We start from the raw sequence: 230686 nt of genomic DNA on the forward strand, positions 1-230686 counted from the left end.
ATGTAGATCTGGGTTGCCACCACCGGGAACGAGATGAACGCCGCGCCGAACAAGGCGAGCTTGAGCTGCGTGATGAAGTATTCGAGCAGCGCGGTGTAAATGAACTTCGAATTGCCGACGCCCGCGACCCAGGTGAACGGCCAGACCAGGACGTTGTAGATCTGCTTGGCGAAGAAGAAGCAGAAAATGAATGCGAGCCCAAACGCCAGCAGCGCCTTGATCAAGCGCGAGCGCAATTCGATCAGATGATCCAGCAGCGGGGCTTTGGTGGCGTCGATATCTTCCTGCGTCATGTCGGCTTGTCCGCAGGTTGCAGCGGTGCGGCGTCGGCGGATGCGGATGTCTCGGATGCCGGCGTCTCAACGGCCGGTGCTGGTGACGCTAGCTCGGCCGTCGCGGCGTGAACGATCGCTTCCTTGAAAGTCTCAGGGGTCGGCGGCTCGGGTGGCGTCGGTGTCGCCACCGCCGAGGTATCGAGCTTCAGCGCCTCCTCCACATCCTTGACCGTGGAGGTTAGCACATTGTTGCTGGCGAGGTTGCCGGCTGCCGCCGTCACCTCGTCGAACTGCTTCTTCATGTCGGCGATCTCGGCTTCCCGCATCGCCTCCTGAAACTGGTTCTGGAATTCAGCGGCCATGCGGCGGGCTTTGCCCATCCACTGCCCGACCATCCGCAGCACGCCGGGCAGCTCCTTGGGGCCAATGGCGATCAGCGCAACGACCCCGATCACGACCAGCTCAGACCACCCGATGTCGAACATGGAATTATCCGCTCGCGCGATGCGCCCTTAAAAAACTGCCTGCGGGCGCCATCGCCATCACCTTGCGCGTCTTCCGCCATCGCAGGCGTGCTCACCTGCCGGAAACCGCGCGCGCCGGTCAGACTGCCTTGCGATTGGCGTCGGTCGCCTGCGGCGCCTGTGAGGACGCGTTGTCGATGCTCTTCATCGGCTCGGTCTTCTCGGCAGTCTTGTCGTCCTCGGACATGCCCTTCTTGAAGGCCTTGATGCCCTGCGCGACGTCTCCCATCAGATCGGAGATCTTGCCGCGGCCGAACAGCAGCAGGACCACTGCGATCACCACGATCCAGTGCCAGATGCTCATTGAACCCATGCCGCTCTCCCAAAAACGCTCAACTGTGCGGGCACGATCCCGGTCGAAACCACACCCCGGCCGAAGCGCCACGTCCGGCCTTGCTCATCCCCGAAACTAGGCGTTGGAGGCGGCAAAAACAAGGACTTAGGCTGGTCACTTCCGCGCGCGATGCTACGCGGTTTGACGCATTGGTAAACCGGCGAAATCGTGCCGTTCGCTCAATCCTTGGCTTCGGAGTCCGGAGGCACCGCGTCGGTCTGTTCAGGCTCCACCTGTGCCGTCTCAGGCTGCGGCTCGGGTTCTGGCGCCGGCGCGAGCGCCAGGTCGAGATCGCCCGGCTCTAGCGGATCCTCGTCCTCGCGGAGGGCCGGATCGTCCGATGGGGTCGGCACGGTAAAGCCGCCCGGCAGGCGCGAATCCAGCAGCCCGGTTCCCCGCAATTCGTCCAATCCCGGCAGATCGTTCACGGCTTCGAGATTGAACTGCGACAGGAACTGCTCGGTGGTGCCGAAGGTCAGTGGACGCCCTGGCGTCTTGCGACGGCCGCGAGGTCGGATCCAGCCCGTCTCCAACAGCACGTCGAGCGTCCCCTTGGACGTGACGACACCGCGGATTTCTTCGATCTCGGCGCGAGACACCGGCTGATGGTAGGCGATGATCGCCAGCACCTCGATCGCCGCGCGCGACAGGCGGCGCGTTTCGGTGCTCTCGCGTGTCATCAGCCAGGCGAGATCGGTCGCCGTGCGGAACGACCATTTGCCGTTGATACGAACGAGATTGACGCCCCGCTCGGCATAGTCGGCCTGCAGCTCAGCCAACGCGGTCTTTACGTCCACGCCCTCGGGAAGCTTCTTCTTCAACGAAGCTTCGTCGAGCGGCTCGGCAGAGGCGAACAGCATCGCCTCCAGCAGGCGGAGTTCCTCCGAGCGCATAGACACGGCCGCAGCCTCGGCGGCCTCGTCAGCCTCGATGTGTTTCTCTGCCAAATGAGCTGGCATCGATGGCTCTCCTTCCACTTAGCTTGCCGGTGTTTCGGGTGCGACAAGCTCGGCAGCCAGGTCGGGCCGCCGCTTACGAACGAAAATCGGCGCGAACGCTTCTTTCTGATGCACTTCCGCCTCGCCTTCCCGGACAAGTTCCAGCGCCGCCGCGAAACTCGACGCAAACACGGTCGCCCGCTGCGACGGCTCGACGACGTAGCTCAAGAGGTACTCGTCCAGGCTGCTCCAGTCTTCGGCCATGCCGACCAGCCGCTCCAGCGACGCACGCGCCTCGTTCAACGACCAGACCGTCCGCTTGGCGAGATGCACGCTGGCCAGCACCCGCTGCTGGCGCTGGGTCGTGTAGGCCGTCAGCAGGTCGTAGAGCGTCGCCGTCCACTTTTGATGCTTGATCTCGGCAATCGCTTCTGGCTCACCACGGGCAAAGATGTCCCGGCCAAGCTGCGGGCGCGTCATCAGGCTCTTGGCCGCCTCGCGGATCGCCTCCAGCTTGCGCAGGCGGTTGGCGAGCGCAGTCGCCATATCCTCGGCGCTCGGCCCTTCCGCCGACGGCGGCTCAGGCAAGAGCAACCGCGACTTCAGATAGGCGAGCCAGGCCGCCATCACCAGATAATCCGCGGCAATCTCCAGGCGCAGCTTCCGCGCCGCCTCGATATAGGCGAGGTATTGATCGGCCAATGCCAGGATCGAGATCTTCGCCAGATCGACCTTCTGATGCCGGGCAAGCGCAAGCAGCAGGTCCAGCGGCCCTTCGTATCCGGCAACGTCGACGACCAGCGTCGGCTCGTCGTCCGGCCGCTCCGCTTGCGTAGCGTCGAAGGGAAGGATTTCTGCACTCATGCTGTCAGGGCTCCCGCACGGCTGACGAGTTCATCGAGTTCGGCGCGCGCCCGCTCGCGATCGAGCGGCTGCGGCTGTTTGCGCGCGGCGAGCGCGCGCTTCGCCCGCTCCAGCGCCTGTCCCGCCAGCAGCGGCGTGTTGGCGGCGACCGCCCGCATCTCTTCCGGATCGCCGTTGCAATGCAGGATCATGTCGCAGCCGGCAGCGATGCTGGCGCGGGTGCGCTCGGCGATCGTTCCCTGCAGAGCATTCATCGACACGTCATCACTCATCAGCAAACCTTGGAAACTGATCGAGCCGCGAATCACCTCCTGGATGATTGTCGCAGAAGTCGTCGCCGGTTGGGCACGATCGAGGGCGCTAAACACAACATGCGCAGTCATCGCCATCGGCAGGTCCGCCAGCGGGCGGAACGCGGCGAAGTCGGTGCGCTCGAGTTCCACAAGCGGCGTATCGACGGTCGGCAACTGAAAGTGCGTGTCCGCGGTAGCCCGGCCATGGCCGGGGATATGCTTGAGCACTGGCAGCACGCCGCCTGCGCAAAGGCCATCCGTCACGGCACGGCCGATCGCAGCAACCTTGGCCGGCTCGGTTCCATAGGCGCGGTCGCCGATGACAGCATCCGCCCCCGCCACCGGCACATCCGCGAGCGGCAGGCAGTCCACCGTGAAGCCAACGTCGGCGAGATCGGCGGCGATCAGCCGTGCGCTCAAATAGGCGGCCCGCAGCCCCTCGTCGGGGGTCCGATCATAGAGCTGCGCGAACACGCTGCCACGAGGATAAGATGGCCAGACCGGCGGCCCAAGGCGCTGGACGCGCCCGCCCTCCTGATCGACCAGCACCGGCGCGTCGGGCCGGCCGACGCATTGGCGCAAGTCCGCAATCAGGGATGCAACTTGCGCGCGATCACTGACGTTGCGCTTGAAAAGGATGAAGCCCCAGGGCTGCTCCTCGCGCAGAAACACCCGCTCATCCTCGGTGAGGGTAAGGCCGCCTACTCCGCTGATGAAGGCTTTGATGCGCATGGGGCCGATTAGCCCGGCCCTGCGCGCAGGGTCAAGGAAACCGCCGTTAATTCCTTTGGACGACGCACTGGCCGCCGGCGGCCTTCAGGCTGTTGCAGAGCTGTCCGGCGTCCTCGGCCTGGGAAAACGGCCCAACCAGCGCGCGATAGTAGATCCCACGCTCGCCGAGATCGGCGCGGCGAATCATCGCCGAGCGCGATCCGAGCACGTTCGGGAACTTGGACTGCATCGCCCGGTAGGCCGCCTGGGCGTCGGCTTCGCTCCGCTGCGACGAAATCTGGACCATATACCCGCCCGATCCACCTGTCGGTTGTGCGGAGGCGGTACGGGTCGGAGCCGGCGCCTGTTGCTGCGGCGACAGCGAGACCGGCGCATTGGCAGGGGCCTGCGCCCGGGCCGAGGCCGCCCGCGACTGGGCAGCCTGCCCCTGTTGACCTGAAGCCGGTGCCGTATCCGGCTGATCAGTGCGGATGCTGAGGGTCCGGACCCGCCTTGGCTCGTCGCCAAGCGCACCATTCGAAACCCCGGCCCGTGGTGGTGTCGAGGCTGTCGTGGTTGCGACCGATTGCGGCGAGGGCGGGTTGGCATTGGTGTTCAACGGCGGGAAAACCACCCGCGGCGGATTGCGGCCATTGATGTCGACCGGCTGCTCCTCGCGTGACAGCAACTGCTCCTGCCCGCTTGGAGCTCCGATGCGGTCGACGATCTTGCCGGAGGCGTCGCTGGTCTGGGTCGGAGGCACGATCTTGGTTGCACCAGGCTCGGCCTTGATCACCGGCGGCTCGCCGCTGCGTGGCGATCCTACGAAGGAACGATAAGCAAACGCGCCCGCCGTGCCGACAACCGCCAGCGCCAGCACCGCCGCGACGGTCATCAACCCGCCGCGCTTACGTTGCGGCTCTTCGTAGTGGCCATCGCCATAGTAAGGCGGATAGTTCGGATCTTGCTCTTGGTAGCCAGCCTGATACGTGCCGTCGGCGTACTGCTGATCCTGGTACTGCGGGTAGTGCGCGTTCTGTGAATTCTGATCATACAGAACGTGATCATAGCGCGCCTGCTGATCGTGTTGATGATCGTATTGCGGCTGCTGTTCGTATTGGGTCTGCTCGGCGTACTGCTGCTCGCGCTGATACTGATATTGATCGTATTGCGGCTGCTGCGGTTGTTGCTGCCGCTCGTCGCGATGACGCGCCGTGCGCAGAAACGCCGGTGGCGGAGGCTCTTCATCCTGCTGCGGATAAGGATCGGCCGAGTAACCCTGCGGCTCCAGCGCCGCGGGCTGAGCGCGCTGCTGCCGGCTCGCGGTGCGCATCCATGATGGCCGCGACGCCTCGGCTGGTGGTGCCTCGTCCGGCACGTCCTCATGCTGCGGCTGATATTGTTGCGATGAAACGCGATCGGCCCGCGTGCGCTCGGCACGCGTGCTCGGCGGAGCGCTCAACGCCGTACCTTGTTCGGTCTGCCCTATCAGACGTGCGAGCTCAGCCAACGGATCGCCATCGGCGCTCTGGCTCGCAGCTCGCCGCGCACCGCGATCGTCGGCGGACTCGGGCCGGTATTGATAACGATCTGCCATCTGATGTTGTCCCCATCAGGAAGGCTGAACAGCGCCGATATGGAAGTCCACGCGGAACCCGTCCAGCCGCTGCGTGTCACCGTCGCCCCTCAACGACGGACACCTCGACTATCGCATTTCGTCCGGCGCCTGGACACCCAGAATCGCGAGACCGGCTGCGAGGACCGACACGACCCCCTGCACCAGGGCCAGCCGCGCTAACGTAATCTCTGCATCATTCTGGATAATGAAGCGTAAATGAGGCAAATCCCGCCCTCTGGTCCAAAGCGCATGGAACTCGCTGGCAAGATCGTAGAGGTAGAATGCGATCCGATGCGGCTCGTGCGCCTCGGCGGCCCCCTCCACCAGCCGTGGGAACAAAGCGAGCCGCCGCAGCAGTCCGAGCTCAGCGGTATCAGCCAACCGCGACAGATCCGCCTTCGCCAGCAGGTACGGCGCGCGGGCCTCCGCCTGCTCGGGCAGGTCGGCGATCGCCTCCCGCGCATTACGGAAGATCGAATAGCCGCGCGCATGGCCGTACTGGACATAGAACACCGCATTGTCGCGCGACTGCTCGATCACCTTGGCGAGGTCGAAATCGAGCACCGCATCGTTCTTTCGGAACAGCATCATGAAGCGCACCGCGTCGGCGCCAACCTCGTCGACCACCTCGCGCAGCGTGACGAAATCCCCGGACCGCTTCGACATCTTCACTGGCTCGCCAGCGCGCAACAGCTTCACGAGCTGCACGATCTTCACGTCAAGCGTGCCCTTGCCTTCGCTGACCGCCCGGATCGCCGCCTGGACGCGCTTGATATAGCCGCCGTGATCGGCCCCCCAGACGTCGACCATGTTGGCGAAGCCGCGATCGAACTTGTTCTTGTGATAGGCGATGTCGGAGGCGAAGTAGGTATACGATCCGTCCGACTTGAGTAGCGGCCGATCGACGTCGTCGCCGAACGCGGTCGCGCGGAAGAGCGTCTGCTCGCGATCCTCCCAATCCTCGTCCGGCCCGCCCTTCGGCCGCGGCAGGCGTCCCTCGTAGACGAGCCCACGCTTGCGCAGGCCATCAATGACAGCCGCCACTTCGCCGCCGTTGGCGCCCTGCAGCGAACGCTCGGAGAAGAACACATCATGGCGCACGTTGAGCGCCTGCAAATCCTTCTCGATCTCGGCCATCATCATCGCGATGGCTTTCGCCCGCACGATCGGCAGCCACTCGGCTTCTGCCATCGCCTTGAGCCTGTCGCCGTATTCGGCCGCTAGCGCTGCGCCGACCGGCTTCAGGTAGTCGCCGGGATAAAGCCCCTCCGGGATCGCGCCGATGACCTCGCCCAGTGCCTCGCGATAGCGCATGAACGCCGACCGCGCGAGCACATCCACCTGCGCGCCGGCATCGTTGACGTAGTATTCGCGCGTCACCTTGAAGCCCGCAAAGTCGAGCAGGCTCGCCAGCGCATCGCCGAACACCGCGCCACGGCAATGGCCGACATGCATCGGCCCGGTCGGGTTTGCCGAAACATATTCGACGTTGATCGCCTCACCGCGGCCGATGCGGCTGCGGCCGTAGGCCGCCCCCTCGCTCAACACCGTGCGCAACACCTCAGGCCAGACCGATGCCTTCAGCCGCAGATTGATGAAGCCAGGCCCGGCGATCTCCACCGTCTCAACCAGCGGATCGGCCCGCAGCAGCTCCGCGATCTTCTCCGCAAGATCGCGTGGCTTCGCCTTGGCATCCTTGGCCAGCACCATCGCCGCATTCGTCGCCATATCGCCATGCGCGGCATCGCGCGGCGGCTCGACCACGATCCGCGACAGATCGAGCCCCGCAGGGATCGTTCCCTGATCGCTCAAAGTACGGCAAGCCGCCTGCACGCGATCGAGGACTTGAGCGAAAAGATGGGACTGGCCAGATGCTTGGGTCATGGAATTTCAGTGAGATATCAGGACGATCATGTCCATCGTTGACCGGCCGCCTAACGCAATTCGGGGGTTAAGTCAAAAATCCGCTGGTGTTCGACGATGGCGAAGCGGTCGGTCATGCCGGCGATGAAGTCGCCGATGCCGCGCGCCAGCTCAACGTCGCTCGCTTCGGCCGGCAGCCATCCCGGCGGCAACTCCCCGGTATTGGCGCGATAGTGGCCGAACAGGTCCCGCACAATCGCTTCCGCGTCCTGCATGATGGCCATCACCCGCTCGTGCCGATACATGCGCTTGAACAGAAAAGCCTTGATCTCCCGCTCGGCCGCGGCCATCGCCGCCGAAAATGCCGCGGTCGGTCGCCCCAGACGCCGGACCTCGCCGGGCGACGCGGGTAAGCTTTCGCCGAGCCGGCGCTGGGTCTCGGCCACCACGTCGCCGATCAAGTGCGAGATCAGCTCCCGAACCAGTTCCGCTCCCCGCCGCGGCTGGTCAAGCCTGGGAAAGCGTGCGTCGATGTCGGCAACGATTCCGCCGATCAACGGCACAGCCGCAAGATCATCGATCGCGAACAGGCCGGCGCGCAGGCCGTCATCGATGTCGTGGGCATCGTAGGCGATATCATCGGCAAGGCCTGCGACCTGCGCTTCGAGCCCGGCGATGCTCGAGAGTTCGAGGTCGTGTCCTCTGACGTAGTCGGCAATCGCATGCGGCACGCCGGTCTCGGCGTATCGCCCCGCGGGCCGGCCATCCTTGTCCGTCAGCGGCCCGTTGTGCTTGACGATGCCCTCGAGTGTTTCCCAGGAGAGATTGAGGCCGTCGAAGGCTGGATAGCGCCGTTCCAGCGTGGTGACGACGCGCAAGGTCTGGGCGTTGTGATCGAACCCGCCCCAGGCGTGCAGACAACCATCGAGGGCACGCTCCCCCGCATGGCCGAACGGGGTGTGGCCGAGATCGTGTGCCAGCGCCAACGCTTCGGTCAGGTCCTCGTCGAGACCGAGCTGGCGGGCGATCGCCCGGGCGATCTGCGCAACCTCCAGCGAATGGGTCAGTCGTGTGCGATAATGGTCCCCTTCATGGAAGACGAACACCTGGGTTTTGTGCTTGAGGCGGCGGAACGCCGTCGAATGGATCACCCGGTCGCAGTCCCGCCGGAATGCGCTGCGAGTCTTGCTCGGCGGCTCGGCGTGCAACCGCCCCCGGCTGTGCTCCGGATCGCAGGCGTAGACCGCGCGCGGCGCCGCCATCCCGACCGCCATAGTTTACCTCTAAATTACCCGGGTTTACGGTTTGATTCTCGGTCCCGGCGCACTTAACTATGAGTTGCGGGGCGATCAAACCCTTCGACCATGATATCCGGACGACGGAAACCCGCTTTCGGATGTCGCGCCCTGCGCAAGGCTATCGGAGCAAGCAATGTCTGCGACTGTCACCATCACCGAACGGGCCGCCCGCCGCATCGGGCAAATCCTGCAATCGGAAGGCGTCGGCGCGATGCTGCGGATCAGTGTCGAGGGCGGCGGCTGCTCCGGATTTCAATACAAGTTCGACGTGGAGAAGACCCGCGCGGAGGATGATCTGGTGATCGCCCGCGATGGGGCAACCGTGCTCGTCGATCCCGCCTCGGTTCCTTTCCTCGCTGGTTCAGAAGTCGATTTCGTCGACGACCTGATCGGCGCCTCGTTCCGCGTGGTCAATCCGAACGCCACCGCGTCCTGCGGCTGTGGCACCAGCTTCTCGATCTGAGAACTGACGCCTTTTTCCGACAGCGTCCCCGGTCTTTGAAGCCGCCCCACGGCAGAACGGTCACGGCTGCCTTGCCGGGCGCCGTGTGAAGATTTTCGCGCGGTTTATTCCGCCGCCACCTGGCGCGGGCGCTCCTCGACTTCCACGAACTCCGGCTCGAGACGACGCTTCAGCTTGCGGTCAATGCGATCGAGGTAGATGTAGATCACCGGCGTAATGAACAGCGTCAGCAGTTGCGAGACCAGAAGACCGCCAACCACCGCCACGCCCAGCGGCTGACGCAGCTCGGCGCCAGCGCCAGTTCCGAGTGCGATCGGCAGCGTGCCGAAGATCGCCGCGAACGTCGTCATCATGATTGGGCGGAAACGCAGCAATGCCGCCTCGCGGATCGCATGCTCCGCGCTGAGGCCAACAGCGCGGCGGCTGATCGCGAAATCCACCATCATGATCGCGTTCTTCTTGACGATGCCGACTAGCATGACGATGCCAATCATCGCGATCACCGACAGGTCCATGTTGAACAGCATCAGAGTCAGGATCGCGCCGATACCCGCCGACGGCAAGCCGGAGATGATCGTGATCGGATGCACGAAGCTCTCGTAGAGAATGCCGAGGATGACGAAGGCCGCGAACACCGCAGCCAGGATCAGCACGCCCTGCCCCCGCAACGAGTCCTGGAACACCTGCGCCGTGCCGGAGAAGCCGCTGACGATCGAGACCGGCAGGTTGGCGTCGCGCTCGATCTCGGAAATCTTATCGACCGCGTAACCGAGCGAGACGTTCGGCGCGAGGTTGAACGAGATCGTCACCGACGGCTGCTGGCCCTGGTGGTTGATCTGCAGCGGTCCGATGCTCGGAACCAGCTTCGCCACCGCATCAAGCGGAATCGTCTGGTTGTTGCCGGTCTTCAGATAGAGCTTCGACAGCTCCGACGGATCGACACGGAAACGCGGCTGCGCCTCCAGGATGATCTGGTAATCGTTCGACGGCTTGTAGATCGTGCCGATCTGGCGCGAGCCGAACGCGTTGAAGAGCTGATTGCGGATCTGGTCGGCCGTGATGCCATAGACAGCCGCCTGCTCGCGATCGATCTCCACCGTCAGTTGCGGGTTCTTCACATACAGGTCGGTCGTCACATCCAGCAGCCCCGGAATCTTTGCGATCTTGTCGCGAAGCTCCGGCGCGATCGTATAGAGCGCCCCCGTATCGGCCCCCTGTAACGTGTACTGATACTGGCTCTTGGAGACGCGGCCACCGATGTTCAGGTTCTGGATGCTTTGGAAGAAGGCCTGCATGCCTGGCACCGCCGCCGACTTCTGCCGCAGCCGCGCGATAACCACCGGTGCGGGATCGCGCTCGCCCTTTGGCTTCAGGCCGATGAAGATGCGCCCGTAATTCGCCGTCTGGGTGGGGCCGCCGGCGCCGACGGTGCTGTTGACGAATTCCACCGCCGGGTCGGCGCGCAAGACCTCGTCCAGCTTCTGCTGGCGCTCTACCATCGCATCGAACGAGGTATCGGTTGCAGCCTCCGAGGTACCGATCAGGAAGCCGGTGTCCTCCTGCGGGAAGAAGCCCTTCGGCACGACGTAGTAGAGGAAGGCGGTCGCAAACAGCGTTGCGATCGTGAGAGCGAGCGTGATCGACTTCGCCGCCAGAACCTTGTCGAGGGCCCATTCGTAGCCGCGATGCCACTGGGCGAACATCGCCTCGAAGATACGAAGCACGACATTCGGCTTCTTATGCGCATCGTGCTCCTTCAGCACGCGGGCGCACAGCATCGGCGTCAGCGTCAGCGAGACGAACGCCGAGACGAGGATCGCGATCGCCACCGTCACCGCGAACTCGCGGAACACGCGACCGACGATGCCGCCCATCAGCAGCACCGGAATGAACACGGCGATCAGCGAAAAGGTGATCGAGATGATGGTGAAGCCGATTTCGCGGGCGCCCTTCAGCGCCGCCTCATAGGGTCGCATTCCCTCTTCGATATGCCGGACGATGTTCTCGAGCATGACGATGGCGTCGTCGACGACGAACCCGACCGACAATGTCAGCGCCAGCAACGTCATGTTGTTGACCGAGAAATCGAGCAGATACATCGCGCCGCAGGTGCCGAGCAGCGAGATCGGCACCGCCACCGACGGGATGAAGGTCGCAGCCGCCGAGCGCAGGAACAGGAAAATCACCAGGACCACGAGGATCACGGCGATCAACAGCGTCTCCTGGACATCGAACACCGACTGTCGGATCGAGATCGACCGATCCATGGTGACGTTGACGTTGATCGATGGCGGCAGCTGCGCCTGCAATCCCGGCAGCCGCGCCTTTACGGCATCGACCACCGCCACCGTGTTGGCGTCGGGCTGCTTCTGAACCGCCAGCACGATCGAGCGCTCGCCGTTGAACCAGCTCGCGGTCTTGTCGTTCTCGACGCTGTCATACACCCTGGCCACTTCGTCGAGCTTGATCGGCGAACCATTACGATAGGCCACGACGATCTGCCGGTACGGTTCGGCCGTATCCATCTGGCTCGAGGCCTGCAGCGTGATGTTCTGGCTGGGTCCATTCAACGTGCCCACCGGCGTACTGGAGTTCGCCCGCGCCACCGCGTTGCGGATGTCGTCCATCGACAAGCCGCGGGCGGCGGCCGCCTCTGGGTCTGCCTGCACGCGCACCGCAAATTTCTGGCTGCCGTAGATCTGCACCTGCGCAACGCCGGCGATCTGCGACAGCGCCTGGGCCATGAAGATGTCGCCGTACTCGTTGACGGTCGAGAGCGGCAGCGTGGCCGAGCTCAGCGCGATGAACAGCACCGGGAAGTCCGACGGGTTCACCTTGCGGAAGCTCGGCGGCACCGTCATCTCGATCGGCAAACGCCGCTGGGCGATCGACAGCGCAGTCTGTACGTCGAGCGCGGCCGCATCGATGTTGCGGTTGAGGTCGAACTGGATGGTGATGGTGGTCGTCCCCTGCGCCGATTGCGAGGTCATCGACGAAATGCCGGGTACGGTGGACATCTGCCGTTCGATCGGTCCGGCAATCGAGGCAGCCATGGTGTCGGCGCTGGCGCCTGGAAGCGTCGCGGTGATCGAGATGGTCGGAAAGTCGACCTTCGGCAGGGCTGAGACCGGAAGCAGGCGATAGGCAAAGAGACCAAAAACGATGATCGTTGCCGTGAGCATAGTCGTCATCACCGGACGACGAATGCACTGCTCGGAGAGTCTCATCCCCTCAGGCTCCCGTCTTGCGGTCGCGGATGTCGACCGGGGTACCATTCGAAAGCAGCATCTGGCCGTCGGTCACCACGTTCTCGCCGCCCGACAGGCCGCTGGAGATCACCGACGATCCCTGGAAGGTCCGCGCCACGGTCACTGGCTGGACCTGAGCCTTGCCATCCTTGACCAGGAACACGAAGTTGCCGGCCTGGCTGCGCTGGACTGCGACCGAGGGCACGACGACCGCTTCCTCGTTGCGGACGACCAGCTTGGTGGAGACCAGCGTCCCCGGCCACAGCGTCTCCTTGTCGTTGTCCATCACCGCACGCAGCGTGACCATGCCGGTGTTGATGTCGACCGTGTTCTCGATCATCGCCACCTTTCCGGTTTCGGTCGCCTTGTCGCCGGGCAACGAGGCGATCGCGATCGCCGTTCCGGCCTTCAACGATTCATGCAGATCGGGCAGCACCCGCTGCGGCACGGTCAGCGCGACGTAAATCGGCGCGATCTGATTGATGGTGGCAAGCGGCGCGACATCGGCCGGGCGGACAAAGTTACCCACCTTGACGTTGGCCGCGCTGATGCGCCCGGAGATCGGCGCGCGGATCGTGGCGTAGCTCTTCTGGACCTTTAAATTCTCCAGAACGGACTCATCAGCACGAACCGTCCCGCGCAGGATGTCCATCTGCGTCTGCGCGTTATCAACGTTGACTTGGGTGGTTGCTCCCTTGGCGATCAGATCGCTGTAGCGGCGGAAATCGCGCTCGGCCCCTGCAAGTTGCGAGCGATCGCGCGCCAGCGTCCCTTCGGCCTGCGCGATCTGCGCATCGATCTGTCGCGCGTCGAGCGTGAACAGAATGTCGCCCGCCTTGACGCGCGCGCCATCCTGGAAATGAACTTCTGTGATCGTCGTCTCGATGCGCGACTTCAATGCGACGCTGGCGATCGGTGTCACCGTCCCGATCGCATCGACCTCGACCGGCACCTGCTTGCGTTCGGCGATGGCGGCCTGGATCGAGATCGCGCGAACGCGGCCCGGTCCCTGCGCCTTTGCAGCCCCGCCCGTATCCATCCAGGATGAGCGCGTGCTGAAAGCGACCGTTCCGGCAACGGCGACCAGACCGAGGGCGATAAACAAATTGCGTTTTCTCATAATTTCTCGCACATGCCGGCCACGCGCGCGCGCTCTGCCCCGGCCACCCATCAAAAGAACCTTAGGTCTCCCCCAGACCCGTTATAACCGGGTTCTTGGCGATCTATTCCCGAAGGATTTATCACAGCTTCGGGGAAGCATGCAGTATCCATCTGTTGGAATCGTTGCCATCGTGCCAGTCGGAAAGTGCACGGCAAAATGAAGAAATGTTAATGCGAAGGGCTCCGCACTATGCGTATCGCCACATGGAACGTTAACTCCGCCCGCCAGCGGTTGGACCACCTGCTCTCCTGGCTCAAGGAAACCAGCCCGGACGTCGCCTGCCTGCAGGAAATCAAGTGCACGGACGATACGTTCCCGCGCGAGCCGATCGAGGCGTTGGGCTACAACGTGGTCACCCACGGCCAGAAGGGCTTCAACGGCGTCGCCCTCCTCTCCCGCTTTCCCTTCGACGAAACGCGGCCGCGCCTAGCCGGCGACGATGACGACGCGCAGTCACGTTTCCTCGAAGGCGTCATTTCGCTGAGGCGGGGCGTCGTCCGGATCGCCTGCCTGTATCTGCCAAACGGCAACCCGCCGAACACGGAAAAATACCCATACAAACTCAACTGGATGAAGAGGCTTTACGACTATTCGGTTGAACGGCTCAAAACCGAGGAGCCTTTCATCCTCGCGGGCGACTTCAACGTCATTCCCGCCCCTGGCGACGTCCACAATCCTGCGGCGTGGGTCAACGACGCCCTGTTCCTGCCGGAAACACGCATGCGTTTTCAGGCCCTGCTCGGGCTCGGGCTGACCGATGCCCTGCGCGCCGTCACCGACCAAACCAAGCTTTACACGTTCTGGGACTATCAGGCCGGCGCCTGGCAGAAGAACAACGGTATCCGGATAGATCATCTGCTGGTGTCGCCGCAGGCGTCAGACCGCCTGGTCACGGTCGGCATCGACAAGCATGTGAGGGCCTGGGAAAAGCCGTCGGACCATGTCCCGGTCTGGGCCGAGTTCGACTTCGACACGCGCAACTAGTGGCGAGCAATCGTGCGTTGCATTACGGGCAACGAACCCGAGACAATCAGTCGCGGCGCCCCTGCACCCAACGCTCGAGCATCCGGCCAGCCATCGCCCGGTCGTCCTCGCTCGCGCGCTTCAGCGCAGAGTTGTAGACATCATTGATCCAGACCTCGTCCGGACCCGCATTGTCGCGGGCGAGCGTCAGCCACATCAGACCACGGGCCACCTGGCGGGGCAGCAGATCGCCGTTGAACAGCATCTGCCCGAGCAGCGCCTGGGCCTGGAATTGCCCCTTCTGCGCCGCCTGCGCCAGCCAGCGCGCTGCGTATTTCGGGTCGCGCTGCGAACCGACGCCGTCGAGATACATGCGCGCCAGATTGTACTGGGCGTCCGCGTTGCCGAAATACGATGCGGCATAGTGGAACATTTCCCGCGCCCGCTCGCGGTCGATCCGGACACGGGTGTTCGGAATGCCGTCCCGGTAGTAGCGGCCGAGCGCGACGAACGCATTGGCGACGATCTGCGCCTGCGGTGCGGAGGGGCTGTCCTCGGCGTGCTGATTGGCGATGCGGCTGAAATAGTCAAAAGCGCGCAGGTCATCGCGATCGACGCCCTCGCCGGTCGCGTACATCCGACCGAGCTTCCACTGCGCGATCGGATGGCCGCCCTCGGCGGCATACTGCAGGGTGGACAGCGAGTTGCTGGACGGCACCGCAGCCTTGGCAGCAGCCGTGCCGTTGGGCACAGCCACCGGCAGCGGCGGAACGGGGACCGCCGTCGGTGCAGCCAATCCAACGGGCGGCAGTCCCGCGGACGACAAGCCACCCGGCGTCGTACCTTCGAACGCAAAGGCAGGTGCTACGGCCAGGATGGCCGCTCCGGCAATGACACAGGACGCGATACACTCAGATATCCGCATAGCACTGCTTCTCTTCGGCGCCGCCAGGATGGGTGACAGCGCCATTCACGGCCGGACCAACCTGCTGGGCGTACTTCCACAGAACCCCTGAACCGAAACGCTCCGCCGGCGGCTGCCAGGCGCTTCGCCGCTCGGCAAACTCGGCCTCGGAGAGCTGTACGTTGAGATGTCCGTCGACCGCATCGATCTCGATGATGTCCCCGTCGCGGATCAGCGCGATCGGGCCGCCGACGGCTGCTTCCGGCCCGACATGGCCGACGCAGAAGCCGCGGGTCGCGCCCGAGAACCGGCCATCGGTGATCAGCGCCACCTTGCCGCCCATACCCTGACCGGTGAGCGCGGCGGTGGTCGCGAGCATCTCGCGCATGCCGGGACCGCCTTTCGGCCCCTCATAGCGGATAACGATGACCTCGCCTTCCTTGTAGGTGCGGTTCTTCACGGCCTCGAACGCATCCTCTTCGCGATCGAAGCAGCGCGCCGGGCCGGTAAATTTGAGATTGCTCATTCCGGCGACCTTTACGATCGCCCCCTCCGGCGCGAGGTTGCCCTTGAGCCCGACGACACCACCCGTGACGGTGATCGGCTGATCCGCTGGGCGCACGACATCCTGGTGCGGATTCCACTTCACGCTGGCCATGTTCTCAGCAATGGTGCGGCCAGTAACGGTCATACAGTCGCCGTGCAGATATCCCTGGTCCAACAGGGTTTTCATCAGGAGCGGTATGCCACCAACTTCAAACATGTCTTTGGCGACATAACGGCCACCCGGCTTCAAATCCGCGATATATGGTGTCTTTTTGAAGACCTCGGCGACATCGAACAGATCAAATTTGATCCCGCATTCGTGAGCGATGGCTGGTAGGTGCAATGCGGCATTGGTCGAACCACCGGAAGCCGCCACGACCGCCGCCGCATTCTCCAGCGCCTTCCGGGTGACGATATCGCGCGGACGGAGATTGAGTGCGATCAGCTCCAGGATTTTCTCGCCAGCTGCGGCGCAAAACCGGTCGCGGATTTCGTACGGCGCCGGCGCACCGGCCGAATACGGCAGCGCCAGCCCGATCGCCTCGGAGACGGTGGCCATGGTGTTGGCCGTGAACTGAGCGCCGCAGGCGCCAGCGGACGGGCATGCGACCTGCTCGATCTCGTCCAGATCCTCGTCCGACATCTCACCGACCGAGTGCTTGCCGACCGCTTCGAACATGTCCTGCACGGTGACCTGCTGGCCGCGGAAATTGCCTGGCAGGATCGAGCCGCCATAGATGAAGATCGACGGCACGTTGAGGCGGACCATCGCCATCATCATGCCAGGCAGAGACTTGTCGCAGCCGGCCAGGCCGACCAAGGCATCGTAGGAATGGCCGCGCACGGTCAGTTCGACCGAGTCAGCGATCACCTCGCGGGACGGCAGCGACGAGCGCATGCCGTCATGGCCCATGGCGATACCGTCGGTGACGGTGATGGTGCAGAATTCGCGCGGGGTGCCGCCAGCCGCGGCGACGCCCTTTTTCACCGCCTGGGCCTGGCGCATCAACGCGATATTGCAGGGGGCAGCCTCGTTCCAGCAGGAGGCCACGCCGACGAACGGCTGGTGAATCTGGGCCGAGGTCAGGCCCATGGCATAGTAATAGGACCGGTGCGGCGCGCGCTCGGGCCCTTCCGTCACGTGACGGCTGGGCAGACGGCTCTTGATGTTCGTCTTCACGTCCATCGCAACTCGGTTTCCCGCCAACTTACGCAACACGCCCTACTCAACTTCGGGACCGGCCGATCGGACATCGGTGTCGCAGCGCTGGCCTGCATTCAACGAGATCACGGAGGCGTGTGGCCAAATCGCGGCGCAGACAAGGGCTTCCGGCGCACGCGGCCAAATGTTCAGGGACTGTTGTACGGCCGCAACATTGTGGAGCCTCGGCAACGGTCGGATCGTACGGCGGCGTTCAATTGCAGCCGCCACCGACTGGGCAACCGGCGGTCTCTCGCGGGCGGCCGCAACATGGAGGACGCGACGTGGAGGACGCGACCAAGCGCGCCCTCGCGAGGGCATTGGCATTAGGAAACAGCATCAACGAGATCGGCGCGCCGATCCCCCCTCAGCGCTTTACCAACATCCGCCACGCCACCAGGATGATGATCGCGCCGATCGAGGCCGAAACCAGTGTCCGAAAGAAGCCAAAGACCGGGACTTCGGCGATCTCGGCGAGCTTCGCACCGACAAACGCCCCCGCCACGCCGACCAGAATGTTGGTGAAAATGCCATGGTTGGACTGGGTGACCCGTTCGGCGATCCAACCGGCGATGGCGCCGATCACCAGCATCATGAAAAAGCCGACACCCGGCTGAGCAAAGAAAGTCTGAGCCTCGTTCATCCTGAATACCCCCTGTTATCCGCGGGAAGGCTAACGCAGGCCTTGATTCCCGTCACGTCGCCCGAGGCCGATCCTTCCGTCACTCAGGCCAGGAAGGGCAATTCGACGGCGAGCGTGTAGCCGTTGAGCGTCAGCAGCGCCCCGGCGGCGCCGACGACCCCGCCAACCATGGCAAGCCACGGCAGGGTTGCGACGATCGAAACCGAGATCAGCACGATCGCGATCTGCAGCAACGCCTCCGCATAGTCGAAGTACGGGTCCTGCTTCAGGGCGTGATCGCGCTTGTTCTCGAATTCCTTGGCCTTGGCGAGAAGCTCCTTCTTGCCCTCGCGGGTTTCCGGCTCGCTTTCGTAGCGGGCTACCGTCTTGCGATAGGCATCGGCCTTGGCCTTGAGCGCTGCTTTCGCCTCCGCGCCAAGGCCTGCGTCCTGCAGAAATGCGAGCTCGATCGCGTCCGCCGCAAGATTGAAGTCGGTCTGCCGGATGTTCTTCGCCTGATAAAATGCGAAGGTGTTCGACGCATAGATATTGTTGTTCGTCGCTTCCTTACCGGCGTTGGCTCCGCCGAGCCCTGTGATCGCCAGCAGCATCGCGAGAATGGCGATGCCAACCGCCGCCCGCTGCTTGAAGCGGTCGTTCTGCCTTTCCTGATCCATCAAATCGGCGGCGTCTTCGGCTTTCATCGGCGTCTCCTTTACCAAAGGGCCGGACGATAGCCGCAAGGCCGTGTCACGATCGCGACGCGATCATGCTTCTCCACACGCTTATTTTGCTGTTAGCGCCAGAGCCCCCTCACGCGGGCGTTGTACACGTTTCCGGATAGGCTCAGACGTTGAGCACGCGCCCGTAGGCGTCAAGCACCGCCTCCTTCATCATCTCCGACAGGGTCGGATGCGGGAAGACCGTGTGCATCAGCTCTTCCTCGGTGGTCTCCAGGTTCATCGCCACGACGTAACCCTGGATCAACTCGGTGACCTCGGCGCCGACCATGTGCGCGCCGAGCAGCTGCCCGGTCTTCTTATCGAAGATCACCTTGATGAATCCCTGATCCTCACCGAGCGCGATCGCCTTGCCGTTGCCCGCGAACGGGAAGCGGCCGACGCGGATCTCCCGCCCCTGCTCCTTCGCCTTGGCTTCGGTGAGACCGACCGAAGCGATCTGCGGCTGGCAGTAGGTGCAGCCTGGGATCAAATTTTTGTCCATCGCATGCGGATGCAGGCCCTTGATGCCTTCGACGCAGATGACGCCTTCGTGCTCCGCCTTGTGCGCCAGCATCGGCGGACCCGCCACGTCGCCAATGGCGTAGATGCCGGGAGCGTTGGTGCGGCACAGGCCATCGACCACCACGGTCCCGCGCTCGATCTTCACGCCAAGCTTCTCCAGCCCTAGGTTCTCGACATTGCCGACGACGCCGACCGCCGAAATCACCCGCGACACTTCCAGCGTCTGCGTGCCGCCCTTGCCGTCATCGATGGTTGCGACCACGCTGTCGCTCTTCTTGTCCAGCTTCGTCACCTTGGCACCGGTGAGGATCTTGATGCCCTGCTTCTCGAAGCTCTTGCGGGCGAAGGCGGCGACCTCCGCATCCTCAACCGGAAGGATCTGCGGCAGCACCTCAACAATGGTCACCTCCGCGCCCATGGTGCGGAAGAACGAGGCGAACTCGACGCCGATCGCGCCAGAGCCGACCACCAGCAGCGACTTGGGGATTTCCGGCGCGACCATCGCTTCGAAATAGGTCCAGACCAGCTTGCCGTCGCCTTCGAGCCCCGGCAGTGCGCGCGGCCGCGCACCGGTCGCGAGCACGATGTGCTTGGCCTGATAGGCGCCGGGACCAAGCGCTCCTTTCGGCGCGTCGGTCTTAGCAGCCTTTACCGTGATCTTGCCGGGCGCATCGATGGTCGCCTCACCCCAGATCACCGTGACCTTGTTCTTGCGCATCAGGAAGCCGACGCCATCGTTCAGCCGCTTTGACACGCCGCGCGAGCGCTGCACCACCGCCTTCGGATCGAACGAGACGTTGTCGGCCTTCAGCCCGTAGTCCTTGGCGTGCTGCATGTAATGGTAGATCTCGGCCGAGCGGAGCAACGCCTTGGTCGGGATGCAGCCCCAGTTCAGGCAGATGCCCCCGAGATAGGCCTTCTCGACGATCGCGGTCTTGAGACCGAGCTGCGCGGCACGGATCGCCGCCACATAGCCGCCGGGGCCGGAGCCGATGATCACAACGTCGAAGGATGTATCGGCCATAAGGCACTCCGAACTTAACTCGGCCGCTGCGCGCGGCGGATCAACACCAGTCTCATCAGCCCGCCATCACGAGGGGCGGCGATATATCTTGCGACGTTAAGCTGATTCATTGCCGAACCGCTGATGATGACCGAGATTGCGCGATACGCGGCATCGACCTCCCCCTGCGCTCTCGATGGCTTTCGCGACTACACCACCATCATCACCGGATTTTCGATCAGCCGTTTGAACGCAGCGAGGAATTCGGCGCCGAGCGCGCCATCAACGGCGCGATGATCGCAGGACAGCGTGGCGCTCATGATCGTGGCCACCTCGATCTTGCCGTCCCGCACCACGGCGCGCTCCTCACCGACGCCGACCGCCAGAATGGTTGCATGCGGCGGGTTGATCACGCCGGAGAACTCCTTGATTCCGTACATGCCGAGGTTCGAGACCGCTGTGGTGCCGCCCTGATATTCCTCGGGCTTCAACTTGCGGGCGCGCGCGCGCGCCGCGAAATCCTTCATCTCGGCGGAAATGACCGAAACCGGCTTGCTGTGCGCATTGCGGACGACCGGTGTGATCAATCCGCCGGGGATCGCGACCGCCACGCCGACGTCGGAGGCCTTGTGCTTGAGCATGGCGCCGTCGGTCCAGGTGACATTGGCGTCGGGCACACGCTGCAATGCCAGCGCCAGCGCCTTGATGACGAAGTCATTGACCGAGAGCTTGTAGGCCGGCTTGCCGTCCTTGTCCTTCGGCGCAGCCGCATTGATCTCCTCGCGCGCGGCGGTGAGCTTGCCGATGTCACAATCGACCGTCAGATAAAAGTGCGGGATCGTCTGCTTCGACTGCGTCAGCCGCTGTGCGATGATCTTGCGCATGTTGTCGTGTGGCACGACCTCGTAGGAGCCCTCGGCGAACATCGCGCGAACCTGCTGTTCGCTCGGGCCTGCAGCCAGTACCGGCGCCGCAGCCGCTGTGCCGGGCGCTGCTGGTGCAGCCTTCAGGCCCTTGCCAGACCTCGCTGCCTCCACGTCGCGGGCCACCACCCGGCCATGTGGGCCCGTACCCTCGATACGTGCGACATCAATACCAGCATCCTTCGCCAACCGCCGCGCCAACGGCGACGAGAACACGCGAGACTGGCCCGAACCATTCATCGCCGCAGGCTGAGATGCCGCTGCGGGAGCCGCTGTAGTAGCCGCTGCAGTAGCCTTGGCCTGCGCTGGCGCCGCAGTGGGCGCAGCCGCTTGAGCGGAAGCCGCGGCAGGCTTGGCTTCACTGGTTGGGGCTTCCGCTTTCGCAGCCGCGGCAGGCTTAGCACCGCCACCACCGGCAGCCGCCGCCTTCACGTCCTCGCCTTCGCCCGCGAGCACGGCGATGACGTCGTTGACCGCGACATCCTGCGTTCCCTCCGGCACCAGGATCTTGGCGATCGTGCCGTCATCGACGGCCTCGACCTCCATGGTCGCCTTGTCGGTTTCGATCTCGGCGATAATGTCGCCAGACTTCACCGCGTCGCCTTCCTTCTTCAACCACTTCGCGAGGTTGCCCTTCTCCATGGTTGGCGACAGGGCGGGCATCAGAATGTTGATTGGCATGCTTTCACCCGTCGGGTCAGTACGGCAATGCGGGCAGGCGTCGGTCGGTCACGGCGATGCTCATGACGAATAGGTCACGGCCTTCACGGCGGCAATCACATCGGCGACGCTCGGCAAGGCGAGCTTCTCGAGGTTGGCGGCATAGGGCATCGGCACGTCCTTGCCCGAGACCCGCAGCGGTGGTGCGTCCAACCAATCGAAAGCCCGTTCGACCACGCGCGCGGAAATCTCGGCGCCGACGCCGGACTGCTGCCAGCCCTCCTCCACCGTGACGACACGACCGGTCTTCTGCACCGAGGCGATGATCGTATCGGTATCCAGCGGGCGCAGCGTACGCAGGTCGATCACCTCGGCCTCGATGTTCTCCTTCGCCAGTTCCTCGGCGGCCTTCAACGCGTAGGTCATGCCGTTCGACCAGGCGACCAGCGTGACATGCTGCCCTTTGCGGGCGATCCGCGCCTTGCCGATCGGCAGCACGTAGTCGTCGAGCTTCGGCACCTGGCCGTTGTGACCATAGAGAATCTCGTTCTCCAGGAAGATCACCGGATTAGGATCGCGGATCGCCGCCTTCAAGAGGCCCTTGGCATCCGCCGCCGAATACGGCGCGATCACCTTCAGGCCTGGAATGTGTGAGTACCAGGACGAATAGTCCTGGCTGTGCTGGGCAGCCACCCGCGCCGCCGCGCCGTTCGGACCACGGAACACGATCGAGCAGCCCATCTGGCCGCCGGACATGTACAGCGTCTTCGCCGCCGAATTGATGATCTGATCGATCGCCTGCATGGCGAAGTTGAAGGTCATGAACTCGACGATCGGCTTCAATCCGGCGAATGCCGCACCGACGCCGACGCCGGCGAAACCATGCTCGGTGATCGGCGTATCGATCACGCGCCGCGCGCCGAACTCCTGCAGCAACCCTTGGGTGATTTTGTAGGCGCCCTGGTACTCGGCGACCTCCTCACCCATCACGAACACGTCGCCATCGCGGCGCATCTCTTCGGCCATCGCATCGCGCAAGGCCTCGCGCACCGTCATGGTCACCATCTCTGTGCCTTCCGGCACGTCTGGGTCTTCGGGAATCTCGGTCCGCGAGTCGGAGACGACGGCAGGCGCGGATGCGGCAGGCGCTTTCTGCTCGCCGGCCGGAGCTTCGGCCTTTGCAGGTGTCTCGGCCTCGTTCTTCTGGGCGGGCGGGGTCGCTGCCGCGGAAATCGCGGAGGCATCTTCGCCGTCGGCGACGATGACGGCGATCGGCGTATTGACGGCAACGTCAGGGGTGCCTTCAGGCACCAGGATCTTGCCGAGCGTCCCTTCGTCGGTCGCCTCGACCTCCATCGTCGCCTTGTCGGTCTCGATCTCGGCGATCACATCGCCGGACTTCACCGTATCGCCTTCCTTCTTCAGCCACTTGGCGAGGTTGCCCTTCTCCATCGTCGGCGAAAGTGCGGGCATCAGAATTTGTACAGCCATCGTCTGCTCCGCCACTCAGCGCGTCACGTCGGTCCAGAGCTCGGCGGCATCCGGCTCCGGATCATTCTGGGCAAAATCGGCAGCCTCGTTGACGACCTGGCGCACCTGCGCATCGATCTTCTTCAACTCGTCCTCGGAGACCTTCAGTTCGAGCAAACGCTGGCGCACCTGCTCGATCGGGTCCTGGTCATGGCGGACCTTCTCGACCTCCTCGCGGGTCCGGTACTTCGCAGGATCGGACATCGAGTGGCCGCGATAGCGATAGGTCTGCATCTCCAGGATGTAGGGACCGTTGCCCTCGCGGCACCACTTCACCGCCTTTTCGCCCGCGGCCTTCACCGCGCGCACGTCCATGCCATCAACCTGCTCACCTGGAATGTTGAACGACACGCCCCGCTTCGAAAAATCCTGCTGCGCCGAGGAGCGGCTGACGGCCGTGCCCATCGCGTAGCGATTGTTTTCGACAATATAGACGACCGGCAGCTTCCAGAGCTCGGCCATGTTGAAGCTTTCGTAGACCTGACCCTGGTTGGCTGCGCCGTCGCCGAAATAAGCGAGGCTGACATTGTCGTTGCTGCGGTAGCGGTTGGCGAAGGCGAGACCGGTTCCGAGCGACACCTGGGCGCCGACGATGCCGTGCCCGCCATAGAAGTGCTTATCCAGCGAGAACATGTGCATAGAGCCGCCCTTCCCCTTGGAATAGCCGCCACGCCTGCCGGTCAGTTCGGCCATTACGCCCTTGGGATCCATGCCGCAGGCCAGCATATGGCCGTGATCGCGGTAGCCGGTGATAACTTGATCGCCCTCCTTCAACGTCATCTGCATGCCGACGACGACGGCCTCCTGGCCGATGTAGAGGTGACAAAAGCCGCCGATCGCGCCCATGCCGTAGAGCTGGCCCGCCTTCTCCTCGAAGCGGCGGATCAACAGCATCATACGCAGGGCTTCGAGTTCTTGTTCCTTGGTGAGAGCGGCGATCGCCGCCGTTTTGCCGTTGCCGGTAGAGGGGGACGACTTTTTCGCAACCGCCATGTGATATCCAGAGGCTGATCCAACTCGGAAACTAGATGCTGAATAACCCAATTCAGCAAGCCCCGAAAGGATCACGCAATCCGTCAAATAGACGCGGTGCAAAACGCGCGTCAATCGACACGAACTTGCGCCGATGCCAAGGAAATTGGAAGAAAGTTCAGTTGTTGCGGATGACGCGCACGAGGTCTCGCGGATGCGCGAATTCGAGCTGGTAACGCGCCCGCTCGTCCAGCATGTCCGGATCGAGGCTCTCGGCACGCAGCAGCGATACGCGATGCTCCATCGTCGCGCGCTCTTGTTTCAAACGCGCAAGTTCGGTCGTCAGGGCAATGATCTCTTGGTCCAGCGCCTGCTGTGCGTGCAGACCGTACTTCCCGGTGTAAGCGTTGACACCGAAATAGCCGATCAGAGCCGCAGCCATCGTGTAGAGCGCGACACCGGTCAGGAATGACTTGAGGCGGGTATGGGAGACCATGCCGCACGATGCGACGGCCGGGTTAATGGACCGCTAACAACCCGGCCGCGCGACGACAAACGATCAGGCTTTGTTGCGTTCGACCCACTTGGCGAACTCGCCGAGATAGCTGACCAGGAACTGCTTCAGCGAATCCTTGATCAACTCCCCCTTGTCATCATAGGCGTCGCCGACGCCGCCGAGATACATCTCCGGCTGCTGCAGAATCGGGCCGCTGATGCCGGGTAGGATCTGCTGCAGGTGCTTGACCGCGCTGACGCCGCCATGCGCGCCGGGCGACGTGCCGATGATGCCGACCGGACGGCCATTGAACGAGCTTTTGCCATAAGGGCGCGAGCCGATGTCGATGGCGTTCTTGAGAACGCCCGGGATCGAGCGGTTATACTCGGGCGTGACGAACAGCACCGCATCCGATTTCTGAATCTTTTCGCGAAACGCCACCCAATCCGCCGGCGGATTGGCTTCCAGGTCCTGGCTGAAGAAGGACAGCCCGTGCAGCGTAACGACATTGAGCGAAAGTGACGGCGGCGCCAGCTTGCTCAGCGCATTGGCGACACGAAGCGAGAAAGCCTCTTTACGAAGGCTGCCGACGATGACGGCAACGTTGTAGGGAGCCATGACGAATATCCTCTTATCTGGGTCAAGCGCCGTGGCCGGGTGGGCGTGACGCTGCAGTGCAATCTACATGCATCTGCATGAAAGAAGATGCAAGTGCATACTGATCAAAATCCGCCCCGATGACGGGAGCGTGAACGAGCTCCGCAGAAACGACAAGAGCCTGATCCGCGGGTGGGATCAGGCTCTATTCTACCAGTCGGAACAATCAGGAGCGCTCAGCCCTGCTCTTTCAGCCCTGCCCCTTGATGGCGGCACGGCCGGCGTAGCGGGCCTGGGTTCCGAGTTCCTGCTCGATCCGCAACAGTTGATTGTACTTGGCGGTGCGGTCCGAACGCGCCAGCGAACCGGTCTTGATCTGACCACAGCCGGTGGCGACCGCGAGGTCGGCGATGGTGGAATCCTCGGTCTCGCCGGAGCGGTGCGACATCACCGCGGAGTAGCCCGCCTTGAAGGCCATCTCGACCGACGCCAGCGTCTCGGTCAGCGTGCCGATCTGGTTGACCTTCACCAGGATCGAGTTGGCGCGGCCGTGTTTGATGCCATCGGCCAGGCGCTTGACGTTGGTGACGAATAGGTCGTCGCCGACGAGCTGGCATTTTGCTCCGATCAGATCGGTGACTTCCTTCCAGCCGTCCATGTCGTCCTCCGACATGCCGTCCTCGATCGAGACGATCGGGTAACGCGAAACGAGATCGGCGAGATATTTCGCCTGTTCCGAGCGCGTCCGCGTCTTGCCCTCGCCCTCGTAGACATACTTGCCGTCCTTGAAGAACTCGGTCGAGGCACAGTCGAGCGCCAGCAGCACGTCGCTACCGGGCTTGTAGCCGGCCTTGGTGATCGCGTTCATCACGAACTCGAGCGCGGCATCCGCCGACGGCAGGTTCGGCGCGAAACCGCCTTCGTCGCCGACGTTGGTGTTATGGCCCGCCTTCTTCAACTCGGCCTTGAGCGTGTGGAACACTTCGACGCCGATACGCAGTCCTTCGGCGAAGGTCTTGCCACCGACCGGCATGATCATGAATTCCTGGAAATCGATCGGATTGTCGGCATGAACGCCACCGTTGATGATGTTCATCATTGGCACCGGCAATGTGCGGGCGGACGTGCCGCCGACATAGCGATAGAGGGGCAGGCCGTTCGCCTGCGCCGCGGCCTTCGCTACCGCCAGCGAGACACCCAAGATGGCATTGGCACCGAGGCGGCTCTTGTTGGGCGTGCCGTCGAGAGCGATCATCGCCTCGTCGATCTGCACCTGCTGCTCGGCATCGATGCCGCCGATCGTGTCGAAGATTTCGCCCGTGACGGCCGCGACCGCCTTCTGCACGCCCTTGCCCAGGTAGCGGGCCTTGTCGCCATCGCGCAGTTCGACGGCCTCATGCGCGCCAGTCGAGGCGCCGGAGGGAACCGCAGCCCGCCCCAGTGAACCATCTTCCAGCACCACGTCGACTTCCACCGTCGGGTTGCCGCGGCTGTCGAGAATCTCGCGTCCGATGATGTCGACAATGGCGGTCATGTGCAGTCCTCTTCAGCTTGTAGGGTGTCACTTTCGCCGGAGCTTCTACAGGAAGCAGCGGCCATGGCAAAGACCGCCAGCCACGGGCGCCCCTGCGTCAGGTGACCTGGCTGGCGGGAATGGTTATTAGGACACAACGGAGTCCCCCATGGCTAAGAAAATCGCCCCAAAATCGCCACGTCCTCTGCAACTCGGACGCGCCGTCGCCTGGCCGAAAACGCCAGATGAAGCTCAGATCGACAGGGTGCCGAATCCGCAAAGCGGAACGAATTATCTCGTTCGGTTCGCCGCCCCCGAGTTTACCTCGATGTGTCCGGTCACCGGTCAGCCGGATTTCGCCCACCTGGTCATCGACTACGTGCCGGGCCGCTGGCTGATCGAATCGAAGTCGCTCAAGCTCTATCTTGCGAGCTTCCGCAACCATGCGGGCTTCCACGAAGACTGCACGGTGACCGTCGGCAAGCGGATCGCCGACGAAATCAAGCCGCGCTGGCTGCGCATCGGCGGCTACTGGTACCCGCGCGGCGGCATTCCGATCGACGTGTTCTGGCAGACAGGCCGCGCACCAAGGGACGTCTGGATTCCCGATCAGGGCGTCGCACCCTATCGCGGGCGCGGCTGACCGCTCGCGCTATTTGCCATGCTCACCGCCGAACGCGACGTCCGGCGGGTGACGGTGGCGCAGCTTTCTCGCACAGAAAATGCCGACGGACAGGATCAGCATCGCGGTCGTCAGCAGCGTCGGCAGCTTGCCGACGTAGGTCAGGCCGAGGCCATACGTCAGCGGCCCGGAAAACTGACCGCAGTTGAAGCAGAACGCCTGTAGCGACACCGCGCTTGCGCGGGCATCCGGCGCAATCTCCGAGGTGAACACCTGGAAGCCGCCATGGATCAGATAGAAGCCGTATCCCATCAGCATGAAGTTGAAGAACTGCACCTGCCAGGGTGGTCCGAAGGCGATAATGGCGATCTGCGAGGCAATGAACGTAGCACCTGCAACCATCAAGGCGTTGTCACCGAAGCGCGCGAGCAACCGTGAAACGGTGGCCGCATACATCAGGCCGCCAACGGCGTAGCCGCCAATCACAAGACCCGCGATGGCAAGGCGCGGCTCGCCAAGCTGCTGCAGGAACGAGGCGACATAAGGCAGCATGCCGAAGATGCACAGCCCTTCGACGAACACGCCGAGATAGCAGATGCGGGCGTTCGGGTGGCTGAGGATGCGCCTGTAGTTCTGCGCGATCAGCGCGGGATCAACGGGCTTGCCGGGCAGACCGAGCTGATGGCGAAAGCCCCACGCCACGGCCAGCGAGATCACCAGGATGAAGCTGCCGAGGATGGAGAATACCCCGCGCCAGCCGACCAGATCGCCCAGCACACCGGAAAAACTCGCCCCCAGCAGGTTGCCGGTCAGCGCGCCGGCCATGATCCGGCTCATAGCGATGCGCCGTTTCTCGACCGGGAAAAGGTCGCCCGTGAGCCCCATTGCGACGGGAAACACGCCGCCCGCGCCCAATCCGCAGATGATGCGTGACGCCAGCAGGAGCTCGAACGACGTCGTAAACGAGCCAACGATGTTGGCGATGCCGAGAACGATCAAGCAGGTCAAAATCACCTTAGGCTTGCCGAACAGATCGGCCACCATGCCAAGCGGCAATTGTACGAACGCGAAGGCTATGGCCGACGCCGAGGCAAGCGTCGCCGCGGTCGTGATGTTCACGGCCATCTGCTCGCTGATCTGCGGCACCACCGGATCGATGACGCGTGACGTCAGACCCGCGGCAAAGTTCCCCATCGCGATGATGGGGAGCAGATATTGCATGGCATGGGACGATGAGGTCGTAGACGGGGCCATTCGGCGTTAGTTCGTAGTCTTGGAGCCGCTTTTTGAGGAATACTGACCTAGCAGCCAGGAACAGATCGGACCAATGACCAATAGTAATGCGGCTGCGGCAAAAAGCGTTGGAATTTTGCCCGCATAGAGCAGCCCGAGGCCATAGATCAGCGGACCGGTGAACTGGCCGCAGAAAAAACAGAACGCCTGCAGTGACAGCGCCCCTGCCCGAGCCTCCGGCGCGATCTCCGAGATCAGCACCTGGAACGAACCGTGGATCAGGAAGAAGCCCCATCCCATCACCATGCAGCTTGCAAACTGAGCCGGCCATGACGGGCCGAACGCGATCACCACGATCTGCGAGGCGGCGATGGCACCGCCGAGCGCGATCAGCCCGCGTTCCTTGAAGATCGGCAACAGCCGCGCGACGCTTGCTGCATAGAGCAACCCGCCAAGGGCAAAACCGGCGATGACGAGCCCTGCGATCGATAACCTGGGTTCACCGAGCTCCTGCAGGAATGCGGCGATGAACGGAAACAGGCCCATCACGCAGATGCCTTCGATGAACACGCCGCCATAGCAGATCCGCGCGTACGGGTGCTTCAGGATGCGCCGGTAGTTGCCTGCGATCACGGCGATGTCGACGGCCTTGCCCTTGCTCGCCATCTGGCTGCGAAAGCCCCATGCGACAGCGATTGAGGCCAGCAACACGACGATGCCGATCGACGACAGCACGCCGCGCCAGCCGGCAAAATCGCCGAGCACGCCCGCGTAAGTGGCGCCGAGCAGATTGCCCGCGGTCGCTCCGGCGAGAATCCGGCTCATCGCCACCTGGCGCTTGTCGATGCCGAAGATGTCGCCGACCAGCCCCATCGCCACCGGGAACACACCGCCTGCGCCGATGCCGCAGACAATCCGCGAGACCAAGAGCCATTCGAACGAGGTCGCGAATGCCCCGGCGATATTGGCAAGGCCAAGAATGACGAGACAGGTCAGGATCAGCCGCGGCTTGCCGAACAGGTCGGCGATGGCGCCGAGCGGCAACTGAATGAAGGCGAAGCTGATCGCGGTCGCCGACGCCAGTGTGGCAACGGCCGGAATGCTGACCAGCAGTTGCGCGCTCACCTGCGGCAGGACGGGGTCCATCGCACGCGTGGACAGCCCAGCCGCAAAGTTGGCCATAGCGATGATGGGAAGCAGATAATGCATCGACGAACAGGCGAAGAACCGGCGCCCGTTGTCAATCATTCCTGCGCCGGCTTGTCCTCAGCAACTCTTGCATGCCTGTGCCGCAGCCAGTGCGCGCAAGCAATTCCCAGCAGCAGCATGATCGCCGCCGCAAACAGCAATGTTGGAACTTTGCCGAGGTGCGACACGCCGAAGCCGTAAGCGAGCGGTCCCGCCGTCTGTCCGAGGAAGAAGTGAAACGCATGCAGCCCAACCGCAGTGCCACGCGCTTCGACCGATATTTCGGAAGCGAAGGTCTGCAACGATCCGTGGATCATGTAGAAGCCGCAGCCCATCACCACGAAATTCACGATCTGCGCCTGCCAGGGCGGCCCGAGCGCAACGATAACGAGTTGCGAGGCGACGAGCAGGCCGCCGCCGATCATCAGCCCCTTCTCGCCAAGCCAGGGCAGCAGCCGTGCAACGCTGGTGCTATAGACCAGACCGCCGACCGCAAATCCGGCAATCACGATGCCTGCGATCGACAGCCGGGGTTCGCCGAGGTCCGCGAGAAAAGCGGCCACGAACGGAAACAGACCAAGGACGCAGCTGCCTTCGATGAACACCGCCGGATAGCAGACGCGTGCATGCGGATGCGCGAAGATGCTGCGGTAGTTGCCGATAATCGTCGCAATATCGGTCGGCTTGCGCGCTCCGCGCATCTGGTGCCGAAATCCCCAGCCGACCGCCGCCGACGCCGCCAGTACCAGCGCGCCCATGACAACCAGCACGCCGCGCCAGCCCACGTGGTCGCCGATCAATCCGGAGAATGTCGCGCCGAGCAGATTGCCCGCCATCGCGCCGGCAAGCACGCGCCCCATCGCGACTTGCCGCTGCTGGATCGGGAAAATGTCGCCGACGAGACCCAAGGTCACCGGCATCACGCCGCCGCCGCCGATGCCCGCGAGCACGCGCGTCACCAGCAGCACCTCGAACGAGGTGGAAAACGCGCCGACGATGTTCGCGGCGCCCAGCAGGATCAGGCAGATGAAGATTAGCTTCGGCTTGCCGAACGCGTCGGCGACCATACCGAGCGCCGGCTGGATCATTGCGAAGGTGAATGCGAAGGCGGACGCCAGCATCGCCGCGGTCTGGATCGTCACCAACAGCTCGCTGGCCACCTGCGGCAGCACGGGGTCCATTGCACGGACCGATAGCGATCCCGCAAACGACGCCGTCGCTATGATAGGAAGCAGATACTGCATGCGCACGTGAGGCAGCCGTTGCTCCGGCTGCGGTTCTTGGGAGGAGCGGTCAGGATGCCGGCGAGGTCACCGCCTTCGCCAGACGATCGAAATCCATCAATGTGCGCACCAGTCGCTCGAAGTCTTTCAGCGGCACCATGTTCGGTCCGTCCGAGGGCGCGCGATCCGGATCCGGATGGGTTTCGATGAACACGCCGGCGACGCCGACCGCTACCGCTGCGCGCGCCAGCACCGGCACGAACTCACGCTCGCCCCCCGAGGATGCGCCCTGCCCGCCAGGCTGCTGCACCGAGTGGGTCGCATCGAAGATCACCGGCGCACCGGTCGTACGCGCCAGGATCGGCAGCGCGCGCATGTCGGAGACCAGCGTGTTGTAGCCAAACGACGCTCCGCGCTCCGTCACCATGACGTTGGCGTTGCCTGCCCCCGTCACCTTGCCGACGGCATTCTTCATGTCCCAGGGGGCAAGAAACTGCCCCTTCTTGATGTTGACGATCTTGCCGGTCTTCGCGGCAGCCACCAAGAGGTCAGTCTGCCGCGACAGGAACGCCGGAATCTGCAGGATATCGACAGCTTCTGCGACCGGAGCGCACTGGTCCTGCTCATGCACATCGGTCAGCACCGGCAGGCCGAACTTTTCGCGGATCTCGGCGAAGATCGGCAGTGCCTGTTTCAGCCCGATGCCGCGCACGCCTGACGCGCTGGTGCGGTTCGCCTTGTCGAACGATGTCTTGTAGACGAGCCCGATGCCGAGCCGCGCCGCAATGTCCTTGAGCGCGGCAGCGACCTCGAAGGCATGGTCGCGGCTTTCGAGCTGGCATGGACCGGCGATCAGCGCCAGCGGCAGGGAATTCCCGAATTGCACGGAACCGGCGGTCACGACCGGCGCGGCGGATATCGTCTGAGTCACGGGGGTATCCTTTCGGGCGCGACCATGCCGGGCCGCGGCGTCCCGATCAACCCTCGGTTTTCCGCTAACTGGTCTCGAATATCAGGGTAGCGCCAAAGGCTGCGGAGGGCGCGACCACCAAGCAGTTCAGCCGGCGATGCATCGCGATGCCGTTATCGCGTGCGACCGCCTCGACCCGCTCCAGATCGGTCACCGCGATCCGCAGTCCTGCGAGCGTCATGCCCTCGCCTTCGGCCGCGACGGTGACGCCATAGCGATCACGGAACGCCACCGGCTCAATGATCTCCAGCACGCCGCGCGCCGTCCGCGCCGCCACTCCGGACGAGGTCGAATGCAGTTCGCGCTCGCCGGTGAAGGCGGTGAGGAAGATATGGTGATCGGTCGGGTTGTCGGCGATCAGCAATGCGCCGAGCACCGCTTTCGCCGTGTTCGCATGCGATTGAAACGCCGCGTTCCAGAATGCTTGCGGATTGTGCTGCTGCATCACCGCGAAAGCCACATGCGGCGACGACGCATCGGACACGAAGCCGAGCGAGAAGCCGACCGTCGTCGGTGTTCCGTCCGGCTGACTGCCCTGACGCGTGAACGGCAGTTCGCCGGAGCAGCCGATACCCGCCTGTGCCAGCGCCGAGATGTCAGCGGCGATCGCCCTGCTCTCGAGGATCAGCGTCGAGAACCCATCATGACGCGTGATCGCATCGCGGTTGAAGGTGCCGAAACGCTGCGACAGTTCGGCGTAGCCTGGATCGCGGCCAAGCAGCTCGGCTTCGGCCACTGTCAGGAGTTCGATGAAGAAGCCGGGAAGCTGCACGATGCGATTGTGCGTGCCCCACGGGTGCTTGTTGCGCGCACCGACGGTAAAGCCAAGCTTGCGATAGACGTCGGCCGCGGCGTCGAGGTCGCGCACGGCATGGACGATATGGTCGAGCCCGCGCGACATGCAGCAACAGATCCGTTTACTTTACCGACGAGAACGCAGTCGGCGCCAGCAGTTGATTGCTAACGCGCGCAACGATCGGCCCGTTCTTTTCGGTTTCGGCCCGCGCCGCGTGCCATTCGGGATCGGCCATAAACGTGCCCCACTTCTTCTCGCGGTCCGCAAGGCTTTCCCAGGCAAGGAAGTAAGTCAGATGCTGGCTATGATCGCCGACCATGGTGGTGAAAAATCCTGCCTGCTTGATGCCGTGCTTTTCCCAGATCGCCAGCGTCTTGGTCTCGAAACGCTTGACGATATCCGGAAGCCGGCCCGGCACCGCCTCGTAAACGCGCATCTCGTAGATCATGTCGCCCCCCAATTTCATTCTGATTGTGCCAGATCAGACTGACACGGCGACCGCTGTCGCGGCAACCGCATGGCGACGAATGGTCCTATGCCGATAGATCGGAGCCAACAGACGAGCAGCGATCAGACCAGACGGCTCTGCACCACCGCAGCCTCAATGAACGAGGAGAACAGCGGATGCGGTGCGAGCGGTCGCGACTTCAATTCGGGATGGAATTGAACGCCGATGAACCAGGGATGGTCATCGTACTCGACAATCTCAGGCAGAATGCCGTCCGGCGACAGACCGGAGAAGCGCAGACCGTGCTGCTCGAGGCGATCCTTGTACGCGGTGTTGACCTCATAGCGGTGGCGATGGCGCTCGGATATCTCAAGCGCGTTGCCGTAGACCGCCGACACCCGGCTGCCTCGCTTCAACACCGCCGGGTAAGCCCCAAGCCGCATGGTGCCGCCGAGATCGCCGCTGGCGGAGCGCTTCTCGAGTTCGTTGCCGCGCAGCCATTCCGTCATCAGGCCAACCAAAGGCTGCGGCGTCGGACCGAACTCGGTCGAGCTTGCATTCTCGATGCCGACGAGATTGCGCGCCGCCTCGATCACCGCCATCTGCATGCCGAAGCAGATGCCGAAGTAAGGCACCTTGCGCTCGCGGGCGAACTGCACCGCGCGAATCTTGCCCTCCGCTCCGCGCTGCCCGAATGCGCCCGGCACCAGGATGCCATGGACATGCTCCAGGAACGGCGCCGGATCCTCGTTCTCGAACACCTCGCTCTCGATCCAGTCGAGATTGACCTTGACCTTGTTAGCGATGCCGCCATGCGACAGCGCCTCGATCAGGGATTTGTAGGCGTCCTTCATCCGGGTGTACTTGCCGACGATAGCGATCGTCACCTGGCCTTCCGGGTTGCGGATGCGCTCATTGATGCCGTGCCAGCTCTCCAGCGCCGGCGGCACCTTCGGCTGGATGCCGAAGGCGGCCAGCACTTCGTCGTCGAGACCCGCCGCATGATAGGCCTCGGGCACCGCGTAGATATTATCGACGTCGCGGGCCTCGATCACCGCGCTTTCGCGGACATTGCAGAACAGGCCGAGCTTGCGCCGTTCCTCCTTCGGAATCGGCCGGTCAGTGCGGCACAGCAGAATGTCCGGCTGGATGCCGATCGACCGCAGCTCCTTGACCGAATGCTGCGTTGGCTTGGTCTTCAGCTCGCCGGCACTTGGAATGAACGGCAGCAGGGTCAGGTGAATGTAGACGGCGTGGTCGCGCGGCAGCTCGTTCTTGAGCTGGCGGATCGCCTCGAAGAACGGCAGCCCCTCGATGTCGCCGACGGTGCCGCCGATCTCGCACAGGACGAAATCGTAATCATCGTTGCCGGAGAGGACGAATTCCTTGATCGCGTTGGTGACGTGCGGAACGACCTGGATGGTGGCACCGAGATAGTCGCCGCGCCGCTCCTTGGTGAGGATGTCCTGATAGATCCGGCCAGTGGTGATGTTGTCCTGCTTGGTCGCCGGCCGCCCCGTGAACCGCTCGTAGTGTCCGAGATCGAGATCGGTCTCCGCGCCGTCGTCGGTCACGAACACCTCACCGTGCTGGTAAGGCGACATCGTGCCTGGATCGAGATTGAGATAGGGGTCGAGCTTACGAAGACGGACCTTGTATCCTCGGGCCTGCAGCAGCGCGCCGAGAGCGGCTGAAGCCAGTCCTTTGCCCAGCGAGGAAACCACGCCGCCGGTGATGAAAATATACCGCGCCATGGGACTTAACCTTTAACGCGTCAGGCGCGATTCGCAAAAGCCAAACGCCAAATTGGGGATCAATCCACCGATCCTTCATGAATCGGTGAAAGCGAGGGAACTTCAAGCCATTAAGGGACGCCCTTTAGATGGCGTCGCAGCAATGGCGGTGCAAGGCAGCGATGCTATTGCGACCGTGGCACCTGCGGCCCGCTCGGAGTGGCGGGCGCCTGCTTCTGCTCCTGCTGGCGCAGCGTATCGAGCACGCCTCCCGAACCACCACCACCGCTGAGCGGCGGCGCCGGCGAACCGGGCTGGCTTGTCGGAGCGGCAGGCGTCGTCGTGTCGAGAATCGATGTTGGCCTGCGATCGAGCCCCGCCAGCCAGGACAAAAGCAGGCTGGTGAGGAAGAAACCAATGGCCAGGAACGCCGTGGTACGGGTCAGCAGGTTGGCCGTGCCGCGCCCCGTCATGAACCCGCCGCCACCGCCCGAGCCCATTCCGAGGCCACCGCCTTCAGAACGCTGCAGCAGCACCACGCCGATCAGCGCAGCGACAATCATGAGGTGGATGACGATTATGACGGTATGCATCGATACAATCCGGCTCGGACCGCCTCGCCACGTCCGGCAACGGCCCGACTGCCCGCTTTCCAAGAGTTTGAAGTCGCGCGGTCTCTACACGATTGGCGCGGCGATTGCCACCCCATCGCATACGGTCGTGATCTAGGGACAGGCCGTTGCAATCGCAAGGAAATCGGCAGCCTTAAGGCTCGCCCCGCCGATCAACGCGCCATTCACATGCGCAATCGACAGCAGTTCCGCGGCATTCGAAGGCTTCACCGATCCGCCATACAGGATGCGGATCGCCGCCCCCTCGCCCGCGAACCGTGAGCTAAGCTTTTCACGAATAAAGCCATGGACTTGCTCGACATCCTTCACAGTCGGTGTCAGACCCGTGCCGATGGCCCAGACCGGTTCGTAGGCAACCACCAGGGTGTCGGCCGTGGCGTTGTCCGGTACCGACCCGTCGAGTTGTCGGCCGACGACCTCCAGGGTCTTGCCGGCATCGCGCTCGGCCTGTGTTTCACCGACGCAGACGATCGCGGTCAGGCCGCCGCGCCAGGCTGCCTGCGCCTTCGTCTTAACGACCGCATCTGTTTCGCCGTGATCTGACCGCCGCTCGGAGTGGCCGACGATCACGAACCACGCGCCGGCATCCCTCAGCATTTCGGCTGAGATATCGCCGGTGTGCGCCCCCGACGGCGCCTGATGACAGTCCTGGCCGCCGATCGCGACGACGGAGCCGCGCGCGCGGGTCGCAAAGGCCGTGACCAGCGTCGCCGGCGGACAAATCAAAAGATCGACCTTGGGTGCTAGGGGCGCAGATGCAGCGATAATCGCCTGAAGTTCGGTGCTCGAGGCCGCCAAACCATTCATCTTCCAGTTGCCCGCGATCAGCGGTCGTTGCTTGCGTCCGGCCATGTTCAGTCCCATTCCATTCGTCCATGCGGCGTTAGCAGAGGCCCGGTGGCGAGGCCAGCGGCGTTTTGCCCCTGCCCACGGGCTTCTGCCCGATGGTTGCGGCAACCATCGGGCATCTTTATTATCCTTGAACAATCATAGCGATACCGCTTAAGGCATCGTTCTTTCACTCCTGAACAACGTTGGATCTATGCTTCGAGGAATTCGTACCGCCTCATCGGGCTGGCTCGGCAAAACCATCATGGCCATCGTGATGGGCGTCCTGATCTTCTCCTTTGCCATCTGGGGCGTCGCCGACGTGTTCAAGGGCTTTGGTCAATCCACGGTCGCAACACTCGGCAAGTCCGAGATTTCGATCGACCAGTTCCGCCAGCTCTACAACGACCGCCTGCAGATGATCGGCCGCCAGATCGGCCGGCCACTGTCCTCGGCACAGGCGCGGGCGTTCGGGCTGGACCAGCAGGTGCTGCAGCAGTGGGTGCTTGAATCGACCCTCGACGAGGCCGCCCGCCGCATGGGTCTTGGGCAGTCAGATGCCGATATCGTCCGCACCATCCAGTCCGATCCGAACTTCGCCGGCGTGACCGGCAAATTCGATCCGCAGCGGTTTGCCCAGTTGATCCGTCAGTTCGGCTACAACGAGCAGCGCTACATCGCCGAGCAGCGCAAGGTGTCGCTACGGCGGCAGATCGCCAACACCATCTCCAGCGGCATCGAACCGCCGAAGGCGCTGCTCGACGCGATCCAGCGCTATCGCGACGAGACCCGCTCGGTGGATTATCTGCAGCTCGGCGCCGCGCAGGCCGGCGACATCGGCGAGCCTTCGCCGGAAGCGCTTGCAAGCTATTTCGAGGAGCGCAAGGCCCTGTTCCGCGCGCCTGAGTACCGCAAGATCGCGGTCGTCATGCTGACGCCGCAGGACCAGGCGAAGTGGACGGACGTTTCCGACGAGGAAGCGCGCAAGGCGTTCGAGCAGAGCAAAGCGCGCTACGAGACGCCGGAGAAGCGCCAGGTTCTGCAGATGGTGTTTCCGACCATGGACGAGGCCAATGCGGCGCGGGCGAAGCTGACCAGCGGCACCTCGTTCGAGGATCTCGCCAAGGAGCGCGGCCTCAATCCATCCGACTACGATCTCGGCCTGGTGACGAAGGCCGGCATGCTCGATCAGGCCGTTGCGGATGCTGCCTTCACGCTGCCGCTGAACGAGATCAGCCAGCCGGTACAGGGCCGCTTCGGCGTCGTCCTGACCAAGGCCAGCAAGATCGAGCCCGGCGTGACCGCCTCGTATGACAAGCTCGCACAAACCATCAAGAGCGAGATCGCGATCGATCGGGCCCGCAACACCGTGCGCGACCTTCATGACAAGATGGAAGACGAGCGCGGCGGCGGCGCGAGCGTCGCCGAGGCCGCCCAGAAGGTCGGCCTGCCGGTCGTAACGATCGAGGCGGTGGACCGCTCGGGCCGCGCGCCGGATGGCGGACAAGTGTCCGGACTTCCGCCCGGTATCGATGTGGTCAGCGCAGCCTTCACCGCCGATGTCGGCTCCGACAACGATCCGCTCCAGCTCAACCGCGGACCCGGCGATTCCGGCTATCTCTGGTATGACGTGCTGGGCGTCACCCCATCGCGCGAGCAGACCCTCGACGAGGTGAAGGACCGCGTGCTGGCCCGCTGGCGCGACGACGAGATCGACAAACGCCTGCGCGTGAAGGCCGACACCCTGGTCGAAGAGCTGCGCAAGGGTGCCAAGCTCGCCGACCTGGCGCAGCGCTCAGGTGTGAAGGTCGACACCGCCAAGGCGTTCAAGCGCGGCGCGACCGTAACCGGCATCAGCCCGGCCGGCGTCGAGGCGATCTTCACGACCAACAAGGGTGATGCTGGCCAGGCGAATGGCGCCAAATCCGGCGAACGGGTCGTCTTCGTCGTCACCGACATCGTCGAACCGGCGATCGATATGGCTTCTGCGGAAAGCAAGGAGTTGCGCGACAACGTCCAACGCACCTCCTCTGACGAGCAGATCGCTCAATTCGTCGCCAAACTCGAGCAGGAGCTCAAGCCGTCGGTCAATCAGGCCGCGTTGGCGCAGGCCACCGGCGCCACGGCTGCGAACTGATCCGGTCCGGACATTTCGTCCGCTCAGCCCTGCGCGGCGATGGCCCCGCAGGGCTGTTTTCTCAGTGACGGGAAAATGCTTTATGGCATGGCGGCTGGCTGACGGTCGGTTGCTGGACTTGAGCTTGGACTGACCTTGGACCTGGCTTGGACGCACGACGGACGATCTCGCGATGGACGATCTGAAGACTCTCATTGGGAAGGTGGCGACCGGCGCCCCGCTGACGCGTCAGGAGGCCGCCGACGCGTTCGACCGCATGATGTCCGGTGAAGCCACCCCCTCGCAGATGGGCGGGCTATTAATGGCCCTGCGGGTCCGTGGCGAGACGGTGGACGAAATCACCGGTGCCGTCTCCGCGATGCGCTCGCGCATGCTCCGCGTCACGGCGCCGAAAGAGGCCGTCGATATCGTCGGCACCGGCGGCGATGGCTCCGGTTCGGTGAACGTCTCGACCTGCGCTTCCTTCGTCGTTGCTGGTGCAGGGGTGCCGGTGGCCAAGCATGGCAATCGCGCACTGTCGTCGAAGTCCGGCGCTGCCGACGTGTTGAGCGCCCTTGGCGTCAAGATCGAGCTCACCCCGGACGAGGTCGGCCGCTGTATCCGCGACGCCGGCATCGGCTTCATGTTTGCCCCAACCCATCATCCGGCGATGCGCAACGTCGGGCCAACGCGGGTGGAACTCGCGACCCGCACGATCTTCAACCTGCTTGGGCCGCTGTCGAACCCTGCGGGCGTGACGCGGCAGATGGTCGGCGTGTTCTCGCGGCAATGGGTGCAGCCGCTTGCCGAAGTGCTGCGCAACCTCGGCGCCGAATCGATCTGGGTCGTGCATGGCTCCGACGGGCTCGATGAAATCACGCTGAGCGGACCGACCGCTGTCGCAGCGCTGGAGAACGGCCAGATACGCACCTTCGAGATCACCCCGGAAGATGCCGGCCTGCCGCGCGCCCATGCCGATGCGTTGAAGGGCGGCGACGCGGCCGCCAATGCGGTGAGCCTGCGCGGCGTGCTCGAGGGCAAGCCGAGCGCTTACCGCGACGTGGCGCTGTTGAACGCGGCCGCTGCGTTCGTGGTCGCAGGTCATGCAAAGAATCTGAAGGAAGGCGTCGCACTCGGTGCGAAGTCGCTCGACAGCGGCGGCGCCATGGAACGGTTGAACCGCCTCGTTGCGGTCTCAAACGGCTGATACAGGATTGGACGAACCGGGCTTGCCGCTGATGACCGACATCCTGACCAAGATCGAAGCCTATAAGCGCGAAGAGATCGCGGCCGCCAAGCGCGCCCGCCCGCTCGCCGCCGTCGAAGCCGCTGCCAAGGCCGCCCCTGCCCCCCGCGGCTTCGCCAACGCGATCCGCAAGACGCTCGCGCGTGGTGAGTATGCACTGATCGCCGAGATCAAGAAGGCATCGCCATCGAAGGGTCTGATCCGCGCCGACTTCGACCCGCCACAGCTTGCCCGTGCCTACGAGGCGGGCGGCGCGACCTGCCTGTCGATCCTGACCGACATGCCGTCGTTCCAAGGCAGCCTCGACTATCTCGTCGCCTCGCGCGCGGCGGTCTCGCTGCCGGTGCTGCGCAAGGATTTCCTGTATGACACCTATCAGGTGGTGGAGGCGCGCGCGCATGGTGCTGACTGCATCCTGATCATCATGGCGGCCCTAGACGATGCGGCGGCCAAGGACATCGAGGACGCAGCGTTCGCGCTTGGCATGGATGTTCTGCTCGAAGTCCACGACCGCCCCGAGCTCGATCGCGCGCTGCGGCTGCGCTCGCCGCTGCTCGGCGTCAACAACCGCAACCTGCGTACGTTCGAAACGACGCTTGCGACCAGCGAAGAGCTCGCGCCGCTGATCCCCAAGGATCGCATCGCGGTGGGCGAAAGCGGCATCTTCACACCAGCCGACTTGACGCGGCTGTCGCAGGTCGGCATGGCGACTTTCCTGGTTGGCGAAAGTCTGATGCGGCAGACCGACGTCACTGCGGCCACCCGCACGCTGCTGGCACGCGAAGCCGGCCGCGCCACTGGCAGACGCTAAACCGATGGCGCGGAGCTCCAAAGCGCCGAACTCCCTCACGCATATCGATGCCAAGGGCGAGGCGCGCATGGTCGACGTCTCGACCAAGCTTTCGACCGAGCGGATCGCTGTCGCCGAAGGCGCTGTCGTGATGCAGAAAGCGACGCTGAAGCTGATCCTCGAAGGCAATGCCAAAAAGGGCGACGTGCTCGGCACCGCACGGATCGCCGCGATCATGGCTGCCAAGCGCACTCACGAACTGATTCCGCTCTGCCATCCATTGCTGCTGTCGAAGGTCGAAGTCGATATCCAGCCCGACGCAAAGCTGCCCGGCTGTCGTGTGCGCGCCACCGTCAAGGTCTCCGGCCAAACCGGTGTGGAGATGGAAGCGTTGACCGCCGTCTCGGTCGGCTGCCTGACGATCTACGACATGGTGAAGGCGGCCGATCGCGGTATCCGCATCGAAGCGATCCATCTGGTCGAAAAGAAGGGCGGCAAGTCCGGCCACTTCAAGGTGAAGGGATGACGCCATGGCGTTGATGCCGCTCGCCGACGCGATCAGGTCAGTGCTCGAAGGAGCAGCGGGTCTGCCGGAGGAATACCTCCCGCTGGAGGACGCAGCAGGCCGCGTGCTGTCACAGAACATCAAGGCGCTGCGCACGCAGCCGCCGGACGACATGTCGGCGATGGATGGCTATGCCGTGCGCGCCGTCGACGCCATTACAGGCGCGACATTGAACGTCATCGGGGAAGTCGCCGCAGGACGCCCTTTCGACCGCATCGTCAATCCGGGCGAAGCGGTGCGGATATTCACCGGCGGCGTCATCCCGCCGGGAGCCGACGCGGTGGTGATCCAAGAGGATACGGTCCGCGATGGCGCGACGGTCACGGTGAACGAAGCCGCGACGCCGGGCAAGCACATCCGCCGCGCCGGGATCGACTTCCGCACCGGCGAGGTCCTGCTGAAGGCCTCGCACCGATTGCGGGATCGCGATCTCGCACTTGCGGCGGCGATGAATCATCCGACCTTGCCCGTCCACCGCCGTCCGAAAGTCGCCCTGCTCGCCACCGGCGACGAACTGGTCATGCCTGGCACGGCGCCGGGCCCCGGCCAGATCGTCTATTCGAACGGCTATGCACTGCGGGCGCTGGCGCGTCACGAGGGCGCAGACGTGATCAATCTCGGTATCGCCCGCGACACGCTGCCTGAGACGACCGCAGCGATCCACCGCGCGATCGACGCAGGCGTCGATGTGCTCGTCACGACGGGCGGCGCCTCAGTCGGCGATCACGACCTTGTCCATACGGCGCTGAAGGCCGAAGGCGTGGACATGGCCTTCTGGAAGATCGCGATGCGGCCGGGCAAACCGATGATGCATGGCCGCCGCGGTTCCCTGCGCGTGCTCGGCCTGCCCGGCAATCCGGTCTCATCCTACGTGTGCGCCATCCTGTTCATGGCGCCGCTGATCCGCGCCCTGTCGGGTCGCCAGGATGTCGCCTGGCCGATTAGCGAGGCCGCGCTCGGGCAGGACCTGCCCGCCAATGACCAGCGCGAGGACTATCTGCGGGCCTCGCTGGCGTGGCGTCCCGGTGGCGTGCCGATTGCGACGCCGGTGAACCATCAGGACAGCTCCCTGCTTGCGAATCTCACCCGCGCTGATGCACTCATCATCCGGCCGCCCCACGCCCCGGCGGCTCTCGCGGGCACCCCATGCCGGATTCTGCAGCTCCCGATCTAGGATTTTTCCAGACGTTGACCGGAAATTAAGAGCTTGCGGAACACATATCGAACATATAGTGTCTGTTCATGATTTGTTTCTAGGCCTTGTCTCAGGCTGGAACGGGAAACGATCGAAACCGGGTTGGCCCACGTTCGCGCACAGCCGGATTGGGCCGACATCATTTCGGGGGACTGGTCGAGATGCTTACGCGCAAGCAGTATGAACTTTTGCGGTTCATCAATGAACGGTTGAAGGAAGCAGGCGTGCCGCCCTCCTTCGACGAAATGAAGGACGCGCTGGACCTGCGCTCCAAATCCGGCATCCACCGGTTGATCACGGCGCTCGAGGAACGTGGGTTCATCCGCCGCCTGCCAAACCGGGCTCGTGCCATTGAGGTCATCAAGCTGCCGGAACAGTCTGCAGGCGGTTTCGTCGGGAATGGCCGGCGCGGTTTCACCCCCAACGTCATCGAGGGCAACCTGGGCAAGGTGGTCCGCACGGCCTCCGAGGACGACGGCGGGCGCCCTGTCGCCATTCCGGTGATGGGACGGATTGCCGCCGGTACGCCGATTGAGGCCCTGCAGACCCGCAGCCACACGATCAACGTGCCGCCAGAGATGCTCGGCTCGGGCGATCACTACGCCTTGGAGGTGCGTGGCGACTCGATGGTCGAAGCTGGGATTCTCGACGGCGACGTCGCCATGATCCAACGCACTGATGCCGCCGACACCGGCGATATCGTCGTCGCCTTGATCGACGAGGAAGAGGCCACGCTGAAGCGCTTCCGGCGTCGCGGCGCCTCGATCGCGCTCGAGCCGGCCAATGCCGCCTACGAGGTGCGCATCCTGCCGCCCAACCGTGTGCGGATCCAAGGCAAGCTGGTCAGCCTGTTCCGCCGTTACTGATCCTCAGGGGGCAACGCATCCGGCGAGGGCGTTGCATCGACCGGACGTGGCGCTTCGCTTGCTGGCGACGTTCTGTTTGCCGATAAGGGAGCCTCAGCTTCGCTGGTAAGAACAGTGGTTTGCGCTTCCTGACGCGCCCATGGCCGGTCGCTGCCGGCCGGCCTGACGACCTCGACGGCGAAGTCTCCGGCGCGGGCATAAAGCGCGACGCTGCCCTCACGCTCCAGACGCTCGCGATCGAACACCATCGTCTGGCACGCCTTCGGCGGCTGACGGGCCGTGACGATCACTGCCGCCTTTTCGCAATCGTCCGCGAAACCGTCCGAACGCATCGTCAGCGCAACTTTGCGCCCATCCGCCAACTGCGCGACGCAGCCCGCCGCATCGCAGCCGATGCCGTCTGTCAGCGTGCCGTCATCCGGCGCCCGTCTGTCGGCATCAGCCGCCAGCCACTCGCGCACCGCAAATGCGTCTCTCTTCGTTTGCATCAGCCGCATGCGGCCATCGGCGGCGCGAACCGCCACGCTTTGTCCGTCAGCGGAGATCAGAATATCTGGCTGCTGGGCCACCCCCACGATGGACGCCGCAATCAGCATGAGAGCGGCCCCCGCCCAACGAAGCTGCGTCTTCAACAGAGCCATGGCGACGAGCCCGGCAGTCGCCAATAGCAACGCGCCCATCCCGAACGCGGGAACGCGCCCGACCGATCCGGGCAACGCCGTTACCCACTGCGCGACCGCGACCATCCAGCGGATACCCCAGCCCATCATCGTCCAGAAGATGCCGTCGAACCCGAACGGAATCGCCAGCAGTCCGAGCAACCCTGCCGGCATGACAAATCCCGACACGATCGGCATCGCCGCCAGATTGGCCAGCACGCCATAGGGGGTCGCCCGGTGGAAATGGAATGCCGCGTAGGGCATCGTCGCCAGGCCCGCGACCAGCGAGGCCAGCAGCAGGATCACGATCTCACGGCCGCCCCACAACACCCAGCGCGGGACCGCCATGTCGTCGGAGACGGAGAACAGCGGCTGTTCGCGATCCATCAGCGCGACAAGTCCGAGCGTTGCGGCAAACGACATCTGAAAGCTCGGATGCACCAGGGCCTCCGGCGCGATCAGCATCACCACGAGCGCAGCGACAGCCAGCGTCCGGAAGGTCACGGCGCGGCGATCGACCATCACCGCGAGCAGCACGATGGCCGTCATCAGGAACGAGCGTTGCGTCGCCACCTCCGCCCCCGATAGCAACAGGTAGAAGGCCGCAGCAACGAGGGCCACAGCCGCTGCCCATTTCTTGATCGGAAAACCCACCGTCAGCGAGGGAAACAGCGCCAGCAGCCCGCGGACGGCAAAGAAAACCGCACCTGCGACGATCGCCATATGATAGCCGGAAATCGACAGCACGTGGCCAAGCCCGGATACGAACATCGCCTCGTTGACGGGCGTGGAGATCGCATCGCGCTTGCCGGTCAAGAGCGCCGTCGCGATCGCGCGCACGTCGCCCGAAAGGGACTGGCGAATGCGCGCATCGATCGCATCGCGCATGCTGCTGATAGCCGCCGCATAGCGCAGCCCCCAGCCACCCTCTTCGGGCTTCGCGAGCGGCTTGATCGCGCCCAGCACGAATCCCGATGCGCCGATCCGCTGAAAGTAGATGTCGCGGGCGAAGTCGTAACCGCCGGGGCGCAGCGCCGTGAACGGCGGCGACAGTCGCGCCTTCAGTTCAACGTAACTGCCGACCACCGGCGCGGTGCCTTTCTTGACCGAAAGCCTGACCCGCTCCGGCGTGACCGCAAGATCGCTCGAGCGCGCGGGCTCGAACCGATCCACACGCAGCACGAAGCGATCGCTCCGCTCGCGCTCTTCGCGCACCTCGACGAAACCGCTCATCGTTACTGCGAAGACCGGTTTGGCGAGCACCGGATGCGCAATCCGTATGGTCTTCAGGCTCGCAGTGGCAAACCCCGTGGCCGCTGCCGCAATCAGCGCGAGGACCGGAAACCAACCGGTGCGACGCAGCCCGAATGCGGTCGCTACAAGCGCTGCAGCCACCGACGCGACGATCCAGGCGATCGGCTCCCGCGCCGCTCCGAAATAGGCAGCGACGCCCGCACCGAACGCGATGGCGATCCATGGAAGAAGCTGCATGCGGGCGCGCTCGGCAGCGAGCTGCCGCCGAATCCACGCGGCAAAGCGGTCCAAACCGCCCATCGCAGCAGCAAACCAGGGAAGCTCACGCCAGCCCCACGCCCATGCCGTGGCGTTCGGACGCCAGACCCAAGCCCTGCTTTGCCCTCTGCCCCGCTCGACCACGCAAAACTCCCGTCACGTCCCGTGACTGGCAGCACTGTAGCAAGCCGGCGGCCTCAGGTCTTGCCGCCGACCTCCTTGGCGAAGGTGTCGCGCAAACCAACCGTCCTGTTGAAGACCGGGTGACCCGGCTTCGAGTCGGGATCACGCGTGAAATAACCGAGCCGCTCGAACTGCATAGGCTCCAGCGAATTGCTCTCGGCGATCGACGGCTCCAGCCGCGCGTCGCGCAGCACCTCGAGCGAATTCGGATTGAGATCGGCGGCGAAATTGGCCGCGTCCGGCGCGGACTTGGTGAAAAGTTGGTTGTAGACGCGAACCTCCGCCTGCACGGAATTGGCTGCCGGGACCCAGTGCATGGTCGCCTTCACCTTGCGCCCGTCCGGCGCGTTGCCGCCACGGGTTTCCGGATCATAGGTGCAGCGCAGCTCGACCACCTGGCCGGCAGCGTTCTTGATGACGCTGTGGCATTTGACGAAATAGGCGTAGCGCAAGCGAACTTCCGAACCGGGCGATAGGCGGAAGAACTTCTTTGGCGGGTTCTCCATGAAATCGTCCTGCTCGATGTAAAGCTCGCGGCCGAAGGTGATGCGCCGCGTCCCCGCGGCGGGATCGTCCGGATGATTGACCGCCTCCAGTTCCTCGGTCTGGCCTTCCGGATAGTTCTCGATCACGACCTTCAGCGGCCGCAGCACTGCCATCCGCCGCGACGCCGTTTTGTTCAGCACCTCGCGGATCGAGAATTCGAGCATCCCGACATCAACGACGCTGTTGGCCTTGGCCACACCGATCCGCTTGACGAAGTCGCGGATCGCCGCCGGCGGCACGCCCCGCCGCCGCAGGCCCGCGATGGTCGGCATGCGCGGATCGTCCCAGCCCGAAACGTGTCCGCCGCGCACCAGTTCGGTGAGCACCCGCTTCGACAGCAGCGTATAGGTGATGTTCAGACGCGCGAATTCATACTGGTGCGGCTTCGACGGTACCGGCAGCTTGTCGAGAAACCAGTCGTAGAGCGGGCGATGATCCTCGAATTCCAGCGTACAGATGGAATGGGTGATGTGCTCGATCGCATCCGACTGGCCGTGCGCATAGTCGTAGCTCGGATAGATCGACCAGGCCTTGCCGGTCCGCGGATGGGTCGCATGCAGGATGCGGTAGAGCACTGGATCGCGCAGGTTGATGTTGCCCGAGGCCATGTCGATCTTGGCGCGAAGCACGCGCGCGCCGTTCGGATATTCGCCCGCCCGCATCCGGCGGAACAGATCGAGGTTCTCCGCGACGGAACGATCTCGAAACGGGCTGTTCTTGCCAGGCTCGGTCAGGGTGCCGCGGTTGACGCGCATCTCCTCCTGCGACTGGTCATCGACATAGGCCAGCCCCTGCTCGATCAGGCTCTCCGCCCAGACGTAGAGCTGTTCGAAATAATCGGAGGCATAGAACAGGTTCTGGCCCCAGTCGTATCCCAGCCAGCGGACATCGCGCTGGATGGCGTCGATATACTCCTGCTCCTCCTTGGCCGGGTTGGTGTCGTCGAAGCGCAGGTGACAGCGCCCGCCGAACTCCTCGGCGATGCCGAAATTCAGCGAAATCGATTTGGCGTGGCCGATGTGCAGGTAGCCGTTCGGCTCCGGCGGGAAGCGTGTGACCACGCCGGCATGCCGCTGGGCTTGCAGATCAGCCGCAACGATATCGCGGATGAAATCGCGTCCTGCCTCTGCGGCGCCTGCGTCCGCTGCCTTTGCCACTGCCATCAAGTCTATTCCAGGTTCGCCACGAGGGCTCGAAAACGAAGGTCTATCTGCCAAATCCGCCCGCCGGAGCCAAGCCCTGCCGCCGCAACGAAAGCTTTTGTTATACACCGGTCCGCGCTATTGAGTGCGGCGATCCGGGGCGCCCCCACTGCAAAACGTGCCGGACATGCGTACAAGCCGAAATTGTGCCGGAAATGTCTGTTTCCGGTGACTGACAGACCCGATGCAAACTCCCGCCACGCGATCGTGGCGCGTTTCGCCCGGAATACGACCCACCCCTCAGCAGCCACCTTCCGCCCAATATGACCAAACCCATCGTCACGCGCTTTGCTCCCTCGCCCACCGGCTTCCTGCATATCGGCGGAGCGCGCACCGCGCTGTTCAATTGGCTGTATGCGCGCGGGCGCGGCGGAAAGATGCTGCTGCGGATCGAGGACACCGATCGCGAGCGCTCCACCAAGGAGGCGATCGACGCCATCCTCGACGGTCTGAGGTGGCTGGAACTCGATTGGGACGGCGACGTCGTCTACCAGTATGCGCGAGCCGAACGTCATCGCGAGGCCGTCGCGCAGTTGCTCGCGGCCGGCAATGCTTATCGCTGCTACGCGTCGCCCGCCGAACTCGACGAGATGCGCCAGAAGGCGCGCGCCGAGGGACGGACCCGCCTTTACGACGGGCGCTGGCGGGATCGCGATCCGGCCGAAGCACCCGCCGGGGTCAAGCCCGTCATCCGTCTCAAGGCTCCGCTGACCGGCGAGACCGTGATCGAGGATGAGGTGCAGGGCCGCGTGGTCTGGCAGAACGAGAACCTGGACGATTTCGTGCTGCTGCGCTCGGACGGCAATCCGACCTATATGCTATCCGTGGTGGTTGACGACCACGACATGGGCGTCACGCACATCATCCGCGGCGACGACCACCTGACCAACGGCGCACGGCAGAAGCAGATCTACGAAGCGCTCGGCTGGGAGGTCCCGGCCATGGCTCACATTCCGTTGATCCACGGGCCGGACGGTTCGAAACTATCCAAACGGCACGGCGCACTCGGCGTCGATGCCTATCGTGCCATGGGCTATCTGCCGGTCGCCCTGCGCAACTATCTTGCCCGCCTCGGCTGGAGTCACGGCGACCAGGAAATCTTCTCGACCCAGGAGCTGATCGACGCCTTCGATCTTCCCGCCGTCGGCCGCTCCGCCGCACGGTTCGATTTCGCCAAGCTCGAAAGCCTGAACGGCCACTACATCCGCAATGCCGATAACCACGATCTCGTGAAGGCGTTCGAGAATGTGCTGCCGTTCGCGCCGAACGGTTCCGACATTCAGAACAAGCTCAACCAATTCACGCGCTCGCAGCTGCTGCAGGCCATGCCCGGCCTGAAGGAGCGCGCCAAGACACTGCTCGATCTGATTGACGGCGCCGCTTTCATCTTTGCCGCACGCCCGATCGCCATGGACGGCAAAGCAGCCGCCCTGCTGACCGACGAGATGCGCAAACTGATCGGCACGCTGAAAGGCATTCTGGCCGGCGTATCGCCGTGGAACGCCGAAACCACCGAAAGCGCGATCCGCACCTACGCCGAACAAAGTTCCCTGAAACTCGGCGCCATCGCGCAGCCACTGCGTATCGCGCTCACGGGACGCACCACCTCGCCGGGCATTTTCGATGTCCTGACCGTGCTCGGCAAGGAGGAATGCCTGGCCCGGCTGGGGGATTTGTCGCCGAAATCGTGACGCCAAAAGCGCCACTTCCAGCCATCTTGCGATGCAAACAGCAATGGGCTACGCAGGGCAACGGAGCCCTTCCCGCGGCCCCGGTCGCACGCTCAAAAACGACCTTCAAGCCGCGCCCAGCCACCGCAACGATCCGGGGAATACGCCATGGACGCATCAAATAAAAGCAAAACCGCCACGCTGACGGTCGGCAACAAGAATTACGATTTCCCGGTCAAAAGCGGCACCGTCGGTCCGGACGTGATCGATATCTCCTCGCTGTACAATCAGGCCGGCGTGTTCACCTACGACCCCGGCTTCATGGCCACCGCCAGCTGCGAGTCGAAGATCACCTACATCGACGGCGACGCCGGCATCCTGCGCTATCGCGGCTACCCGATCGAGCAGATCGCCGAGGGCGGCGACTTCCTCGAAACCTGCTACCTCCTGCTCTACGGAGAGCTGCCGACCAAGGCGCAGAAGGAGGATTTCGATCGCCGCGTCACCATGCACACCATGGTTCACGAGCAGATGGCCCGCTTCTTCCAGGGCTTCCGCCGCGACGCGCATCCGATGGCCGTGATGGTCGCATCAGTTGGTGCGCTCGCCGCCTTCTATCACGACTCCACCGACATCAATGATCCGCATCAGCGCATGGTCGCCTCGATGCGCATGATCGCCAAGGTGCCGACGCTGGCAGCGATGGCCTACAAGTACACGATCGGCCAGCCGTTCATGTATCCGAAGAACTCGCTCGATTACGCCTCGAACTTCATGCACATGTGCTTCGCGGTGCCGTGCGAGGAGTACAAGGTCAATCCGGTGCTGGCGCGCGCGCTCGACCGCATCTTCATCCTGCATGCCGACCATGAGCAGAACGCCTCCACCTCGACGGTGCGCGGCGCCGGTTCGTCAGGCGCCAACCCGTTCGCCTGTATCGCGGCAGGCATCGCCTGCCTGTGGGGTCCTGCGCATGGCGGCGCCAATGAGGCCGCGCTGCAGATGCTCTCGGAAATCGGATCGGTCGACAATATCCCTGAGTTCATCAAGGAAGTGAAGGACAAGAACAGCCGCGTGAAGCTGATGGGCTTCGGCCATCGGGTCTACAAGAACTACGATCCGCGCGCCAAGCTGATGCAGAAGACCTGCCACGAGGTGCTGAAGGAAACCGGTCACCAGAACGATCCGGTGCTGAAGGTCGCGATGGAGCTCGAGAAGATCGCGCTCAGCGACGAGTACTTCATCTCCCGCAAGCTCTATCCGAACGTCGACTTCTACTCGGGCATCACGCTGAAGGCCCTCGGCTTCCCCACCTCGATGTTCACCGTGCTGTTCGCAGTCGCCCGCACCGTCGGCTGGATCAGCCAGTGGAGCGAGATGATCAACGAGCCGAATTACAAGATCGCCCGTCCGCGCCAGCTCTATACCGGCCAGGCCGAACGTCAGTACGTCCAGCTCGACAAGCGCAAGTAAGCTTCGGGCGGATTCTTGATACGAAACAGCCGGTGCGATCCCCGCATCGGCTGTTTTTCTTTTCCGCAACTGGCGATATCAGGACGGCTTGCGCAACGTCCGCAGTATGATATCGGCGGCCCGTTGGCTCGGCGTTCGCGCGCCGGTCGACATGATCTCGTCCAGTCTGGCGAAAGCGTCCACCTGCTGCTGTCGCGCAGGGCCATCTTCCAAGAGGGCGCGCAGCGCAGGCGCAAGCTGCTCGGACGTACAGGCCTCCTGCAGAAACTCGGGCACGACATTCTCGCCGATCACGAGGTTGGCCAGGATGACCGACGATACGCGAATGAGTCGCCGTGCGACGAAGGCCTCGAACGCCGAGCCCTTGTAAGCGGTCACCATCGGCACGCCCGACAGCGCCAGTTCAAGCGTCACCGTCCCCGACTTCGCCAGCGCCGCCCGCGCGGAACGAAAGACTGCGCGGCGTTCGTCATCGCCGACGACGATACGCGGCTGCACCGGCCAATCGCGGCTCAGTTCGCCAATCAGGTCGGTCAAGTGCGGCAACGCCGCAATCACTGGCTCGAACGACACGCCATGGTCGCGCAATCGCGCCAGCGTCTCACCGAATGGCTGCATGTGATGGCGGATTTCGATCCGGCGGCTGCCCGGCAACACCACCAGCAGATTGCCGGCCTCTCGCCGGCTCTGCTCGGCAGCATTCGGCCGCAACACCCCAAGCTGCTCCAGCAGCGGATGGCCAACGTAGCTGCAAGGCGGTCCACCGAGCTTGCGATGCACCTCCGGTTCGAACGGCAGCAGCGCCAGCAAATGATCGACGTAAGGACGCATTCTCCGCGCGCGCCCCGGACGCCAGGCCCACACCGTGGGCGAGACATAATCGACGATCGGAATGTGCGGCGCCCGGGCGCGCACCCGTTTGGCGACCCGCTGGGTGAAGTCCGGGCTGTCGATGATCACGAGCACGTCGGGATCGGCGGCGATGACACGATCGGCGGTTTCGCGAATGTGCCGCAGGATCGCCGGCAACCGGCGGGGGATGGCTACAAGCCCCATGATCGACAGTTCGTCGATCGGAAATGGACTCGTCAGTCCCTCTTCAGCCATCGTACCGCCGCCGACGCCCGAAAAGACAACTTCCCCCCCGAGCGATGCGCGCAACGCGCGCATCAGGCTGGAGCCGAGCCGATCGCCGGACTCCTCGGCCGCAATCAGGAAAATCCGTGGCGCGCTCACGCCGGCAGCCCGGTCACGAACAAGCCGGCGTTGTCGGCCTCGCGCACGACCACATCGGGTTCAGCGATCAGCGTCTGGCCAGCTATGATCGCGATGCCGGCGAGCCCGGCCACCGTGGCGCCGGTGACCGTCTTCGGACCGAAGGTCGGCAGGTCGTAACGCAGGTCCTGCGTCGTCTTCGGCGCCTTGACCAGCACGCCTCGCCCTGCCTTGACGCGAATGCGTCCGTCGGCGCGCAGTTGAACCACCCGCGCCAGCATTGCATCGGTCCCCTCGATCCCTTCGACGGCGACGACATGGCGGTCGATCACCACCACCGCCTGTCCGATGTCGAACGGGCTCAACGCCTGCAGCGCGGCCAGACCAACCTCGATGTCCGCTTGCGCGCCATCATCCGGTGCCGTGCGCGTCAGCAAACCGGCGGGCATCAGCAGATCAGGCGCAACGTCCTTGACGCCAAGCATTCGGAAACCGCGCGTTTCGAGGATCTGCCCAATGCGCGTCAGCAAGTGGTTGTCGCCACCACGGAAGGCGGCGACAATGCGTGGCACCACCCGCACGGTTTCGAAATCGAGCCTGATCTCAGACAGCGACGGTCGCACCAGCCCACCGATGAAGACGATGTTCCGGCATTGCTCGGCCTGCAGCAAACGAGTCAGCCGCCCGAGTTGCCCCAAAGCTACCCAATGGTGCCGATAGTGCGCCAACCGCTCGGGATCGCAAAAGCCGCGGATGCCCAGCATCACCGGCTCGGCGCCGCGGGCCAGAAGCGAATCCGCAACCGCGAAGGGGAGCGTACCGCTTCCCGAAATGATGCCGATGGTCTCGGAGCCCGCCGCATCCGGCATGAGACTCAAGCCTCTTGTGTGCCGTTGCTCGAGCGATCCGGCATGACGATCGGACGCTTGTCTCCGGACGATACGAAATCGAGAATTTCCGCGACGGCCGGATCCTCGGCTCGTTCCTCCGCCAGTGCTTTGACTCGATCGGCAAACTGCCCCGGACCAAAGAAGAGCCGTTGGTAGAAACTTCGGACCTTGTGCAACCGCTCGCGGGTAAATTTGCGCCGTCGCATGCCGACAACGTTCAAGCCCTCGAGCTTGGCGTGTTGTCCCGTCGCGAATCCGAATGGGATGACGTCGCCACGCACGCCACTGACGCCGCCGATCATGGCCTGCGAGCCGATCCGTGCGAATTGATGCACAGCGCTCAGCCCGCCGATGTAGACGGAATTGCCAACGACACAGTGACCGCCAAGGGTCGCCGAGTTGGCAAAGATCGCATCGTCGCCAACCAGGCAGTCGTGTCCGACATGGCTATACGCCATGAAGAAGCCGCGGTTTCCGACCCGCGTCAGTCCACCACCTTTGACGGTGCCGACGTTCATCGTCACCGACTCGCGGATGACGCAGTTGCCGCCGATCTCCAACCGCGTCGGCTCGTTGCGGTAACCAAGATCCTGCGGCGGCGTGCCCAGCGAGGCAAAGGGGAAGATCGTGCATCCCGCGCCAATCGTCGTATGTCCGGCGATGTTGACATGCGACACGAGTCGACAGCCGCTGCCAATCGTTACGTTGCCGCCGATCGTACAGAACGGGCCGATCTCGACATCAGGCGCGACAACCGCGCCGTCCTCGATCCTCGCGCTCGGATCAATCTTTGCCATCTCTCTCCGTCACCCCGAAGTCTAACGATGTGCCATGCCGCCGCCGAGGATTGCCGCAGTCATGTCATTTACGAAGGTTCGGCCGACGGTTGTGGTCATGAATTGTTACGGTTGATGACCGGCACCGGGCTGACGATGTCAGGTCCCGAGCATCGCGCTGACTTCGGCTTCCGCCACCAGCGTCCCGCCGACACGCGCCTCGCCGCGATACCACCACATGTTCTTGCGCTGCGCGAGCTTCGTCATGTGATACTCGATCGTGTCGCCGGGAATGACCGGCTTGCGAAACTTCGCCTTGTCGATGGTCATGAAATAGACCGTTGGCGACGTGATGGACGGAAACTTACCCGATGCAATGCAGATGACGCCGGCAGTCTGCGCCATGCCTTCGATCATGTACACGCCGGGAAACACGGGGCGTTCCGGGAAATGCCCCATGAACTGCGGCTCATTCGCCGTCACGTTCTTGACGCCGATGGCAAACTCATCACTGCGGATCGAATGAATACGATCGATCAGCAAGAACGGAAAACGGTGCGGCAACATCTTTATGATGTAATTGATGTCGCCCGATTCAAGTGTCGCTTCGGTCATCCCTTCTGCCCCGGCTCCCCGCGCACTTGCGCGTCCTGGTCTTTCGTCGTGCTCTCGCGGGCCATCCGCTCGAGCAACATCATCTCCCGGAACCAGAGCTTGACCGGCTTCGCCGGCGTACCGCCCCATCGCGCTCCGGGTGGAACATCATCATGCACGATGCTCGTCGCCGCGATCTGCGCGCCGTCGCCGATCGTCACGTGATTGTTGATGCCGACCCTCGCTCCCAATGCAACGCCCTCGCCTAGCGTGACGCTGCCCGCGATGCCGACTTGACTGGTGATCAGGCATCTCCGGCCGACCACCACGTTGTGAGCGATCTGCACCAGGTTATCGATCTTGGTGCCTTCGCCAATCACCGTGTCGCGCAATGCACCGCGGTCGATCGTGGTGTTGGCGCCGATCTCGACGCCATTCTGAATGATGACACGGCCGGTCTGCGGCACCTTAGCGTGCCCTTGGGCTCCCGGAAGAAAACCATATCCGTCCTGACCAATCCGACAGCCAGGATGGATGATGACGTCGTTACCGACAATGCTGCAGGCGATCGATGCATGGGCACCGACCGAGCACGACCGCCCGATCGTGACGTGAGGGCCGATCACAGCGCCCGGTCCGATGATCGTGCCGCTGCCGATCTCGACACCGGGACCGATCACCGCAAGCGGTTCGATGCTGACGTCGTCCTCGAGCCGTGCAGTCGGATGGACCACAGCGTTGGTGGCAACGCCTGCCGAACCGAATTGCAACGGAGGCCGCAATGCGTCGGCGTGGAAGCGCCTGGCGACGGTCACGAATGCCCGATAGGGATCGGCTACGCGCAGCGCCGTGACGTGCGCCGGCAGATCCCTTTCCATCCGCTGATTGACCAGGCAGGCCGCGGCATGGCAGCTCGCCAGCTGCGAAGCATACTTGCTGTTTTCCAGAAACGTCAGATGTGAGGGCCCCGCCTCGTCTAGGACGGCAAGACCCGTAATCGGCAGCAATGCGCGCTTGGGATCGGCAAGATGCGCGCCGGTCATCTCCGCAATATCGCCGAGCGTCAAACGTGGCGGCTCGCCAAAGAAGGTATGATGCTTCATCGCCTCTGCCGCCGTCCGGCTTCAAACTCCCGAGATATCAGGCCGCGTCTGTGAGGCCCAACTGACTGGGCACCAGAAAGCTGGAACTGGCGCTGAGATCAAGCCCCGGAAGGTCATGGAACAAAACATTCGGGCCAGCGAACTGGCCCGAAGTCTCGTCATATCGCGATCAGAAGGTGGTTCCGCCGCCGAATCTGAAGACCTGGGTCCGGTCGTTCGGGCCCTTCGCGACCGGTATCGCATAGTCGAAGCGCAGCGGTCCGAACGGCGACTGCCAGATGATACCCGCACCGACCGAGGCGCGAATGGTCATGCCGTTCTGAGCAACGTTGACCGATTCACCCGTCGATACGAAATCAGTTGGTCCCTTGTAGTCCCACAGCGAGCCGACATCGGCGTAGATCGCACCCTTCAGGCCAGCTTCCTTCGGCAGGAACCAGAATGGCATCTGCAACTCGGCCGACGCACCCCAGTACATGGTACCACCGAGCGCGTCCTGCGCCGTGCCGAGCGTAATGTCACGCGGGCCAATGCCGACCGGAGCGAAACCGCGAACCAGGTTCGGCCCCATCTGGAAGTGGTCCAGCATGCGCAGGCCGCCGCCGCCAAGCCCGGTCACATGACCGGCCTGACCACGCAGCACACCGACCACATCCGAGAACACCGGATAGTAGAAGCGGGCGTCGATCGCCGAGCGCAGGTACTTCACGTCGCCGCCGAGGCCGGCGATGTCCTGACGCAGTTCGACCAGCAGGCCGTTCGTCGGGTCTTTGTTGTTGTCGAGGGTGTTGTAGGCAAGGGTGTAACCGACGGCCGAGGTCCAAACCGGACCGCCAGCAAGTTCGATCTTGATCGGCAGCGACGCCTCGCCATCGGCGTAACAGCCAAGGCCGTTGCTGCCGGAGAGATCAATGCCGTTCGCCGCAGCAAACGCAGGCGTCGGGTTGAACGCCAAAGAGGTGTTAGCCAGATTGTTGTTACAGTTCCGCAGCAGCGGATCGACCGATACCTCCTGCCGATACAGCGAGTAGCGGAGCTGCATCGTCAGATCCTCGCGGAGCGCGAAGCCCAGGCGCCCCGAGAAGCCGGTCGTCTTCGTCTCATACGAGATGTAGCTCGACGGAAGCTGCTGGCGCTGGAAGATATCGATGCCGCCCGCCACGCGATAGCCGAGCAGGAACGGCTCGACGATCGACAGCGAGTAACCGCGCACGCGCTGGCCATACTGTACGGCAGCCTTGGCGTAGAGGCCGGTTCCGAGCAGGTTACGCTCGGCAATGCTGACTTCGCCGAGGAAGCCGTCCGAGGTCGAATAACCGCCCGATACCGAGAAGTCACCGGTCGACTTCTCTTCGAGATCGACAACGATGATCACGCGATCAGGCGAGGAGCCCGGCTCGGTCAAGATTTTGACCGTCTTGAAGTAATCGAGGTTTTTCAGGCGGCGTTCGGCGCGATCGACCAGCGCACGGTTGTACGCGTCGCCCTCGGCGATATCGAACTCACGACGGATCACGTAGTCCTTGGTGCGCGTGTTGCCGCGAACGTTGATGCGCTCCACGTAAATGCGCGGTCCTTCGTCGACCGAGAGCACGATCGAAACCGTCGCATCCTGGAAGTTGCGCTCACCGCGCGGGCGCACGCTTGCGAAGGCATAGCCGCGCCGCGCCGCCTCAACGGTCATCTCCTCGACCGACTTCTCGATTGCCTCTCCGTTGTAGACCGAGCCGACGCCGAGTCTCAGGAACGGCCGCAGCGAGTTCGGATCAAGCCCGCGAATGCTCGACTGAACGTCGATCGATCCAACGCGGTACTGCTGTCCTTCCTCGATCTTGAAGGTGACCAGGAAGCCTTTGCGAGCTGGATCGTATTCAGTGAGAGCGGCGACGACCTGAACGTCGGCATAGCCGTTCTTAAGATAGTAGCGACGGATCAGGTCACGGTCGGCCTCGACGCGATCCGGATCGTAAATGTCGCCCGAGCCAAGGAAGCTCAGGATGTTCGATTCGCGGGTCTTGATGACGTCGCGCAGGCGATAGGACGACACCGCCTTGTTGCCGACGAATTCGATCGACTTGACCGCGGTCTTCGCACCTTCGGAGATCTCGAAGATCAGATCGACGCGATTGTTCGGCTGCTCGATGATCTGCGGGACGACGGAGACATCGTAACGGCCCTGGCGGCGATAAATTTCGGCGATGCGCTGGGCGTCCGACTGCACCATCGGGCGCGACAGGCTGCCGCGCGGCTTCGACTGCACCTCAGTCGAGAGCTGCTCGTCCTTGACCTTCTTGTTGCCCTCGAAAATGACGCGGCTGATGACCGGGTTCTCGACCACGGTGACGACCAGCCGGCCACCCTGCGGATTGATCCGCACATCCTGAAACAGGCCAGTTTCGTAAAGTGCACGCAGCGCATCGTTGATACTGCCGCTGTCCAGCCGACCGCCCGGTCCGGGTTTGAAGTAGGAACGAATGGTATCCGCCTCGACCCGGCGGTTACCTTCAACCACGATCGACGAAGCGGATTGAGCATTCGCGGGGGATGCAACAAACGTTACAGCCGTCAGAGAAGCAGCCGGCAAAATCGCTAACAGGGCGGCGACCAAACCTCCCCGAAGCATGGTCAGTCCAAGTCTCATTCGCCAAGCGCCCTCAAATCAAACTCAACGCCGACCCGCGCCCTGCGTACCGACGGAATCCCCACATTTCCGTTCACGCTTGTAGCCAATTTCCGCGAAGCGGCAACTGGGTTTCACAAGCAAATTCTAATTTCCAACCAACACGTTGCCTATCCGCAACGTCCCGACAAAGATTCGTCGGGGCATTGCCCGAAACTCGACACGATTCCTCAGGAGGTCGCCCTGAAGATGTGAAGGATATCGTTATAGGTCGCGAAGATCATCAGCATGAGAACCAGCGCGAGGCCGACTCGGAAGCCCATCTCCTGAGCCCGTTCCGACAACGGACGGCCGCGCACAGCCTCGACTGCGTAGAACATAAGGTGACCACCATCCAAGAGCGGCACCGGGAATAGGTTCAGCAAGCCGATCGACACCGACAGAACGGCCGCAAGGTGAATCAGCGCCGCCATGCCAATGGTCGAAACCTGACCGGAAATCTGCGCGATCCGGATCGGACCGCCGATCTGATCGGCCGCCTCGCGCCCCGCAAACACGCCGCCGATATAGGCGAGCGTCCGGTCAACCACGAACCAGGTTTCCTTGACGCCGAGCCCAACAGCCGTGATCGGATCGACCTTCTGGTTGGCGGCGTCTTCCGGCGAATTCGCCCGCGTGATCCCGAGCACGCCGATGCGGTGGGTGTTCCCGAAATTATCTTTTATTTCCCGCAAGTTAGGCGTCGCATTGACGACCAGGGATGTGTCGTCGCGCTTGATGGTCAGCGCCAGGCTCTGCCCGGCCTTGGTGCTGACGATCCGCTGCATGTCGGAGAAGCTCTCGATCGCCGTGCCATCGATCGCGATGATGACGTCGCCGGGCTTGATGCCTGCGGCGGCAGCTGCGCTCTCGGCCTGCACCGAATCCACCCTGGCACTCGCCGACGGCTTGCCGAAGAAGGTGAAGAGCCCAGCGAAGATGACGATGGCAAGAATGAAATTGGCGATCGGTCCCGCAGCGACGATCGCCGCCCGCGGCGCAACCTTCTTGTGGTGGAAGCTGACCTTTCGGTCTTCCTCCGACATCTGCGCCATGGCCGCGGCGGAAGGCGTGCTCGCCTCACTCTCGTCGCCGAAGAATTTGACGTAGCCGCCGAGCGGTATCGCCGAAAGCTTCCAGCGCGTGCCATGCCGGTCGTTGAAGCCGACCAACTCCGGACCGAATCCGACCGAGAACGTCAAAACCTTCACGCCGCACCAGCGCGCAACCAGAAAGTGGCCGAGTTCGTGAAAGAACACGACGATGGTCAGAACGAACAAAAACGGAACAATGTAACCCACCACGCCGTTGCCGAGCGCGCTGAATCCATTCACGAAAAAGTCGACCATCCAGTTCCCCTTGAAGGCCCGCGAAGGCCCTTCTCCAACCCGTTAGGATGCCTTTGCGGCGATTTCGGGCAAGAGGCTTCGCGCCATATTTCGCGCATTATGGTCAACAGCAATCGCATCGTCTGCCGATGTGAGCGGCGCCAAATTGCCGCCCCTCACCCACGCGTTCATGGTCGCCTCGACCAATCGTGCAATGGCACCGAAGCGGATCGACTGGGCGACGAAGGCCGCGACCGCCACCTCATTGGCTGCATTGTAAACAGTGGTCGCCCCATCCCCGGTCCGCAAGGCGTCATAAGCCAGCCGCAGCCCCGGGAAGCGTTCGAAGTCCGGCGCCTCGAAGGTCAACTGACCGATCTTCACCAGATCGAGCTTGGCTGCAGGGCCGGCGATCCGGTCGGGCCAGCCGAGGCAGTGGGCGATCGGCGTGCGCATGTCGGGGGCGCCAAGCTGAGCCACCACCGAGCGGTCCGAGAACTCGACCATGCCGTGAATGATCGACTGGGGGTGGACCAGAACGTCGATTTCATCGGGCTCCAGCGCGAACAGGTAGGAGGCCTCGATCACCTCGAGCCCCTTGTTCATCATCGACGCCGAGTCGATCGTGATCTTCTGGCCCATGCTCCAGTTCGGATGCTTCAGCGCCTGCGCCAACGTCGCCTGCTCGATATCGGCCGCCGCCCAGGTCCGGAACGGGCCGCCGGAAGCGGTGATGATGACGCGGGTCAGCTCATCGCGGTTGCCGCTGGATAGCGCCTGAAACAGCGCATTATGCTCGGAGTCCGCAGGCAGGATGCAAGCCCCCGCCGCCGTCGCTCGGTCCATGAAGAAATCGCCGGCACACACCAGGCATTCCTTGTTGGCGAGCGCGACGGTCGCACCGCGATCGACAGCGGCGAGCGCGGGCTTCAGACCCGCAGCACCGCTGACGGCGGCCATCACCCAATCCGCAGGCCGCGCTCCCGCTTCGATGATCGCGCTCTCGCCTGCACCGCTCTCGATCGCTGTCCCCGCGAGCGCTTCGCGCAGTTCGCTGAGCCGCGCGGGATCGGCCACCGCGACGAACTTCGCATCGAACTCGCGTGCGAGCTTGGCCAGCCCCTCGACGTTGTTGTTGCCCGTCAGCGCCTCGACCTCGTACCGATCGCGGTCCGCGCGCAGCAGATCCATCGTGCTATCGCCGATCGACCCGGTTGCGCCGAGCACCGAAACGGTACGTTTGCGCAACGCGCTGGCCGGGTTGTTACGCAACGGAACTGCGCTCATCGCCTCACCATACCAACAGGCCCTGGCCGATACCGTCGGTGCCGGAGCGCAAATAACCGATTATCGCCGCGGCAATGATCGCCGCCATAAAACCATCCAGACGGTCCAGCAGACCGCCATGGCCCGGAATGATCTGACTGGAGTCCTTCACGCCGAATTGGCGCTTCAGCGCAGATTCGAACAGATCGCCTGCCTGGGATATGACCGAGATCACGATCCCCAGCAACACCATCGGCGCCAGTCTACCGTATCCCGACACCGCAAAAGCGCTCGAAAACAACGCGCTGCCCACGATTCCGCCGACCGCCCCGGACCAGGTCTTCTTCGGGCTGACACGAACCCACAGCTTGGGACCGCCGACACCGCGGCCGACGAAGTATCCCAGAATGTCGGTGATCCAGACCACCAGAAACACGAAAATCAGCGCAACGAAGCCGTGGGTCGGATCGCGGCGCAGTAGAATACAGGCGAGCAACGCAGCGCCGGTGTAAGCAAGCCCGATCGCACTCCAGGAACGCAGGCTCCGCGCCGAGAACAGGAACATCGCGAACAATCCGAGCGCGATGGCCAGGTTCGCGATCTCCCAGTTGTCGACCGCCGCCGCTAATCCCGCCGCAGCGAGCGCGAGAAAACCCCACATCAAGACGTTGGGGCGGAGATTGTCGACAATCATCAGCCATTCGCCGAACAGGCCGATGACCGTGATCGTCACCAGCCCCGCCCAGAACCAGCCTCCGAACCAGGCCGCAGCAATCGCCAGCGGCACCAGCACAACGGCTGCCATCACGCGCTTTGCAAGATTGGACTGAAGCCCGGTGGGCTCCGGGGGCGGATCAGGATGTTGAGCGTTGCCGCCAGCCGCGGTCGGATCAGCCACGACAGTCACGATCCCGTCTTGGCGGCAAGGCCGCCAAACCTGCGCTCGCGGCGCGCGTATTCATTGATCGCATTGCTCAGCGCCGCCTTGTCGAAATCCGGCCAGTGCACAGGGACGAAAACGAATTCGCTATAGGCCGCCTGCCACATCAGGAAGTTGGACAACCGCTGTTCGCCGGACGTGCGGATGATCAGATCAGGATCGGGAAGCTCCGACGTATCGAGATAGCTCTCGATGGCCGCGGCATCGATCGTCGTCGGATCACGCTCGCCGGAAGCCACCTCCTGCGCGAGACGCTGCGCCGCGCGCGCGATCTCCTGACGCGAACCATAGTTGAAAGCGACGACCAGCGTGAGGCGCGTGTTGTTGCGGGTCAATTCCTCGGCTTCGGTCAACAGCGCGACGATATCAGGATCGAGGCCGCCGCGTTCGCCGATGATCCGTACGCGCACGCCATCGCGATGCAGATCGGCAAGATCGTTCCGGATGAAGCGCCGCAGCAGGCCGAATAGATCGCCGATCTCTTCCGCTGGCCGCGACCAATTCTCCGACGAAAACGAAAAGATCGTCAGATAGGAGATTCCAAGCTCTCCGGCGCCGCGCACAACCCTGCGGAGCGCCTCGACCCCGCGCCGATGCCCCTCGCCGCGCGGCAACCCGCGCGCAGCAGCCCAGCGCCCATTCCCGTCCATGATGATCGCAACATGGCGCGGCACGTCGGCCGGTGCAGAAGCCGGAGCCAAAGACGCGGTTTCGGTAGGCACGGTGCTCATCCTAGACCGTCATGATCTCCTTTTCCTTGGTCGCCAGCAGTTGATCGACCTCGGCGATCGCGCTGTCGGTCGCCTTCTGCACGTCGCCCGACAAACGCTTCTCGTCGTCTTCGGAAATCTTGTGGTCCTTCTCGAGCTTCTTGAGCGTATCGAGCCCGTCACGTCGAACATGGCGGACCGCAACACGCGCCGCTTCGGCATATTTGTGCGCGACTTTCACCAGTTCCTTGCGGCGCTCCTGGTTGAGCTCCGGAATCCGCAGGCGGATCACCTGGCCCTCGGTGGCGGGGCTGAGGCCGAGATTGGAATTGACGATCGCCTTCTCGACGGCATGCACCATCGATTTGTCCCACACCTGCACGGACAGCAGCCGCGCCTCCGGAACGCTGACGGTCGCCACCTGGTTGAGCGGCATGTGCGAGCCATAAGCCTCGACCTGGACCGGCTCCAGCATCGAAATCGCCGCACGGCCGGTACGCAGACCGCCCAGCTCATGCTTGAGCGACGCGGTCGCGCCCTGCATGCGGCGCTTCAGATCGTTGATGTCGAATGTCGCGGACGACATGTCCCTCTCCTTCGCAAGCTTCTCGTTCGGCATCGCCATGACAGCGAGCGAAGGCAACCGCCCTGCTCAACCGGCAACGATGGTGCCTTGTCCCGTGCCATTCAAGATGGCGCCGATCGATCCGGATTCGGCAATTGAAAATACGATGATAGGCATCGCGGTATCGCGGGCAAGGGCGAATGCCGTGGCATCCATCACCTTGTAGCCACCTTCCAGCGCCTGCGAGTGGGTCAGCCGATCAAACCGCGTTGCCTTCGGGTCCTTCTTCGGATCGGCAGAATAGACGCCATCGACATTGGTCGCCTTCAGGACCGCATGCGCACCGATTTCGGCGGCACGCAGCACCGCTGTCGTGTCGGTGGTGAAGAACGGATTGCCGGTGCCGCCCGCAAGCAGCACGATACGATTCTCGGACAGGTATTTGTGCGCCGCACTACGGGTGAACAGTTCGCACACCTGCGGCATCACGAAAGACGAAAGCGCCCTCGCCGGCTGGCCGCGCCGCTCCAGCGCCGATTCCATCGCCAGGCAGTTCATCACTGTGGCCAGCATCCCCATGGTATCGCCGCGCGGACGCGAAACGCCGCGCGAAGAGACCTCGACACCACGAAAGATGTTTCCGCCGCCGATCACCACCGCAAGCTCGACACCGAGTTCATGCGCCGCGATCAGATCATCGGCGATACGATCGATGGTCGGCTGGTGGATCCCGAATGGCTGATCTCCGGCGAGATACTCGCCGGAGAGCTTGACGACGACACGCCGATACTTCGGCTCAGCCACTCTCTGCTCAGGCATGGCGCGATCACTTTCTTCTGACGCGCAGCAACCCTACAACGCCGATACCTTAGCCGGCAGCCTTTTGCCCGCTGGCAGCCGCAACCTCGGCAGCGAAGTCTGATTCCTGCTTCTCGATTCCCTCGCCCAGAGCATAGCGCACAAAGCCGGCAATCTTCACCGGCCCGCCGACCTTACCCTCGGCTTCCTTGATTGCCTGCGCGACGGACTTGCCGCTATCGTGGATAAACGCCTGCTCGAGCAGGCAGACTTCCTTGTAGTAGGTTTTCAGACCGGATTCGACGATCTTCTCGATCACGTTCTCCGGCTTGCCCTGCTGACGATATTTGTCCGCAAGGATGTCCTTCTCGCGGCTGACCACCTGAGGGTCGAGCCCGGCCGCATCGATCGCCTGCGGATTTGCCGCGGCGATGTGCATTGCAATCTGCCGGCCCAGACTCGCGAGTTCGTCGGCCTTGCCGCTCGACTCCAACGCCACAATCACGCCGATCTTGCCGAGACCGTCGAACACGGCACTGTGCACGTAGCTGGCGACCACGCCGGCATTGACCGAGAGGACCGCAGCGCGACGCAGCGACATGTTCTCGCCGATGGTGGCGATGGCGTCGGCGATGGCGTTCTCAACGGTGGCGCTGCCGACCTTGGCAGCCTTGATCGCCTCGACGTCGGAACCGGTCTTGAGCGCGACCTGCGCGACCATCTTCACGAGGCCCTGGAACTGATCGTTGCGGGCGACGAAGTCGGTCTCGGAGTTGACCTCGACCATCGCACCCTTAGTGCCCTCGACGACAACACCGATCAGACCCTCGGCCGCCACGCGACCAGCCTTCTTGGCTGCCTTCGACAGACCCTTCTTACGCAGCCAATCGACCGCGGCTTCCATGTCGCCGTTGGTCTCGTTGAGCGCCTGCTTGCAATCCATCATGCCTGCGCCCGTCTTGTCGCGCAGCTCCTTGACCATCGCGGCCGTAATTGTCGCCATCGTTATGTTCCTTTGCGTAGCACAGCCGATGCCCTGAGATGGCCACCGGATCGCGCAGCATCAAGATCGTAAAGAATACGCAGGGCGCACGTATGACGCCCTGCGATAATAATTCCGGCAGAGTTACTCTGCTTCGGCGAACTTCTTCGCCTGCGCCACCCAGCTGTCGGCGCGCCCCGGAAGACCAACCGCCTCAGCAACGTGCAACGCGGTATCGTGATCGAACTCGGCCAGCTGCCAGTAGTGGAAGATACCGAGATCGTTGAGCCCCTTCTCGATCGCACCGGACACGCCGGTCAGCTTCTTGAGGTCGTCGGCAACGCCACGCGGGCCGGGCAGCCCCTGGAACTCGGGCTTGCCAGCATCCGGCAGAGCCTCCTGCACCGGAGCCTCCGACGCGCCGATATCGATACCGGCCGACCCCTGCGAACGGGAGATGCCGTCGATCACCGCACGCGCCACGAGGTCGCAGTAGAGGTTGATCGCACGACCCGCATCGTCATTGCCCGGAACCAGATAAGTGATGCCCTTCGGGTCACAGTTGGTATCAACGATCGCGGCGACCGGAATGTTGAGGCGCTGAGCCTCCTGGATCGCGATGTCTTCCTTGTTGGTGTCGATGACGAAGATCAGGTCCGGCAGACCGCCCATATCCTTGATACCGCCGAGCGAACGATCGAGCTTGTCGCGCTCGCGCTGCAGCGTCAGCCGCTCCTTCTTGGTGTACTGCGCACCTTCGGCCGAGCTCAGCACCTCGTCGAGGTGACGCAGGCGCTTGATCGAGCCGGAGATCGTCTTCCAGTTCGTCAGCGTACCGCCGAGCCAGCGCGAGTTGACGAAGTACTGCGCGGAACGCTTCGCTGCGTCAGCGACGCTGTCCTGCGCCTGACGCTTGGTGCCGACGAACAGCACGCGACCGCCCTTGGCGACGACATCGCTGACGGCCTGCAGCGCCTGGTGCAGCAACGGCACGGTCTGCGCGAGATCAATGATGTGGATGTTGTTGCGAACGCCGAAAATGTAGTTCGCCATTTTCGGATTCCAGCGGTGAGACTGGTGACCGAAATGAACGCCAGCCTCGAGCAGCTGGCGCATGTTGAAATCAGGCAACGCCATTGGTTCTTCTCCGGTTTATTCCTCCGGGAACGTGTGGGCATGTGTCCGTGCCTTGCGGCCCGGACTGCCACCGGACGGCTTTAAAAGCCATGTTCCCGTGTGAGATGGCGCGGCTTATAGCGCCCAAACCGTCCCTTCGCAAGCCCACGGGGCCAGATTTCCGAGACGTTTCAGCGCCTTGGGTTAAGTCGCTGGGACGTAAGAAAGCGTCCTGCCCGGAACCCGCGTTCTGGCGGCTGCCAGACCTCTACACGGTCTGCACGTCGACCACGCCCGGCACCGCCTTGATCGCGCCAGCGATCTGCGGCGAGACTTTGAAACGGCCCGGAAGGCGCATTTCAACCTCGGTTTCAAGGTCCAGCATCATGATCAGGGTGACCTCGCCGGCTGCCCGGTCGGAGCTCGGTTTGGCCCCCGAAGCATCGAAGCCCTTCGGCGCCGGCGGAGTGCCGCTTCCGTTGCCAACGCCGTTTTCGAGTCGTTTGGCAATGGATTCGAGCGGCTTGCTGTCCCGCAGGAAGATCTTCAGGCCCATCGTGGTCTTCGAAGCGGCCGCATCCAGCGGCTCGGCATTCAAGATTCGCGCCCGCACGTCTTCACCCTGAAGCTCGGCGCCCAGTTGCAGCAGCACGGCCGCTCCCGGTTCGAGCAGGTCGCGGAACTGGGCCAAGCCTTCCGAGAACAGAACCGCCTCGAAATGTCCGGTCGGATCGGACAAGCCGAGAATGCCCATCTTGTTGCCAGTTTTGGTCCGCCGCTCCATGCGCGAGACCACCGTCGCCGCCACCTTGCCCGCCGTCGCGCCGGATTTCACGGCCATGGTGAACTCGGCCCAGGACTGCACCCTGAGACGCTTCAGGGCGGTGGCATAGTCATCCAGCGGATGGCCCGAGAGGAAGAAGCCGACAGCGTCGTATTCCTTCTGCAGCCGCTCCTGCGGCAACCAGGGCTCGACTCCGGGCAGGATAAGCGACGGGGCGTCCGGCGCGCTGGCAAACAGACTGTGCTGACCGCTGGTCTCGGCAAGATGGTGGCTCTGGCAGGCCGCTAGAATGGCATCGGCACCGGCGAAAACCCGCGCGCGATTGGGCTCCAGGCAGTCAAAGGCACCCGCGGCGGCGAGACTTTCGATCACCCGCTTGTTCAGTGCCTTGGGCGAGACGCGCGAGGCGAAATCCGAAAGCGAGGTGAAAGCGCCGTTCTTTTGCCGCTCCTCGACAATCATCGCCACCGCTTGCGGGCCGACCCCCTTCAAAGCTGCAAGCGCATAGTAGATCGTCTCGTTGGCGACGTCGAAATGCACGCCCGACTGGTTGATCGACGGCGGCTCCATCTTCACGCCGAGCCGCATGGCCTCCGCGCGGAATTCCGACAGCTTGTCGGTGTTGTTCAATTCTAGCGTCATCGACGCGGCAAGGAACTCCACCGGATGATGCGCCTTCATGTAGGCGGTCTGGAACGAGACCAGCGCATAGGCCGCCGCGTGGCTCTTGTTGAAGCCGTAGTCGGCAAACTTCGCCAGCAGCTCGAAGATCGCGTCAGCCTGTGCCTTGGGTATTCCGCGTTCGATCGAACCGGACACGAAGCGCTCGCGCTGCTTCTCCATCTCCTGGCGAATCTTCTTACCCATCGCGCGGCGCAACAGGTCGGCTTCGCCGAGCGAATAGCCGGCCATCACCTGCGCGATCTGCATCACCTGCTCCTGGTAGATGATGACGCCGAACGTCTCCTTCAGGATCGGCTCCAGGATCGGGTGCAGATACTCCGGCTCCTCCTCGCCGTGCTTGCGCGCGCAATAGGTCGGGATGTTCGCCATCGGACCCGGACGATAGAGAGCGACCAGCGCGATGATGTCCTCGAAGCGGTCGGGCCGCATTTCGACCAGCGCCCGCCGCATGCCCTGACTTTCCACTTGGAACACGCCGACCACTTCGCCACGCGCCAGCATGGCGTAGCTGGCGGCATCATCGATCGGCAAACTGCCGATGTCGATCTCGACATTGCGTTGGCGCACGAGCTTCACCGCGACATCGAGAACAGTGAGCGTCTTCAGGCCGAGGAAGTCGAACTTGACGAGACCAGCCGGCTCCACCCATTTCATATTGAATTGGGTGACCGGCATGTCCGATTTCGGATCGCGATAGAGCGGCACGAGCTCGCTCAAGGGACGGTCGCCAATGACGATACCTGCGGCATGGGTCGAGGCGTGCCGTGTCAGACCTTCAAGCTTCTGCGCAATGCTGAAGGCTTGAGCAATGACAGGATCGCTGTCGCGGAACGCCTGCAGCTTCGGCTCGCCCTCGATCGCCGCGGCCAGCGTCACCGGCGCTGCCGGATTTTGCGGCACGAGTTTCGTCAGCTTGTCGACCTGCCCATAAGGCATCTGCATGACGCGGCCAACGTCGCGCAGCACACCGCGCGCCTGCAGCGTACCGAAGGTGATGATCTGGGCCACCTGATCGCGGCCGTAACGATCCTGCACGTAGTCGATCACCTCGCCACGACGATCCTGGCAGAAGTCGATGTCGAAGTCCGGCATCGAGACGCGATCCGGATTGAGGAATCGCTCGAACAGCAGGTTGAAGCGGAGCGGATCGAGGTCGGTGATCGTCAGCGAATACGCTACTAGCGAGCCGGCACCCGAACCGCGACCCGGCCCGACCGGAATGCCGTGCGCCTTCGCCCATTTGATGAAGTCCGACACGATCAGGAAGTAGCCGGGATACTTCATGCGCTCGATCACCGAGAGTTCGAACGCCAGCCGCTCGCGGTAAGCGGCCTCGTCCACGCCCGGCGCATAGCCGTGCTTGGCAAGGCGGCGGGTCAACCCCTCCTCCGCCTGGCGACGCAATTCGGCGGCTTCCTCCGCTTCGGCGTCTGCGGCGCTCGTCTCACCGCCGACGGTGAAGCGCGGCAGAATCGGCTTGCGGGTGCGCGGGCGATAAGCGCAGCGCTGGGCGATTTCGACCGTCGACGCCAGCGCCTCCGGAATGTCCGCAAACAGCACCGCCATTTCCGCGCGCGTCTTGAACCGGTGGTCCGGAGTGAATTGCGGTCGGTCCGTCTCCGCAATCAGCCGCCCGCCGGCGATGCAGACAAGCGCATCGTGCGCTTCGTAGTCGTCGGCGGTCGGAAACAGCGGCTCGTTGGTGGCGACCAGCGGTAGGCCCTTGGTGTAGGCGAGATCGATCAGCCCGCCTTCTGCGCGCCGCTCGATCTCAAGCCCGTGCCGCTGCAGCTCCACATAGAGCCTGTCGCCAAACAGCTCCATAAGCCGGTCGCAGCGGGAGGCGGCAACCGCCGACTGGTCCGCCGTGATCGCCATCGAGATCGGCCCGGCGGGGCCACCGGTGAGCGCGATCAGATCGTCGGTCTCGCCGTTCAGCCAATCGAGCTTGATGTGCGGAGCCTGATGCGTCGGCGTTTCCAGGAACGCGCGCGAGTTAAGCCGCATGAGGCTGCGATAACCCGCCTCGCGAGCAGCCAATAGGATGATCCGTGCTGGCGCCGTCAGCACCGAGCGCGAGCCCGCCTCCTGGTCAGCGAAGTCGACCGCCAGCGCGCAACCGACAATCGGCTGAATGCCGTAACCGGCAAGCTTCTCGGAAAATTCCAACGCACCGAACATGTTGTCGTTGTCGGTCAACGCCAGCGCCGGCTGGTGATCCTTCTTGGCAAGCTCCGCAAGCTTGCTGATGGTGATCGCACCGTGCAGCAGCGAATAGGACGAGCGCACGTTGAGGTGGATGAAGCCGGGGCTGCTCGCGGGGCTTGGCATTGGCGTACTCTCGCGCAGAAAGCTGATCCTGTTTCAGAGCCTCAGCTTTGCCGCTCATGTCATTGTTCGGGCGGGATCATCCTAGAACGATGATTCCGTACCGTCGGCGGGTTCCGGAACCGTCGTCACACGGGAATCATCCCTCGATCACCGAAGGCTACACCGAACCGACGCAGCGATGGCGTGCCCTCGCCTCCATCCCTGTCCGCCCCGCCGCCGGCTGGCAACCTGCCGTCGCCGCTTTTCCCCAGAAGGCCGTATCAGGTGCAGATTGGGACGTCGTTGGCGATCCTCGCCCGCCATTCGATCAAGCCCGATCGCTGCCAGGCTTAGCGCGGCGTGCGATTTCGGACAGCCGGCGACTGCACCGGCGAGCTCGGTGGAACCGGCGGGCAATCATACTTCATTTCGAATTGCGGTTTCAAAAGCAGAGAGGAATCGGCAATCCTGCAGCCCATCCGTCCCATGCTTTCCAGGTCCTGCAACGCCGCCGCATCGAAGCGCGGTTTTCGACGGCGTGTTGTCAATCAATCCCCAGACCAACCCGGAGCCGGCTCCCTGCGCGACCGCCGCACCAGTGAGGATGTCACCATCATCTTGATGGAGCCGGCTTGTCGTAAATCCGGTAGGTGTCGTCGGGTATGGCAGCATGCTCGACGGTCACACCCCAGTACCCATCCAGGACATACGACGGTCCGGCGCAGCCAACCAGGGTCCACGCCAAAAAGGGAGCCGAAAAACAAGGATTGCGGCGCGCTTACGCGAAACAGGAAACAGCGACTGGGATCCCCATTTTCCTCCGCCTTCTGGCTGCAGTCATGGTCACCTTGCCGAGCACGCTCATTGCTCGCAGCAGGATCGCTCCCTTCGAAGGCGACGATCAGAGCTGCGGGATGACCTGCGCCCAGACGGCGATCATTCCGACAAACAGCACCACGGATGCGAGGGCGGCTGCTTCCTCCACGAACATCTTGAGCATGGGACTCTCCCGCTTCAGGAACATATGAAGAACATTGTTCCTTTTTTGTTCTAAGAGTCAAGCGGACTTATCCGATGCCCGCCGGGCCGTGATCCGATGGTTAATCGGTTTGAAGGTTATTGCTCGGCTTCGCCGCCGATAAAGGTGCACATCAGGAGAAAGGCGAAGATTGCGCTCGCCCCGGTGAGCGCATCCTGCCTGATGTCCGCACGTGAAAACCCGAGATAGTCGTGAGCAATGTAGGCCAGCGCCGCGGCGACGGCAGCGGCAGCTCCCAGAGCGATTAGGGTATGATAGCGGCCGCGGTGCGAGGGCTCAGGCATGGCAGCACTATGCGTGTTCGCTCCTTAGGCGCAAGGTGGAATTCCGCCACCCGGCGCAAGGCGGCATCTCTTCGCCGGCCACCTAGTCCAGCTCCACCACCTGCCCTTCCCGCAACGAGACCCGCCGGTCCATCCGGCCGGCAAGCTCCATGTTGTGGGTGGCGATCAGCATCGCGACGCGCGTGGCCTTCACGAGCTGGGTCAGCGCCCCGAACACGTGCTCGGCCGTGTGCGGATCGAGATTTCCAGTCGGCTCGTCGGCGAACAGAATGCGGGGTGCATTCGCCACTGCGCGGGCGATCGCGACACGCTGCTGCTCGCCGCCGGACAGTTCGGCCGGCCGGTGCGTGAGACGATCCTTCAGCCCGAGATAGGCGAGAATTTCCTCAGCGCGGCTGCTGGCCTCCGCGCGCGACAGGCCGGAGACCATCTGCGGCATCATGACATTCTCGATCGCCGTGAATTCCGGCAACAGGCGATGCGACTGATACACGAAGCCGACATCCGTCCGCCGCAGCATCGTGCGTTGCAGGTCGCTCAGGGTCGAGGTCGCGGTCCCCATCAGGTAGACCTCGCCTTCATCCGGATGCTCCAGCAGGCCAGCAATGTGCAGCAGGGTCGATTTGCCCGAACCCGATGGGGCGACCAGCGCCACGGATTGCCCGGCCCAGAGCGCAAGCTTGGCGCCCTCCAGGATCGTCAGCGTGCTCTCGCCCTGCTTATAGCGGCGGCCGACGTCATGCAGATAGACGACCGGAACCTCGCTGTCGGTTGTTTCGGCGTCACTCATACCGAAGCGCCTCGACGGGATCGAGGCGCGCTGCACGCCACGACGGATAGAGCGTTGCCAGCAGCGACAGCGTCAACGCCATCAGCACCACCGCGAAGGTTTCGCCTGTGTCCATTTCGGCGGGCAGCTTCGACAGGAAGTAAAGCTCCGGCGAAAACAGTTCGGTATTGGTCAGCCACGAGATGAATTTGCGGATCGTTTCGATGTTCATGCAGATCACGGTGCCGACCAGAAATCCGATCACGGTTCCGACCACGCCGATCGAGGCCCCGGTAATCAGAAAGATGCGCATGATCGACCCTTGCGAGGCGCCCATCGTGCGCAGGATGGCGATGTCGCTACCCTTGTCCTTCACCAGCATGATCAAGCCGGAGATGATGTTCAGCGCCGCGACCAGCACGATCAGGGTGAGGATCAGGAACATCACGTTGCGCTCGACCTGTAGCGCGTTGAAGAACGTGGCGTTACGTTGCCGCCAATCGACCATGAAGATCGGCCGGCCGGCGGCCTCGGTCACGTTCTTGCGGAAGACGTCGATCTTGTCGGGATCGGTCGTATAGACCTCGATCGCCGTGACATCGTTCGGTCGGTTGAAATATGCCTGCGCCTCGGTGATCGGCATGAAAACAAAGGCGGCGTCGTATTCGGACATGCCGATCTCGAACACTGCGGCGACGCGATAGGTCTTGTTGCGCGGCAGCGTGCCCATCGGCGTCACCGCACCCTTGGCGGCGACGATGGTGATGTTATCGCCTGCGCGCACCGAAAGCTGGTCCGCGAGCCGGCGGCCGATCGCCAGCCCCTGCCCTTCGTCAAATCCCTCCAGCGTCCCTTGCTTGATGTTGCGGGCAATGGAGGTGATGTTGGTCAGATCATCGGATCGGATGCCGCGCACGAGCACACCAGTCGCCCCGAACGGCGACGTGGCAAGCGCCTGCCCCTCGACGATCGGGGCCGCGAGGCGCACGCCCTGCACGGTGTTGATCCGGTCGGCAACCTCCTTCCAGTCGGTCAGAGGCGATTCCAGCGGCTGCACCAGCAGATGTCCGTTGAGCCCGAGAATCTTGTCGAGCAGTTCCTTCCGAAAGCCGTTCATCACCGCCATGACGATGATGAGGGTAGCCACGCCCAGCATGATCCCGAGGAAAGAGAATCCGGCGATGACGGAGATGAATCCTTCCTTCCGCCGCGCCCGCAGGTAGCGCAGCGAAATCAGCCACTCGAAGGGGGCAAACGGGCGTGTCTGGTGCGTCGCGCGCATTGCATTGTCCATCGGTGGAATTTCACACGATTCGGGCGGTTTCAAGCCGCGCTATCTGCGCAACCGGCCTCCCGATGCACAGGTCATGACGTCAGCCGGGCGACGGCATCAGCCGGGCTCAGCAGTTCGCGCGAGCCGTCGCTGCGCCGTTTGACCTCGACCTTGCCATCGGCAAGGCTTCGTGGCCCGACCATGATCTGCCATGGAATGCCGATCAGGTCCGCCGTCGCGAACTTCGCGCCCGGCCGCTGGTCGGTGTCGTCATAAAGCACATCGACGCCCTTGGCAGTCAATTCACGATAGAGCGCCTCGCAGGCGGCATCGGTATCGCTGCCGCCCTGCTTGAGGTTCAGAATGGCCGCACCGAATGGCGCAACCGCCTCCGGCCACTTGATACCGGCTTCATCATGGAAGGCTTCGATCAGCGCGCCGATCAGACGCGTCGGACCGATGCCGTACGACCCCATATGGACAGGCTGTTGGTTGCCATCCGGCCCCGTCACCAGCGCCCGCATCGGCTCGGAATACTTGGTGCCGAAGTAGAAGATATGGCCGACCTCGATACCGCGGGCGGACATCCGCACCTGTTCAGGCAATGCCTCGAACTTCGCTTTGTCGTGCATCTCAGATGTCGCAGCGTAAAGCGAGGTCCACTTATTGACGATACCCTGCAGGCCCGCCACGTCCTCGAAATTCACGTTCTCATCCGGCACGTCATAGGTGAGGTAATCGCTGTGGCAGAACACCTCGCTCTCGCCGGTGGAGGCGAGGATGATGAACTCGTGACTGAGGTCGCCGCCGATGGGGCCCGTGTCGGCAACCATCGGGATCGACTTCAGCCCCATGCGTGCGAAGGTCCGCAGATAGGCGACGAACATGCGGTTGTAGGCATGGCGCGCAGCAGCGGCATCGATGTCGAAGGAATACGCATCCTTCATCAGGAATTCGCGGCCGCGCATCAGCCCGAAGCGGGGACGCACCTCGTCGCGGAACTTCCACTGGATGTGATAGAGGTTGAGCGGCAGATCCTTGTAGGAGCGCACATAGGCGCGGAAGATCTCCGTGATCATCTCCTCATTGGTCGGCCCGTACAGCATCTCGCGTTCGTGCCGATCCTTGATGCGCAGCATCTCCTTGCCATAGTCGTCGTAGCGACCGCTTTCGCGCCACAGCTCCGCGGACTGTATCGTCGGCATCAGCAACTCGTTGCCGCCTGCGCGATTCTGCTCCTCGCGGATGATTGCGGTGATCTTGTTGAGCACGCGCAAGCCGAGCGGCAGCAGCGCATAGATGCCGGCAGCCTCCTGGCGCATCATGCCGGCACGCAGCATCAGCCGGTGCGAAGCGATTTCCGCCTCTTTCGGCGTTTCCTTCAGAATGGGCAGGAACAGACGAGACAACCGCATTGGATACTCTGGAGAATCGCAGGATCTTGAGAAATCAGGATAAGCACTGAAAGCGGAACGTTCGACAAAACACAAGGGATTGCAGGGCAGGAAAGCCCCGGAATAGTGCTGATCGGCGCTTTTCGCGAGAAATTGAGCGTGCTAACAGCGGCAAGGGCCTGATCTGTTCCCGCTGCAGCGCGTGTTTCGACGTGATTGCGGTCGCGGAGTTGGTCTGGAACGATAAGGGATGCACCGGATCGATCCGCGGGGGCGGACGTCAGGGTGCAGGGCTGAGCAGTGTACATCGCGGGGCAAAACAGGCGGATCGGACGTTGGGCGGCGCTCGTCGCGGCCTACGCTTTCGTGCTGAACGCCCTGCTAGCGACCACCCTGCTCGCCTCCGTTGCCCCGGCCAAGTCGCTCTCCGGGCTCGAGCTTTGCGTCTCGTCGCTCGATGCCAGCCATCTTCAGATCAACCTGGATGGGCAGGACAAGGCGACCAAGCGCGCCGCCGTCCACTGCCAGCTTTGCCTGCAATTGGCCGCCCCGGCCGCACTGCTGCCGCCGGCGACCGCAGACCTGCCCCGGCCGCTGGCCAGCGACCTCACCGATCGCGTTATCGCGAGCGAGACGGCGCCGGTCCGGCAACTGCCGCCCGACCATCGCCCACGAGGCCCCCCCCACCTGACCTGACGACCGGCGCCTGCTGCGCCGGACCTTCCGCGCAAATCGTCAATTCGTCCGGTGGAGATCACCCATGTTTCCCGTTTCAACGCGGGCACGCCGCCTTTGGCTGGCGTCCGCCAGCGCAGCGTGCATGCTGCCTGCATTCGCCGCAACCGCTCAAGCCCAGAACAGCCAGACGCTTCCGACCATCAGCGTCGAGGGCGAACGCCAGCAGCAGGCCGGCTCCCTCACCGTCCAAACCGCACAACAGGCTCTGAACGAAATCCGGCAGACTCCCGGCGGCGCCGCGATCGTCCGGGCCGAGGACTACAAGACCAGCACGCCGGCTGCGACCGTCAAGGACATCCTCGACTATGTGCCCGGCGTGTTCGCGCAACCCAAATGGGGCGACGACACCCGCCTGTCGATCCGCGGTTCGGGGCTCTCGCGCAACTTCCACCTGCGTGGCGTCCAGCTCTATATGGACGGCATCCCGATCAACACGGCGGACGGCTACGGCGATTTCCAGGAGATCGATCCGACCGCCTATCGATACGTCGAAGTCCACAAGGGCGCCAACGCGCTCCGCTTCGGCGCCAATGCGATGGGCGGTGCAATCAACTTCGTCACGCCGACCGGCTATGACGCGCCGCGCGCAGGCTTCAGCGCCGACGTCGGCTCGTTCGGCTTCAGCCGCATTCAGGCCAACACCGCCGGCGTCAACGGCGCGTGGGATGGCTTCCTCACCGCCTCGGGTCAGCGCGCCGACGGCTTCCGTGATCACAGCGACGGGCATGCGTTCCGCGGCAGCGGCAACATCGGCTACAAGATCACCCCCGACATCGAGACGCGCTTCTACTTCAACGGCAATTCGGTGCGGCAGCGCATTCCCGGTGCTGTGACGCGCACCAGCGCCCTGACGACACCGGAGCTTGCCGCCCCCGGCAACGTCACCAACGACCAGCAGCGCAACATCGACACGCTGCGCTTTGCCAACAAAACGACGGCCCGGTTCGGATCGACCACGGTGGAAGTCGGCGCCTTCGCCGTCGACCGCCACCTGATGCATCCGATCTTCCAGTGGCTCGACTATCAGTACGACGACTATGGCGTGTTCGGTCGCGTGAGCGACGACCGCAGCATCGGCGGTTACCGCAATCGTCTGGTCGCCGGCGTCAACGTCCACAACGGCCGCATCGACAACAAGCAGTATGCGAATATCGGCGGCTACAAGGGAGCGCTACTCTCCTCGTCGATCGACAAGTCGAAGAACAACACGTTCTACATCGAGGATTCGTTCTACGTCCTGCCGACGGTGGCCATCGTCGGCGGCACCCAATTCCTTAACGCCACGCGCGACCGGCGCGACCGCTTCCTCAGCAACGGTGATCAGTCGGGCTCAACCGAATTCAACATCTGGAGCCCGAAGGCGGGCCTGCTGTGGGATATCGATCCAAGCTGGCAGGCTTTCGCCAATGTCTCGCGCAGCGCCGAAGTGCCGAGCTTCGGCGAGAACTCGTTTGCTAATGTCACGCTGTCGAGCATCAAACCGCAGCGGGCCACGACCTATGAAATCGGCACCCGCGGCAGACGCCCTGATCTCACCTGGGATCTGGCGCTGTATCGGGCCGACATCGACAATGAGTTGCTCTGCCTGACCAATCCGAACACACCTGGCGCCTGCAACGTCGTCAATGCGCAGAAGTCGTTCCACCAGGGCATCGAGGCCGGGCTTGGTTTCGCCTTGCTGAAGTCCCTATTCGTCGAAGGCGATGCGCCCGATCGGCTTTGGCTAAACCTCGCCTACACCTTCAATGACTTTCACTTCCGCAACGATCCGCTCTACGGCAACAATGCCATTCCGGGCGCACCACCGCACTATCTGCGGGCCGAGTTGCTTTATCGGCATCCCACCGGGTGGTTTGCCGGCCCCAACCTCGAATGGGTGCCGCAGTCCTACTATGTCGATAGCGCCAACACCCTGCGCACCAAGCCATACGCACTTCTGGGTGCAAAGATCGGCTATGACAACTCTCAGTGGTTTTCGGCCTATATCGAGGGCCGCAATCTCACCAACATCAAGTACATCGCCAGCACCAGCATCGCCGAGCGAGCGAATCTGTCTTCGATGCTGTTCGAGCCGGGATCGGGTCTCGCAATCTTCGCGGGCATGAAGTTCAAGATGAACTGATCCGCGTCGATCACATGCAGATGAAAACCTCAGGAAAAACAATGGATTTCTCGCTGCCGAGAAAATGGACAATTGTTGCCGAAATTGGTGACAGCACGAAATTTCTTGGCTACGATGATGATCTCAGATTGGTTCGGCCTCGCGCTCGTCCCCGTCTGGTGGTCCAAGTCTCGGGAGGAGCCCTGACGCGTTCAACAGCGTCACCCCTGGTCAAGTACGAAAAAGACCGCTCAGGGATAATCGGGTCGACACAAGTTGCAGCAGGGCGAGCGCCCTGCTTTTTTTTGCCTTGTCGTATCTTCGATCAGTTGTGGTTGTTCGATCAGTTGTGGTTGGCATATGCACGTCCGCGCATGGGACACGCCCAGCGCGGTTCAGCTGCTGCCTAAGCATGATCGTTGAGGATAGCGGCAACCCGTCTTGCTCCGGTGCAGCCGTTCCGATCAGGACTTTAGACGCGAAAACCCATCCACTGCGACAGCAATTCCAGGCTTATGAATCCGGTCCGGAATGAAAACCAGCCAGCGGCGAACAGGATCGCCGAGATCAGGGTGGTCCAGAGAAGCTTCGCCCGCATGCCGGCGACGATAGGTGCACCAGGGTCAGTGCCCTCGACGGCACCACCCTCTTCCGCCTGACTGCGTATGCCGAACGGAAGCACCGCGAACAGGACAACCCACCAGACGACAAAGTAGATCGCCAGCGCCGAACTGATCGTCATCGCGGATCAGACTTGCTCGATTTCAACGAGGGCGCCGGAGAAATCCTTCGGATGGAAGAACAGCACCGGCTTGCCATGCGCGCCGATTTTCGGTTCGCCATCGCCCAGCACCCGCGCGCCGGCTGCCTTCAACTGCTCCCGCGCCGCGAGAATATCTTCGACTTCGTAGCAGACGTGATGAATGCCGCCGTCGGCATTCTTCTCGACGAACTTGGCGATCGGAGAAGCCTCGCCCAGCGGCTCGATGAATTCGATTTTCGTGTTCGGCAGATTCACGAAAACGGTGACGACGCCGTGTTCGGGCAGCGGCACGGCCTCCGAGATGTCAGCGCCGCAGGCGCGATAGATCTCGGCCGCCTTCAGCGCGTTCGGCACAGCAATCGCGACATGGTTCAGGCGCCCGATCATCTCGTTACTCCTCCAATGACGATCCGACTTTTGCCGCCGGATCGCACTCCTCCTCAAACCGTCAAGACCTGCACCTGGCAGACCGGCTTCTTGCCCCATGCGGCATTGACCTCAGACCGCACCGCGCGGCGAACGCTCTCGGCCAGCGCATCAGGATCGCGCCGGCGTGCACGCGGCAAGCTCTCGAACGTGGACATGACCGTAGCATAAACCCGGTCGTCGATCAGCTTGCCATCGGCATCCCGTTCCGGCACGCCGAGCAGATCGACCTGCGGATCGTCCGCAAGTTCGCCCTTGTCGGTGATCGCGAGCGCGACGAACACCGCGCCCGAAAACGACATCCGCCGCCGCTCGACCACCGCCCGCGCCTGTTCGGTCTCCAACAGGAAACCGTCCTTGTACAGACGGCCATGCGGCAGTTCGTCGATCACGCCGGGATCGCCCGGGCCGAATTTGACCAGATCGCCATTGCCGCAAACGATCACCTTCGGTACGCCCGCCTGGCGCGCGAGCGCTGCGTGTTCGGACAGATGCAAAGCTTCTCCATGGGCAGGAACCAGAATTTGCGGTTTCACCCAGGAAATCATCTCGCGCAGTTCGTCGCGGCGCGGATGACCCGAAACATGCACCAGATGGGTGCGATCGGTGATGACCTCGATCCCCTGCGACACCAGACCGTTGATGATCCGGCCGACCGCCTTCTCATTGCCCGGAATCGTCCGCGAGGAGAAAATCACGCGATCGCCCTTGTTGAGCGTCACCTGGGGATGGTCATCGTTGGCGATCCGCGCCAGCGCCGCGCGCGGCTCGCCCTGGCTGCCCGTACACAGGGCCAACACCTTGTCCGGCGGGAAATGGCCATAGAAGCGCGCGTCGCGGAACTCCTGCACGCCATCGAGATAACCGGTTTCGCGCGCGACCTGCACCACGCGCTCCATCGCCCGGCCGATCACGACCACCTCCCGCTCGGCCAGCCGTGCAGCATCCGCGATGGCCTTGATGCGGGCGACGTTTGAGGCGAACGTTGTCACCGCGACCCGCCCCCGCGCCGATTTCACCAGCCCGGCCAATGCGGCTGCAACCTCGGTCTCCGACGGTGAACGCCCATCGCGAACCGCGTTGGTGGAATCACCAACCAGGGCGAGAACCCCCTCCTCGCCGATCTCGCGCAAGCGCTTCTCGTCGGTCGGCAGACCGATTACCGGGGTCGGATCGATCTTCCAATCGCCAGTATGCAGCACCGTCCCCGCCGACGTGCGGATCGCCAGCGCGTTCGATTCCGGAATCGAGTGCGCGACCGGCACAAATTCGACGTTGAAGGGGCCAATGTCGATGCGCGCGCCGACCGGAACGACGTTGACGGGAATGTCCGGTGCGTTGGGCTCGCCTTCGCACTTTGCCGCAAACAATGCCGCCGAGAACGGCGTCGCGTAGATCGGCACCTTCAGCTTCGGCCATAGATCGATGATGGCGCCGAAGTGATCCTCATGAGCATGGGTCAAGACCAGCGCCAGCAGGTTCTTCCGCTCCTTCTCCAGGAACGTGATGTCCGGCAGGATCAGATCGATCCCCGGCAGATGCTCCTCGTCGCCGAAGGAAACGCCAAGGTCGACGGCAAGCCAACTGCGCTGATGGCGATTGCCGAGGCCGTAGATCGACAGGTTCATGCCGATCTCGCCGATGCCGCCAAGCGGCGCGAATGTCAGTTCATCGGGCCGCGCCATCAGGCAGTGCTCGCGGGGCGCGACGACGCATCGCCGAAGAACACCTCGCCGGAGGCAATCGGCTTGCGATGACCCTCCGGCGTCAAAATGATCAAATGACCATTCTCGTCGATGGTCTCGAATACCCCGGCAAGAGTATGACCTCCGACGTGAACGCTGATCGGCTTGCCGACGCCCGCGGCATACCCCAACCAGCGGGTGCGAAGGCTTGCCATGCCCCGGCCGTTATCCCAAAGTCGCCTGCTCTCGACCCAGCTGTCGGAGAACGCCTGGAAAAGCTGCTCCGCCGAAATCGAAAAGCCTGCGCCGTCGAGCGAGGCGGCCGGATATGGCGTGCCTTGCGGCGCGCTGACGATGTTCGTGCCGATACCGACCACCACGGCTAGCCGCCCGTCCGCCACCGTTTCAGCCTCGAGCAGGAGACCGCACAGCTTGGCCCCGTTCAGAAGCACATCGTTGGGCCACTTCAGCTCGGCGCCCACCCCCAACGAGCGCAACGCCTCCACCATCGCCACGCCGGACGCAAAACCGAGCGTTGCCGCAATCGCAGGCGAAACGTCCATCACTTCGAGAATGCTGGAAGCCAGATTGCCGCGCGGCGAAACCCAGGCACGGTTGCGACGGCCGCGGCCGCTGACCTGATGATCCGTCACGAGCCAGAGCGGACCGCGCTCGCCGCTGCGCGCGCGCTCCAGACCTTCCGCGTTCGTGGAACCGATGCTGTCGAACGAAGCCAGCCGGTAGCCAGAGGATTGCGCGAGCGGGCCGAGCGCGAATGCCATCGTCAGAACAGCGACTTCGCGGCGGCGGATGCCGCCGACACCAGCGGCGCTGGGTAAACGAAGAACAGCAGATTGAAGAGACCGGCCACGGCCAGCACGGTGCGCAGTTCGAGACGCATCGGCTGCACGGCACCGGCCGGCTCGTCGAAGTACATCACCTTGATGATATAGAGATAGTAATAGGCGCCGACGACGCTCGCCAGCACGCCGAGCACGGCGAGCGTGAACAGCCCGGCTTTGATCGCCGCCAGGAACACGTAGAACTTGGCGAAGAAGCCGGCCAGCGGCGGGATGCCCGCCAGCGAGAACAGCAGCATCGCCATGAAGAACGCCAGCAGCGGATTGGTGCGCGCAAGACCTGCGAAATCGGCAATGTTCTCAACATGCTCGCCGTTGCGCTTCATCGCCAGGATGATCGAGAACATCCCGAGCGTCATCGCCAGGTAGATGGCGATATAGACCAACACGCCCTGTGCGCCTTCGACGGTGCCAGACGCGAGACCAACCAGCGCGAAACCCATGTGGCCGATCGAGGAATATGCCAGTAAGCGCTTGATGTTCTTCTGGCCGATGGCCGCAAACGAGCCCAGCGCCATCGACGCGATCGACACGAATACGACGATCTGCTGCCACTGCGCGGTGATGTCTGGGAACGCGGTCAGCACGACGCGCACGAATACGGCGATGGCCGCGACCTTCGGGGCCGACGCGAAGAAGGCCGTGACCGGTGTCGGAGCGCCCTCATAAACGTCGGGCGTCCACATGTGGAACGGGACCGCGGACACCTTGAAGCAGAGGCCTGCAAGCAGGAACACGAGGCCGAAGATCAGGCCGATGTTGCCGCTCTTCGCTTCCGCCGCGATCCCTGCAAAACTCACCGTGCCGGTAAAGCCGTAGATCAGCGACGCGCCATAGAGCAGCATGCCGGACGACAGCGCTCCGAGCACGAAGTACTTCAGCCCCGCTTCCGTCGATTTGACATTGTCGCGGTGGCTCGCCGCCACCACGTAGAGCGCAAGGCTCATCAATTCGAGACCGAGATACAGCGCGATCAGGTCGCCGGCCGAAATCAGGATCATCATGCCGACGGTCGACAGGAGTACCAGCACGGCGAATTCGAACATCCGCCGCGACTTGTCCTGCAGGAACTCGATCGACAGAAGCAGCGTCACTGCCGAGCCGACCAGCGTCAGCAGCTTCAGGAAGCGCGCGAAATCATCGAGAACGAAGCTGCCGCCGAAGGTCGTGACCTTGCCTGCGGGCGACAGCACGATCAGCGCGCCCGCACAGATCAGGAACACGATCGCCAGACCGACGACGGTGTTGGTCGCCCGCTCGCCATTAAACGCGCCGATCATCAACAATAGCATCGCGCACACGCTGAGCAAAAGCTCAGGCAGAACCGGGAGCAGCAAGTAACCTGCAGCCGTAAAGCTCATGATCGTGGCCTCTGCGCCTTCTTCGCGCTCATTGCACCAGCGCCGCGGCCTTCACGGCCGAGATCGCGGTATTATAGTTGCTGACGAGTTGCTGGACGGATGCCGCCGACATGTCCAGCACCGGCTTCGGATAGACGCCGAACAGGATCGTCAGCACCACCAGCGGCACCAGGATGACACCTTCGCGCAGCGTGAGATCCTTGATGCTGGCGAGCGACGGCTTCTCAAGCGCCCCGAACACCACCTTCCGGTAGAGCCACAGCGCATAGGCCGCCGACAGGATGACGCCCGTGGTGGCAATGAAGGCCGTTGGCAGGCTGACCTTGAAGGTGCCGAGCAGCGTCAGGAATTCACCAACGAAGCCGGACGTTCCCGGCAGCCCGACGTTGGCCATGGTGAACACCATGAATACGGCCGCATAGAGCGGCATCCGGTTGACCAAGCCTCCATAGGCCTTGATCTCGCGCGTGTGCAACCGGTCATAGACGACGCCGACGCAAAGGAACAGCGCGCCCGACACGATGCCGTGCGAGACCATCTGGAAGATGCCGCCGGCGACGCCCTGCGCGTTGCCCGCGAAGATGCCCATGGTCACGAAGCCCATATGCGCGACCGACGAGTAGGCAATCAGCTTTTTGATATCCTCCTGCATCAGCGCGACCAGCGAGGTGTAGACGATCGCGATCACCGATAGCGAGAACACCAGCGGCGCGAACTCGTGTGAAGCCAGCGGGAACATCGGCAGCGAGAACCGCAGAAAGCCGTAGCCGCCCATCTTCAAGAGGATCGCCGCCAGAACCACCGAGCCGGCCGTGGGCGCCTCCACGTGCGCATCCGGCAGCCAGGTGTGAACCGGCCACATCGGCATCTTCACCGCAAACGAGGCGAAGAACGCAAGCCACGCCCAGGTCTGCAAACCGCGCGGCACCGCCGTCCGCATCAGCGTCGGGATGTCGGTCGTACCGGCGTTCCAGTATAGCGCCATGATCGCGAGCAGCATCAGCACCGAGCCGAGCAGCGTGTACAGAAAGAACTTGAAGCTCGCATAGACACGACGCGGCCCGCCCCAGACGCCGATGATCAGGAACATCGGAATCAGGCCACCCTCGAAGAACAGGTAGAACAGCACGAGATCGAGCGCGGAGAACGTGCCGATCATCAGCGTTTCCAGGATTAGGAACGCCATCATGTATTCGCGCACGCGCAGGCTGATCGCCTTCCAGCTCGCGACGATGCAGAACGGCATCAGCGCAGTGGTGAGGATCACGAACGGCAGCGAAATGCCGTCCACACCCATGTGGTAGCTGATGCCCTGCGCAAGCCAGGACGCCTTCTCGACGAACTGGAAGTCAGGATTGGAGGCATCGAAACGCGCCACCAGGATCAGCGAGACGGCGAAGGTGATGACCGTGGTCCATAGCGCGATCCAACGGGCATTACGGGCCGCCGCTTCATCGCTGCCACGCGTCAGCCAGATCAACAGCGCGCCGACCACCGGCAGGAAGGTGACGACGGAAAGAATGGGCCAGGTCATATCAGTTGGCCCCCACGCCGAACATGAACCAGGTGATCAAGCCCGCGACACCGATCAGCATCGCGAACGCGTAGTGATAGAGATAGCCGCTCTGCAGCCGCACCACGTTACGCGTGACATCGAGCACACGCGCGGACACGCCATCGGGGCCGAAGCCGTCGATCAGGAAGCCATCGCCCTTCTTCCAGAGCGTGTAGCCAAGCCACTTCGCCGGCCGCACGAAGATGAAATCGTACAGCTCGTCGAAGTACCACTTATTGAGCAGGAAGCGGTAGAGGAGCTGATGCTGCTTGGCGAGCTCGACCGGGATGTACGGACGGCGGATGTAGAACAGCCACGAGATCGCAAAACCGATCACCATCATCACGGTCGGCAATAGCGCAATCGCCGCCGGAGTGTGATGAATCTCCTCCAGCAAGCCGGGCTTCATCTTCAGCGACTCGCGGAAGAACTCTTCCGTTCCATGCCCGGTGAAAACTTCCTTGAATGGGAAGCCGGCCAGGATCGAACCTGCCGCCAGCACGAACAGCGGGATCAGCATCACCAGCGGGCTCTCATGCGCAGCCTCGTAGTGGTGCCGATCATGCGGCTCGCCATGGAACGTCTTGAACACAAGCCGCCAGGAATAGAACGACGTCAGCAGTGCCGCGACCACGGTCAGGATGAAGGCGTAGAGCGCGAACGGATTGTGCGCCGAGAACGCCGACTCGATGATGGCATCCTTGGAGAAGTATCCGGCCGTCAGCGGGAACCCGGTCAGCGCCAGGGTGCCGATCACCATCATGACATAGGTGAACGGGATCTTGTTGCGCAGGCCGCCCATATTGCGGATGTCCTGCTCATGATGCATCGCGTGGATGACCGAACCCGAGCCCAAGAACAGCAGCGCCTTGAAGAAGGCGTGCGTGAACAAGTGGAACATGCCGATTGAATAGGCCCCTGCTCCCATCGCCACGAACATGTAGCCGAGCTGCGAACAGGTCGAATATGCAACGATGCGCTTGATGTCGTTCTGAACGAGGCCGACGGTCGCCGCGAAGAACGCCGTGGTCGCACCAAAGAACATCACGACGGCCTGCGCGGTCGGCGCCAGCTCGAACAGCGGCGACAGGCGCGCGACCATGAACACGCCGGCGGTGACCATCGTCGCGGCATGGATGAGCGCCGACACTGGCGTCGGGCCTTCCATCGCGTCCGGCAACCAGGTGTGCAGCAGGAACTGCGCCGACTTGCCCATCGCGCCCATGAACAGCAGCAGGCAGGTCAGCGTCAGCGCATCCACCTGCCAGCCGAAGAAGCTGATGGTCTTGCCGGTCAGACCCGGCGCCGCCGCGAAGATCGTCTCGAAATCGGTCGAGCCGACCAGCATGAAAATGGCAAAGATGCCGAGAGCAAAGCCAAAATCGCCGACGCGATTGACCACGAACGCCTTGATCGCCGCCGCGTTGGCGGATGGGCGCTGGAACCAGAAGCCGATCAAAAGATAGCTGGCCAGGCCCACGCCTTCCCAGCCGAAGAACAGCTGCACCAGATTGTCGGAGGTCACCAGCATCAACATGGCGAAGGTGAACAGCGACAGATAGGCCATGAACCGGGGGCGGTTCGGGTCTTCGTGCATGTAACCAATGGAATACAGATGCACGAGCGCCGACACCGAATTGACCACCACCAGCATGACAGCGGTCAGCGTATCCACGCGCAGCGTCCAGGCGACGTTGAGGTCGCCTGAGTTGATCCATGGCAGCAGCACGATGCGAGCATCCTGATGCATGAAGCCGACATTGACCAACATCACCCACGACAACGCGGCCGAAACGAATAGCAGCGCCGTGGTGATCACCTCGGCGGCACGCGAACCAACGGCCGGCGGCTCCGACGGGTGATCATGCGAATGGTCGTCATGAGCATGGGACGCGTGCGCATCGTGACCGGGCGCGTAATGGCCATGCGCATCGTGCGCGTGATCCATCTCGTCGCCGCTCGGGTTGCGCCCATGCGCACCGTACAAGGCAATCAGTCCGGCGAGGATAGCACCCAGCAACGGCAGGAAGACAATGGCTTGAATCATCTCAACACTCGCGCCCCCGCATGAGCGTCATCCGACGCACCGTCCGCTTATCGCCCCGCATGCGTCAGCCCTTCATCAGATTGATGTCTTCAACCGCGATCGAGCCGCGGTTGCGGAAGAATACGACCAGCACCGCCAGACCGATCGCGGCTTCGGCTGCCGCAACCGTCAGCACCAGCAATGCGAACACCTGTCCGACGATGTCGTTCAAGAACGTCGAGAACGCCACCAGATTGATGTTCACGGCAAGCAGGATCAGCTCGATCGACATCAGAATGACAATGACGTTCTTCCGGTTCAGGAAAATGCCGAGAATGCCGACCGTGAACAAAATGGCGGCAACGGCCAGATAGTGTCCGAGACCGATCGTCATTCCGCAGCCTCCCGTGGCGGTACATCCTGCAGGCCCTGCCCCGGTGCGACCTTGACCACATCCATCGCCATCGCCTTGGTGCGGGCGTTCTGAACCGAAATATTCTGACGCTTGACGTTCGGCTTGTGACGTAGCGTCAGCACAATCGCACCGATCATCGCGACCAGCAGAACCAAACCCGACATCTGGAAGTAGTGGATGTACTTCGTATACAGCACGAGGCCGAGCGCCTCGGTGTTGCTGACGTTGCTCGGGATCGGCGATGCGATCGCCTTGCTCACGGTCGGATTGATCGCCCAGCCGCCGGCCACCAGCAGCAATTCGGCCAGGAAAATGCCGCCGATGACGATGCCGAACGGCAGATAGTTCAGGAACCCTTGCTTGAGCTCGGCGAAATCGACGTCGAGCATCATGATCACGAACAGGAACAGCACCGCCACCGCGCCGACATAGACGACGACGAGGATCATCGCGAGGAACTCGGCTCCCATCAGGATGAACAGGCCGGCGGCGTTGACGAAAGCCAGGATCAGGAACAGCACCGAGTGCACGGGATTGCGCGAGGCAATCACCATCACCGCCGAGGCCACGCAGATGCCGGCAAACAGATAGAAGAACAGCGCGGGAACGATCATCCCCTCACCTCACCGGTACGGCGCGTCGAGCGCGATGTTCTTCGCGATCTCACGCTCCCAGCGATCCCCATTCGCGAGCAGCTTTGCCTTGTCGTAGTAAAGCTCCTCGCGCGTTTCGGTCGCGAATTCAAAGTTCGGCCCCTCGACGATGGCGTCGACTGGGCAGGCCTCCTGGCAAAGGCCGCAATAGATGCACTTCACCATGTCGATGTCATAGCGCACCGTCCTGCGGGTGCCGTCGTTGCGGCGCGGGCCGGCTTCGATGGTGATCGCCTGCGCAGGGCAGATCGCCTCGCAGAGCTTGCAGGCAATGCAGCGCTCCTCGCCGTTGGGATAACGGCGCAGCGCGTGCTCACCACGGAAGCGCGGCGAGATCGGCCCTTTCTCGAACGGATAGTTCAGCGTCGGCTTCGGCTTGAAGAAGTAGCGCATGGCGAGAACAAACGCCGACACGAACTCCTTCAGCAGAAGCGAGCGAGCTGCGGTGATAACGCTCATGATATCCTCACTCTCAGGGCACGGCTCATTTCGGCGCGAGCCCCGCGAAATGCAGCACGCTGGCGACGATCACGACCGCCGCGAGCGAAATTGGCAGAAATACCTTCCAACCCAGCCGCATGAGCTGGTCGTAGCGATAGCGCGGCACGATCGCCTTCGCCATCGCGAACAGGAAGAACATGAACAGGACCTTGAGCACGAACCAGATGATGCCCGGCACCCAGGTAAACGGCGCAAACGGGATCGGCGATAGCCAGCCGCCCAGGAACATGATCGAGGCCAGTGCGCACATCGTGACGATGGCGACGTACTCGCCCAGCATGAACATCATGTAGGGCGTGGAACCGTACTCGACCATGAAGCCGGCGACGAGTTCCGATTCCGCTTCCACCAGATCGAACGGTGGGCGATTGGTCTCCGCCAGTGCCGATACATAGAAGATGACGAACATCGGGAACAGCGGCAGCCAATACCAGCCGAACACGCCGTATTGCGTATCCTGCGCCGCAACGATCGCGCTCAGGTTCAGCGAGCCGACGCACAGCAGCACGGTGATGATGACGAAGCCGATCGAGACCTCGTAGGAGACCATCTGCGCCGCCGAACGAAGCGCCGCGAGGAATGGATACTTCGAGTTGGAGGCCCAGCCGGCCATGATGATGCCGTAGATCGACAGCGACGAGATCGCGAAGATATACAGCACGCCGACATTGATGTCGGCGATCACCCAGTTGAGATTGACCGGGATCACCGCCCAGGCCGCAAGGGCCAGCACGCAGGACACCAGCGGCGCTAGCAGGAACACGCCCTTATTGGCGCCGGCGGGGATCGTCGGCTCCTTCAGCACGAATTTCAGCAGGTCGGCGAAGGATTGCAGCAATCCCCATGGGCCGACCACGTTCGGGCCGCGACGGATTTGCACCGCCGCCCAGATCTTGCGGTCCGCGAGCAGAATATAAGCGATGGCGACCAGCAGGATGACGAGCATCGCCACGCTCTGGATTACGATGATCAGAAGCGGCCAGAGATAGTCGGTCCACAGTTCGGCGAAAGTCATCACGTCACTCCGCCGCCGTCAGCATGCGCCCTGACGCCAGGCTCGAACACTCGGCCATGACGGCAGACGCACGCGCAATGGCGTTCGTCAGATAGAAGTCGGGCACCGGGCTCTTGAACGGCGCCTTGTCCAGCGTGCCGCCCGCCGCGGCCAGCTTGCGAATATCATCCGCGCTGCCGGGCGCGATCTGATCGATCCGCATCAAATGCGGATAGGTCTTGAACAGCGCCTGTCGCAGCGCCTGCAGCGAGTCGTAGCCGAGCTTCTTGCCGAGCCGCTCCGACAGCGCGCGCACGATCGACCAATCCTCACGCGCATCACCCGGCGGGAAGCCTGCGCGATTGCCCATCTGCGCGCGTCCCTCGGTGTTGACGTAAATGCCGGACTTCTCGGTGTAGGCCGCTCCTGGCAGGATGACGTCGGCGCGGTGAGCGCCCTTGTCACCATGGGTGCCGATATAGACGACGAACGCCCCTGCCGCGACCTCGGTCTCGTCGGCTCCAAGCAGGAACAGCGCATCGAGCGCGCCTGCCGTAGCCATCTGCGCCGCCGTCAAGCCACCGGCGGCTGGCGTGAAGCCGATATCCAGCGCACCCACCTGCGACGCCGCATTGTGCAGCACGCCGAAGCCGTTCCAGCCGTCCTTCACGGCGCCCGCATCCAACGCGATCTTGGCGGCCGTCGCCAGAACCGCGGCCCCGTCGGCCCGCGCCGCAACCCCGGCGCCGACCAGCACGATCGGGTTCTTGGCGTTCTTCAGCACGTCAGCGAACGAATGCTTGCCGGCAGCGAGATCGCTCAGCGTCTCGGGCCCCGCTCCCAGATAATCGTGAGGATAGGTCAAGTCGGCGTCTTCACCGATCACACCGATCTTCAACGCTCCGGTGCGCCAACGCTTGCGGATGCGGGCATTCAACAGCGCCGCCTCCTTGCGCGGATTGGCACCGACGATCAGCAGCACATCCGCCTGCTCGATGCCGAGAATGGTCGGATTGAAGATGTAGGACGCCCGCCCGATCGCCGGGTCGAAGCCCGCGGCCTCCGTCGCGACATGAGCCGAGCCGAGCTGCGTGAGCAACTCCTTCAGCGCGAACATGTCTTCCACGCTTGCCAGCGGCCCGGCGATCGCCCCGACCCGCTTGCCGTCGCTCTTGCCGAGCCGAGCGGCGATCGCATCGAATGCCTCGCTCCAGCTGGCCGGGCGCAGCTTGCCGTCAACCCGAACGTATGGACGATCTAGACGCTGCGTGCGCAAGCCGTCGACCACATGGCGCGTCTTGTCGGAAATCCATTCCTCGTTGATCGCCTCGTTGACGCGCGGCTGAATGCGCATCACCTCGCGGCCGCGCGTATCGACGCGGATCGCCGATCCCACCGCATCCATCACGTCGATCGACTGGGTCTTACCGAGCTCCCACGGCCGGGCCGCGAAGGCATACGGCTTCGAGGTCAACGCGCCGACTGGGCAGATATCGACCAGATTGCCCTGCAACTCCGAGCTAAGCGCCTGTTCGAGAAAGGTCGTGATCTCCATATCCTCGCCACGACCGATCGCGCCCATCTCCGGCACCCCGCAAACCTCCGCCGAGAAGCGGACGCAACGCGTGCACTGGATGCAGCGGTTCATCGAGGTCTTCACCAGCGCGCCGAGATACTTGTCCTCGACGGCGCGCTTGTTCTCGGCGAAGCGGCTGGTATCGACGCCGTAACCCATCGCCTGGTCCTGCAGATCGCACTCGCCGCCCTGATCGCAGATCGGGCAATCGAGCGGATGGTTGATCAGCAGGAACTCCATCACGCCTTCGCGGGCCTTTTTCACCATCGGCGACTTGGTCTTCACCGAGGGCAGCTCGCCGTTTGGGCCCGGACGGCAATCGCGCACGCCCCAGGCGCAGCTCGCAACCGGCTTCGGCGAACCCGCCACCTCGACCAGGCACATGCGGCAGTTGCCGGCGATCGACAGACGCTCGTGGTAACAGAAACGCGGAATCTCGGCACCGGCAGCCTCACACGCCTGCAACAGCGTGTACTCGGCCGGGACATCAATTTCCTTGCCATCGACGAGAAGCTTGGTCATGGCCTCACGACTCTCTCATTGAATTGCACCATGCCACCTACTCCGCCGCGACCATGACCGGCTCAGACCGGTCGGCATTACGCGAAAATTCATCGATGCGGCGCTCGATCTCGGGACGGAACGCACGGATCAACCCCTGCACGGGCCAGGCGGCAGCGTCGCCGAGCGCGCAGATGGTGTGCCCTTCGACCTGCTTGGTGACTTCGAGCAGCATGTCGATCTCGCGCTTCTGCGCGCGTCCCTCGATCATGCGGTTGAGCACGCGCCACATCCAGCCGGTGCCCTCGCGGCACGGCGTGCACTGGCCGCAGCTCTCGTGCTTGAAGAAGTAGCTGATGCGTGCGATCGCAGCGACGACATCGGTGGATTTGTCCATGACGATGACGCCGGCCGTGCCGAAGCTCGACTTCACTGCGCGGGTGCCATCGAAATCCATGATCAGGTCGGCGCAATCGGCCGCCGGGATCAGCGGGCACGACGCGCCGCCCGGAATAATCGCCAGCAGATTGTCCCAGCCGCCGCGGATGCCGCCGCCGTGAACCTCGATCAGCTCGCGGAACGGAATACTCATCGCCTCTTCGACGACGCATGGCGTGTTGACGTGGCCGGAGATGCCGTAAAGCTTGGTGCCAACGTTGTTCGGCCGGCCGATCGCGGAGAACCAGGCTGCACCGCGGCGCAGGATATCCGGCGCGACGGCGATCGACTCGACGTTATTGACCGTCGTGGGACAGCCATAGAGACCCATGTTGGCCGGGAACGGCGGCTTCAGCCGCGGCTGCCCCTTCTTGCCCTCAAGGCTTTCGAGCAGCGCGGTCTCCTCGCCGCAGATATACGCGCCGGCGCCGTGGTGAACGACGATGTCGAACGGCCAGCCATGCACGTTGTCCTTGCCAATCAGCTTGGCCTCGTAGGCCTGATCGACCGCGGCTTGCAACCGCTCACGCTCGCGAATGAATTCACCGCGCACATAGATGAATGCCGTGTGCGCGCCCATCGCGAAGCTCGCGAGCAAGCAGCCTTCGACCAGCAGATGCGGGTCGTGCCGCATGATCTCGCGGTCCTTGCAGGTGCCGGGCTCGGACTCGTCGGCGTTGACAACCAAGTAATGCGGGCGTCCATCCGACTCCTTGGGCATGAACGACCACTTCAACCCGGTCGAGAAGCCCGCCCCGCCGCGGCCGCGCAGGCCCGACGCCTTCACCTCATTGACGATCCAGTCGCGCCCCTTTTCGAGAATGGCCTTGGTGCCATCCCAGGCGCCGCGCCGGCGCGCGCCCTCAAGCCCCCAATCGTCGAGGCCATAGAGATTGCGGAAAATGCGATCCTTGTCAGCGAGCATGGTTCGCTTCCCTCAAAGCCCGCGTTGCGTGGCTTGCCGCCAGCTCATCGCGAAGGCGATCGCCGCGAAGAGAGCCGTCCACATCAACGAGGTCTGCATGTTCGTACCGAGAAACACGCGGTTAATAACGAAGACGAGCAACGCCACGCTCGCCGTATAGAGCGTGACGAAACGCAGCTTGGCATTCTGCATGGCCACCTCCCTCATGATTTCTTGTCGGCTGCGCCGTCGCCCTTCAGCGTCGTGAGACCCGTGATCGGCGACGCGAACTGGCGGCCGTTCTGCGGCCCAGGCTTCGGCGGATTATCGGCGGCGAAGCCGTCGAGGACCTTCTCGAAGCTCTCCTTGGTCAGATCCTCGTAGGTGTCCTTCCAGATCATCACCATCGGCGCATTCACGCAGGAGCCGAGGCATTCGACCTCCTCCCAGCTGAAGTTTCCATCCGCCGACAGATGGAACGGATCATGATGAATCCGGTGCTTGCACGCCGCGATCAGGTCGCCCGCGCCGCGCAGCATGCAAGGTGTCGTGCCGCAAACCTGCACATGCGCCTTCTTGCCGACAGGCTGCAGCTGGAACATCGTGTAGAAGGTCGCGACTTCGAATACACGAATGTAGGGCATGTCGAGCATGTCGGCGACGACGCGGATCGCGGCCTCGGACGTCCAGCCGCCGTTCTGCTCCTGCGCACGCCACAGGATCGGGATCACCGCCGAGGCCTGGCGGCCCTCCGGATACTTCGCGATCTGCGCCTTGGCCCAAGCGAGATTCTCTTCGCTGAACGCGAAGCTCGCCGGCTGAAGTTCTTTCGGTGCGAGGCGGCGGACGGCCATTTGCTGTTACTCGGTCCTTCTAGTGATCGCGGCGCGGCTTACCTGAAAGCGCGCGGATACGCTGCTCCCAGAACGGGCTCGCAGTCGCCAGTACGTTGTAGCCGACGTTGGAGCTCTGCTTGATCCGGCCAAGTATCGAAACGTTACGGACGTGTTCGAAGTGCCCAGTGTCCGGGTCATAACAGAACAACTTGAACGGCGTATTGGCAAGAATGTAACGGGACATGGTGTGGTCGGGATCGTTGCCATGCTCTTCGCAGATCACGACGCAGTCGGACTGAAGCAGTCGCGCACCACCGCGCATCGCCTCGGCCTCGACGCCTTCGACATCGAGCTTGACCACATAGCGACCAAGCGACGTGATCATGTTGTCATCGATCAGGCTATCGAGCGCGACAACTGCGACCTCTTCGCCCCGGCGAGCCCCCCCGGCGATGCTCATCGCCTCGTGCTTGTATCCGGACAGATAGGCCACGCCGGGCCGCTCGCCCACCGCGCGCCGCATCGTGCGGAAACGATTGCCGTTGAGCTGCGCATTCGCGCTCAGCTGTGCGAACGTGATCGACGACGGCTCGATCGCGATCGAGCGGTGCGCACCATATGGCTTGCTGGTGATGAGCACCGACCAGTAACCATAGTTGGCGCCGCAATCGATCAGCGTGTAGTCGACGTCGGCGATGCCCTGGAAGAAGAGATCGATGTCCGCCTCGTAGTGGAACTGCCGATCCAGCAGCAACGTCCAATAGCTGTCGCCATACGGAAAGGCGAACTTCGCGTCGTCGTTCAGCCGCACGGTGATGTTGCGACTGGGCAGCAACGACCGCAGCGCCTTGCAGCCTGCGCCGAACCCGCGATAGGACCAGGCCGAGCTCAACCGTGCGCCCGCCTGAAAGGCATAGGCCGCGAGCTGCTCGCGCGCCGACGCACCATCAAATGCGCCGGTCGTCCGGTCAAAAGCGAGGTCCGGCCCTACGCTCATCGATCCACTTCTCCGAACACGATGTCGATGGAGCCGAGGATGGCGGAAACGTCAGCGAGCAGATGGCCCTTGCAGAGGAATTCCATCGCCTGCAGATGCGCGAAGCCCGGCGCACGGATCTTGCACTTGTAGGGCTTGTTGGAGCCGTCGGCGACCAGATAGACGCCGAACTCGCCCTTCGGCGCCTCCACCGCGGCATAGACCTCGCCGGCCGGCACATGCACGCCTTCGGTGTAGAGCTTGAAGTGATGGATCAGCGCTTCCATCGAGCGCTTCATCTCGCCGCGGCGCGGCGGCGTGATCTTGTTGTCCTCGACGACGACCGGCCCCTGCCCGTCCGGCGCACGCAGCTTCTCAATGCACTGCTTCATGATACGGACCGACTGGCGCATCTCTTCGACGCGGATGCAGTAGCGGTCGTAACAGTCGCCGTTCTTGCCGATCGGAATGTCGAAATCCATCTCGGCATAACACTCATAGGGCTGCGACTTGCGCAGGTCCCATGCGGCGCCCGAGCCGCGCACCATCACGCCCGAGAAACCCCAGCGCCACGCGTCTTCCAGCGACACCACGCCGATATCGACATTGCGCTGTTTGAAGATGCGGTTGTCGGTGAGCAGCGTCTCGAGGTCATCGCACACCTGCAGGAACGGATCACACCAGTTCCAGATGTCTTCGATCAGCTGCGGCGGCAGATCCTGGTGCACGCCGCCGATGCGGAAGTACGCCGCATGCATGCGCGATCCGGATGCGCGCTCATAGAACACCATCAGCTTCTCGCGCTCCTCGAAGCCCCACAGTGGCGGGGTCAGCGCGCCGACGTCCATCGCCTGCGTGGTGACGTTCAACAGATGCGAGAGAATGCGGCCGATCTCGCTATAGAGCACTCGGATCAGTTGGCCGCGCCGCGGGACGGCAATGCCGAGCAGCTTTTCGGCGGCAAGGCAGAACGCATGCTCCTGGTTCATCGGCGCGACGTAGTCGAGCCGATCGAAATACGGAATCGCCTGCAGGTAGGTCTTCTGCTCGATCAGCTTCTCGGTGCCGCGATGCAGCAGTCCGATGTGCGGATCGACTCGTTCGACCACCTCGCCATCCAACTCCAGCACAAGGCGCAGCACGCCATGCGCCGCAGGATGTTGCGGTCCAAAGTTGATGGTGAAGTTGCGGAGCGTGGCCTCGGTCATCAGCTTGCCTTCGGACCTGCTTTCTCATCGCCGGGCAGCGGATAGTCCGCACCTTCCCACGGCGAGAGGAAATCGAACTTGCGGAATTCCTGGTTGAGTTTCACCGGCTCGTACTTCACCCGCTTCTCCTGGTCGTCGTAGCGCACCTCGACGAAGCCCGTGGTCGGGAAGTCCTTGCGCAGCGGGTGCCCGTCGAACCCATAGTCGGTCAAAATGCGGCGCATATCGGGGTGGCCGACGAACAGCACGCCGTAGAGATCGAAGGTCTCGCGCTCGAACCAATCGGCACCGGGAAACTCGCCGATGATCGAGGGCACCTGCGTCGTCTCGCTGGCCGGCAGCTTGATGCGGACGCGCGTGTTCAGACACGGCGACAGGAAATGATAGACGACCTCAAAGCGCTCGCGGCGCCCTGGAAAATCGACCGCGGTGATGTCGGTGAAATTGACGAAACGGCAGCGGGGATCGTCACGCAGGAATTTGACCACGTCGAGGATCTTGTCCGCCTCCGTCGTCAGCGTCAGCATGCCGAGCGACACGCTGTGGCTGGTCACGGCACCACCAAGCGCGCCCGCAATCGTCGCGCCTAACTGTTCAAGCTGAGCGTCGTCCATCGTCAATCCTCAGCGCTCAATGGTGCCGGTACGGCGAATCTTCTTCTGCAACAGCAGGACGCCGTACAGCAGCGCTTCCGCGGTCGGCGGACAGCCCGGCACGTAGATGTCGACAGGCACGATGCGATCGCACCCGCGCACCACCGAGTACGAATAGTGATAGTAGCCGCCGCCGTTGGCGCACGAGCCCATCGAGATGACGTAGCGCGGCTCCGGCATCTGGTCGTAGACCTTGCGCAGCGCAGGCGCCATCTTGTTGGTCAGCGTGCCGGCGACGATCATCACGTCCGACTGACGCGGCGAGGCGCGCGGCGCAAAGCCGAAGCGCTCCACGTCATAGCGCGGCATCGACACCTGCATCATCTCGACCGCGCAGCAGGCGAGACCGAAGGTCATCCACATCAGCGAGCCGGTACGGGCCCAGGTGATCAGGTCGTCGGTGGCGGTGACGAAGAAGCCCTTATCGGCAAGTTCGTTGTTAACCTCGACGAAGAAACGATCATCGGCGCCGACTGGCTTGCCCGTCCGCGGATCGAGGATTCCGGTGGCCGGCTGCGAGACGACCGTTTCGCGCGTTTGCGACATCATCAATCCCACTCCAGCGCGCCCTTCTTCCACTCATAGGCAAAACCGATGGTGAGCACGGCGAGGAATACCATCATCGACCAGAACCCGGTGGCGCCGAGCTGTCCGAACGTCACCGCCCACGGAAACAGGAACGCCACTTCGAGATCGAAAATGATGAACAGGATGGCGACGAGATAGAAGCGCACGTCGAACTTCATGCGCGCGTCGTCGAAGGCGTCGAAGCCGCACTCATAGGCCGACAGCTTATCCGGATCCGGATTGCTGTAGGCCAGCATGAACGGCGCAATCAGCAGCGCCAGCCCGATCACGGTTGCGATGCCGATGAACACCACAAGCGGCAGATAGCTCTGCAATAAACTGCCCATCACTCGTCCCTGTTTATTCGGCAGCGTGTTGCGCAGATTCGCGACACATTTGGAATGGTTTTAAGGCTTTAGCGCAGTGCAAAAGGGGGCGCAAGACGACCTGTTTTGACCTTGCCTCTGCATAATTGCCGGGGCAGTTGCGCGTCTCCGGGATGGATGAATTCGGCGGATAAATCCGGCCCCCTCCCCGGGTCTCAGGTCAGCCCGCCACCATCCAGAACGAGCGGCCGCCGAGAGGCTCTTAGAGGCTCAGTCGCAGCGCGGCAAGCGCGCGAAACCTTGGCCACCGCCCCTTTCCGGACCACGGTACCCGGCCCTCATTCTCATCCGCCCCAGGACAATGCAGACGAGCGCAAGGTGATCCACCCACGCGAAGTTGATCCGTTTTTGGGAAAAGGCCTAATCCGTTGTGCTGACGTTCCAGGTGGCGTCGTAAACACCCTCCTCCCGGTGAAGGCTCGAGACGACAGCATCGAGTTCCTTGGGATCGATGGTCGTGCTGACGAGCGTGGCGGTGATGTCCACGCGGCGGTCGGTCCGCTCGGCGACCTCTATGTCCGCCACCGGATATTGCGCCGCCTCCAGCCTCTCGGTCAGCTGGTCGCGCATGCCGGCCAGCACGCTGGAGTCCACGACCAGTCTGACGTAATAGGTGGCTTCCAGCGAGCGCTCGTCGATCGGCGAGCGATTGACCGCGTTCACGAGCGGCCGCAGCAGCGTGTTGCCGGCCAGGACAAAGATCGTCAGCGCCGTCGCCTGAGCCATCATGTCCGCCCCGGCACAGCACCCGACCGCCGCCGATCCCCACAGCGTCGCTGCGGTGTTCAGGCCGCGTACGTTCATGCCCTCCTTGATGATGACACCAGCGCCCAAGAAACCGATGCCGGAGACGACGTAGGCGATCACCCGCACCGCACCACCGGAGCCATCCAGGCGCATCGCCAGATCCACGAAAGCGGCTGCGCCTACCGCAACCAGAACGTTTGTGCGAAGCCCGGCAGCACGCAGACGATACTGGCGCTCGACGCCGATCAGCGTGCCAAGAACGAAGGCCACCGCCAGACTGACCAGCGTGTCCAGGAAGTCCAGCAGCTGAAAGGTCTGGATGAACTGCATGACGTGATGTCCTCAAGCCTTGTCCGTGGTCAACGCAGCAGGCTGTGCTCGCAACTGTCCACAGGAGAGTCAACGCCTCCTGATCGCTCCAAGTGATCGCGACGGCCATCGCGACGAAGCGCCGTTGAATCGTGAAGCGCCGTCGAATCAAGACGTCATGCGCGAGTCGTCATGATCCCCGTGTGACAATAGCTGCGCGAAACACAGGCTCGCGCGTCCACATGGGAAGCGAAACAGCAAACCGGGATCTGGAAGGCTAAGCCATTGAAATGAATGGCGCGAGAGACGGGGCTCGAACCCGCGACCTCCGGCGTGACAGGCCGGCGCTCTAACCAACTGAGCTACTCCCGCGCGGGCTGTCTCGTGTGAGACCCGCGTCGTGGGCAGGGACTTAAAGGGCTGTTCCTGCTTAGTCAAGGCAGTTGCAAATCTCCCTTCACAGCAGCACTTCTCCTGTGGTCGATGCAAAAAATGCCCTGTTTACAGGGAAAACAGCATAGGCAAGTCCCCGCCGAATCAACTAAGGCCTGATTTCACGCGTGTTTTGGCACGAACTGTCTCGGGGGGATTTCAGTTTCCGACCCGCGCTCGCGCCGAATTCGAGACCAGAGCGTCGTCAGACAGGCCCGATCGTCCGCCTGAAACGCACTGGAACCTGAAACTTCCAGAGGAGGGCCACTATGGCGAAGAAAGCAGCGACCCCGAATACGGTTACCCTGAAGCACCTTGCGGCAGCGCTTGCCGAGGATCACGAGCTGTCGAAGAAGCAGACCGAAGGTATCCTCGGGGACCTGGTGACCCGCGTCACCAAGCACCTCAAGAAGGGCGACCGCATCCGCATCGTCGGCCTCGGCATCCTCCAGGTCCGCAAGCGCGCCGCCCGCATGGGCCGCAACCCCGCGACCGGCGAGCAGATCCACATCAAGGCGAGCAAGAAGGTTGCCTTCCGCGCCGCCAAGGAGCTGAAGGAAGCAATCTGATCCCCGCATCCAGCAGGCGCTGGAACGGTTTCAGTCTTCCTTAACGCTGTTGCATCGTCCCGGCCCCTGCACGAATGGGGTTCCGGGACGATTTGCTTTTTGCGAGGATAGGCACGCGCCACGGCGCGATCGTCAGCAGCAAAGGCCTCTTCTCCGTGACATCCCTTGCCTTCCAGCACACCGTCCTCAAGCGCTTCCTGCGCTACGTCGTGATCGATACCCAATCCGACCCGGCCTCCCCGACCTGCCCGTCCACGGAAAAACAGAAAGACCTGGGACGGTTGCTCGTAAAGGAGCTGCAGGAGCTCGGACTGAGCGACGCGCACCTCGATTCGTTCGGCTACGTGTACGCGACGGTGCCCTCGAACACCGACAAGCAGGTGCCGGTGATCTGCCTATGCTCGCACATGGACACATCGCCCGACTGCACCGGCAAGGACGTCAAACCGCAGATCGTCAGGAATTATCAGGGCGGCGACATCGTGCTGCCGGCCGACAGGAGCCAAGTGATTCGCGCGGCCGAGCATCCCGCGCTGCGCGACCAGATCGGCCATGACATCGTCACCACCGATGGCACCACCCTGCTCGGCGCCGACAACAAGGCCGGCGTCGCCGAGATCATGGACGCGGTGCATATCCTGCTGAGCAATCCGCAGATCAAACACGGCACCCTGAAAATCCTGTTTACGCCCGACGAAGAGATCGGCCGTGGCGTCGACAAGGCCGACCTGAAGAAGCTCGGAGCCGACTTCGGATACACCATCGACGGAGAGAGTGCGGGCCACCTCGAGGACGAGACGTTCTCCGCCGACGGCGTCACGATCGCCATCGAAGGCGTCAGCACCCATCCGGGATTCGCCAAGGGCAAGATGGAGCACGCCATCAAGATCGCGGCCGCGATCATCGACCGCCTGCCCAGGGAAACCTGCTCGCCGGAGACCACTGAGGGGCGCGAAGGCTTCCTCCATCCCACCAACATCTCCGGCACGCTGGAAAGCGCGACCATCAGCTTGATCGTGCGCGACTTCACCGAGCACGGACTCAAGCAGAAAGAGGCGCTGCTGGAGCAGATCGTCCAGGAGGTGATGAAGGACTATCCCCGCTCAACCTACAGGATGACTGTCAAAGAGCAGTACCGCAACATGAAGGCGGTGGTGGACCAGCATCCGGAAATCGTCGAAAACGCGCTCGAAGCCATCCGCCGCGCCGGCCTGACGCCGGTGCGGTCCAGCATCCGCGGCGGCACCGACGGCTCGCGCCTGTCCTTCATGGGGCTCCCCTGCCCCAACATCTTCGCTGGCGAGCATGCGTTCCACTCGCGCCTGGAGTGGGTCTCTGTCCAAGACATGCAAGCCGCTGTACGGACAATCGTCCATCTGGCGGCAATCTTCGAGGAACGGGCCGCCTGAGCCGATCAGCGGGACGCGACTGCGATCGCCAACGCAACGCTATTTGCTCTGCCCGACCGTTCCCGTTCCGGACGGCGAAGGCGTCGCCGGAACCGGTTGGTTCATTGTCACCTGCGGCGCGTCATTCGCCGCGAACCGAGATCCATTCGGAATCAGCACGTACAGAACTGTCAGACCGATGAACGCGGCGATGGCGACGATCATCATCATCCGCCCGCTCATCCGATCGGTTTCGTATTGAGCCATCGACGCCTCCTTCTGCCGTTTTAACAAGGAGACAACGGGCTCGGCGCGTAACCGGTTCCAGGCTAAGGGGACCGTGCAAGCTTGGCGTCTTTGCGAACCTACTTGCCGGTCACAAAGCGGTTGAGGGTCGAGATGATTTCCGACTGCGGACCGGCGCGATTGTCGGCAGCGATATGTTCGTAGAGATTGGCCGCTCCGGTCAGCATCTCTGACGCACCCTGCTCCGGCAGCAGGAACTTGGCAATCTCACGCATCTCGCCATCCCAGCGATAGGCCTTGTCGTACATGGCAGGCAGTTGCTTGACGAGCCAGGCATGGAGCTGCGGCTGGCTGGCTTTCAGCTCGGCAACGAAACTCTCCGCCGCACCATTGCGCCCCGCGCCGAGCACCATGGATGCGCCCAGCGCCTGGAATCCCTTGGTGATGCCCGCATACGACATCTTTAGAGCCGACGCATCGCCAAGCGACGCCGACAGGACGCGCACATCAAGCCCCAGACGCTTCAGCGTGTCCGCCTCGGTTGCGATCGGCCCGGACATATAGAGCCGCGGGCTCGATCCATCCGCTTTCGGAGCCGCGCCGATGATCGATGCGTCGATGAACGGCAGCGTCTTCGCAGCAAACAGCTTCGCGATGGCTTCAAGGGTCTGCGGGGCAATGGCGTTGCAATCGATGAAGACGGGCTTACGCGCAGCCTTCTCGATCAAGGGCAGGAAGCGCTCGGCCGTCGCACCGGCGGCGGCCGGCGGAACGATCGACAGGATCATATCCGCCTCGCCGACCAACGCGGCGTCATCCACCGCACCGACGCCGGCGGCCTTCGCGCGCTCGGCGCTCGCGCCGCTGCGGCCAACTAACGAAGTCAAGACCGTGGCGCCCCGCTCCACCAGCCGCCGCGCGACGCCGGCTCCCATTTCGCCCATGGCGACGACTGCAATGACCGTCATTGTTCTTGTCCTGGATTGTTTGTCGTGAGTTGGACCGTACAGGAGCAGACTGTAGACCATCGCAGGCAGCAACGGAAAGCAGCGGTCGGACCATGATTGCATCACGACATGATGACATGCCGCAGACTGTCAGGCAGATCGGTTCTGGTGGAGAAAGGCACCAAAGGTTCAAAAACATGGTGGGCGGTGACGGGATCGAACCGCCGACCCTCTCGGTGTAAACGAGATGCTCTGCCAGCTGAGCTAACCGCCCTTTGGCGCCTGTTTAGCCCTCGCCTGCCTCCGAAAGCAAGCGGCCATAATCGCTGAATGGTATAGCGGCGGCCGCACCTCAGGCTTATCGACGAATGCCAGCAAAGAAAACGGCGCCCGAAGGCGCCGTTCGCATGTGCTTAGAAGCGAGAGCTCAGTGGGCGGTAAGGCCCGCGTCGTCACCCGCCTCGGTCTTCGGTGGGATGGACTTGTCCTCCTCCCACTCGATCGGCTGAGGCTTGCGCACCAGCGCCCGGGCGATCACCTCGTCCATCCGCGACACAGGCACGATCTCCAGACCGCCCTTGATCGCATCCGGAATCTCGGTGAGATCCTTGGCATTGTCCTCGGGAATCAGCACCGTCTTGATACCGCCGCGCGCGGCAGCCAGGAGCTTCTCCTTCAGACCGCCGATCGGCAGCACCCGACCGCGCAGCGTGATCTCGCCTGTCATGGCGATATCGTGCCGCACCGGAATGCCGGTCAGGATCGAAACGATCGCGGTTGCCATCGCCACGCCGGCCGACGGGCCATCCTTCGGCGTCGCGCCTTCCGGCACGTGCACGTGGATATCACGCCGATCGAACAGCGGCGGTTCGACACCGAAGGTGACCGCACGCGAGCGGACATAGGATGCCGCCGCGGAGATCGATTCCTTCATCACGTCGCGCAGGTTGCCGGTGACGGTCATGCGGCCCTTGCCGGGCATCATGACGCCTTCGATCGTCAGCAGCTCGCCGCCGACATCGGTCCACGCCAGACCTGTGACAACGCCGACCTGATCGTCGCTCTCGATCTCGCCGAAGCGATACTTCGGCACGCCGAGGAAGTCTTCGAGGTTCTTCTCGGTGACCTTGACCGACTTCTTCTTCGAGATCATCAGCTCCTTCACCGCCTTGCGGGCCAGTGTCGAAAGCTCACGCTCGAGGTTACGCACACCCGCTTCACGGGTGTAGCGGCGGATCATCAAGAGCAGCGCGTCGTCGTCGATCGACCATTCCTTGGAATCGAGGCCATGCTTGGAGAGCGCGCTGGGGATCAAGTGCTTGCGCGCGATCTCGACCTTCTCGTTCTCCGTGTAACCGGCGATCCGAATGATCTCCATGCGGTCCATCAGCGGGCCGGGAATATTCAGCGTATTCGCGGTCGTGATGAACATCACATTGGAAAGATCGTAGTCGACCTCCAGGTAGTGATCATTGAACGTCGCGTTCTGTTCGGGGTCGAGAACCTCGAGCAAAGCCGACGACGGATCGCCACGGAAGTCGGCGCCCATCTTATCGATCTCGTCCAAGAGGAAGAGCGGGTTCGCCGTCTTCGCCTTGCGCATCGACTGGATGATCTTGCCCGGCATCGAGCCGATATAGGTCCGGCGGTGACCGCGGATTTCCGCTTCGTCACGCACGCCGCCGAGCGACACGCGTACGAACTCACGGCCGGTCGCCTTGGCGATCGACTTGCCGAGCGAGGTCTTGCCGACGCCCGGAGGGCCGACGAGACACAGGATCGGTCCGCTCAGCTTGTTGGCGCGGGACTGCACGGCAAGGTACTCGACGATGCGGTCCTTGACCTTCTCGAGCCCATAGTGATCGCTGTCGAGCACCTCCTGCGCGGCATTGAGGTCCTTCTTGACCTTGGATTTCTTGCCCCACGGGATCGACAGCAGCCAGTCGAGATAGTTGCGCACCACCGTCGCTTCCGCGGACATCGGCGACATCTGGCGCAGCTTCTTCAGCTCGTGCTGCGCCTTCTCCCGCGCTTCCTTGGAAAGCTTGGTCTTGGCAATCTTCTCTTCCAGATCAGACAGCTCGTCGCGACCTTCGTCGTCGCCGAGCTCCTTCTGGATCGCCTTCATCTGCTCGTTGAGGTAGTACTCGCGCTGGGTCTTCTCCATCTGGCGCTTGACGCGCGAGCGGATGCGCTTCTCGACCTGCAGCACCGAGATTTCGCTCTCCATCAGACCCAGCACCTTTTCCATGCGCTGGGTGACGGACAACGTCTCCAGGATGCCCTGGCGATCCGGGATCTTGACTGCGAGATGCGAGGCGACGGTATCGGCGAGCTTGGCGAAATCCTTGATCTGCTGAACGACGCCGACGACCTCGGCGGAGATCTTCTTGTTCAGCTTCACGTAGTTTTCGAACTCGGACACGACCGAACGCGAGAGCGCTTCCGCCTCGATGCTATCGGTATCGCTGTCGGCGAGCGGCGTCGCCTCCGCCTCATAGAACTCAGCTCGCTCGGCATACTTGCCGACCTTCGCGCGCGACAGGCCCTCGACCAGCACCTTCACGGTGTTGTCGGGGAGCTTCAAGAGCTGCAGCACGCTGGCGAGCGTGCCGACCTCATAAATCGAATCCGGGCTCGGATCGTCATCGGACGCGTTCTTCTGCGTCGCGAGCATGATCAGCCCGTCGTTCTTCATCACCTCTTCGAGGGCGCGGATCGATTTCTCGCGGCCGACGAACAGCGGCACGATCATGTGCGGAAACACGACGATATCGCGCAGTGGAAGAACCGGATATGTGTTGCTTTCACCGTAGACGATGGACGGCCGGGGTTTGTTGGCAGTCATGGCCTTCGACTTCCTTTCTCTGTGCCCCCTTGTTCCGCAGCCCGCCCGCAGGACGCAACCGCCACAAGGTGCGAATGGACCGGTGGATTTGCCGTCTTGATGTGCTGGACCGGAACGGGCCCGCTCATCCACCGGGGTCTTAAATCAGCGAATCCAAAGCACTTTTTTGAATCGCTGCGGGCTATTAGGTGGCTATCCGATGGGGACGAGTCAAGGGAACCAGGCAATCGTCCGCAACCATTCCCTAACGTGCGCGTCACAGCTGCATCATAGTGCCTGCGCAACGCAAACGGGCGGTGCATTCGCAGACCGAATGCACCGCCCGCAGACTGGAACACAAGCGTCATCAGGCGCTGGCACTGTTCTCCACCGCACGATCGGAGCGATCGGCGTAAATGTAGAGCGGCCGTGCGGTCCCTTCGACCACTTCGCGGGAGATCACGACCTCCTCGACGCCCTCCAGGCTCGGCAGATCGAACATGGTCTCGAGCAGGATCGCCTCCAGGATCGAACGCAGGCCACGGGCGCCGGTCTTGCGCTCGATCGCTTTGCGCGCGACCGCGCCAAGCGCCTCGTCGGCGAAGGTCAGCTCGATGTTCTCCATCTCGAACAGCCGCTGATACTGCTTGACCAGGGCGTTCTTCGGCTCGGTGAGGATCTTCTTCAGCGAAGCCTCGTCCAAGTCTTCCAGCGTCGCGACGACCGGCAGACGGCCGACGAACTCCGGAATGAGGCCATACTTCAACAGATCCTCGGGCTCGACTTCGCGGAAGATTTCGCCGGTACGGCGGTCTTCCGGCGCCATCACCGAGGCCGCGAACCCGATCGAGGTTGAACGGCCACGCGCCGAGATGATCTTTTCCAGGCCCGCGAACGCGCCGCCGCAGATGAACAGGATATTGGTGGTGTCCACCTGCAGGAACTCCTGCTGCGGATGCTTGCGGCCGCCCTGCGGCGGGACAGAAGCCACCGTTCCTTCCATGATCTTAAGCAGCGCCTGCTGCACGCCTTCACCCGAGACGTCACGGGTGATCGACGGATTGTCGGACTTGCGCGAAATTTTATCGATCTCGTCGATGTAGACGATGCCGCGCTGCGCACGCTCGACGTTGTAGTCGGCGGACTGCAGCAGCTTCAGGATGATGTTCTCGACATCCTCACCGACATAGCCGGCCTCGGTCAGCGTCGTCGCATCCGCCATGGTGAACGGCACGTCGAGGATGCGCGCCAGCGTCTGCGCCAGCAGCGTCTTGCCCGAGCCGGTCGGACCGATCAGCAGGATGTTGGACTTCGCCAGTTCGACGTCGTTGTGCTTGGTCTGATGGTTGAGGCGCTTGTAGTGGTTATGCACCGCCACCGACAGGACCTTCTTGGCATGGTTCTGCCCGATGACGTAGTCGTCGAGCACCTTGCAGATTTCCTTCGGCGTCGGGATACCGTCGCGCGACTTCACCAACGAGGACTTGTTCTCCTCGCGGATGATGTCCATGCAGAGTTCGACGCACTCGTCGCAGATGAAGACCGTCGGGCCCGCAATCAGCTTGCGGACTTCATGCTGGCTCTTGCCGCAGAACGAGCAATACAGCGTGTTCTTGGAATCACTTGAACCAACTTTGCTCATTCTCTTCTCCGTCCGCCTCTCGTCTTACAGTTCTACCGGTCTTGCCCGTTTGGAGCTCCCCTATTTGGGAGCAATTCCTGTACCAAAAAGACCACCCGGCTCAGAGACTCTCACGAATCGTAATCATTACATCAGCCCCCTCACACACGGTCCATCCTAGTGGACCATGCTAGGCCCGTGATAATCAAGATTTAGCTAATGACTCCGGGGCTTCGCTGAGGTTCAAATCGGCTTTTAGGGCCTTTTCGTGCCGAGGTCTCAACAATTCTCGTTCACATTTTACCGTTGCCGCCGCCCCGCCGTGGCGGAACAGCGCATCCGGCCCGATTTCCTCGTCCAGGCCGGCAAAATCCCATCGAACACCCACCCCGAACCGTCATGTTGCAGTCGAGCGGCCGTTTGAAGGCAGGATAGATGCGACGAAAAGGCTCTCGAAGGGAGCCTACCTCGCAGAGGCCGGTCCGGTGGTCGGTGCCGGACCGGGACCTTGAGTGTCTGCGCTCGCCGCACCTGGGGAATCGCTGGACCGATCAAGCAGCCTTCGAGGCGGAGGTCGGCTCGTCCGGACGCTTGTCGATCACCTTGTCGACCAGGCCGAACTCCTTGGCCATGTCGGCGGTGAGGAACTTGTCGCGTTCCAGCGCATCCTCGATCGCCTTGTACGGCTGGCCCGTGTGCTTCACGTAGATCTCGTTCAGCCGCTTCTTCAGGTTCAGGATTTCCTGAGCGTGCAGCATGATGTCGGTCGCCTGACCCTGGAAACCGCCGGACGGCTGGTGAACCATGATCCGTGCATTCGGCAGCGAGAAGCGCATGTCCTTCTCGCCAGCCGCCAGCAGCAGCGAGCCCATCGATGCCGCCTGTCCTGTACACAGGGTCGAAACCGGCGGGCGGATGAACTGCATGGTGTCGTAGATCGCAAGGCCCGACGTCACCACGCCGCCCGGCGAGTTGATGTACATCGAGATTTCCTTCTTCGGGTTCTCGGCTTCCAGGAACAGGAGCTGGGCAACCACCAGCGTCGCCATGCCGTCTTCCACCGGACCGGTAATGAAGATGATGCGCTCCTTCAGAAGGCGCGAGAAAATGTCGTAGGCCCGTTCGCCGCGGTTGGTCTGCTCGACGACCATAGGAACGAGATTCATGTAGGTTTCGACCGGATCGCGCATGGCTCACCCAAAAATGTTGTGAAGCGACAGGCAGACAGCAACGGCAGCCGGACGAACGCTTCGTGATGCGGGACACTCAAGATATGGACCGAATGGTCGTAAGCAAGATCAAGGCTCGGCCACACAAGTCAAGCGCAGCCAGTGACGATGGAAGCCGATTCGGTGGACCATCGCAAAGCCTGGATGAAAAACAAATCCACCCTATCGATCATAGGGTTAACGTAATCTGCGCGACGCAAAAGCCAAGAGCTTCACGCAAAAGAAAGACGCCCCGGATACAGGTCCCGGGGCGCTTCTTCAGAGGTTCTTACGATCAGGCGGCGGGTGCCGGATCTTCCTTGAACAGCTCCTCGCGGGTCACCGGCTTCTCATTGACCTTTGCGAGTTCGAGCAGGAAGTCCACCACCTTGTCTTCGAAGATCGGAGCGCGGAGCTGGGCCAGCATGGACGGGTTGTTGCGATAGTAATCCCAGACCTGCTTTTCCTGTCCAGGGAACTGACGCGCACGCTCGACCAGCGCGCGGCTCACTTCCTCGTCGGTCACCGTGATGTTGTTCTTCTCACCGATCTCCGACAGCACCAGCCCCAACCGGACGCGGCGGTCGGCGATCTTGCGATAGTCCTCCTGCGCCTTCTCTTCCGTGGTGTTCTCGTCGGCGAAGGTGCGGTTGACGGACTCCATCTCCTTCTTGATCGACTCCCACATCAGGTCGAACTCCTGCTGCACGAGCGTCTGCGGCGGGTCGAACTTGTGGGTCTCGTCGAGCTGGTCGAGGAGCTGACGCTTCACCTTCTGCCGGGTGGCGCCATCGAACTCCTGACGAATCCGCGCACGGGCGGCTTCCTTCAGCTTGTCGAGCGACTCCAGGCCAAGCTTCTTGGCGAATTCGTCGTCCGGGGTGATCGCCTCGGGCGTTTCGATCAGGCTGGCCGTGGTGACGAACTCGGCGTCCTTACCCGCGAGCTTGTCGTTGCCGTAGTTGGTCGGGAACGTCACCTTGAGCGTGCGGGTCTCGCCCTTGCCGATGCCGACAAGCTGATCCTCGAATCCCGGGATGAAGGTGTTCGATCCGATCACCACCGGAATGTTCTCGCTGGTGCCGCCCTCGAATGCTTCGCCGTCGATGGTGCCCTTGAAGCCGACAGTAACCCGGTCACCGGTCTCGGCCTTGGCGCCCTCGGCCTTTTCGGCGAACGGGCGATTCTGCTCGGCAATTCGTGCCACCGCCTCGTCGACATCCTTGTCGCTCACTTCGACCACGGGCTTATCGACCGAGAAGGATTTGAAATCGGCGAGTGCGATCGCCGGAATCACCTCGATCGCCACCGTGTAGTTCAGGTCCGACTTGCCATCGAGCAGCTTCTCGATCTCATCCTGCTCGGTCGGCAGGGTGACCTTGGGTTCGGTGGCGAGCTTGAAACCGCGCTCGGTGAAGATTTTGGTGTTGGTGTCGCGAACCATCTGGTCGATGGTTTCGGCCATCACGGACTTGCCGTACATCTTCTTCAGGTGACCGACCGGGACCTTGCCGGGGCGGAACCCGTTCATCCGCACCTTATCCTTCATGTCGGCCAGACGCTCGTCGACCTTGGCGTCGAGATCGGCGGCTGGGACGCTGATCTGGAACTCGTGTTTGAGACCTTCGGAGAGCGTTTCGTTCACTTGCATCGTATCAATCTTCTTCTCAAGTTGGCCCGTGTAAGACCCTGATAATCCTTCGCAAAGCGCTCACATCCATGCAAGCGCGCCCGGTCCGTCATATCGTCACTGCACGCAGTTTGGTGCGGGCGGAGGGACTCGAACCCCCACAACTTTCGTCACTGGAACCTAAACCCAGCGCGTCTACCAATTCCGCCACGCCCGCGAAGAGCACGATGTCCGGCGGCTCCGGCCGCGGGCGGCGGCTTATAACACGCGAAACAACGCCCGCAGCAAAAAAATGGTCCTGCGGCGGATCGCGCGCAAGCTTGCAACATCAAGCCCGCATCCGCGCTGGACAGGCAGAGACGAACATGATCCGCATCCGGGATGCCTGATCGTCGCGCTTCCCCCTTTTCGTTGACCCGGCGGACCCTGTTCACCCTCGCTGGCGGCGCGCTTGCGCTGAACGCCAGAGCCGGTCATGGCCAGACCGCCACATCATCCCCGCAGCCGCTGCGCATGGAAAACGGCACCGTCCCGCTTCGTTCTGGCGCACCGGCGACCGTCGCCTGGCGCTTCACCCCCGAGGCGTTGGTGCTACCGCCCGCCACGGAGGGCGCACAGGTCGAACTGACGAACGCGTTACCCGGCTCGGTCCACCTCACCTGGCACGGTCTGGATGGCATGACCAGTGCCGAACCGCTCATAGCCCAGCCCGCATTCCAGCCGGGAACTTCCCGCAGGGCCGCGCTCCGGGCCAGCGGCACATATTTCCTCGAATCCCGCCTCGGCGGAGACCGCATGGATCGCCCTTTGCCGGGCGCCGCGCTCGTGGTCCGGGAAACTGCGCCGCCGGAAGTCGACCGCGACGAGGTTCTGCTGATCGAGGACTGGCGGCTGGCTGTTAATGGCACGCTGCTCACGCCGGGCCGCGATTCAAGCGATGCGACAACGATCTACACCATCAACGGCAAGCGCGATTGGAACATCCTCACCCGTACCCATGAGCGGCTGAGGCTCCGCATCATCAACGGCTGCCATCGCGCTGTCATCGCACTGAGAATCGACGGCCATGAACCACAGATCATCGCGATCGACGGTCGCCCGGCGGAGCCGTTTCCGGCGCGCGACGGCCGTATGATCCTTGCGCCCGGCGCACGGATCGACACCCTGATCGATGCGGTCAAACCGCCAAGGACGGTTTCGCCGATCCATCTGCACGACGGAACGTCGCCGAGACCGATCGCGACGCTAAGCTATTCGGACGAATCTCCGGTCCGCAGCGCCCCGCTGTCGCCGGCTCAGCCGCTGCAGCGAAGCGGATTGCCCGCACGCCTGCCGCTGCAGGGCGCTCAGCGCTTCACGCTCTCATTTGGCGCCCAGGCCACCGAATGGCATCCGGCGGATGGGCTGTCGCTCACCCTCCCGCCGGCTTTCCGTGCGCGCCGAGGCCAGACCGTCGTTCTCGCCATCACCAACCATTCGCAGGCCCCCGCGACCTTCCACCTGCATGGCCACCCCTTTCGGCTGCTGGACCGGCTCGACGACGGCTGGAAACCGTTCTGGCTCGACACGCTCCTGTTCGATGCCGGACAGACCCACCGTATCGCTTTCCTGGCCGGGTATCCCGGCGCCTGGCTGCTGGAGTTCATGGGTATCGCCTGGACAGCCCCGCGCCTTTTGCGCTGGTTCGCCGTCGCCTGAGATCAATAGGCGATCTCGAACGCATCGTAGAGACGGCGGAACACGGTGGGAAGCACCTCGGGCAAATCCTCCGCAATCAGTCCCGGACCAGCCTCGGCGCTGGCCTCGCCGTGCATCCACACGCCGATCGACGCTGCTTCGAACGCGCCGACACCCTGCGCCAGCATCGCACCGATGATCCCGGCAAGGACATCGCCCGACCCGGCGGTCGCAAGCCACGGCTTCGCGTTCGCGGCAATCGAGGCGCGTCCGTCGGGGGCAGCCACGACCGTATCGGCGCCCTTCAACACAACCACAGCGCCGGACCGCTCGGCGGCGAGCCACGCCCGCTCGAGCTTCGACAAGTCGGGCCGCTCGGCAATGTCGCCGAACAGCCGCCGGAACTCCCCCTCATGTGGCGTCAAGACGACGGCGCCTGCTTCGTCTGTCTTGATCGCCGCAAACAGGGCAGCAGGATCATCGGCAAAACTCGTCAACGCGTCGGCGTCGAGAACGACCCCGCGGTTCGCACCAATCGCCGTTAGCGCGAGATCACGCGTGCGCGCCCCGATCCCGCAGCCGGGGCCGACGACGCAGGCATTGAAGCGGCGATCCGCCAGCATCTCGGCAAACTCGACCGCGGTATCGATCGGCCGCACCATGACCGCCGTCAGGGCCGCTGCATTGACGGCCAGCGCCTCGCTTGGCGTCGCCAGCGTCACGAGCCCTGCCCCACCGCGCAGGGCAGCACGCGCCGACAACCGCGCAGCGCCTGTGGCTGCGACACCGCCGCAGGCGATAGCGGCATGCCCCCGCGCATACTTGTGCGCCTCCAATCCCGGCACCGGAAACGCTGCCTGCCATAGATCCGGATCGTTCTCGAATAGGCGCACGCCGATCGTCTCGAGGACTCGCGCCGCTATGCCGATGTCGGCCACACGCACCCGCCCGCAATGCGCCCGGCCGGGCAACAGCAGATGCGCAGGCTTCTTGCGGAAGAAGGTGACGGTTTCGGTCGCTCGGACAGCCGTGCCCATGATCTGCCCGGTCGTTCCATTGATGCCGCTCGGCAGATCGACACTCAGCACCGGGGCGCCGTTCGCGTTGATCGCGCCGATAACCGCGTGCGGATCGCCCTTCACCGGCCGGTCCAGCCCCGCCCCGAACAACGCATCCACGATCAGAGCCGGATGACCGAGCGCATCGGGGGCACAGGCCAGCACTGAGCCACTCCAGTCGCGCGCGGCCGCAGCAGCATCCCCTTTCAGCGTCTCGCGCTGACACAGCAGCATCACCGAAACATCGCAGCCAGCGGCTGCGAGCACCGTAGCCGCGACGAAGCCGTCGCCGCCATTGTTGCCACGCCCAGCGACCACGAGGATCGGCCCGCCACCGGCAAGGTCAGCCGCAGCTTCCGCGACCGCACGACCAGCCCGCTGCATCAGCATGTAGCCGTCGGTGCCGTCCGCAATCGTCAGCCGGTCGGCCTCTCCCATTTGCTGATTGGTCAGGATTTCCATCGGCTCCCCGGTCAGGATTGGCTTGCGGTGCCTCCTACATGCGCGAACTCTAAAGAATTGGAAACGACTGCGCTGGCATAAGTTCCGCGCATAATGTCTCACCGGGGCAGCAGGGTGATGGTCGAGGCGCTCGGAAAACTCACTCGCAGCAAAATCCTTCTGGCCTTGTTGGTCGGATTTTGCGCGCTGTATGTCCGGGCAGTTGCGGTCCAGACGACCACGGTTGATCAACCGCTCCGCGTCGATGCCCGGGAATATTACCTGTCGGCCTACAATCTCGTGCATCACGGCATCTACAGCCGCTCGGCGGGAGACCAGGCCGACCCGCCGCAGGCCGTTCGGCCAGACGCCTACCGCCCACCTGGATTGCCGCTGCTCATTGCCGCGTTCCTGGCCATGTCGCCCGATGAGCAAATGACCCTGCCGTTTTTCCAGGTCGTCAACGTCCTGGCAGGCGCTGGTGCCTCCGTCGCGCTGTTCATTGCCGCCGCGGCGGTGCTGCCACTCCCGGCAGCGGTCGCGGCCGGCCTGCTGACCGCGGCCTCGCCGCACCTGACGGCCATCTCCGTCTACCTCCTGACCGAACCGTTCGCGATCCTGCTGGTTGCCGGCTTGCTGATGGTAACCGCTCGGGCCGTACCGGCCAAAGGTCCCGGCCGCGCGGCTTATTTCCTCGCCCTTGGCATCATCGTCGGTCTGCTAGCGCTGTTCCGCCCGATCTTCATCGCCTTCGCGCCGCTGCTTTGCCTCGCATTCGAAAGCCGCAGGGACCGGCTGGCGGCCCTGGTCGCCGGCTGCATCGGTGCGGCCTGTGTCGTTGCCCCATGGATGATCCGCAACGCACTGCTTCCGCTCGACGATCAGGGAAGCCTGATCGCCGCGACGATGCTCGACGGCTCCTATCGCGGCTATGTCATCAACGACGACCCTAAAACTTTTCCCTACCCGCGATTCACCGATCCGATCTTCGAAACCGCTCGCCAGAGCGTTATGCTGGCGCTGAGCGAGGTATGGGCCCGGATCACGGCCGATCCTCCAGGCATGGCGCGTTGGTATGTGCTCGAAAAGGCCGCCTATCTGCTGCAGTGGGACAATGTCGACGGCGCCGGCGACGTCTTTGTCTATCCGGTGCTCGACAGCCCTTTTGCGAGCCGACCTGCGTTCCGGATCATTCACACCCTTTATGCCTCGACGCACAATCTGATGATGCTGCTTGCGACCATCGGCAGCATCCTAGTCTGGACCCGGTCCGGCCGCGCCAGCCCCCGTATGCGTGTGCTGCGAATGGCGAGCCTGCTGCTGATCTTTTTATATACCGCCCACGTGCCGTTCTTCGCGGCCACCCGCTATGCGCTGCCGGTCTTCCCTGCCCTGTACCTGCTCTGTCTCATTCCGCTGGTTCGCCTTTGCCGGATCGTGAAAGAGGTGCTCACCCGCCCGACGTCCCAAACTTTGACACCCACCGGCACCGCACCCGCAGACTAACGGCGCGCACCTGCCTGCGGCCGACGCAATGCGCCCGCAGATAAGGCACGATCGCGCTCCGCTGGCTCATCTCGTCATCTTGCTGTCTAAAAAATATGCATAATGCCTACTTTTACGGCAAACAACGCGCCTCCTGCCCTTGGCAGGACTGCGCAGTAGCCATTAGTGAATTGATAACACGCAGCTTTCGCGCGTCTCAGCCAGTTGGCACGGAGCCTGCTTACAGGACGGTGACTTGGCTTCAGGTTAAGCGATGGAGGCACTGTTGACGACGGCCCGCCCGCCTCGGCCTTAGGACCGCGCGGAACGGTGGACGAAACTGCTCGCCGAACCACGCGGAGCCGTGTGAACGCGACGCGCGTGGAAGGATTGGAAGTGCCGGGAGACATTCAGTGAAGAAGATCGAGGCTATCATCAAGCCGTTCAAGCTCGACGAGGTGAAGGAAGCGCTTCAGGAAGTGGGATTGCAGGGCATCACGGTCACCGAAGCCAAGGGCTTCGGGCGACAGAAGGGGCATGCGGAACTCTACCGGGGCGCCGAGTACATCGTGGACTTCCTGCCGAAGGTGAAAATCGAGATTGTGATCTCCGACGACCTGGTCGAGAAAGCGATCGAGGCCATCCGCCGCGCCGCCCAGACCGGACGGATCGGCGACGGCAAGATTTTCGTTTCCAACATCGAAGAGGCCATCCGCATCCGCACGGGAGAATCCGGACTCGATGCGATTTGACATTTCCCTCGCCCTGACCTGAAGACATCACCCAACGGCCGTAGTCAGCGGCCAAACTATGAAGACCTGTACAAACAAGGGGTATCTATGACGACCGCTAAAGACGTCCTGAAGAAGATCAAGGACAACGACGTAAAGTACGTCGATCTGCGTTTCACCGATCCGCGTGGCAAGTGGCAGCACGTCACTTTCGATGTGTCGATGATCGATGAAGACTTCTTCGCCGAAGGCACGGCATTCGACGGCTCGTCCATCGCTGGCTGGAAGGCCATCAACGAATCCGACATGCAGCTGATGCCGGACCCGGTCACCGCCACCATCGACCCGTTCTTCGCAGAGACCACCATGGTCATCACCTGCGACGTGCTTGAGCCGACCACCGGCGAGCCCTACAACCGCGATCCGCGTGGCATCGCCAAGAAGGCCGAGGCGATGGTGAAGTCCATGGGCGTGGGCGACACCGTGTTCGTTGGCCCCGAGGCCGAGTTCTTCGTGTTCGACGACGTGCGCTTCGCGGCAACCCCGTACAATACCGGCTTCAAGCTGGATTCCTCGGAACTGCCGACCAACTCCGACACAGAGTACGAAGGCGGCAACCTCGGCCACCGCATCCGCACCAAGGGCGGCTACTNCCCGGTCCCGCCGCAGGACTCGGTGCAGGACATGCGCTCGGAGATGCTCGGAGCGATGGCCAAGATGGGCGTCAAGGTCGAGAAGCACCACCACGAAGTCGCTTCCGCCCAGCACGAGCTTGGCATGAAGTTCGACACGCTGGTGCACATGGCCGACCAAATGCAGATCTACAAGTACTGCATCCACCAGGTCGCGCACATCTACGGCAAGACCGCCACCTTCATGCCGAAGCCGATCTATGGCGACAACGGCTCGGGCATGCACGTCCACCAGTCGATCTGGAAGGACGGCAAGCCGACCTTCGCGGGCAACAAGTATGCCGACCTGTCGGACACCTGCCTGTCCTACATCGCCGGCGTCATCAAGCACGCGAAGGCCATCAACGCCTTCACCAACCCGTCGACCAACTCCTACAAGCGTCTGGTCCCAGGTTATGAGGCGCCGGTGCTGCTCGCCTACTCGGCGCGCAACCGCTCGGCGTCCTGCCGTATTCCGTACACCACCTCGCCGAAGGCCAAGCGCGTGGAAGTCCGCTTCCCTGATCCGATGGCCAACCCGTACCTCGCGTTCGCGGCGATGCTGATGGCCGGCCTCGACGGCATCAAGAACAAGATGGATCCGGGTCCGGCAATGGACAAGGATCTGTACGACCTGCCGAAGGAGGAGCTGAAGCAGATCCCGACCGTTTGCGGCAGCCTGCGCGAAGCGCTCGAGAGCCTCGACAAGGATCGCGCGTTCCTGAAGGCTGGCGGCGTGTTCGACGACGACTTCATCGACAGCTACATCGAGCTGAAGATGACCGAAGTTGCGCGCTTCGAAATGACGCCGCACCCGGTCGAGTTCGACATGTACTACTCGCAGTAAGCCTCCCCAGGGGCGATCTGCGCAACATGGATCGACAAGCGAAAGGCGCTCCTCACGGGGCGCCTTTTGTTTTGCCCACGGCGCCGAAGTGAACCGGTGCTGCCGCGCCATTGCTCCGCGCCAATTCGGGACAGGCCACACCCGGATATCTGCCCTCCCGCGCCATCCCTCGGCCCGCTGGCCTTCGCGCGCTGCTTGATCAAGCCTCGCGGTTCAGCAACAAGGGTAAAGTCGAAGGCCCCGAAACCGAGGAACCGGTCCCGTGACAGCCCCCCTTTTCGATCAGACGACGTCGGCCCGCGGCCTTGCCAAAGCGATCGCCCTCGGCGGCTGCGGCATCGTTGCGTTCGCGGCTGTCCTTGCAATCGCCTGGCACGCCTCGGCAACGATCCTGCTGCTGTTCTCCGGGATCCTGTTCGGTGTTTTCCTCGTCGCCCTTGCCGATCTGCTCGGCCGGGTGGTCGGCGGCGGGCATGTGTTACGACTTGTCCTCGTCTGCGTGTTCCTGACCGGCCTGTTCTCCACGGTCATCGTGCTTGGCGGCGCAACCATCGCCCAGCAGGCGACCGCACTCAGCACGACTCTGCGCTCGCAGATCGGTACCGTGAAGACCTTCCTGGAAGAGCGCGGCGTCGATACGAGCTATCTGAACTTCGGCACGGCCGCCGGAGCCAATCCGGACGCGCCGCATGCCCCTCCGAACCTGTCGAATCTGCCGAGCGCAGGCGCCATCGCATCCGGCACCAGCGCGATCGTCAGTCAGACATGGCGAATCCTGTCAGGGCTGTTCGAAACGCTCGGCAACGTCTTCGTCATTATCCTGCTCGGCATCCTGCTCGCGGCCCAGCCACAGATCTACCGAAGTGGGCTGATGCGGCTGGTGCCGAAGCGATACGCACCGCAAGCCGCGTCGCTCGCCGACAATGTCGGGGAAACGTTGCGACGCTGGCTCATCGGCCAGATCATGACGATGAGCTCCATCTTCATCATCACCTGGATCGGCCTGTCGCTGATCGGCATTCCCGGCGCCCTTGTCCTTGGTTTCATCGCCGGGTTCCTGTCGTTCATCCCCAATGTCGGTGCGGTGCTCGCCGGCGTCCTCATCGTTCTGGCGAGCCTTGGTTCGGGACTACCCGCTGTCGCCGGCGCGTTCGGCCTCTACCTGCTCGTGCAGTTCCTCGAGGGCAATATCCTGACGCCGCTAATCCAACGTCATGCCATCGCCATCCCGCCGGCGACATTGTTCGCCGCCCAGATCTTTCTCGGCTTTCTGTTCGGGCTCTGGGGGCTTGCCCTTGCGCTGCCGATGATCGCGATCATCAAGGTGATTTTGAACCACGCTTTTCCGCTCGCAGAATCGGCGGCCGCAGCCTGATCCATCTCGCAGAAGTGAGCGCATCCTCTGCGAAGGCCCGCTAGAATCGAGCCCGCATAAGACGGCCGCCTGGGTGGACTCGCCCGATCGAACCGCGTGCTGTCGGACAGACAGGGGAATGCGATCGGTCATGCCCGTTACGCTTTCAAGCTGCGCTCGCCTGGTGTTGGCAGCGCTGATGCTGTCGCTGCCTGTTCATGCCCAGGCTCAGGACGCGGCGCCGTCACAGCAACCTTTCGCCGTCCCCACGCCCCCTCAGCCATCGCCGTCGACTCCACGACAGGGCGGACAGCCTGCGCGCGGCACCGCCGGCGCCGCGTCCCCTGCGGCAGCCGAACTGCATCGTCTGCCACCGGATGCGACGACGAAGCACACTCTTGCCCTTTCCGGCCGGACCTTGGCCTTCACCGCGACCGCAGGTTCGGTCCGCCTGTTCGACAACAAGGGCGAGCCGGAAGCCGACATCGCCTACACCGCCTATCAGCTCGATGGCGCCGATCTGCGCACCCGCCCGGTCGCATTCTTCTTCAACGGCGGTCCTGGCGCCGCCTCCGCCTGGCTGCAACTCGGCGCAGCCGGGCCCTGGCGCGTCGCTCTCGCCGGCACGACATCATCGACAGCGCCGGACCTGCTGCCGAACGAGGAGACCTGGCTCGACTTTGCCGACCTCGTCTTCATCGATCCCGTCGGCACCGGCTACAGCCGCTTCGTCGCGACAGGAGACGACGTTCGCAAGCGTCTGTTCTCGGTCGACGGCGATGTCACATCAATCGCCGTGACCGTCCGTCGCTGGCTCGAGAAAAACGATCGCTTGCTCTCGCCGAAGTTTGTCGTGGGCGAGAGCTATGGCGGCATCCGGGGCCCGAAGGTCGTGCGCAATCTGCAAACGCGGGAAGGCGTCGGCGTCAACGGCCTCATCCTGATCTCGCCCCTGCTCGACTACCGCGAATATTCTGGCTCGAGCATTCTGCAATACGTCGCGCGCCTTCCGTCCATGGCCGCGGTGGCCCGCGAGGCGAAAGCCCCGGTGACGCGTGCCGATCTGGCCGATGTCGAAACCTATGCGCGCGGCGAGTTCCTGGTCGATCTCCTTAGAGGCCAGGCCGATGCGGAAGCGACGAACCGCCTTGCAGACAAGGTATCGGCGCTGACCGGAATCGATCAGGCCGTCAGCCGCAGACTTGCTGGACGGTTCGATGTCTCCGAATTCCGCCGCGAGTTCGACCGCAAGAACGGGCGGATTACCGGCCGCTACGACGCATCGGTGACCGGCCTCGATCCCAATCCGGACTCGAGCTTCTATCGCTTCGACGATCCATCGGGCGATGCACTCGGCGGGCCGCTGACAAGCGCTGCGGTATCCCTCATAAGGACCAAGCTCAACTGGCGTCCGGACGGCTCGTTCGAGCTGTTGAACGGCGCGGTCGGCCGAAACTGGGACCACGGCCGCGACATCAATCCGACGGAATCGATCACGCAGCTCCGGCAGATTCTCGCGCTCGATCCGAAACTGAAACTGCTCATCGCTCACGGTTTGTTCGATCTCGCAACGCCCTACTTCGGCTCGCAGATCGCCCTCGATCAGCTGCCACCCTACGCGACGCCTGATCGCGTCAAGCTCGTTGTCTATCCCGGCGGGCACATGATCTACGCCCGCGATCCTTCGCGGCAGGCCCTGAAGGCAGAAGCGCAAGCGATGATGAAGTGAACCGCCGCATCGGAACATCGGATGCCGTCTGCGATGCCCCGCACCTGTCATATAACCTTCAAACGGCTGTGATCGGTTGCCGCTGAGACAATTGCAGTGAAACGGCCATGACCTCTCCAGATCACCGATCGCAGCCTGACAGCTCCCGCACTCGCGCGCAGCAATGCGAGGATTCCCAGGATGTCGGCGTCAACGCAAGTTCCAATCCGACCATGGGCGATGTGATCGCGGAGCGGTTCTCCCGGCGCGATCTGATGAAGGGCGTGCTCGGCGTCGCAGCGATCACGGCGACAACTGGCACCGTTGCACTCGACCGCGCTCTGGCCCAGGCGCCTGCGGCCGCCGCCGCATCCCGCTTTCGCTTCGAGGAGTTGGAAGCCAAGGTCGAACAGAGCCACGCCGTGGCTCCAGGTTATGATGCGGACGTGCTGATCCGCTGGGGTGACGCCGTCGTTCCCGGCGCTCCGGCTTTCGATCCTGCAGGCCAAACCGCCGACGCCCAACGCAAGCAGTTTGGCTACAATAACGACTTCCTCGGCTACTTCCCGATGCCCGGCGCAGCCGATCCGTCGGCCCATGGCCTGCTCGTTGTCAACCACGAGTACACCAACGAAGAGCTGATGTTTCCGGGCATCGGCCGGCAGGACACCAAGGCCACCAACTTTGCGAAGATGACCTCGGAGCTTGCGGCGGTCGAGATGGCCGCCCATGGCGGCTCGGTCATCGAAATTCGCCGCGACAGCGGCAAATGGTCGGTGGTCCCGGATTCGAAATATGCGCGCCGGATCGACGCGACCACACCAATCGAGATTTCGGGCCCGGCGGCAGGCCNCCCCCGCCTGCAGACCACCGACGATCCGTCGGGCAAGCGCGTCCGTGGCATGGTCAACAACTGCGCGGGCGGTGTCACGCCATGGGGAACGTGGCTGACCTGCGAGGAGAACTTCCACGGCTACTTCTCAGGCAAGCTCGATGAGCAGCACACGGAATCGCGCAACCACAAGCGCTATGGCGTTCCGGGCAACTGGATGGCCTGGGGCAAATACATCGACAGGTTCGATCTCGCCAAGGAGCCCACCGAACCGAACCGCTTCGGATGGATCGTCGAGATCGATCCCTTCGACCCGGCTTCGATGCCGAAGAAGCGCACTGCACTCGGCCGCTTCAAGCACGAAGGCGCAGCGGGCATCATCAGCAAGGACGGACGCTACGTCGTCTATACGGGCGACGACGAGCGGTTCGACTATGTGTATCGCTTCGTCACCGACGCGCGGGTTGACCTCGCCAATCCGAAGGCCAACGCCGACATCCTCGACAAGGGGACGCTGTCGGTTGCGCGCTACGACGCCGACGGTCACGTCACCTGGCTGCCGTTGGTGTTCGGCTTAGGCCCCCTCACCGCCGACAACGGCTTCAACAGCCAGGCCGATGTGGTGATCGAGACGCGCCGTGCCGCCGATCTGCTTGGTGCAACCAAGATGGATCGCCCGGAGGACATCGAGGCCAGCGCCAAGACCAACAAGGTCTACGTCGTGCTGACTAACAACACCCGGCGCAAGCCAGACCAGGTGGACGCCGCCAACCCGCGCGCGGACAATCGTTTCGGCCATCTGATCGAGATGATCCCGCCCGATGGTGATCATGCGGCGGACAAATTCCGCTGGGAGATTCTGGTTCGTTGCGGCGACCCGGCGATTGCCGATGTCGGCGCAACCTTCTCGTCCGATACCACCCGCAACGGCTGGTTCGGCATGCCCGACAACGTTGCCGTCGATGCGGAAGGCCGCCTGTGGGTCGCCACCGACGGCAATTCGGGTCCAGCGACAGGACGGGCCGACGGAATCTGGGGGATCGAAACGGAGGGCGCCGGGCGCGGCACCTCGCGGCACTTCTACCGGGTGCCTGTCGGCGCCGAGATGTGTGGCCCCTGCTTCACCCCCGACGGTGAAACGCTGTTTGTCGCCGTTCAGCACCCGGGCGAAGCCGACGACGATAGCGGCCCCTCGGCCACCTTCGAGAATCCGTCAACACGCTGGCCGGATTTCAAGCCCGATATGCCGCCACGTCCATCGGTCGTTGCGATCACCCGCCGGGGCGGCGGAAAAATCGGCTTATAGCGTCGCGATCATATCGAACAGGACTGCGCTCGCCATCGCGAGCGCAAACACCCAGAACGCAACCATCGGCCAGCGGCTCGGCTTGCGATAGCGCCCTTCCGCCCGGCGCTGCTTGATCAACGCCGCCTCGTATTCGTCCGAGGTTGAGAACAAGCATGCAAAACCGTTGCGCGCCAACGCAACAGCCGCTTCGAGCGAACTGGACGCCGGCTTATGACTATCGCTGCGCGAGGAAGACATGACGCGATGCTAGATCGCGATTGGTAAACGGAGCGTTAGGAAGTTTGGCCCACGCACAAAAACGTGTTGCACGCGCAGGCATTTACCGACCGCACCTCACGCGCTGAGCTTATCGAACTGGTGCACGACCGTCGGTTGGCGAACGGCCGCCTGCGCAGTTTGCAGTTGCTGCTGACCGGGCGAAGACGGCTCTGCAGGCGCCACCTCCACGCGATTCCGCCCCTCGCGCTTGGCGCGGTAGAGCGCCCTGTCGGCAACGGCAAGCAAGGCGTTCACATCCATTCCCGGCGCCCGTCCCGCAACGCCGATACTGACGCTGGTGGCCGCCGGTATGCCGTCAATCTGCACGCCGGCATTGGCGAAGGTCGCGCGGACACGCTCGGCCGCAACGACGGCCTCTTCGACACCACACGGCAGCATCGCGGCGAATTCCTCGCCGCCGATCCGGCCGACGATGTCGGTAACACGCAGCGTGTGGACCAGCACCGTTCCAAACAGTTTCAAGATCTCATCGCCGGCCGCATGGCCGAAAGTGTCATTCACCGCCTTGAAGTGATCGATGTCGAAGAGCAGCACGGTCACTGGGCGCGCGGCCAGATCCTCACGCTCGATCATACGGCTGGTCAGTTCGGCAAAGCCGCGGCGATTGAACAATCCGGTCAAGGGGTCGATCGACGCTGCCGTCTTATGGGCCGTTACAACGCGCTCTGAGACCAGCAGGAAAACGATGAAGACTGTACCGACGGCATACAGGACCAGTTCGATGGCGAAAGCCGACACCCAGCCGCTGCGCGAACTCAGTGCCGCATCGTCTCCAAGCACGAAGTCGCCGAGCAGGATCGGCAGCATCAGCGCAAGTCCGTGCATCGCCGGGATTGCGATCGCCGGCCATCGCGATTGCATCGCCTTGCGTCGTTCCGACCACAATGCGGCGGCCGTCGCCGCAGCATAGGCGGCGACGATCGCGGCGCCAGCCACCACACGCAGTTTCGACGTGTCGGGAAGCAAAAGGCCAGCGACGCTCCAAAGCGCAGCTCCTGCGAGAATGCCAGGCCATATCGTTCGGCGGCCATGGAAAACGCGGGCAGCGTTCCAGACCATGCCGCAGGCGACGAACCCGCACATCGTCAGCGCCAGCTCTGTCCATCGTGGCAGCGAGGCACCTGCCAGGGCCCAGATCGCGATCGATGCGCCGCCTAAGAGGTAGGCCGCGCCCCACCAGCCGAGCGCCGCAATGCGCTCATGCCGCCAGAAGAACAGCAACATGCCCCCGAGCAGCGCAGCAACCAGTGATGCGACGAGATACAACGTCAGAATATCGAGCGCCATCCGCGAGCCCGCGACCGCCTTTTGCATGGGACGCTCAGCGCGTCGCACTCCTCAGCCCATCCGAGCCTAGCGTCACACTCTTGGCAAAGCGTTCGAGCCGTCAGACAATTTTTCCGCAAAAAATGCCGGCAATTTCTCTGCATTCCGGACCATCAAAGGCCGGACTGGCAAAAAGAAAAGGCGCCCGAGGGCGCCCTTTCGAACCTGCTGCAAACTGTGCGATGCGTGAAAACGTTAGCGCTTCGAGAACTGGAACGAACGGCGAGCCTTGGCGCGGCCGTACTTCTTACGCTCGACGACACGCGAGTCGCGCGTCAGGAAGCCGCCCTTCTTCAGAACACCGCGCAGCTCGGGCTCGAAGTTGGTCAGGGCCTTCGACAAACCGTGGCGAACCGCACCAGCCTGACCCGACAGTCCGCCGCCGGACACCGTGCAGATCACGTCGTACTGGCCCTGGCGATTGGACGAGACCAGCGGCTGCTGGATCATCATGCGCAGAACCGGGCGGGCGAAGTAGACCTCGAACTCACGGGCATTGACGGTGATCTTTCCGGAGCCGGGCTTGACCCACACGCGGGCCACCGCGTCCTTGCGCTTGCCGGTGGCATAAGCGCGTCCCTGCTTGTCGACCTTCTTGACGTAACGCGGAGCGTCCGCCCCTGCCGTCTTGAGCTGCGACAGTTGATCGAGCGATTGGATGCTTTCGGCCATTAGGCGGCCCTCATATTCTTGCGATTCATGGACGCGATGTCGACGACCTGGGGCTGCTGCGCCTCATGCGGATGCTCGGCACCGGCGTAAACGCGCAGATTGCCGAGCTGCTTCCGACCCAGCGGACCGCGCGGCAGCATGCGCTCGACGGCCTTCTCGACGATACGCTCGGGGAAACGACCCTCGAGGATCGACTTGGCCGAACGCTCCTTGATGCCGCCGATGTAACCGGTGTGGTTGTAGTACATCTTCTGGTCGCGCTTGCGGCCGGTCAGCACGACCTTCGACGCGTTGATGATGATGACGTTGTCACCGCAGTCGACATGCGGCGTGTAGGTGGGCAGATGCTTGCCGCGCAGGCGCATCGCCACCAGCGTCGCGAGGCGGCCGACGACCAGACCCTTGGCGTCGATCAGCACCCACTTTTTCTCGACCTCGGCGGGCTTTGCCGAAAATGTCTGCATGATGGGGTTCCGTAAAAGCGAAAAGGCGCGAAGCGCGCCCGACAGCGCGAGGTCTTAAAGAAACTGCCTGCGCTGGTCAATCCCTGATCGCGATGAATAACCTCATAAAATCAATGCTTTAAAAATATGGTGCGATGATACCTGCATTAATTTCGTTTCGGTGGAATGGAATAGGTGGCGGTCACGTGGGCGACAGGCTCGCTTCCTGCCGCCGAATACAACGTAACCTCCCCCACGGCCAGCCGTTTGCCGAGCTTCAGAAGCCTTCCCTCGGCGATGACATCGCTGCCTGCCGGAGCCTTGCTCAGGAAGTTGATGTTCAGGTTGGTCGTCACGGCGAGGCCCACCGGTCCGATCGCCGACAGCAACACGACGTACATGGCGAAATCAGCCAGCGCCATCAGCGTCGGCCCCGAAACCGTGCCGCCCGGCCGCAGCATGCGATCATTGTAGGTTTCGCGAATGCGACAGGCCCGTCCGTCGGCATGCTCAATGGCAATCGACGTGCCCTGGAACATCTGCGGGAATTCCCTGTGCAGGAACACCTCGAGCTCCGTCACCGTCATTTGCGCGGACATGCGGTCCCTTCCTGCTCGCTTCCCCGTCCCAATCGCATACAATGGAGCGACACACCGAACAATCGAACGTTGTGATGACGAACCATCCTCTTGCCACAACCGCCGACACGCCGCTGCTGCTGCGCGAGATGATCGACGCGATTGCGGTGCTGACCCTGAACAGCCCGGCTTCGCGCAATGCGTTATCCGAAGGGATGATCGCCGCCTTGCATGCTGAAATCGGCGCCAGCGCGGCAGACAGCAAGGTTCGCGCCATCGTGATCGCCGCCAGCGGCACGGCCTTCTGCGCCGGACATGATCTCAAACAACTCACCGCGCACCGCAGCGATCCCGATGGCGGCCGCGGCTACTTCCGCCACATCATGACCTCTTGCGCCGCCATGATGCAGGCGATCGTCCATTGTCCGAAGCCCGTGATCGCCGCCGTCAACGGCGTCGCGACGGCCGCCGGATGCCAGCTCGTGGCCACCTGTGATCTGGCAGTCGCTTCGTCCGCCGCCCGGTTTGCCACCCCCGGCGTCGATATCGGCCTGTTCTGTTCGACACCGATGGTGGCGCTGACGCGCAACATCCCGCGCAAGCAGGCGATGGAGATGCTGCTGACCGGCGAACCGATCTCCGCGGAAACCGCCGCCGGTCTTGGTCTCATCAACAGCGTGGTCGAACCGGGAGCCGAACACGCCGCAGCGATCGCCCTCGCACAACAGATCGCGCGGAAATCCGCGCACGTCCTGAAGATCGGCAAGACTGCATTCTACCGGCAGGCGGAGATGTCGCTTGCGGACGCCTACGCCTACGCCGCGGAGGTCATGACGGAGAACATGATGGCGCGCGATGCCGACGAAGGTATTACCGCTTTCATCGAAAAGCGGCCGCCCCGCTGGGAAGATCGGTAGCCTTCAATGAATCACGATCGTTACGACGACGATTACATCCGCACGATCCTGCGCAGCGTACGCAGCATCGCCGTCGTCGGCGCGTCGCCAAATACCGTCCGGCCGAGCTACTTCCTGTTCAAGTACATGCTGGAGCGCGGCTACGACATGATCCCGGTCAATCCGGGCCAAGCCGGCAAACAGATGCTCGGCAAGACCTTTGTTGCCTCGTTGCAGGAGATCGGCCGCCCGGTCGACATGATCGATATTTTCCGTGCCTCCGAGCACGTGATGCCGATCGTCGACGCCGCGCTCGCGCTGACACCACCGCCACGCGTCATCTGGATGCAGCTTGGCGTGCGCAACGACGCGGCCGCCACGAAGATCGAGGCCGCCGGCATCAAGGTGGTGATGAACCGCTGTCCGAAGATCGAATATGGCCGCTTGTCATCGGAAATCTCGTGGATGGGCGTCAACTCGCGGACGCTAAGCTCCAAACGCGCTCCCGTTCCTGTGCACGGTGTGCAGCGACTCTCGCTTGACCGGCAATCGGTCACCGGCGCCGGTACCACCGCTGCCGACCGCGCCGCGCAGGAAAAATAACTTCGGCTTTCCGCATCCGCAGCATGGTTCGGCCCGCTTCCTACGCAGGCGCAGCAAAGACTTGCCGATTCACGCTTGTTCCCTTGCTTGCCTTGACGGCGAAGGTGCGAGACCGCAGCATGCTTGCATCGTCACAGAAGGATCGACAATGACCGAGCGTACTCCCGGATTTGCCACCCTCGCCGTGCACGCAGGCGCGCAGCCCGATCCCACCACCGGCGCCCGCGCGACGCCGATCTATCAAACCACGTCGTTCGTCTTCAACGATGCCGAGCACGCAGCATCGCTGTTCGGACTGCAGGCGTTCGGCAACATCTACACGCGCATCGGCAATCCCACCAACGCCGTATTGGAAGAACGCGTGGCCGCCCTCGAAGGTGGCACCGCCGCACTCGCCGTCGCATCAGGTCATGCGGCGCAGGTGATCGTGTTTCACGCCCTGTTGCAGCCCGGCGACGAATTCATTGCCTCGCGCAAGCTCTACGGCGGCACGATCAATCAGTTCAACCACGCGTTCAAAGCTTTCGGCTGGAAGGTCGTGTGGGCCGACACCGACGACATTTCCAGCTTCGAACGTGCGGTAACGCCACGAACAAAAGCAATCTTCATCGAGTCGATCGCCAATCCGGGTGGCACCATCACCGATATCGAGGCGATCGCCACCGTCGCACGTCGCGCCGGTGTGCCACTGATCGTCGATAACACGCTGGCAACCCCCTATCTCTGCAAGCCGATCGACCACGGCGCGGACATCGTCGTCCACTCGCTGACGAAGTTCCTTGGCGGTCACGGCAATTCGATCGGCGGCATCATCGTCGATGCCGGCACATTCGACTGGTCGCGCGATGACCGCTATCCGGTCCTGAGCGAACCGCGCCCCGAATATCATGGCCTCAAGCTGCACGAGACGTTCGGCAACTTCGCGTTCGCCATCGCCTGTCGGGTGCTCGGCTTGCGCGATCTCGGGCCGGCACTCTCGCCATTCAACGCGTTCTTGATCCTCACCGGGATCGAGACGCTGGGGCTTCGCGTACAGAAGCACAGCGACAACGCGAAGGCCGTTGCCGAGTGGCTCTCGGCGCAGCCGGCCGTCGCCTGGGTGAGTTATGCCGGCCTCGAGGGCGACCGCTATCATAACCTCGCGCGCAAATACGCGCCGAAGGGCGCCGGCGCCGTGTTCACGTTCGGCCTGAAAGGCGGCTATGATGCTGGCAAGAAGCTCGTCTCGAGCGTGAAGCTGTTCTCGCATCTGGCCAACGTCGGCGACACCCGGTCATTGATCATCCATCCGGCCTCGACGACGCACAGCCAGCTCGACGATGCGCAGAAGACGCTCGCGGGCGCAGCCCCAGACGTGGTGCGCCTCTCCGTTGGAATCGAGGACAAGGAAGACTTGATCGCCGACCTCGATCAGGCGTTGAAAGTCTGACAGCGATGGCGAGCGGGCATGATCTGATCCGGCTTGCCGCCTTTTCGGGATCATGCCCCCTTCTTGAAGGTCCCCGCCACATAGGCGCCGATATGCTTCAGCGTGTCGGCGTCGTACCAGATTTCATCGACGCGATCATCGACGCGCTTGCCGTGCCGCACCATGCGATCGGTCACCGGCTGGCGGATCTGCTCCTTCGTCAACGCAAAGGTCGCGGGCGGAAGCGCGGCAAGCGCCTGCGCGACCGCGAAAGCACGATCCATCAAAGCCGCCGACTCGACCACCTCGTCGATAAGGCCGCGAGTCAGCGCGTCCTCGCTCGGATAGGTCGCCCCGCTGAGGATCACGTCAGGGAAATAGTGTGGCTGGGTCGCGAACCGCATCACCTCGAACGCCATCGCCGGAAACGGCACGCCGACCAGGACCTCGGTGACGCCAATTCGGCCCGAATCCCGCGCCGCTATTCTCCTGTCCGCGCAACAGGCGAGCACGCAGCCGCCGGCAATGGCATGCCCGTTGACGGCGGCCACAACCGGCTTCGGAAAATCGAACACCGTGTCGAACAGCCGATGCAGCGACGGCAAGAACGTCTGCACATACGCTGTGCCTCCTGCGTTGACCTGCAGAAGATCAACGCCGGCCGAGAATATCTTCCCGGTCCCGGTCAGGATCACGGCCCGCGTTGGCGCGTCGCGAAGTTTATCGAACTGATCGGCAATCGCATGGCAAAACGCGGTATCAAGCGCGTTGGCCTTGCCGTGCGCGAGCGTGAGAACCGTTATGCCGTCGCGCTCGCTGACATCGATCATGCTTGCCCTCCCCTGGCGGCTTCGACGAGCGGCGTCGCAGGCTCCACCGCTCCGGCCGTCTGCGGGCTCAACCGCTCGACCTGCAACAATGCCAAAGTTAGCACGATCACCGCAACCGCTTGATGTGCCAATGCGAGGTCGATCGGGACACTGTTCAGCAGGGTCAGAATGCCCAGCACCGCCTGCGCCAAGGTCGCGGCTGCGAGCAGCAGCGCGCCCTTGATCGCGGCATTTCCCGCGCGCAAGCGGACGGCTTCGAAAACATGCCAGACGACGGCAACCAAGAGCACATAGGCGATCATGCGGTGACTGAACTGCACCGTCAGCGTATTGTCGAAGAAATTGCGCCACCAGGGCGTCTCGAAGAACAGACTTGCGGCGTCCGGAATGAAGGCACCATCGATCAACGGCCAGGTGTTGTAAGCGCGCCCCGCGCGCAGGCCGGCTACCAATGCGCCGAAGTAAATCTGCAAGGACACGAGCCCAAGGATCACGATCGCGGCGGGCTTCAGCCGCATGCCGCCTGCGGTCACCGGCGAATGCGGACCGAGCCGCCGGATCGTCCAGGCGATCAACGAGAATATCAGCAGCGCCAGCATCAGATGCACAGCGAGGCGATACTGCGAAACCTCGGTACGCCCCGACAACCCCGACGCAACCATCCACCAGCCGACCGCACCCTGTAGGCCGCCGAGGGCGAAGAACAACCACAGCCTCTTCTTCAAACCCGTCGAGAGGCCGCCGCGCCATAGAAACCAGATGAACGGCAACAGGAACACGAAGCCGATCACCCGTCCCAGAAGACGATGGCTCCATTCCCACCAGAAGATGGTCTTGAATTCATCAAGACTCATGCCGCGATTGACCTGCTGATACTGCGGGATCGCCTTGTAGGCCTCGAACGCGTCGTGCCAGGCCTGCTCGCTCAACGGTGGCAAGGTTCCCGTCACCGGCTTCCATTCGACGATGGAAAGGCCGGACTCCGTCAATCGCGTCGCTCCGCCCACCAGCACCATCGCCACGATCATCGCCGCGACGATAGTCAGCCATGTCCGTACGCCCTGTAGGGACGTGGTGCGGCGGGAGGTCTCGGAGGCGATCTGTGTCATGATTTAAGGGCCAAGATGGCTTGAACCGGAGCTTGCGGCCCTTATAGTGCCCGCGCCCAAGGGCGCAAGCTGCATCCCCCGCGCAAGGCTCACATTCCGGTCATGACCATCCGACAGAGAAAACTGATTGGCGCCGTTTTGTTGCTTCTGCTGGTCATCATCTGGTCGCTGGCCGGCGTCGCCGTCGCGCAAGCGCCGGTTCTCGCCAGTTCGCGTGGCTGGCAAATGCTGTTCTATGTGCTTGCAGGACTCGGCTGGGTAGTGCCAGCAATGCCGCTGATCAAGTGGATGTCGGGGCCGAAGCCCAAAACCTGAGGCCGCATCTCAAGGCTGCAAGTTCGATTGCCGCCCTGCCACAGTGAGGCCGCTCAGGACCACGCGCATCGCCCGCATCGATCGCAACCGGCCATCCCAGGTGATACGCGGCAGCGACAAGAGATCTACCTGCCCGTCAGCTCTCACGACGCCAGGCTCGGCGGTGACTGCGCTGGCGAAATCAAGTTGTCCCGCGATCAACATATGCCTGCGTCCGAGCGAACGGTTGTCGCCGAACGGATAGGCCAGATGCGACGCCTTGCGCCCGATCGCCGCTTCCAGTACGGCGCGCCCCATCCTTAGCTCCCGCTCGGCCATGTCGTTGAGCGTACGTGATAGGACCGGGTAGTTCAGCGTCGCGCTGCCGATCGTCGCCAGCGGATCGGCTGCGATCTCGCTGAGCTGCTGCCAGCTCATCACCGCCGCCTGCGATGTGGCGGCCAGGTCCGTCCGATAGCGCCTGCAGAGATCGCGGATCGCGCCTGAACGCTCCACCTGCGGCAAGGAGCGCAGCCAGTCATAGAGGGCCGCATAGACGTCGTGCTTCTCACGCGGGGTCCGGCAATCGAACCGGCGGTCGACGCCGTCGATCGTCAGGCCGATCCGATCATGGCCGCCGACCACCTGCTGCAGGCCGAGCCACCACAATTCACCCAGACCATCCGGGAAGCTTGCGGGGATGTAGATCGCAAACGGCGCCCTGTGGCGTGCGAGTACCGGATACGCATGGATGGCGAAGTCGCGATATCCACCGTCGAAGGTCAGACACACGAAGCGCCGGCTTGAGCGCCCGCTCTGGTGACGGCCGGCGCGCAAGCGCTCGACCACCTCGTCGATCGACACCAGGTCGAACCGCCAGCGCTTCAGCGCCGACAACATCCGATCGAGAAAGTCCGGTGTTATTTCCTGCGCGCGCAGCGGCTGGAATCCGCCCCGCTCGCGCGGCTTGACCCGCTCGAACCGAAGAATGACCCCGGCGCCGCCGGTGCGCGGCGTCAGAATCTGCGCGGCCCCGGTGAAGTAGCCGAGTTCAAGGCCGATGCGCGAGACCGCGCGTTTCCAGGTCGATACCTGCATTGATCCCCGGCCCGCCGACATGGCCTAAACCGCTACCATGATCCTTACCGTTTGTTGACAATTGTTTGCCATCGTCGGCCACAGCCGGGTGACTTGCGCGACAATCAGAGAACAACAATCAGCGATGACGATGGCCGCAGCTATCGGAAATGAGACCGCGCGAGCCGTGACACCATCGCACACGGCTACCGTTGCGCAGGTTGAGGTCTTCGACAGCTTTTCTGCGGCCGAACGCGAATGGCGCGCCTTCGAATCCGCCGGGCAAATCACCTCCCCGTATCAGCGCTTCGACATCGTCAATGCCTGGCAGAACACCATTGGCGCGGCATGGGGGACGACGCCCTGCGCCGCCGTCGCCTACGATACGGATCGCCGGCCGCTGATGCTGCTCCCGCTGACGATCCGCGCGATCGGCCCCTTCCGAACGGCACACTTCCCTGGCGGCAAGCACTCGAATATCAACATGGCGCTCTGGCGGCGCGACTTCGCCGTATCGGCCACCCCCGGCGACGTGCGCGCAATTCTGGCGAAGCTGGCGGCACGGATGCCGCGCCTCGACGTTCTCGCGCTCGCCCAGCAGCCGGTCGAATGGAATGGCGTGCGGAATCCGTTCTCGCTGTTGCCGCACCAGGACTCCATCAACGAGTGCCCGCTGCTGACGTTCGATCCGAGCGCGCCGCCGGCAGCACGCATCGCCGGCTCGCAGCGCCGGCGGCTCAACGGCAAGGAACGAAAGCTACAGGCCCTGCCCGGCTATCGATATCTGATCGCCGGCAACGAAGCCGAACTGAAGCGATTGCTCGATGCGTTCTTCGCCATCAAGCCGCTGCGCATGGCCGAGCAGAAGATCAAGAACGTCTTCGCTGAGGCCGGCACCGAACAGTTCATTCGTCAGGCCTGCCTCGCCGGTCTGAGCAATGGCAAACCTGGCATCGAGGTGCACGGTCTCGTTTGCGACAACGAGGTGATCGCGATCTTTGCCGGCACGGGCAATGGCCATCGCTTCTCGACGATGTTCAACACCTATACGATGTCCGAAGCAGCCCGGCACAGCCCCGGGCTCGTCCTCATCCGCAACATGATCGATCACCACGCCGAGCGCGGCTATTCGTCGGTCGATTTCGGCGTCGGTACCGACGACTACAAGCTCCATTTCTGCAAGGAGCGGCAACCGCTGTTCGACAGCTTCCTGCCACTGACGATCAAGGGCCGTCTCGTCGCGTCAATTCTCTCATCGACAACACGCGCCAAACGCGCGTTCAAGCACTCGCCGACGGCCATGAAACTGTTGCAGTCGTATCGTCTGCGTTTCAACTAACCCGCGGCCATCATCTCACGCGCCCGCTCCAAGCCGGATGGTCCTCCTGCGCAACGAACCAGGGCGAGGTCTTCCCGATCGCCAGGAAAGCCTCTACACCGGTTCGGTACCAGACGTATCGGCGCGCCACGCCGAACCGTCCTGACAGACGTGCGAGAGGGAAACAACGATGGCTGCCGAGACTGCCGCTCATGCCGCGCAATCGTCCGCACACGGCGGCGTCGAGCTCGTTCCCATCGTCATCCTGCTCGCCGCCGCGGTCGTTGCCGTTCCGCTGTTTAAGCGTGCCGGCCTCGGCTCGGTGCTCGGCTACCTGGCTGCCGGCCTCGTTATCGGTCCGTTCGGCCTGAAGCTCTTCTCCGATCCGCAATCGATCCTGCATGTCGCCGAGCTCGGGGTCGTGATGTTCCTGTTCGTGATCGGGCTGGAAATGCAGCCTTCACGGCTTTGGGCGATGCGTGGTGACATCTTCGGCCTTGGCCTGGCGCAGGTGGGGCTATGCATCGCGTTGCTGATCTGCGTTGGCCTGGCCCTGGGCTATCCGGTCTCGCAGAGTTTCGTCGCAGGCACCGGCTTCGTCCTCACCTCGACCGCCATCGTCATGCAGATGCTCGACGAGCGACGCAGCCTGAGCCTGCCCAAAGGCCGCCGCATCGTCGCGATCCTCTTGCTGGAGGATTTGGCCATTGTACCGCTGCTGGCGCTGGTCGCATTCCTCGCTCCCGGCGGCGGACAGGTCGGCCTGACCGAGCGCATCACCACCATCGTGATCGGGCTCGCGGCGATCGGTGTCCTGATCGCAGCCGGACGCTGGCTGCTCGACCCCATGTTCCGGCTGCTCAGCCGGGCGAAAGCGCGGGAGGTGATGACCGCCGCCGCGCTCCTGGTCGTGCTCGGTGCGGCGCTGATCATGCAGGCCGCGGGCCTGTCGATGGCGATGGGCGCCTTCCTCGCCGGGGTGCTGCTTTCGGAGTCCTCCTTCCGCCATCAGCTTGAGGCGGATATTGAACCCTTCCGCGGCGTCCTGCTGGGACTGTTCTTTCTCGGCGTCGGCATGGCACTCGATCTCAGCGTGGTCGCTGCCAACTGGCGTCTGATCGCCATCGCCGTCAGCGCCTACATGATCCTGAAGATCATCGGCATCTATGCGATCGCGCGGTTGTTCCGCGCCAACCACCGTGAGGCGGTCGAACGCGCCGTGCTGATGGCACAAGGTGGCGAGTTCGCGTTCGTGCTTTATGCCGCGGCCACCAGCGTCGGCATCATCGACGGGAACGCGAACGCCATTCTGACGGCGACGATCATCGTCTCGATGGCGCTGACGCCGATCATGATCATTCTGCACGATCGGCTGATGCCCAAAACCTCACCCTCGATGGATGGCATCGAAGCAGTCGAGGGGCTTGAGGCCAATGTGCTGTTGATCGGGTTCGGGCGGTTCGGCCAGATCGTCAGCCAGCCTCTGCTCGCCTATGGCTGCACGATTTCGATCATCGACACGGATACCGACAGGATCCGCACGGCCCGCGATTTCGGCTTCAAGGTCTATTTCGGCGACGGTGCCCGGCTCGATATCCTGCACGCTGCCGGCGCGCATCATGCAAGGATCATCATCATCGCCGTTGAAGACCCGGAAGCCGTCGTGAAGACGACTGAACTGCTGAAGGCAGAGTTTCCCTCGGTGCCGGTGCTGGCACGGGCGTTCGACCGCGAGCACGCTGTCGAGCTGATCCGTGCGGGCGTCGACTATCAGATCAGAGAGACCTTCGAATCCGCACTCACGCTGGCGGCCAAGGGCCTCTCCATGCTCGACATCGATGATCAGGCTGTCGCCGACATCATCACCGATGTCCGCGAACGCGACGCCAAGCGCCTGGAGATCGAAATTACCCAGGACGTCTACGCCTCGCGCGACCATATCCTCGGAAACATGCCGCGAAATGCCGAGCGTATACCTTGACGGCTTAAACCTCGGCTGCCTCGCAGACATCGGCTAGGACCACGCCGAGACGGCGTGCCAAGCCCGGTCGCGGCCGCGATGCAGGATTAATCATGCCGCGGCCATATGCTGGTCTCGCTTGCCCACCACGGGGGAAGCGGACGCAGCATCCAGCATGGTGACGCCGCGGAAGCCGGCACCGAGAAGCTCGTTGCGAACGACGGTCCGGACTTGGTCATCGAGACCGGATACGGTCACGAGAACCGCATGGGCACGCGCCAATACCAATTGCTCCGGAACATCATCCAGCGATCCGGCATCAAGCACGACGTGATCATAGACCTGCATCAGCGCATTGATCGTCACCGCGAGCCGCGGTGCTTGCAGCATCGCCGCGTCCACCTTGCCAGTACCGCTACCGATGATTTGAACGCGCGACATCCGATCCCTGGTGATGATATCGCCGAACGTCGCCGTACCAGCCAGCAGATCGCTCAACCCAGGAGCCGCGGGATCGGTCATCACCGCCTTCAACATGCCTGACCCGGGAGACAGGTCGACCAGTGCAATGTTGGCCTCGCGCGCCATCAGGCGGGCCAGCGTCAACGCCGTCAGAGACGTGCTGGCAAGATCCCCCATGCCGATGACCGTGATCTTGCGTGCGCTCTCACCGAGCGCGCGCAACTCTGCAGCCGCCTTCTCGATACCTTGCGCAGGTTCGGCGCAGTCCGCACGTTTGAACGGAAGGCGCGGCTCGATCTTGGCCTGCGTCGGGACTGCGGCCGGCGCGAGAGCCGTCGCCGCCAAATCGACCTGCGCCGGCTCAGTGGCTCTATCGAACGCCAGTGCTTCACGCGGCGCAGTCATCCTGAGGAGCTCACCGGTCACAATCGTTCCCGCCGACAGCATCAACGTCGCAAGCGTGGCGATCAAAACGATCGGCAGCTTCTTCGGGTAAGCCGGGCTGTTGGACACCAAAGCCTGCGAGATGATGCGCGCATCCGACGGTCCCGTCTCAAGATTTTCGCGCGTAGTGGCCTCGCGGAATTTGGCAAGATAGGATTCCAAGAGATCGCGTTGCGCCTTCGCCTCGCGTTCCAAGGCACGCAGCTGCACATCCTGAGTGTTGGTCGAAACCGCCTGCTTCTTGAGCTGATCGAGATTTGCGCCCATGCTTTCGGCGCGCGCGCCGGCGATGCGCGCATCGTTCTCCAGCGAACGCGACAGTTTGGCGGCCTCATCGCGCAGTTGGCGATCGAGATCGGTGATCTGCGCCCGCAGTTCCTTGATCCGTGGATGGGCATCAAGCAGCGTCGAGGACTGCTCGGCGAGCTGCGCCCGTAACGTCGCCCGTTGCTCCGACAGCCGACGGACCATCTCGGAATTGAGCACTTCTGATGCCTCGATCGGTCGGCCCGACTGCAACATGCTGCGGATCAGTCGCGCTCGCGATTCCGCATCCGATTTCTGCGCGCGGGCGTTGGAGAGCTGCGTGTTGATCTCACCCAACTGCTGATTGGATAGCGACGTATTGTTGGTACCCACGAACAGGCTGGCCTTGCCGCGGAAGTCCTCGACACGTGCCTCGGCCTCCGCGACCTTCTTGCGCAGATCTTCGATTTCGCCAGCTAGCCACTGCCCCGCCGAGCGTGCCTGATCGCGCTTCGCCGCCTGCTGCATGGCCAAATAGCCGTCCGCGATGGAATTGGCCACGCGCGCAGCCAGTTCCGGATCGCGCGACTGAAACTCCACAGCAATGACGCGCGACTTGTCGATCGCAAACACCGATAGTCTCTCGTAATAGGAATCGAGAACCCGCTCCTCGGCGGTCAGCTTGAGCGGATCACGTCCCACGCCGAGCAACGCCAGCACTGCGCGCAATGGCGACAATCCTTGCAACACCGGATCGAACTCCGGCCGCTCGCCCAGTTTGTTTCTCTTGATGATTTCCCGCGCGAGATCACGCGACAGGACGATCTGCACCTGGCTCGCAATCGCCTCGGCGTCCAGATCCCTGCGGTCCTCAAGCCGTTCCACGTTCGGGCGCAGGAAGACATTCTCCCGCCCCTCCACCAGAATGCGCGCTTCCGATTTGTAGCGTGGCGTAATCAGGTTGACGATCATGAAGGACGCGGCTGCAGCGACTGCGGTCGGGATGATCACCCATGCCTTCTTGCGCACCAGCGCTTTCCACACCACGCGCAGATCAAGATCGCCGAGCGGACCCGCGGGCGCTGCCGACTGAGACGGTTTCTGAGGGTGCGTCGTCGTCAACGCGGCGGCGGACGCGGCCGTCGATGGGTTATCGCTCGCGTCCTCGGACTGCCAGAATTTCCAACGCATCGAACGCCCCCACCAGACGCAACCGTCACTTAGACCTGCGGCCGATTACAATCGATTATGGTTGCTGCCGCGTTAATTCACGCGATCCGGCGAATGTCGTGGCAAGTCGCCCGATGCAGGCGTCATATTTTATTAACCAACCAAGCCCTTATAGTCTGGCTTGAATTTTCCAGCGGATTCCCTTCATGCGCACTGGGTGGGTGCCTGCTTCCGGAATTGATCCGGTCATGGCTCGGCGGTTCTCGCGCTGTCCTGGTGCCAGTCTCAATTTGCACGCCGCTCGATCCGAATTTGAAAAATGGCTCCCATCCCCTCTGCCCCTTTGAGAATTCTGCACGCTGTTCGGGCACCGGTCGGCGGCATCTTCCGCCACATCCTCGACCTCGCCAATGGCCAGATCGAGCGAGGCCATCAAGTCGGCATCCTTGCCGACAGCACGACCGGCGGCGAACGCGCCACGGCAGCACTGGCCGAACTCGCACCGCGGCTTGCGCTCGGCGTGCATCGTATCGCGATCCGCCGAGAGCCTCATCCGGCCGATGTACTGGTCTGGCCACAATTTGCCGCGCTGATCCGCCGCATCAAACCAGATGTTCTGCACGGACACGGCGCGAAAGCCGGCGTCTTTATTCGCACGAAAAGCCGCCGCGCCGGCATGATCCGCGTATACACCCCACATGGAGGCTCCCTGCACTACGGCACGGATACGCTGCGCGGGAAGGTCTACGCCGCGTTGGAACGCGCCCTGATGAATCGCACGGACCTCTTCCTGTTCGAAAGCGCATTCGCCCGCAGCACCTACCAGCGGATGATTGGCACACCGAACAGTCTGGTGCGCTGCGTCTTCAACGGCGTGACCGCAGCAGAATTTGATCCGCTGGCGCTCGCCGCCGACGCCACCGATATCGTCTATGTCGGCGAATTCCGTTACATCAAGGGCGCGGATATCCTCGTCGAAGCGATCGCACGCCTACGGGCTTCTGGGCGATCCGTGACCCTCACGCTGGCCGGGGATGGCGAGGAGACGGGAGCCTTGCGCGCCCTTTGCGAGCGCCACGACCTCGGGGCCGCCGTGCGCTTCATCGGCCATGTCCAGGCCCGCCACGGCTTCAGCCAGGGCCGTCTCCTGGTGGTGCCCTCCCGCGGCGACTCCATGCCCTATGTCGTGATCGAGGCGGCAGCCGCGGGCGTTCCGATGCTCGGCGCAAATGTCGGCGGCATTCCGGAGATCTTCGGTCCATTCACGGACGGCCTTGTCCTGTCCAACGATCCGCAGGCACTGGCGGACGCCATCGCCGCGGTTCTAGACGCCCCGGAGCGGGCGTCCGAGCGCGCCAAACAGCTGCGAGAGCGAGTGTTCTCGCAATTCTCGCAGGACGCCATGGTGGAAGGCGTCCTCACCGGATACCGCGAAGCTTTTGCAAATCATTAATGCTTGCTTACCACTGCTAACCGAATATTCCGATTTGCCTGCTACCGCGTGATGGAAGTTCTCCGCCCGCCGGTCGCCGGCTGGCTGGATCGCGATTCCGGACGAAGACCATGGACCCTATCGAGACCCGCGCCATGCTTGAAGCCAGCACCACCGCGGCTGCGGTCGAGACGGCCGGCGAGCCTGGCAAAAAGCCCTGGGTCGAACGGCGGCGGCGACTGACCCCGGCGGCGCTGGCTGTCGTGAACGAAAAGGTCCGTCCAGCCATTTCGCCGGTCGTCATCACCGGCCTCGTGCGCGTGGCCGACTTCCTTCTCATCAGCCTCATCGGCATCGCACTCTACGTCAGCTACGTAGTCCGCGGCAGCGGCTTCTCCTCCTCTTATGTCCTCGCGATTTTCGGCGTGGCCGCGACGGCGGTGATCTTCTTCCAGGCTGCCGATATGTATGACGTGCAGATATTCCGCGGCCAGCTCCGGCAGATGACGCGGATGATCTCGTCGTGGTCGTTCGTGTTCCTCCTGTTCATCGGCATATCGTTCTTCGCCAAAGTCGGCGATACGATTTCGCGCGTATGGCTGTCCTCGTTCTATCTGGTCGGGCTTGCGCTTCTGATCGGCGGGCGCCTGATGCTGCGCTCGCTGGTGCGCCGCTGGGGCCGCGAAGGCCGACTCGATCGCCGCACCGTGATCGTCGGTGCGGACGAGAACGGCGAACAGCTCATCCGCGCCTTGAACGCACAGGCTGACGATTCCGATATCCACGTCCTCGGCGTGTTCGACGACCGCAACGACGATCGGGCGATGGACACCTGCGCAGGCAGCCCGAAGCTCGGAAAGATCGACGACATCGTCGAGTTCGCCCGCCGCACGCGGGTCGATCTGGTGCTGTTCGCCCTGCCGATCTCGGCCGAGGGACGCATTCTAGAAATACTCAAGAAACTATGGGTTTTGCCAGTCGATATTCGCCTCTCCGCCCATACCAACAAGCTGCGGTTTCGCCCCCGCTCCTATTCGTATCTCGGCGAGGTCCCGACCCTCGACGTATTCGAACAACCGATCACCGATTGGGACCTGGTGATGAAATCGTTGTTCGATCGGGTCGTCGGCGGGATCGCGCTACTGGCGTTGTCGCCGTTGCTGCTGCTGGTCGCGATCGCCATCAAGCTCGATAGTCGCGGACCCGTGTTCTTCAAGCAGAAGCGCTTCGGATTCAACAACGAGCGGATCGACGTGTTCAAGTTCCGCTCGCTCTACCACGAGATGGCGGACCCGAGCGCCTCGAAAGTCGTCACCAAGGACGATCCGCGCGTGACCCGCGTCGGACGCTTCATTCGCAAGACCAGCATCGACGAGCTGCCGCAGCTTATCAATGTCGTGTTCAAGGGCAACCTGTCGCTGGTGGGTCCGCGCCCCCATGCCGTGCAGCAAAAGCTGCAGAACCAGCTGTTGGACGAAGCAGTCGATGGTTATTTCGCGCGGCACCGGGTCAAACCCGGGATCACCGGCTGGGCTCAGATCAACGGCTGGCGTGGCGAGGTCGATACGCCGGAGAAGATCCAGCGGCGTGTCGAGTTCGACCTGTATTATATCGAAAACTGGTCCGTGCTGTTCGACGCCTACATCCTGCTCAAGACGCCGATCGCGTTGCTGAAAACCGAGAACGCCTACTAGCACAGCGCAGCGGGAGACGTCGTGACATATCCGGCCGCGCAAGCCCATCCGGTCAGCCCCGTAGCGCCCGGCCTCGCAGCACTCCAACACGCGATGCTGTGGCTGGTCGGCGCCTGCGGCGCGGTCGTGATGATCGAACCGAGCCCCTACGAACTCGCGACGCTATCGGCCTTGATCGTTTTCTTCGCGACCGGCCTCAAGCTGCGCGCGCAGTTCATGCCGCTGCTGTTCCTGCTGATTGCGATGAACATCGGCTACTCTACCTCTGCAGCCTCGGTGCTGGACAAGTCTCCGATCGTCAACTGGATTGCGACATCCTGGTATCTCGCAATCACTGCGATGTTCTTCGCGATCGTTCTCGCCGAGGACACCGAGGCGCGGCTGCATTATCTGCTGCGAGGGTATGTGGTCGGCGCGCTGGTCGCTTCACTGACCGGCATCGGCGGCTACTTCGGCCTGATTCCCGGCGGCTATGATCTGTTTACGCTTTATGGACGCGCCAAAGGCACCTTCAAGGATCCGAACGTGCTGGGCGCATTTCTGATCCTGCCGGCGCTGGTCACGCTGCAGAGTGTCCTGATCGATCGCTTGTCCAAGGCCATGCGCAGCGGAGTTATCCTTTCGATCATCAGCCTGGCGATCCTGCTGTCGTTCTCGCGCGCAGCCTGGGGGCAACTCGTTGCGACATCCGCGTTCGTCGTCGTGATCATGTTCCTGATGAGCAAAAGCCAGAACCAGCGCCTCAGGATTGTCCTGCTGACCTGCCTCGCGGTCGCCGCACTCGCGCTGCTGCTGGTGATTTTGCTGTCGCTCGATTCCACCAGCAATCTGTTCCGCGAGCGGGCGAGCCTCGAACAAAGCTACGACAGTGGCCGCTTCGGTCGGTTCGGCCGCCACATCCTCGGCGCGCAGATGGCCCTCGATCTACCCTTCGGCATCGGCCCGCTGCAATTCACGCGCTATTTCCCCGAGGACACTCACAATTCGTTCCTCAACGCCTTCATGTCCGGCGGCTGGATCGCCGGTGTCTGTTATCCGGCTCTGGTCCTGACGACGGTGATCTTCGGCCTTCGCTATCTGTTCGTGGAGGTGCCGTGGCGGCGCGGCTACATCGCCGTGCTCGCCGCCTTCCTCGGCACCGTGGCGGAGAGCTTCATCATCGACACCGACCATTGGCGCCATTTCTTCCTGCTGATCGGAGCGATGTGGGGCATGTTCGCCGCTGCGCAGATCGCGATGTGGCGACGGACCCAGGCTGGCCGCGCCGCGACTGGCTGAAGCTCCACAACGCATCGTTGACAGAACACCGTTCACAAAGACGTGCGGGACACGGCCACCTCCGCACGCGGCTGCGGATGCGGCTGCGACCGATTTGCGTATCGTCGGCAATGGCCCTTGAGGCTGAACCTTCCGCTTCCTACGTTTTCTCGATCGACGTACGAGCCGAGGGGATATGTCCATGCTGATCGGCGTTCCGAAGGAAATCAAGGACAACGAATTTCGCGTAGGTCTCACACCCTCCTCGGTGGCAGAACTCGTGCAGAACGGACACACCCTCTTCGTCCAATCCGGCGCAGGTATCGGCTCGGGGATCGCCGACGATGAGTATGTCGCCGCTGGAGCGACGATCGCCGCGACATCCGCCGAGATCTTCGAGCGTGCAGACATGATCGTGAAGGTCAAGGAGCCGCTGCCGCCGGAACGCGCGCTGTTGCGGCCCGGACAGATTCTGTTCACCTATCTTCATCTCGCGCCCGATCTCCGACAGACCAAGGAGCTGATCGCCTCGCGGGCCACTTGTATCGCGTATGAAACCGTGACCTCACCGTCAGGCGGATTGCCGCTTCTGATGCCGATGTCGGAGGTCGCAGGCCGTCTCGCGCCGCAGGTGGGAGCGCATTGCCTCGAAAAGGAGGCCGGCGGACGCGGCGTGCTGCTCGGCGGTGTGCCAGGGGTACCCGCGGCCGACGTCATCATTCTCGGCGGCGGCGTCTCCGGGACCCATGCGGCCACCATCGCGCTCGGCATGGGAGCCAACGTCACCCTAGTCGATCGCAATCCAGATGCTTTGCGCCGGCTGGCCTTTCACTTCGGCACCGGCGTTCGCACGATCTTCTCCACCCGTTCGGCCATCGCAGAGATCGTCAAACGCGCCGACCTTTTGATTGGCGCCGTGCTGGTGCCAGGCGCCGCAGCGCCGAAGCTGGTCACGCGCCAGATGGTTGCGACCATGAAGCCGGGCGCGGTGATCGTCGATATTGCCATCGACCAGGGCGGCTGCTGCGAGACGTCACGCCCAACCACGCATTCCAACCCGACCTATGTGGTCGATGGCATCGTCCATTACTGCGTCACCAACATGCCGGGCGCGGTCGCACGCACCTCGACATTCGCGCTGAACAACGCGACATTGCCGTTCATCCTCGCGCTGGCCGGCAAGGGATTGAAGACGGCAATGGCGGATGATCCTCATCTCCGCGCGGGGCTTAACATCCATGCCGGTCGCATCACCTGCAAACCGGTTGCCGAGGCGCACGGACTGGAGTGGGCGCCGGCCGAAACGGCGCTGAATGCTCCGCCCATTGCGATGGTCAGCTGACGCCACACATCGTTCTCGGTCTCCTCATTCGTTTCAACATCTGGAACGCACGTGGCTGCGGCGCAGGGGCCGCGTGACAGCCGTCGCCGGCGCCACTATGACGATGCGATCAATAACTGGAGGAACAGGCGCATGAACCGCCGAGAGATACTTGCTGCGATGAGCGGCGCGATGCTGACGCCGCTGGCTACATCCGGCGCCCTTGCGGACACGTATCCGTCACGACCGATCAAGATCATCGTGCCGTTCGGTCCCGGAGGCTCCGGCGACATTTCGGCGCGCCTGATCGGCAAGCAGATCGAGGACCGCACTGGCCAGCCCGTGGTGATCGACAATCGTCCCGGCGCGAACGGCATCGTTGGGACAGTCGGTGTGAAGACAGCGCCGCCGGACGGCTACACCGTGCTGCTGATCACGACCAGCACACACGCCGCCAATACCAGCCTGGTGAAGAACCTGCCCTACGACCCGGCTCAGGATTTCATCGTCGTCGGCTTCTTCCGCTCCAGCGGCACCTATCTGCTGGTGCGTCCGCAATCGCCGTACCGCAACCTGCAGGACTTCATCGACGCGGCGAAGAAGGCGCCCGGCAAGCTGACATTCGGCTACTTCAACGCCTCCTCGCGCACGCCGCCAGAATACCTCAGCCGTCTGGCGAAGATCGAACTGCAGGCGATTCCTTATCGCGCGATCTCGNATGCCGTCGNCGATCTGATGAGCGGCGAGATCGATTGCCTCTTCATCGATACCACCGCCTCCACCCAGTACATCAAGAACGATCAGCTTCGCCCGATCGCGATCACGCGGCAGACGCGTTCGAAGCAGACGCCGGATGTGCCGACCGTCGCCGAGACGTTTCCAGGCTTCTCGCTGACAGGCTTCCTTGGCATGGCGGTGCCCGCCGGCACACCGCCGGACGTAACGGAGAAGCTGAACGCGTTGATCAATCAGGCACTCACGGTACCAGATGTGCAGAAGCGGATGGACGAGTTCGGCCTTGCCTATGACCAGATGAATCTCACGCAATGCGCCGAAGAGGTGAAGCAGGAACGCGAACGCTGGGTGGAATACACCCGCGTCGCCGGTATCCAGCCGGAATAGCCGCGATCACGGCCTGAAATCCGTCGCTCTGACAAAGCTTGCAAAGCTCGAAGCTTGTGAATGGTCGGAGCGGCGGGATTCGAACCCACGACCCCTAGTCCCCCAGACTAGTGCGCTAACCGGGCTGCGCCACGCTCCGTACCTTCGGTCATGATCCTGCGGAACTCGAGCCGAACTCCGCCTTGGAGGGATATCATGCCCGACAAGACCCGTTCCTCTACCGTCGTTAGCCCGCCGGCGCAAGCCGCCGGACGCGCGCCACACGGGATTTGACCGGGTCATAAATCCGACAGCCGTGTCTTGCCGCTAGCTTGCCTTCATCGCAGCGTCCAGCAGCCGCCTGCATTCCAGAAGCTCGTCTAAGACCGCGCGCAGCTTGACGGCGTTCTGCTCGTTAAGTTGCGCCGGTTCGGACAAGGTCTCAGCCAGCGTCGAGGACTGCGGCGCGCGATGCTGCCGCGCCGCATCGATCCAGGACGATATCGCCGACGGCAATTCGTGCGCGGCTTCGCCGATATCATCGCCATCACCGGCCTCGAAATCGTCGGTGAGTTCCTCGCTCACCGCATCCCGCAGCAAATCCTCGTGGTCGGGCTCGTCGTCAGCCATCTGCGGCATCGGCGGGACAGTACCGGCCTGCCAGTTCTGAACGGACTTGACGCCCTGCTCGCGTAAAATCCGCTGCACGCCGCGGATAGTGTATCCCTGCCCGTAGAGCAGGTGGCGAATGCCGCGAAGCAGATTGACGTCTTCCGGCCGGTAATAGCGGCGGCCGCCCGAGCGCTTCATCGGCTTGATCTGGCTGAAGCGGCTTTCCCAAAATCTCAAGACATGCTGAGGCACATCGAGGTCGTCGGCAACTTCACTGATCGTCCTGAATGCATCCGGTGCCTTATCCAAAGGCCCGCTCCCCGCGATATCTCAGTTCATTCCGCCTTGTCGCCGTCGACCTGCTGTCCGTTGATCCGCTGCTTGAGAATCGCCGACGGCTTGAAGACCATAACGCGACGGGGCGAAATTGGCACCTCCGTACCCGTTTTCGGGTTGCGGCCGATGCGCTGCCCCTTGTTGCGGACAATGAACGAGCCGAAGGACGACAGCTTCACCGTCTCGCCCTTTTCAAGGCAATCGGTGATCTCCTTCAGCACCAATTCGACGAACGCGGACGACTCGGTCCGCGACAAGCCAACTTTCTGATACACGGCTTCGCACAAGTCGACCCGTGTGACGGTCTTTCCGGTTCCGGACATCGCCTGCCCCACTCAACGGCGAAAACTGAACTAAGCTAAGAACTTACCGAGCTAGCGTCAACACCGGCGAAGGTTCAAACGCAGCCGGCGCCCCATGTCAACCTGTAAGCACACGTTGGAACCGGTCACCAGCGAAGCAGCACCGAGCCCCAGGTGAAGCCGCCCCCCATTGCTTCAAAGAGAATCAAATCGCCGCGTTTGATCCGACCGTCCTGCACGGCGGTACAGAGCGCGAGCGGTATCGACGCGGCCGAGGTGTTGCCGTGCTGATCGACGGTCAGCACCACTTTCTGCGGCGCAATATGCAACTTCTGCGCAGAGGCGTCGATGATACGCTTGTTGGCCTGGTGCGGCACCAGCCAGTCGATGTCATCGGCGGTGATGCCGGTCGCCTTGAACGCATCGTAGATGACATCGGTAATCATACCGACCGCATGCTTGAAGACCTCCTTGCCTTCCATGCGCAGGTGACCGACCGTCTGCGTCGAGGATGGTCCGCCATCGACGTAGAGCTTGGCCTTGTGCCGCCCGTCGGATCGCAGGTGCGAGGTCAGAACGCCGCGGTCCGATGTTGCCCCGGGCTGCTGCTGGGCTTCGAGCACGACCGCGCCGGCCCCGTCGCCGAACAGCACGCAGGTCGTGCGATCTTCCCAGTCGAGAATGCGTGAAAACGTCTCGGCGCCGATCACCAGCGCCCGCTTGTGCGATCCCGAACGCAGGAAATTGTCGGCCGTCGCCATCGCAAAGACGAATCCGGAGCACACCGCCTGCAGGTCGAACGCCACGCCATGGGTGATACCGAGGCCGTGCTGAATCTCCACCGCGGTCGCTGGAAACGTGTTGTTCGGCGTCGAGGTGGCGAGGATGATCAGGTCGATCGACTGCGCATCGACGCCAGCGTTGGCGAGCGCCGCCTGCGCGGCCTTGATACCCAAATGCGAGGTGAACTCCCCCTCGGCCGCGATATGACGCTGACGAATACCGGTGCGCTGCACGATCCATTCGTCGGTCGTGTCGATCCGTTGCGCAAGCTCGGAATTGGTTACGATCCGCTCCGGCAGGTAGGAGCCGCAGCCGAGCACAACCGAGCGGGTAACAGTCACGAAGTAGCCTCCTGGACGAGCGGAGCAAAACCGAGCTCGCCGCCGTCGCGTTTGAGTGTTTGATTGATCTTGGTCAGGAGATCGTAGCGGACCATGTCGTAGCCGACGTCCACGGCCGACGCAAAGCCCTCGGCGTCGGTGCCGCCATGGCTCTTGATGACGATGCCGTTCAGTCCGAGGAAGACGCCGCCATTGACCTTGCGCGGATCCAGCCTGTCGCGCAGCGCCTGGAAGGCATTGCGTGCGAACAGGTAACCGATCCGCGAACGCCAGGTCCGGCTCATGGCGCCGCGCAGATATTCCCCGATCTGCCGCGCCGTACCCTCGGCGGCCTTCAGCGCGATGTTACCGCTGAAGCCCTCAGTGACGATGACATCAGCGGCGCCCTGCCCGATGCCGTCGCCCTCGACGAAACCGACGAAGTTCAGGTGAGGCGGATTCAGCTTGCGCAGCAATTCGGCTGCCTCGCGCACCTCCTCCACGCCCTTGACCTCTTCCGTGCCGATATTGAGCAATCCGACCGTAGGCCGATCGAGGTCGAACAGCACCCGCGCCATCGCACTGCCCATGATCGCCAGCACCGCCAGATGCTGCGCATCGCCGCCGATCGACGCACCGACATCGAGCACCACCGATTCACCGCGCACCGTCGGCCACACGGCCGCGATCGCCGGGCGATCGACCCCTGGAAGCGTGCGCAGGTTGAAGCGAGCCATCGCCATCAGCGCACCGGTGTTTCCCGCCGACACCACGGTATCGGCCTCGCCGCGCCTGACTGCATCGATCGCGAGCCACATCGATGAGGTCTTCCGGCCCCGCCGCAGCGCCTGACTGGGCTTGTCGTCCATCCGCACGGCGACGTCGGTATGGACGACGCGGGTCACGGCCTTCAGCGCCGGCAGCTTGTCCAATTCCCGGCCGATCTGCGTCTCGTCGCCGAACATCACGAACTCGGTGTCCGGATGCCGCTTGAGCGAGATCGCCGCCCCCGGAACGACCACTGGAACGCCAAAGTCGCCGCCCATGGCATCCAGCGCAATTCGAACCTTATTGGGCATGTACGATCCGAGAACCTTGTAACGAGGGCCGGGCCAGGAGCCTGCCTGCTTATTGATCGGGCGGCGACAATACCGTGTCCATGCGCTGTGACAACAGCGCCGGGGCCGCCGCAGCCCTCATTTGTCGTTGGATTTCTTCGGTTTTGAGGCCGAATCAGGCGCCTTCAGCTTGGCCAGGGCCGCGAATGGATGGTCTTCCGGATCGGCAGGGGTCACGACCGGCTCGAAAACAGCCCCGGCCTTGCGCGGATAGGGATCAAGCCCCAGCATCAGGAATTCCGTGGCCAGTGTCCCAAGGTCGATCGCCCCATTGACGATCGGCTCCGGCGGGTCATCTTCGGCAACAGCGTCCTCATCTTCCTCGCCGTCCTGCGGCAACACTGGGGCTTCGCCCGTGTCCGACGCGAACGTCACGTCGACCGGCTCGTCCACCTCGTTCAACAGCGGCTCCAGTGTGACGACGCAGGTCTGGCCGACAGTCCCCAGCACCTGCCCCGTGACGATGACCTGATCGCCGCTCGTCGGATAAAGATCAAAGGAGGCACTCAGGCGTGGCAGCTCGCGCAGGCCTGCAAGAGCTGCAATGGCCTGGCGCTCCGCCTCCCCGGCCTCGATCTCCCGATGCAAACCGCTCGGGGGGATCTCAGCGACCGGCACGACGACGTGCCATGGCCAGGATTTGGTTGCCGTCTTCTCGGTCACTGGATCTGCTCCTTGGCGACGGGCGCAGTTGGAGCGGGAAAAGCCCAGTCCGCACTTTGCAGACGATCGGCATCGAACGATTCCAGTTCGGCGATCACGCCCATGGCATAGGCCGTCAGCGGTTCAGCCTTTGCAGCATCCGTTGAAATCAGAACGTTACGCGCGATCGCCGCGGCCAGATCATCGCGCCCGGCCTCGAAAGCCAGATCGTAGGCCCCGGTCCGTCCATAAAAGGCCTCGGCAAAACCGAGCATCTTTTTCGGCACCGTGAGATCGCCAATGCCCATCTCGCGCAGGTTCGCATCCATGTCGCTGCAGAACTGGTCAAACAGTCCCTGCGACAGGATGGTTCCTCCCTCGATGCCGCGGAGGCGACGCAGGACCATCCACAGGTGCAGAACGATCATGTCGAAACGCCCATTAACCGTATCCGGCACGCCGTAAGTCTCGTAGAACGTCGGCAATCGCGCCTGCGCCACGATCATGCCATAGATCGCTTCAATGGTGGCTGGCGGGGAGCCGGCGCGGGATGTCGCTCGGGTTTTGGAACGGTTGAACGGCCAAAGCATCAGGGATTTCCGGAACTTGGCCGGCGCGCATCCATCGGGGATGCGATAGCCAGCATGTATACACTCTGCCCGGTACGCCAACGCCCGGGCTGTGGCAAGACAGGACGCGGCCCGGGGGGCCGCCGGGGACAAGGATTCGCTAGATAATGACCAGCAGGGGCTTCCTGGCCGATCTTACGAACTCTTTTGCTCAAACGACGGTGTCGATTTCCGGCCGGGTCCGCTACGCAGCGATTCTTGCCCTCACCTGCGTCGCCTTGGGCGGCTGCGCCGAACAGTTCCAGAAGGGCTACATCCTGCCCGATGGGGCGCTCGAACAGATTCCGATCGGCGCTAGCCAGGATCAGGTGCTGATCGTGCTCGGCACCCCGTCCACAGTTGCCACCCTGAACGGTGAGGTTTTCTATTACATCTCGCAGCGGACCCAACGCCGGGTCGCCTTTATGGATCAAAGTGTAACAGACCAGCGTGTTCTCGCCGTCTATTTCGACAAGAACCGCCAAGTCCAGCGTATCGCCAATTACGGCCTGCAGGACGGCAAGCTGTTCGACTTCATCAGCCGCACCACTCCGACCAGCGGTCAGGAGATCAGCTATCTAACACCGATCTTCCGCCTGATCGGCGGCTCGTCGCGCTGACGGTCAAAAGCCTATTCTGATGAAGACCGCCGGCGACCTTCGCTGAGCCAAATCAGACTTTCGTGCAAGGGAGCGCCGCTTGTCGGCGTCCGCCCCCCTCCATTAGTGTTGCGCCCTCTATAAAAACAACCAGAGGGAAGACACGTGACCAAGCCGATATCGAGGAGAACCCTGCTCGCCAGTACGGCAGCGCTGGCGGCGAGCGCGACCGTTCCACGGTCGGCGGAGGCGGCCGACTGGCGGCCGACGGAGACCGTCCGCATCATCGTGCCAGCAGCACCAGGCGGCAGCACGGATGTCATGGGCCGCTACCTCGCCCAGCACCTGCAGATGGCCTGGGGCCAATCCTGTGTCGTCGAGAACCGCGCTGGCGGTGGTGGCACCATCGGCGTCGCCGAAGTGGCCCGCTCGAAGGGAGATGGCCATACCATCCTGATCGGCAATCCGGGCCCCAACGCAGTGGCCTACAGCATCTTCCGTACGCTGCCGTACAAATCCGAACAGTTGCAGCCTGTCAGCAACATGATCCGGATTCCCAACATCATTTCCGCGACGGCATCGACGCCGGTGAAATCGATCCCGGAACTGATCGCCTTCTTGAAGGCCAATCCGGACAAGCTCACCTATGGCACATCCGGCGTGGGCCAGAGCCCGCACCTGACCGCCGTCTGGTTCATGCAGCTCACCGGCCTGAAGATGACGCATGTGCCGTTCCGCGGCGCCGGCCCGGCGCTGACGGCGGCGCTCGGCGGCCAGATCGACATCCTGTTCGACAACCTCTATCCGAGCCTGCCGCAAGCCAAGGACGGCAAGCTGAAGGCGCTTGCCGTGACGACACCGGAGCGCAGCTTCCAGGCGCCGGAGATCCCGACAATGAAGGAAAGCGCACCCGAGTTGAAGAATTTCGACGTGTCGTCCTGGTTCGGCGTATTCCTGCCCGCCGGCGCACCGCAACCGGTGCTCGATGCGTTGAATGGCGAAGTGAAGAAGCTGCTCGAACGCGAGGACATCAAGAAGAACCTCAACGGCATGGGTGCGGTCCCCGACTACGGGACGCCCGCGCAGTTCTCAGCCTTCGTGAAAGCCGAGACCGACAAATTCGGCGAGATCATCCGCAAGGAAGGCCTGCAGATGGACGTCAACTGACGCTCATCGCATTCGCTCGCATCGGCCTGAAAAGAAAAACCCCGCGGCCTGCACCGCGGGGTTTGTGTTTCCAGCGCGACTGCTCAGTGCGCGAGGATCGCGAGCAGCAACAGCGCGACGATGTTGGTGATCTTGATCATCGGATTGACGGCCGGACCGGCCGTGTCCTTGTAGGGATCGCCAACGGTGTCGCCGGTCACGGCCGCCTTATGGGCGTCCGAACCCTTGCCACCGTAGTTGCCGTCCTCGATGTACTTCTTGGCGTTGTCCCAGGCGCCCCCGCCCGAAGTCATCGAAATCGCGACGAACAGGCCGGTGACGATCACGCCGAGCAACATCGCGCCAACCGCAGAGAACGCCGCCGACTTGCCGGGAGCGCCGCCGCCCGCGATGAAGTAGATCGCAAAGTAGACGACGATCGGCGACAGCACCGGCAGCAGCGACGGCACGATCATCTCTTTGATCGCGGCCTTGGTCAGCAGATCGACGGCCTTGCCGTAATCCGGCTTGTCCTTGCCCTGCATGATGCCTGGCTTCTCGCGGAACTGACGGCGCACCTCCTCGACGATCGCGCCGGCGGCGCGGCCGACGGCCGTCATGCCCATCGCGCCGAACAGGTACGGCAGCAAGCCGCCGAACAGCAGGCCGACGACGACATACGGGTTGTTCAACGAGAAGTCCGGCGCGACGCCCGCGAAGTACTTGTTCTGCGCGGAGTTCGCGATGAAGAACTTCAGATCCTCGTTGTAGGCCGCAAACAGCACCAGCGCACCGAGACCGGCGGAGCCGATCGCGTAGCCCTTGGTCACCGCCTTGGTGGTGTTGCCAACGGCATCCAGTGCGTCGGTCGACTTGCGAACCTCCTTCGGCAGGCCGGCCATTTCGGCGATGCCGCCGGCGTTGTCGGTCACCGGCCCGAACGCGTCGAGCGCAACGATCATGCCTGCCAGCGCCAGCATCGTCGTGGTGGCGATGGCGATGCCGAACAGACCCGCGAGGCTATAGGTGATCAGGATGCCGGCGATGATGACGATGGCCGGAAGTGCCGTGGCCTCCATCGAGATCGCGAGGCCCTGGATCACGTTGGTCCCGTGGCCGGTCACCGACGAGGCGGCGATCGACTTCACCGGACGATAGTCGGTGCCGGTGTAGTACTCGGTGATCCAGATGATCAGGCCGGTGACGGCGAGACCGACGATGCCACACTCAAACAGCGCCAGGCCGGTATACGAGACACCGGCCAGCGGGCCGAAGCCGACCAGATAGTAGATCGCCGCGCCGACACCGATGAGCGACAGAATACCGGTTGCGATCAGCCCCTTGTACAGCGCCCCCATGATCGACTGGCTTGCACCGAGCTTCACGAAGAAGGTGCCGATGATGGAGGTGATGATGCAGACACCGCCGATGGCGAGCGGAAGTGTCATCATGTTGGCCAGCAGCGGCGACTTCGCAAAGAAGATCGCCGCGAGCACCATGGTCGCGACCGCCGTCACCGCATAGGTCTCGAACAGGTCGGCGGCCATGCCGGCGCAGTCACCGACATTGTCGCCAACGTTGTCGGCGATGGTCGCCGGATTGCGCGGATCGTCCTCCGGGATGCCCGCTTCCACCTTGCCCACCAGGTCGCCGCCGACGTCCGCACCCTTGGTGAAAATGCCGCCGCCGAGACGGGCGAAGATCGAGATCAGCGATGCGCCGAACCCGAGCGCCACCAGGGAATCGATGACGACACGGTCGCTTGGTGCGAGCCCGCGCCCCTGGGTCAGATAGATGAAGTACAGCGTCACGCCGAGCAGCGCGAGACCCGCCACCAAGAGACCGGTGATCGCACCGGCCTTGAAGGCAAGTTCAAGGCCGCCCGCGAGCGACTTGGTCGCAGCCTGTGCGGTGCGGACGTTGGCCCGCACCGACACGTTCATGCCGATGAAGCCCGCTGCCCCCGACAGCACGGCGCCGATCAGGAAGCCGACGGCGACCAGGATGCCGAGGAAGTAAGCCAGCAGCACGAAGATGACGACGCCGACGACGGCGATGGTCAGATACTGGCGGCGGAGATATGCCTGGGCCCCTTCCGAGACCGCCGCGGCGATTTCCTTCATGCGGTCAGTGCCCGCGTCGGCCCTCAGCACCGACGATGTCGCCCAGACGGCGTACAAAACCGAAAGCGCCCCGCAGAGCACGATCACCCACAAAGCTGTCATGGAAGTTGCCTCGACCCCTGTAAATTATATCTTTTTATCCGGCCCTGCCCCGCGGTCGGCGGAAACAGGCGGAGGCCCAACCCTGACATAATCAGTGAAATGCCCCCAAAACCGGCGCGGACCATGCCAAAATCGGTGTTGGGACGCAATGCGCGGTACGGATGAGACCCTATGGGCCGGCCGAGCGTCGGCTCATGACTGCGTAGAAACCGCGCAGGATCAGCGTGAAACGGCGAAATCCGCCTGCGGACACCCGTTTAGAAGTGGCTGTAGGAACCGCGATTCAGCGCGATCGCCGCGCCGTCCGCGGCGACGAATTGAACCGGATCGCTGCCGGAACGAATCACGCCGATGGCTGTGGCGGCAAGGCCTGCGGATTCGGCCGCTTGCCTGAACGCGGCAAGCCGTGGCGGCGGCACGGTGCAGAGCACCTCGTAGTCGTCTCCGCCGGTCACCAGCGCTTCCAGCGTCATGGCTTTCGCTGCCAGCGCAGCCCTCGCAGCCTGTGACAGGGGAACATCGGCGAGCCGGACATCGGCCGACACGTTCGACGCGCGGCAGAGCTTCGCAAGATCACCCGCAAGCCCGTCCGAGACGTCCATGGCAGCGCTGGCATGGTCGCGCACGGCGGCCGCTATCCCGACGCGCGGTTGCGGCACGCGATAGCGCGCGACAAGCGCCTCACCGTCGGCGGCAGAAAGACCTGACAGGCGCTGCTGCAACACGGCGAGGCCTAACGTCGCGTCGCCGATGCAGCCAGTCACAACGATCGCATCGCCATCGCGCGCGCCGGAACGGCGGACCATGGCCTGCGGCGGCACACGGCCGAAGGCCGTAACCGAGACCATGAGCGGCCCCGGAGTCGCTACCGTATCACCGCCCAGCAAGGGACAGTTGAAGGCCTCCGCATCCCCGCCCAAAGCCTGCGCGAAGGGCGCGAGCCACGCATGGTCGGCTCGCCGCAACGCCAACGTCAGAACGAAGCCCGCGGGCTCGGCTCCCTTTGCCGCCAAATCGGAAAGGTTCACGCGCAACGCTTTGCGCGCAATCGTGTCCGGCGGATCGTCAGGCAGGAAATGGACGCCTTCGACGATGGCGTCGGTGGTCACCACAAGGTCGTGCGTCGAGCCTTTCAGAATCGCCGCATCATCGAGCAGACCGAAAGCGCCGGGATCGACCGCGAGCGGCTTGAAATAGCGCGCAATCAGATCATCCTCGCCGGACCCGCCGCCTGAACCTGGGCTCTGCGCGGCCGCCATGACCTGGCCTAGCCGTCCGACCGCGCGAATTCGTCGGCCCGGAAACGCCGCGCGAGTTGATCAAGCACCGCATTCACCATGCCGGTCTCCTCGCGATCAACGAAGGCGTTCGCGACATCGACGTACTCGGTCACCACCACCCGCGCCGGCACATCCTTGCGATGTTCGAGCTCGTAGGCACCGGCACGCATCACTGCGCGGATGATCGCATCGATCCGCTTCAGCGGCCATCCCTTCGCCAGCGCGTCATCGACCAGCGGATCGAGCTTAGTCTGGTCCCGCACGACGCCGGAGACGACATCGCGAAAGAACGCAGCCTCGGCGGGCAGGTACTTGTCCCCCTCCACTTCGTTGCCGAGCCAGTGACTCTCGAATTCGGCGAAGATGTCGTTCAAGCCGGCGCCGGCGATATCCATCTGATAAAGCGCCTGGACTGCCGCCAGCCGCGCAGCGCCGCGACGGTTGGCCTTTTTCAGCGGGTCGTTAGCGGCCATCGCGCTGCCGGTCCCTGATCATCTGGTCGAGGCGCGGCTGCAGGCGGCGCTTGATCCGCATCATCGCCACCGCGGCGCGCGCCGCATCGCCCCCCTTGTTGAGGTCGTCGGCCCGCGCGCGCGCCCAAGCCTGTTCCTCGGTGTTCACTGTGATGATGCCATTGCCGAGCGGCAATTTCCGGGCGATCGACAGGTCCATCAGCCCGCGGGAAGATTCCATCGACACGATCTCGAAATGGATCGTTTCGCCACGGATCACGCAGCCAAGAGCCACTACGGCATCGTACGGCCGCCCTGCGCGGTCGGCCGCATCGATGGCAATCGCCGTGGCAGCCGGGATTTCCAGGGCTCCTGGAACGGTAATCAGATCGTGGGTGACGCCCGCCGCCTTCAGTTCCGCGACCGCGCCTGCCAGCAGCGCATCCTGGATATCGTCATAAAAACGGGCCTCGACGATCAGGGCATGCGAGCCGGAGATGTCGGTCGGGTCTTTCAAAGGTGCGCGGCGTGGATCGGCCATGATCTCGCTTGTTTCGGTTCGACAGGGGATTGGCAGGCGTTTTAGTCCGATGCACGCCCAAATCCAAGCGCCATGCTCACTTCATTTCCGTCAGCCGCGCCGCATAGCGCGCCATCAGATCAACCTCGATGTTGATGTCCGTTCCGGCATCCCAGGATTCCAGCGTGGTTACCGAAAGCGTGTGCGGAATGATCAGCACCGTGAAGCGCTCGTCATCGACGGTATTGACGGTCAACGATACGCCATCCAGCGTGATCGAGCCCTTCGGCGCGATGAAGCGGGCAAGTTCGCGTGGCGCCCGCAATGTGAAGCGCGCCATGTCCGGCAGATTCTCCCGCGACAGCACGGTCGCGATGCCGTCGGCGTGGCCGGCGACGATGTGCCCGCCAAGCTCGTCGCCGATCTTCAGCGCGCGTTCGAGGTTGAGGCGGGTGCCGACACGCCAGCCCTTGGCCGTGGTCATGCCGAGCGTTTCCGCCGCGGCGTCCACGTCGAACCAGGTCCTGTCGCCCTCCGTTCCCGAGCCGACCACCGTCAGGCAGACGCCATTGCAGGCGATCGAGGCACCATCAGCGATGGTGCTCTGGTCATAACGGCAAAGGATGCGCAGCCGGTGCAACTGCCCCTGCGCCACCTGCTTCAAAGTGGCGATCTCGCCAACGTCGGTCACAATTCCAGTAAACATCACGCCCGCTCGTAGATTGTCAGTGTGTCACGTCCCAGCGTCTCGCTAGCACGAACCCGGTAGCGCGGCGACTGCGTCACCGCCGCCAGCGGCAGGCGATCCAGCGGAGCGATCCCATCAGCTCCGATCGTCACCGGGCTCCGGTACAGCCAGATCTCGTCCGCGAGATCGCGCTGAACGAACGACGCCGCAACCCGCGCTCCGCCTTCGACCATCAAACGCGAGATACCGCGCCGGCCCAATTCCTGCAGCACCGCGTTCAGATCGACGCCCTGCTCGGTTTCAGCCACACGAATGATCTCGGCGCCCTCCGCCGCCAGCACCGTTGCGTTCGACGGCTCGCCGCCGCTGCCGGCGAAAATCCACAGCGGATGCTTGCGGGCCGTGCGCGCGAGATAGCCATCACGCGGCAGCCGCAGATGACGGTCGAGGATGACGCGGACCGGCGAACGCGGCTCCATCCCCGGCAGACGGCAGTTCAATTGCGGATCGTCCGCGAGCGCCGTGCCGACGCCGATCAGAATCGCATCGCTCTGCGCGCGGAACATGTGTACGCGGTTGCGCACCTCTTCGCCGGTGATCGCCACCGGACGCCGACCAGCCGCGCCGATCTTCTCGTCGGACGAAAGGGCAAGCTTAAGGGTGACGTAGGGCCGCCCCTCGGTGATGCGGCGGATGTGGCCGGCGTGATCGTGACGCGCCTCCTCCGCGCAGACCCCGACATCCAGCGCAACGCCGGCGGCGCGGATCCGTTCGTGGCCGCGCCCGCCCACATCCGGATTCGGGTCCTCGATGGCGCTGACCACCCGGGCAACACCGGCGGCAACGATCGCGTCCGCACAAGGCGGTGTCTTCCCATAATGCGAGCATGGCTCCAGCGTGACGTAAAGCGTCGCCCCCCGCGCCTGCGCGCCGGCCTGCGCCAGCGCCTGGGTTTCCGCATGCGGCCGGCCACCGTCGTGGGTCCAGGCCCGCCCCAGCACCACGCCGTCCTTGACGACCACCGAACCAACCGACGGATTAGGCCAGGTCCGGCCCAGACCGCGCCGGCCCAGCGCCAGGGCCAGTTGCATGAAACGATGATCGTCGGATTCAGACACAGCGTGACTTTACAGAGGTTTACGAAGGAAGGATTAGACGTTCTCTTAGCGCCTGCAACGGCCAACGTCCCGCATGAAAATGGGGAGTAGCCATTCCGGATCAAGCATCGCGCCGCCGGATCAAGCATCGCGGCCCGACGCCGTTATGGCTTTCGTGTTCACTAAGACCGCCAACCAGCTCTGATGGTTTCACCGACAGATCTCCGGCGGTTTCCACCGCCAATCCATATGGCCAGCCAGTGGCGTCCGGGATTATTTGCGGAGCGGAATTGGCCCGTCCTCGTCCTCGCTCGACAGCTCGCCAAGTACCGCCTTGAAGTCGTTCGCCTCGCGGAAATTGCGATAGACCGAAGCGAAGCGCACATAGGCGACGTCGTCGAGCTGGCGCAAATGCTCCATCACGATCTCGCCGATCGCCTCCGAGGAGATTTCCGATTCGCCGCCGCTCTCCAGCTCGCGCACGACCGAGGACACCATTTTCTCGACCAGCTCAGGATCGACCGGCCGCTTGCGCAGCGAAATCTGCACCGAGCGCATCAGCTTGTCGCGGTCGAACGGCACCCGCCGGCCATTGCGCTTGATCACCGTCAGATCGCGGAGCTGAACCCGCTCGAACGTCGTGAAGCGGAAATTGCACGTCACACAAACGCGACGGCGCCGGATGACGGCTGAATCCTCAGCCGGACGCGAGTCCTTAACCTGGGTGTCGAGACTTGAGCAATTCGGACAGCGCATAACGTGCTTTGACGATTGATTCCCCGGATATCAGATAAGCTTAGAGCATGATCCGGAACAGGGGGAACCCGTTTGCGGATCATGCTCCACGAAAACATTTGCGGCACGGAAATAAGTCCGCAAACCCAAACTCTTAGCCGTAGATCGGGAAGCGATCCGTCAGCTCCTTCACCCGCTGCTTGATCGCGGCTTCGACCAGCGGCGCCTTGCCGTCCTGCGATTGGGCCACCGCGCTGAGCACCTCGGCCATCATCTCGCCGACCTGCTTGAACTCGGCGACGCCGAAGCCCCGCGTGGTGGCCGCCGGCGTGCCGACGCGGATGCCGGAGGTGACCATCGGTTTCTCGGTGTCAAACGGAATGCCGTTCTTGTTGACCGTGAGCCCCGCCCGGCCAAGCGCCTTCTCCGACACGTTGCCCTTCAGCCCCTTCGGCCGCAGGTCAACCAGCATGAGATGGTTGTCGGTTCCGCCGGAGACGATCTCGAAGCCATTGGCCCGCAGCGTCTCGGCAAGCGCCTTCGCGTTCTCGACGACGTTCTTGGCATAGACCTTGAAATCGGGACGCAAAGCCTCTGCAAATGCCACGGCTTTTGCCGCAATCACATGCATCAGCGGACCGCCCTGCAGTCCCGGGAAAACGGCCGAGTTGATCTTCTTGGCGATGGCTTCGTCGTTGCAAAGGATCAGGCCGCCGCGCGGGCCGCGCAGCGACTTGTGCGTGGTGGTGGTGGTGACGTGCGCGTGCGGGATTGGCGAGGGGTGCACACCACCTGCGACGAGGCCGGCGAAGTGCGCCATATCGACCATGAAGTAGGCACCCACGCTGTCGGCAATCTCGCGGAAACGCTTGAAGTCCCAGAAGCGCGAGTATGCCGAACCACCGGCGATGATCAGCTTCGGCTTCACCTCCTGAACGCGGCGCTCGACCTCGTCCATGTCGATAGTGTGGGTTTGCTTGTTGACCGTGTAATGCTGAGCCTTAAACCACTTGCCGGACACGTTCACCGGAGCGCCATGGGTCAGGTGACCGCCGGCCGCGAGATCGAGACCCATGAAGGTGTCGCCCGGCTGCAGCAGCGCCAGGAACACGGCCTGGTTCATCTGGCTGCCCGAGTTCGGCTGCACGTTCGCGAAATTGGCCCCGAACAGCTTCTTGGCCCGCTCGATCGCCAGCGTCTCGGCGATGTCGACGAATTCGCATCCGCCGTAGTAGCGGGCGCCCGGATAGCCCTCCGCATACTTGTTGGTCATGATCGAGCCCTGCGCCTCAAGCACGGCGCGGCTGACGATATTTTCCGATGCAATCAGCTCGATTTCATGCTGCTGGCGGCCAAGCTCGTTCTTGATCGCCTCGGCGATATCGGGATCTGCCTCGGCAAGCGAAGCCGAGAAGAAGCTGCTTTGCGCGGATGCGTTGGCGGACTTGGCGTAGGAGGTCATCGTCGGAAATATCTCCACCGCCGCGGCCGGTTGCACGACCTGCGGGCGGTACGGGTTGGCGTTCGAGACGGCGCGCGATCGTTAGCATATTGGGCCAAAACGGCCAAATCCTAGTGCTCTGCCGCCCAACTTATCCAATATCTTGACGGGTGGGCTCGTTCCACCGCTCTGCTGCGGATTTAACCATCCCGGCTGCGGCTTTCCAGCGGAGACCGCGTTCCCCGGCCAACTTGTGCTCCGCTCCGCTGACCTTTTTGGCCAGTTCCTGGCACCCACATGAAAAACGCACCGGCCGCGGGAGGCGACCGGTGCGCGAGGTTTCAGGAGGTTGTCGTTTTAATTCTTATTCTTGGTGAGGCCGCCGATCTTGCGCCGGCTTGCTGCCCGGATTTCGGGAGGTGATCCGCTCAGAGACGGTAGAGGATCTGGTCGGTCCAGAAGCGCTCGAGGCGATGCAGCGACTTGTTCAGCGTGGCGAACTCCTCGTTCGAGATGCCACCGACCTGCTCGACCGTCTTGACGTGCTTGTCGTACAGCGCCTCGACGATGTGACGCACTTCCTGACCCTTTGCAGTCAGGCGGATGCGAACCGAGCGACGATCGACGCGCGAACGCTGGTGATCGAGGAAACCCATCTCGACGAGCTTCTTCAAGTTGTAAGAGACGTTGGAGCCGAGATAGTAGCCGCGCGTACGCAGCTCGCCTGCGGTCAGCTCCTTATCGCCGATGTTGTAGAGCAACAGCGCCTGCACTGAATTGATGTCGGAACGACCGCGCCGGTCGAACTCGTCCTTGATCACGTCCAGCAGGCGGCGGTGCAGCCGCTCGACCAGCGTCAAAGCTTCGAGATAGAGAGGCTGCACCTGCGCCTTGCGCTGATCGCGCTCGGCGGCATCCGCCGCCGTGGCTACGGCTTTCATCATGACACTTCCCCTGTTGTCGTTTTATCGACTTATTCGACGAAACTTGTGTCCCGTCTGATAGGGGCAACTTAAGCCGGGCGTTTGAACATCCGCTTAAACAACAGCATAAAGAGAAAATGAATTTGAAACAGTGAATCGATGATTACCCGCGTAAAATAAGGGCTTCTTGTAATCATCCGTTGACGAAACGGGGGCGATGTTCACGCTTCGTCTGATGCTCTGTCGCATTCCAGAACAGAGCCCTTCAAATTGGAAATATTCGGGTAAGGCCTGTGGTCGGAGCCGTTCAGAGATGGATAACCAAGGCTTCGACGCTTTTAGAAAAAATATCGGCAAACACGAACGACAGCATTCCGCCGTTTACGGCGGACGCTCCATCGCGGCCATCCACGCAAGGCCGAGATACATGCCGAGCAGCACGAGCTCGATGATAACGACGACGAAGTTGCCGCCATAGATCAGAGGAAACATCAGCTCTATCACCGCCATCGACACGATCGATGTCAGCCACACCACCGCGCCCCACGGCGTTGCGAGCCAGAGCCCCACGGCGGCGACGAGATCGAGAACGGCGAAGTACACGGTGGCGCTTTGCCAGGCGACCGGCTGGTTAAGGAAGGCATCCTGCTCGCCGCCGATGAAGCCAGTCACCTGCCCCCAATGATAGAGTCCCTTGAGCATGGCGACACCCGCCATCACACGCAGGTACAGAACGAGCCGGCGGGTCCAGTTCCCGCCTTCGGATGTCACCGCCTGGGAGTTGATCGGTGCAACTGATCCCGACAGCATCTCCCGCGAAATCTGTTCCTGGGCAGACTGATCCGTCATCGCTCCTCGTGTCCTGATCGGCCCGTTCGTCGTCGCGTGGTTGGCGCGCCGCGGTCAGATGCAGAGGCGCGCATTTGCGGATTCGCGAAGCCGCCCCATGCATCACGTCGGTAGGGACAAATCATGATGGCGGCAAGGCCGAAATTCGCACCGCGCCAGGCTCCCTGCCCGTGACGTGCCCCGCTCGGGGTGATACATCGGACACTTTCGCAGGAGATTTTCGATGGCAATCAAATTCGGGCGGCCGATCGAGATGCGCGACGACGTTTCGCGCGCAACGCCCGCCACTGCAGCCACCGCACTCGATCTGCCGGTCCGCATGCGGCGGAACCGGAAGGCGGAATGGGCCCGCCGGATGGTTCGCGAGCATGTCCTGACGACGAACGATCTGATCTGGCCGCTGTTCATCGTCGATGGCGAGAATAAGCGTGTGCCGATTCCGTCGATGCCTGGCGTCGAACGCCTGTCCGTGGATCAGGTGGTGCGCGCAGCCGAGCGCGCGGTGCGCTTGAGCATTCCATGTATCGCGCTGTTTCCCTATACCGATCCCTCCTTGCGTGACGAAACCGGTAGCGAGGCACTGAACGATAACAATCTTGTGTGTCGCGCCATTCGCGCGGTGAAGAAGGAATTCCCCGACATCGGCGTGCTGTGCGACGCAGCCCTCGATCCCTATACGAGCCACGGCCACGACGGCCTGGTGCGCGACGGCATCATCCTCAACGACGAGACCGTCGCGCTCCTGGTCGAGCAGTCGTTGCTACAGGCCCATGCCGGGTGTGACATCATTGCGCCCTCCGACATGATGGATGGGCGCATCGGCGCGATCCGCACCGCCCTCGACGACGACGAACTGACCGACGTGCAGATCATGTCGTATGCGGCGAAATATGCGTCGTCGTTCTATGGCCCATTCCGCGATGCCGTCGGCTCGTCGAAGACGCTGGTCGGCGACAAGCGGACCTATCAGATGGATCCGGCGAACACCGACGAGGCGCTACGTGAGGTCGAACTCGACATCGCCGAGGGCGCCGACATGGTGATGGTGAAGCCGGGCATGCCCTATCTCGACGTGCTCAAGCGCGTGAAGGATACGTTCGGCCTTCCAACCTTCGCGTATCAGGTCTCCGGCGAGTACGCGATGATTATGGCGGCGGCGGCCAATGGCTGGATCGACGGCGAGCGGGCGATGTTCGAAAGCCTCACCAGCTTCAAGCGCGCAGGCGCGGACGGCGTTCTCACCTACTTCGCACCAGATGTCGCCGAGAGGCTGCGCGCTCAGCCGGTATAAGCGAGTCGGCAACAGCAACGCGGGACGTCCATGGACGGTGATCGGCAGTGGACACGCGATCCCCGTGGACGAGGCCATGTTCCGCCGGCCGGCGCCTGCCGCCAGTTCCCCCGCCTGTCAGATACGCGGCCAGTGTTGCCGTTTCGCACTAGGCACATGTGGATTGATGGGTACGCTCTTCGCAGACATTCGGCGTCGTGATCGATGCCAGCGGGCGCAACGGCCTTTTCGCTTGTGCATGTCATCGGATCGTTCATCGGCGGTGATGGGGGTCACCCCGATGAATGTTGGGGGCGGATTGAAGGGCCTGGCGGGAAAGCCAGGCCCTTTTTTCATGATAGCGAGCCTTCCTCGTGTCCCGATTCATGGATTTAATTTCATCGAAACGCGGTGCTGCTGGGTTCCCAAACGTCGGCTAGGCTCTTGCGCGCGGAAGCGATCGTAGCCATGTCCTGCCCGCTCAGGGCATGAGCCCGCGGCATTGTTAGCAATCAAACCGTGCTCAACAGAGGACGTCATGTCTCAGACCTCCGGCAACACCTGGCGCAACGACGGTGGCATCCGCCCGCATGCCTTCGACCCGGCGACCCAACCGGAGCTGTTTCGCGGCGTGCTGACCCGCCGATTTTTCGCGTTTCTGATCGACCTCGTCATCCTGTCGATCCCAATCATCCTCGGGGTGATCTTCATCGCCCTGTTCGGGATCGTGACGCTTGGCCTCGGATGGATGCTGTTCTGGCTGGTATCGCCGCTCTCCGTCGTCTGGGCCCTGCTGTACTATGGCTTCTCGTTGGGCGGCCCGCATTCGGCGACCGTCGGCATGCGGATCATGGATTTGCAGCTTCGCACCTGGTACGGCGAACCGGGTTATTTCGTGCTGGGCGCAGCGCACGCGGTGCTCTACTGGATCTCGGTCTCGATCCTGACCCCGTTCGTGCTGCTGGTCGGCCTGATCTCCAGCCGCAAGCAGTTGCTGCACGACATGGTTCTGGGAACCGTGATCATCAACGTATCCGCACTGCCCTATTCGCGTCCGGACCGCCCGACCTGAGACCAGCGGGCGTCACAACGAGCCGCCAGGGATTTCGCGCCAGCAGGCTGCGTTGCAGGACACCCGGGAGCAGCGGGGCGACGTCCTGCGGAAAGGCCTACCGCCGCTGAACCGCATTGACGGCGTCGTTTGCGGGCGCGATGCTGACACCACTGCTTCAAGACTCATGAGGGCCGGTGACCCACCATTCCCGCGACACACCGCAGTTCTACCTGACTGCGCCTTCGCCCTGCCCCTATCTTCCGGGCCGGAATGAGCGCAAAGTCTTTACGCATCTGGTCGGTGAAAAGGCCTCCGACCTCAACGACCTTCTCACGCATGGCGGCTTCCGCCGCAGCCAGTCGATCGCCTATCGGCCGGCATGCGACCAGTGCCGCGCCTGCGTATCGGTCCGCGTGATCGCCAACGAGTTCCGCCCCTCGCGCAACTTTCGCAAGATCATCACGCGCAACAGCGATCTCATCGGCGAATTGCGCACTGCAGCACCGACCTCGGAACAGTACTCGGTGTTTCGCGCCTATCTCGATGCCCGCCACCGGCATGGCGGTATGGCGGACATGACCGTGCTCGACTACGCCATGATGGTTGAAGACAGCCATGTGGAGACCCGGATCATCGAATACCGCAAGCGTGGCGTCGATTCCGCCGTAACCGGCCGCGGCGACGAATTGCTGGCCGTCGCCCTGACCGATGTGCTGAGCGATGGCCTGTCGATGGTGTATTCGTTCTTCGAACCCGGCGAGCAGCATCGCTCGCTCGGCACGTTCCTGATCCTCGATCATATCGCCCGCGCGCGCCGAATGGGGCTGCCTTACGTCTATCTCGGCTATTGGATCGATGGTTCGCGGAAGATGGACTACAAGGCGCGCTTCCTGCCGCAGCAGCGCCTGGCGCCAAGCGGCTGGCTGCGTGTCGACAAGGTTGGAGCGGCGGGCGAGCCGCAGGATTAGGGCTTCAAACGAAGCCGACCATACTGCTTTGCTTCGAGCATGATCCAATCCGAAATTTGGATCGCACGCGGGATCACGCGCCAATCACGAAATCGACCAGCAGCTTGACGTTCAGCGCCACGACGATCGCTGCGATCAGCGCCGCGATCACGGTCAGCCAACGCGGCGCGACGAACTCGCCCATCTTGGCCTTGCTGGCGGTGAACATCACCAGGGGGATGATCGCAAATGGCAACTGCAGGCTGAGCACCACCTGGCTGAAGATCAACAGCTGCGCCGTGCCCCTCTCGCCATAGAAGATCGTCACGGCCGCCGCCGGCACAATCGCAACCATGCGCGTCACCAGCCGCCGCAGCCATGGCGCGAGGCGGATGTTGATGAAGCCCTCCATCACGATCTGCCCGGCAAGAGTCGCAGTGACGGTGGAGTTCAAGCCGCAGCAGAGCAGCGCGATGCCGAATAACGTCGGCGCCAGGCTCGAGCCGATTACCGGCGCCAAGAACTCGTGCACCTGTTCGAGTTCGACGATGTCGGTGCGGCCCGCCTTGTGGAAGGTCGCCGCCGCCAGGATCAGGATCGACGCGTTGATGAGGAGCGCAAAGCACAGTGCGATGGTTGAATCGATGGTCGCGAGCTTGATCGCTTCGCGGCGCTCCGGAACGCTGTCACCATAGCGCCGCGTCTGAACCAGCCCTGAATGCAGATACAGATTGTGCGGCATCACGGTGGCGCCGAGGATGCCGAGCGCGATGTACAGCATTTCCGGATTGGAGACGATGCTGACGGTCGGTGCGAACCCGCGGATCACCTGCCCCCAATCCGGATCAGCCATCGCGATCTGGATGCCGAAGCAGGCGGTGATCACCATCAAGAGCGCCACCACGAACGCTTCGATCCAGCGGAAGCCCAGCGCCTGCAGGGCGAGGATCAGGAAAACGTCGAGTGCCGTCAGCACCACGCCGATTTCGAGCGGGATGCCAAACAATAGATTGAGACCGATGGCGGTGCCGATGATTTCCGCCAGGTCGGTTGCCGCGATTGCGATCTCAGCTAGCAGCCATAGCGGCCACGACACGGCCCGCGGGAACGCGTCACGGCAGGCCTGCGCCAGATCCCGTCCCGAACCCACCCCAAGCCGGGCGCACAGCGCCTGCAGCACGATCGCCATGATGTTGGAGACGAGCGCCACCGTCAGCAGCGTGTAGCCGAACTTGGAACCGCCCGCGAGCGAGGTCGCCCAGTTGCCCGGGTCCATATAGCCGACGGCCACCAGGTAGCCCGGCCCCAGGAAGGCCAGCAGCTTCCGCCACAGTGATCCCTGATTGGCCGTCCGGATCGAGGCGAACACGTTCGAGAGCGATGGCTCGCCCCGTGGCGTACGCCAGCCACCGACGGCCGGCTGCGCTGCCGCGATGGTTCGGGCGGGCTCCGGCGGCGCACCTGGTTGGGAAATATCCATCCTCCGTTAAGAGCACAGTTTCGATTTAGTTGCAACTCATTCGCAAAAGCATCTAAGAACAGCGGTCGACACCTCGCGGCCCAAAGCATCCGCGTCCGCGAAGGCGCGCAGCAAAACGCCCCAGCTTTCGCCAGGGCGTTGATGATACCGTCAGAGTGCCAGACCTTACTCGATGGTCCAGCCGAACTTGTTGGATTTCGGAAAACCCTTCGGCGGCAACCGACCCGCGTCGGCCCGGCTGCCCCGCCAATCCGCAAGCTCCTTCATGGAAGCCCCGAACTCGCGGCCGGCCGAGTCCTTCCAGGTGAGCCCCTGCTTGGCCTCGAACGTCACGATATCGGACAGACCACCGTCCTTGTAACGCTGCAGCCGCACGCCGCGCCCGCGCGCCATCTCCGGAACCTGATCGAGGCCGAACACCAGCATCTTCCGGTTCTCGCCAATGACGGCCACGGTGTCGCCGGTCACAGGCGTCACCACGCGGGCCTCGTTCGGCGGCGTAACGTTCAGCACCTGTTTTCCCTTACGCGTGTTGCCGACGCAGTCGTCCTCGTTGACGATGAAGCCCTGGCCGTCGCGGCCGGCAACCAGAAACTTGCGGCCGCCCTTGTTGACGAACAGCGAAACGATATCCGCATCCTGCTCCATATCGATGAACATGCGGATCGGCTCGCCATGGCCACGTCCGCCCGGAAGCTTGGAGACATCGAGCGTGTAGAATTTGCCGTTGGTGGAGAACAGCAGCAGTTTCGACGTCGTTTCGGCGAAGAAGGCGAAGCCCAGCCTATCGTCGGTCTTGAAGGTCAGGTTCGAGAGATCAGCCACCTGTCCCTTCAGCGTCCGAACCCAGCCCTTCTGCGACACCACCACGGTCACCGGCTCGCGCTCGACCAACGCCTCCTCGATCGCCGCAAGATCGTGCTCCGGCGCATCGGCGAACGTCGTCCGGCGCTTGCCGAGCGGAGTCTTCGGCCCGAACGTCTCGCGCACCTTGCGGATCTCCTCGCCGACCCGCTTCCACTGTTCTTCTTCCGAAGCGAGCACGGCCTTGATGCCCTTCAGCTCCGTCCGCAGATCCTTGTCCTCGGTGCGGATCTCCATCTCCTCGAGCTTGCGCAGCGAGCGCAGGCGCATGTTGAGGATCGCATCGGCCTGGACCTCGGTGAGCTTGAAGGTCTTGATCAGCACCGGCTTCGGCTCATCCTCGGTGCGGATGATCTTGATCACCTTGTCGAGGTTCAGATAGGCGATCAGATAGCCGCCGAGCACTTCAAGCCGGCTTTCGATCTGCTGCTGACGATAGCGCGAACGGCGGATCAGGACGTCGCGGCGGTGATCGAGCCACTCCCGCAGCACTTCGGCCAAGCCGACGACCTTCGGCACGCGCCCCTTGATCAGCACGTTCATGTTGAGCGAGATGCGACTCTCAAGCTCCGTGAGCTTGAACAGCGACTCCATCATCAACGCGGGATCGACGTTGCGCGACTTCGGTTCGATGACGATACGCACGTCTTCCGCAGACTCGTCGCGAATGTCGCCGACCAGATGCAGCTTCTTCTCGTTCAGCAGTTCGGCGATGCGCTCGATCAGGCGCGACTTCTGCACCAGCCATGGAATTTGCGTGACGACGACAACCCAGGTGCCCCGCGCACCTTCCTCCTGATGCCACTTGGCACGAACGCGGAAAGCGCCCTTGCCGGTGGTGTACGCCTCGGCAATGGTCTCCTGGGAATCGACGATGATGCCGCCGGTCGGAAAGTCGGGGCCCTTCACATACTTCAAAAGGTTGCGTGACTTCGCGGCAGGCTTATCGATCAGATGCAGCGCCGCGTCGCACAGTTCGGCTGCGTTGTGCGGCGGGATCGATGTCGCCATACCGACGGCGATGCCCTGGGCACCGTTTGCGAGCAAATTCGGAAACGCGCCGGGAAGAACCGCAGGCTCTTTCGAGGTACCGTCGTAGTTCGCACGGAAATCGACCGCGTCCTCGTCGATCCCTTCGAGCAAGAGACGCGCGACTTCGGTCAGCCGGGCTTCGGTATAACGATAGGCTGCGGGATTATCGCCATCGATGTTGCCGAAATTGCCCTGCCCATCCACCAGCGGATAACGCGACGAAAAATCCTGCGCGAGACGTACCAGTGCATCGTAGATCGACTGGTCGCCATGCGGATGGAACGAGCCCATCACATCGCCGACGATCTTGGCCGACTTCTTCGGCGGACTGCCGGGGTCAAGGCGCAACAGCCGCATCCCGTACAGGATGCGCCGGTGCACCGGCTTCAGACCATCGCGCACATCAGGCAGCGCACGATGCGTGATCGTCGAGAGCGCATAGGCGAGATAGCGCTCCTCGAGCGCCTCACGCAGCGGAATTTCATGAACCTCGGGGGGCTCAGGGGGAATCAGTGTTTTGCCCATGGCAGGGAGATAACCCCTGCCGCGAGGATGAACAAGAAATGAATGACCAGGTCATCACTTGCTCGCAATTGGGTGATCTCCTCTCCGAACCGCGGCCGACGACGTGGCCGCGACCGGTTCAAAGCGAATGGAGGAAAAACCGAATGCGTCGCTTGATGTTCGCCGCCGTTCTGGCCCTGGCAGGCTCATTCGCCGGAGGCGCGCAGGCGCTTCCCGGCGCTGTGAACCCTGGTCTCGCCAGCGACAGCAACAGTCTCGTCGAGAATGTCCGACTGGTCTGTCGGCCGGTCTGGAATGGCTGGGCCTGGGTCCGTCAATGCTATCACACGGGTCCGCGCTACTACGCCCCGCCCCGGTTCTATCATCACCACCATCACCACCGCCCGCATCGCTGGCATCACCATCACCACCGACACCACCACCGTTGGTGATCCGCGGAGGCGAGCTTGATCGTGCAGATGCGTGGAGCCGCCTCAAGCATCGAATGCTGTAGGAAATGCTGTAGCGCAGCAAAAACTTGAGCACAGCAAAAACTCGTCCCCTGCCCTTCGGTCAGGATTTGCGGAATTTGGAACTTGTTTCCGATCTTCCGGTTAGATTGGTCGGCCCTTGGTGACGCGCACGTCGCCAAGGGCTTTCATTCGCACCCAACGGAGAAAACAAAAAATGCGTCGCCTGATGTTTGCAGCCATCATCGCTGTCACGGGAGCCTTCGTCGCAAGTGGGGCGCAAGCCCTGCCGGGCGCCGCGAGCTCCAGTTCGATCAATAGCAGCATCGCCGCTGAAGATGCGAACCCGCTGGTTCTCGCACAGTATCACCATCATCGCCGGCACCATCACCGCCGCCACTACCGGCATCACCGCCATCACATCGTGCCGCACGTGGTTATCCCGCGGCACCATCATCACCGCCACCGGCATCACCATCACCGCCGGCACCATATCCACCGCTGATCGCCTGAGAGCGAACGGGCCGGATCAAATCCGGCCCGTTTCTATTTCAAGATGCTGACGCCACGAGACTGGCCCGTTTACGCAAGACCGACGCGATAAACCCCGCTCGGGCATCCGAATGCATCAGTCCGCGAGGCTCCAGCACGTGCCGCATCAAGAACATGCCGGTGAGCGCAAAGCCGTCCCGCAGGTCGTCGTCGGTTGGATGCGGATCGATCGATTGTGCATCCTCTCGGAGAAATAGCGGCAAACGCAGCAGCCGGTCACGCCATGGCTCGCCAGCGGTCCGCGAAACCGCGTTGCCCGATTTCGGCGAGACGTAGATCAGATCCTCGGTTGCTCCGGTCGCCGCGCATGCGGACAGGTCAAGACCGAAACCAAGCTCGGCCAGCATAGCCAGTTCGAACCGCGCGACATGGACAGCAGCCCCGCCGGCGTCGTCGAAATCGTTCAGCGCCGTTTCCAGCATCTCATACAGGGAGGCATGCGGATCCCGCTCCGGCAACAGCCGCGCTAGGCTTGCAAGATGGGTGACCCCGTAGACGGCATGGGACGAGGTCAGCATGTGCGCCGCCCGCAGTTGCAGGGCCTCCAGCGCATACATGCCCAGATGCTCATCCAGGCGCGCACGCCACACCGCCCGCACTGTATTGCCCGGCTGAAGCACGGGGCGCATGCGTGCGGACGTGCCGCCGCGAACAAGCCCGAGATGCCGTCCCCGCTCGCGCGTCAGCAATTCGACGATGACGCTGCCCTCGCCATGCCGCCGGACACCCAGCACGATGCCTTCATCGGTCCATTCCATTCCGGCAGTTTACAGGATTCCGCGATCGGCTGTCGCGTTTCTCAAGACTTGGGGGCCTCGAACCAACGGCTCGCCTCGGCCGTAAATGCGAAATAGAGGCCAATTGCCGTCAGACCGAGCGAGACGAAATCCGCAATCATGCGGAAGCTGAGCTCCAGTTCGCCCATGCTGCCGACAAACAGCAACGCCGTCAGCCCAAACAGGCCGGCAAGCGTCCAACGCGCCCAGTTCCTGCGGTGCTGGGCTGCGAGCCAGACCAGATAAACGAGCGCGGCAATGACCAGAACGGTCAGCAGATTGACGAACAGTCTCGCATCATCGGTGGCATCGTCCGGCACGGCGCTCAGGAATCCGGCCGACAGCGCGTCGATCAGCAGTGATGCATAAAGATAGGCCTCGAACCTCAGAACGTCCCTTGGAATGGTCACGTCGGCCTCATTCCTTCGGAAATTCCAGTCCCATCTCGCGATAACGGTCCGGATCGTCTCCCCAATGTTCCCGCACCTTTACGAAGAGAAACAGATGCACGGGCTGCTCGATCAATTCGCTCAGTTCGCGCCGTGCATCTGCGCCGATCGCTTTGATCGTCGCGCCGCCCTTGCCGAGCACGATCTTACGCTGGCTCTCGCGTTCAACAAAGATCGTCTGCTCGATCTTGACGGAGCCATCTTTACGCTCGGTCCATGTGTCGGTTTCGACGGTGGACTGATACGGCAGTTCCTGATGCAGCTTGCGGTATATCTTCTCGCGCGTGATCTCGGCGGCGAGGCTGCGCAGCGGCGCATCGGACATCTGGTCTTCCGGATAAAGGAACGGCCCGGCAGGCAGGGTCTCGGCCATCGCGCGGCGGAGATCGGCGACACCATCTCCAGAGATCGCGGCGATCATGAACGTGCGCTCGAAGCTCAGTCGCTCGTTTGCCCGTTGCGCCAAGGCAAGCAGCGTGTCGCGCGCGACCGTGTCGATCTTGTTGATCACGAGAAACAACGGGTGTTTCACCTGTTTCAGCTTCTCGAATACAGCCTCCGCCTCTTCGTCGATGCCCTTGCGGGCGTCAAGCAGCAGGCAGACGAGATCCGCATCGTGCGCACCGCTCCAGGCGGTCGTTACCATCGCACGATCGAGCCTGCGCTTCGGCGCGAAAATGCCCGGGGTATCGACCAGAATGATCTGCGAGCGGTCCTCGATCACGATGCCGCGGATCAGCGCCCGCGTGGTCTGCACCTTGGAGGAGACGATCGAGACCTTCGAGCCGACCAGCGCGTTCACCAGGGTTGACTTGCCCACATTGGGGGCTCCGATCAGAGCAACGAACCCACAGCGCGTTGCCGCACCCACCTCGTGGTCAGACATCCCCACCGCCCATCACACCCTCGCGGACCAGAAGCGCGGACGCTGCCGCCTTTTCCGCGTTACGCTTCGAACTTCCGACACCCTCGGCAGGTGCCAACCCCGGCAGGTCGACGGCGACACGGAACTGCGGATCGTGATGCGGCCCGGTGCGCTCGACTTCCCGATAGGCCGGTGTCGGCAGCCCCTTGCCCTGCGCCCACTCCTGCAGCACGGTTTTCGGGTCGCGCAAGGCCCGCATCGGCTTGCGCATGCGATCGGCCCAGGCATCGCCGATCATCTTCGCCGCAGCCGGGTATCCACCGTCGAGATAGACCGCCCCGATCACCGCCTCGCAGATATCGCCGAGCACCGATTTGCGCAGCCGCTCGCCGGCACCTGCCGACCCGACCGCGCCGAGCTTGATCGCCTCGTGCAAACCCATCGCTCTCGCCACGTCCGCGCAGGTCTCCCGTCGAACAAGATCGGCCAGCCGCTTCGACAGTTCCCCCTCGTCAGCTTTCGGGAAGGCCCTATACAGCATGTCCGAGATTACGAGCCCGAGCACATGGTCACCCAGGAATTCCAGCCGTTGATAAGAGGCAGCGCGATCGTTCGGCGACTTCAGCGCCGACACATGCGTCAGCGCCGTGGTCAGCAGGGACGGATCCGAAAAGGTATGGCCGATCCGCTCCTCGATCGCTTTGGCGTTCTCGCGGGCCGTGGCCTTGCGCCGTTTGCGTTTGGTCGGCTTCGCAGCTCCGTCCGTTGTGTCCTCGGACGCTGACATAGGCTTGGACGCAGATTTGGACTCAGCCTCGGATTCACGACCGGCCGCCTCGACATCGCCGGCCGTCGCGATTTCGGCTTTGGCATCCCGTTGCGCGCGCGGCCGCGTCCCAGCTTTTTCGCCTGGAGGAAGATCGCCCGGCAGATCGTCAGTCATCGCACGATGGTAAACAGCCGATTCCAGCGAACGGCGAATGGCCAACGCCAGACCTGCCACGCCTGTTCACCCTCGGCGATGGAGAAGAAGATCAACTGCGCGCGGCCGATCAGGTTCTGCGACGGCACGTAGCCAACGGCCGACAGCACGCGGCTGTCGGTGGAATTGTCACGATTGTCTCCCATCATGAAAAAGTGTCCGGCAGGCACGACATACTCGATGGTGTTGTCGTAAAAGCCGTTGTCCACGCAATCGAGCGTTTCATAGCTGACGCCGTTCGGAAGCGTTTCCTTCCAGCGCTTGACGCGCGAAATCGCATCCGAACCGCACGGGTCCTCGCCGACGAAATCAGCCACCCGCTCGCGCTTGACCGGCGTGCCGTTGATGTAGAGCAGCCCGTCGCGCATCTGCACCTTGTCGCCCGGCAGGCCGATAACGCGCTTGATGTAGTCGGTGGAGTCGTCCTTCGGCAGGCGGAACACGACGATGTCACCGCGCGCCGGATCGGAGCCGAAAATCCGCCCCGAGAACAGCGGCGGCGAGAAAGGAATGGAATAGTAGCTATAGCCGTATGAGTACTTCGAGACGAACAGGTAGTCGCCGACCAGCAGCGTCGCCTTCATCGACCCCGAGGGGATGTTGAACGGCTGAAACAGGAAAGTGCGGATCACCAAGGCGATGATCAGCGCATGGACCACGACGCGAATGGTTTCGCCGACGCCGCTTTCGGATTTTGCCCCAGAAGTCACGCTCATCTCTATTCCATTGCCAGCCGAAAGCGACGCTAGACCTGATTCCAGGTGATGGAACAGGACCGAAATCTCAATCCGCCATGCTGAATTGATCTTCCGGAGAACCGTCCCGCCTTTCCGATCGCACTCCGAGCGCCCTTTTCGCAGTCTTAGACCGTTGCGCCGGAGCGCGCAATCAAAGGCCTGCGAAAAACACCCCAATCATTTGAAAGTTCAGCATTATTTGATTCGGCGAAGCTCGCCGCACGGCCAGGCCGGATCAGGTGTCCGCTGCGCTTTTGCCCACCGGCACCGCCGAAATTATGACGAAAGCCTGCGCCAGTGGCCAATCGTCGGTAATCGACAGATCAATTTGTGCGACGTGCCCGGGCGGGGTCAGTTTGTGCAGCCGCTCCAGAGCCCCCCCGGTGAGCGCCATGGAGGGTTTGCCACCCCGCAGATTGACCACCCCCATGTCCCGCCACCAGACCCCCTGGCGAATCCCCGTTCCCAACGCCTTGGAGCACGCCTCCTTCGCCGCGAAGCGCTTGGCGTAGGTCGACACATAGTTGCGCGTCTGCGCCGCCCGGCGCTCGGCCTTGGCCCGCTCCAGATCCGTGAAGATGCGGGACAGAAAGCGCTCGCCGTGACGCGCGATCACTTTCTCGACACGGCGGATATCGATCAGGTCGGAGCCGATGCCGATGATCATGTGTGGGTATCCGGATTACTTGGTCTGCGCATGGTCTTTGGCTTGGTCGGCTGCCGTCCTGGCACGCGCCCGACCGCGCTCCATCGCCGCGCGCATATCACGCACGGACTGCGCAAGCCCGACGAAAACCGCCTCGCCGATCATGAAGTGACCGATATTGAGTTCGGCGATTTCCGGCAGCGACGAGATGATCTCAGCCGTTTCATAATCGAGGCCGTGGCCGGCATGCACCTCCAGCCCCGCTGCCTGCGCCAGCGCCGCTGCCTTGACGATCCGCTGCCATTCAGCGTCTGCTGTGGCGCGATCGCCGACGGCGATGGCCTCGCACCAGGCACCGACATGGATTTCGATGACGGGAGCGCCAACGCGCGCGGCCGCCTCGATCTGCGCCGGATCGGCGCCGATGAACAATGAGACGCGCACGCCCGCGTCCGTGAACCGGGCCACCACCGGCACGAGCCGGTTGTGCTGGCCGAGCACATCCAAACCACCTTCCGTCGTGACCTCCTGGCGCCGCTCCGGCACCAAGCACACCGCATGCGGCTTCGTCTTCAGGGCAATCGCGACCATTTCGTCGGTGACGGCCATCTCGAAGTTCAGAGGCTTCGAGATCTCGGCCCTCAGCCGCGCCATGTCCTCGTCGCGAATATGGCGCCGATCCTCGCGCAGGTGCGCGGTGATGCCATCAGCCCCCGCCTCGATTGCAAGTTTGGCCGCGCGCACCGGGTCAGGCTTATCGATCCCGCGGGCGTTACGGATGGTTGCCACATGATCGACATTGACCCCGAGACGAAGCGGTGGAACTGGAGGCATTGCGCGACTTCTTTCAGATAACGGCAGCTGATCGGTCAGCCATTCACGCGCTCGACGCGTGCAACGACGGCTTTCGCGCGCAGCTGCGCGATGATGGCATTGAGGTGCTTGAGGTCGTAGACCTCGAGATCGATGGTCAGCTCGGTGAAATCCGGCGAGCGGCGGCTCATGTGGATGTGATCGATGTTGCCGTCATGCTCGGCGATCACCGTCGCGACCTGTGCAAGGCTGCCGGGCTCGTTCACCTGCTGGACGAAGAGCTGCGCCGGGAAACGCTGCGGCGTCGACTCGTCCACATCCCAGCGCACATCGAGCCAGCGCGACGGCATGTCCTCGAAATCCTTCAACGCCGGCGACTGGATCGGATAGATCGTGATCCCCTCGCCTGGCGTGACGATGCCGACAATACGATCCCCCGGCACGGCGCCGCCATTCGGCGCGAAACGTACCGGCAAGTCGGTATTGATGCCGCGAACGGGTATCGCGTTCTGGGCTTGCGCCGCCTGCGAGGCTGCAGGCGACAGCTTGGCCTTCTTGGTGCCGGTTGGGCCGAACCGCGCGACACGCTCCTCCTTGTAGTCCGGATACATCGCACGGGCGACATCGGACGCCTTCATCTCGCCGCGCCCGACCGCGGCCATCACATCGTCGATCGAAACGCGTGCAAGCCGCGGCAGCGCGCCCTTCAGCTTGTCGTCCGCATACTCGATCTTCGCGCGCTGGAACAAACGCTCGACAATGCGCCGGCCAAGGCCTGCGTACTGATCGCGGATCGCGGCACGAGTCGCCCGGCGGATCGCGGCCTTCGCCTTGCCGGTCACCGCAAGCTGCTCCCAGGCGGCGGGCGGCGCCGACTGCGCCGGCGATGTCATGATCTCGACCTCATCGCCATTCTGCAGCTCCGAGGCGAGCGGCGCGAATTTACCGTTGATCTTGCAGCCGACGGCGCTGGTGCCGACATCGGTATGAACCGCGTAGGCGAAATCGATTGCATTGGCCTTGCGCGGCAGCGCAATCAGCTTGCCCTTCGGGGTGAAGCAGAACACCTGATCGTGAAACAGTTCGAGCTTGGTGTGCTCGAGAAACTCCTCCGGGTTCAATCCCTCCGCCAGCACCTCGATGGTATGGCGCAGCCAGGCATAGGCGTTGGACTCCCGCTTTAGAAGCTGCTCGGTCGGAGTGCCGATCCCATCCTTATAGAGCGCATGCGCAGCGATGCCGAGTTCGGCAATCTCGTTCATCTCACGGGTGCGGATTTGCAGCTCGACGCGCTGATTGCCCGGGCCGATGACGGTGGTGTGGATCGAGCGGTAGTCGTTCTGTTTCGGCGTCGAGATGTAGTCCTTGAAACGTCCGGGCACGACCGGCCATGCCGTGTGCACGATGCCGAGCGAGCGATAGCAGTCTTCCACCGTGTCGACGATCACGCGGAAGCCGAAGATGTCGGATAGCTGTTCGAAGCCGACCGACTTCCGCTCCATCTTCGTCCAGATCGAGAATGCGCGCTTGCGGCGGCCTTTCACGATCGCCTTCATGCCGCGCTCGGCCAGGCTCTTCACGAGCTGACTCTCGATCTCGCCGATCAGATTACGATTGCGCTCGGCGAGCGCATTCAGCCGCTCGGTCACGACGTTGCAGGCGCTGGGATCGAGCTCGCGGAACGCAAGATCCTCGAGCTCCTCGCGCATGCTCTGCATGCCCATGCGGCCGGCGAGCGGCGCGTATATGTCGAGCGTCTCCTCGGCGATGCGGCGGCGCGAGGCCGGCGGCACGAACTCCAGCGTGCGCATGTTGTGAAGCCGGTCCGCAAGCTTCACCAGCAGCACGCGCACATCGTCGGCAATCGCGAGCAGAAGCTTGCGCAGATTCTCCGCCTGCTTTGCCTCGCGCGTCACCAGGTCGAGTTTTTTCAGCTTGGTGAGGCCTTCGACCAACCCGCCGATCTCGTGACCGAACAGGTGATCGATCTCCGCGCGCGTCGCTTCGGTGTCCTCGATCGTATCGTGCAACAGCGCGGCGACGATGGTCGCATCGTCGAGCTTCAGGTTGGTGAGGATCGCCGCCACTTCGAGCGGATGGGAAAAATACGGATCGCCCGAGGCGCGCGTCTGCTCGCCATGTGCGCGCATCGCATAGACATAGGCGCGATTGAGCAGGTCCTCGTCCGTGTCGGGATTATAGGCACGCACCTTCTCGACGAGATCGTACTGACGCATCATGCGGACGCGCGAAGCCGGCGCGCGCGGCGTTGCTGACACCGACGTCGGCGCCTCGGCAACCGTGCCTGTCGCCGCTTCCATCTGTTTCGAACTGCGGCGTCCGACCGCCATTATTGCCTTGCCTTTTCATCTGGGTTTCCCGGTCCGGCAGCCAGCGCCAAGCGCGAGCGGAACCAGCCATGAAACGGGCCTCAGCCTGCACGCAGGCTTGCAGGGACGGCGAGCGGCAGAAAGGTCCGAATGCCTTCAATATTGCGCTAGTTCCCGCCAAGGGCAAGCAAACAGCTAAAATATTCAATAAATGCAAAGGCCGAAAACCAAAGGCCCGGATGTGCTCCGGGCCTTCAACGAAATCGTCAGCGATGATCGGTCAGCGATCGATCACTCATCCTCTTCCGGCTGCTCTTCCGGCGGCGTGAGGCCTTCGAGTCCCTTCAGGAGCTCTTCCTCGGTCATCCGCTCGACTGCGACCTCGGTATCGTCCGCATCGACGCTCGCGCCGGCCGATCCAATCAGCGGGACGGTGTCGGGCTCTGGCTCATCGACTTCGACAAACCGCTGCAATGAGTGAACGAGCTCTTCGCGCAGATCTTCCGGCGAAATGGTCGTTTCAGCGATCTCACGAAGCGACACAACGGGGTTTTTGTCGTTGTCGCGGTCAATCGTGAGTTGCGACCCGGACGAGATCATCCGGGCGCGATGTGCCGCGAGCAGCACCAGATCGAAGCGATTATCGACCTTATCAATGCAATCTTCCACAGTGACGCGAGCCATCGACTGCTTCTCCGAGAATGAAAACGGAACGGGTTGGATCGTTGCACGCTAGGTATAGCGGCGAGCCCCAGAGCGCAAGGATAAAGTGTAGTCGCGCCTTAAACTTGGCTTGATTCCACAGCAGGTTGCTGGCCATCCGTAAGCTGCATCGTCTAATGCGAGTTACGGCGAAGCCGTGCAATCCTGCCTCCCGTCTTTCGGGTTTGATAACCTCAGCGTGATTTGCGTGTTTGATGCGTAGCGGTGCTGCTGTAGGGCTGCAATGGTTTGACTGGACGTGCCTGTGGGGGGCTGCGAACAGACATACGTTAACGACCAACTTAAGAGACCTTAATGCCTTCTACAAACCACAAGATTGCACTGTTTATTGACGGCGCCAATCTTTACGCGACTGCCAAGACACTTGGGTTCGACATCGACTACAAGAAGCTTCTCAAGGAGTTCCAGGGTCGCGGAACGTTGCTTCGAGCATTCTATTATACGGCCATTATTGAAGATCAGGAGTATTCGTCGATCCGCCCACTGATCGACTGGCTTGACTACAATGGCTACACCGTCGTCACCAAAGCCACCAAGGAATTCATCGACCAGACCGGGCGTCGCAAGATTAAAGGCAACATGGATATCGAGCTCGCGGTCGATGCCATGGAACTCGCCGAACACGTCGACGAGATCGTTTTGTTCTCCGGTGATGGCGACTTCCGTTCGCTGGTCGAGGCTGTGCAGCGTCGCGGTGTCCGCGTCACCGTCATCTCCACCATCTCCACCCAGCCGCCGATGATTGCCGACGAACTCCGCCGCCAAGCCGACGTGTTCACCGATCTCGCCACGCTGCAATCGAAGATCGGTCGCGACCCGTCCGAACGTGTGGAGCGCGCTCCGCGCGAAGGGCGCGAGTCTCGACACACGCCGCAATTCCTGCAACGTAGCACCATCGCATCACGCGCTGGGGACGACGACGACGATTTCGAGGATCGCTGATCAAGCCGGCCGCACGGCTGGCACGCAACCGGTCGCACGACAGGTCGCGACGGGTGAAGTCGTGCCTGATCGTGACTGCCCGCTCTGCCCTCGCCTTGCGTCCTTTCGTTCCGACATCCGCGCGCGGGAACCGGGCTGGTTCAACGCCCCGGTTCCCGCATTCGGCCCTGCCGACGCGTCCGTCCTCATCGTCGGCCTCGCGCCAGGGCTGCAGGGTGCCAACCGCACCGGCCGCCCCTTCACCGGCGATTACGCAGGCGATCTGCTCTATCCGACGCTGTTGGAGTTTGGATTCGCCCGCGGCGACTATCAGGCGCGGCCGGACGACGGCCTCGAACTGATCGACTGCCGGATCGGCAACGCCGTTCATTGCGTGCCGCCACAAAACAAGCCGACACCGGCCGAGATCAACACCTGTCGGCAGTTCCTGATCGCGCTGATCGAAGGCAAGCCACGCCTGAAAGCAATCGTCGCGCTCGGACGGATCGCCCATGACTCCACGGTCAAGGCCTTGGGACTGCGGGCAGCGCGGACTCCGTTCGCCCATGGCGCGGTGCATGATCTCGGCGAGCGCCGCCTTTACGACAGCTATCACTGCTCGCGTTACAACACGAACACGGGTGTGCTCACCCCGAAGATGTTTCGCGCCGTGTTTGCGCGCGTCCGCGCCGATCTCGCTGGTTAGCGCGGCGGGTTGGCCTTTAGCCACGCCAACACCTCCGGCCCGTTTCTGTCCGGCGGAAACACGGGATAGAGCACATGGGCGATGCGCCCGTTGTCGCTGATCCACGCCAGTCGTTTGATCAGCGTCATGTCTGCGACCTGCATCGTCGGAAGCTTCATCCCCCGCACCAGTGCAAGCGTCTGATCGGACAGCACCGCAAATGGCAGATGCAGCCGGTCGGCCATTTCACGCTGATAGGCCGTATCCTGGGTCGAGAGGCCGAACACATGGTCAGCCCCTGCCGCGCGCAAATCGGCAAACAGATCGCGGAACGAGCAGGTCTGTGGCGTACAGCCCCTCGCGCCCGGAATCATGTCCCAATCGTCGACGGGCGAAGGCTTTCCCGGCTCGCCAGTGCGAGGATACGCAAACACCACGGTCCGCCCCTGTAACGAGGCCAGATCGATCCCGCGGCCATCGGTTGCGATCAGAAAGATCGATGGTATTTTGGCACCGATAAGATGCGTCGCGGCCCCGTCATCGACGGGCGCTGGAATCCTATTCCAATCGACATCGAGCAGATCACGCTGGTTCGCCATCGCGCCCCCTCGCGTTTAGCCTCTGGCCCGCAGCAACCGGCCCTTTTCCCGATTCCAGTCGCGCTTCTTCTCGGTCTCGCGCTTGTCGTGCAGCTTCTTACCCTTGGCGAGAGCGAGTTCGACCTTGGCCCGCCCCTGCTCGTTGAAATAGAGCTTGAGCGGAATCAGGGTCATCCCCTCCCGCTCGACCGCGCCGATCAGCTTGTTGATCTGCCGACGATGCATCAGCAGCTTACGCGGCCTTTTGGGGGCATGATTGAAGCGGTTGGCCTGCAGGTATTCGGGGATATTCGCATTCACGAGCCAAAGCTCCCCATCGCGCGAGTCCGCATAGGATTCGCCGATGGTCGCCTTGCCGTTGCGGATCGACTTCACCTCGGTACCGGTCAACACAACGCCCGCTTCGAACGTGTCCATGATGGCATAGTTGAAGCGGGCCTTGCGGTTGTCGGCCACGACCTTGAGTGCGCGCGGTTGCGTGTCAGCCATGATGCAAACTTAATCGTGCAAACCCAGGTCGCAACCTCGCGCGAACCGGGCTTACTTCTGTTTCAGCAGATCGCGGATCTCGGTGAGGAGCTGTTGATCCGCAGTCAGCTTCGGAGCCTCCGGCGGCGGCTCCTTGGCCTTGAGCTGGTTGAGCAGGCGGATGACGACGAACAGCACGAACGCGATGATCAGGAAGTTCAGCGACAGCGTCAGGAAGTTGCCCCAGGCCAGCACCGCCCCCTGCTTCTTCGCATCGGCGAGGTTGGTCGCGGTGACCGACTTCGACAGCGCCGTGAAGTAGTTGGAGAAGTCGAGGCCGCCGGTGATCGCGCCGATGATCGGCATAATGATGTCGCCGACGAGCGACGACACGATCGCACCGAACGCGGCACCGATGATCACGCCGACGGCGAGATCGACGACATTGCCTCGCATTGCGAAGGCCTTGAATTCATTCCACACGGCTGAAATCCCCCCTTTGACCAGAGTTCAACGACTGGAGCTCAACGCAAAACTGACGGAAAATGCACGGGCGGCTCAATTCAACAAGCCGGCGTGCACCATGGCACTGCGAACAGCGGCCTTGGTCGGCTCGGAAACCTTCACCATCGGCAACCGCACCGTGTCCTCGCACTTGCCAAGCAGTGACAGCGCGTACTTCACCGGCGACGGACTGGTTTCCATGAACAGGTTGACGTGCAGCGGCATTAGCTTGTCCTGGAGCTTCAGCGCGCTCGCATAATCGCCCCGCAGGCAGGCTGCCTGAAATTCCGAGCACAGGCGCGGTGCAACGTTGGAGGTCACCGAAATGCAACCATGGCCGCCATGCGCATTGAAGCCGAGCGCCGTGCCATCCTCTCCCGAAAGCTGATTGAAGTCTTCTCCGATCTCCGAACGCTGCTGCGAGACCCGCACCAGGTTGGCCGTCGCATCCTTGACGCCGGCGATGTTCGTCAGGGCGAACAGGCGCTTCATCGTCTCGACCGACATGTCGATCACCGAACGGCCGGGAATGTTGTAGATGAGGATCGGAATGCCGATCGCATCGTTGATCGCCTTGAAGTGCTGGTAGAGCCCTTCCTGGGTCGGCTTGTTGTAGTAAGGCGTTACCACGAGCACGGCGTCGGCGCCCGACTTCTCCGCATGCTTGGCGAGGCCGATCGCCTCCTCCGTCGAGTTGGAGCCTGCACCGGCTACAACGGGCACACGGCCCTTTGCTTCCTCGACGCACCACTCGACCACCTTGTTGTGCTCGTCATGGCTCAAGGTCGGGCTCTCGCCGGTGGTTCCCACCGGCACCAACCCATGAGTTCCCTCTTCGATCTGCCAATTCACCAGCGCCCGAAACGCAGCCTCGTCCAGCGAACCATTTTTGAACGGCGTCACCAAGGCGGTAAAGGACCCCCTGAAATTCGTCTTGGCTGCCATTGTCATCTCCAGATTCGTCGCGGCTGCGGCTGTTTTGCGTTGTTTCGCCGCGATTTGCGATCAATAACGGGTCCGCCGCCCGGAGGAAAGAGCTACGGTGGACAGACGACCGTCCGCCGGCGGACCAGAATAAAGCTCCTCTCAAACCGCTGATTGGCCTCGATTTCGCCAAGGAGCGCCGCCATAAACGTGGCATTTCGCGTTCGCGGTTTATCAACCTAAGCAATGCAATAGATTGTCGCTTGCGGCATCGCCGTCCGATTCGCCGCCAGGGGTAGGACATTTGGCCCTCGAAACGCTGACACACGACGCATCGGCTTGTTCGGAACTCCGAGGCACGGTGCACCGTTCCCTCGTCCGTTTTCTGACCGCGTCGAGCCTTGCGGCGCTGGTGCTTGCTGCGCCCTGCGCCAGCGCGCCGGTTTTCGCGCAGACGAAACAGGAGCAGACCGCTTCAGCGGCGAAGCAGGATTCGAAGGCGTCCGCCAAGCAGGCACATGCCAAGCCCAAATCAACCGACAGCAAGGCGACCAGCGCGGCTGCGACCAAGCCGCCCGCCAGCAGTAAGGCCAAGGAAGCCGGCGCAAAGCCATCTGACACGAAGGCAAAGAGCGCCAAGTCCGAGGGTCCCAAGTCCGAGAGTCCCAAGTCCGGAACTCCTAAATCCGAGAGCACGAAGCACTCTGCTGCGAAATCCGGCAAAACCCAGCAAGCGGACAAGGCCGCGCCGACCAAGCCGCAAGCCGCAAAACCCGTAGTCAAGCCGGCAACAGCGGCAAAGCCACCGAAGTCTGTGCCCGTGCCTGCGGCCCGAGCGACTGCTCAGCCATTGAGAGTGCCGGAAAGTCAGGCGAGCCCGGCTGCGACCGCGACGCTCCCGCCGCAGCGATCGGTGCCGCCTCCGCGCCGCAGCGGCGCGCCAGCCGCCCTTGCCGCTTCGAGCACTACGTCGCAAGCCGATCGCGACACCCTGGAACGGGTGATCGAAGCCGTACGGCAGCGCAAGCCTGGCGACGCAACCCAACTCCAGGGCGCCATCAGCGATCCCGTCGCCCAGAAAGTCGCCGAGTGGGTGATCCTTCGCAGCGAAGGCAACGGCGCATCGATGGAGCGCTATCGCGCCTTCATCAACGCCAATCCCGGATGGCCGAGCGTGACCTTCCTGCGACGCCGCGGCGAGGCCTCGCTCTGGGACGACAACCGCGACGACAACGCCGTGCTGACCTGGTTCGCCAACGAACGGCCGCTCGGCGCCAAGGGACACTTCGTGCTGGCGCGCGCGCTGCTCTCCCGTGGCGATCGCAATGGGGCAGCACGCGAGGTCCGCGACGCCTGGCGCAACGATCCAATGTCGAAGGACGTCGAGGCACGCGCATTGGACATGTTCGGGCCGCTGCTGACCGCCGGCGACCATAAAACACGCATGGACTACCTGCTGTTCACCAACGACACCGCAGGCGCGTTGCGCGCCGCGCAGCGGCTGGGCGGCACGCAGGTTGCGATCGCGCGGGCGCGCATCGCCGTCGACAACAAAGCCGGAAACGCCAAGGCGTTGCTCGATGCCGTGCCGCGCGAGGCACATGGCGACGCAAGCTATCTGTTCGGGCGCATTCAGCACCTGCGGCGAGCCGACAAGATCGCCGAAGCAGGCCAACTGATGCTGAGCGCGCCACGCGACCTGTCGAAGCTCGGCAACCCGGACGAATGGTGGATCGAACGGCGCCTGATCGCGCGCAAACTGCTCGACCTCGGCGATTATCGGACCGCCTACGCGATTGCCCGCGACGCGGCGCTACCGTCCCGTGACGTTTACAAGACCGAACAGGAATTCACCGCCGGCTGGATCGCGCTGCGCTTCCTCAACGATCCTGCGACAGCCCTGCAACACTTCTCGCGCATCGGCGTCGGCTCGAGTAATCCGACGGCCCTCGCTCGCGCGGGTTACTGGCAAGGCCGCGCCCTGGAAGCCATGGGACGGACGCAGGACGCACGGGCCGCGTATCAATCGGGCGCAGCACACTCCACCAGCTACTATGGCCAGCTCGCGCGCGCCAAGCTCGGACTGCCGCAGCTTGGCCTGCGCGAACCGCCGACCGCCGCGCGCGGCACCGGCGCGTTCGAGGTCGCGCGCGCCGTCGAACTGCTCTATGCGATCGACGAACGCGACCTGGCCGCCACGATGCTGTCCGATCTTGCCGATCGGGTCGAAGACATCGATGCGCTGACGGCCCTCGCCGAAGCCACCGCGCGCTATCGCGATGCCCGCGGCATGCTGATCCTCGGCAAGGGAGCACTCAACCGAGGCTATCCGTTCGACCACTACGCCTACCCCGTCTCCGGAATTCCCGCTTACCAGACCATCGGACCCGAGGTCGAACGCGGACTGGTCTTCGCAATCGCCCGGCAGGAGAGCGCGTTTAATCCGACGGTGGTCTCACCGGCGAAGGCCATGGGTCTGATGCAGGTGACGCCAGCGGCCGCCAAGACGGTCACCCGCCGCTACGGCGCGACGTTCGATCCAAAGCGCCTGCTGTCCGACCCGGCCTACAATGCCATGCTCGGCGCAGCAGAACTTGGTGCACTGGTGAGCGACTATCGCGGCTCCTACATCCTGACCTTCATCGGCTACAACGCCGGTCGTGGCCGCGTACGGGAGTGGATCGCGAAGTACGGCGATCCCCGCGATCCGAACGTGGACGCAATCGATTGGGTCGAACGGATTCCGTTCTCGGAGACCCGCAACTACGTGCAGCGGATCATGGAAAACGTCCAGGTCTATCGCGCGCGCTTCGGTGGCGGCTCCCGTCTTTTGATCGAAGCGGATTTGAAGCGCGGCGCCGGTAGTACGGTCAGCGCGTCGGCAGCGGACGATAACTAAAGCGCGATGGGATTGGAATGAATCATCCTCGCATTTAGGTTGTTGTTGCTTAAGCACGATCTTTTCGGAAAACCGCTTCGCGCTTTTCCGGATCATACTTTAAGATATGATCCAGATCGGAATAACGCGCGCGCAGCGCAAACCTGCGGCGCGATTTCGATAAGCCTCTTTTCAAAGCAAACGTTTGAAAATTTGGCGCGATGGTAATGACCCTCGCGGATTCATCGAGCACTCGGTTCTGATCGCCTTGGAGCCGAAAGCTTCGGCTTCTTGTTTGACGCTTTCTCTTCGCGCGAACCGGTATCCCTCTTGGATCAAGTCCCGGGCAGGCTGCGCGCGAAATGCATCGGTGCCTCCGAGCCCGATTCTTCAGCGGCCCTCTCATCGCTGCAGCATCAGCACCACGATCTGCTGGATCTCTGCTGTTGCAGTTGCGATTCTGGTGAGCTGATCGTTGTCGATAGCCGGGCGGCTGGCCAGATCCTTCAGCATCTGGGCGATCTCCGCGACATAACGGGAGACCTCTTCGGTGGCCGCCGCAATACGCATCTCGCTCGTTCGCTCAAGCATCGTCCGTCTCTGTTTCCGTCAGCCGTCGTGCGGCACATCTAATTGCCGCATCATTACCGGTTTCCACGACCGGATTTTGAAGAATCCACCAGCAACACGACAATGTGTAGGCTTCGAGCCGCGCTCGCGAGCCATACCCAAACACGCCCGCAACACTAGACTGATCCTTCCTACAAAAAGAAAATCCCCGGCAAGTTGCCCTGCCGGGGATCGTAATGCCGCTCAGCTTACGTCGATCAGAAGAAGCGACGAACCGAGAAGATGCCCGAGATCACGTTCTGGTCCTTGATCTCGTAAGGCACGGTCGGCTTGTAGTCCTGGACGTTGACCGGGGTGAAGGTCGCACCCTTGTTGCCAGAGTGGTGGTTGGTCCACATCACTTCCAAACCGATGGTCAGGTCGCGAACCGGGGTCCAGTAGGTCCGGGAGCCGACACCGACGATGCGGTAGTCCATGTTGCAGGTGGTGTTGAAGTTCGACAGGGTGCCGCCGCCACCGGCCGCGGTCATGCGCGAGCACAGGATCGCGTTAGCCGCCGCGTTGTAGTCGATCACTTGCGCACCACCGAACAGCGAGGTCCGCCACTCGGCGTTCCAGCCGTGCTCGAAGGCCACCGTACCGCCGTAGGTGGTGGTCAACTGCTGACCGGTTCCGGTCCGGGTGTCGTACACCGAGTCGAACAGGTAGCCGCCGACGAAGCTCTGGTAGCGGGTGCTGCTGCTGCCGAAGAGACCAAAACCAGCACCTTGGCCGATGTTGGCGAACACGTCGGTCGAAGCACCGACAGCATAGGCACCACCGATGTACAGGGCATCGTTCACGCCGGTCGGCGTGTTGAACTTGAGCGCTGCGTTGACGCCGCCACCGATCTTATCCGACGGCGTGATGCCGGTGATTTCCGTGCAGGTCGCGCCCGACGCACCGCAGCCATAGGCCACATGGTTGTTCACGATATTGCCGGCGATGTGGAAGCCACCCCAGGCCTGGTCGATGCGGAGCTGAGCCACGACCTCCGGCCAGGTGTTGCCACCACGGGTATCGGTGCCGATCGCGGCGACGCCAAGCTGCGTCAGCGCGTTGGCGCCATTGTAGTTGCCGCGCTTGCGCTCCTTGTTGTCTTCCACCGACAGCGTGGCGGAGATGCCGTTGCCGAACTGGTGGGTGTAGGCAGCGACGAAGCGGCCGCCCGCCGTGTCAGGCCAGCCGAGCGAACCGTTGATGCCCCACTTGTAGGCGTAAGCCCACGGGTTGTCGAAGTACGACGTGCCCGCGCGGCCGATCGTGAAACCGCCCCACTGGATGATGCCGGTATCGATCGCGATGATGCCCGGAGTCGAGGGCGTGCCGACCGGCGTGTTCACCTCGGCGCGAACCACCGAGAACGTACGCAGCGTGCCGTAAGCAGTCTGCGTGCGGGTGTCCATGTTCAGGAACACGCGCGAACGGGTGAAGAAATAGTCACGATCGCGGGTGTTGGTCGCCGCACCGTCGTTCGTGATGCCCCACGCCTGCAGACCGGTACCGCGCGCATTGCCGAAGCTCACCTCGGCGCGGATGTGACCGCCGATACGAATGCAGGTGTCGGTGCCAGGAATGTAATAAAATCCCGCTCCGTACAGAGAGCAGATCTTCACGTATTCGACCGGCTTGGCCTTTACGGGAAGATCGGCTGCCTGCGCCCCCGCCAGTGCGACGAACCCTGCCGCCGAGCCGAGGAGAAGGCTCTTAACCATCTTCATCTCAAACCTCCAAGTTTGCTCTGTTCACCCGCCGCGTTGCTTTGCACCCCCGCACAATCGCAAGCGGCCTCAAGCGAACCCCCAGACGGGACGACTCGGGATTGCCCCCCTCTGTCGCAAAACGAAGATTGACCGGAACCGTACTAACCGCAACGGAAACCGTACGGACACGTACAGATAGATCACACCTGTTGCACAAAAGGCACGTCCCGGAAATCGGCAACGCCCGGTAACCATCTGAAATAGCTTGATAAAACAGACGCCTGCAAATTGTGCATTGCACAGTTAGCGAGCGCAAATATCCCTCCCCGCCATCGCAGTGTCGCGGAGATGACGGAGAATAAAGGGACTCGCAGGGGGCTCACCGCGAGACTGATTTGCTGCTCGGTCCCCGATCCGCGGTAAACCATTGCGCGGAGATAGGTCGGGTTTCGGCACACCATTGCGGCTATCGAGCCGGGACCGCGGCTTTTGCAGCCCGCGCTACGACGGCGAGCCGATACCGCGCACGATCCTCCTCGTCGGACTTTGCATAGCAGGTCCCCTTGCCCTGCCGGGGCTGGCCAGTCCCGCGCGCGCGCAGCACTCCGCCCATCCCCTGCATCGCCGTCGTCGCCATTGGCGCCAGCAGCTCGCGCAGATGCGTGCAGCCGAGAGCGCCGCCGACGCGCTTGCGCACCTCGGCCTGCCATCCGGCACCGATCTTCAAGCCGATCAGGTCCTGCATCGGATGCACCGCCATGGGGCAGACCGCTTGCGGGAAAGCGTCCATCGCCGACTCGATGCTGCGGATCACCATATCTTCACTGAGCGTCAGCCGGACCCACATATTATGCAGCGGCTGTCCCGCCTTGCCGCGTTCGGTATCATAGGTCTTGGTGTCGATCATATTGGCTTCGACATCCCACAGTCCGTCTTCGCGCTCGTAGACCTCGCAGGCGATGCGGCGGGTGTGAATGTGCTTGCGTTGCGCGGCGGGCGGCGGAAGCGGCATCGTTCGATCTATCCTGTTTGTTCTTTGTTGCGATCCATCGGCAGCCTCGCTGCGTCCGGGGACAGCGTCAACTCGATGTGACGGCATATCTGTTCCACCACACCGTGCCAGCTTGACGTCTTGCCGCGACGACAGACCCGCAGGGTCGGGAACCATGGGCTGCGCTCGACATCGAACAGCCACCGCCAGTCGGCCAGATGAGGAACGGCAACACACCCCTCGACGCCCAGCGCCCCGGCCAGATTGGCAATAGCCGTATCGCAGGACACGACGAAATCAAGATTCCGCATCACCGCCGCAGCATCAACAAAGCCGTCGGTCCCTGAACTGTCGAGAGTCTCGATCGTCATCTCACCTGGCAGATCGGCAAGCTGTTCGAGCCCGTGGTTCTTCTGCAGGCTGATCAGCCGAACGCCCGGAATTTGGGACAGCGGATAGAAGTCGCGAAGCGGAATCGATCGCGCGGTGTCTTGGGCAAAATCCGGATTGCCTTGCCAGGCGAGCCCGATCTTGAGGCCTTGCGTGCCGATAACATCCCGCCAATAGGCTACCTTGGCGGTATCGGCAAAAAGATAAGGCGTCGGCGGAATCGTCGACAGTTCGGTCTTGAACCGGTGCGGCAGGCTTATCAGCGGGATTTGATAGTCCGGCCTGTTATCGGTCGGGATCGCGTCCACATAGCGGACGCGATCGGATAGCGTGCGGAGAATGGGCGTCATGAGCGCGGGCACCTGGAAGATGACCTCCGCGCCCCGCACTACAAGCAACGGGATGTAGCGGCTCATCAGCAACAGATCGCCAAGCCCCTGCTCGCTGTACACAAGCAGCGACCTACCTTGTATCGGCTCACCGTGCCAATGCGGCACGTCGCTCTCGTCATAGGCAGGAAGCGTGCTGATCCCCGGCCGCCTCAAGCGAGCTTCGTAGTCGGACCAGCCCTCAAGCAGCTTTCCTCGCAGCAGATTGAGATAACCGCGATAGAGAACAGCCTCCACATGATCGGGCGTCCGCCCGATGAAGTGGTCGAGAATATTCAATGCCTCAGGGAAGTTTTCGCGATTGGCCACGGCAACGTATTTGAGGGGCATCAGTTCGCGCGTCGGGCCGCCGCGCACCAGAAGCCGATCAACAATTGCTTCCGCCTCTTCGAAACGATCCAGTTTGCTGAGCACCGTCGCGTAGTTCTGCTGGTAGACGGCATTTGCCGGATCGATCTGGAGCAACCGCTCGAAAACCGCGAGCGCTTCGTCATGCCGCCTCAGATTTGTCAGCGCTACGCCTCTATAGAAAACCGGCAGCCGCAAGTCCGGCTCTCGCTTGCAAGCCTTCTCGAGTAAGGCGAGCGCTTCGGCATCTCGCCGCAGCATAATCAGCACCGTCGCGAGATCCGTCAGGATTTGCGCTGACTGCGGCTTAAGTGCTTTGGCCCGCTGCAGCAGGCTCTCCGCCTCCTGGTGCCGGCCGGTGAGCGCGTTGGCGACACCCAGACTATGCAGCGCGCGGCTTTCCTTCGGCTTCTTGGCGATGATCCTGCTGAGAATGGCGATGGCTTGCGGAATATGTCCGGCATTCATCAAAGCATCGGCTTGATCCAACTCAACGCCAACACCCATTCAGGCCTCGCCAAACAAAACCTCAAAATACATCGGAGCAATGCACGGACCTTTCAGGTCCGCTAGACGTAGATATTAGAATACGTTCCGCCAAGGACGTCCTCATATCAGAGGAAGCATGTGACGGCAAAAGCCTCGGCAAAGCGCCGCGGTTCACGAACCGCGCAGCGTATCTCCCGCCTGGGTGCAGGCATTTAGAACCTGATCGACCAGCCCTTCCATGCGTTCGCGCGTCAAACGCTCGGCCGGCCCGGACACCGCGATCGCCGCGACCGAAATACCGTCACGGCCGATGATCGCACCTGCAAGGCTGTTGATACCGGTGCTCCACCCGCTCTCCGTGTAGGTGAATCCCTGCTGTCGGATGATCGCAAACTCGCGCAGCACCGCCGCAGGCTTGATCTCCTTGCCGCGCGGATGCGTTGCGCGGAATTCGGTGACGATCTCTTCGGCATTTGGCTGGAACGCGAGTTGCACCCTGCCCGAAGCTGGGAAGATCGCCGGCGCGCGATGGCCCGGGACTGGCGTGATACGCACCGGCACCGGCGCACGGATCTGATCGAGATAGATGCAATCAGCGCCATCGAGGATCGTCAGGTGGATCGTTTCCTGCGTCTGCTGATGCAGCATCTGCATGAACGGGCGCGCCGCGCGCACCATCGGATGACGCGTGACGACTTTCATGCCGAGCTCCCACACTTTGAGCGTCGGCCCGTAGCGTCCAGTCGCTGCGTCGCGCTGAACGTAACCGAGCGTCAGCAGCGTCGTCAGCGTGCGATGCACGTTGCTTTTCTCAAGCCCCATCTCTTTCGCCATCGCGGTCACGCCGACCGGCGCATCCGCTTGGGCGATGCGATTGAGCATCCGCAATCCCTTGGCAATGGTCGTATCCATGGGGCGCACTATACAACCATGTTCTAAATCATGGAACATATTTCTGCATATCGGCCCGCCGTATTGCGCAGTGGACCTGACGTTCCAACTGGTTGACAAAGAAGTCCGGGTGCCGGACCTTATACCGGAACAAAGTTCCATATATTGGAACGAGAAGAAGCCGCCGCACTGGGCAAAACGGGAAACAATTTCTCATGAACAAGATCGCAGCCGACGCGCACGCCGCTCCGGCGAAAAGCGCCACACCGCAATTGCCGCTCGCGGGCATTCGCGTGATCGACCTCACGCGCATCTACAGCGGCCCCTACTGCACCTTCATGATGGCGATGGCCGGTGCCGAGGTCATCAAGATCGAGCCGCCGGAAGGTGAGACGCTGCGCAAGCGCGACGGCCGTCAGGGCGCGTCGCTGCCGTTCGCGATGCTGAATGCCAACAAGCGGCTGGTGACGCTGAATCTGAAATCGAAGAAGGGCGCGGAGATCTTCCTGGAGCTCGTGAAGACCGCCGACGTGCTGGTCGAGAACTTCCGCCCCGGCGTAATGGACCGCCTCGGCTTCACCAAGGAGAAGCTGAAGGAGGTCAACCCGCGCCTCATCATCGCGCAGACCTCGGGCTACGGCAACGATGGCCCCTATCGCGACTACCCCGCCATGGATCTCACGGTGCAGGCGGTTGCGGGCATCATGCACTCGACCGGCTATCCGGACGGGCCGCCGGTCAAAGCCGGCCCTGCCCTTGTCGACTTCGCCGCCGGTACGCATCTCTACTGCTCGATCGTCACTGCGCTGTTCTCGCGCGAGCGCACCGGTCAGGTGCTGACGACCGAGGTCGCGATGATGGAAGCGATCTATCCGACGCTCGCTTCCAACTTCGCGCTGGCGATCTCAAGCGACGAGAAGACCTATGTCGCGCGCACCGGCAACCGGCACGGTGGCATGTCGCTGACACCATACAACGTCTACAAGGCTTCCGACGGCTTCGTCGCCATCATCTGCAACAACGAACGCCACTGGGTCGCGCTCGGCAAGGCGCTGAAGCGCAAGGATTGGGCGACCGATCCGAAGTACAATCCGCTGATCGAACGCGTGAACCGCATGGACGAACTTGATGCGGAAATCAATGCGGAGACATCCAAATACACCCGCATGCAGTTGTTCGAACTGCTGAACAAGACCGGAGCGGCTTGCGCGCCGGTGCGGACGCTGCACGAAGTGTTGGCCGATCCGCATCTGCGCGAGCGCGGCATGGTGCATGACATCGACCACCCCGAATACGGCAAGCTGGTCGTGATGCGCAGCCCGGTGCGTTACGGCGGCGTGCAGCCGCCGGAATACAAGCCGAGCGGCGAAATGGGCGCGGACATCGACGCGATCTATGGCGGCGAACTGAAGCTCTCGCCGGATGAAATCCAAGCCCTCCGCAAGGCCGGCGACATTTAGTGCATCGGTTCGGACGTTCTCTTCGGTGTAACCGTACACCGCGCGCACGAGAAGGTCCGGACCAAAGCCGCACGACCCAATCATAACGAGCGCGTGTCCCTTTCAATCCGAAGTTCGCTTCAAGGGGCAGACGGCAGAGTGAAGCGAACTTCGGAATCGGACTCGAGATATGTTGGATAAAAGCGAAGCACAGAAAATGCACACACTCGGCGCCTGGGAGCTTCCCGAAGAGCTGCAACACCTGCGCGATACGGTTCGTCGCTTCATGGTCAATGAGGTGAAGCCGGTCGAGGACAAACTCGAACATGACGCGGTGCGCTGCGCACCGGAAGATCTCAAGATTCTGCAGGCGAAGGCCAAGGCTCTCGGCCTCTGGCAGATCCGCACGCCCGCCGAGTTCGGCGGCGCTGGCCTCAACCTGCTCGGCCAAGCGATCGTTGCCGAAGAAGCTGCGAAGTGCCGCATGGGCGCCTATATCCCCGCCCTCAACGCTTTCGGTTCGGACCCGCCGAACGTGATCTGGCTCGGCAGCAAGCATCAGATCGAGAAGTACGGCATCCCGAGCGTGAACGAAGGCAAGAAGGCCTTTTTCGCGATCAGTGAAGCCTCAGGCGGCGCCGATCCAGGCCGCGCCATCAAGTGTCAGGCGGTGCTCAAGGGCGATCGCTACGTGCTGAACGGCACCAAGCTCTGGATCACCGGCGCCAAGGGCGCCGACTGGGGTATCGTGTTCGCGCGCACCGGACATGGCGGCCGCGGCGGCATCACCTCCTTCATCGTCGACGCGAACATGAAGGGCATCTCCTACAAGGTGATCCCGGTCATCCGCGCCTACGCTCCTTATGAGGTCCATTTCGACAACGTCGAAGTGCCGATCGAGAACCGCCTCGGCGACGAGGGCGGCGGCTTCAAGCTCGCCGAGAAGTGGCTGGTGGAGGGCCGCGTCCCCTACGCTGCCGGCACCATCGGCATCGCGCAGGCAGCGCTCGAGCTCGCCATCGACTGGGCCAAGCAGCGCGAGACGTTCGGCTCGCGTCTGTCGGACAAGCAGGCGATCCAGTGGATGCTCGCCGACAGCGAGATGGAGCTGCGTGCAGCGCGCCTGCTGGTCTACGAGGCCGCCTGGAAGGCCGATCTCGGCAAGCCGATGAAGCTCGAAGCTTCGATCGCCAAGGTGACGGCGACGGAGACCGCCGGCCGCGTGGTCGATCGTTGTATCCAGATCTTCGGCGGCCTCGGCGTCTCGAAGGAGTTGCCGCTGGAGCGCTGGTATCGCGAGCTGCGCATCAAGCGCATCGGCGAAGGCCCGTCGGAAGTGCAACGCATGGTCGTCGCGCGCGACCTGCTCGGCAATCGCGGATAATTGGGGGATCAATCACCGTGTCAATCGATCTGGAAGTCGACAAGGACGGCGTAGCGACCGTCACCATCAATCGCCCCGAGGTGCACAACGCGCTCGACTCGGAGCACTATGCGGCGATCTCGAAGGCGTGGCAGACCGTTCGCGACGACCCGCAAATCCGCGTTGCGATCGTCACCGGTGCGGGCGACCGCGCCTTCTGTGCCGGCGCGGACATCAAGAACGTCCTCACCCAACGCAACGCATGGTCGGACGTCTGGCTGACGCAGAAGGACCAGCTGCTCAACCGCGGTCTTGAGGTCTGGAAGCCGATCATCGCGGCCGTGAACGGCTTCTGCCTCGGCGGCGGCGTGACGATGCTCTATTCCACCGATATTCGGGTGGCTTCGGAGCACGCGACCTTCAATCTCGCCGAGGTGAAGCGTGGCATCATCGCCGGCAACGGTGGCACCCAGCGCACGCTGCAGCAGCTTCCCTGGTGCATCGGCATGGAAATGCTGCTCACCGGCGACCCGATCGACGCCAAGACGGCCGAACGCTGGGGCCTGATCAACAAGGTCGTCCCCCATAAGGACCTGATGAAGTCGGCTCGCGAATATGCCGCGCGCATTGCCGCCAACGCACCGCTCGCGGTGCAGGCCGCGAAGGAGTTGGCGATCCGTTCGCGCGACACCGACATCAACACCGGCCTGCGGATCGAGCAGCTGATCGGCCGCATGCTGCGTGAGACCGAGGACGCGAAGGAAGGACCGAAGGCGTTCCGCGAGAAGCGCAAGCCCAACTTCAAGGGGGAATGAACATGATCCCGAACAACAAGGGGACAAACGCACGATGAGCAATCTTAGCGGCAAATACGTCATTGCCGGCATCGGCGCGACCAAGTTCGGCGGCCTGCCCGGCCGTTCGACGATCTCGCTGAACGTCGAAGCCATCCGCCGGGCGCTCGCCGACGCGGGCATCGAGAAGGACGCGGTCGATGGCCTGTGGGTGAAGGCCCCTACCTCTAAGTTCGAACTGATGTACGGCCAGAAGATCGCCGAAGCCGTCGGCCTGCAACCCAAGATCAATGGTGTCTGGGACCAGGGCGGCGCCTCCAACATCATGAACATCTCCTACGCGGCGATGGCGATCGAGGCCGGCCAGTGCGACATCGCTGTGGTCTGCTTCGCGGACAATCCGAAGACGGGCACGGCGGCTGGCTACAGCCGGCCGCGTGGCGACGATGCGCTCTATGGCTGGTTCGGCGTGCTGTCGAACTACGCGATGATCGCCCGCCGCCACATGGGCGAGCTCGGCACCCCGCGCGAGGCGCTCGGTGCCGTTGCCGTAGCCTCGCGCCGTCATGGCGCCGAGAATCCGCACGCACAGCTGCGCAAGGCATTCTCGCTCGATGACTACATGAAACTGCCGCCGATGGTGGCGCCGTTCTGCCGCGACGACTGCGCACTGGTCAGCGATGGCGGTGCGGCCGTCGTCGTCATGAGTGCGGAACGCGCCAAGCAGCTCGGCGTCAAGAAGCCGGTGCCGATCCTCGGCTTCGGCCATGGCCAGACCGCGTGGGAAGTCCCGCAACGTCCGGACATGACCTCGACGCAAGCGAAGGTCGCAGGCGCCACCGCATTCAAGATGGCGGGGCTTGCGCCGAAGGACATCGACGTGGCGCAGATCTACGACTGCTTCACCATCACCGTGCTGATGACGCTCGAGGACTACGGCTTCGCCAAGCGCGGCCAGGTCGCCGACTTCGTCAAGGGCGGCAACATCGAGCTCGGCGGACAACTGCCGGTCAACACCTCCGGCGGTCTCCTCTCCGAAACCGGCATGCCGGGCCTGCAGCTCGTGCACGAAGGCGTGCGCCAGATGCGCGGCGAGTCCGTCAATCAGGTGAAGAACGCGAAGCGCTGCATCGTCAGCAATCAGGGAGGAGTGATGCACACCCACGCAACACTCATTTTGGGCCAATGAACGCACCCGCAACGAAACCTGCCGCCACCCTGCCCGAGCCGGACATCAACGAGGTCAGCAAGCCTTATTGGGATGCCTTGCAGAACGGCAAGCTGACGTTCCAGCATTGCCGTCATTGCGGCAACAACTGGCTGCCGGCACGCGGCGAATGTCCGAAGTGCCTCGAAGCCGACTACGAATGGCAGGGCGCCTCCGGCAAAGCCAAGCTGATCAGCTGGGTGGTGTATCACCGCGCCTTCCATCCGGCGTTCGAAGGCCGCTTGCCCTACAACGTGGCGGTGGTCGAGCTCGCCGAGGGGCCGCGCATGATCTCCAATGTGATCATCGATGACGCCGAGACGCTGGTGATCGATCAGCCGCTCACCTTCGTCGCTGCGCAAGAGCAAGGCCACGGCATCGCCCGCTTCAAGCCCGTGTGACAATTGGCGCATGGCGCAGACGGGAAAAGCGAGTACCGCTTTTCCCGTCGTGTGTGCACGAACACATGTGTCCCGTCTGCGAACGGAACGAAACTCTAAGAAGACATGATGATCGATCGTAGAGCCACAACGCAGGCAGCTTTGCTGACGGCGTTGTCTTGGCTTTTACCGCCGCTGTCCCGTGCGACGGCACAGGGTGCAGCTTTCCCGACTCGCCCGCTTCGGATCGTCGTCCCCTATCCGCCTGGCGCTTCAACTGATCTGATCTCGCGCGCCGTCGCCGAGGAAGCGGGCAAACGGCTCGGTCAGACGATCATCGTTGAAAACAGACCGGGCGGCGGAACGGTCGTCGGGACTCAGGCCGTGAAAAATGCACCGGCCGACGGCTACACCCTGATGTTTCAGGCCGCTAGCCTTGTCAGCAACACCTACACGTTGAAAAATCCCGGCTACAAACTCTCAGACTTCACGCCGGTCACGATGCTCTCCGACGCCGCCTACGTTATGCTGGTGCCCTCCTCGCTGCCGGTAAAGACGCTCAGTGAGTTCATCGCCTATGCCAAAGCGCATCCGGGCAAGCTGAACTACGGCACGCTTGGTCGCGGCACGCGAACCTTCGTGCTTCCTTACCGGCTTGGCGTCGCCGCCGGCCTCGACTGGACGGAAATCTCCTACAAAGGGACGGCCGAAGCCGCCCAGGCGGTGATGAGCGGCGATATTCAGACTTATTTCTCGACGCAAGCCTACGCCTCGACACAGCTTGAATCGGATCGTCTGCGTCTGCTCGCCATCACCAGCGAGAAACGCGTCGACTTCCTACCGAATGTGCCGACCTTCAAGGAGCTCGGCTATCCGCAAGTCACCGATCATTCCTGGTACGCACTGTTCGCACGCTCGGAAACACCCAAGCCGATCCTCGATACGTTACGCGCCGCATTTGCCGACGCGATGAAATCCGCTGCGATGCAGACGCAGCTCCGCAACAACGGCCTGTCACCCTATGACGGTACGCTCGAAGCCTTTCCGGCCAAGCTGGAAGCGGAGTTGCAGCACTTCATTGCAGAGGCCAAGCAGCTCGGCCTCGAGCCGCAATAATAAAACCAAACCGTGACCGATCCGCACATCGTTGCTGATGGAAGCACGACCATTGCGGTCCTGCTAAGGAGATAGAGAGTGATGAAGCCGTCCAGACGTTCGTTCGCCCTGCTGGGCGTCGCCGCAGCGCTGATGAGCGCGCTGCCCGCGCAGGCGCAGGACAACTACCCGTCCCGTCCGATCCGCGTGGTCGTGCCCTATACCCCGGGCGCCTCCACCGACGTCATTTCCCGTGCGTTCGCCGATGAAATGGGCAAAGTCCTCGGCCAGACCATGATCGTCGAGAACAAGCCAGGCGCAGGCACGGCCATCGGCTCGCAAACCGCCAAGCAGGCACCGGCTGACGGCTACACCATCCTGTTCGGTTCGAGCACGATGATATCGACCATGCTCGCCTTGAAGGAGCCGGGTTATGCCATGGAGGACTTCACGCCGATCGCGATGCTCGGCGATCAGTTTTACGTGCTGATGGTGCCAGCCGCGCTGCCGGTGAACAACTTCAAGGAATTCGTCGAATACGCCAAGAAGAACCCGACCAAGATGAACTACGGCATGCTCGGACCGGGCTCGCCATCGCATGTGCTGGCGGAGCGGCTGAAGACCTCGGCGAAGTTCGAATGGCAGGACATCGCCTTCCGCGGTGGCACGCCGGCGGTGCAGGCGCTGATGAGCAACGACGTGCAGGGATATTTCGCGACACAGACCTTTGCGATGACCTTCAAGGATTCGGACAAGCTGAAGCTGATGGGCATCGGCTCTGAGGAGCGCGGCCAGTTCCTGCCGGAGGTCCCGACCTTCAAGGAATTGGGTTACGAGGGTGTCGTCGAACAGTCCTGGTACGCGATGTTCGTCCGCTCCAACACGCCGAAGCCGATCGTCGACAAGCTACGCGCCGCCTCGGCCCAAGTGATGAAGTCGCCGGCTATGGCAGAACATCTGAAGACCAATGGTCTGTCTCCCTATAAGGGCACGATCCCTTCGTTCGAAGCCTCGCTCGAGAAGGAGATCAAGGAAAAGGCGGAAGAGACCAAGCGCCTTGGTATCGTCGTCCAATAAATTCGACGCACGCGCCAAATAGGCGAACAAGAGACGCCGTACTCTCATGGGTGCGGCGTCTTTGTTTTTGCTCGACATTCTCCCGCGTGACCCGAGCTCGACCTGCGACCGAGCGCCGCGATATCGCAAAAGCGTATAGGCCCTCCCATCTTTCGATCGGTTGCATCAGCCTATCATCTGGGGATCATGTAGACTGCCATCGCCCAAAACGGGCCTGCGGCCTCGCCGCACGCCAACCTACAAAACAATCAGCGGCGATGGACACGAGAGGAAAATAAGAAAACATGAAACTCCTGATACGTGCTGCATTGGCCCTCACCTCGGCGGGTCTTCTCACCTTCACCACCGGAGCCGCGGCTGATACCTTCCCCTCGCGGCCGATCACCTGGGTCGTCGGCTTCACCCCGGGCGGCATCAGCGATAACGGTGCCCGGTTCGTCGCCAAGGTGTTCAGCGAGAAGCTCGGCCAGCCTGTCATCATCGAGAACAAGCCTGGCGCAGGCGGCATCGTCGCGGCCGAATACGTGGCCTCAGCCAAGCCGGACGGCTACACGATCCTCTATGCCGCGAACGGGGTAATGGGGACTTACGTTTCGCTCTACAAGAAGCTCTCGTACGATCCGTTCAAATCCTTCACCTTGATCCACGGCTTCGCGTCTTCGCCGCTGGTCCTCGTCGTCCCTCAGACCTCACCGTTCAAGTCGGTGAAGGATCTGATCGACTACGCCAAGAAGAACCCGGAGAAATTGACCTACGCCTCGGTCGGCTCCGGCACCGCCCAGCACCTGACGCCGGAGTTGATGGCAAGATACACCGACATCAAGCTCACCCACGTCCCCTACAAGGGCTCAACGCCCGGAATGACCGATATGCTCGGCGGCCGCATCGATTTCATGTTCGACTATTCGATCATCGTGAAGCCGCAGATCGAAGGTGGCAAGCTGCGCCCGCTGGCTCAGACCGGAGCGACCCGAATGGTCAGCCATCCGGACGTACCGACGTTCGTCGATCTCGGCTATCCAGATGTCCAGTTCACCGCATGGGCTACGATCGTCGGCCCGGCCGGCATGCCGCAAGACGTCGTCGACAAGATCGGCAAGGCTTTCAACGAGGCGCTGAAAGATCCCGCCGTGATCAAGTATCATGACGATCAGGGCGTAACGCTGATGCCGGACGTGGGGCCGGCGAAGGTCAAGGACTTCATCGTCAAGGAGCAGGCGAAGTTCAAGGATATCATCGAGCGGACCGGCGCCTCGGCGGATTGAGATCGTTACAATCCGGACAGTCTGCCGATTGCACGACAGACAGAACAAAGCTGCACGGGTAAGCCCTTGCGATCCACGGGCGGCGGGTTAGCTTGCCGCCCGAATTCGTTTCGTCACGAAACGGTTTCCATAACAAGCAGCTATCCGCCTCGAGAGCGGACCATCGGGAGAAGACAATGAAGTTCGCTACAGCGATCGTAGGCGCCCTGGCGTCGATCGCAATCGCCACCACCGCCATCGCCCAGGACTACCCCAGCCGGGTCATCACCTGGGTCGTCCCCTTCCCGCCCGGCGGCGTCACCGACAATGGCGCACGCACGGTCGCGAAGGTGTTGAGCGAAAAACTCGGCCAGCAGGTCATCATCGACAACAAGCCGGGCGCCGGCGGCATCGTCGGCACCGAGGCTGTCGCCAACGCCAAGAAGGACGGATACACTTTCCTCTACGCGTCGAATGGCATCGTCACTTATCCGTTCCTCTTCAAGAAGCTGAGCTACGATCCGCAGAAGGACTTCATCCCGGTGCATGGCTTCGCCACTTCGCCGATGCTGGTGATGGTGCGGGCGGATTCTCCGTTCAAAACCATCAACGACCTGGTCGAATTCGCCAAGAAGAACCCCGGCAAGCTGAACTACGCCTCGGTCGGAAACGGCTCGACACAACATCTGCTGGCCGAACTGTTCCAGAAGGAAGGCGGCTTCACCATGACCCATGTGCCCTATAAGGGCACCGCCCCCGCGCTGACCGATCTGATGGCCGGCGTCATCGACGTGACCTTCGACTATGCGGTCGTCATGCAACCGCAGATCGAGGCCGGCAAACTGCGCGCGCTGGGTGTCTCCAGCGAGAAGCGGCTAACCAACCTGCCCGAGGTGAAGACCATTGCCGAACAGGGCTTCCCCAACGTGGTGTTCACCGCCTGGGCGACCGTCGTACTGCCAGCCGGCACACCGCAGCCGGTCGTCGATAAGCTCGCCGACGCATTCGGCAAGAGCCTGGAGGACCCGAGTGTCGTGAAATACTTCAACGACCAGGGCGCGGGCATCATGCAGGGCGTGTCCAAGGAAAAACTCGCCGCCTTCTATGACGCCGAGCGCGTGAAAATGAAGTCGATCGCCGAACGTGCGGGCATTCAGCCCGAATAACCCGCAGCCGATCACCTGAAAGCTCTGAAGGCCCGCGTCCCACGCGGGCCTTTTCTTTTGCGCAGCATTCTTGTTGCGGCGCGAGATTTCCAACTGTGTCGAAGCGCGCGCTTGCCGAAACCGACAGCGGCGCTAATCTCATCAAAAAATGAAAAATGATGAGGGAGGTTGGAATGCCGCTGGCGCGAGTCTCTGCCATCCTGGTTGCTGCGATCGCCATCGCAAGCAGCACAGCCCTTGCCGAGCCGGGCTATCCCTCCAAACCGCTCACTTACATCGTGCCCTTCCCGCCCGGCGGCGTCACCGACAACGGCGCCCGCGCCGTCGCCAAGGTCCTCGGTGAAAAGCTCGGCCAGCCCGTGATCGTCGATAACAAACCCGGCGCCGGCGGCATCGTCGGCTCCGAATATGTGCTGAACGCGAAGCCGGACGGCTACACCTTCATGTACGCGCCACACGGCCCGCTCGGCGTCTTCGCCTATCAATACAAGAAGCTGTCATTCGACCCGCTCACGGCGTTTACGCCGGTGCACGGCATGGCATCCTCACCGATGCTGTTCATGGTGCGCGCGGACGCGCCCTACAAGACGTTCAAGGAACTCGTCGAGTACGCGAAGAAAAACCCCGAAGGCATCAATTACTATTCGACGGGGCCCGGCTCCGCGAACCATCTGGTCTCGGAAATGCTGCAGAAGGCCGGTGGCTTCAAGATGACGCAGGTGCCCTACAAGGGAACCGGTCCGGCCATGACCGATCTGCTCGCGGGCGTCATTCAGGTGGTGTGGGAATATCCGGTAGTGATGAAACCTTACATCGAGGCGGGCAAACTGCGCGCGCTCGGCATCACCAGCGAGCAGCGCATGCCGATCCTACCCGATGTTCCCACATTCGCTGAGCAAGGTTATCCGGAAGCCATATTCACCGCCTGGTCGACCATCGCAGTCTCAGCCCAGACGCCAAAGCCGATCGTCGACCGGCTCGCCAAGGCCTATAGCGAGACCCTCGATGATCCATCGGTGATCAAATACTTCGAGGATCAGGGCGCAGGTATCCTGCAAGGCTACTCCGGCGACAAGCTGCGCAAGTTCGTCGATGCCGAGAACGTCAAGCTCAAGGAGCTGATGGAGCGCGCGGGTATCGAACCGCAATAGCGCCGCCCTGCGGTCCACCCGCGCAAGCACGCCGAGAGCTCTCGCAACAATGGACGATCCGATCCAATCGGATGCCCAAGCCGACAACCCAAAGCCCGGATCAGCCGGACAGAGACGAGCAGGACGACCACACAAGACAGCACGTTTGGGGACAGCCGCGATGAGAATGACGACGCTTCTTGCAGGTACTCTTTCTATTTTCGCTTTGACGGATAGCGCATTCGCGGAATCCGCGGAGAATTACCCATCCCGTCCCCTCACCTACGTCGTGCCCGGCGCGGCGGGCGGCATTGTCGACAACGGTGCCCGCTTCATGGCCAAAGTGCTGACGGAGAAGATCGGCCAGCCGGTCATTGTCGAGAACAAGCCCGGTGCGGCCGGAATCGTCGGCTGCGAATACGTGCTGAACGCCAAGCCCGACGGCTACACCTTCATGTACGGATCGCAAGGCCCGCATGGCGCCTACGCCTATCAGTACAAGAAGCTATCGTTCGATCCCTTCACCGCCTTCACGCCAGTCCACGGCATGGCCCATTCGCCGATGCTGTTCGTGGTCAGCGCCGATGCTCCTTACAAAACCTTCAAGGAGCTGGTCGAGTACGCGAAGAAAAATCCCGACGCCATCAACTACTATTCGCCCGGTCCGGGCTCCGCGAGCCATCTGGTATCCGAGTTGCTGCAGGAAACCGGCGGCTTCAAGATGACCCAGGTCACCTACAAAAGCAGCGCGACGGCGATGGCCGATGTCCTCGCCAACACCATTCAGGTGCTGTGGGAATACCCGGTGGTTCTCATCCCGCACATTCAGGCTGGCAAACTGCGCGCCCTCGGTGTCACCAGCGACCAGCGGATGCCGGTGCTGCCCGACGTGCCGACCTTCGTCGAACAGGGCTATCCGCAGGCAGTCTATACCGGCTGGGCAACGATTGCGGTCTCTGCGGCAACGCCGAAGCCGATCGTCGATAAGCTTGCGAAGGCTTACAGTCAGGCGCTCGATGATCCCTCGGTGATCAAATACTTCCACGATCAGGGCGCCGGTATCCTGCAAGGCTATTCCGGCGAAAAGCTGCGCAAGTTCATCGCCGACGAAAACAAGAAATACAAGGATCTCGTCACGCGCGCGAAGGTTGAACCGCAATAGGTGCAATCCGAGCTGATGACACGGGGTCCGCACAACGCGTTGCAAGCAGCTTTTACAAGCCTGAACACGTCCAACGAAACGCGCTCAAAACAATAAATGGGGAGGAAAGCTCGATGAGGATCGCCCGTCTTTTCGCCGGGGCACTGCTGACGGTGGCTGCCGCGACAGGTGCGTGGGCAGAGGACTATCCGTCTCGCCCCCTCACCTACGTCGTTCCGTTCCCACCGGGCGGCGTTACCGATAACGGCGCCCGCATGGTCGCCAAGGTCCTCAGCGAGAAGATCGGCCAGCCGGTCATCGTCGAGAACAAGCCCGGTGCGGCCGGAATCGTCGGCTCCGAATACGTGCTCGGCACCAAGCCCGACGGCTACACCTTCATGTATACTGGCACGGGACCGCTCGGCTCATTCGCCTATCGCTATAAGAAGCTGTCGTTCGACCCGTTTACCGCATTTACGCCAGTGCACGGCATGGCCTATTCGCCAATGCTGTTCGTGGTGCGCGCCGACGCGCCTTACAAGACGTTCAAGGAATTCGTCGAGTACGCGAAGAAGAATCCCGACGCCATCAACTATTATTCCACCGGTCCCGGCGATGGCTTCCATCTGGTATCGGAGCTGTTGCAGCAGACCGGCGGCTTCAAGATGACGATGGTGCCTTACAAGGGCACAGCACCGGCGCTGACGGACCTGTTCGGCGGCGCCATCCAGGCCATGTGGGAATATCCGGTGGTGCTGAAGCCACACATCGACGCAGGAAAACTGCGTGCACTCGGCATCTCCAGCGAGCAGCGCATGCCGCTGTTTAAAGACGTGCCGACCTTCGTCGAACAAGGCTATACGCAGGCGGTATTCACCGGCTGGGCCAGCATCGCCGTTCCCGCCGGAACGCCGCAGCCGATCGTCGACAAGCTCGCCAAGGCTTACAGCGCGACCCTCGATGACCCGACCATTATCAAATACTTCGAGGATCAAGGCGCCGGCATCCTGCAGGGTTACTCCGGCGAGAAACTGCGGGCCTTCGTCGATGCCGAGAACGTCAAGATGAAGGATTTGATCACGCGCGCAGGCGTGCAGCCGCAATAGCCAACAAGCGGCTTGCTCGGCAAGCGATCAGCGACTGTCGGGAGATAGAGATGCGTGCCATCAGGACATCGGTCGGCATTCTGTTCGCTCTGACGCTTGCCGCGCGCGCTGTCGCGGCGGAGGACTATCCGAGTAAGCCGATCACCTGGATCGTGCCGTTCACGCCGGCTGGCCAAGCCGACACGTCTGCGCGAATGCTGGCCAAGACCGTCGGTGAAAAACTTGGCCAGCAGATCATCATCGAGAACAAGCCAGGCGCCGGCGGCATCGTCGGCGCCGAGATCGTCATGGCCGCCAAACCCGACGGCTATACAATCTTCTATGGTTCATCAGGGCCGATGGGCATCCTGCCGAAGCTGCACAAGACCATCTCCTACGATCCGGTCAAATCGTTCGCGCCGATCGCCGCCGTCGCGGTCTCGCCGCTGGTCCTGATGACCGCGCCCGGCAAGCCGTACAAGACGTTTCCCGAATTCGTCGATTATGCACGCAAGCATCCCAATGCGCTGACCTTCTCGTCGGTCGGCATCGGCAGCACCCAGCATCTTGGCGCAGAGCTTCTGTCGATAAGCATCGGCACCAAAATGATCCATGTGCCTTACAAGGGGTCGGCTCCTGCCGTCATCGACCTGCTTGCTGGCCGTATCGACGTCGCCTTCGACAATTATCTTCCGAACAAGGCGCATCTCGATGCGGGCAAGCTCATTCCGATGGCGGTGGCTGCCGAGAAGCGGCTGACCTCGCTGCCCGATGTCCCGACCATTGCCGAACTCGGCTTTCCTGATGTCGTCATGAGCTCCTGGTCGAGCTTTGCGGCCCCGGCAGGAACCCCACAACCGGTCATCGACAAGCTGGCCGATGCGTTTCTGGCTGCGATGGCGGACCCAGCCATCATCAAATTCTACAACGAGTCCGGCTCGACCATTCTGGAGGGGGTGGTCAAGGACAAGGCGCGCGATTTCTACATCAGCGAGGGCGAACGGTTCAAACGCATCATCGATGTCTCCGGCGCCACGCCAGAATAGAACGCCGGCGGACCTAGCGTCGCGTTGTCCGGCTGCGACATTCCGGCATGCTCCCCGGCTCCGTCACCGATTGCCGCTCGCCCGCTGCCCCCGTATGCTCCCGCGCGGCGGCCGGCCCGAACGAGGCTGGCCGGAACTGGAAACGTTACCAATTGCGGGAATACATGATGAACTTCCATAAGACGCTGGCAGGCGCATTGTTGCTGGCGGCCCTCGCTTCGAACGCCGCGGCGCAGGATTTTCCGAATCGTCCTGTCACCTGGGTCGTCCCCTTCACGCCCGGCGGCGTCACCGACACAGGCGCACGCGTCGTCGCCAAGGCCTTCTCCGAGACCCTTGGCGTCAGCGTGATCGTCGAGAACAAGGGGGGCGCCGGCGGCATCGTCGGCACCGAATTCGTCGCCCAGTCGAAGCCCGACGGCTACACGATCCTATACGGCTCGTCCGGCCCGATGGCGACTAATCCTTATCTCTATAAGAAAATCTCCTACGACCCGTTGAAGTCGTTCTCGCTGATCCACACCATGTCGGAGTCACCGATGATCATGGTCGTGAACCCGAACACGCCGTACAAGACCGTCGCCGAGTTCGTCGAATACGCCAAGAAGAACCCGAACAAGATCAACTTCGGTTCGTCGGGCGCGGGCACCAGTCCGCACCTGGTCGGCGAGCTCTTGCAGCAGGAGGCCGGCATCAAGCTGACCCACGTCCCCTATAAGGGCTCCTCTCCGGCGGTCGTTGATTTGCTCGCGGGCACGGTCGATGTGATGTTCGACTACGCTGTCGTCGTGAAGCCGCACATCGATTCAGGCAAGCTGCGGGCCCTGGCGGTCACCAGCAGCGACCGGATGAAGATCCTTCCCACCATTCCGACGCTGAAGGAATCCGGCTATCCCAATGCCGTGCTGGCGGGATGGTCCACCATCGTCGCCGCCAAGGATACGCCGCAGCCGATCGTGGACAAGCTTGCCAAGGCATTCGGCGAAGCGCTGAAGAAACCGGAGGTCGTCAGCTATTTTGAAACCAACGGTTCGGCGATCATGCCGCCCTTGACCGGAGACAAACTCACCGAATTCATGGTTTCCGAAAACAAGAAGTTCAAGGGCCTGGTCGAGAAGTCCGGCGCCAGCGCAGAATAAACGCTTCAAAGGCAGCTCCCGAAATTCGGTAGCTGCCTTTTTCGTCAGGTGGGCAAGAACCTGCCCGGCGACCGACAATGCGGCCGTTCATAAAACAAGATCATACACGGTCGTACAGGGAGGATCTGATGAGGGCGTTCGTTTCGTACGTTGCTGCCGCCGCGTTGTTCGTTACGGGGATAAGTCATGCCCGTGCCGACAGTTATCCGAACCGGCCCATTACCTGGGTGATCCCTTCCGGCGCGGGCAGCGCCAGCGACGCCAATGCGCGCGTCGTCGCCAAGGTGCTTGGCGACAAGCTCGGTCAACCGATCCTGATCGACAACCGGCCCGGTGCGGGCGGCATCGTCGCCGCCGAATTCGTCGCTCAGGCCAAGCCCGACGGCTACACCATGCTTTACGCGACCTCAGGCCCCGTCGCGACCTTCGCCGCCTTCTACAAGAAGCTCTCCTATCAGCCGCTGCAGGCGTTCGTGCCGGTACACGGCTTCCTCGACACGAGCTTCGTGCTCGTGGCGAATGCCACGAAACCATACAAGACCATCGAGGCGTTCGTCGATTATCTGAAGAAGAACCCCGGTAAGGTCAATTATGCCTCGCAAGGCACGGCAACCACTCCCCACCTGTCCGGCGAGCTGTTCCAGATGGCGACCGATACCAGAATGGAGCATGTGCCCTATAAGACCGCAGCCAATTTTTATGCGGACCTGTTGGCGGGCAACGTCGATGTCGTGTTCGACTACGGTGCATCCGTAAAACCGTACATCGAGACCGGCAAGGTGCGACCCATCGCTACCACCGCCGCCACACGGCTTAAGAACTTTCCGGACGTACCCACGCTGAAGGAGCGCAACATCGACATGGTGTTCGGTGGCTGGTCGTGCATCGTCATGCCCGCCGGCACGCCGCCCGATGTCGTCAACACGATGTCCGCGAAATTTGCCGACGCGATGCGCGATCCGACGGTCGTGCAGTTTCTCGACGCGAATGACTATGGCACCCTCACCCATCTCGGCCCCGCCGACCTGAAAGCCTTCATCGCCAGCGAGATCGAGCGCTTCAAGAAGCTGGCCGACAAGACCGGCATCAGTCTCGACTGACGGCGCGCGGAGGAAATGATGAGACGACTGCTCGCGTTCGGTGTCGTGCTATGCTCCCTTGCCGCGTCGCCTACCTCGGCGGAGGCACCGTATCCCAGCCGGCCGGTCACCTGGATCGTGCCGTTCAGCGCCGGCAGCGTCTACGACAACACGGCCCGGATCATCGGCAAGGTGCTCGGCGACAAGCTTGGCCAGCCGGTGATCGTCGAAAACAAGCCGGGCGCATCCGGCATCATCGGCACCCAGCTCGTGCAGCAGGCGAAGCCGGACGGCTACACCATGCTTTACTCCGGCGTGTCGCCGCTGGCGATCTATCCGTGGCTCTACAAGAAACTGCCCTATACGCCGTTGACCTCGTTCGTGCCGGTCAACGGCGTCTTCGATACAACGCCGATCCTCGTCGTCAACGCCGCCAAGCCATACGAGACGGTCAACGCATTCGTTGATTACCTGAGGAAGAATCCGGGCAAGGTCAATTATGGCGCGACCCTAGGTGGCCTCGTGCATCTCACCGGTGAGATGCTGCAGGTCGCCACCGGCACCTCGATGCAGGTGGTACCCTATACCGATTTCGCCAAACTCTATGCCGACCTGATCTCCGGCACCATCGACGGCATGTTCGACTTTACCGCGACGATCCGCCCCTATGTCGAAGCGGGCAAGGTGATCCCGCTGGCGGTAGCAAGTGTGCAACGCCTCGACGCATTTCCGAACGTGCCGACCTTCAAGGAGAGCGGCATCGACGTGACCATGACGGCCTGGGCCATCGTCGTGATGCCGGCCGGCACGCCCTCCGGCATCGTCCAGCGGATGTCGACAGCATTCGCCGAGACGATGCGCGACCCGGCCGTGGCCAAATATTTGGAGCAGAACAACTTCGGCAATCTTGGCGACCTTGGTCCGGAGAAGCTGCGCGAGTTGATCGTCAGCGAAACCGCGAAGTACAAGGTTCTGGTCGAGCGCTCTGGCGTGAGTGTCGAATAATGTGCGCCTCTGCCTCGACCGCATCACGCCCGACGCCGGCGGCGATCCCGTGATCCGATAATGACAACGATAAGAACCACCAAAGAGTGAGGAAGACCCATGAAGCGAGCCGTTACACTATCCGCCGCGCTGATCGCGGCGGCATTGTCGCTGACGACAGCCGGAGCCCAGCAGCAAGCGCCCTACCCGAACCGCCCAATCACCTGGGTCGTCCCCTTCGGGGCCGGCGGCGTCACCGACAACAGCGCCCGCTTCGTCGCCAAAGTCCTCGGCGAGAAGATCGGCCAGCCGATTGTCATCGACAACAAGCCGGGCGCCGCAGGCATTGTCGGCACCGAATCCGTCGCCCAGGCCAAACCGGACGGCTACACGATGCTCTACGGCTCGTCGGGGCCGATGGCGACCTTCGTGTCGCTCTACAAGAAGCTGCCCTTTACACCGCTGAAGTCGTTCGCACCGGTCAACGGCATGGCCGATTCCTCGCTGCTGCTCGTGGTCAACTCCTCACGGCCCTACAAAACCGTCGAAGAGTTCATCGACTACCTGAAGAAGAATCCGGGCAAGGTAAATTACGGTTCCTCGGGTGCCGGTACGGCACCGCATCTGATCGGCGAGATGTTTCAGATCGCCACCGGCACGACGATGACTCATGTGCCCTATAAAGCATCATCCAACCTCTATGCCGATCTGATCAGCGGCACGATCGACGCCGTATTCGACTACACCGTGGTCATGCGCCCGCATATTGACGCGGGCAAGGTCATTCCGTTGGGCATCTCCCGGGAGGACCGGCTGAAGAGCTTCCCGAACGTTCCAACATTTAAGGAGCGCGGTCTGGACGTCGTGCTGACGGCGTGGTCGTCGATTGTCATGCCGGCTGGCACACCACCCGAGGTCGTCAACAAGATGTCGGCCGCGTTCCAGGAGACCATGCGCGATCCTGCGGTGCTCAAGTACGCCGAGGAAAACGACTTCGGCAATCTCGGCCATATGGGACCGGACAAACTGCGCGAATTCATGGTCAGCGAGACCGCGAAATTCAAGGCTCTTGTCGACAAGGCCGGCGTCACGCTGGATTGAAATTAGGCGCGTCATGCGCCAAACAGCGCCCAGCGCGGCGATGGCCGGAAGCCAGCGTTTCCGGCCAAGAATCGCGTTCAAACACCAGCAAAAGGGCCTTCCGCGAGCGGCAGTACGCCGCCCGTGGACCTGTGCCTACACAAATGGCCGAACGCGCCTGACGCGCGCGCGGCCCAAGGAGAAAAAACAATGAAATCCGTCCCGTCGCTTGCCATCGCGCTGGTTGCGCTTGGTCTTGCCGGCTCCGCTGCCGATGCACAGACCTATCCGGAACGTCCGATTACGTGGGTGATCCCCTTCGGTCCGGGAACCGTCACTGACAACAGCGCCCGTGTGGTCGCAAAGGCTCTCGGCGACAAGCTCGGCCAGACCGTGCTCGTGGAAAACAAGCCCGGCGCCGCCGGAATCGTCGGCACGGAATACGTCATGAACGCAAAACCGGATGGCTACACGTTCCTGTATGGCTCGTCGGGCCCGATGGCGACCTACACCTCGCTTTACAAGAAGCTGTCCTACTCGCCGCTGAAGTCGTTCACGCCCGTCCACGCCATGTCGTCATCGCCGCTGGTGATGGTGGTCAACAGCGAAGGTCCGTTCAAGACGTTGAAGGATTTCATCGCCTACGCGAAGGCCAATCCCGAGAAGATCAACTTTGGGACCTCGGGGGCAGGAACGAGCCAGCATCTGACGGGCGAGCTGCTACAGATGGCCGCAGGTTTCAAGATGACTCATATTCCCTACAAGTCGGGCGGCGCGCAGATGGTGGATCTGCTCGGCGGTAACATTCAGGTGATGTTTGATTATCCGTCGGTGGTGAAGCCGCAGATCGAAGCCGGCAAGTTGCGCCCGCTCGGTATCACCAGCGCACAGCGCCTCAAGAACTTGCCGAACGTTCCGACCATGATCGAGCAAGGACTGCCCGAGGTTGAGATCTCCGCGTGGTCGGCGATCATGTTGCCCGCAAACGCCCCGGCAGACGTCACTGAAAAACTCGCGAGCGCGTTCAAGGCCGCCATGAAAGACCCGACGGTGACTGCCTATTTCGACAGCACCGATTCCATTCCGCTCACGGATATCGGGCCAAAGGAACTACCGGCGTTCATCGAAAGCGAAACCGCAAAATTCAAAACGCTGGTTGAGAAGTCCGGCGCAAGTGCGGATTGATTGCAACGCATCATGAATGCGCCAAGCCGGTTTCGAGCCGGCTTGGCGCCGTTCCTTACATCGAGCTGACACCCATCACGATTGACTTTCCGGCGCCGGTGCAGGATGTGGAAACGATTCAATCGTCGGACCGGCATGGGTCGCCCGCGGATTGGACTGCGGTCCCGGACACTTGTCCCAGGCATCGTGCAATCACGGGAGAAATGTCGGCCGAACCTGTCGTTGCGCGTAGGCGTTCCAATATTCGGACCGATCTATTCGCACAAGCGAAAGCAACATTGAGCCTTGCCCATCACGACGATGGCCTTTAGCGTGCGGCCAATTTCGCCCCGCGAAAGCCTTTGCGAGCGATGGACTACAAAGCCACGATCAACGTGGCAATTCGGAGGACGCTGATGACATTGAAGACCGCCCTGGCCGCACTCTCTGCGGTCGCGTGTTTGTCGGTTGCAAGCACAGGGGCTTTCGCCGACACGTATCCGAGCAAACCCATCATGTGGGTCGTGCCGTTTACGCCCGGCGGAATTACCGACAACGGTTCGCGCATGATCGCAAAGATCTTGAGCGAGCGGATCAACCAGCCGGTTCTGGTGGAAAACCGTCCGGGTGCTGGTGGTGTCGTCGGTACCGAATACGTCGCCCGCTCCAAGCCAGACGGCTACACGATGGTCTATGGCACAGCCGGCACGATCGCGGCCAATCCAGTCCTCTACAAGAATCTCTCATTCGATACGCGCAAGGATCTCGTGGCGGTCCACGGCATGGCGGAATCGCCGGTGGTGATCATCGTCAATCCCCAGCGGCCCTATAAGACCGTTGCCGAGCTCATCGAGTACGCGAAGAAGAATCCGGAAAAGGTCAATTACGCCTCCGCCGGCGCCGGCACCACGACGCACCTGTCGGCCGAGCTGTTCCAGCAAGTCACCGGCATCAAGCTGACGCACATCCCTTACAAGGGCTCGATCCCGGCGATGACCGACGTGATCGCGGGCGTGGCCGATGTGATGTTCGACTATCCCGTCACGGTCATGCCGCAGGAGAGCGCAGGCAAGGTCCGGGCGATCGCGACACTCGCACCGCAGCGCCTGGCAGTGATGCCGAATGTTCCGACCATTGCGGAACTCGGCTATCCGGACGCCCAGCTCGGCTCGTGGTCCGGAATCTTCGTTGCCAAGGATACGCCCGCCGAAATCGTCGCCAAGCTTGGCAGCGAGTTCGAACAGGCGTTAAAGGACCCGGCCGTGGTGAAATATTTTGCCGATAACGGTCAGGTCATTCTCACGGACATGACCGCGGACAAGTTCAACCCCTTCATCGACAAGGAAATGGTGAAGTGGAAGAAATTGATCGATGCGTCGGGGGCGAAAGCGTTCTAAAGCGTACCTCCGAAAGGCGGGACAACCTTTCGGGATCATGCTTTAGGGCACAGGGGACAAGTCGGGGAATCCGGTTCGGCTGAACTGGCGCCAAGGCGGGTCAACGAGAGTGCCGGCTTGCAGGATCTGCACGTCGGTTTCGATCTAGGGTAATGCTGTGGTTCGCCCAGGCGGACACAGCGTGGGTTGTCTAGGGGATAGTCACAATGCTGATCCGTAACCAGCGCGCCTTTGCAGCGGGCGTGCTCTTCCTGGCAGTTGCAATTTTCTACTTCGCGATGTCATTCAACTATGTGCACGGCACCGCCGCGCGCATGGGACCAGGCTTCTTCCCGAAGATGGTCAGCATCGCGCTCGCCGCCGTCGGCCTCATCGTTCTGCTCGGCTCCGTTGCACCGAAGGCTCACATCGAGAAGCTCGAGAGGTGGGACTTCAAGGGCCTGCTCTGGATCGCCGGTTCAGTCGCGTTGTTCGCAGTCATGCTGCAGCCACTCGGTCTCGTGATCTCGCTCGCAGCGTTGATCATTGTCGCGAGCCTTGCGAGCCCCGAATTCGGCTGGCGCGGCACGGCCGTCAATACGGTCGTTCTCATCATCTTCTGCGTCGCCACCTTCGTCTACGGCATCAACCTGCAGATGCCGGTCTGGCCGACCCTCTTCCGGTGAGTTGGAGTAAGCACCAATGGATCTTTTTAGCCATCTCGCCATCGGCTTCGGCACGGCGTTCAAACTCACAAACCTTGCGTACGCCTTCGTTGGCTGTCTGCTCGGTACGCTGATCGGCGTTCTGCCGGGCCTCGGCCCGCTGACGACGATCGCCATGCTGCTACCGATCACCTACGCGCTGTCGCCCGACGCCGCGCTGATCATGCTGGCCGGCATCTACTATGGCGCGCAATACGGCGGCTCCACAACCGCCATCGTCGTCAACCTCCCCGGCGAATCCTCCTCGGTCGTCACCACCATCGACGGCTATCAGATGGCGCGCCAGGGTCGTGCGGGCGTCGCATTGGCCACGGCGGCGATCGGCTCGTTCTTCGCCGGCTGCGTCGCGACGCTGGCGATCGCAGCACTCGCCACACCGCTCGCGTCGGTGGCGCTGCAGTTCGGCCCGAAGGAATACTTCTCGCTGATGATCCTCGGCTTGCTGCTGGCGACGGTGCTGTCCAACGGCCCGTTCATCGAGGGCGTCGGCATGATTCTGTTCGGCACCCTGCTCTCGCTGACGGGCACCGACGTCAACACCGGCACGCAACGTTTCGCCTTCGATATCCCGCAGCTGTTCGACGGCCTCGACTTCGTGCCGCTGGCGATGGGCATCTTCGGCTTCGCGGAAATCGTGAAGAACCTCGAGCCGCACGAGGAACGGACGGTGATGAGCCAAAAGATCACCAATATGTTCCCCACCAAGGACGACTTCCGTCGCATGGCGCCGGCGATCCTGCGCGGCACCTTCCTCGGCTCGCTGCTGGGCATTCTGCCGGGCGGCGGCGCCGTGCTCTCCTCCTTCGCCTCCTACACGGTGGAGAAGAAGCTCTCCAAGACGCCTGAGCAGTTCGGCAAGGGCGCAATCGAGGGTGTGGCGGGTCCGGAAGCGGCCAACAACGCCGGTGCCCAGACCTCGTTCATCCCGCTGCTGACGCTCGGCCTGCCGTCGAACGTCGTGATGGCGCTGATGGTCGGCGCGATGACGATCCACAACATCCAGCCGGGTCCGCAGGTGATGACCAAGAATCCGGAACTGTTCTGGGGTCTGATCGCCTCGATGTGGGTCGGCAACCTGATGCTGATCGTCCTCAACCTGCCGCTGGTCGGTCTGTGGGTGAAGCTGCTGACGATCCCGTATCGCTATCTCTATCCGGCGATCATGGTGTTCTGCTGCATCGGCGTGTATTCGCTGAAGAATGACACCTTCGAGGTCTATGAGGCGGCCCTGTTCTGTATCTTCGGCTACCTGCTGATCAAGCTGCAGCTGCCGCCGGCACCGCTGCTGCTCGGCCTGGTGCTGGGTCCGCAGATCGAAGAGAACTTCAGACGCGCGATGCTCTTGTCACGCGGCGATGCGACGGTTTTCTTCACCTCGCCTCTGTCGGGCTCGCTGCTGGCGATCGCCGCCATCGCCGTGATCCTGATCGCGCTGCCGCAAATCAGGGCCACACGCGAAGAGGCCTTGAAAGAATAGCCACCGAAGAGACATGGTGGCAGCGGGGATTTGGCTTCAAACACCTGCTTTAAGATTTCCGATAGCCCGGCATGACACCATGCCGGGCTATCGGCTTTTTGGACCAAAGCGTCTAAAGTTCGCAGGACGTAGGGCCGTTACGCTCATGAGGACTTCGCCGGCATGCAACTGTCATCGTTGACCCCCTCGCCGATTCTGCAGACGTTCAGGTACAGCGATCTCGACGAATTCCGTCAGGCCTATCGCAACATGGACGTCCACTTCACACCGACCTGCCGGACGGCTGCTCCGGAACAGGCGATCCTGTCGCTGCCCGGATGCGACATCTACCTCCTGAAGACCTTTCCGCGCATTCTGGATGCGGGGCTACGCGAGGACCACACCTATGTCGGCCTGACGATGCAAGATCCGGCGCCGTTGCGCTTCAACGGAATCATGAAGGATCGCCCCGGCCTGTCGATCGGCCATGGCGGGGCCGGTTACAAAGTCATCGAGGAAGGCGACAGTTTCATTGCCACCATCATCTTTCATCCCGAAGTCCGCCGTCGTGGCTGGCCCTCCAAGGAGCGGATGTTCTGCGCATGTGCCGTCACCGAGGCCGGTGAGCGCAGCCTGCGCTGTCTGATTGCCCAGATCTTCCGGCTGGCCGCCTCTACCAGCACCGACCTGATCGCGACCGGTGCAGCGGAGGGCCTCAAGGAGAGCCTCCTTGCGGCCATCGATACCGCGATTGCCGATCAAGATGCGTTGGAGAAGTTTCGGATCAGCACCGCGAAGCGCTATTTCGATATCGTGCAGAAGATCGAAGCCACGATCAATGAACGGTTTGACTCGCCGATCTATAGCGATGCCCTCGCGACCGAGATCGGCACTTCAGTCCGCACCATGCATAACGCCATGCAGCATATTCGCGGCATGAGCCTGCATCGTTACCTGCGCATGAAGCGGCTATGGTCCGTCCGCAAGCAGCTCCTCTCCGGCGGAGGACAGGCAAGGATCGGCGCCTGCGCGCTCGCAAACGGCTTCTGGCACCTTGGCGAGTTTTCGCAATTCTACCTCAGCCAGTTCGGCGAAACGCCGTCACAGACGGTCGCCCGCGCGCGCTGATGCGATCGGACGTCGATGCGCCGCCCTCGCGCCTTGGCGCGTTGCTGGACGCGATCTTTTTTTCCGAAAACCGCTACTCTTTGCGCCGCTACATGCGGATCGTTCCGGCATCTCTCGCTTGGTCCGCGGCCTATTCCTCTTGTCTCCCGCCACGGGTTGCGCAACTATGGAACCGGGTCTGGGGATTAATACGATGCGTTATAGTTACGTCGGAGTGGCAGCGTTAGCTGCAACGATACTGAGCGGCTGCGTCACAACGGAAACTGTATCTTTCCGGGCAAGCAATCCGAACCAACAAGCGATCATTCGTGACGGCAGAAGTGCTCTGGTGTCGCGGCAGAAGAGCTCCCTGGTCATGGTCGGACCTGCCTCTCGTCAGATCGCAGCTGGAGGTCGGCCGGTTTTCGTCGTTGGCATCAACAACCTGTCCAACGCGCCGGTCAATTTCCTGATTTCGCAGGTAGAGGCCTCGCAACTGGTCGGCGGGCAAGCCTATCCCATGCAGGTCATTCCGTACGAAACTTTGGTTCAAGAAGAGCGAAACAAGCAAGTCGCGATGGCGATCATTGCCGGTGTCGCCGCTGGCGCCAACGCTTATGGAGCATCACGTGCCGGGTACGGCAGTTACACCACGCCGAGCGGACGACACGGGACCTTCTATAGTCCGACTGCTGCCGCGATCGCGCAGAACCGCGCCGCCGATCAGAACGAAGCGATGATCTCCGCCACCATCGAGCAAGGGCGGCAAAATCTCGCAATGCTCGAACAAGGGGTCATCAAGGATAACACTCTGATGCCCGGCGAGTGGTATGGCGGCCAGCTTCATCTGACCCCTCCGGTCGACAGCGCAGGCGGCGCAGCAAAGAATTACGTGCTTACGTTGCTTGTCGGCAACGATCGGCATGTTATCGACATATCGCAGGGACCCGCTCGCTAGACCCTGCAATCCGTCGTCCTCACTCACCTTCCCAATAGTCGGTGATCTCGTCCTCCCGACCGATGAAGGCGAACATCTGCGGCTTGCCATCCGTCCCCGGTGGATACTTGGCGAGGATGCCGAACTTGCCGGTGTCCGGATATTCGACGTGATCCGGTGAAAGCTGGGTGCTCACCGCGAGGTACCGCAACTCCTCCGTTCCGGTGTTGATGATCTGGTGCGCGGTATCGCTGCCACCCACCGGGCATGCGATGAAGTCGCCCGGGCGGATCGGAAAGGTATCAAGGCCGATGCGCACTTCGCCTGTGCCCGCCAGCACGAAGAACATCTCTTCGTTCGCCCGATGGTTATGGAACGGGAATGCCCGCATCCCCGGTGGAACCGCGGTGATGTTATAACCGAGCTGCCGCGCACCGATCCGAGCGCCGATATGCCCCATCTTCGCATCGTAGCGCTGCGCAGCAGGACCGGTCGCGGCATATTCCGGTGGCCGGGGCATCAATTCGATATCCGCTAGATTGACGATCGGCTTCGTCATGATCCTTCCCTCGCTTGCAGCCTGCGCCAGGCCCGCTGGCCCGCTTTCGGAAGGGTTCTAGCGGACCATACCTGTCAGATTCTGTCAGGTTGATCTAAGCTGGCGTCATGAAAGCCAGCCGTCTTCTTTCGATCCTCACCACCCTGCAGGCGCGCGGGCGGGCGACCGCGACCGAGTTAGCCTCGGAAAACGAGGTATCGTTGCGCACTATTTATCGAGACATCGATGCCTTGAGTGCCGCCGGGGTTCCTGTTTACAGCGAGCGCGGGGCCGACGGCGGCTATCGCCTGCTCGACGGCTACCGCACGCGGCTGAACGGCCTCTCCGCGAAGGAAGCAGAAGCCTTGTTCATGATCGGCCTTGCCGGCCCGGCCGCCGATCTGGGGCTCGGCGCGGTGATGGCGACCGCGGAGAACAAGCTGCTCTCGGCGATCCCTGCCGCGCTCCGGGACAGCGCCGCGCAAACCCGTGGCCGGTTTCATCTCGACGCCCCAGCCTGGTTCACGGAGGCCGAGCAGCCCGCACATCTGCCCGACATCGCCAATGCGGTCTGGGAGCAACGTGCGCTGCGGATCCGCTACCAAAGCTGGAAGGGCGAAAAGCATCGCGTGGTCGAGCCGCTCGGCATCGTGCTCAAGAGCGGCGCGTGGTACCTGGTCGGTCAGGTCGACGGCACGCCCCGCACCTATCGCATCTCACGCATCCTCGATCTCACCGTTCTGGATCAACCCTTCGAGCGCCGCGCCGATTTCGATCTCGAAGCCTACTGGCGCGCGGGGACCCAGCGACTGGAGGCAGACCTGCATCAGAACCGGGCGGTCGTCAGCCTCTCGCCCATGGGCATCAAACTGTTGGATGCGTTCGTGCCGCCCTTCGTCCGCGCGTCGATGCAGATCGAGGACACGGCGAATGCAAAGGGCTGGCGCAAGGCGACAATGCCGGTCGGCTCGAACTGGCAGGCCTGCGTGCAGATGCTGCAGTTCGGCGCCGAGATCGAGGTGCTCGATCCACCCGATCTGCGCGCGCAGATGACCGAAATCGCCACGGCCCTGCACGCGACCTATGCCCGGCAGACCGGTACCCGGCTGACGGAGCCGGGCACCGTGCCTTCACGCGACGCTCGCGAGCGCCCTTTGGATGGCCCGCTCGACCGGCGACGCCCCTAGCCCCAAGAATCCGGCATCTCCTTAGGAAGCAACGGCGGTTGCGCCAGAAAGCGCGGGCGCGTGCCGTGGTGAGGTTGCGCCGCATGCACCAGGAACGGATGGCAGAGGTACACCGTGCCCGCCTGCCCCGTCGCAAGCAGCTCGCGGCAATGCGCCGTCTCGCCAAAGCCGTTCGCAGCAAGTTCACGCAACGACAACCCCTCCTCACCCGCAGGCGCCAGCATGCGCGCGATCTCACGATGCGAACCCGCACGAATCCGCGTCGGCGCATCGTTCTCACCGACATCGGAGAACAGCATCAGCAGCAACAGCGCGCGCCCTCGCGAGGCGACATTCGCCCGCCAATCGAGGAAGTCCGGCTTGTCGAAACCGAAGCTGACATCGATATGCCAGCCCGCGTCGCCAGGATCGTCCGGCGACGGGAAACGCACCGGAAAGGTACCAACGCTCATGCACGGACGCCACCGTCCCTCGCCCACGAGCTCGTCGAAGGCGGCGTGCAGAACCGGTGTATTCGCCGCCGCGATGAACGGCGGTAACGAATAGTGTCCGAGTCGGATCACAGGCTTCGTCCAGGTCGCCTTGTCGTCCTGAGCGCAACCCGTGTCGCGCCACAGGATCGCGCGAGCCTCATCGGCGACCGTGCGTGGAAAGGCATCGTCGAGCCGGACGAAGCCTTCATCGATGAAATAAGCAATCTGCGCGTCGCTGAGCACGCGTTTTGCGTTGCCACGCTCTGAATTGCCAGATTCTGAATTACCAAGCTCTGAATTGACGGGCGTCGGCATGATAAAGTCCATCGCTGATGGCCAGCATTGAAAGCGCTCAAACATGGAGCGTTGCTGACCGGATTGATCTTCAGGGCGCCGTTCAAGCGCCCATTTCCAGGCTCGCGCGCGAACGCGCGTATCACGCCAGGAAGAAGACCGAAGCGATGGATGCGCACATCATCATAGCGCGGCCATTATGAAGCAACGGCCCCACGTTTCAAGTCGTCGCGCTTGATGAACGCCCGCTAACCGAGAGCGCGTGCTGCTTCATCGATGAGCGCGGACACCGCATCGGCGTGACTGGCCAACGAAGCATGGCTCGCTGGGAGCGAGATCGTCTTCCTTGGCTTGATGCGCTCAGCCATCCACTGCTCGGTTTCCGGAGGGATCATGCGATCATCTGCGGACACCTGATACCAGCTCGGCTTGTTTTTCCAGGCTGGCGGGCCAGACTTGTCCTTGAAGCAACGACCCGCGATCGGCTTTTGCGCGGCTGCCATAACCAGCGCATCGGTTTCCTCCACATCCTGGCAGAAGCTTTCGCGGAATTTGTCGCGAAGGATCCACAGAAAGCCGTCCTTATCGGGCCGTATATTCGCAGCACCTGGTGGCGGCTCGCGCCGCCCGAAGATGCTGCCAAGGCTGTCGCCTTCGTCGGGCGCAAAGGCTGCTATGTAGACGAGGCCTGCAGCATTCGGCACATGTCCGGCACCCGTGATCACGGCACCACCATACGAATGACCGACCAGCAGGGTCGGTCCGTCCTGGGCTACGACCAGCCGGCTCGTGCGATCGACGTCATCGACCAGCGAAGTCAGCGGGTTCTGCACTGCGGTGACCTGATAACCCTTGGCGTCAAGCAGCGGAATAACGTGACGCCAATGGGAGCCATCTCCCCAGGCGCCATGAACCAGAACAATGTTCTTGAGAGACATCGGCACCTTTCCCCTATTGTCATGCAACCTAGTGTTGCAAGCCGCCATCGTGTGGCCTGCAACAATCGCCACCCCGCTCTCCAAGTTCCCGCACCGGAACATTTCTGCTGCGCGTCCGAACGCGATTGCCTCCCGCCGCCCACAATGCAAGCTGCGCAATGACTGCGCCGCAAAAACGATCGCAGCGAGGGACGAAACGGCGAAGCTGGGAGAAACAGGTGCAATGCTGGACGATTCAAAAGTGCTGGCGGCGGTCGAGGCTCGGTTCGTCAGCGCGGTCTCCCCGACGGCACCGCGCATCATGGCGGGCGGCCATCCCTGCCAGGGCCTGTACTGGACGCCGAAGGGAACACCGCGACCACGCATTGCCCTGATTGCCGCGCACTACAATGTGGACTTCGCCGAGCACTACTTCGCGCCCTACGTCGCCTCGCGTGGTTTGGGATTCCTCGGCTGGAACACGCGCTATCGCGGCTTCGAAGACCAGTTTCTGCTGGAGCACGCGCTGATCGACATTGGCGTCGGCGTGCGTTGGCTGATCGAAGAGGCCGGCGTGGAAACCGTGGTGATCTTCGGAAATTCTGGCGGCGGGTCGCTGATGGGCGCCTATCAGGGCGAAGCCATCGCCTCGACCATGGCCGGCGGCTTGAAGGGCGCAGGCCATGAGGCATTGGCATCGCTGCCGAAGGCGCAGCTTTATGTGTCCAGCAATGCCCATGTCGGGCGCCCGGAGGTGCTGACCGACTGGATGGACGCATCGGTGACCGACGAAGGCGATCCGGTGGCAACCGATCCCTCGCTCGATCCTTTCAATCCCGACAACGGCCCGCCCTACTCCGAAGCGTTCATCGCCCGCTACCGCGCAGCCCAGCGCGCACGCAACCAGCGCATCACCGACTGGGCCAAGGCCGAGCTCGCGCGGCTGAATGCCGCCGGGATTCCCGACCGGCTGTTCCCGCTGTTTCGCTGCTGGGGAGATTTGCGCTGCATGGACCCGGCGATCGATCCGTCGGATCGCAAGCCGCGCTGGTGCTACCGCGGCGATCCGGCGGTCGCGAACCGGATGCCGAGCATCGGTCGCGCCAACATGCTCAGAACCTGGCTGTCGATGTGGAGCCTGGAGACCTCGAGGTGCGTTGGCGCGCCGCACCTCGCCAAGTTCGATACGCCCTCCCTCGTCATCCAGGGAACCGCCGACACCGGCGTCTTTCCCTCCGATGCCCGCCGTATCTATGATGCGATCGGCGCGAAGGACAAGTCGATCCAGTTGATCGCCGGTGAACACTACTTCGAGGATTCCGCGCAGCACCGTCACCACGCGGCCGACGTCGTCTGCGACTGGATCAAAGCCCGCGTCTGAGGCTACTCGGCAAACGGATCGTAGCTGCCGAAATTCCAGATATGGCCCTCGCAATCGGCCACGTCGTAGGCGCGGCCGGGATATCCCTCATTGTCGTACGGGGCGCGGATGATGGTCGCACCTGCCGCTCTCGCCCGTGCCGCGTGCTTGTCAGGATCATCGATCACCGCGCAGATGCATTGGGTGATGCACCCGGCCTCCTTCGGCGTCTTCCAGTTGTAGGCGTCCTTGACCACGCCGGGCCGCTCGCTACCGAGCATGATCATGTTGCCGTCAAGCAGAAGCTGGGCATGGACGACGATCTGCGGATCGCTCTCGTCGGTATAGACAGCGTGGCGCTGAAAGCCGAATGCGTCGCAGAGAAATTCGATCGCCGCGGGAGCATCCTTGTAGCGCAGGCAGGGAATAAGAGCGTGACGTGGCATGGCGTTCTCCTTAGTCCCCGACTAAGCCTATCCTGCCCCTGATATCTTGTACGGATGTAACCTCAGTCCTCGCGGACACCGCCCTGCTCTGGCAACAGCCGGCGGCGAAGTTCGCCGGGACTCATGGCGCTGAACGCCTGGACGTCGCGGCTCATATGGGCCTGGTCATGATAACCGGCATCGAGCGCAAGCACGGCCAGGCCCTCGCGCGGGCGTGCGGCGATCGCAGCCGATAGCCGCTCGAAGCGCGCCAGCCGCCGGTAGGTCTGCGGGCTGAAGCCGGTGAACGCGCCGAAACGATGGGCAAGATGCTTGCGGCTCCAGCCGATCGTGGTGGCGAGGCTCGCAACGGACGGAGCGTCGTCACCCGACAACTGCTCCATCGCCCACAACACTGCACGATCCGGTGTCGCCATATTGTCCAGCCGTTGAATCAGGGAAATCGTCGACAAGATCGAACTGATCCTGCGGATCGCTTGCCGTAACCAGCCGTTCGCCGAGAACGCGTGCGGACCGACCGGCGAGATCCGCCAATGGTGCGACCCGGTTCGCGAGTTCCGCAAGCGGCATGCCACAGACACCCGCCAACGCATGCAGCGGCAGGTGGATGTGTACGCCGCGCTGCGGCCCCAGAGCCCGCGAGATCGACGTCGCGTCGGCGATGCCGCCCACGAATGCCTCTCCCTCGCGCAGCACGATCTCGACGCCGTCGGCACCGGTGATTGCGAGCGGCGCATCGAGCGCGTAGATCAACACCCCCGAGGTTGCGGCAAGTTCGCGCCGGGCCGAGAACGAGGTCGTCCGCTCACGATAACTCGTATAGTGCCCAACGAGACCGCCAAGCGCAGGGGCCGGTGGCGCAGCCACCATCTCCCACATATCGGCGCCATCATCGTAGTGACGCCTGCTCACCGGCCGGCGGTTTCTCATGCATTCAGTTTAGCCCGTGCTGGACAGCTCCGCCATGTCGCCTGCGCAGAGAATACCGGCTATAGGATCCATCATGCGGAGCGAACCTCATGAGTGATCGCCAGTCCCATTGGCAGCGGGTCTACACGACCAAGGGCGAGAGCGAGGTGAGCTGGTTCCAGGAGCGGCCGGACACCTCGCTCGCGATGATCCAGGCCACCGGAGCGGACAAGAACGCGGCCATCATCGATATTGGCGGCGGCGCATCCCGCTTGGTCGACGCCCTGCTGCGGCAGGATTATCGTACGGTCACGGTGCTCGATCTGTCCGAGGCAGCGCTGCAAACGGCGCGCATGCGCCTTGCTGCCGCAAGCGCATCGGCCACGTGGATCGTTGCCGACGTCACCGCATGGCAACCGCCGCGCCGGTACGACATCTGGCATGATCGCGCGGCCTTTCACTTTCTCACCGGCTCTACCGATCGTGACGCCTATATCGCATGTCTCAAGCAGGCGCTGAGCCCCAATGGCCAAGCCATCATCGGCACCTTCGCGCTGGACGGTCCGGAGACATGCAGCGGGCTTGCCGTGCAGCGCTACGATGCACGAAGCCTGAGCCAAACCTTGGGCAGCGATTTCGTGTTGCTCGAAACGCGCACCGAAGCCCACCGCACGCCTTGGCAATCGGTTCAGTCGTTTCAATTCAGCCGGTTTCGGCGGGCTTGAAGCGCCCCCGTATTTGCCACGACAGGCAAGCGCCGTTCAGCCGAACGGCTTCTGCCATTCCATGATGTGGAAGTACGGCACGCGCCGATAGCGGGCGGCCGTTTCCGGATCGCCGCCCGTCGGTGCGGGCTCGGAGAAATGGCACAACTGCAGACCATGGTTGAGGAACAGCGTCATGTAGCGGCTGAGCGGCCGGTGCCAGTTCTGGATGTGGATGCCGCGCCAGCCAACCCAGATCGCACGCTCTTCGAGATAATTGTCGATCGCATAGCGCGCTTTGCCATCTTCGCCCTCGGTCCACCCATCGGGCTGACCAGCCGTACTGAAGCTGTTGAGGTTCGCGATCAGCAGTGTCCCACCCGGCCTGAGCGCCGCAATCATTTTCGCCGCAGCACCGTCGAGATCGGCGATGTCGATCAGGCTCAGGTAGCTGACCACGAGATCGAATGCGCCATCGGCGATGTCGATGGCCTCAGCACGGCCAATGCGATAATCCCCGCCGGGATCGAGTACCCTCGCGCGCGCGATCAGCATCTCAGTGGGATCGATCCCGACCGTCGTGATACCTTGCTGGCGCAGCAGGCGGCAGAATCGCCCCTCGCCGCAGCCAACATCCAGCGCCATCGCAAATCCCCTTCCCCTGACGCGCGCAAGCATCGGCGCATCGAGTACGTATTGGCGGCCGTAGTCGCCATGATCGCCCTGGGCCGCAAGCCAGGCAGCCGCTGATTCGTCCCATCCGTTGAAGGCTGGATCGCTCATTGGATGGCCCCTTAAAGGACTGGTTTGACTGGATTTTTCTGCGGCTAAAGAGGTCGGCAGACAGGTGTCGCGACCGGCCCGGCGGGCAGCCCGTTTGCGACCATCGGACCGACGAGCGGAGCTGAGACTGGCGGAGACGGAGGGATTCGAACCCTCGATAGGGCTTTACAACCCTATAACGGTTTAGCAAACCGCCGCCTTCAGCCACTCGGCCACGTCTCCAGCGTGGCCCCGATATGCCCCACACGGCGGCCTCCCGCAAGCCTCTGATTTGTGGCTATTTCCCGTCAAAACGCATGACTTGTGGGCAAATAACGCTGGCCGCGTCGTCTGGCCGCGGCTTCCCAGGTCCAACAGCGGTTCAGTCAGTCATCCAACTGCACGGCTGTCAGCAGCGAAATCTTCGTTGGGATGCCTGGGTTGATCGTCACCAGCAGCGGATAGGGATCGGGGTTGTCGGCTTCGGAGACCGTGCGCACGCAGAAAAAGCTCGTTTCGCCGCTCGGCTTCACCTCCTCATCCTGAAACGGGTCCAAACGGCTGGCGAGGCAGCGGGCCGCATACTGAACTCTCAGATCATCCGCGGTGGCAGACGAGGCGTACTCCGCGTAGACAAACTTGGAGCGGACATCATCGTCGTCGTAAAGCACTGCGTAGAAGAGCGTATCCGGCAGCGCGGCGTGAATGCCGACACGCCCAACCGACGTGTTCTGCACATGCAGGAAATACCGTGGGTCCCAACGTCCGAATGAACCAGACGGCTTGAACGCGTGCATGAGCAGCGTGTTCAGGATCGCCAGATGCAGCGCGATCGACGCGAGCGAGGCGACCGCGATGCCGGCGATTTGTAACGCCGTACGCACTCTACGTGACGCAGGGACGGAAGCGCCCGTCTCGACACCACCACTCATGCCAAGCCCCCAGCCACGGCATCGGACAGGCCATCACCGAGCCGCCATGCCATGACGGGAAGAAGAGCCTTTGCTAGCTTAACGGCCTCTGAATGAGCCGTTGTATGTCCGAACGCCACTCATCAGCGACATGCCAAGCCTGGTCCGCGGCAGCATCGACGTGGTGCCGTTATCATGCTGCCGGATACTATCCGCGCCGGCATGATGCACGTTCGCTTGAAGCCCGCCATATAAGCGGTAGCCATACACGCGTAGGGATACGCACGACGACACGCACTCGCGACTCATATGGCAGTGCAACGAAACGCTATTTGGCAAGTTCGAACATTTGTGGAAAAGCGACGCCGAGCGTTAGCGCATGACACCAACAAATGGTTCTATCTCCTTGAAGCCCTTCAGAAAGAAAGGGGCTTGGAATGGTGTCGCGTTGAGTTGGCAAGTCGCGGTTTTGAAAATTCTGGCAGCGTCTGAAAATGGCGAGGCCCCGGTCGCGTCGATTACGCGCGATCTCTCTATCCTTGTCTCGGCGAAGGACGGATGGAGCGATCGGCTGCGCCGTTCGATCCCCTCCAATCGCCCGCGCGACATCTTCAGCGATGGCTTGGTGACACGTCCGGCTCGCGGTCGCTGGCGCATCTCGCCGGCGGGCCGCGATTATCTGCGGTCGATCGAAAACCCGTTCGACTACGAAGAAGCCGCCGAATAGCCGGCTCAAAGCTTTCGAACAGCAAACCGCGCGTTCAGGCCGCATTCAGCGCGCCTGCGCGATTGAAACGAGCAGCGGATGCCGATCCGGCTGCGCCGGACGGCCCGCGTTCGATTTCAGAACGGGAGGACTCCTATGACGGAGACGTTTCTCGGAATTCTGTTGAGCGGTCTGTTGGCGACGGCGGTGATCGGACCGGCCCACGCCCAAGGATCAAAGCCCGCCGATCAGGTCACTGCTGAAAAGATGACCAAGCCCGCAGCGTCGGCGAGCACCGAGGCCATCGCCGACAAAGCAGCCAAACCAACCGAGCATGCGACGTCGGACGAAAAGGCCAAGCGCCCGCGCACGGCCTATCAGGAGAAGCTGAAGGAATGCGGCGCCAAGTGGAAGGAAGAAAAGAAGCTGACGGGTGCGAAGGGCCGCGATGCCTGGCAGGCGTTCCGCAGGAAGTGCATGAGCTAAGGGCACCCACCGGAGACATCACAAGATACAGACATGGTCCGGCCACGCCGGGCCATGACTAGCCGGCCAAAGACATCAGGGATCATCTAAGGAAGAGCATTCGGCCATTGGCTGAGAGGCACACAGTGCGACTGCGAACCGAGCCACCGTGAGCCCGAATCCGCACTAAGTCATTGTATTTTCCGTTCATTTTCCGATCCGCATGGGCATAGGCTGCCGTGCGGGCACGCAGATGTTGAATCGGATTTCGCGGGCGGCACTGTAACCGGCCTGCATCCGTCGGTGATCAGAACTTTGGAAAATCTCGACAAGTGCGGGCTCGACGGCGCCAAGGCCGGAGCACTCGAGGGCGTCGGCGAACACGTCAGGGTCGAGGTTCTCACACAGCCGGAAACGGTGGTGAAATCGCGGAAGAGCTTCCGCAAACGGAAATTGAATTCCTGCCGGGTCGGCTTTCGCCGAGAAAACTCTTCGAAATAACGAACCGGCCGCCTGACCTGATGTCTCGCCGACACCCTCTTCGTCGACTTGATCCTTAAACCTGTTCAGCTGACGCTGAACCGGAGCAGGATCTTGTGACGGTGCCGGCGGCAAGCCGCCGGCAATTCCTTGACGGCAAGGCCTTACTTCTTCTTGGCCTTCTTCTTCGTCGCCTTCTTCGCCGTCTTCTTCGCCGTCTTCTTCGCTTTCTTCGCCTTCTTAGCCATGTTGCCCTCCTGAAGTGTGAGATGGCTCGTCAGTGTCGTGCACCTCGCGATTCGAGATGCACTACAATTCGATTACACTAACAGAGCAAAAAAAACACCGTGCGCCTTAAGGAAGTGTTGATGCCTGTGGCTTCGAAGTTGCGCAACGCGATCAATGCGATGCGCGAATGAAATCGCGAAACGACAATGCACGACGCGCGAAGAAACCAAGCATTCGTTTGTCAACTTTAAAGAAATCCCTGCGGCGCAGGCACTTCTCGATTGCAACAAAACTCTCGCAGCAAGACTCACACGAACACTGAAGAGCATCACGCATTTTAAAACGGGCGCTTCGCGGACTCTGAGTCGTCGCGATTGGCAACGAAAAAATTTTCGAGGAAAACTCCTTCGCACCCCCGAGGCGGGGCGAAAAGCGTGCGCAAAGGCCGAATCGGTGCGCTCTCGATTCGCAAGAGAGTCGCAACAACGCGGCGCACGATGCAGTGCCGCAAGGCGTTCGCAGACGGCATCGGTGACGAACCATCGCTCCGTTTTTCGCGGTCGGACGATCGACAACGGGAGCGTTCAGTCTCCCGAACAACGATGTGAGGGGACGATCGCTGCGATGATGCAGCCGATCAGAGGCCGAGCTTGCTCTTCAGCAAGTCGTTGACGGCTTGCGGGTTCACCTTGCCGCCGGATGCTTTCATCACCTGGCCGACAAACCAGCCGATCAACGCCGGTTTTGCCTTTGCTTGCGCCACTTTATCCGGATTCGCGGCAATGATGTCGTCAACGACCTTCGCGATCGCGCCAAGATCGGTCACCTGCTTCATGCCGCGCGCTTCCACCAGCGCTTCCGGATCACCGCCTTCGGTCCAGACGATCTCGAACAGATCCTTGGCGATCTTGCCGGAGATCGTCCCCGCGCCGATCAGGTTGACGATGCTTGCAAGCTGCACCGACGACACCGGCGAAGATGCGATATCTTTCGCTTCCTTGTTCAGCCGCCCCGACAGCTCGTTGATCACCCAGTTGGCGGCAAGCTTTCCGTCGCGTGCGCGATCCTTCAGCCCGCCCAGCACAGCCTCGAAAAACTCTGCATTCTCACGTTCGGCGACGAGCACGCCGGCATCGTAAGGAGTCAGCGCAAAGTCCTTGATGAATCTCGCTTTCTTTTCATCCGGCAGCTCGGGAAGATGCGCCCTTAGATCATCGACGAAGCTCTGCGTGAATTCGAGCGGCAGCAGGTCGGGATCGGGAAAATACCTATAGTCGTGCGCCTCTTCCTTGGAGCGCATCGAGCGCGTCTCACCCTTGCCGGGATCGAACAGCCGCGTCTCCTGATCGATCGCGCCGCCGTCCTCGATGATTTCGATCTGTCGGCGCGCCTCGTAGTCGATCGCCTGACCGATGAAACGGATCGAATTGACGTTCTTGATTTCGCAGCGGGTGCCGAGCGGCTCGCCGGGACGGCGGACCGACACGTTGACGTCGGCGCGCAGGTTCCCCTTCTCCATATCGCCGTCGCAGGTGCCGAGGTAACGCAGGATGGAGCGCAGCTTGGTGACATAGGCGCGCGCCTGCTCCGACGAACGGATGTCGGGCTTGGATACGATTTCCATCAGCGCGACGCCGGAGCGGTTCAGGTCCACATAGGACATGCTGGGATGCTGATCGTGCAGCAACTTGCCCGCATCCTGCTCCAGATGCAGCCGCTCGATGCCAACCGTGACGGTCTCGCCATCCTCCAGATCGATCACCACCTCACCCTCGCCGACGATCGGCGACTTGAACTGGCTGATCTGATAGCCCTGCGGCAGATCGGGATAGAAGTAATTCTTTCGATCGAACACCGACTTCAGATTGATCTTTGCCTTCAATCCGAGCCCGGTGCGCACCGCCTGCCGGACGCATTCCTCGTTGATCACCGGCAACATGCCCGGCATCGCGGCGTCGATCAGCGACACCTGGTTGTTCGGCGCTCCGCCGAACACCGTCGCGGCCCCGGAGAACAGCTTGGCATTCGACGTCACCTGGGCATGGATCTCCATGCCGATGACGACTTCCCAGTCGCCGGTTGCGCCGCGGATCAATTTCGAAGACGTTTTCACGGGTGCGTTCATCGCCGCGCTTTTACCCTCTCGAAGGGGCGGAGAAAACCCCCGCAACGCAATCAAAGTCCAGCGAGGAAGCCCCGTACCACCGAGCTCGCCCGCAGCGCATCCCGCCCGGCCGCAATCACTTCCTCGACCTGGGCTGGCGGAAGCTGGAAACGGGTCGGGACCGCTTCGAGCTGAGCGGCACGCGCCGGCTCGAGCTCGCTGAAGCTGATCCGGCCGATGAAGAACTTCAGATCGCGGCAATTCCAGCCCGGCCGCACCCCGAGCCTTGTCCGCTCCGCGGCCGACAACCCACAGCGCCAGCGGATCAGCGCCGCCTGCCAGTCGGTCATCGTGCGGTTGAAGGCCGTGTAGCTCGCGCTGACGCTTGCATCCATCGTCGTATCGATCGCGGCCTTCACGAGCTCCAGGCCGCCCGGTCCTTCGACCGTGTTGATCCAGTCGCCGGTCAGGCCGGTCTTGGCATCGACCACCAGAAACAACAGCCGCCGCAGCTTCACCGCCTGCGCCGCAGTCAGCGGACCATAGGGCGTCTCGGACGATTCCCGCTCCACTGTCAGACCTGACAGGCCATAATTATCGACAAGTCCGCCATCGAGCAGCTTGATGAAAGGCACGGCGCCTTCGCGATACCTGCCGATCGCATCGGCGTAGGCGGTCAGCATCGGCGAGGTGTTGCGCTGCGTGCGTGCGCGTGAGACCCAGCGCGGCAACGGGTCGTTACATGTCCCGGGGAACGCCTGCACCACCACCGGCGCAAAGGCGAGCGGCACCGCGGCGGAAGCTGCGACCGCGTTCGACAGCGGATAGGCGGACAGGTCACTGCAGATCGCGGTGAAGGCGGTCGTGCTGAAGATGAAGGGGGTGCGATTGTAGATATCGGAGGCGTTGATCCAGACCATCGGACGCTTACCGCCGATCAGGTTGCCGAACGTGGCTCCGTTGAACAGGTTGGCATCAAGCCAGCGCGTGAATCCGGTCTGATCGTTGACGCCGCCGCCCAATGCCCGACCGAGCGTGCCGAGCGAGACGGTCGTGGTCAGACTCTCTTCTGCATTGCGGAGCAGAAACCGTTCGCGGAAATCGGCGAGCGCATCCCGCATCCTCAGCCCGTAATAGGCGGCGGTCACTGATCCGCCGGACACGCCCGAGATGAAGCCGACGCGATCGACCAGCGCGCCTTGCGCGCCACGCACCGGAATGCGGTTCATCTCCTCGAGCACGCCGAATGAAAATGCTGCAGCTCTCGTCCCCCCTCCAGAGAAGGCAAGCCCGACCGCGGTATCGTCAATGTCACCTTGGCTTTCGAGGCCGATATTCAGCTTCTCGACAACGCTTCCGTTCGCCGGAATGTTGACGGGCATGTTGTAGATGGTCGCGCACCCGACAAGCGTGGTGCACGCCAGCAGTATCGACACAATACGACGCATACCGAACGACCCGACCTTCGCCGGAGAGCCAAGGGCCGGGAACCCCTCTGACAAGACTACGAGACGCTAACAGGGAACACTTAATCGTCCCCATACGCATCGTGAGCATGGTTAATATGTGGCGGATGTTGGCCGGAACGCGAGCGCCTTCGTCGCAGGAAACCGAAACCGGCCGCTACCACCACCGCTTCGGCGAAAAACGGCCCGCCGCCTGCTCGATCACCTCACCGAGCGAGAACAGCGTTTCCTCGTCGAACGGGCGGCCGATCAGTTGCAGGCCGAGTGGCAGCCCCTGAGCGTCGGTGCCCGCGGGAACCGCAATACCGGGCAGCCCCGCCATATTCACCGTCACGGTGAAGATGTCGTTGAGGTACATCTCGACCGGGTCGGCCTTCCCCTTCTCGCCGACGCCAAAAGCAGCCGATGGCGTCGCCGGGGTCAGGATCGCCTGCACGCCTTTGGCGAAGCAGTCCTCGAAATCCTTCTTGATCAGCGTCCGCACCTTCTGCGCCCGCAGATAGTAGGCATCGTAATAGCCCGCTGACAGAACGTAGGTGCCGATCATGACACGACGGCGCACTTCCGCACCGAAACCCGCGGCTCGCGTATTCTCGTACATGTCGACGATATTGCGGCCCTGCTCGCGCAGGCCGTAACGCACGCCGTCGTAACGCGCGAGGTTGGACGACGCCTCCGCCGGCGCAACGATGTAGTACGCCGGCAGCGCGTACTTCGTGTGCGGCAGCGACACTTCGACAAGCTCAGCGCCCGCAGCCTTCAACCACTCCGCACCCTGCGCCCACAGCTTGTTGATCTCACCCGGCATACCATCGAGGCGATATTCCTTCGGAATGCCGATCTTCATGCCCTTGACCGACTTGCCGACGGCCGCTTCGAAATCCGGCACCGGCACATTGACCGAGGTGGTATCCTTCGGATCGTGCCCCGACATCGAACGCATCAGGATCGCGGCATCGCGCACGGTCTTCGCCACAGGCCCAGCCTGATCGAGCGAAGACGCGAACGCAACGATCCCCCAACGCGAGCAGCGGCCGTAGGTCGGTTTGATGCCGACGATGCCCGCGAACGACGCCGGCTGACGGATCGAACCGCCAGTGTCGGTTGCGGTCGCACCGAGACACAGATTGGCAGCCACCGCCGCCGCCGAACCACCGGACGAGCCGCCAGGTACGAGCGCGGTCGCATCGCCCGCGCGCCGCCAGGGGTTCACGACCGGCCCGAAACACGACGTCTCGTTCGACGACCCCATCGCGAACTCGTCGTTGTTGAGCTTGCCGAGCAGCACGGCTCCGTCGCGCCAGAGCTGCGACGTCACGGTGGATTCGTACGGCGGCACGAAGTTGCCGAGGATCTTCGAACAGGCGGTGGTGCGGATCCCTTCGGTCGCGAACAGGTCCTTGATGCCGAGCGGAATGCCGTTCAGTGGCGCCCCCTCGCCCTTTCCGATCCTCTCGTCGGCTGCTCGCGCCATCTCGCGCGCACGATCATGCGTCGTCAGCACGTAGGCATTGAGCGCCTGCGCCTGATCGATCGCCGTCAGGTGGGCATCGGTCAATTCCAGCGACGTAAAGGATTTCTTGGCGAGACCCTCGCGGGCCTCCGCCAGCGTCAGCGACGTCAGGTCAGTCATTTCTCGTTGTCAGCTGGAGAGCAGAAGAAGGAGGATGAAGGCGTGTGCGTGGACAGCGTCTTGTCGTCGTCCCACGGATTGCGATTCCAGCGGGCGGCGGCATCCTTCTCGAGCTGGTTGAGAATCTCGTCCATGGCCTTGTCGGGATCGGCCATCTTACCCGCCCGCTCCTGGGCATCGATGTAGTTCATGTAGGCCTGATAGGCTTTCTCGTCCTGGCACAGCATGCACATGACACGATCCCTATTCGACGACCTTCGGCACCAGGAAGAAATGCTCTTCCGTAGCCGGCGCGTTGGCAACAATGGCATCGGCGATGCCGCCGTCGGTCACCTTGTCCTCGCGCTTCTTCATCTCCATCGGCGTCACCGACGTCATCGGCTCAACGCCTTCAACATTAACCTCGGCAAGCTGCTCGACAAATGCCAGCATGGCGTTGATCTCGCCCTGCAGGTGAGCCACTTCCTCGTCCTTGACCGCGATCCGCGCCAGGTGCGCGATCCGCCGGGTCGTGGCTGCATCGACTGCCATATATAATGTCTCCGGTCCCGAGAGGGATACTCCCACCGGCTATAACAGACTTGGCTTTTGCACCGCAACCGCATGGCCGCGAAAAGGAGGCGACGGCCTCCAAAAAGGTGATGCCGAACAAGGGGATGAGCCAAAGCCCTGATATGGCTCGGGCATCAGCTCAGATAGCTGATCAGCCGCTCATCTGGCTCAAGCGTGTCAGTGCCGCCCCCGCCAGCTCCCGAGTCAGGTCGGCCGCCGGCATCTCCCGGCCAAGCCGTAGCGCCTGCCCCGCCCACAGGTTGGTGAAATCGGTCTTCCCCAGCTTTTCCGCGGCTAGCTTCAGCGGCCCCATCGCGGTCGCCGCATGGGGGAATGGCGGCGCCTCCGCAGCGACCGGACCGACTTCGCGCATGACGCGGTTGGCGACGCCGCGCGCCGGACGGCCGGTCATGACGTTGGTGATCACCGTGGAGTCGTCATCGGCATCGGCCAGCACCTTGCGCGCCAGCGCGCTGACCTTCGATTCCGGCGTACGCAGATAGGCTGTGCCGACCTGCACGCCCGCTGCGCCAAGCGCCAGCGCCGCGGCGATGCCGCGGCCGTCAGCGATCCCGCCAGCGGCGATCACCGGCACCCGCACCGCGTCCACCACCTGCGGCACCAGCGCGAAGGTGCCGGGCTGATGGGCGATGCTCTCGGTCAGGAACATCCCGCGATGGCCACCGGCCTCTGCGCCCTGCGCGATGATCACGTCGGCACCGTTCGCCTCCAGCCACATCGCTTCGCGCACGATCGTCGCCGCGCCCACGACGATGCAGCCCGCATCCTTCACCCGCTTCAACAGCGCCTTGTCGGGCAAACCGAAGTGAAAGCTGACGACTTTCGGCCGCAGCTCTTCGACCAACGCGCACATCGCCGCGTCGAACGGCGCGCGGTTTGCGGCCGCGATATCCGCATTCGGATCGAGGCCGTGCTCCTGGAAATAAGACGCCAGGCGCTTGCGCCAGCGTGCGTCCTGCTCCGAGGTCATGCTGACGGCCGTATGGGAGAAGAAGTTCATGTTGAGGGGCGCCGACACGCGCTGGCGGAAGATGTTCACCTGTTCGCGCGCCTTCTCGACCGAGATCATCGCACACGGCAGCGATGCCAGCGCGCCACCCTGAGCCGCGCCGATCATGATGTCGACGTCCTGCACGCCGGCCATCGGCGCCTGCACGATGGGGACCTCGATACCAAACAGGTCGAGCAGTCTGCGATCCGGCCACATCGGGCGAACTCCTTAGCGTTGGCGCATTGATCAATCTGGGCATCGGACTCCCCGACCGCCACAGTGCGCGACGACGCGCAATGTCCGTCTGGCGCCATGAGCCCGGTTGTCCGAAGGTCCCGAAGGCCGC

At 62.7% G+C, this 230686-nt stretch carries 213 protein-coding genes and 5 tRNA genes (1 of these 218 only partly in view); 72 read left to right on the forward strand and 146 right to left on the reverse strand.

What is annotated here, in order from left to right; translation table 11 throughout:
• From tatC to X566_RS20515, 9 genes are all read right to left on the reverse strand, one after another.
• Positions 1 to 293, reverse strand: the 5' end (the start) of a protein-coding gene (gene tatC, locus X566_RS20475; RefSeq protein WP_034471070.1) for a twin-arginine translocase subunit TatC. It extends 517 nt beyond the left edge of the window; 293 of the gene's 810 nt are visible here — the first part of the coding sequence; the start codon lies at positions 291 to 293; its stop codon lies off the left edge, out of view.
• Positions 290 to 760, reverse strand: coding sequence for a Sec-independent protein translocase protein TatB (gene tatB / locus X566_RS20480; RefSeq protein ID WP_034471073.1), 471 nt, complete (start codon positions 758 to 760; stop codon positions 290 to 292). The genes tatC and tatB overlap by 4 nt, the downstream gene beginning before the upstream one ends.
• 118 nt (positions 761 to 878) lie before the next feature.
• On the reverse strand, positions 879 to 1112 hold the full coding sequence (locus tag X566_RS20485; protein WP_034471076.1) for a twin-arginine translocase TatA/TatE family subunit: 234 nt from the start codon (positions 1110 to 1112) through the stop codon (positions 879 to 881).
• Positions 1113 to 1312: 200 nt separating this feature from the next.
• Entirely contained in the window at positions 1313 to 2092 is a 780-nt protein-coding gene (scpB, locus tag X566_RS20490; protein ID WP_051444393.1) for an SMC-Scp complex subunit ScpB, read from the reverse strand.
• Positions 2093 to 2110: 18 nt separating this feature from the next.
• Complete coding sequence (locus X566_RS20495) at positions 2111 to 2935, reverse strand: ScpA family protein (protein ID WP_034471080.1); 825 nt, start codon at positions 2933 to 2935, stop codon at positions 2111 to 2113.
• Positions 2932 to 3960: a beta-N-acetylhexosaminidase gene (gene nagZ / locus X566_RS20500; protein WP_034471081.1), complete on the reverse strand. Its 1029-nt coding sequence runs from the start codon at positions 3958 to 3960 to the stop codon at positions 2932 to 2934. Before nagZ ends, X566_RS20495 begins: the two co-directional genes overlap by 4 nt.
• A 46-nt stretch (positions 3961 to 4006) precedes the next feature.
• On the reverse strand, positions 4007 to 5536 hold the full coding sequence (locus X566_RS20505) for an SPOR domain-containing protein (RefSeq protein WP_034471083.1): 1530 nt from the start codon (positions 5534 to 5536) through the stop codon (positions 4007 to 4009).
• 108 nt (positions 5537 to 5644) lie between these two features.
• Positions 5645 to 7441 (reverse strand): arginine--tRNA ligase, encoded by a 1797-nt coding sequence (gene argS, locus X566_RS20510; RefSeq protein ID WP_034471085.1) that lies wholly within the window; start codon positions 7439 to 7441, stop codon positions 5645 to 5647.
• 50 nt (positions 7442 to 7491) lie between these two features.
• A complete protein-coding gene (locus tag X566_RS20515; RefSeq protein ID WP_034471087.1) occupies positions 7492 to 8694 on the reverse strand; it encodes a deoxyguanosinetriphosphate triphosphohydrolase in 1203 nt (400 codons plus the stop codon).
• Between the two features lie 157 nt (positions 8695 to 8851).
• Between X566_RS20515 and erpA the strand changes: the two genes are divergently transcribed.
• Positions 8852 to 9181 (forward strand): iron-sulfur cluster insertion protein ErpA, encoded by a 330-nt coding sequence (gene erpA / locus X566_RS20520; protein WP_034471089.1) that lies wholly within the window; start codon positions 8852 to 8854, stop codon positions 9179 to 9181.
• A gap of 104 nt (positions 9182 to 9285) precedes the next feature.
• On the opposite strand, the gene X566_RS20525 is transcribed toward erpA, so the two are convergent.
• Positions 9286 to 12408 (reverse strand): efflux RND transporter permease subunit, encoded by a 3123-nt coding sequence (locus tag X566_RS20525; protein ID WP_034471092.1) that lies wholly within the window; start codon positions 12406 to 12408, stop codon positions 9286 to 9288.
• Between the two features lie 4 nt (positions 12409 to 12412).
• On the reverse strand, positions 12413 to 13549 hold the full coding sequence (locus X566_RS20530; protein ID WP_034471095.1) for an efflux RND transporter periplasmic adaptor subunit: 1137 nt from the start codon (positions 13547 to 13549) through the stop codon (positions 12413 to 12415).
• Between the two features lie 231 nt (positions 13550 to 13780).
• On the opposite strand from X566_RS20530, the gene xth reads away from it, so the two are divergent.
• Positions 13781 to 14575 carry an exodeoxyribonuclease III gene (xth, locus tag X566_RS20535; protein WP_034471098.1) on the forward strand — a complete coding sequence of 265 codons (795 nt, stop codon included), beginning with the start codon at positions 13781 to 13783 and terminating at the stop codon, positions 14573 to 14575.
• A 46-nt stretch (positions 14576 to 14621) separates the two neighbouring features.
• On the opposite strand, the gene X566_RS20540 is transcribed toward xth, so the two are convergent.
• From X566_RS20540 to eno, 11 genes are all read right to left on the reverse strand, one after another.
• A complete protein-coding gene (locus X566_RS20540; protein WP_034471101.1) occupies positions 14622 to 15479 on the reverse strand; it encodes a tetratricopeptide repeat protein in 858 nt (285 codons plus the stop codon).
• Entirely contained in the window at positions 15466 to 17190 is a 1725-nt protein-coding gene (gene ilvD, locus X566_RS20545; protein WP_034471104.1) for a dihydroxy-acid dehydratase, read from the reverse strand. The genes X566_RS20540 and ilvD overlap by 14 nt, the downstream gene beginning before the upstream one ends.
• 382 nt (positions 17191 to 17572) lie before the next feature.
• Complete coding sequence (locus tag X566_RS20550; protein WP_034471107.1) at positions 17573 to 17848, reverse strand: GlsB/YeaQ/YmgE family stress response membrane protein; 276 nt, start codon at positions 17846 to 17848, stop codon at positions 17573 to 17575.
• An 83-nt stretch (positions 17849 to 17931) separates the two neighbouring features.
• Positions 17932 to 18531: a DUF4337 domain-containing protein gene (locus X566_RS20555; protein ID WP_152540004.1), complete on the reverse strand. Its 600-nt coding sequence runs from the start codon at positions 18529 to 18531 to the stop codon at positions 17932 to 17934.
• A gap of 142 nt (positions 18532 to 18673) precedes the next feature.
• Positions 18674 to 20095: a dihydrolipoyl dehydrogenase gene (gene lpdA, locus X566_RS20560; RefSeq protein ID WP_034471111.1), complete on the reverse strand. Its 1422-nt coding sequence runs from the start codon at positions 20093 to 20095 to the stop codon at positions 18674 to 18676.
• A gap of 188 nt (positions 20096 to 20283) precedes the next feature.
• Positions 20284 to 21678, reverse strand: a complete 1395-nt coding sequence (locus X566_RS20565) for a pyruvate dehydrogenase complex dihydrolipoamide acetyltransferase (RefSeq protein ID WP_034471114.1) — start codon at positions 21676 to 21678, stop codon at positions 20284 to 20286.
• A 60-nt stretch (positions 21679 to 21738) separates the two neighbouring features.
• The gene (locus X566_RS20570; protein WP_034472630.1) at positions 21739 to 23148 is read right to left on the reverse strand and encodes a pyruvate dehydrogenase complex E1 component subunit beta; all 1410 of its coding nucleotides are present in this window, start codon (positions 23146 to 23148) and stop codon (positions 21739 to 21741) included.
• 15 nt (positions 23149 to 23163) lie between these two features.
• Complete coding sequence (gene pdhA / locus X566_RS20575; protein ID WP_034471116.1) at positions 23164 to 24180, reverse strand: pyruvate dehydrogenase (acetyl-transferring) E1 component subunit alpha; 1017 nt, start codon at positions 24178 to 24180, stop codon at positions 23164 to 23166.
• 157 nt (positions 24181 to 24337) lie between these two features.
• The gene (locus X566_RS20580; RefSeq protein WP_034471118.1) at positions 24338 to 24655 is read right to left on the reverse strand and encodes a septum formation initiator family protein; all 318 of its coding nucleotides are present in this window, start codon (positions 24653 to 24655) and stop codon (positions 24338 to 24340) included.
• A gap of 63 nt (positions 24656 to 24718) precedes the next feature.
• A complete protein-coding gene (locus X566_RS20585; protein WP_034471120.1) occupies positions 24719 to 25273 on the reverse strand; it encodes an NADPH-dependent FMN reductase in 555 nt (184 codons plus the stop codon).
• A gap of 229 nt (positions 25274 to 25502) precedes the next feature.
• Positions 25503 to 26786 (reverse strand): phosphopyruvate hydratase, encoded by a 1284-nt coding sequence (gene eno, locus X566_RS20590; RefSeq protein ID WP_034471123.1) that lies wholly within the window; start codon positions 26784 to 26786, stop codon positions 25503 to 25505.
• Positions 26787 to 26934: 148 nt separating this feature from the next.
• Between eno and queF the strand changes: the two genes are divergently transcribed.
• Complete coding sequence (queF, locus tag X566_RS20595) at positions 26935 to 27408, forward strand: preQ(1) synthase (RefSeq protein WP_034471125.1); 474 nt, start codon at positions 26935 to 26937, stop codon at positions 27406 to 27408.
• A 9-nt stretch (positions 27409 to 27417) separates the two neighbouring features.
• Here queF and X566_RS20600 read toward each other — a convergent pair whose 3' ends face one another.
• From X566_RS20600 to tpiA, 9 genes are all read right to left on the reverse strand, one after another.
• Positions 27418 to 28608: an MFS transporter gene (locus tag X566_RS20600; RefSeq protein WP_034471127.1), complete on the reverse strand. Its 1191-nt coding sequence runs from the start codon at positions 28606 to 28608 to the stop codon at positions 27418 to 27420.
• Between the two features lie 39 nt (positions 28609 to 28647).
• The gene (locus tag X566_RS20605; protein ID WP_244434847.1) at positions 28648 to 29868 is read right to left on the reverse strand and encodes an MFS transporter; all 1221 of its coding nucleotides are present in this window, start codon (positions 29866 to 29868) and stop codon (positions 28648 to 28650) included.
• Positions 29865 to 31052, reverse strand: coding sequence for an MFS transporter (locus X566_RS20610; RefSeq protein WP_051444395.1), 1188 nt, complete (start codon positions 31050 to 31052; stop codon positions 29865 to 29867). Before X566_RS20610 ends, X566_RS20605 begins: the two co-directional genes overlap by 4 nt.
• Before the next feature lie 49 nt (positions 31053 to 31101).
• The gene (gene kdsA / locus X566_RS20615; RefSeq protein ID WP_034471129.1) at positions 31102 to 31962 is read right to left on the reverse strand and encodes a 3-deoxy-8-phosphooctulonate synthase; all 861 of its coding nucleotides are present in this window, start codon (positions 31960 to 31962) and stop codon (positions 31102 to 31104) included.
• Positions 31963 to 32026: 64 nt separating this feature from the next.
• A complete protein-coding gene (locus X566_RS20620; RefSeq protein ID WP_034471131.1) occupies positions 32027 to 32902 on the reverse strand; it encodes a VOC family protein in 876 nt (291 codons plus the stop codon).
• A 16-nt stretch (positions 32903 to 32918) separates the two neighbouring features.
• Positions 32919 to 33245, reverse strand: a complete 327-nt coding sequence (locus X566_RS20625; RefSeq protein ID WP_034472633.1) for an NIPSNAP family protein — start codon at positions 33243 to 33245, stop codon at positions 32919 to 32921.
• A 122-nt stretch (positions 33246 to 33367) separates the two neighbouring features.
• Complete coding sequence (locus X566_RS20630) at positions 33368 to 34999, reverse strand: CTP synthase (protein ID WP_034471133.1); 1632 nt, start codon at positions 34997 to 34999, stop codon at positions 33368 to 33370.
• Between the two features lie 164 nt (positions 35000 to 35163).
• Positions 35164 to 35571: a preprotein translocase subunit SecG gene (secG, locus tag X566_RS20635; RefSeq protein ID WP_034471136.1), complete on the reverse strand. Its 408-nt coding sequence runs from the start codon at positions 35569 to 35571 to the stop codon at positions 35164 to 35166.
• A 132-nt stretch (positions 35572 to 35703) separates the two neighbouring features.
• Positions 35704 to 36462 carry a triose-phosphate isomerase gene (tpiA, locus tag X566_RS20640; RefSeq protein ID WP_034472635.1) on the reverse strand — a complete coding sequence of 253 codons (759 nt, stop codon included), beginning with the start codon at positions 36460 to 36462 and terminating at the stop codon, positions 35704 to 35706.
• Between the two features lie 190 nt (positions 36463 to 36652).
• On the opposite strand from tpiA, the gene X566_RS20645 reads away from it, so the two are divergent.
• The 6 genes from X566_RS20645 (at position 36653) to lexA (ending at position 43216) form a co-directional block, all read left to right on the forward strand.
• Positions 36653 to 38575, forward strand: coding sequence for a peptidylprolyl isomerase (locus X566_RS20645; RefSeq protein WP_034471138.1), 1923 nt, complete (start codon positions 36653 to 36655; stop codon positions 38573 to 38575).
• 172 nt (positions 38576 to 38747) lie between these two features.
• Entirely contained in the window at positions 38748 to 39761 is a 1014-nt protein-coding gene (gene trpD, locus X566_RS20650) for an anthranilate phosphoribosyltransferase (RefSeq protein ID WP_034471140.1), read from the forward strand.
• Between the two features lie 31 nt (positions 39762 to 39792).
• Entirely contained in the window at positions 39793 to 40611 is an 819-nt protein-coding gene (gene trpC / locus X566_RS20655; protein WP_034472636.1) for an indole-3-glycerol phosphate synthase TrpC, read from the forward strand.
• A 4-nt stretch (positions 40612 to 40615) separates the two neighbouring features.
• Positions 40616 to 41116: a cyclic pyranopterin monophosphate synthase MoaC gene (gene moaC / locus X566_RS20660; protein WP_034471142.1), complete on the forward strand. Its 501-nt coding sequence runs from the start codon at positions 40616 to 40618 to the stop codon at positions 41114 to 41116.
• Between the two features lie 4 nt (positions 41117 to 41120).
• A complete protein-coding gene (gene glp, locus X566_RS20665) occupies positions 41121 to 42329 on the forward strand; it encodes a gephyrin-like molybdotransferase Glp (protein WP_034471144.1) in 1209 nt (402 codons plus the stop codon).
• 182 nt (positions 42330 to 42511) lie between these two features.
• Positions 42512 to 43216, forward strand: coding sequence for a transcriptional repressor LexA (lexA, locus tag X566_RS20670; RefSeq protein WP_034471146.1), 705 nt, complete (start codon positions 42512 to 42514; stop codon positions 43214 to 43216).
• On the opposite strand, the gene X566_RS20675 is transcribed toward lexA, so the two are convergent.
• Positions 43210 to 45366: a ComEC/Rec2 family competence protein gene (locus tag X566_RS20675; protein ID WP_244434849.1), complete on the reverse strand. Its 2157-nt coding sequence runs from the start codon at positions 45364 to 45366 to the stop codon at positions 43210 to 43212. The genes lexA and X566_RS20675 overlap by 7 nt on opposite strands.
• Positions 45367 to 45584: 218 nt before the next feature.
• Positions 45585 to 47279, reverse strand: coding sequence for a glutamine--tRNA ligase/YqeY domain fusion protein (locus X566_RS20680; protein WP_034471150.1), 1695 nt, complete (start codon positions 47277 to 47279; stop codon positions 45585 to 45587).
• Between the two features lie 302 nt (positions 47280 to 47581).
• Between X566_RS20680 and gltX the strand changes: the two genes are divergently transcribed.
• Both gltX and gltA read left to right on the forward strand, forming a co-directional pair.
• Positions 47582 to 49009 (forward strand): glutamate--tRNA ligase, encoded by a 1428-nt coding sequence (gene gltX / locus X566_RS20685; protein WP_034471151.1) that lies wholly within the window; start codon positions 47582 to 47584, stop codon positions 49007 to 49009.
• A 147-nt stretch (positions 49010 to 49156) separates the two neighbouring features.
• Entirely contained in the window at positions 49157 to 50461 is a 1305-nt protein-coding gene (gene gltA / locus X566_RS20690) for a citrate synthase (protein ID WP_034471153.1), read from the forward strand.
• 78 nt (positions 50462 to 50539) lie between these two features.
• Here the strand turns inward: gltA and lpxB are convergent, their stop codons facing one another.
• The 19 genes from lpxB to proS form a co-directional block, all read right to left on the reverse strand.
• A complete protein-coding gene (lpxB, locus tag X566_RS20695) occupies positions 50540 to 51697 on the reverse strand; it encodes a lipid-A-disaccharide synthase (RefSeq protein WP_034471155.1) in 1158 nt (385 codons plus the stop codon).
• Positions 51694 to 52545: an LpxI family protein gene (locus X566_RS20700; RefSeq protein WP_034471157.1), complete on the reverse strand. Its 852-nt coding sequence runs from the start codon at positions 52543 to 52545 to the stop codon at positions 51694 to 51696. Before X566_RS20700 ends, lpxB begins: the two co-directional genes overlap by 4 nt.
• Before the next feature lie 5 nt (positions 52546 to 52550).
• Complete coding sequence (gene lpxA, locus X566_RS20705; RefSeq protein WP_034471159.1) at positions 52551 to 53363, reverse strand: acyl-ACP--UDP-N-acetylglucosamine O-acyltransferase; 813 nt, start codon at positions 53361 to 53363, stop codon at positions 52551 to 52553.
• A 138-nt stretch (positions 53364 to 53501) separates the two neighbouring features.
• On the reverse strand, positions 53502 to 53957 hold the full coding sequence (fabZ, locus tag X566_RS20710) for a 3-hydroxyacyl-ACP dehydratase FabZ (RefSeq protein WP_034471161.1): 456 nt from the start codon (positions 53955 to 53957) through the stop codon (positions 53502 to 53504).
• Positions 53954 to 55039 carry a UDP-3-O-(3-hydroxymyristoyl)glucosamine N-acyltransferase gene (lpxD, locus tag X566_RS20715; protein ID WP_034471162.1) on the reverse strand — a complete coding sequence of 362 codons (1086 nt, stop codon included), beginning with the start codon at positions 55037 to 55039 and terminating at the stop codon, positions 53954 to 53956. The genes fabZ and lpxD overlap by 4 nt, the downstream gene beginning before the upstream one ends.
• Positions 55040 to 55208: 169 nt before the next feature.
• A complete protein-coding gene (bamA, locus tag X566_RS20720; protein WP_034471163.1) occupies positions 55209 to 57680 on the reverse strand; it encodes an outer membrane protein assembly factor BamA in 2472 nt (823 codons plus the stop codon).
• Positions 57681 to 57889: 209 nt separating this feature from the next.
• Positions 57890 to 59047: an RIP metalloprotease RseP gene (gene rseP / locus X566_RS20725; RefSeq protein WP_034471164.1), complete on the reverse strand. Its 1158-nt coding sequence runs from the start codon at positions 59045 to 59047 to the stop codon at positions 57890 to 57892.
• 42 nt (positions 59048 to 59089) lie between these two features.
• Positions 59090 to 60313, reverse strand: a complete 1224-nt coding sequence (gene dxr / locus X566_RS20730) for a 1-deoxy-D-xylulose-5-phosphate reductoisomerase (protein ID WP_034471165.1) — start codon at positions 60311 to 60313, stop codon at positions 59090 to 59092.
• A gap of 4 nt (positions 60314 to 60317) precedes the next feature.
• Positions 60318 to 61190, reverse strand: coding sequence for a phosphatidate cytidylyltransferase (locus X566_RS20735; RefSeq protein WP_034472638.1), 873 nt, complete (start codon positions 61188 to 61190; stop codon positions 60318 to 60320).
• A gap of 5 nt (positions 61191 to 61195) precedes the next feature.
• Positions 61196 to 61963, reverse strand: coding sequence for an isoprenyl transferase (locus X566_RS20740; protein ID WP_051444396.1), 768 nt, complete (start codon positions 61961 to 61963; stop codon positions 61196 to 61198).
• 1 nt (position 61964) lies between these two features.
• Positions 61965 to 62528 (reverse strand): ribosome recycling factor, encoded by a 564-nt coding sequence (gene frr, locus X566_RS20745; RefSeq protein WP_034472644.1) that lies wholly within the window; start codon positions 62526 to 62528, stop codon positions 61965 to 61967.
• Positions 62529 to 62594: 66 nt separating this feature from the next.
• Entirely contained in the window at positions 62595 to 63311 is a 717-nt protein-coding gene (gene pyrH, locus X566_RS20750) for a UMP kinase (protein WP_034471166.1), read from the reverse strand.
• Between the two features lie 64 nt (positions 63312 to 63375).
• Positions 63376 to 64308, reverse strand: a complete 933-nt coding sequence (gene tsf / locus X566_RS20755; protein ID WP_034471167.1) for a translation elongation factor Ts — start codon at positions 64306 to 64308, stop codon at positions 63376 to 63378.
• A gap of 123 nt (positions 64309 to 64431) precedes the next feature.
• The gene (locus tag X566_RS20760) at positions 64432 to 65424 is read right to left on the reverse strand and encodes a 30S ribosomal protein S2 (RefSeq protein ID WP_034471168.1); all 993 of its coding nucleotides are present in this window, start codon (positions 65422 to 65424) and stop codon (positions 64432 to 64434) included.
• A gap of 247 nt (positions 65425 to 65671) precedes the next feature.
• Entirely contained in the window at positions 65672 to 69202 is a 3531-nt protein-coding gene (gene dnaE, locus X566_RS20765) for a DNA polymerase III subunit alpha (protein ID WP_034471169.1), read from the reverse strand.
• 1095 nt (positions 69203 to 70297) lie between these two features.
• Positions 70298 to 70504 (reverse strand): hypothetical protein, encoded by a 207-nt coding sequence (locus tag X566_RS20770; RefSeq protein ID WP_034471170.1) that lies wholly within the window; start codon positions 70502 to 70504, stop codon positions 70298 to 70300.
• A gap of 82 nt (positions 70505 to 70586) precedes the next feature.
• Positions 70587 to 71294 (reverse strand): ABC transporter ATP-binding protein, encoded by a 708-nt coding sequence (locus X566_RS20775; RefSeq protein WP_034471171.1) that lies wholly within the window; start codon positions 71292 to 71294, stop codon positions 70587 to 70589.
• On the reverse strand, positions 71287 to 72555 hold the full coding sequence (locus X566_RS20780; protein ID WP_152540006.1) for a lipoprotein-releasing ABC transporter permease subunit: 1269 nt from the start codon (positions 72553 to 72555) through the stop codon (positions 71287 to 71289). The genes X566_RS20775 and X566_RS20780 overlap by 8 nt, the downstream gene beginning before the upstream one ends.
• 83 nt (positions 72556 to 72638) lie before the next feature.
• Entirely contained in the window at positions 72639 to 73961 is a 1323-nt protein-coding gene (gene proS / locus X566_RS20785) for a proline--tRNA ligase (protein WP_034471174.1), read from the reverse strand.
• A gap of 279 nt (positions 73962 to 74240) precedes the next feature.
• Between proS and X566_RS20790 the strand changes: the two genes are divergently transcribed.
• The 3 genes from X566_RS20790 (at position 74241) to X566_RS24845 (ending at position 77189) form a co-directional block, all read left to right on the forward strand.
• Entirely contained in the window at positions 74241 to 74636 is a 396-nt protein-coding gene (locus tag X566_RS20790; protein ID WP_034471176.1) for a DUF2946 family protein, read from the forward strand.
• 64 nt (positions 74637 to 74700) lie between these two features.
• Positions 74701 to 76800, forward strand: a complete 2100-nt coding sequence (locus X566_RS20795) for a TonB-dependent receptor domain-containing protein (RefSeq protein ID WP_034471178.1) — start codon at positions 74701 to 74703, stop codon at positions 76798 to 76800.
• Between the two features lie 14 nt (positions 76801 to 76814).
• Positions 76815 to 77189 (forward strand): hypothetical protein, encoded by a 375-nt coding sequence (locus X566_RS24845; RefSeq protein WP_152540007.1) that lies wholly within the window; start codon positions 76815 to 76817, stop codon positions 77187 to 77189.
• A gap of 62 nt (positions 77190 to 77251) precedes the next feature.
• Here X566_RS24845 and X566_RS20800 read toward each other — a convergent pair whose 3' ends face one another.
• From X566_RS20800 to X566_RS20905, 22 genes are all read right to left on the reverse strand, one after another.
• Entirely contained in the window at positions 77252 to 77521 is a 270-nt protein-coding gene (locus X566_RS20800; protein ID WP_034471180.1) for a DUF1467 family protein, read from the reverse strand.
• A 6-nt stretch (positions 77522 to 77527) separates the two neighbouring features.
• Positions 77528 to 77929: a methylmalonyl-CoA epimerase gene (gene mce, locus X566_RS20805; RefSeq protein WP_034471182.1), complete on the reverse strand. Its 402-nt coding sequence runs from the start codon at positions 77927 to 77929 to the stop codon at positions 77528 to 77530.
• A gap of 53 nt (positions 77930 to 77982) precedes the next feature.
• A complete protein-coding gene (locus X566_RS20810) occupies positions 77983 to 79653 on the reverse strand; it encodes a ribonuclease J (protein WP_034471184.1) in 1671 nt (556 codons plus the stop codon).
• Positions 79653 to 80435, reverse strand: a complete 783-nt coding sequence (locus X566_RS20815) for a biotin--[acetyl-CoA-carboxylase] ligase (RefSeq protein WP_034471186.1) — start codon at positions 80433 to 80435, stop codon at positions 79653 to 79655. The genes X566_RS20810 and X566_RS20815 overlap by 1 nt, the downstream gene beginning before the upstream one ends.
• A 2-nt stretch (positions 80436 to 80437) precedes the next feature.
• On the reverse strand, positions 80438 to 81874 hold the full coding sequence (nuoN, locus tag X566_RS20820) for an NADH-quinone oxidoreductase subunit NuoN (protein ID WP_034471188.1): 1437 nt from the start codon (positions 81872 to 81874) through the stop codon (positions 80438 to 80440).
• Positions 81875 to 81902: 28 nt separating this feature from the next.
• Positions 81903 to 83408 carry an NADH-quinone oxidoreductase subunit M gene (locus tag X566_RS20825; protein ID WP_034471190.1) on the reverse strand — a complete coding sequence of 502 codons (1506 nt, stop codon included), beginning with the start codon at positions 83406 to 83408 and terminating at the stop codon, positions 81903 to 81905.
• A 1-nt stretch (position 83409) separates the two neighbouring features.
• Positions 83410 to 85476 (reverse strand): NADH-quinone oxidoreductase subunit L, encoded by a 2067-nt coding sequence (nuoL, locus tag X566_RS20830; protein ID WP_034471192.1) that lies wholly within the window; start codon positions 85474 to 85476, stop codon positions 83410 to 83412.
• Positions 85477 to 85540: 64 nt separating this feature from the next.
• Positions 85541 to 85849, reverse strand: a complete 309-nt coding sequence (gene nuoK, locus X566_RS20835; RefSeq protein ID WP_034471194.1) for an NADH-quinone oxidoreductase subunit NuoK — start codon at positions 85847 to 85849, stop codon at positions 85541 to 85543.
• Complete coding sequence (locus X566_RS20840; protein ID WP_034471196.1) at positions 85846 to 86484, reverse strand: NADH-quinone oxidoreductase subunit J; 639 nt, start codon at positions 86482 to 86484, stop codon at positions 85846 to 85848. Before X566_RS20840 ends, nuoK begins: the two co-directional genes overlap by 4 nt.
• A gap of 9 nt (positions 86485 to 86493) precedes the next feature.
• Positions 86494 to 86982 (reverse strand): NADH-quinone oxidoreductase subunit NuoI, encoded by a 489-nt coding sequence (gene nuoI / locus X566_RS20845; protein WP_034471198.1) that lies wholly within the window; start codon positions 86980 to 86982, stop codon positions 86494 to 86496.
• Between the two features lie 25 nt (positions 86983 to 87007).
• Positions 87008 to 88039 carry an NADH-quinone oxidoreductase subunit NuoH gene (gene nuoH / locus X566_RS20850; protein WP_034472646.1) on the reverse strand — a complete coding sequence of 344 codons (1032 nt, stop codon included), beginning with the start codon at positions 88037 to 88039 and terminating at the stop codon, positions 87008 to 87010.
• A gap of 4 nt (positions 88040 to 88043) precedes the next feature.
• Complete coding sequence (nuoG, locus tag X566_RS20855; protein ID WP_034471200.1) at positions 88044 to 90116, reverse strand: NADH-quinone oxidoreductase subunit NuoG; 2073 nt, start codon at positions 90114 to 90116, stop codon at positions 88044 to 88046.
• 37 nt (positions 90117 to 90153) lie between these two features.
• Positions 90154 to 91458: an NADH-quinone oxidoreductase subunit NuoF gene (nuoF, locus tag X566_RS20860; protein WP_034471202.1), complete on the reverse strand. Its 1305-nt coding sequence runs from the start codon at positions 91456 to 91458 to the stop codon at positions 90154 to 90156.
• A gap of 12 nt (positions 91459 to 91470) precedes the next feature.
• Positions 91471 to 91650 (reverse strand): hypothetical protein, encoded by a 180-nt coding sequence (locus X566_RS20865; protein ID WP_034471204.1) that lies wholly within the window; start codon positions 91648 to 91650, stop codon positions 91471 to 91473.
• Between the two features lie 11 nt (positions 91651 to 91661).
• Positions 91662 to 92291: an NADH-quinone oxidoreductase subunit NuoE gene (nuoE, locus tag X566_RS20870; RefSeq protein ID WP_034471206.1), complete on the reverse strand. Its 630-nt coding sequence runs from the start codon at positions 92289 to 92291 to the stop codon at positions 91662 to 91664.
• Between the two features lie 19 nt (positions 92292 to 92310).
• A complete protein-coding gene (locus X566_RS20875; protein WP_034471208.1) occupies positions 92311 to 93270 on the reverse strand; it encodes an FkbM family methyltransferase in 960 nt (319 codons plus the stop codon).
• Positions 93267 to 94457 (reverse strand): NADH-quinone oxidoreductase subunit D, encoded by a 1191-nt coding sequence (locus X566_RS20880; RefSeq protein ID WP_034471210.1) that lies wholly within the window; start codon positions 94455 to 94457, stop codon positions 93267 to 93269. Before X566_RS20880 ends, X566_RS20875 begins: the two co-directional genes overlap by 4 nt.
• Entirely contained in the window at positions 94457 to 95071 is a 615-nt protein-coding gene (locus X566_RS20885; protein WP_034471212.1) for an NADH-quinone oxidoreductase subunit C, read from the reverse strand. The genes X566_RS20880 and X566_RS20885 overlap by 1 nt, the downstream gene beginning before the upstream one ends.
• A gap of 9 nt (positions 95072 to 95080) precedes the next feature.
• Positions 95081 to 95659 carry an NADH-quinone oxidoreductase subunit B family protein gene (locus X566_RS20890; protein WP_034471214.1) on the reverse strand — a complete coding sequence of 193 codons (579 nt, stop codon included), beginning with the start codon at positions 95657 to 95659 and terminating at the stop codon, positions 95081 to 95083.
• Entirely contained in the window at positions 95659 to 96024 is a 366-nt protein-coding gene (locus X566_RS20895; protein ID WP_034471216.1) for an NADH-quinone oxidoreductase subunit A, read from the reverse strand. Before X566_RS20895 ends, X566_RS20890 begins: the two co-directional genes overlap by 1 nt.
• Before the next feature lie 399 nt (positions 96025 to 96423).
• Positions 96424 to 97140 (reverse strand): MgtC/SapB family protein, encoded by a 717-nt coding sequence (locus X566_RS20900; RefSeq protein ID WP_034471218.1) that lies wholly within the window; start codon positions 97138 to 97140, stop codon positions 96424 to 96426.
• Between the two features lie 274 nt (positions 97141 to 97414).
• A tRNA-Asp gene (locus X566_RS20905) sits at positions 97415 to 97491 on the reverse strand.
• A gap of 329 nt (positions 97492 to 97820) precedes the next feature.
• On the opposite strand from X566_RS20905, the gene X566_RS20910 reads away from it, so the two are divergent.
• Both X566_RS20910 and pepT read left to right on the forward strand, forming a co-directional pair.
• A complete protein-coding gene (locus X566_RS20910; RefSeq protein ID WP_034471220.1) occupies positions 97821 to 98120 on the forward strand; it encodes an HU family DNA-binding protein in 300 nt (99 codons plus the stop codon).
• Between the two features lie 74 nt (positions 98121 to 98194).
• Positions 98195 to 99529 carry a peptidase T gene (pepT, locus tag X566_RS20915; protein ID WP_081740378.1) on the forward strand — a complete coding sequence of 445 codons (1335 nt, stop codon included), beginning with the start codon at positions 98195 to 98197 and terminating at the stop codon, positions 99527 to 99529.
• A gap of 39 nt (positions 99530 to 99568) precedes the next feature.
• On the opposite strand, the gene X566_RS25095 is transcribed toward pepT, so the two are convergent.
• The 8 genes from X566_RS25095 to X566_RS20955 form a co-directional block, all read right to left on the reverse strand.
• A complete protein-coding gene (locus X566_RS25095) occupies positions 99569 to 99739 on the reverse strand; it encodes a hypothetical protein (protein ID WP_160170504.1) in 171 nt (56 codons plus the stop codon).
• A 134-nt stretch (positions 99740 to 99873) separates the two neighbouring features.
• A complete protein-coding gene (locus tag X566_RS20925; protein WP_034471224.1) occupies positions 99874 to 100722 on the reverse strand; it encodes an NAD(P)-dependent oxidoreductase in 849 nt (282 codons plus the stop codon).
• 177 nt (positions 100723 to 100899) lie between these two features.
• A tRNA-Val gene (locus X566_RS20930) sits at positions 100900 to 100975 on the reverse strand.
• A gap of 153 nt (positions 100976 to 101128) precedes the next feature.
• Positions 101129 to 103549, reverse strand: a complete 2421-nt coding sequence (gene lon, locus X566_RS20935; RefSeq protein WP_034471226.1) for an endopeptidase La — start codon at positions 103547 to 103549, stop codon at positions 101129 to 101131.
• A gap of 346 nt (positions 103550 to 103895) precedes the next feature.
• A complete protein-coding gene (gene clpX / locus X566_RS20940; RefSeq protein WP_034471228.1) occupies positions 103896 to 105170 on the reverse strand; it encodes an ATP-dependent Clp protease ATP-binding subunit ClpX in 1275 nt (424 codons plus the stop codon).
• Between the two features lie 530 nt (positions 105171 to 105700).
• Positions 105701 to 106339 carry an ATP-dependent Clp protease proteolytic subunit gene (locus X566_RS20945; RefSeq protein ID WP_034471230.1) on the reverse strand — a complete coding sequence of 213 codons (639 nt, stop codon included), beginning with the start codon at positions 106337 to 106339 and terminating at the stop codon, positions 105701 to 105703.
• A 313-nt stretch (positions 106340 to 106652) separates the two neighbouring features.
• The gene (gene tig / locus X566_RS20950; protein WP_034471232.1) at positions 106653 to 108008 is read right to left on the reverse strand and encodes a trigger factor; all 1356 of its coding nucleotides are present in this window, start codon (positions 108006 to 108008) and stop codon (positions 106653 to 106655) included.
• A gap of 111 nt (positions 108009 to 108119) precedes the next feature.
• Positions 108120 to 108204 (reverse strand) — tRNA-Leu (locus X566_RS20955).
• 164 nt (positions 108205 to 108368) lie between these two features.
• Here X566_RS20955 and X566_RS20960 point away from each other — a divergent pair.
• Positions 108369 to 109685, forward strand: a complete 1317-nt coding sequence (locus X566_RS20960; RefSeq protein WP_034471234.1) for a multicopper oxidase family protein — start codon at positions 108369 to 108371, stop codon at positions 109683 to 109685.
• Between the two features lie 2 nt (positions 109686 to 109687).
• Here X566_RS20960 and X566_RS20965 read toward each other — a convergent pair whose 3' ends face one another.
• Positions 109688 to 111184: a bifunctional ADP-dependent NAD(P)H-hydrate dehydratase/NAD(P)H-hydrate epimerase gene (locus X566_RS20965; RefSeq protein ID WP_034471236.1), complete on the reverse strand. Its 1497-nt coding sequence runs from the start codon at positions 111182 to 111184 to the stop codon at positions 109688 to 109690.
• Positions 111185 to 111301: 117 nt separating this feature from the next.
• Between X566_RS20965 and X566_RS20970 the strand changes: the two genes are divergently transcribed.
• The 6 genes from X566_RS20970 to X566_RS20995 all read left to right on the forward strand — a co-directional run bounded on the left by X566_RS20970 (position 111302) and on the right by X566_RS20995 (position 120097).
• Positions 111302 to 112669: a hypothetical protein gene (locus X566_RS20970; RefSeq protein ID WP_034471238.1), complete on the forward strand. Its 1368-nt coding sequence runs from the start codon at positions 111302 to 111304 to the stop codon at positions 112667 to 112669.
• A 392-nt stretch (positions 112670 to 113061) separates the two neighbouring features.
• Positions 113062 to 113400, forward strand: coding sequence for a P-II family nitrogen regulator (locus X566_RS20975; RefSeq protein ID WP_034471239.1), 339 nt, complete (start codon positions 113062 to 113064; stop codon positions 113398 to 113400).
• Between the two features lie 87 nt (positions 113401 to 113487).
• Positions 113488 to 114897, forward strand: coding sequence for a type I glutamate--ammonia ligase (gene glnA, locus X566_RS20980; protein WP_034471241.1), 1410 nt, complete (start codon positions 113488 to 113490; stop codon positions 114895 to 114897).
• 262 nt (positions 114898 to 115159) lie between these two features.
• Positions 115160 to 116272 (forward strand): AI-2E family transporter, encoded by a 1113-nt coding sequence (locus tag X566_RS20985; protein ID WP_034471244.1) that lies wholly within the window; start codon positions 115160 to 115162, stop codon positions 116270 to 116272.
• A 130-nt stretch (positions 116273 to 116402) separates the two neighbouring features.
• Positions 116403 to 117980 (forward strand): S10 family peptidase, encoded by a 1578-nt coding sequence (locus X566_RS20990; protein ID WP_034471246.1) that lies wholly within the window; start codon positions 116403 to 116405, stop codon positions 117978 to 117980.
• 107 nt (positions 117981 to 118087) lie between these two features.
• Positions 118088 to 120097, forward strand: a complete 2010-nt coding sequence (locus X566_RS20995) for a PhoX family phosphatase (RefSeq protein WP_034471248.1) — start codon at positions 118088 to 118090, stop codon at positions 120095 to 120097.
• On the opposite strand, the gene X566_RS25620 is transcribed toward X566_RS20995, so the two are convergent.
• The 5 genes from X566_RS25620 to X566_RS21020 form a co-directional block, all read right to left on the reverse strand.
• Complete coding sequence (locus X566_RS25620) at positions 120092 to 120250, reverse strand: hypothetical protein (protein ID WP_409337840.1); 159 nt, start codon at positions 120248 to 120250, stop codon at positions 120092 to 120094. The genes X566_RS20995 and X566_RS25620 overlap by 6 nt on opposite strands.
• A gap of 183 nt (positions 120251 to 120433) precedes the next feature.
• The gene (locus tag X566_RS21005) at positions 120434 to 121693 is read right to left on the reverse strand and encodes a diguanylate cyclase (protein ID WP_034471252.1); all 1260 of its coding nucleotides are present in this window, start codon (positions 121691 to 121693) and stop codon (positions 120434 to 120436) included.
• Between the two features lie 207 nt (positions 121694 to 121900).
• A complete protein-coding gene (gene rpsI / locus X566_RS21010) occupies positions 121901 to 122377 on the reverse strand; it encodes a 30S ribosomal protein S9 (protein ID WP_034471254.1) in 477 nt (158 codons plus the stop codon).
• Complete coding sequence (gene rplM, locus X566_RS21015; protein WP_034471256.1) at positions 122377 to 122841, reverse strand: 50S ribosomal protein L13; 465 nt, start codon at positions 122839 to 122841, stop codon at positions 122377 to 122379. The genes rpsI and rplM overlap by 1 nt, the downstream gene beginning before the upstream one ends.
• A gap of 146 nt (positions 122842 to 122987) precedes the next feature.
• Positions 122988 to 123419 (reverse strand): PaaI family thioesterase, encoded by a 432-nt coding sequence (locus X566_RS21020; RefSeq protein ID WP_034471258.1) that lies wholly within the window; start codon positions 123417 to 123419, stop codon positions 122988 to 122990.
• A 74-nt stretch (positions 123420 to 123493) separates the two neighbouring features.
• Here X566_RS21020 and X566_RS21025 point away from each other — a divergent pair, with 74 nt between their 5' ends.
• The 3 genes from X566_RS21025 (at position 123494) to X566_RS21035 (ending at position 126326) form a co-directional block, all read left to right on the forward strand.
• Positions 123494 to 124315 carry an enoyl-CoA hydratase gene (locus X566_RS21025; RefSeq protein WP_034472650.1) on the forward strand — a complete coding sequence of 274 codons (822 nt, stop codon included), beginning with the start codon at positions 123494 to 123496 and terminating at the stop codon, positions 124313 to 124315.
• 6 nt (positions 124316 to 124321) lie between these two features.
• Positions 124322 to 124897 (forward strand): CoA-binding protein, encoded by a 576-nt coding sequence (locus X566_RS21030; protein WP_034471260.1) that lies wholly within the window; start codon positions 124322 to 124324, stop codon positions 124895 to 124897.
• A 148-nt stretch (positions 124898 to 125045) separates the two neighbouring features.
• Positions 125046 to 126326 carry an O-acetylhomoserine aminocarboxypropyltransferase gene (locus tag X566_RS21035; RefSeq protein WP_034471262.1) on the forward strand — a complete coding sequence of 427 codons (1281 nt, stop codon included), beginning with the start codon at positions 125046 to 125048 and terminating at the stop codon, positions 126324 to 126326.
• Between the two features lie 50 nt (positions 126327 to 126376).
• Here the strand turns inward: X566_RS21035 and X566_RS21040 are convergent, their stop codons facing one another.
• Both X566_RS21040 and X566_RS21045 read right to left on the reverse strand, forming a co-directional pair.
• Entirely contained in the window at positions 126377 to 127135 is a 759-nt protein-coding gene (locus X566_RS21040) for an enoyl-CoA hydratase/isomerase family protein (RefSeq protein ID WP_034471264.1), read from the reverse strand.
• Entirely contained in the window at positions 127132 to 128244 is a 1113-nt protein-coding gene (locus X566_RS21045) for a COX15/CtaA family protein (protein WP_034471267.1), read from the reverse strand. The genes X566_RS21040 and X566_RS21045 overlap by 4 nt, the downstream gene beginning before the upstream one ends.
• 102 nt (positions 128245 to 128346) lie before the next feature.
• On the opposite strand from X566_RS21045, the gene X566_RS21050 reads away from it, so the two are divergent.
• Positions 128347 to 128559 carry a DUF2842 domain-containing protein gene (locus X566_RS21050; RefSeq protein WP_034471269.1) on the forward strand — a complete coding sequence of 71 codons (213 nt, stop codon included), beginning with the start codon at positions 128347 to 128349 and terminating at the stop codon, positions 128557 to 128559.
• A 9-nt stretch (positions 128560 to 128568) separates the two neighbouring features.
• Here the strand turns inward: X566_RS21050 and X566_RS21055 are convergent, their stop codons facing one another.
• A complete protein-coding gene (locus X566_RS21055; RefSeq protein WP_034471271.1) occupies positions 128569 to 129636 on the reverse strand; it encodes a polysaccharide deacetylase family protein in 1068 nt (355 codons plus the stop codon).
• Between the two features lie 166 nt (positions 129637 to 129802).
• Here X566_RS21055 and X566_RS21060 point away from each other — a divergent pair, with 166 nt between their 5' ends.
• The gene (locus tag X566_RS21060) at positions 129803 to 130954 is read left to right on the forward strand and encodes a GNAT family N-acetyltransferase (RefSeq protein ID WP_343213133.1); all 1152 of its coding nucleotides are present in this window, start codon (positions 129803 to 129805) and stop codon (positions 130952 to 130954) included.
• Positions 130955 to 131123: 169 nt separating this feature from the next.
• On the forward strand, positions 131124 to 132914 hold the full coding sequence (locus X566_RS21065) for a monovalent cation:proton antiporter-2 (CPA2) family protein (protein WP_034471275.1): 1791 nt from the start codon (positions 131124 to 131126) through the stop codon (positions 132912 to 132914).
• Between the two features lie 90 nt (positions 132915 to 133004).
• Here X566_RS21065 and X566_RS21070 read toward each other — a convergent pair whose 3' ends face one another.
• Positions 133005 to 135236 (reverse strand): exopolysaccharide transport family protein, encoded by a 2232-nt coding sequence (locus tag X566_RS21070; protein ID WP_034471277.1) that lies wholly within the window; start codon positions 135234 to 135236, stop codon positions 133005 to 133007.
• Between the two features lie 298 nt (positions 135237 to 135534).
• On the opposite strand from X566_RS21070, the gene X566_RS21075 reads away from it, so the two are divergent.
• The 5 genes from X566_RS21075 (at position 135535) to X566_RS21095 (ending at position 142041) form a co-directional block, all read left to right on the forward strand.
• Positions 135535 to 136668: a glycosyltransferase family 4 protein gene (locus X566_RS21075; protein ID WP_034471279.1), complete on the forward strand. Its 1134-nt coding sequence runs from the start codon at positions 135535 to 135537 to the stop codon at positions 136666 to 136668.
• Between the two features lie 110 nt (positions 136669 to 136778).
• Positions 136779 to 138341 carry an undecaprenyl-phosphate glucose phosphotransferase gene (locus tag X566_RS21080; RefSeq protein ID WP_034471281.1) on the forward strand — a complete coding sequence of 521 codons (1563 nt, stop codon included), beginning with the start codon at positions 136779 to 136781 and terminating at the stop codon, positions 138339 to 138341.
• Positions 138342 to 138362: 21 nt separating this feature from the next.
• A complete protein-coding gene (locus X566_RS21085) occupies positions 138363 to 139619 on the forward strand; it encodes an O-antigen ligase (protein ID WP_034471283.1) in 1257 nt (418 codons plus the stop codon).
• Positions 139620 to 139800: 181 nt separating this feature from the next.
• Complete coding sequence (ald, locus tag X566_RS21090; RefSeq protein WP_034472653.1) at positions 139801 to 140940, forward strand: alanine dehydrogenase; 1140 nt, start codon at positions 139801 to 139803, stop codon at positions 140938 to 140940.
• A gap of 132 nt (positions 140941 to 141072) precedes the next feature.
• Positions 141073 to 142041 (forward strand): tripartite tricarboxylate transporter substrate binding protein, encoded by a 969-nt coding sequence (locus X566_RS21095; RefSeq protein WP_034471285.1) that lies wholly within the window; start codon positions 141073 to 141075, stop codon positions 142039 to 142041.
• Positions 142042 to 142102: 61 nt separating this feature from the next.
• On the opposite strand, the gene X566_RS21100 is transcribed toward X566_RS21095, so the two are convergent.
• From X566_RS21100 to X566_RS21130, 7 genes are all read right to left on the reverse strand, one after another.
• Positions 142103 to 142180 (reverse strand) — tRNA-Pro (locus X566_RS21100).
• A 167-nt stretch (positions 142181 to 142347) separates the two neighbouring features.
• Positions 142348 to 142941: a MerR family transcriptional regulator gene (locus tag X566_RS21105; protein ID WP_034471287.1), complete on the reverse strand. Its 594-nt coding sequence runs from the start codon at positions 142939 to 142941 to the stop codon at positions 142348 to 142350.
• A gap of 26 nt (positions 142942 to 142967) precedes the next feature.
• Positions 142968 to 143291: an integration host factor subunit alpha gene (locus tag X566_RS21110; RefSeq protein ID WP_034471289.1), complete on the reverse strand. Its 324-nt coding sequence runs from the start codon at positions 143289 to 143291 to the stop codon at positions 142968 to 142970.
• 125 nt (positions 143292 to 143416) lie between these two features.
• Positions 143417 to 144394 carry a beta-ketoacyl-ACP synthase III gene (locus X566_RS21115; protein ID WP_034471291.1) on the reverse strand — a complete coding sequence of 326 codons (978 nt, stop codon included), beginning with the start codon at positions 144392 to 144394 and terminating at the stop codon, positions 143417 to 143419.
• Positions 144391 to 145452: a phosphate acyltransferase PlsX gene (gene plsX, locus X566_RS21120; RefSeq protein ID WP_034471293.1), complete on the reverse strand. Its 1062-nt coding sequence runs from the start codon at positions 145450 to 145452 to the stop codon at positions 144391 to 144393. Before plsX ends, X566_RS21115 begins: the two co-directional genes overlap by 4 nt.
• A 117-nt stretch (positions 145453 to 145569) precedes the next feature.
• The gene (locus X566_RS21125; protein WP_034471295.1) at positions 145570 to 146154 is read right to left on the reverse strand and encodes a DUF177 domain-containing protein; all 585 of its coding nucleotides are present in this window, start codon (positions 146152 to 146154) and stop codon (positions 145570 to 145572) included.
• The gene (locus X566_RS21130) at positions 146151 to 146723 is read right to left on the reverse strand and encodes a ubiquinol-cytochrome C chaperone family protein (protein WP_034471297.1); all 573 of its coding nucleotides are present in this window, start codon (positions 146721 to 146723) and stop codon (positions 146151 to 146153) included. The genes X566_RS21125 and X566_RS21130 overlap by 4 nt, the downstream gene beginning before the upstream one ends.
• Positions 146724 to 146869: 146 nt before the next feature.
• Here X566_RS21130 and X566_RS21135 point away from each other — a divergent pair, with 146 nt between their 5' ends.
• Positions 146870 to 147361, forward strand: a complete 492-nt coding sequence (locus tag X566_RS21135; protein WP_051444399.1) for an outer membrane protein assembly factor BamE — start codon at positions 146870 to 146872, stop codon at positions 147359 to 147361.
• 144 nt (positions 147362 to 147505) lie between these two features.
• Positions 147506 to 148507: a tripartite tricarboxylate transporter substrate binding protein gene (locus X566_RS21140; RefSeq protein WP_034471299.1), complete on the forward strand. Its 1002-nt coding sequence runs from the start codon at positions 147506 to 147508 to the stop codon at positions 148505 to 148507.
• An 83-nt stretch (positions 148508 to 148590) separates the two neighbouring features.
• Here X566_RS21140 and X566_RS21145 read toward each other — a convergent pair whose 3' ends face one another.
• The 10 genes from X566_RS21145 to X566_RS21190 form a co-directional block, all read right to left on the reverse strand.
• Positions 148591 to 150711, reverse strand: coding sequence for a sodium-translocating pyrophosphatase (locus X566_RS21145; RefSeq protein ID WP_034471301.1), 2121 nt, complete (start codon positions 150709 to 150711; stop codon positions 148591 to 148593).
• Between the two features lie 257 nt (positions 150712 to 150968).
• A complete protein-coding gene (thiL, locus tag X566_RS21150) occupies positions 150969 to 151970 on the reverse strand; it encodes a thiamine-phosphate kinase (RefSeq protein WP_051444400.1) in 1002 nt (333 codons plus the stop codon).
• Between the two features lie 8 nt (positions 151971 to 151978).
• Positions 151979 to 152464 carry a transcription antitermination factor NusB gene (nusB, locus tag X566_RS21155; protein WP_034471303.1) on the reverse strand — a complete coding sequence of 162 codons (486 nt, stop codon included), beginning with the start codon at positions 152462 to 152464 and terminating at the stop codon, positions 151979 to 151981.
• Complete coding sequence (ribH, locus tag X566_RS21160) at positions 152454 to 152984, reverse strand: 6,7-dimethyl-8-ribityllumazine synthase (RefSeq protein ID WP_051444401.1); 531 nt, start codon at positions 152982 to 152984, stop codon at positions 152454 to 152456. Before ribH ends, nusB begins: the two co-directional genes overlap by 11 nt.
• 76 nt (positions 152985 to 153060) lie before the next feature.
• Complete coding sequence (locus tag X566_RS21165) at positions 153061 to 153669, reverse strand: riboflavin synthase (protein WP_034471305.1); 609 nt, start codon at positions 153667 to 153669, stop codon at positions 153061 to 153063.
• A complete protein-coding gene (ribD, locus tag X566_RS21170) occupies positions 153669 to 154769 on the reverse strand; it encodes a bifunctional diaminohydroxyphosphoribosylaminopyrimidine deaminase/5-amino-6-(5-phosphoribosylamino)uracil reductase RibD (protein WP_051444402.1) in 1101 nt (366 codons plus the stop codon). Before ribD ends, X566_RS21165 begins: the two co-directional genes overlap by 1 nt.
• A 252-nt stretch (positions 154770 to 155021) precedes the next feature.
• A complete protein-coding gene (gene nrdR / locus X566_RS21175; protein ID WP_034471309.1) occupies positions 155022 to 155504 on the reverse strand; it encodes a transcriptional regulator NrdR in 483 nt (160 codons plus the stop codon).
• A gap of 133 nt (positions 155505 to 155637) precedes the next feature.
• Positions 155638 to 156945, reverse strand: coding sequence for a serine hydroxymethyltransferase (gene glyA / locus X566_RS21180; RefSeq protein ID WP_034472665.1), 1308 nt, complete (start codon positions 156943 to 156945; stop codon positions 155638 to 155640).
• Positions 156946 to 157352: 407 nt separating this feature from the next.
• Positions 157353 to 157868 carry a transcriptional regulator LdtR gene (ldtR, locus tag X566_RS21185; protein ID WP_034471311.1) on the reverse strand — a complete coding sequence of 172 codons (516 nt, stop codon included), beginning with the start codon at positions 157866 to 157868 and terminating at the stop codon, positions 157353 to 157355.
• 360 nt (positions 157869 to 158228) lie between these two features.
• Positions 158229 to 158696, reverse strand: a complete 468-nt coding sequence (locus X566_RS21190) for a DUF6163 family protein (protein WP_034471313.1) — start codon at positions 158694 to 158696, stop codon at positions 158229 to 158231.
• A gap of 223 nt (positions 158697 to 158919) precedes the next feature.
• On the opposite strand from X566_RS21190, the gene hemB reads away from it, so the two are divergent.
• The 3 genes from hemB (at position 158920) to X566_RS21205 (ending at position 161988) form a co-directional block, all read left to right on the forward strand.
• Positions 158920 to 159987: a porphobilinogen synthase gene (gene hemB / locus X566_RS21195; protein WP_034471315.1), complete on the forward strand. Its 1068-nt coding sequence runs from the start codon at positions 158920 to 158922 to the stop codon at positions 159985 to 159987.
• A 517-nt stretch (positions 159988 to 160504) separates the two neighbouring features.
• Positions 160505 to 161038: an RDD family protein gene (locus tag X566_RS21200; RefSeq protein ID WP_034471317.1), complete on the forward strand. Its 534-nt coding sequence runs from the start codon at positions 160505 to 160507 to the stop codon at positions 161036 to 161038.
• Between the two features lie 176 nt (positions 161039 to 161214).
• Positions 161215 to 161988, forward strand: a complete 774-nt coding sequence (locus X566_RS21205; protein WP_034471319.1) for an arginyltransferase — start codon at positions 161215 to 161217, stop codon at positions 161986 to 161988.
• Between the two features lie 73 nt (positions 161989 to 162061).
• On the opposite strand, the gene X566_RS21210 is transcribed toward X566_RS21205, so the two are convergent.
• A complete protein-coding gene (locus tag X566_RS21210; protein WP_051444403.1) occupies positions 162062 to 163447 on the reverse strand; it encodes an Nramp family divalent metal transporter in 1386 nt (461 codons plus the stop codon).
• Positions 163448 to 163612: 165 nt separating this feature from the next.
• Positions 163613 to 165868, reverse strand: coding sequence for a DNA topoisomerase IV subunit A (parC, locus tag X566_RS21215; RefSeq protein WP_034471321.1), 2256 nt, complete (start codon positions 165866 to 165868; stop codon positions 163613 to 163615).
• Positions 165869 to 166011: 143 nt separating this feature from the next.
• Between parC and X566_RS24495 the strand changes: the two genes are divergently transcribed.
• Positions 166012 to 166299, forward strand: coding sequence for a hypothetical protein (locus X566_RS24495; protein WP_081740380.1), 288 nt, complete (start codon positions 166012 to 166014; stop codon positions 166297 to 166299).
• Positions 166300 to 166420: 121 nt separating this feature from the next.
• Here the strand turns inward: X566_RS24495 and X566_RS25100 are convergent, their stop codons facing one another.
• The 10 genes from X566_RS25100 to rpoZ form a co-directional block, all read right to left on the reverse strand.
• Entirely contained in the window at positions 166421 to 166816 is a 396-nt protein-coding gene (locus tag X566_RS25100) for a hypothetical protein (RefSeq protein ID WP_160170505.1), read from the reverse strand.
• Positions 166817 to 166868: 52 nt separating this feature from the next.
• Positions 166869 to 167627 (reverse strand): DNA repair protein RecO, encoded by a 759-nt coding sequence (gene recO / locus X566_RS21230; RefSeq protein WP_034471326.1) that lies wholly within the window; start codon positions 167625 to 167627, stop codon positions 166869 to 166871.
• Between the two features lie 41 nt (positions 167628 to 167668).
• Entirely contained in the window at positions 167669 to 168055 is a 387-nt protein-coding gene (locus X566_RS21235) for a hypothetical protein (protein ID WP_034471329.1), read from the reverse strand.
• Between the two features lie 7 nt (positions 168056 to 168062).
• Positions 168063 to 168980 carry a GTPase Era gene (era, locus tag X566_RS21240; protein WP_034471331.1) on the reverse strand — a complete coding sequence of 306 codons (918 nt, stop codon included), beginning with the start codon at positions 168978 to 168980 and terminating at the stop codon, positions 168063 to 168065.
• A complete protein-coding gene (gene rnc / locus X566_RS21245; protein WP_034472670.1) occupies positions 168973 to 169746 on the reverse strand; it encodes a ribonuclease III in 774 nt (257 codons plus the stop codon). Before rnc ends, era begins: the two co-directional genes overlap by 8 nt.
• 152 nt (positions 169747 to 169898) lie before the next feature.
• Positions 169899 to 170657, reverse strand: coding sequence for a signal peptidase I (lepB, locus tag X566_RS21250; RefSeq protein WP_034471333.1), 759 nt, complete (start codon positions 170655 to 170657; stop codon positions 169899 to 169901).
• Positions 170658 to 170913: 256 nt separating this feature from the next.
• Positions 170914 to 171345 (reverse strand): holo-ACP synthase, encoded by a 432-nt coding sequence (gene acpS / locus X566_RS21255; protein ID WP_034471335.1) that lies wholly within the window; start codon positions 171343 to 171345, stop codon positions 170914 to 170916.
• 15 nt (positions 171346 to 171360) lie between these two features.
• Positions 171361 to 172158 carry a pyridoxine 5'-phosphate synthase gene (locus X566_RS21260; protein WP_051444404.1) on the reverse strand — a complete coding sequence of 266 codons (798 nt, stop codon included), beginning with the start codon at positions 172156 to 172158 and terminating at the stop codon, positions 171361 to 171363.
• Positions 172159 to 172193: 35 nt separating this feature from the next.
• Positions 172194 to 174488: a bifunctional (p)ppGpp synthetase/guanosine-3',5'-bis(diphosphate) 3'-pyrophosphohydrolase gene (locus X566_RS21265; RefSeq protein ID WP_034471337.1), complete on the reverse strand. Its 2295-nt coding sequence runs from the start codon at positions 174486 to 174488 to the stop codon at positions 172194 to 172196.
• A 270-nt stretch (positions 174489 to 174758) separates the two neighbouring features.
• Entirely contained in the window at positions 174759 to 175151 is a 393-nt protein-coding gene (rpoZ, locus tag X566_RS21270; protein ID WP_034471339.1) for a DNA-directed RNA polymerase subunit omega, read from the reverse strand.
• Between the two features lie 333 nt (positions 175152 to 175484).
• Here rpoZ and X566_RS21275 point away from each other — a divergent pair, with 333 nt between their 5' ends.
• Together X566_RS21275 and X566_RS21280 are read left to right on the forward strand one after the other, a co-directional pair.
• A complete protein-coding gene (locus X566_RS21275; RefSeq protein WP_034471341.1) occupies positions 175485 to 176132 on the forward strand; it encodes an NYN domain-containing protein in 648 nt (215 codons plus the stop codon).
• Between the two features lie 61 nt (positions 176133 to 176193).
• Positions 176194 to 176817, forward strand: coding sequence for a uracil-DNA glycosylase (locus X566_RS21280; RefSeq protein WP_051444405.1), 624 nt, complete (start codon positions 176194 to 176196; stop codon positions 176815 to 176817).
• Here X566_RS21280 and X566_RS21285 read toward each other — a convergent pair.
• The 4 genes from X566_RS21285 to dapA form a co-directional block, all read right to left on the reverse strand.
• Entirely contained in the window at positions 176814 to 177395 is a 582-nt protein-coding gene (locus tag X566_RS21285; RefSeq protein WP_034471343.1) for a peroxiredoxin, read from the reverse strand. The two genes, X566_RS21280 and X566_RS21285, sit on opposite strands and share 4 nt — an antisense overlap.
• 15 nt (positions 177396 to 177410) lie before the next feature.
• Entirely contained in the window at positions 177411 to 177884 is a 474-nt protein-coding gene (smpB, locus tag X566_RS21290; RefSeq protein ID WP_034471345.1) for an SsrA-binding protein SmpB, read from the reverse strand.
• A 51-nt stretch (positions 177885 to 177935) separates the two neighbouring features.
• The gene (gene mscL / locus X566_RS21295; RefSeq protein WP_081740386.1) at positions 177936 to 178346 is read right to left on the reverse strand and encodes a large conductance mechanosensitive channel protein MscL; all 411 of its coding nucleotides are present in this window, start codon (positions 178344 to 178346) and stop codon (positions 177936 to 177938) included.
• 75 nt (positions 178347 to 178421) lie between these two features.
• Positions 178422 to 179312 carry a 4-hydroxy-tetrahydrodipicolinate synthase gene (dapA, locus tag X566_RS21300; protein WP_034471347.1) on the reverse strand — a complete coding sequence of 297 codons (891 nt, stop codon included), beginning with the start codon at positions 179310 to 179312 and terminating at the stop codon, positions 178422 to 178424.
• A gap of 391 nt (positions 179313 to 179703) precedes the next feature.
• Here dapA and X566_RS21305 point away from each other — a divergent pair, with 391 nt between their 5' ends.
• Positions 179704 to 182190: a transglycosylase SLT domain-containing protein gene (locus tag X566_RS21305; RefSeq protein WP_409337846.1), complete on the forward strand. Its 2487-nt coding sequence runs from the start codon at positions 179704 to 179706 to the stop codon at positions 182188 to 182190.
• 381 nt (positions 182191 to 182571) lie between these two features.
• Here X566_RS21305 and X566_RS24850 read toward each other — a convergent pair whose 3' ends face one another.
• The 5 genes from X566_RS24850 to X566_RS24110 all read right to left on the reverse strand — a co-directional run bounded on the left by X566_RS24850 (position 182572) and on the right by X566_RS24110 (position 188000).
• Entirely contained in the window at positions 182572 to 182760 is a 189-nt protein-coding gene (locus X566_RS24850; RefSeq protein WP_152540009.1) for a hypothetical protein, read from the reverse strand.
• Positions 182761 to 182996: 236 nt separating this feature from the next.
• Positions 182997 to 184499, reverse strand: a complete 1503-nt coding sequence (locus X566_RS21310; protein ID WP_034471349.1) for a porin — start codon at positions 184497 to 184499, stop codon at positions 182997 to 182999.
• 448 nt (positions 184500 to 184947) lie between these two features.
• Entirely contained in the window at positions 184948 to 185493 is a 546-nt protein-coding gene (locus X566_RS21315; protein WP_051444407.1) for a DUF2889 domain-containing protein, read from the reverse strand.
• Positions 185494 to 185501: 8 nt separating this feature from the next.
• Positions 185502 to 187106 carry a tetratricopeptide repeat protein gene (locus tag X566_RS24105; RefSeq protein WP_051444408.1) on the reverse strand — a complete coding sequence of 535 codons (1605 nt, stop codon included), beginning with the start codon at positions 187104 to 187106 and terminating at the stop codon, positions 185502 to 185504.
• Between the two features lie 153 nt (positions 187107 to 187259).
• Positions 187260 to 188000, reverse strand: a complete 741-nt coding sequence (locus tag X566_RS24110; RefSeq protein ID WP_051444409.1) for an IclR family transcriptional regulator — start codon at positions 187998 to 188000, stop codon at positions 187260 to 187262.
• Positions 188001 to 188194: 194 nt separating this feature from the next.
• Between X566_RS24110 and X566_RS21330 the strand changes: the two genes are divergently transcribed.
• The 23 genes from X566_RS21330 (at position 188195) to X566_RS21440 (ending at position 213214) form a co-directional block, all read left to right on the forward strand.
• On the forward strand, positions 188195 to 189439 hold the full coding sequence (locus tag X566_RS21330; protein ID WP_051444410.1) for a CaiB/BaiF CoA-transferase family protein: 1245 nt from the start codon (positions 188195 to 188197) through the stop codon (positions 189437 to 189439).
• Positions 189440 to 189635: 196 nt separating this feature from the next.
• A complete protein-coding gene (locus X566_RS21335) occupies positions 189636 to 190802 on the forward strand; it encodes an acyl-CoA dehydrogenase family protein (RefSeq protein WP_034472692.1) in 1167 nt (388 codons plus the stop codon).
• A 17-nt stretch (positions 190803 to 190819) separates the two neighbouring features.
• Positions 190820 to 191596, forward strand: coding sequence for an enoyl-CoA hydratase/isomerase family protein (locus tag X566_RS21340; RefSeq protein ID WP_034471351.1), 777 nt, complete (start codon positions 190820 to 190822; stop codon positions 191594 to 191596).
• A 34-nt stretch (positions 191597 to 191630) separates the two neighbouring features.
• The gene (locus X566_RS21345) at positions 191631 to 192764 is read left to right on the forward strand and encodes a thiolase family protein (RefSeq protein ID WP_034471353.1); all 1134 of its coding nucleotides are present in this window, start codon (positions 191631 to 191633) and stop codon (positions 192762 to 192764) included.
• Positions 192761 to 193183 carry a Zn-ribbon domain-containing OB-fold protein gene (locus X566_RS21350; RefSeq protein ID WP_034471355.1) on the forward strand — a complete coding sequence of 141 codons (423 nt, stop codon included), beginning with the start codon at positions 192761 to 192763 and terminating at the stop codon, positions 193181 to 193183. The genes X566_RS21345 and X566_RS21350 overlap by 4 nt, the downstream gene beginning before the upstream one ends.
• A gap of 108 nt (positions 193184 to 193291) precedes the next feature.
• Positions 193292 to 194278: a tripartite tricarboxylate transporter substrate binding protein gene (locus X566_RS21355; RefSeq protein ID WP_160170506.1), complete on the forward strand. Its 987-nt coding sequence runs from the start codon at positions 193292 to 193294 to the stop codon at positions 194276 to 194278.
• An 81-nt stretch (positions 194279 to 194359) separates the two neighbouring features.
• On the forward strand, positions 194360 to 195334 hold the full coding sequence (locus X566_RS21360; RefSeq protein WP_034471357.1) for a tripartite tricarboxylate transporter substrate binding protein: 975 nt from the start codon (positions 194360 to 194362) through the stop codon (positions 195332 to 195334).
• Positions 195335 to 195618: 284 nt separating this feature from the next.
• Positions 195619 to 196599 (forward strand): tripartite tricarboxylate transporter substrate binding protein, encoded by a 981-nt coding sequence (locus tag X566_RS21365; RefSeq protein WP_034471358.1) that lies wholly within the window; start codon positions 195619 to 195621, stop codon positions 196597 to 196599.
• Between the two features lie 176 nt (positions 196600 to 196775).
• A complete protein-coding gene (locus X566_RS21370; RefSeq protein ID WP_034471359.1) occupies positions 196776 to 197744 on the forward strand; it encodes a tripartite tricarboxylate transporter substrate binding protein in 969 nt (322 codons plus the stop codon).
• A gap of 173 nt (positions 197745 to 197917) precedes the next feature.
• Complete coding sequence (locus tag X566_RS21375) at positions 197918 to 198895, forward strand: tripartite tricarboxylate transporter substrate binding protein (RefSeq protein ID WP_034471360.1); 978 nt, start codon at positions 197918 to 197920, stop codon at positions 198893 to 198895.
• Between the two features lie 160 nt (positions 198896 to 199055).
• Positions 199056 to 200036, forward strand: a complete 981-nt coding sequence (locus X566_RS21380) for a tripartite tricarboxylate transporter substrate binding protein (RefSeq protein ID WP_160170507.1) — start codon at positions 199056 to 199058, stop codon at positions 200034 to 200036.
• Between the two features lie 113 nt (positions 200037 to 200149).
• Entirely contained in the window at positions 200150 to 201121 is a 972-nt protein-coding gene (locus X566_RS21385) for a tripartite tricarboxylate transporter substrate binding protein (protein WP_051444413.1), read from the forward strand.
• Between the two features lie 50 nt (positions 201122 to 201171).
• Positions 201172 to 202146: a tripartite tricarboxylate transporter substrate binding protein gene (locus X566_RS21390; protein ID WP_034471362.1), complete on the forward strand. Its 975-nt coding sequence runs from the start codon at positions 201172 to 201174 to the stop codon at positions 202144 to 202146.
• 164 nt (positions 202147 to 202310) lie between these two features.
• Positions 202311 to 203285 (forward strand): tripartite tricarboxylate transporter substrate binding protein, encoded by a 975-nt coding sequence (locus tag X566_RS21395; RefSeq protein WP_034471364.1) that lies wholly within the window; start codon positions 202311 to 202313, stop codon positions 203283 to 203285.
• 128 nt (positions 203286 to 203413) lie between these two features.
• Positions 203414 to 204385 (forward strand): tripartite tricarboxylate transporter substrate binding protein, encoded by a 972-nt coding sequence (locus X566_RS21400; RefSeq protein ID WP_034471366.1) that lies wholly within the window; start codon positions 203414 to 203416, stop codon positions 204383 to 204385.
• A 15-nt stretch (positions 204386 to 204400) separates the two neighbouring features.
• Positions 204401 to 205369: a tripartite tricarboxylate transporter substrate binding protein gene (locus tag X566_RS21405; protein WP_051444414.1), complete on the forward strand. Its 969-nt coding sequence runs from the start codon at positions 204401 to 204403 to the stop codon at positions 205367 to 205369.
• A gap of 99 nt (positions 205370 to 205468) precedes the next feature.
• Complete coding sequence (locus tag X566_RS21410; protein WP_034471368.1) at positions 205469 to 206449, forward strand: tripartite tricarboxylate transporter substrate binding protein; 981 nt, start codon at positions 205469 to 205471, stop codon at positions 206447 to 206449.
• Positions 206450 to 206638: 189 nt separating this feature from the next.
• Positions 206639 to 207613, forward strand: coding sequence for a tripartite tricarboxylate transporter substrate binding protein (locus tag X566_RS21415; protein ID WP_034471370.1), 975 nt, complete (start codon positions 206639 to 206641; stop codon positions 207611 to 207613).
• Positions 207614 to 208008: 395 nt separating this feature from the next.
• Positions 208009 to 208989: a tripartite tricarboxylate transporter substrate binding protein gene (locus tag X566_RS21420; protein ID WP_152540011.1), complete on the forward strand. Its 981-nt coding sequence runs from the start codon at positions 208009 to 208011 to the stop codon at positions 208987 to 208989.
• A gap of 206 nt (positions 208990 to 209195) precedes the next feature.
• Positions 209196 to 209654 carry a tripartite tricarboxylate transporter TctB family protein gene (locus tag X566_RS21425; RefSeq protein WP_034471372.1) on the forward strand — a complete coding sequence of 153 codons (459 nt, stop codon included), beginning with the start codon at positions 209196 to 209198 and terminating at the stop codon, positions 209652 to 209654.
• A gap of 16 nt (positions 209655 to 209670) precedes the next feature.
• On the forward strand, positions 209671 to 211170 hold the full coding sequence (locus X566_RS21430) for a tripartite tricarboxylate transporter permease (RefSeq protein ID WP_034471374.1): 1500 nt from the start codon (positions 209671 to 209673) through the stop codon (positions 211168 to 211170).
• Between the two features lie 162 nt (positions 211171 to 211332).
• Positions 211333 to 212277, forward strand: coding sequence for a helix-turn-helix domain-containing protein (locus tag X566_RS21435; protein WP_034471376.1), 945 nt, complete (start codon positions 211333 to 211335; stop codon positions 212275 to 212277).
• Between the two features lie 193 nt (positions 212278 to 212470).
• Positions 212471 to 213214 (forward strand): hypothetical protein, encoded by a 744-nt coding sequence (locus tag X566_RS21440; protein ID WP_152540012.1) that lies wholly within the window; start codon positions 212471 to 212473, stop codon positions 213212 to 213214.
• A gap of 19 nt (positions 213215 to 213233) precedes the next feature.
• On the opposite strand, the gene X566_RS21445 is transcribed toward X566_RS21440, so the two are convergent.
• On the reverse strand, positions 213234 to 213752 hold the full coding sequence (locus X566_RS21445; protein WP_034471380.1) for a cupin domain-containing protein: 519 nt from the start codon (positions 213750 to 213752) through the stop codon (positions 213234 to 213236).
• A 107-nt stretch (positions 213753 to 213859) separates the two neighbouring features.
• Between X566_RS21445 and X566_RS21450 the strand changes: the two genes are divergently transcribed.
• Positions 213860 to 214918: a YafY family protein gene (locus X566_RS21450; protein WP_051444415.1), complete on the forward strand. Its 1059-nt coding sequence runs from the start codon at positions 213860 to 213862 to the stop codon at positions 214916 to 214918.
• Here X566_RS21450 and X566_RS21455 read toward each other — a convergent pair.
• Entirely contained in the window at positions 214915 to 215706 is a 792-nt protein-coding gene (locus X566_RS21455; RefSeq protein WP_173402602.1) for a phytanoyl-CoA dioxygenase family protein, read from the reverse strand. The genes X566_RS21450 and X566_RS21455 overlap by 4 nt on opposite strands.
• Positions 215707 to 215723: 17 nt before the next feature.
• Between X566_RS21455 and X566_RS25105 the strand changes: the two genes are divergently transcribed.
• Positions 215724 to 215888: a hypothetical protein gene (locus X566_RS25105; protein ID WP_160170509.1), complete on the forward strand. Its 165-nt coding sequence runs from the start codon at positions 215724 to 215726 to the stop codon at positions 215886 to 215888.
• Positions 215889 to 215933: 45 nt separating this feature from the next.
• Here the strand turns inward: X566_RS25105 and X566_RS21460 are convergent, their stop codons facing one another.
• Positions 215934 to 216623 carry an alpha/beta hydrolase gene (locus X566_RS21460; RefSeq protein WP_034471383.1) on the reverse strand — a complete coding sequence of 230 codons (690 nt, stop codon included), beginning with the start codon at positions 216621 to 216623 and terminating at the stop codon, positions 215934 to 215936.
• A 223-nt stretch (positions 216624 to 216846) separates the two neighbouring features.
• Here X566_RS21460 and X566_RS21465 point away from each other — a divergent pair, with 223 nt between their 5' ends.
• Complete coding sequence (locus tag X566_RS21465) at positions 216847 to 217983, forward strand: alpha/beta hydrolase (protein WP_034472706.1); 1137 nt, start codon at positions 216847 to 216849, stop codon at positions 217981 to 217983.
• A 2-nt stretch (positions 217984 to 217985) separates the two neighbouring features.
• Here the strand turns inward: X566_RS21465 and X566_RS21470 are convergent, their stop codons facing one another.
• From X566_RS21470 to X566_RS25115, 3 genes are all read right to left on the reverse strand, one after another.
• Complete coding sequence (locus X566_RS21470) at positions 217986 to 218408, reverse strand: VOC family protein (protein ID WP_034471384.1); 423 nt, start codon at positions 218406 to 218408, stop codon at positions 217986 to 217988.
• A 62-nt stretch (positions 218409 to 218470) separates the two neighbouring features.
• Positions 218471 to 218782, reverse strand: a complete 312-nt coding sequence (locus X566_RS25110) for a helix-turn-helix domain-containing protein (RefSeq protein ID WP_160170510.1) — start codon at positions 218780 to 218782, stop codon at positions 218471 to 218473.
• Entirely contained in the window at positions 218772 to 219320 is a 549-nt protein-coding gene (locus X566_RS25115) for a hypothetical protein (protein WP_160170511.1), read from the reverse strand. Before X566_RS25115 ends, X566_RS25110 begins: the two co-directional genes overlap by 11 nt.
• 107 nt (positions 219321 to 219427) lie before the next feature.
• On the opposite strand from X566_RS25115, the gene X566_RS21485 reads away from it, so the two are divergent.
• On the forward strand, positions 219428 to 220042 hold the full coding sequence (locus X566_RS21485) for a trans-aconitate 2-methyltransferase (RefSeq protein ID WP_034471391.1): 615 nt from the start codon (positions 219428 to 219430) through the stop codon (positions 220040 to 220042).
• A gap of 36 nt (positions 220043 to 220078) precedes the next feature.
• On the opposite strand, the gene X566_RS21490 is transcribed toward X566_RS21485, so the two are convergent.
• From X566_RS21490 to X566_RS21500, 3 genes are all read right to left on the reverse strand, one after another.
• Positions 220079 to 220804, reverse strand: a complete 726-nt coding sequence (locus X566_RS21490; protein WP_034471395.1) for a bifunctional 2-polyprenyl-6-hydroxyphenol methylase/3-demethylubiquinol 3-O-methyltransferase UbiG — start codon at positions 220802 to 220804, stop codon at positions 220079 to 220081.
• A gap of 128 nt (positions 220805 to 220932) precedes the next feature.
• Positions 220933 to 221026: transfer RNA gene (locus tag X566_RS21495), tRNA-Ser, on the reverse strand.
• Positions 221027 to 221169: 143 nt separating this feature from the next.
• Positions 221170 to 221715 (reverse strand): hypothetical protein, encoded by a 546-nt coding sequence (locus X566_RS21500; protein ID WP_152540013.1) that lies wholly within the window; start codon positions 221713 to 221715, stop codon positions 221170 to 221172.
• Between the two features lie 358 nt (positions 221716 to 222073).
• Between X566_RS21500 and X566_RS21505 the strand changes: the two genes are divergently transcribed.
• Together X566_RS21505 and X566_RS21510 are read left to right on the forward strand one after the other, a co-directional pair.
• Positions 222074 to 222421 (forward strand): hypothetical protein, encoded by a 348-nt coding sequence (locus X566_RS21505; protein WP_152540014.1) that lies wholly within the window; start codon positions 222074 to 222076, stop codon positions 222419 to 222421.
• A 135-nt stretch (positions 222422 to 222556) separates the two neighbouring features.
• Complete coding sequence (locus X566_RS21510) at positions 222557 to 222886, forward strand: hypothetical protein (RefSeq protein ID WP_034471399.1); 330 nt, start codon at positions 222557 to 222559, stop codon at positions 222884 to 222886.
• A gap of 186 nt (positions 222887 to 223072) precedes the next feature.
• Here the strand turns inward: X566_RS21510 and X566_RS24855 are convergent, their stop codons facing one another.
• The 7 genes from X566_RS24855 to X566_RS21550 all read right to left on the reverse strand — a co-directional run bounded on the left by X566_RS24855 (position 223073) and on the right by X566_RS21550 (position 230556).
• Positions 223073 to 223480 carry a hypothetical protein gene (locus X566_RS24855; RefSeq protein ID WP_152540015.1) on the reverse strand — a complete coding sequence of 136 codons (408 nt, stop codon included), beginning with the start codon at positions 223478 to 223480 and terminating at the stop codon, positions 223073 to 223075.
• 730 nt (positions 223481 to 224210) lie between these two features.
• On the reverse strand, positions 224211 to 225698 hold the full coding sequence (gene gatB, locus X566_RS21525) for an Asp-tRNA(Asn)/Glu-tRNA(Gln) amidotransferase subunit GatB (protein ID WP_034471407.1): 1488 nt from the start codon (positions 225696 to 225698) through the stop codon (positions 224211 to 224213).
• 50 nt (positions 225699 to 225748) lie between these two features.
• Entirely contained in the window at positions 225749 to 227125 is a 1377-nt protein-coding gene (locus X566_RS21530) for a patatin-like phospholipase family protein (protein WP_034471412.1), read from the reverse strand.
• A 175-nt stretch (positions 227126 to 227300) separates the two neighbouring features.
• Positions 227301 to 228776, reverse strand: a complete 1476-nt coding sequence (gene gatA / locus X566_RS21535; RefSeq protein WP_034471414.1) for an Asp-tRNA(Asn)/Glu-tRNA(Gln) amidotransferase subunit GatA — start codon at positions 228774 to 228776, stop codon at positions 227301 to 227303.
• Positions 228773 to 229009, reverse strand: a complete 237-nt coding sequence (locus X566_RS21540) for a hypothetical protein (protein WP_034471416.1) — start codon at positions 229007 to 229009, stop codon at positions 228773 to 228775. The genes gatA and X566_RS21540 overlap by 4 nt, the downstream gene beginning before the upstream one ends.
• A gap of 10 nt (positions 229010 to 229019) precedes the next feature.
• On the reverse strand, positions 229020 to 229307 hold the full coding sequence (gatC, locus tag X566_RS21545) for an Asp-tRNA(Asn)/Glu-tRNA(Gln) amidotransferase subunit GatC (protein WP_034471418.1): 288 nt from the start codon (positions 229305 to 229307) through the stop codon (positions 229020 to 229022).
• A gap of 172 nt (positions 229308 to 229479) precedes the next feature.
• Complete coding sequence (locus tag X566_RS21550) at positions 229480 to 230556, reverse strand: nitronate monooxygenase family protein (protein WP_034471420.1); 1077 nt, start codon at positions 230554 to 230556, stop codon at positions 229480 to 229482.
• Positions 230557 to 230686: the final 130 nt, after the last annotated feature.

Origin of the sequence: Afipia sp. P52-10 (genome assembly GCF_000516555.1) — a bacterium.
Classification (GTDB): Bacteria; Pseudomonadota; Alphaproteobacteria; order Rhizobiales; family Xanthobacteraceae; genus P52-10.

What these genes read in the sequence shown, in the direction of transcription:
- X566_RS20965 (WP_034471236.1), bottom strand. Translation starts at nt 111,184, where the DNA reads ATGGAAATCCTGACCAATCAGCAAATGGGAGAGGCCGACCGGCTGACG.
- X566_RS24110 (WP_051444409.1), bottom strand. Translation starts at nt 188,000, where the DNA reads ATGGATACGACCATTGCCAAGGGATTGCGGATGCTCAATCGCATCGCC.
- X566_RS21425 (WP_034471372.1), top strand. Translation starts at nt 209,196, where the DNA reads ATGCTGATCCGTAACCAGCGCGCCTTTGCAGCGGGCGTGCTCTTCCTG.
- X566_RS20945 (WP_034471230.1), bottom strand. Translation starts at nt 106,339, where the DNA reads ATGCGCGATCCGGTCGAAACCTACATGAATCTCGTTCCTATGGTCGTC.
- nagZ (WP_034471081.1), bottom strand. Translation starts at nt 3,960, where the DNA reads ATGCGCATCAAAGCCTTCATCAGCGGAGTAGGCGGCCTTACCCTCACC.
- tsf (WP_034471167.1), bottom strand. Translation starts at nt 64,308, where the DNA reads ATGGCGACAATTACGGCCGCGATGGTCAAGGAGCTGCGCGACAAGACG.
- X566_RS21130 (WP_034471297.1), bottom strand. Translation starts at nt 146,723, where the DNA reads ATGCTTTGGCCGTTCAACCGTTCCAAAACCCGAGCGACATCCCGCGCC.
- parC (WP_034471321.1), bottom strand. Translation starts at nt 165,868, where the DNA reads ATGGGCAAAACACTGATTCCCCCTGAGCCCCCCGAGGTTCATGAAATT.
- X566_RS20775 (WP_034471171.1), bottom strand. Translation starts at nt 71,294, where the DNA reads ATGAGTGACGCCGAAACAACCGACAGCGAGGTTCCGGTCGTCTATCTG.
- X566_RS21490 (WP_034471395.1), bottom strand. Translation starts at nt 220,804, where the DNA reads ATGAGCGATCCAGCCTTCAACGGATGGGACGAATCAGCGGCTGCCTGG.
- xth (WP_034471098.1), top strand. Translation starts at nt 13,781, where the DNA reads ATGCGTATCGCCACATGGAACGTTAACTCCGCCCGCCAGCGGTTGGAC.
- X566_RS21200 (WP_034471317.1), top strand. Translation starts at nt 160,505, where the DNA reads ATGTCTCAGACCTCCGGCAACACCTGGCGCAACGACGGTGGCATCCGC.
- rseP (WP_034471164.1), bottom strand. Translation starts at nt 59,047, where the DNA reads ATGGTCGACTTTTTCGTGAATGGATTCAGCGCGCTCGGCAACGGCGTG.
- glyA (WP_034472665.1), bottom strand. Translation starts at nt 156,945, where the DNA reads ATGACCTCCTACGCCAAGTCCGCCAACGCATCCGCGCAAAGCAGCTTC.
- X566_RS21070 (WP_034471277.1), bottom strand. Translation starts at nt 135,236, where the DNA reads ATGCGTTGGAAATTCTGGCAGTCCGAGGACGCGAGCGATAACCCATCG.
- X566_RS21210 (WP_051444403.1), bottom strand. Translation starts at nt 163,447, where the DNA reads ATGGATATTTCCCAACCAGGTGCGCCGCCGGAGCCCGCCCGAACCATC.
- X566_RS20610 (WP_051444395.1), bottom strand. Translation starts at nt 31,052, where the DNA reads ATGCAGTATCTGCTTCCTATCATAGCGACGGCGTCGTTTGCGGGATCG.
- rpsI (WP_034471254.1), bottom strand. Translation starts at nt 122,377, where the DNA reads ATGGCCGAAAGCATCCAATCGCTCGATCAACTGTCGCAGCTCAAGACG.
- lpdA (WP_034471111.1), bottom strand. Translation starts at nt 20,095, where the DNA reads ATGGCCGATACATCCTTCGACGTTGTGATCATCGGCTCCGGCCCCGGC.
- lpxA (WP_034471159.1), bottom strand. Translation starts at nt 53,363, where the DNA reads ATGGCAAAGATTGATCCGAGCGCGAGGATCGAGGACGGCGCGGTTGTC.
- X566_RS20895 (WP_034471216.1), bottom strand. Translation starts at nt 96,024, where the DNA reads ATGGGCAGTTTATTGCAGAGCTATCTGCCGCTTGTGGTGTTCATCGGC.
- trpC (WP_034472636.1), top strand. Translation starts at nt 39,793, where the DNA reads ATGACCGACATCCTGACCAAGATCGAAGCCTATAAGCGCGAAGAGATC.
- X566_RS20605 (WP_244434847.1), bottom strand. Translation starts at nt 29,868, where the DNA reads ATGATTGACAACGGGCGCCGGTTCTTCGCCTGTTCGTCGATGCATTAT.
- X566_RS20700 (WP_034471157.1), bottom strand. Translation starts at nt 52,545, where the DNA reads ATGCCGGATGCGGCGGGCTCCGAGACCATCGGCATCATTTCGGGAAGC.
- nrdR (WP_034471309.1), bottom strand. Translation starts at nt 155,504, where the DNA reads ATGCGCTGTCCGAATTGCTCAAGTCTCGACACCCAGGTTAAGGACTCG.
- X566_RS21110 (WP_034471289.1), bottom strand. Translation starts at nt 143,291, where the DNA reads ATGTCCGGAACCGGAAAGACCGTCACACGGGTCGACTTGTGCGAAGCC.
- X566_RS24845 (WP_152540007.1), top strand. Translation starts at nt 76,815, where the DNA reads ATGCAGATGAAAACCTCAGGAAAAACAATGGATTTCTCGCTGCCGAGA.
- X566_RS20485 (WP_034471076.1), bottom strand. Translation starts at nt 1,112, where the DNA reads ATGGGTTCAATGAGCATCTGGCACTGGATCGTGGTGATCGCAGTGGTC.
- proS (WP_034471174.1), bottom strand. Translation starts at nt 73,961, where the DNA reads ATGCGGTTGTCTCGTCTGTTCCTGCCCATTCTGAAGGAAACGCCGAAA.
- X566_RS20515 (WP_034471087.1), bottom strand. Translation starts at nt 8,694, where the DNA reads ATGGCGGTCGGGATGGCGGCGCCGCGCGCGGTCTACGCCTGCGATCCG.
- X566_RS21065 (WP_034471275.1), top strand. Translation starts at nt 131,124, where the DNA reads ATGGCTGCCGAGACTGCCGCTCATGCCGCGCAATCGTCCGCACACGGC.
- X566_RS20680 (WP_034471150.1), bottom strand. Translation starts at nt 47,279, where the DNA reads ATGGCAGTGGCAAAGGCAGCGGACGCAGGCGCCGCAGAGGCAGGACGC.
- ald (WP_034472653.1), top strand. Translation starts at nt 139,801, where the DNA reads ATGCTGATCGGCGTTCCGAAGGAAATCAAGGACAACGAATTTCGCGTA.
- X566_RS21310 (WP_034471349.1), bottom strand. Translation starts at nt 184,499, where the DNA reads ATGAAGATGGTTAAGAGCCTTCTCCTCGGCTCGGCGGCAGGGTTCGTC.
- X566_RS20540 (WP_034471101.1), bottom strand. Translation starts at nt 15,479, where the DNA reads ATGCGGATATCTGAGTGTATCGCGTCCTGTGTCATTGCCGGAGCGGCC.
- X566_RS21145 (WP_034471301.1), bottom strand. Translation starts at nt 150,711, where the DNA reads ATGACAGCTTTGTGGGTGATCGTGCTCTGCGGGGCGCTTTCGGTTTTG.
- X566_RS20585 (WP_034471120.1), bottom strand. Translation starts at nt 25,273, where the DNA reads ATGGCTCCCTACAACGTTGCCGTCATCGTCGGCAGCCTTCGTAAAGAG.
- erpA (WP_034471089.1), top strand. Translation starts at nt 8,852, where the DNA reads ATGTCTGCGACTGTCACCATCACCGAACGGGCCGCCCGCCGCATCGGG.
- era (WP_034471331.1), bottom strand. Translation starts at nt 168,980, where the DNA reads ATGTCTGACCACGAGGTGGGTGCGGCAACGCGCTGTGGGTTCGTTGCT.
- lepB (WP_034471333.1), bottom strand. Translation starts at nt 170,657, where the DNA reads ATGAGCGTGACTTCTGGGGCAAAATCCGAAAGCGGCGTCGGCGAAACC.
- X566_RS21510 (WP_034471399.1), top strand. Translation starts at nt 222,557, where the DNA reads ATGACGGAGACGTTTCTCGGAATTCTGTTGAGCGGTCTGTTGGCGACG.
- trpD (WP_034471140.1), top strand. Translation starts at nt 38,748, where the DNA reads ATGGACGATCTGAAGACTCTCATTGGGAAGGTGGCGACCGGCGCCCCG.
- frr (WP_034472644.1), bottom strand. Translation starts at nt 62,528, where the DNA reads ATGTCGTCCGCGACATTCGACATCAACGATCTGAAGCGCCGCATGCAG.
- fabZ (WP_034471161.1), bottom strand. Translation starts at nt 53,957, where the DNA reads ATGACCGAAGCGACACTTGAATCGGGCGACATCAATTACATCATAAAG.
- nuoE (WP_034471206.1), bottom strand. Translation starts at nt 92,291, where the DNA reads ATGGCCGTCCGCCGCCTCGCACCGAAAGAACTTCAGCCGGCGAGCTTC.
- X566_RS21420 (WP_152540011.1), top strand. Translation starts at nt 208,009, where the DNA reads ATGACATTGAAGACCGCCCTGGCCGCACTCTCTGCGGTCGCGTGTTTG.
- nuoL (WP_034471192.1), bottom strand. Translation starts at nt 85,476, where the DNA reads ATGATTCAAGCCATTGTCTTCCTGCCGTTGCTGGGTGCTATCCTCGCC.
- X566_RS21190 (WP_034471313.1), bottom strand. Translation starts at nt 158,696, where the DNA reads ATGACGGATCAGTCTGCCCAGGAACAGATTTCGCGGGAGATGCTGTCG.
- X566_RS21360 (WP_034471357.1), top strand. Translation starts at nt 194,360, where the DNA reads ATGAAGCCGTCCAGACGTTCGTTCGCCCTGCTGGGCGTCGCCGCAGCG.
- X566_RS24495 (WP_081740380.1), top strand. Translation starts at nt 166,012, where the DNA reads ATGCGTCGCTTGATGTTCGCCGCCGTTCTGGCCCTGGCAGGCTCATTC.
- X566_RS21315 (WP_051444407.1), bottom strand. Translation starts at nt 185,493, where the DNA reads ATGCCGCTTCCGCCGCCCGCCGCGCAACGCAAGCACATTCACACCCGC.
- nuoH (WP_034472646.1), bottom strand. Translation starts at nt 88,039, where the DNA reads ATGACTTTCGCCGAACTGTGGACCGACTATCTCTGGCCGCTTCTGATC.
- lexA (WP_034471146.1), top strand. Translation starts at nt 42,512, where the DNA reads ATGCTTACGCGCAAGCAGTATGAACTTTTGCGGTTCATCAATGAACGG.
- X566_RS21045 (WP_034471267.1), bottom strand. Translation starts at nt 128,244, where the DNA reads ATGACACAGATCGCCTCCGAGACCTCCCGCCGCACCACGTCCCTACAG.
- X566_RS20780 (WP_152540006.1), bottom strand. Translation starts at nt 72,555, where the DNA reads ATGCGCGCGACGCACCAGACACGCCCGTTTGCCCCCTTCGAGTGGCTG.
- X566_RS20840 (WP_034471196.1), bottom strand. Translation starts at nt 86,484, where the DNA reads ATGATCGTTCCCGCGCTGTTCTTCTATCTGTTTGCCGGCATCTGCGTG.
- X566_RS21345 (WP_034471353.1), top strand. Translation starts at nt 191,631, where the DNA reads ATGAGCAATCTTAGCGGCAAATACGTCATTGCCGGCATCGGCGCGACC.
- X566_RS21350 (WP_034471355.1), top strand. Translation starts at nt 192,761, where the DNA reads ATGAACGCACCCGCAACGAAACCTGCCGCCACCCTGCCCGAGCCGGAC.
- clpX (WP_034471228.1), bottom strand. Translation starts at nt 105,170, where the DNA reads ATGAGCAAAGTTGGTTCAAGTGATTCCAAGAACACGCTGTATTGCTCG.
- X566_RS20740 (WP_051444396.1), bottom strand. Translation starts at nt 61,963, where the DNA reads ATGAGCACCGTGCCTACCGAAACCGCGTCTTTGGCTCCGGCTTCTGCA.
- argS (WP_034471085.1), bottom strand. Translation starts at nt 7,441, where the DNA reads ATGACCCAAGCATCTGGCCAGTCCCATCTTTTCGCTCAAGTCCTCGAT.
- tpiA (WP_034472635.1), bottom strand. Translation starts at nt 36,462, where the DNA reads ATGGCCGGACGCAAGCAACGACCGCTGATCGCGGGCAACTGGAAGATG.
- scpB (WP_051444393.1), bottom strand. Translation starts at nt 2,092, where the DNA reads ATGCCAGCTCATTTGGCAGAGAAACACATCGAGGCTGACGAGGCCGCC.
- gltA (WP_034471153.1), top strand. Translation starts at nt 49,157, where the DNA reads ATGGACGCATCAAATAAAAGCAAAACCGCCACGCTGACGGTCGGCAAC.
- X566_RS20580 (WP_034471118.1), bottom strand. Translation starts at nt 24,655, where the DNA reads ATGGTCTCCCATACCCGCCTCAAGTCATTCCTGACCGGTGTCGCGCTC.
- X566_RS21500 (WP_152540013.1), bottom strand. Translation starts at nt 221,715, where the DNA reads ATGAGTGGTGGTGTCGAGACGGGCGCTTCCGTCCCTGCGTCACGTAGA.
- X566_RS20910 (WP_034471220.1), top strand. Translation starts at nt 97,821, where the DNA reads ATGGCGAAGAAAGCAGCGACCCCGAATACGGTTACCCTGAAGCACCTT.
- X566_RS21040 (WP_034471264.1), bottom strand. Translation starts at nt 127,135, where the DNA reads ATGATCGATGTCAGCGAGCGCGACGGCATAACGGTTCTCACGCTCGCG.
- X566_RS21355 (WP_160170506.1), top strand. Translation starts at nt 193,292, where the DNA reads ATGATCGATCGTAGAGCCACAACGCAGGCAGCTTTGCTGACGGCGTTG.
- plsX (WP_034471293.1), bottom strand. Translation starts at nt 145,452, where the DNA reads ATGCCCAATAAGGTTCGAATTGCGCTGGATGCCATGGGCGGCGACTTT.
- X566_RS20925 (WP_034471224.1), bottom strand. Translation starts at nt 100,722, where the DNA reads ATGACGGTCATTGCAGTCGTCGCCATGGGCGAAATGGGAGCCGGCGTC.
- X566_RS20825 (WP_034471190.1), bottom strand. Translation starts at nt 83,408, where the DNA reads ATGACCTGGCCCATTCTTTCCGTCGTCACCTTCCTGCCGGTGGTCGGC.
- secG (WP_034471136.1), bottom strand. Translation starts at nt 35,571, where the DNA reads ATGCATACCGTCATAATCGTCATCCACCTCATGATTGTCGCTGCGCTG.
- X566_RS25105 (WP_160170509.1), top strand. Translation starts at nt 215,724, where the DNA reads ATGGCCAGCATTGAAAGCGCTCAAACATGGAGCGTTGCTGACCGGATT.
- smpB (WP_034471345.1), bottom strand. Translation starts at nt 177,884, where the DNA reads ATGGCTGACACGCAACCGCGCGCACTCAAGGTCGTGGCCGACAACCGC.
- X566_RS20800 (WP_034471180.1), bottom strand. Translation starts at nt 77,521, where the DNA reads ATGACGATCAGTTCGGCGCTGGCGATCTACTTTGTCGTCTGGTGGGTT.
- pdhA (WP_034471116.1), bottom strand. Translation starts at nt 24,180, where the DNA reads ATGGCGGTTGCGAAAAAGTCGTCCCCCTCTACCGGCAACGGCAAAACG.
- X566_RS21405 (WP_051444414.1), top strand. Translation starts at nt 204,401, where the DNA reads ATGATGAGACGACTGCTCGCGTTCGGTGTCGTGCTATGCTCCCTTGCC.
- X566_RS20885 (WP_034471212.1), bottom strand. Translation starts at nt 95,071, where the DNA reads ATGGACGACGCTCAGCTTGAACAGTTAGGCGCGACGATTGCGGGCGCG.
- X566_RS21005 (WP_034471252.1), bottom strand. Translation starts at nt 121,693, where the DNA reads ATGCAAAAGGCGGTCGCGGGCTCGCGGATGGCGCTCGATATTCTGACG.
- X566_RS20795 (WP_034471178.1), top strand. Translation starts at nt 74,701, where the DNA reads ATGTTTCCCGTTTCAACGCGGGCACGCCGCCTTTGGCTGGCGTCCGCC.
- X566_RS21035 (WP_034471262.1), top strand. Translation starts at nt 125,046, where the DNA reads ATGACCGAGCGTACTCCCGGATTTGCCACCCTCGCCGTGCACGCAGGC.
- X566_RS21415 (WP_034471370.1), top strand. Translation starts at nt 206,639, where the DNA reads ATGAAATCCGTCCCGTCGCTTGCCATCGCGCTGGTTGCGCTTGGTCTT.
- X566_RS20625 (WP_034472633.1), bottom strand. Translation starts at nt 33,245, where the DNA reads ATGATCTACGAGATGCGCGTTTACGAGGCGGTGCCGGGCCGGCTTCCG.
- X566_RS20505 (WP_034471083.1), bottom strand. Translation starts at nt 5,536, where the DNA reads ATGGCAGATCGTTATCAATACCGGCCCGAGTCCGCCGACGATCGCGGT.
- lpxD (WP_034471162.1), bottom strand. Translation starts at nt 55,039, where the DNA reads ATGAAGCATCATACCTTCTTTGGCGAGCCGCCACGTTTGACGCTCGGC.
- rpoZ (WP_034471339.1), bottom strand. Translation starts at nt 175,151, where the DNA reads ATGGCTCGCGTCACTGTGGAAGATTGCATTGATAAGGTCGATAATCGC.
- X566_RS20815 (WP_034471186.1), bottom strand. Translation starts at nt 80,435, where the DNA reads ATGGCATTCGCGCTCGGCCCGCTCGCGCAATCCTCTGGCTACCGGCTG.
- glp (WP_034471144.1), top strand. Translation starts at nt 41,121, where the DNA reads ATGGCGTTGATGCCGCTCGCCGACGCGATCAGGTCAGTGCTCGAAGGA.
- X566_RS21285 (WP_034471343.1), bottom strand. Translation starts at nt 177,395, where the DNA reads ATGGCGAACCAGCGTGATCTGCTCGATGTCGATTGGAATAGGATTCCA.
- rnc (WP_034472670.1), bottom strand. Translation starts at nt 169,746, where the DNA reads ATGTCAGCGTCCGAGGACACAACGGACGGAGCTGCGAAGCCGACCAAA.
- X566_RS20645 (WP_034471138.1), top strand. Translation starts at nt 36,653, where the DNA reads ATGCTTCGAGGAATTCGTACCGCCTCATCGGGCTGGCTCGGCAAAACC.
- X566_RS20890 (WP_034471214.1), bottom strand. Translation starts at nt 95,659, where the DNA reads ATGATGTCGCAAACGCGCGAAACGGTCGTCTCGCAGCCGGCCACCGGA.
- X566_RS21375 (WP_034471360.1), top strand. Translation starts at nt 197,918, where the DNA reads ATGCCGCTGGCGCGAGTCTCTGCCATCCTGGTTGCTGCGATCGCCATC.
- X566_RS21450 (WP_051444415.1), top strand. Translation starts at nt 213,860, where the DNA reads ATGAAAGCCAGCCGTCTTCTTTCGATCCTCACCACCCTGCAGGCGCGC.
- X566_RS21365 (WP_034471358.1), top strand. Translation starts at nt 195,619, where the DNA reads ATGAAACTCCTGATACGTGCTGCATTGGCCCTCACCTCGGCGGGTCTT.
- X566_RS20865 (WP_034471204.1), bottom strand. Translation starts at nt 91,650, where the DNA reads ATGCAGAATGCCAAGCTGCGTTTCGTCACGCTCTATACGGCGAGCGTG.
- X566_RS21530 (WP_034471412.1), bottom strand. Translation starts at nt 227,125, where the DNA reads ATGCGTCGTATTGTGTCGATACTGCTGGCGTGCACCACGCTTGTCGGG.
- hemB (WP_034471315.1), top strand. Translation starts at nt 158,920, where the DNA reads ATGGCAATCAAATTCGGGCGGCCGATCGAGATGCGCGACGACGTTTCG.
- X566_RS20555 (WP_152540004.1), bottom strand. Translation starts at nt 18,531, where the DNA reads ATGAAAGCCGAAGACGCCGCCGATTTGATGGATCAGGAAAGGCAGAAC.
- nuoN (WP_034471188.1), bottom strand. Translation starts at nt 81,874, where the DNA reads ATGAGCTTTACGGCTGCAGGTTACTTGCTGCTCCCGGTTCTGCCTGAG.
- X566_RS21330 (WP_051444410.1), top strand. Translation starts at nt 188,195, where the DNA reads ATGAACAAGATCGCAGCCGACGCGCACGCCGCTCCGGCGAAAAGCGCC.
- bamA (WP_034471163.1), bottom strand. Translation starts at nt 57,680, where the DNA reads ATGAGACTTGGACTGACCATGCTTCGGGGAGGTTTGGTCGCCGCCCTG.
- X566_RS21435 (WP_034471376.1), top strand. Translation starts at nt 211,333, where the DNA reads ATGCAACTGTCATCGTTGACCCCCTCGCCGATTCTGCAGACGTTCAGG.
- nuoG (WP_034471200.1), bottom strand. Translation starts at nt 90,116, where the DNA reads ATGACCAAGCTTCTCGTCGATGGCAAGGAAATTGATGTCCCGGCCGAG.
- X566_RS20760 (WP_034471168.1), bottom strand. Translation starts at nt 65,424, where the DNA reads ATGGCGTTGCCTGATTTCAACATGCGCCAGCTGCTCGAGGCTGGCGTT.
- X566_RS20525 (WP_034471092.1), bottom strand. Translation starts at nt 12,408, where the DNA reads ATGAGACTCTCCGAGCAGTGCATTCGTCGTCCGGTGATGACGACTATG.
- gatC (WP_034471418.1), bottom strand. Translation starts at nt 229,307, where the DNA reads ATGGCAGTCGATGCAGCCACGACCCGGCGGATCGCGCACCTGGCGCGG.
- lon (WP_034471226.1), bottom strand. Translation starts at nt 103,549, where the DNA reads ATGACTGCCAACAAACCCCGGCCGTCCATCGTCTACGGTGAAAGCAAC.
- X566_RS21550 (WP_034471420.1), bottom strand. Translation starts at nt 230,556, where the DNA reads ATGTGGCCGGATCGCAGACTGCTCGACCTGTTTGGTATCGAGGTCCCC.
- X566_RS20875 (WP_034471208.1), bottom strand. Translation starts at nt 93,270, where the DNA reads ATGAGCGTAGGGCCGGACCTCGCTTTTGACCGGACGACCGGCGCATTT.
- X566_RS20620 (WP_034471131.1), bottom strand. Translation starts at nt 32,902, where the DNA reads ATGTCGCGCGGGCTCGACCATATCGTCCATGCCGTGCGCGACCTCGAC.
- X566_RS20990 (WP_034471246.1), top strand. Translation starts at nt 116,403, where the DNA reads ATGCCCGTTACGCTTTCAAGCTGCGCTCGCCTGGTGTTGGCAGCGCTG.
- queF (WP_034471125.1), top strand. Translation starts at nt 26,935, where the DNA reads ATGGCTAAGAAAATCGCCCCAAAATCGCCACGTCCTCTGCAACTCGGA.
- X566_RS20495 (WP_034471080.1), bottom strand. Translation starts at nt 2,935, where the DNA reads ATGAGTGCAGAAATCCTTCCCTTCGACGCTACGCAAGCGGAGCGGCCG.
- X566_RS21380 (WP_160170507.1), top strand. Translation starts at nt 199,056, where the DNA reads ATGAGAATGACGACGCTTCTTGCAGGTACTCTTTCTATTTTCGCTTTG.
- recO (WP_034471326.1), bottom strand. Translation starts at nt 167,627, where the DNA reads ATGGAATGGACCGATGAAGGCATCGTGCTGGGTGTCCGGCGGCATGGC.
- X566_RS20770 (WP_034471170.1), bottom strand. Translation starts at nt 70,504, where the DNA reads ATGCCTGAGCCCTCGCACCGCGGCCGCTATCATACCCTAATCGCTCTG.
- X566_RS24850 (WP_152540009.1), bottom strand. Translation starts at nt 182,760, where the DNA reads ATGCTTGAGCGAACGAGCGAGATGCGTATTGCGGCGGCCACCGAAGAG.
- X566_RS21385 (WP_051444413.1), top strand. Translation starts at nt 200,150, where the DNA reads ATGAGGATCGCCCGTCTTTTCGCCGGGGCACTGCTGACGGTGGCTGCC.
- X566_RS20530 (WP_034471095.1), bottom strand. Translation starts at nt 13,549, where the DNA reads ATGAGAAAACGCAATTTGTTTATCGCCCTCGGTCTGGTCGCCGTTGCC.
- gatB (WP_034471407.1), bottom strand. Translation starts at nt 225,698, where the DNA reads ATGAACGCACCCGTGAAAACGTCTTCGAAATTGATCCGCGGCGCAACC.
- X566_RS21075 (WP_034471279.1), top strand. Translation starts at nt 135,535, where the DNA reads ATGGCTCCCATCCCCTCTGCCCCTTTGAGAATTCTGCACGCTGTTCGG.
- X566_RS21460 (WP_034471383.1), bottom strand. Translation starts at nt 216,623, where the DNA reads ATGTCTCTCAAGAACATTGTTCTGGTTCATGGCGCCTGGGGAGATGGC.
- moaC (WP_034471142.1), top strand. Translation starts at nt 40,616, where the DNA reads ATGGCGCGGAGCTCCAAAGCGCCGAACTCCCTCACGCATATCGATGCC.
- dnaE (WP_034471169.1), bottom strand. Translation starts at nt 69,202, where the DNA reads ATGCCAAGCCCCGCGAGCAGCCCCGGCTTCATCCACCTCAACGTGCGC.
- ldtR (WP_034471311.1), bottom strand. Translation starts at nt 157,868, where the DNA reads ATGATGAAAGCCGTAGCCACGGCGGCGGATGCCGCCGAGCGCGATCAG.
- X566_RS21440 (WP_152540012.1), top strand. Translation starts at nt 212,471, where the DNA reads ATGCGTTATAGTTACGTCGGAGTGGCAGCGTTAGCTGCAACGATACTG.
- X566_RS21400 (WP_034471366.1), top strand. Translation starts at nt 203,414, where the DNA reads ATGAGGGCGTTCGTTTCGTACGTTGCTGCCGCCGCGTTGTTCGTTACG.
- eno (WP_034471123.1), bottom strand. Translation starts at nt 26,786, where the DNA reads ATGACCGCCATTGTCGACATCATCGGACGCGAGATTCTCGACAGCCGC.
- X566_RS20810 (WP_034471184.1), bottom strand. Translation starts at nt 79,653, where the DNA reads ATGGCGCGGCCCGATGAACTGACATTCGCGCCGCTTGGCGGCATCGGC.
- X566_RS20970 (WP_034471238.1), top strand. Translation starts at nt 111,302, where the DNA reads ATGGTCGAGGCGCTCGGAAAACTCACTCGCAGCAAAATCCTTCTGGCC.
- dapA (WP_034471347.1), bottom strand. Translation starts at nt 179,312, where the DNA reads ATGGCAGCCAAGACGAATTTCAGGGGGTCCTTTACCGCCTTGGTGACG.
- X566_RS21050 (WP_034471269.1), top strand. Translation starts at nt 128,347, where the DNA reads ATGACCATCCGACAGAGAAAACTGATTGGCGCCGTTTTGTTGCTTCTG.
- X566_RS20960 (WP_034471234.1), top strand. Translation starts at nt 108,369, where the DNA reads ATGCCTGATCGTCGCGCTTCCCCCTTTTCGTTGACCCGGCGGACCCTG.
- dxr (WP_034471165.1), bottom strand. Translation starts at nt 60,313, where the DNA reads ATGAGCGCAGTTCCGTTGCGTAACAACCCGGCCAGCGCGTTGCGCAAA.
- X566_RS20900 (WP_034471218.1), bottom strand. Translation starts at nt 97,140, where the DNA reads ATGCAGTTCATCCAGACCTTTCAGCTGCTGGACTTCCTGGACACGCTG.
- X566_RS20600 (WP_034471127.1), bottom strand. Translation starts at nt 28,608, where the DNA reads ATGCAATATCTGCTCCCCATCATCGCGATGGGGAACTTTGCCGCGGGT.
- X566_RS24105 (WP_051444408.1), bottom strand. Translation starts at nt 187,106, where the DNA reads ATGGGTGTTGGCGTTGAGTTGGATCAAGCCGATGCTTTGATGAATGCC.
- X566_RS21020 (WP_034471258.1), bottom strand. Translation starts at nt 123,419, where the DNA reads ATGTCCGCGCAAATGACGGTGACGGAGCTCGAGGTGTTCCTGCACAGG.
- X566_RS21265 (WP_034471337.1), bottom strand. Translation starts at nt 174,488, where the DNA reads ATGGCGGTCGGACGCCGCAGTTCGAAACAGATGGAAGCGGCGACAGGC.
- pepT (WP_081740378.1), top strand. Translation starts at nt 98,195, where the DNA reads ATGGGGTTCCGGGACGATTTGCTTTTTGCGAGGATAGGCACGCGCCAC.
- X566_RS20675 (WP_244434849.1), bottom strand. Translation starts at nt 45,366, where the DNA reads ATGCAGCTTCTTCCATGGATCGCCATCGCGTTCGGTGCGGGCGTCGCT.
- X566_RS25095 (WP_160170504.1), bottom strand. Translation starts at nt 99,739, where the DNA reads ATGATGATGATCGTCGCCATCGCCGCGTTCATCGGTCTGACAGTTCTG.
- X566_RS21395 (WP_034471364.1), top strand. Translation starts at nt 202,311, where the DNA reads ATGATGAACTTCCATAAGACGCTGGCAGGCGCATTGTTGCTGGCGGCC.
- tig (WP_034471232.1), bottom strand. Translation starts at nt 108,008, where the DNA reads ATGCAAGTGAACGAAACGCTCTCCGAAGGTCTCAAACACGAGTTCCAG.
- X566_RS21165 (WP_034471305.1), bottom strand. Translation starts at nt 153,669, where the DNA reads ATGTTTACTGGAATTGTGACCGACGTTGGCGAGATCGCCACTTTGAAG.
- gltX (WP_034471151.1), top strand. Translation starts at nt 47,582, where the DNA reads ATGACCAAACCCATCGTCACGCGCTTTGCTCCCTCGCCCACCGGCTTC.
- X566_RS21260 (WP_051444404.1), bottom strand. Translation starts at nt 172,158, where the DNA reads ATGCCTCCAGTTCCACCGCTTCGTCTCGGGGTCAATGTCGATCATGTG.
- X566_RS21055 (WP_034471271.1), bottom strand. Translation starts at nt 129,636, where the DNA reads ATGCAGGTATCGACCTGGAAACGCGCGGTCTCGCGCATCGGCCTTGAA.
- ribH (WP_051444401.1), bottom strand. Translation starts at nt 152,984, where the DNA reads ATGGCCGATCCACGCCGCGCACCTTTGAAAGACCCGACCGACATCTCC.
- X566_RS21135 (WP_051444399.1), top strand. Translation starts at nt 146,870, where the DNA reads ATGACCAGCAGGGGCTTCCTGGCCGATCTTACGAACTCTTTTGCTCAA.
- X566_RS21485 (WP_034471391.1), top strand. Translation starts at nt 219,428, where the DNA reads ATGAGTGATCGCCAGTCCCATTGGCAGCGGGTCTACACGACCAAGGGC.
- X566_RS21540 (WP_034471416.1), bottom strand. Translation starts at nt 229,009, where the DNA reads ATGTGCATGCTGTGCCAGGACGAGAAAGCCTATCAGGCCTACATGAAC.
- rplM (WP_034471256.1), bottom strand. Translation starts at nt 122,841, where the DNA reads ATGCAGACATTTTCGGCAAAGCCCGCCGAGGTCGAGAAAAAGTGGGTG.
- X566_RS21025 (WP_034472650.1), top strand. Translation starts at nt 123,494, where the DNA reads ATGACGAACCATCCTCTTGCCACAACCGCCGACACGCCGCTGCTGCTG.
- X566_RS21445 (WP_034471380.1), bottom strand. Translation starts at nt 213,752, where the DNA reads ATGACGAAGCCGATCGTCAATCTAGCGGATATCGAATTGATGCCCCGG.
- thiL (WP_051444400.1), bottom strand. Translation starts at nt 151,970, where the DNA reads ATGGCGGCCGCGCAGAGCCCAGGTTCAGGCGGCGGGTCCGGCGAGGAT.
- tatB (WP_034471073.1), bottom strand. Translation starts at nt 760, where the DNA reads ATGTTCGACATCGGGTGGTCTGAGCTGGTCGTGATCGGGGTCGTTGCG.
- X566_RS20550 (WP_034471107.1), bottom strand. Translation starts at nt 17,848, where the DNA reads ATGAACGAGGCTCAGACTTTCTTTGCTCAGCCGGGTGTCGGCTTTTTC.
- X566_RS21370 (WP_034471359.1), top strand. Translation starts at nt 196,776, where the DNA reads ATGAAGTTCGCTACAGCGATCGTAGGCGCCCTGGCGTCGATCGCAATC.
- nuoI (WP_034471198.1), bottom strand. Translation starts at nt 86,982, where the DNA reads ATGAGCGTTATCACCGCAGCTCGCTCGCTTCTGCTGAAGGAGTTCGTG.
- X566_RS21505 (WP_152540014.1), top strand. Translation starts at nt 222,074, where the DNA reads ATGACACCAACAAATGGTTCTATCTCCTTGAAGCCCTTCAGAAAGAAA.
- X566_RS21410 (WP_034471368.1), top strand. Translation starts at nt 205,469, where the DNA reads ATGAAGCGAGCCGTTACACTATCCGCCGCGCTGATCGCGGCGGCATTG.
- X566_RS21465 (WP_034472706.1), top strand. Translation starts at nt 216,847, where the DNA reads ATGCTGGACGATTCAAAAGTGCTGGCGGCGGTCGAGGCTCGGTTCGTC.
- mce (WP_034471182.1), bottom strand. Translation starts at nt 77,929, where the DNA reads ATGATCGGGCGCCTGAACCATGTCGCGATTGCTGTGCCGAACGCGCTG.
- nuoK (WP_034471194.1), bottom strand. Translation starts at nt 85,849, where the DNA reads ATGACGATCGGTCTCGGACACTATCTGGCCGTTGCCGCCATTTTGTTC.
- X566_RS20630 (WP_034471133.1), bottom strand. Translation starts at nt 34,999, where the DNA reads ATGGCGCGGTATATTTTCATCACCGGCGGCGTGGTTTCCTCGCTGGGC.
- X566_RS21335 (WP_034472692.1), top strand. Translation starts at nt 189,636, where the DNA reads ATGCACACACTCGGCGCCTGGGAGCTTCCCGAAGAGCTGCAACACCTG.
- X566_RS20565 (WP_034471114.1), bottom strand. Translation starts at nt 21,678, where the DNA reads ATGCCAATCAACATTCTGATGCCCGCCCTGTCGCCAACCATGGAGAAG.
- X566_RS21275 (WP_034471341.1), top strand. Translation starts at nt 175,485, where the DNA reads ATGCCTTCTACAAACCACAAGATTGCACTGTTTATTGACGGCGCCAAT.
- X566_RS21390 (WP_034471362.1), top strand. Translation starts at nt 201,172, where the DNA reads ATGCGTGCCATCAGGACATCGGTCGGCATTCTGTTCGCTCTGACGCTT.
- X566_RS21430 (WP_034471374.1), top strand. Translation starts at nt 209,671, where the DNA reads ATGGATCTTTTTAGCCATCTCGCCATCGGCTTCGGCACGGCGTTCAAA.
- gatA (WP_034471414.1), bottom strand. Translation starts at nt 228,776, where the DNA reads ATGACTGACCTGACGTCGCTGACGCTGGCGGAGGCCCGCGAGGGTCTC.
- X566_RS21030 (WP_034471260.1), top strand. Translation starts at nt 124,322, where the DNA reads ATGAATCACGATCGTTACGACGACGATTACATCCGCACGATCCTGCGC.
- X566_RS21455 (WP_173402602.1), bottom strand. Translation starts at nt 215,706, where the DNA reads ATGCCGACGCCCGTCAATTCAGAGCTTGGTAATTCAGAATCTGGCAAT.
- acpS (WP_034471335.1), bottom strand. Translation starts at nt 171,345, where the DNA reads ATGATCATCGGCATCGGCTCCGACCTGATCGATATCCGCCGTGTCGAG.
- X566_RS21470 (WP_034471384.1), bottom strand. Translation starts at nt 218,408, where the DNA reads ATGCCACGTCACGCTCTTATTCCCTGCCTGCGCTACAAGGATGCTCCC.
- X566_RS21080 (WP_034471281.1), top strand. Translation starts at nt 136,779, where the DNA reads ATGGACCCTATCGAGACCCGCGCCATGCTTGAAGCCAGCACCACCGCG.
- X566_RS20880 (WP_034471210.1), bottom strand. Translation starts at nt 94,457, where the DNA reads ATGACCGAGGCCACGCTCCGCAACTTCACCATCAACTTTGGACCGCAA.
- ilvD (WP_034471104.1), bottom strand. Translation starts at nt 17,190, where the DNA reads ATGGACGTGAAGACGAACATCAAGAGCCGTCTGCCCAGCCGTCACGTG.
- nusB (WP_034471303.1), bottom strand. Translation starts at nt 152,464, where the DNA reads ATGGCCGCTAACGACCCGCTGAAAAAGGCCAACCGTCGCGGCGCTGCG.
- X566_RS20570 (WP_034472630.1), bottom strand. Translation starts at nt 23,148, where the DNA reads ATGGCTGTACAAATTCTGATGCCCGCACTTTCGCCGACGATGGAGAAG.
- nuoF (WP_034471202.1), bottom strand. Translation starts at nt 91,458, where the DNA reads ATGCTCGCTGACAAGGATCGCATTTTCCGCAATCTCTATGGCCTCGAC.